Source organism: Bacillus sp. JH7 (assembly GCF_001563515.1).
GTDB classification, from domain to species: Bacteria; Bacillota; Bacilli; order Bacillales; family Bacillaceae_G; genus Bacillus_A; species Bacillus_A cereus.
This window is the reverse complement of record NZ_LPUS01000022.1, coordinates 115,028-345,713: the sequence shown is the minus strand read 5'-3', so window position 1 is coordinate 345,713 and position 230,686 is coordinate 115,028. Positions and strand designations below refer to the sequence as shown.

Here is a 230,686-nt window from a genome sequence, read left to right as displayed (position 1 = left end):
CAGCAAGAGAGCATGCTATTTCATATTCATTTAAATGAAAACACGACAGCAAATAACATTGCGAATACGTTTAATATAACGAAAAGTGCGGTGAGCCAAGTTTTATCGAAATTGGAAAAGCAACAGATGATTTCAAAACAAGTGAATCCGAATAATAAAAGGGAGTATTTTCTTACACTTGGTCCAAACGGTAGTAAGTATATGGAGCAATTGTCGAAGTTAGATGATGTATTAATTGAGAAGTATTTCTCGAAAATTGATATTGAAGCGTTGCAGCAAATGACAGAGACGTTAACGAAAATAAATAAAGTGATATTGGAAGAAAAGCAGAAGGATCTTGATTGTAATGAGTAAGAACTTAGATGAAGCAATTAGTAGAAAGGAGGAGAAGCATGTGATGAGTTACATACCAAATATGATTACGATAGCAAATTTTGTGTGTGGGCTTTTGGCTATTCATGCTGTTTTCGTTGACGATATGTACGGTGCAGTTATGTTCATTATTACAGGTATGGTCCTTGATTTGTTTGATGGCATGATCGCTCGGAAACTTGATTCTGTTTCAGAAATTGGTGGAGAGCTGGACTCATTTGCGGATTTAGTTACTTTTGGTGTGGCACCATCTATTCTTGCATATAATGCTTCGTTAAAAGATTTGCAGTCTATCGGGATGATATGCGCGCTCGCTTACAGTATTTGCGGAATGCTTCGGCTTGCGAGATTTAACACACAGCAAAGCAAACTCCCAACATTCATCGGAATGCCCATTCCATTCGCGGCGATGTGTCTCCTCATTTTATGTCGCCTAAATAATCCAGTTTCCGTGGCATTTGGTACAAGCGTACTCGCGTATTTAATGGTGAGCAAAATCAAATTTCCTCATTTTAAAAAAGATATAGCTGAAAGCTTGGATTCTGAAAGCTTGGATTGATAATACGGAATTACAATGAGAAAGATAAAGGAGAATAACATGATTCGTATGGCATTAAGATCATTCAACATACAAATGTATTGTTTGCTAGGCGTAATGTTATTGGGATGGCTCGTGACACCTTTTTCAGCCCAGTTTGTCGGGATAAGCATTGGCCTTTTGGTGAGTATGTACTGCGCCTGGATTTTAGGAAGGCGTATTGAAAAGTTCGGAGATAGCATTGTAAAAAAAGAAAAAGCACCGATGCTCGGAATGATAAATCGGTTCGCAGCCGCAATACTCGGCGCGATTATTATGTATGAAATTGAACATCATGAATTCATGTGGACATTTGCAGCTGGAATTATGGGTGGGTATTTCTTGATTATTATTAATTTGGGGTATTACAGTATGAGGGATGAGAAGGGATAGATGGGTAAACTCTCAAGTATAGAATGATATACTTAAGAGTTTACTCATTTTAAATTTATCTATTACTTGTTGTAACATATCCATTAGAAAAATCCCCATTGCTGTACTGTTTAGCTTTTTCAGTACGTCTAACAATATAACATATATATTCATTATTTTTGGAAATCTTAATCTATTAAATGTCCCTTTTTCGGAGGTCACTTCATTTCGCTAGAAGGCTTTTTTATTTTTCCCGAGAATGAACAGTAATATATAATCTAATTTTCGTGAATGTAATGGGGAGGCAGTAAAATTTGAACAGAAAAATTTGGTTTGTATTCACTTTTTTTGCTCTTTTAGTATCTGGTTATATTGTTGTCCAATATTCTATTATGGATGGATTTCAAACAGGGCTTGTAAAAGCGAAGCTTATGTTTGGATCTAAATTAAGTGATTTCTGGTATAGTATGTTATTTATACATATTACGACTAGTATAGTAGCATTAGTAATTGGTCCTTTCACATTATCCACTAAATTTAGAGATAGGAATATCAACCGTCATCGAATAGTTGGGAGAATCTACATGGTTGGTATATTATTAGGAGGCGTTTCTGGACTATACCTATCTTTTTATGCTACGGGAGGATTGGTAGCGAAGCTAGGCTTTGGTTTGTTATCCATACTTTGGCTAGCATCAGCATATCAAGCATTACATAGAGTTAAGAATAAAAAAATTAAAGAGCATCGGAACTGGATGATTAGAAATTATTCTTTAACCTTTGGAGCAGTTACATTAAGAATTTGGCTACCGTTGTTTATAGTTCTATTTGGAATAGAGCGGTTTGAATTTAGTTACGCTATTATTGCTTGGTTAGCATGGGTACCTAATTTAATTTTGGCAGAATTATTCATAAGAAAAAGACTTAATAAAGGAAAATACGAAGGAAATGAGGATTTACATTTTTGATGTGAATCTGCTGTTATATTGAGGACAGAATTCTTCAGTAATTCAATACTTTTATAGGTGTAAGCATGGCGTTACCTAACAACGAATAGCGGATTCCTAATAAGAGTAATAATAAAAACTAACATAAAATTTAAGAAAAATTTTATATTTACCCTACTTTTTATTTTAAAAGTTTTTCCTATCCTATAAACAAGTTACATCAAGGAGGAGACTGAAAATGAAGGAGTGGGGATTTTTTATTTTTAGTATATCCCTGATATCCGAAGACAAAGTAGAAGATTAAATATATGAACAAATTACCAGTTCTTAAATAATAGATGAAAATGTAAAGTTAGGGGATTCCACATGCATACAGGAGTTTTGATTAGTTATTTGTATACGTATTTTTTTACTATAATTTTTTGTATTTTGTTTCAAATTAGATTTTATTTTAAAGCGAAAAGAAACATATCTATTCGGCATTTTCTATGGGTATATATTTTTCTATTCTATCTTTCGCTAGTGTATAAGGTGACGCAAATCGCGACTGTATGGGATATAAGTAGATATGAAACGTGGATTCGTGTAAGTCAAATCAACTTGACTCTATTTGATACGGCAGGTAGTACGACGTATCTTTTAAATATTGTACTGTTTATGCCGTTCGGCTTTTTATTACCGACTATTTGGCCGCAGTTTAGAAAAATGAAAAACACCGTATGCGCGGGATTCCTTTTTTCATTGGCAATTGAGTTAAATCAATTACTAAATAATAGAATTACAGATATTGATGATTTATTTACGAATACCCTCGGAGCGATTGTTGGGTATGTATTATATAAAGTATTATATACAGCGTTATTTAAATTGATATTGAAAAGAGAGGAAAAAGAGTTTGATACGAACTCTCCTTTAGTCATAAAATACGAGGCTGTTTTTTGTTTAGTGTGTTCATTTGTAGGTGCAATGTTAATTTATCATCCAGCTTTATTTGGAAGACCTGTAATCATCCAGTGAGGTAATTACGAATTTCTTTTGAACGCTCGTGCGATATTTCAATTTGTAAAAAGCCTTTAACTTGTTATAGTTAAAGGCTTTTATCATCATAATTTTTACTTACCAATTACCCACTCTAACATCCACCTTCAACCACTTCACCCAATCCAAATCCTCTACCTTAAGCAAACTAAGCGAAACACCCTTCATATCTAAAGAAGTTAACAGTGTACCAACTTTTACGAATGTGACTTGCAATCCTTCCAGTTCAAACAAACGGCGAATGTCGTTTGCGAAAATGTATTGTTCCATTAATGGAGTTGCGCCGAGTCCATTAATGAGGATAGCGAAGTTGTCTTCTTTTCTCCAGCGATAAATGCTTTTAAGTTTGTTCATTAGTTCGATTGCTAATATTTCAGAAGAGGATAGTGCTTCTTTACGATATCCTTTTTCTCCGTGAATGCCGACGCCGTAAAACACTTCATCGTCATTTAATGTGAATGAAGCTTTTCCTTTTACTGGATCGTTGGCAGGGGAAAGGGCAACTCCTAATGTGTGTAAGTTTTCAGTGATAGAACGGCCAAGTGTTGTTAGTTCTTCTAAAGAATGGCCTTCAAGAGCGGCCGCACCAAGTATTTTTTGAACGAAAACAGTACCAGCGACGCCGCGTCTTCTTTTATTAAAAGAAGCATCATCTTCAATTGAAACGTCGTCATTTACGATGATATGGTCAATTTTTCTTCCTTCTTCTTTAGCGATCTGCTCAGCCGCTAGAAAGTTCTCAACGTCATCTTTAAAGTTTTTAATGATGAATAAAATACTTTTATCTTTTGGCATGAGGCGAGTAGCCGCTACAATTTGTTCCACTGTAGGCGGAGTGAAAATGCTGCCGTTTACTGCCGCTGTAAGCATACCTTTTCCTACATAGCCAATATCAGCGGGTTCATGTCCGCTACCACCGCCGCTTATAATCGCGACGTTTTGCTTTAGTTTTTCGATATCCTTTACATAAATGATGTTATTTGTTTCGTCGTAATTTACTTTGTCGTTATGTTCAAAATAAAAGCCATGCAGCATATCTTGAACGATATTTTGTACATCATTCATAATCTTTTTCATTGCTTTTGCCACCCTTTAATTACTTTGCTGATTGCTCAAGTAATAGTAGTAATTGATTGTTTATCATATTTTTCATAAGAGAAGACATAATGGAAGGATCTACTTCGCACTTGCTTTCAATCCAATCTTTTATCGTTCCAACGAAGCCGTGACTATAAAAGGAGGCAATCGTATTTTTTGTCTCATCAGAAAGGCTGAATCCACAGCTTACAGATAGTTCATCAATAATCTTCATATATAAGTTTTTCGTATGCTCAAATAAATAGTGATTAAACGAGTTTTGCTCAATAACTTTAAAAGCATTTCGGTAAAATTTTTGATTTTCATAAAAGTAATCAAATAATAAATCAAAAATGTTTTCCCATTTTTCATAATCGAGAAAGTCTATAATATTTTCTTTCGTTTCTTCTCTATAAATCCAGCTTAATAGTTCAAATTTATCTTTAAAATGATAATAAAAAGTTTGCCTACGCATTTGACAGTGTAACATAATATCGCTCACTGATATTTTATGAAACGACTCTGTTTCCATTAAATATTTCAATGAGTTCGCGATTATCTTTTTAGAAATTATAGAAGAGGTCATCTGAATCATCCCTAGAATGTTAGTAATATAAAAATCCTATCTATAAATGAGAGCGGTGTCTTTAGACAGATTGTCCATTTTGTCCGTTTACTATAAAACGCTTTCATTTTAACATGAGTAGTAAGAAGAAGATTTCAAATATATCACAATATATTAAAGGAATTGAGGGATAATCACAATGAAAAAGATTATAAACAAACCAGAAACATTAGTAATGGAAATGTGTAACGGAATGGTTATGGCTCACCCAGAGCTTGAACTTTTGAAAAAATATAAAGTTATTAAGAAGAAAGAAATGAACGAAAACAAAGTAACGTTAATTAGTGGCGGCGGTAGTGGCCATGAGCCGGCACATGCAGGATTAGTCGGAAAAGGAATGTTAGATGCGGCGGTGTGCGGAGATGTTTTTGCTTCTCCTTCACAAATTCAGGTATACCAAGCAATTAAAGAAACAGCTAGTAAAAAAGGTACGTTATTAATTATTAAAAATTATAGCGGCGATATTATGAATTTCAAAAACGGTGCGCATTTAGCGAAAGAAGATGGAATTGAAGTCGACTACGTAAAAGTGGACGATGATATTGCGGTAGAAGATAGTCTGTATACAGTAGGACGCCGCGGCGTTGCAGGAGTTATTTTAGTTCATAAAATTGCCGGCGCAGCAGCGGAAGCAGGTATGGATTTAGGAGCGGTGAAAGCTGTCGCAGAAAAAGCAGCGGCTAACGTGCGTACAATCGGTTTAGCGTTAACGTCTTGTACAGTTCCAGCGAGCGGATCACCTACTTTCACACTTGAGGAAGATGAAATGGAATACGGCGTAGGTATTCACGGCGAGCCAGGAATTAAACGTGAAAAAATGTTGTCGGCTGATGAATTAGCTAACCGTATGACAAATGATCTTGTAAAAGATTTAGGAGTAAAAGATGGCGAAGAAATTGCACTTCTAGTTAACGGTTTTGGCGGAACACCACTGCAGGAACTTTACTTATTTAACAACGCCGTTACGAGAGAACTAGCTGCAAGAAACATTAAAATTAATAGAGTATTCGTCGGCAACTATATGACGAGTATCGATATGGCTGGTATGTCTTTAACTGTAATGAAATTAGATGATGAGTTAAAAACATTACTATCAAAAGAATGTAATACACCAGCGTTTAAAGTAGATGGACCAGTTGAAAGTGTAGAGTATGTAAATGTACTTGAAGAAACAGAAGAGAAGGAAGTTTCATTTGAACTAGAAACGGCGGAAGAACACGCTGTTATTAAAGATAATGTCATTACATTAAACAACATGATTTATCTCGTTGATAAAATGAGCGACGTTATTATTAAAAATGAAGTACCGTTCTGTGAGCTAGATACGCATGCTGGCGACGGTGACTTCGGAATGAGTGTTGCAAAAGGATTTAAACGATTAAAACGTGAATGGCATTCTATTGTAGATCAAGAGAACGTAACGATCGGATCATTCCTTGACGGTTGCTCCATGATCATTATGGAACATTGCGGCGGCGCATCTGGTCCAATTTGGGGCGGTGCATTCCGCGCAGCTAGTAAAGCAGCAGGCGAGAAGCGTGAGTTAACAGTGAAAGAATTCGCTGAAATACTGCAAGCAGCACTGCAAGGCATCCAATCTATCGGTGAAAGATCATTCGGTAGAGGAGCAGTAGTTGGTGACAAAACACTTGTTGACGCACTTGCTCCATGTGTAGATTCTTGGTTAGATAGCACCTCAAACGAAGTAGACGTAAAAACTGCCTTTGAAAAAGGAGCAGAAGCAGCGGTCAAAGGAGCAGAGTACACGAAAGAAATCGTAGCTCGCATGGGCCGCGCTGGTACAGTTGGCGAAAGAAGCTTAGGATATCCAGATGCAGGTGCACATGCGCTTGGAGTTATCTTTACGGAGATTGCGGGTAGTTTGAAATAGGAATGAGAAAGTCCCTCTACCTTAAGGTGGAGGGACTTTTATATAGTTGATATGTAGAAGACTTCTTTCGGTGCTCTCCCTGTAAAATATGAGTTTGTTACTATTTTTGATAAAATCTTATTTCAAAAATACAACTAATATTTCTCAACATTAATATATTGAAAATAGTTAGAATATTTAAGATAATCATTTGTGAAGAAGTAAATTATAAAAAAAGGGGGAATTTATTTTGTTACGTCGTTTATCTATTTGTACAGTACTAACAGCTTTTATATTTACTTTATTTACATTTAACGGCTCTGCTTTCGCGGCTACGAATACTACTGAAAATGAAACAGTAGTAGCAGCTTGTGCAAAGGGAGGTACGGTAGGTGTATATGGTGCAAAGATGCGCAGTGGTTATACTGTCGATTCACCTGTCTTACATACATTTAATGATGGTACGAAAATTACTGGAACATGGGTAACTGGTGAATATGTTCAAGGTCATTACAGTAATTCTAAACAGTGGTTAAAAGTTACATATAAAGGGATGACAGGTTATGTATCCCATACAACACTATATAACGTTTGCTCATAAAACTATGTACCATAATAGCTTTGGATATATTGAGCTAATCTCTTCTAGAGATTAGTTCTTTTTTATCTCTTAGTTTTTAATGGGGCATTTTTTGAAAAAGACCAACGATTCATTAAATCGATGGTCTTACGTTTATATAGTATTCATTTGTATCTATATCAAATTTTTCATTGCTTTTTGCTTATTTCAGATTTAGTTTGTTTGTGATTGCAGCTTATCAATTTTCCAGTATGTTTGTAGAGGGTCTAAAGAGCTTTCAATATAAAACATATATTCATCTGCGGTACGTGGTACTTCAAAAGCTATTTTCAATTCTACCGTTTCATTTGGTTTAACTTGTATATCAGAAGGGTTTTGATCAAGCACCTTTCCTTTATAGATCTTTCCGTCTTTTTCATCTTTTAAGTTATATTTTAATTCTGATAATCCAATCGTTTGACCTCGTACATTTTTTACAGAGACATTAACAATGACGGAATCGTTGCTAGCATTTAAATATGCACTTTGAACAGCGGTCAAGTAATAGCCTCCCTTAACACTCTCACCAACTAATAAAATACCTTGTTCCAAGCGGCTTATCTCTTCTTTTTCTTCAAAATTTATTAATTCTTCATTTTCATTTTTTGCGGTTGGTTCTTCTATTGGACCATTTTCAACGGCACTATCTGTTTTATCTTGTGTGCAAGCAGCCGTAATACTGACTAATACTAGAATGAAAGTAAGTAATATAGATAATTTTCTCATAAAATTTATCTGTCTCCTTAAGTTTCTCAATTTTGTGCAGCTATACATATAAGATTAACATAATGTCTCATTATTGGCTCAAAATAGGGGATCTTTTAGACATCTTATTCTTTTTACTTTTAATATACATTCGATTGGTTCTCGCGATATTTGTTAATCTTTTAAAACATTGGCTTAGTAATACCAAGGGTTATTATAAATATATTAATTACATAATTTGTCCATATCAAAATGAACGTTTTTTGCATTTAATATATTGTAAATATATTTTATTTTGGAAGGATCTGATTATATGGCTCATAAATCTACTGGAGTGTTTCGAGTTCCAGTTTCTGAAAATGGGATTATTCCAACTGCTCTCAACATTATGTTAAACAATGATTCACGCTGCCATACTAGTAATGTAACGGTAACTGTTAAGAGAAGTCGAAACACCTTTTTCCCAACTCAAAATGAATTAGTTGAAATCTCTCGTACTTTTGTTTCTTTAGAACCAAACAGAACAACTAAGATTGTGTTGTTTACTCCAGAATTTCAAGTAGAAGATTTCCTTGATGTCATCATTAGTGGAAATAAAGAGGATGTTAAGGATGTTCTTGTATATTCTTTCTTAGCAGATTCAGTAGGTCACAATCTGCCATCTACTGTTTTCAGAAATGCAGAATACACTTTTGCTTGCTGACACTGTGATAATGTATTCTTTACTGTCGTATATCTAAATTGAAATGTTACAAGTAGCACTTCACGGCATATAATCTATCGGTGAAAGGTCATTCGGCAGAGGAGCGGTAGTTGGTGAAAGAAGTTTAGGATATCCAGATACACATGCGCTTAGGGTACCTTTACGGAAATTTCGGGTAGTCTGAAATAGAAATTAGAAGATCCCTTCTACCTTAAGGTGGAGGGGGTTTCTTAATATTATTTTTTGATATATATTGCTAAATATGTTCCAATAATTCATTCTATTGTATTGAGAATAATGTCATCTACATCAAAAAAACGGCTTATAAAAGGAACTGGTATTTGAAGGAGTTCCACCTCAAACATACTCCAATGCATATAAATATGTTTGAGGTGGATTTATTAACGAATTTTATATAGCATGAATGAAAATGGGATAAATAAAACAATGTTTCTTAGTATGTTTTTAAGAATTAATTGAGCAGGTCCTTTTGAAAATAAAAAAAGACACCCTAAGGTGCCTTCCTCTGAATTAAAACAATAATATGGTTCTAAGTTTAAAAACTATTGGGATTTTTCCTGTGAGTTTTATAAGTAGTTTTTAAGAAATTATGAGTGGTTATTTTTGTTTTCGAAATATTCTTCTTTAATTATTTGTAATTTTTTTTCGTTTTTTGTTAATTCAAATATAAATAATGATTTTCTCATGTTATTAGCAACATCTTCTTCATTATATTGTTTAAGCTTTAATAAATTTGAACCTTTTCCATAGTATAGTTCACCCAATAAGTAAAAAGTATTTAGATTAATAGCTAATTGGATACCCTTATCAATGTATTTTATTGCTTCTTCGTATTGATATGTGTAACTTAAATTTTTTGCTAAATTATAAATGATTTTCAATTTAATTTCTTTATCTCTAGGAAAATCTAATTTGTTAAAATTATTTAAACATCTTTTAAGGATAGTAATACTTTTTTTGTATTCTTTGTTTTCTGCATGAAGTATAGCCATTGTATGTAGAATATCTATTTCTCTCTCTGATAAAAAATCAATATTGGTTACAGTTAGTTTTAGTGCATTATTTAAAAGAGTTAAAGCCACTTTTGTTGAGTTATTCACACAATATATAGCAATTGCTTCATGCCATATTAGAAATTGTTTATCTTCTTTTGTTTGAAAATTATTTGTGTATTTTTCTCTTGTTACTATTTCATAAAGCTCTTTATATTGATGTTGCCTTATGCAATCCCTCATTACGTATTTTACATTTTCTGTATATTTTAATTTCTTGTTTTGAGTTAGTGCAAATATACTATTTGGATCAACACCGAGTCTTTCTGATAATTGATATAACAATATGCTAGATGGATAAATCACACCTTTTTCGATCTTACTAATTTGACTTTGTGAACATATTCCGTGACATAAGTCGGATTGTGATATATTTTTTTTAATTCTAAGTTCTTTAATGGTAATACCCAAATCGTTAAATTCCATTTTTTCACCTACTATTTAGCACTTTATTAATATAAGAACATTCTCTAACCTTAATGTAATGTAAAGTTAATATAGTTGCAATTATTGTTTTAAAGGGCTTATCGTTTCTATAAGATGGTAAGATTTTTTTATGTACAAAAAAGACACTCTAAGGTGCCTTCTTGCGATTTGCTCCATTGTAATATGGTATTGGATGCCAGTCCAATTATTATTTTACCACGTTAAATAGCTTCGGTTATTGAGAAAAAAGACAATTCATTATTTGAATGCAAAAAGTCCTAGGGGGACTAGGACTTTTTGCTAGAATGAATATGATTTAAAAAAGGACTTATATAACGTAACATATGAATGTTTCGTAAATGTATCAAAAAAGTGAACAAAAGCGTTAATTTAAATAAAAAAAGCTCCGCGATAAAAGCTGCGGAGCTTCATAAGGTCGAGTTATGTCGTACTCACAAGGGATTTTAACATGAATGTTGTGGTAAAAATACTGGTAAATTTATCCCGTAAAATCCCGATTGGTTTAACTAATAATCAGTGGGGGATGAATAAAACTCCCACTGATTAAAGTTTCACTTCATTCGAAGGAATTCATGTTTTATAAATTAGATTATGAGAGTTGATATTCTCCATATTGACCAGAAAAGAACTAAAAATTCTAGTGAAATTCCAAGTGTTCGTTTCCTAGTTTTTTGAAATTCTTTTATTAAATAGCCAACAGCACTAATTGCTATAAGAATGAAAAGAATAAGTTCGAGTGTAACTGGCATTTTATCTACCCCTAATACTGTAATTTATTATATAAAGATTATAAGATATTTTTGTGGCTAGTGGTGAAAAATTCAATAGAACTATTTCTAAATGGAGTAAACCTTTCAACGGACCAAGCAAAGGTCAATACAAAAAGTGTTATACAATATACGCATGGAGAGCCGTGGGGCTAAAGAAATATTGGAGTATAAAGAGTTGTTAGATCAAAGGATTATTACAGAAGAAGAGTTCGAAGTGTAGAAAAAAGTAATTATTAGGTATATAGATGAAACGCTCAAATGAGCGTTTTTTTTATTTATATATTCGCAAGTAAAATAACATAATATTACTATGAATCCTTATAACAATATGAATTTTTGCATATTTTAAAATTTAATATATCCCTTAAAAACTTTTAATTGTATAATATATTTTGTCATATTTTTAGATTTTTCGACATAAACCAACAAAAATAGAGAACGTATTGGGAGAAGACATTATGTACACAAAACTATTAAAATCAATTACATCATTATCACTTATTGGTGGTGCGTTGTTATATACAAATGGCAGTGATGTGAAAGCTGCTGAAGTGGGTGTTTTTTCTGATGTGCCGACATCACATTGGTCATATCCTGCGATTAAAGATTTAGCAAGTAAGAATATTATTTCTGGTTATGGAAATGGGATATTTGGTTTTGGAGATGTTGCGACAAGGGAGCAAGTTGCGGCTTTAATTTATCGAGTGTTAGTACCGAATAAACAAGGCGGTTCGTTTAGTAATGATGGAACTCGTTACGTATTAAAGGATGGATCTACGTTTAAAAATCCTTACGGTGATATTAATCAAAATTCTACAATGTTCCCAGAAGAGGTATTAACTTTAACGAATTTAGGAGTTTTTAAAGGTGATGAAAATGGCCAATTTAGACCGAAAGCTTCTGTGAATCGTGCGGAAATGGCACAAATTCTTACGAATGCTTTCCATCTTGCGGCAAAACAAAAACATACCTTTAAGGATGTTCCAAATCCATTTTGGGCAGAAAATGCAATTAGTGCAGTGCAGTCAAATGGAATCGCAGATGGCACAGGGAATGGGAATTTTGAACCGTATGGCACAGTAACACGTGAACAGTATGCGCAGTTTTTATATAAAACTTTGAAGTATAAAAATGCTGATGTGAAAGATACAGGGGATGCGGCATTATTAACAGCGTTTAAAGAGGAAGTACAAAAGCGTATTAATACATACGAGACAAATATTACACTGCCATATAAAACGAAAAATAATAATACAGACGAAGTGATGAATACACTTTTTAACGCATATAAAGAAGTGGCAAGTAAAAATGAGTATACAAATAATAATAGATCGAATGTTTCATATGGACTTTCTGGATCACCTGGAAATTATACGTTTACGCTTAAGATTACATATCGTGAAACGAAAGAACAGACGGAATATGTCATGAAACAAGCGAAAGCAATCGTTTCTTCTATCACTCAAGTTGGAATGGATGATCACGAAAAAGTGAAGGCGATTCATGATTACGTAGTAAAGCATGTTTCTTATGATACGTCTTATAAAGCTTACACAGCATATGAAGCACTTGTAAATCGTTCTGCGGTTTGCCAAGGTTACGCACTATTAACTTATCAATTATTAAAAGAAGCAGGAATTGAAAATCATTTCGTGACAGGAACTGGGGACGGACAACCTCATGCTTGGAATTTAGTGAAAATCGAAAACAAATGGTATCACCTTGATACAACATTCGATGATCCGGTTCCAGATGAGCAGGGCCGCGTAACGTATTCGTATTTCAATTTATCAGATGAACAAATCGCAAAAAATCATGAGTGGAACCGCGGAGACTATCCGCAAGCGACAACAAATTATTATAGTACACTGACAAATAAAATTGCGGCAGGTAGTAAGAAAACGCCTGCATATCAGCAAATATTAAAAGATACAAAGTTAAACTATTTAGGAAATGAATATATTGCAAATAACTATACTGAATTAAAAAATAAAATGCAGCAACGCTATAGTGCAAAACCAGAGAAAATTGAAGTGTTATACAAGCAATCAATGAATGGTGCACTACAAGATGTGAAAAAGGTAATTGGCGAAATCGATTATCCGCAAGGGGCAAACCGAGTTTCTTATAAAGCGGAGCCGTACAATGCGAAAGAAGGGTATTCTTTAGTGACGATTACGTTTACGTATTAAAAACAACCTAGATCCTATAGGATCTAGGTTGTTTTTTATTATTCTTCGACAAAACATGACAATATACAGATAAATTCTTTGCTACTATGAGATGAGAAATCTTACATTAAAAAAACTGTTTAAAATAACTAATACAGATAGGCGGAAAAAAATGAACCGAAAGTTACTAATGGTATTAACATGCGGTACATTGCTTATGGGAATGGCTGCTTGTAGCTCAAATGAGAAGACTACAACTGAACCAAAACCTAAACAAGAAGAAAAGGTTCAGGAAAAACCGAAAGTTCAAACCATTCAAAAGCAGCAAAAAGATAGTTATGTAGTAAGTGAAGATGAACTCTCTAAAGCAGCACAGTCGATTGGTGAAATCCAAAACGAGCAAACTATAAATGATATGATGATACATATGTCTTTACAAAAACTCACATTCAATGGGAATAATCTTCATGTTTCCGGTACCCGTGATGTAGGACGATTTCAAATGACGAAAGAAAACATTCAATACTTAAAAAACAACTTAAATGTTATTAATAATGATGAAAAACCAAAATATGAATCTATTCTGAACAAATGGTATGATGGAGAGTTCGAATCTGTAGTTAAAGACTTTGAAGAAATTCATTATTTACGTTCAGGAAAAAAGCAAAGTATGGAGGGATCTAAACTAGCTAAAAAAATTGATAGTGATGAAAAAGAATTTATTCTCCATTTCTTTGGTCAAGAAGGATTAGATATCCATAATAAAGAGTGGAAACAGGGCGAGTTATAGAAGTAAAACTGAATTTCTCTTCACTAGGAAGTACAATGTTTTACGGAACAAAAAAATAATGAAATTCCCTTAAATATAGTCCCATCCGGAGGTTGTCTATACTGAGATTCAATAGATACACAGTAAGGCTTATTTTTCTAGCCATTGGCACAAATGCTGCATTATCTATGTGGATTAAGCAGGGACTTTTAGGTGTCATCAATGCTATTATTTTCTTGTTAACCGCTGCACGGAAGTCCAATACATATTATTAAAATTAAGATGGTTCAAATCGGAGGAAGGCACCTTAGGGTGTCTATTCTTTTTTTATAAAAAGAAAATTGTACGTTTAGACGCATTTTAAATACAAAATAACCGATTCCTTATACGTTAAGAAACCGGTTATTTATTCCCCCACTTTTTTAGAGGGCTTTTTCTTATAATGGTCTTAAATGATTGATTTAAGGTTATAAACTTAAATCATAAATAAAATATAGAGTAAAAACTATATACGAAATAAATGTAACGAAAACAAGGAAACATATAAACTGAGAATTAGATACATATTGTTCTATTCTTTTTTTCATGTTAATTCGTATTATTTTTCAAATGTGAAGTATCAATTGGAATTTGAGCTTTCCAAGAACCAATTACTTTTCCAATTCTAGTTATATTTACGTCTAAAGTAAGAGGCTGTTTAAAAACGTCTTTTTCTTCAGTAGTTATAACAAATGTAGCAACACCTTCAGGTCTATCATTATCACGAATGCCTATTTTATCTAACTTTTTACCTGCTGCCATAAGTTCAAAAGGAAGATAATCATCTGAATCATGGATAAATGATAGTCTCCCGTCATTTTTAATCTCAGGGTTTTCCTCTTGTTGCCCATCAATTTTACCATCATTCTCAAGATCTAATCCTGATGTATCAAATTCAAATGGTACTAAACTTCCGTCCGCTTTTTCCATTCTATAATGAACTGATATACGTGAATCTGCGATAAATACTTCTTTGAGATGTACAGTAATACCTTGATCTGTAATTTTTTCATCAATAGGAATATATTTACCATTCTTCATCATATCTTGTGTGATACCATTTTCATCTTTTATTCCTTCATTTACAACCTTATCGTTTGTAACTGCATTAGAAAAATACGAGGCAACATTTGTAGCCGCCACTTGTACTTGTGGAATCATTGCTGCTGTAAAAAGTGCTGCTGCAGCTACTGCTGTATAAATGAAACGTTTTGATTTTTTACTCATGTTTGTAAAGAGTCCCTTCTTTTGTTGTTTTTTGTGATTTATATTAGAAACATTGTCTAACTTGGAACGACTTTCAAATGTTTTCCATGCTTGTTCTATATCAATTTTGATTTCTTGTGGTGAATTTGCAGATTCTACATCTAGCATTACGTTTTCCCATTGATTTAATTTACTAATTTCTATTAATAAATCTTGGCATGCTTCACATGTATCTAGGTGTTTTGTGAATTCCTTTCTTATATCATGAGAAAGTTCTCCATCAATATATGTTTGAATAAACCCGATATCATAACATTTCATTTGTTATGCCTCCTCCATTTGTTTATAAATCTTGCGAAATTTCATTTTGGCTCGGACCAATAATGTTCCAATAGAAGATATTTCAATTTGAAGTACTTCTGCAATTTCTTTATATTGAAAACCAGAGAATTTCATTAGTAAAAGGGTTCGTTCTCGATCATTCATTTTATTTAGTATCGTTTGGACCTTTGTAATTTCTTCTTTTCTTATCCAATCATCGTCTAATGATGAAACATTTTGTACTTCATGGTATTGTATTTCTTTATCAATCTTCGCTTGCTGCCTTTTTTCAGATCGAAAATGGTTATAGGCTACATAAGTAGAAGATTTAATCAACCATCCAGGTATGCTTTCAATCCCTTTCCAATCACTACGATATAATTGTAAAAATACTTCTTGTGCTAACTCTTCAGCGATAGATTGATCTTTAACGATCCAGATGATTTGTTTCACAGCGTAAGCATAGTACTGCTTAAATAAATCTTCAAAGGTCATATCAGAAGCATGACTTTCTTCATTTTCTATGGTTAACATGTTCGTTTAAACCTCACTTTCAATTTGATACCTGTATTATAGAGAAACCAGAAAAACGGATTTTGTGACAGTTTTTCTGGATATTTTTTATTATGTACTAAAAAAAGCATTCGTCTAATTAAAAGAGAAATGCAAAAAGGAAATGAAAACATAAAAACTATAACTCTTGCAGTAGTTGTCTATTAATGCACAAGAAAACAGTTAGTTTGTTGCCAAACTGTATCTAAACGTACAATTTCACTTCTTCTATTTTCATGAATATGTATAATTACATAAAATTTCAAAGAAAAAGAGAGTATACTTTCATATTGTGTAATAAAGATAAAGCCCGCCTACGGAAATAGGCGGGCTTTTTTTACTTATAAAGAAAAGACAACCTTTAAGGTGTCTTCCTTTTGAAATCTAGGTTGTCCAGTTTGTTTTACTTTGGTGCAATAGCAATATTGTTTGGAATAAAGTTTCACCATATTGCTATTAAACTAAAATATTAAGATTGCACTTAAACGAAATTTATAGCATCGAAGTTCATTTTTGAGGGGGGAATGTAATACTACATTTTTAAAGTATTCGTTACACTTGAACCTCTGCACATTGCGTAGAGCTTTTTTCATGAAGAAAGGACACTCACGTGAGTGTCCTTTCGATAGTTTTTAGCAGAAGCAAGCAGCTCCAACGATGATTAATAAAATAAACAATACAACTAATAAAGCAAATCCTCCAGCGAAACCACAGCCGCCACAACTACCACCAAAGCCCATAACAGTTCCTCCTTTAAATAGGAGGAGAAAAACAAAGGTTCACTCATGTGTTTTAACGGATTCCATTTACTTTATGCTTTTTACGAATAAATGGAGCAGGTCCTTTTTAAAATAGATTTATGCCGCTATTTTTCGGATAGTAAGACCCGGATTGGTGGGGGCTGATTAAAGTTTCATTTTATTCTTTAAGAGCGAATAAATGAAAAATAAAATATCTAATAATATAGATAGAAATCCGCTTTTATACCTTTCATTAAAAGAATAGTAGCATTATATATTATAAGGAATACTTGTCCTTAATTGTAAATGAAAGGGGGGAATTGATATGAGCTATGGCTATGGTCATCCTCCTGGAAGATGTCATAAACATCACAATGAAACTTTGTCAACGGGTGTATTACGTAGACATTCCGCTACGTTATTTCTTACTGTTGAAGCTATGAATGTTGATCCAGATGATACTCGTAGAGTAACAGTTGAAATGTTTGATTGGTCATCTGGTTCTCCGGTATTGTTACCATTAATAGACCCTTCAACACAAACATTGCCACCTAATCGATATGTTACTTTTCGTTCAGCAGCTCTTCCTCCAGCACTTTTTGCTTATGAAGTAAGAATCATTCGTCCGAAAGATAGAGATGTTGTTACGAATGTTTTTGGTCTTAGTGCAATCATATTTAACCCACAAGAAGGAAACAATGTTTTACAACATGATTTAGCAAAATTAGACCTTAAATAGATTTTATAAAAGTCTATTTATTGGACATGATTAAAAAAAGAGTAGGATGTAATCCTACTTTTTTTACGTTAATTAGAATTTTAAAAGAAATCCTTCATTATTTTAGCATCTTTAATATTCACTATCACACCTTCTACCTTATCTTTCTTCTCATCTTTAGCAATCGAAATTTGCTCCTTATTATCAGCCCACACAAGAAATTCTTCTTTTGAGTCATCTTTATATGTAACAGTAATAGTAGAATGTGCAGATTCTCTCTTTTTTTGATCTAGTGTGATTTGTTTAGGAGTGCCTTTTTGGACTGCTGAAACGATAGATTGTATCATTTTTTCGTTGTCTGTTTGAGATTTGGAAGTAGTATGATTTGTTGTTTTCAGTATTTCAATGTCTGTAATATTAGCAGAATTTAATTGAAAGGTATTTTGTTTATGCTCTTGCTTAACTTGTGAAGCTTTATCTGTAGCCGAGGTACTTGTACAACCTATTAAAGTGAAAGATAAAGCGGTTAGAGCGCATATAGATATGATTTTTTTCATAGTATCCCTCCTCAATTTTAATTATAACAATTTTCTGTTAATTTAGGTAGTTATTGTAAGGAGAAGATGTTTTAAAGTGGTAAATGATGATGTTCATTCTCTATTAAAATCAAAATTCACATAACTTTTTTCATATTTTATGTTTAACATTTCGAAAATGGGTGTACTACATATAATATAACAAATAATTCATTTTAAAGGAGGAAGTTAAAGATGGAAACGAAGTATAGTAAACCTTTTGTATATGAATTTATTACGGAGAAAGAGGTCATGAATGCGGCGAATGATCTAGTGAAGAAAGGGATAGACCAAAAAGATATTTACGTATTAACACATGAGAAAGAGAGGACAGATAGAATCGCAGACAATGCAGACGTGAATACAATTGGGATAAAAGAGGAGGGACTTGGGACAAGCATTATTAACGTCTTTCAAAACACAGGAGATCAGTTAAGAAATAAGATGCAAGAGTTAGGGCTTAATGAGGAAGAGGCGAACTTCTACGAAGAAAAGCTGGATGAAGGAAAAATCTTGTTATTCGTTAAGGATTTAGAAAGAGTCGGTGAATGGTTACAAGAAAGAAGATGCATGTATTCTATTTAAATTTGTATCCTGTAAATCTATAAATCTATTACGAAAAGGAGATTGTAAATATGAGTGAGAACGGACTAAAAGAACAAGTTAAAGGTAAAGTTGAAAAGAAAAAAGGACAAGTAAAAGAAGGAATTGGTGAAGTTACAGAAGATAGAGAGTTGAAAAATGAAGGGAAGTGGGAAAAAACGAAGGGAACGATAAAAGAAAAAGTCGGAAAAGTGAAACAAAAGATAAGTGATGAATTAGATAATAAAGAATAATATATGTTCATCAAGCTTTGGTTACATACTAAAGCTTGATGAATCCAATATAAAACGAATATAGGAGGTTTAATTGTGGGACTTATTATTACGTGTATTGTAGGTGGACTTATTGGTGCGTTAGCTGGAATGATTACAGGAAAAGACTTTCCGTTAGGTATAGTTGGTAACGTGATTGCTGGTTTAATTGGATCTTGGGTAGGTAGTGCGTTATTTGGTCATTGGGGTCCTGAATGGGGAGGCATCTTTATTCTTCCAGCGTTATTAGGTGCAATCGTCTTTATTTTAATCGTTACATTCTTCTCTAGAATGCTGCGGAAAGCGTAAGTATGATAATGAATAGTAATCTTAAGTTTATTATATATAACTATAAAGTGAATGAACTGATAAATATACATAAAAAAGCATCCAATTGAACTAATTTGGATGCTTTTTTAATGTAATCTGCATAGGAATGAGCGGGGGATGAAGGCCCCCGCTCATTGAAATTACACTTTTTATTATGTATTAAACCATCGTTACTTTTTCACAATTATTTATCTTTACGACCTGCCTTGGCTCTATATGAGATAAGTCCTCGCTATTACCTATATCAACTACAATTGTATTTGTTAGTATGTTAATAATGGAACCAACTAACGTTGTAGCATGATCGTGTCGATAAGAAAATTGAACAAAATCTCCCTTTTTAAAGTTGTGCTCTTCCATAGATAGATCCCCCTAAAAATAATGTTTATACATTATACATACACAAAATTATAAGTTTTAAACATTTATTAGTACGATTTAAGTGTTAAGCCGAGAAAGGTGTAGAAAATTTATTTATAATGAAAATAAAAAAATATGTTTAAAATTAATTTTTATGGGTAATTAAATAGTAAGAGTTTGAGATAAGGGGGCGGAAATGATGAATTTGGCAATAAATATTTTGCAAAATGATGTAGGTTATACAGTACAACTTAATGGTGAAATTGATGCTTATACGGCATCAGATTTGAAAAATAAGATTATGCCTATTGCAAGCGAAAAAGAGGTTCATATTGTAGTAGATTTTCATAACGTAGATTATATGGATAGTACTGGTTTAGGCGTTTTTATAGCTCTATTAAAAGCAGTTAAGAAAAATGATGGAAAACTAGAGTTTATCGGTGTGTCTAAAAGGCTAAAAAGATTATTTGATATTACAGGGCTAACAGAAATATTAAATTTGAATTCCGATTTTGAAAAAGTAGAAAGAAGGTGACTAGGGATGATGGAGAGATTTGAAAAGATAGAAATGAAAATTCCTGCAAAAGCAGAATATGTGGCTATTATTCGTTTAACAATGGCTGGTGTTGCGAATCGAATGGGCTTTGCTTATGACGATATAGAAGATATGAAAATTGCTATTAGTGAAGCATGTACAAACATTGTACAACATGCATATAAAGAAGACGTTGGAGAAATTACAATTGTCTTTGGCTTATATGAAGATCGATTAGAAATTATGGCTGCGGATAATGGAGTTAGCTTTGATTTTAATAGCTTAAAAAGTAAAGTTGGTCCGTATGATATTAATAAACCAGTAGAGCATTTGCCAGAAAATGGTTTAGGTTTATATTTAATCAATACGTTAATGGATGATATACAAATTATGCATGATGAGGGCATGACAGTTTTAATGACAAAATATATACAAAGAGAGCAGGTGGAGAATGATGGAAATCCAATCTCAACCTACAAATCTTACTAAAGAAGACGTTATTAAACTAATTGCAGACTTCCAACAAAACCAATGTGATGAAGCACAGGAAAGATTGGTTAATCACTATAAAAATCTTGTATACTCCATTGCATATCGCTATTCAAAAGGTGGGCCGATGCATGAAGATATTATACAAGTAGGAATGTTAGGGCTCTTAGGTGCAATAAGAAGGTATGATTATTCGATAGGGAATGCTTTTGAGCCGTTTGCAATACCTACAATAGTAGGCGAAATAAAGAAATATTTACGTGATAAAACTTGGGGTATTCACGTTCCAAGGCGAATTAAAGATTTAGGCGGGAAGATTAAACTTGCGATAGAGGAGCTAACAGATCGTTTCCAGCGTTCACCGAAGATTATAGAGATTGCAGATCATTTAGGACTATCCGAAGAGGAAGTGCTAGAAATTATGGATGCGAAAAATAATTATCGCGTATCTTCCTTAGATGATGTAGTTGAAAATTCATCTGATGGCAGTTCGGTAGCGAGGATTGAATCTGTAGGTGAAGTAGAGCAAGGATATGAAGAGACAGAAAGGCGTCTCGTTTTAAAGGATATTTTCAACGTATTAAATGACACAGAAAAGAGTGTTATTCATTATATATTTGGAGAAAATTTAAATCAAAAAGATACAGGGGAACGGTTAGGTATTTCACAAATGCACGTTTCTCGTATTAAAAGACAAGCGATAAGTAAATTGAAGCAAGCAGCATTTTTAGATACATAAAAATTTAAAATCATTATGTTTAAAACATGAGAAAAGGGGTAGTTATTAAATATAGGAGGAGATATAAAAATGTCACACGATGTGAAAGAACTAATCGAAGGATTGAATGAAGATTTAGCAGGAGAATACTCAGCAATTATTATGTATAACCATAATGCAGCTACAGTTTCTGGTATATATAGACAAGTGTTAAAACCTTTCTTTGAATCTGAAATTAGTGATGAACAAGGACATGCCCTATATTTAGCGGAGAAAATTAAGACGTTAGGTGGTACACCTACTACAATCCCTTTACCAGTGAAACAAGTAGAAGATGTTAGAGAAATGTTAGAGTCCGCTAGACAATCAGAATATGAGACAATTAAGCGTTATGAAACGAGAAAAGAACAAGCAGCGAAATTAAATATGACAGAGTTAGTTGTAAAACTAGAAGATATGATTGCAGATGAAACAAATCATATGGAAGAATTAGATCGTCTTTTAAATGACAAAGCAATGGTGTTAAATTAATAGTGGGAATTTATAGAATGAAAGAACAAACTCTCATTTCTGGGGGTTTGTTCTTTTGCTGTATAAAAATTATGTTAGAGTAGGAAATTTTCATTTTGTAACTGAGTATGCAATACTAGAAAAATAGAAAATGATAATAGATTTACATTTTAAATAAGAAAAGGGGAAATAACTTGTGTCCATTTTAATTGTCGATGATAATCCGGTTAACATCTTTGTAATTGAAAAAATTTTAAAACAAGCCGGATATCAGGATCTTGTATCGCTGAATTCTGCACAAGAGCTTTTCGAATACATTCAATTTGGAGAAGATTCTTCCAGGTATAATGAAATTGATTTAATACTGTTAGATATTATGATGCCTGAAATTGATGGACTTGAAGTTTGTAGGCGATTACAAAAAGAGGAGAAGTTTAAAGATATTCCTATTATTTTTGTTACAGCTTTAGAGGATGCCAATAAATTGGCCGAAGCTCTTGATATGGGGGCAATGGATTATATTACGAAACCGATAAATAAAGTTGAACTATTAGCACGTATGCGTGTAGCATTACGCTTGAAATCGGAATTAAATTGGCATAAAGAACAAGAAGAAAATCTTCGGAATGAACTAGATTTAGCTACGCAAGTACAAAGAAACTTATTAAGTAGCCCATTAAGAGAAGATTATATAAAAATTGAAGCAAGTTACTTACCTTCATTTAAATTAGCTGGAGATATGTATTATTGGTATAAAATCGATGAAAACCGCTACGGTATTATATTATTAGACGTGATGGGACATGGTATATCTGCTTCATTAGTTTGTATGTTTATTTCGTCTGTATTACGTGAAACGATTAAATCTTTAATCGATCCAGAACTTGTCATTAAAGACTTAAATAAATATATGACTCTTTTACATAATGAGAATGACGATATTCCATATTATTTTACAGCGGTATATTTAGTAGTAGATACAGAAAAGAGAACGATTGAATATGTAAATGCAGGGCATCCTTCTGGATACGTTTTAGTTGATGAAACAAATATGGTTGAACTAAATCACGGGAGTTGTGCGGTAGGATTTTTTGATGAAATAAAAGTTGAAAAGACAGTTATACCTTTTGAGAAGAACGCTCAAATCGTATTGTTTACAGATGGTGTTCTTGAAGCAATTGCAAATGATGAATTTGAGGCTGAAGAGAAATTACGTACTTTTACAGAAAGAAAATGGGGAGATTTAGAAGGCGAGATAGAAGGGTTTTACAAGGAAGAACAAAAGAAAGCGCAATCAGATGATATGTGTCTAATTATGATACAAACGAATGCGAAATAAAAAGCGTATGAAATCCAAACAGAGGATTTCATACGCTTTTTATTGTATTTTTTGATAAATTTGTTCGCTAGGATTAAATTGGGTATAATGCGGCATTATATTTGAAAAACGAAGAGTTTCTTTATTTCCTAAACATAGAAATCCATTGTGACTTAAACTTTCATAAAATAGGTGCTGCACTTGATTTTGAAGTTTACTTGTAAAGTAAATTAAAACGTTACGACAAAGTATAATATGAAACTCGTTAAAAGATTGATCGGTTACTAAATTATGCTGTGCAAAAATAATGTTTTGTAAAAGTGATGGATTAAAATAAGCAAAACGATTATCTGTTGAATAATAGTTAGAAAATGCTTGTGTACCGCCAGCTTGTAAATAATTTTTCGTATAAGTTTGCATTTTATTTAACGGGAGGATAGCTTGTTTTGCTTTTTCTAACACATTTGTATTCATATCTGTTGCGTAAATAACCGACTTTTCACTTAATCCTTCTTCGTGAAGTAAGATGGACATTGATAATACTTCTTCACCAGTTGCGCATCCAGCATGCCAAATTCTAATTTCAGGTTGCTTTTTTAATTCAGGAATAACATGCTCTCTAAGCGCTTTAAAAAAGGCAGGGTTACGGAACATCTCAGTTACATTAATCGAGAAATCATTTAATAACTGTTCTAAAACCCCTTCCTCGTGAATTACTTTTTCAATTAATTTTGAAATGGTAGGGATATTAGAGAGCTGCATTCTATTACAAATTCTTCTATAAATAGATGTGCGAGCATATTGGCGAAAATCAAATCCTGATAGTTTAAATACTGCTTCTAATAGTAATTCAATTTCTAAGTTCGTGCGCTCATCTGTATCTACTGATGGATCAAAATTATAATACTTATTTTCCACTCCAACTAAACCTCACTTATTTTATTAACCATACACTCATTACCGAATAGAGTTGATGTAGATTTAATGGTTTACTTATATAATCTGAAGCGCCAGCAGATAAACATTTTTCCTTATCATTTGGCATTGCTTTAGCAGTTAATGCGATAATAGGTATTTCACTTAACCCTAAGTTCATTCGGATATTTTCCATCGTTTCATAACCGTCCATATTAGGCATCATAATATCCATTAAAATAAGGTCAATATTTGTATTACTTTTTAGTATTTCTAAACACTCTAAGCCGTTTTGGGCAGTAATAATGTTGGCATTTTGTTTTTTTAATGCGTTTTGTAACGCAAATATATTTCGATGATCATCATCGACAATTAAAATGGTTTTCTCTTGGAAGACGTTATTTGTTTCGGGAGTAACGATAGTTTCTTCAACAACTTCAGCAGGAATAACATCTTCTATCGTTGCTGCGACTTCTAAATTGGATAACTGTATATCTGGTAATCCATTTGGAAGGTTAGGAATATATACCGTGAAAGTACTACCTTCTCCTACATTACTCTCTAACGTAATCCAACCACCTAACAATCTAGCAAACTCTTTACAAATAGATAAACCTAATCCTGTACCACCATACTTCCGAATCGTTGCGCCATCTGCCTGTTGAAAGGCTTCGAAAATAAGTTGATGCTGTTCTTTAGCGATACCAATACCAGTATCTTTTACTGAAATTGTAATCCAATCTTTACTTATAGACTGCATATCATGACTTAAATTACTTGTTTCTATCGAATCGAAATGTAAAGAAACGGATCCTTTTTCTGTAAATTTAAATGCATTGGATAATAAGTTTTTAATAATTTGCTCAATCCGTTTTGCATCTGTATAAAACAGATCAGGAATCGTATCACTGTCTTCAATAGTAAATTCGACATTTTTTTGTGCAGCTATATGTAAAAAGTTTTGATGCATATTGGCTGCCATGTCACTTATGTTCGTTGCTTCAAAAATGATGTCTAGTTTGCCTGCTTCTACTTTAGATAAATCGAGTATGTCATTAATTAAAGTAAGTAAGTCTTTCCCTGATGAATGAATGACAGTTGCTAATTCAATCTCATCGTCGGATAAATTGTTATCATGATTTTCTCTTAACATTTCAGATAATAGTAAAATACTATTTAACGGTGTGCGTAATTCATGTGACATATTTGCTAGAAATTCAGATTTGTATTTTGAACTACGCAACAACTCACTTGCTTTTTCTTCTAATTCTGATTTAGTAATTTGTAAGTCAGCTGTCTTTTGCTCCGCCTCTTCCGTTCTAGACTCTAATTGTTCATTCGTTGTTCGTAATTCTTCTGCTTGCATTTGTAGTTCTTCCGCTTGCGTTTGCAATTCTTCTGATTGAACTTGTAACTCTTCTGTCATTGCTTGTGATTCATGTAAAAGAGTTTGAATTCGCATACGTCCCATAATGCTATGGATTGTTAAACCTAGATTATCAACGGTTTGTTGAATTAAATCTTGATGTAAATCTGAAATCTCAGTTACACTTACTAACTCCATTACTGCGATTACTTCATCCTCAAATAAGATAGGGATGATTAATAGATTTTTAGGACGTATTTCTAATACTCCGCTAGTGACATAACGAAACTCTTCGGGTATATCCCTGAGAATAAAACTTTTCTTTTCTAAGGCAGACTGTCCAATGAAACCTTCACCCATTTGAATGGATTGTTTCCCAATATCAGCACCTTGATCGGCGAAAGAAGCTTTTTTCACATAGTAGACAGTTTCTTCATATTCTTCACGTACATAAAATGCACCGCAAGAAGTTTGCGTTTTTTGTATAATTCCACTAAGAATTTTTTTACCTAACATCTCAATAGAAGATACACCTTGATACATTAAAATTAATTCTGCAAGCTCCGTTTGTAACCATTCTCTTTTCGATATTTCGTCTAGTAGGTGATTCGTTGTATGAGCAAGATCTTTTATTTCATCACGTGTGTTTACATGAATTCTTTCCGTGATTTTTTCTTTAGAAGAAATGGATTTAATAGCTTGAATTACATTTTTAATCGTTTTTGTAATGGAATTCGAAATATAGAGTGAAATGATAATAGAAATACAAGAAAGTAAGAACAATAAACTGTATAACCAAATCTCTAATTTATTATTTTCAGTATCTAATTGTGCTGCTCTTTTTTTCGTTAATTGCTCCTCAGTGCTACGGAAGTTAGTTACCTGTGACTGTAATGACTGAATTTGAGTCGTGTCGATTGTTTGTACATTATTACTATTATGATTTGCAATTAACGGGTGAATCTCTTTATTTATCCAACTAATAATATTTTCGTTAATCTGTTTTAATTTTTCTTGCTGAGATGGGTTATCCTCTAATAATGAGAAAAGATCTTGATAATGCTTTTCGTAATCCTTTTCCGCAGAATTAAGAGATTGTACGTAATTTGGATTATTAGAAATGATAAACCCTTTCGCTTTATTTTCAATTGTTAGTAAATCTTTCTCCACTTGATTTGTTAAATTGAGAACTTTAAAATCGTGATCAATAATAAAATTACGAGATTTTTGTAAATTAGAAATCTCATTGTTCAACATAATGAAAGAAACAAGTAAGAACAAAATGATAACTAAATAACCAGCCATAATTTTGTAGCGAATACTAAATTTTGCTTTCGAGTTCATTAAAAATTCCTACCTTCAAGGTTATTAAAACTTTTCTATTTTAAAGAATGAAAAACGTAATATATATTATATCAGTTTTCATAAGGCTAAACTAGAAATCCCCCTATTGTATTAGGGGGTTCTTTTTTTATAGAGGAAATCATTTTGAAATATAAAAACATATATGAAAGGTAGTAAACGAGGGAATAGAGGATAACAAATATTCTAAGAAGGGAAGAGTGTTCTTAAAGCTCTTTTTGCATCTATTCCTTCAAAAATAAATAATACAAGATCTCTCTTTTTTACAGTAAGGAAAAAGGATACTAGAGTGCTTAAGTTTTTAATAGAAGTAAGTGTTCCGTGTTTACTTATAAATACATTCGTTTGAAATGTTGTCATTAAAGCATAAAAATGATGAATCTGAGTTATTGTAGGTGTTTCATTATAAGAAATAGTAGTAGAGTGAATGGCGTTCATCGTAATATTCCTTTCCATATAGTAAGCATAACAATATAAACATACCCGTTTTAAAAAGTGTTAAACATATAAATAAGAAAAAATATAATTATAGTTTTTTACGTTTAGAAAAGGTTAGGAAGGGTATACATATACTACAAAGAGATTAACTGAAGATGAATTGTAAGATGTCTATGTTTAGTAGATTAGTCTATCAAAATATACTTTTACTTTAAATAAAAAGGAGCCTGGTATACATGAATGAAATGATGATTAATATTACATTTGATTTAATTTACTTGTTAAGTAGTTCACTTGTAGTGCTTTTACTATTCGCTTTTTTCGTAAATGGTTATGTTAATAAAAAGATTAGTGTATACAGAAATGAAGAAAAATAAAGATACATTATATAAAACTTTAGGAGGTTAATAGTTATGAATGTAGATAGAAAAATAGTAGGTGTTTTTAGAACAATTGATGATGCGGCACTCGTTATTAATGAATTAAATGAAAAAGGATACTCAGCAGATAACATTTCAGCTATTGCGAAAGATCAAAAGGAAATTGAACATCTGGAAGAAAAATCGGGTGAAAAAGTGAATAGCGAAACTGCACATAAAGCAGATATCTTTTCAGCGACAGGGCTTGTAGCTGGAGGAGTAGCAGGCGGACTCGGTGGTTTATTAACAGGTCTTGGTATACTTGCCGTTTCTGGAATGGGTCCAATTGTAGCAGCAGGACCAATCGCAGCAGCTATTGGAGGAGCTGGTATTGGCGGAGGAGCTGGAAGTTTAATAGGAGCATTTATCGGCTTAGGAATCCCTGAAGACCATGCTAAAAAGTATGAAGAATATATTTACGATGGAAATATATTAATTTTAGTAGATGCAAAATTAGATGATAAGTTAGAAATCTATAAAATATTTGATAAGCATAATGCCTATAACTCTGATTTCTTTAAATAAAATGTAAACAAAGTGAATATCGTTTTTGATCTTACAACTTTGGCGCGGCCGAGGAGTCGTATGACTATAAGAGAGGAAGGGCTTATAGTAAAAAATCAAGTCCTATTATGATATTGAGAAGGGAAGAGGTGTCTATTCGTGATTGTAAAAATATTAAAGGATAGTAGCAATAGTTTCCTTTGCACAGTTCAAAGTAAAAATGGAGATCAGTATGTGAAAAAATGGTTTAGTAAACATGAAAATAATAAAGAATTAGGGCGACCAACTTTTAAAGAAGTAGAAAAGGATTGGAAAGAAAATAGAGACTCGTTTATGTATCCTAATGTTAAAGCGCTTTATTGAACATAATGGGGGTTTTATTCTTACAAAATTGTCACACTCCTGTAAGGTAATTCAATAGATTAGATATTTTTTCTGTGTCATAATAAAGACATAAGAAAGCGCATTAAAAAACTACAACTTATTAGGAGAGTGTCAGTCATGATTGTAACAACAACGTCTGGAATTCAAGGTAAAGAAATTATTGAGTATATCGATATTGTAAATGGTGAAGCTATTATGGGTGCAAATATTGTCCGCGATTTATTCGCTTCCGTTCGTGATGTTGTCGGTGGTCGTGCTGGTTCTTACGAAAGCAAGCTAAAAGAAGCTCGTGATATCGCAATGGATGAAATGAAAGAACTTGCAAAACAAAAAGGTGCGAACGCTATCGTTGGTATTGACGTAGATTACGAAGTTGTTCGTGATGGAATGTTAATGGTTGCTGTAAGTGGTACAGCTGTACGTATATAAGTAAATAAAAAACAGGCTCCCCCTTAAAGTTCATGCTTTGAGGGGATTTTTTTGTTTCATGATTAAAGTTAAAATGAAGAAGAGTTGATGGCGTATTATAAGTACAAAAAATAAGCAAAACGTTATTGTAAAAGATGCTAGGATTGGGGGTATTGCACGGGAATTTAGATACTAAGCAGACGCACCCGCTTATTTCAAATATAGTATATATCGTTTTCAAGGAGAAAAGTAAGAAATACAGCAATCTTTATATTTGTTTAACGAGAGTGTTAACTTTATGATAAATAAAAAAATTGTTATTTGAGGTAAGGGGAGAAATAATGGTATGAATAACGAGAGTGTATAGTTTATAGAAATAAACGATTGAGCATGTAAAGGGTTGTATTACATAAAATTTATAATGAATAGAGGCGGTTACATTATGTTTTGGTTAGGGTGTTTTTTAGGATATATTGTAGGTTCAGTTATTACATGTGCTCTACTTTACTATGGGTATAGATCCAATGAAAATAAAAAAGTGGATATACAAAAGAGGGAGGAGAGGAAAGTCAATAAAAAAGGTGTATAGGATGTGGAAGGTAAGGTGATAATGTTGATGCAACAATAAAGGACAGTACATATTTTATATGACGATTATGTACTGTTCCGCTTATTCTTTTTGGATTATGAAAAATTGTTGCCTGTCTTGCTATAAATTTCATAGGCGAAATAACCAAATAAATAGCCTATTCCAGACCCTAAACTAATGGAAAACAGTGAGAAATCTGGGGAAAACATACCGGAAATCAAACCAATCATACAGCCGACAAGCATTCCCATAGGTATGAAACTATCTAATAACAGTTGAGCTTTTTGAGATTTTTTCTTACCTAATTTTCCGTTCTTATATTTATGTTCCAATCTTTTAATTACAAATACTACAATTCCACCAACTATTACAACAGGCGCGATTGCCGTGATTAGCCACATGTGAAAATCTCCTTTCACCTTTTAATAGGATTATACCAGATACTTACAATTAGGTGTTCCTAAACGTACTATCTAGTCTATTTAAATGGCCAATCAAAAAGACTCCTTCAATTGTAGTCAGTAACCCGTCAAAAAAACTTTCCCTTTCGTTTTCTCCGCAGATTGCACAACATCAACCGCCGTTTTCACATCCGCTAAGTCATATGTAGAATGGACTTTCATAAAACGTAATTGCTCATTTTCTACTAGACGAATTAAGTGACGAAACGTCTCCTGCCATTTATATGCTGACACATTTTTATTCCAATGTCGTAAATGAAATATGTTTGCGTGTACTTTTGCTTTTGTGACAATCTCGGCCCAGTTCACTTGTATTCCTGATAGAAGACCGATCGTTAAAAAATGCCCGTTTGGACGTAAGGAAAAAGCTAATTCATTTCCATCCGGTCCTCCGATAGAATCAATCGCAGCATCCGCACCAATCCCGTTTGTTAATTCCATAACAGTTTCATAAAGCGGGGCAGTGGAAGTATCAATTACATATGCAGCACCAAGGCGCAGTAATTCTTCTGTATGCTTATTATTTCTTGTAACGGCAATTAATCGGAAATTTAAAATTTGGGATAACTGCGCAAATAGATGTCCAATAGCGGACCCACAAGCATTCACTAATAAAACGTCATTACGCTGTAAGTTTAACGTTTCTGTACAAGTAACCCACGCCGTAAGGGGATTAATATACATTTGTGCCGCTGTGAAATCATCAATGGAATCAGGAATAGGGACTACAAAATCAGCTGATGTCTTCACATATTCTTGCCAAGTACCTTCCCCGCGTAAAGGTAACACTCGTTTACCGATAAGCTCTCGAGAAACAAAAGCGCCAACATTTTCTACAATACCAACACCTTCATAGCCAGGTATGTTAGGTAAAGGAATTCTATGAGCGTATGCTCCTGTGATGGGAATTAAGTCAGATGGATTAATCGGTCTAACTAGCATACGGACGAAAACTTCATTATCTTTCAGTGGTTCTATATTTTTATATTCAACTTGTAATACGTCTTTTGGATTGCCAAACTTATGAAATTGAATGCATGTTCCAAGCAAAGTAATTTGCCCCCTTAGTTTGATTGGGTTTATTATAGCATTTTTAGTTTGGGTGGTTACTTTGTTAGTGATAAATAGGGTTTTTAATTTACGTATTTATCAGAATTTTATAAAATGTGTATATAACTATAAAATGGAGGGATTTCTTCATGTGTACTAGTTTGACGTTACAAACTAAAAATTTCCAACATCTTTTTGCGAGAACAATGGATTTCACATTAGATATGAATCAGGAAGTAATAATCATTCCTCGGCGTTATCAGTGGAACAATATAACTGGTGAAACTATCCGAGCGAAAAAGGCTGTTGTCGGAATGGGAATTAATCATGAAGGAAGGGTCATTATGGCGGACGGAGTAAATGAAGCTGGTATGACGTGTGCCACTCTCTATTTCCCGGGATTCGCTACTTATAGTAACAGTATAGATAACCATAAAACGAATTTAGCGCCATTTGATTTTGTGGCTTGGAGCCTCACGCAATTTAATTCTGTTGAAGAGTTAAAAAAATCTGTTGATAACATTTCCCTTATAGATATACCATTACCAGTTTTAGGAATTACCCCACCGCTACATTGGATTTTAGCAGATAAATGGGGAGAGTGTATTGTACTTGAGCCGACAACTGATGGACTAAAAATGTATGACAATCCATTAGGAGTGATGACTAATAGTCCGGAGTTTAATTGGCATTTACAAAATTTAAGACAATATATTGGACTTAAATCGCAGCCATTTGCGCCAACGGAGTGGGGAGATGTACTATTAAGTGCTTTTGGCCAAGGTTCAGGAACGATGGGACTTCCTGGAGATTTTACCCCGCCATCAAGATTTGTGCGGGCAGCATATGGAAAACAAAACATTCAAGGTATAGAGAACGAAGAAGAGGGGATATCTGCTATTTTTCATATCTTATCAAATTGTGAGGTTCCTAAAGGGTCAGTAATAACAGAAGACGGAACATTAGATAATACCATCTATACGAGTGCAATGTGTATGGAATCTGGAACATATTATTACCATACTTACGATTGTAGACAAATTATAGCTATTCATTTATTCCATGAAAATTTAGATACAGCTGAGATTAAAACTTATCCGTTTCAGCGGAAACAAAAAATATTTTATGAAAACTGAAGCGCCCCTGAAAAAGTGAAACTAATAAAAACACCTCCATTTAATTTGCATACTTAGTATGCGAATTTAGGAGGTGTTTTTTATTATATGCCACTATTCGGATTCGTTTTATTTTTTACTTTTCTATTAAGCCGAAGCTCTCTTCATTCTCTCCAGTAAACTAGACAACACATGCGTACGATACGATTCTAGTTTTTTACCTTCATAAGTACGGATACCTAATTTTTTAAGTTCTTTTACATACCAACCTTTGCTTCCGAAATACATGTGATCGCTCCCCTTCAACTTTGTTTTATTTATTCTGATTGCATATGGAGGTACAGGTAATATAATGAAGGAAATGAATTTCGCGCGAAAATGGTTAACTTTGTTGCAAAAGACATATATACTAAAGATAGTATACAACGAGGTGGAGAAGACGTGATTATAGAGAAGCACGAAATTCAAATTGACCAAATTACTAGCGGTAAAGTGAATATCTTTACTTTCTATCGAAATAGAAAGCAAATTGATGATCATTTTTTACGATTGCAAGAACCATCGCTTACAGCAAACTACTTCTTCCATTTTCATTTTGATGCAGAGAGCTTGCATCTACTGCAGAAAGAGTTTCCGAGCGTATATCCGTACGACGGTAGTGAAACGATTCACGACTGGACGGAAAAGATGAAAGCAGAATTGCAACATCAGATCCAAACAGGTAAATGGAATAAACGCGTACGTATCGGTAATCGTATTCTAGATGTGGTGTTTACGTGGTGTGACGAAGATATAGTAGAGTGAAAAAGAAGCGGATGACGCTTCTTTTTTTAGCGCTGGAATAAAACGAGCTTACCTGCAGTAGATGTACAGCGATGTGTTTTTTCATACAATCCTTTTTCTTGTAAGATAGATTCACCTTTTGCTTTCGCTTCTTTTTCAGTTGCCGCCTCGAATGATTCGTCTAATGCTTTTGAACCATCTTTTTCAAAGACTGTTAGAACGTATACTCCCATGAAAATTCCCTCCAATATTTAAAATCAGAATCTTATAATTATTTTGACATAAAATACTACAATATGCAAAGAAATATATGACATTGCGTGGTAAAATAGAATGAAACTTTAATCATCGAGAATATTTTTATTCTCGATGATTATTAGTTTTCAGCGATTTAAATTTTGATAAAATGAAACTTTTGAAAGATAGAAAGGATCGTTATTTGTGAAACAAGTAAAGTTTATACATGCGGCTGATTTGCATTTGGATAGTCCGTTTAAAGGGATGGAGATGAATGTTACGCAGTCTGTGTGGGAGAGAATGAAGCAAAGTACGTTTGAATCATTTGAGCGTATTGTTGATAAAGCGATTCAAGAGCGCGTTGATTTCGTATTACTAGCTGGGGATTTGTATGATGCGGAGACGAGAAGTTTGAGGGCGCAAGTGTTTGTGCGTGAGCAAATGAAGAGACTTTCGCAATACGATATCCCTGTTTTTATTATTCACGGTAACCATGATCATTTAGGGGGAAGCTGGGCAGCAATTGAGTTTTCGGAAAATGTTCATGTATTTACTGAGCCTTATGTAGAAGAGAAATCATTTTATAAAAATGGTGAGCTATTAGCTTCTATTTATGGTTTTAGTTATTTGCAGCAAGCGGTAACGGATAATATGACAGCGCAGTATACGAAAATGAGTGATGCGCCTTTTCATATTGGTATGCTTCACGGAAGTGTGGAAGGAGATGCAGAGCATAATCGCTATGCACCGTTTCAAATTCGTGAGTTGAAAGAAAAACAGTTTGATTATTGGGCTCTTGGCCATATACATAAACGTGAAATTTTATCAGAAGAACCATACATTATTTATCCAGGGAACATACAAGGTCGTCATCGTAAGGAAACAGGCGAGAAGGGTGCATACCTTATTGAACTTACGAAAAAAGGATCGCAGTGTTCATTTTTCCATACGGCGGATGTTGTGTGGGATGAGATAGAAGTGAGTATCGATGGACTTGAAACGGTTGATGAACTTATGACGAGCGTATCAAGTGCGATAAATGAATGCCGAAGAGAAGAAGAAGGGACATTATTAACTGTCATATTTACAGGACAAGGCCCACTTTCACCTTATTTGCGCGACGAAAAGCGTGTGGAAGAGATTTTTCACATTTTAGCATCTGGAGAAGAGCGAAAAGATTTCGTATATGCGATGAAGTGGAAAAATGAGACGGTTTCTTTTGCGGAAATCGAACGTTTGAAAGCGGAAAATCATTTCGTCGGTAGTGTGCTAAAGGAGTTAGAAGCTTTCACTAATATGGACGGAGTATTGCGCACTATTTGGACATCTCCTGTAGCGCGTAATAGTATTGAATCTTTTACAGAAGAAGAGAAGAAAGAGATTCAAAAGGAAGCAGAAAATATTATTTTAGAACAATTATTCCAGCAAGAGAGGGATAAAAAATGAGAATTGAAAAACTCCATATTTATGGGTACGGAAAATTAGAAAATGTGGAAATGGATCTTACCTTGCTGACAGTGTTATACGGTGAAAATGAAGCGGGGAAATCGACAATTCGCTCATTTATGAAAAGTATTTTATTCGGTTTTCCGACGAGAGGACAGCGCCGTTATGAGCCGAAAGAAGGCGGGAAGTATGGCGGTGCGATCACTGTGCAAACAGAGCAGTACGGTCGTTTGAAAATTGAGCGATTGCCAAAGACGGCAGCTGGCGAGGTGACCGTTTATTTTGAAGACGGGAAAACGGGCGGAGAAGAAATTTTAAACGATATATTAAGCGGGATGAATGAAAGTTTATTTGAATCTGTCTTTTCATTTGATATGCATGGCCTTCAAAACATTCATCAGCTCGGCGAAGCGGATATTGGCAATTATTTATTTTCGGCAAGTGCAGTCGGAAGTGATGCGCTATTGCAGTTAGATAAAAAGCTAGAAAAAGAAATGGACCAGCGCTTCAAGCCAAGCGGGCGTAAACCTGAAATTAACGTGTCACTGCAAGAGATGAAGAAGCTGGAAGAGAAGATGAAAGAGTGGCAAGGGAAAATTGGCACGTATGAAAAGCAAGTGGAGCAGCTAAAAGCAAGTGAAGAGAAGCTAGCTACTGTTCGCGTGGAAAAAGAGAATGCAGAAAAGCGGAAGCAAGATTATGAAATATTAGCAGCGCTTGAGCCTCTCGTTATTGAAAAGCGTGCGCACGAGAAAGTGTTAGAGAACGAGAGCGGGCAGTTTCCTGTAAACGGAATGGCGCGTTATGAAGCAATTAAGGCGAAGATGGAGCCGCTTCAATTACAAGTTGATTCGCTCCACAAGAAAATTGAGACAGTGCAATCGGAAATTGCCTCGATTCAAATAGATGAAGAGTTTTTACAAAAAGAAAGTTATGTAGAAGAACTTCGTATGCAGCATATGTCTTACGAAAATGCACGCCAAGAAATGCGTGATTTGACAGGAAGTATTACGAATATAAAAGAAGAACTGGCAGAACTAGAGCAACAAATTGGTGCTACTTTTGAAAAGGAAACAGTTCTGTCGTTTGATATGAGTTTGGCAACGAAAGAGTTAATTACGCAAACAGTGCAAAAGGCGCGTGAATTAGAAACGCAAAAAGCACAGCTTGATGATCGTTTTAAAGTAGCGCAGGAGCAATTAGAAGAACAAGAAGAGAATATAAGACAGATTAAGCAACAAATGTTAGCGGATGAAGAGCGAAATGCGTTAGCTGAGAAAGAGAAGTCGTTCCAAGATGCGGCGTTTATCGGTATGGGCGCAGAGAGAATGAAGCGCAAGTACGAGGAAAAAGCAGGAGCGGCTATGCAAAAGAAAAAGCAGTGGCAAAGAGTTTGTCTTCTGTTACTCCTTATTAATACAGGCATTTTATTCACGAGCTTATTTATAGACAATCGCCCGCTTTTATTTATTAGTGTCATCATATTTGTAGGGATTGTTCTCGCCCTTGTTTTATATAAAGATCCATCAAGCGGATTACAAGAAGAGCTTCTTACTCTTCAGCAAAGTGCCGGCGGGAGACAAAGTGAAGAAGCGATGTCTGTACGCTATGAGTTAGAAAAAGATGAAGAGATTCGGAAGTTATTTGAGCGCGAGTCTTATAAGTTACAGCAGTTGGAACGAGCGTATGATAAAGTCGTTTCATCGTATGAGGAATGGGAGAGAGAAACGTTCCAGGCGGGAGAACAAGTCGATGCATATAAAACGCGCTATATGTTTCCTGAATTTTATACGTATGCACACATATTGCCGGCGTTTGAGCGTATTGAAAAAATGCAGCAATTATATCGGGAGTTAGAGAAGCAAGGTACGCGAAAATCTTCATTATATGAAATGATTTCGCAATTTGAACATAAACTAGAAACTGTTATCGGTAGTGCGGAGTATAGTAAGCTACACGAGGCACAAAGCCGTATGCAAAATGAGAAAGAGAAGCGCCAAACTTGTAAGCAGTTAAAAGAAAAACTGGCGGAATGGCAAGAAGAATATGAGTTTATGCAAGAACAATTAAAGCAATTACTAATAGAACGAGATGGTTTATGGCATATTGCAGAGTCTACAGATGAAGAGATGTTTTTAGAAGCAGGTAAACTGGCGGAAAAACGTGAGGATGCAGAGAAACAAGTGGGGCGTTTATTACCGCAAATTGATCTGTTGGAACAGCGTTTAACGAGTTTATCATTAGCTGAACATTATGAAGCTGACGGTTATGAAGGAAAATTAAAGCAAGAAATTACAACTGTCCAAAACTGTCTTACGAAAGAGAAAGAACTGACAGAGCGTATTGCGAAACATCGTATGGAAATTGCGAATTTAGAAGAAGGTAATACGTACGGCGATTTAATGCATGAATGGGAAATAAAAAAAGCGCAAGTGCGTGAACAAGTGAAGAAGTGGGCTGCTTATGCGGCCGCAAAGACAGTGTTAACGAAAACGAAGCACTATTATCATGAAGTTCATCTTCCTCGTATTTTACAAAAATCAGAAGAGTATTTCGTCTATTTAACAGGCGGACGCTATAGTAAAATCTTTTCACCGTCAGAGGCAGAACCGTTTATCGTTGAACGTAACGACGGTATGCGTTTTTACAGTCATGAACTAAGCCAAGCGACAGCGGAGCAGTTATATTTATCGCTGAGATTTGCACTCGCGAAAACATTCGAACATGATTATCCATTTATTATTGATGATAGTTTCGTGCATTTTGATGCGGTAAGGACGAATCGAACGATTGAACTTATAAAGGAAATTGCAAAGGATAGACAAGTCATATTCTTTACATGTCATGCGCATTTACTTGCGTATTTTCCAGAAAAACAGATTATAAAATTAACACATATGCGTAAAGAAAATGAGTTGTAGTGTGCTATACTAAAAGTAACTGATTTGGTGGAGGAATTCGAATGAAAAAGAAAATTGCAGAGTATGAAGTTGGTGAACAAGTCGATATTTTCTTGTTAATTAAAACAGCGACAAAAGGTATCGCAAGCAATGGAAAGCCATTTTTAACAGTAATCTTACAAGATCCAAGTGGAGACATTGAAGCGAAGCTATGGGACGTATCACCAGAAGTTGAGAAACAATATGTAGCGGAAACAATCGTGAAAGTAGCTGGTGATATTTTAAACTACAAAGGACGTATTCAATTACGTGTGAAACAAATTCGTGTTGCGAATGAAAATGAAGTAACAGATATCTCAGACTTCGTAGAAAAAGCACCAGTGAAAAAAGAAGATATGGTTGAGAAAATTACGCAATACATATTTGAAATGAGAAACCCGAACATTCAGCGTCTAACAAGACATTTATTAAATAAGCATCAAAACGAATTTTTAGACTATCCAGCAGCGACAAAGAACCATCACGAGTTCGTATCTGGACTAGCTTATCACGTCGTATCAATGCTTGATTTAGCGAAAGCTATCTCAAATCTATACCCATCGTTAGATAAAGACTTACTATATGCAGGCGTTATTTTACATGACCTTGGTAAAGTAATCGAACTATCTGGCCCAATTTCTACAACGTATACGTTAGAAGGAAATTTACTAGGCCACATTTCTATTATGGTGAACGAAATTGGTAAAGCAGCAGACGAATTGCAAATCGATGCAGAAGAAGTATTAATTCTTCAACACATCGTCCTTTCTCACCACGGAAAAGCGGAATGGGGTAGCCCAAAACCACCATTAGTAAAAGAAGCAGAAATTCTGCATTACATCGATAACTTAGATGCAAAAATGAATATGATGGACCGCGCATTAGGACGCACAAAACCAGGCGAATACACAGAGCGTGTCTTTGCACTTGATAATCGTTCGTTCTATAAACCGACGTTCCATAATTAATAGTGTGAATAAAGTGGCCTCATTAAGTGTTAATACGCTTAGTGGGGCTGTTGTATAATGATAATAAAGTTATTGAATTTTGATTATTAAAAAGCTAAGAGCCTTACTACATTCTACGTAGCAAGGCTCTTTAAAGTTGTTTCAAATTACATCCATCTGTTCGTTCAAGTGTAACTATTCGCAATTATTTGATATTATATAGGTGAATAGAAAGATACATTAAAAATTAGTTTCGTAGTTGTAAAAGGAGGTTATTTATATTATTCTCTTATAATTTTTCCAAAAGGGAGAGTTTATGAAAAAGATTATTGTTTTTGTATTAATGATATTTATATTATTCTCAGGATTCGCAACACAAAGTTATGCGTTGTCAGATTCGCAATCTGCGGCAATACAAGCGTTGCTAGATGATGCCTGTCGTATATCAGGTGTGCCGGGAATGTCAATCTCAATACTTGCTGATGATGAAGTGTTCTACTTTTCTTCAGGGTATGCAGACCGTGAAAAGGGGTTGTCTGCAAGTGAAAATACACTCTATGAGTTAGCCTCGGTCAGTAAAGCTTTTACCGGTATGGGTATTATGCTATTGGAAGAGCAAGGGCTGCTCTCAATGACTGACCCTGTCCAAAAATATTTACCTTGGTTTACATTAAAGTATCAAGGGAAACCTGTTGATATGCAAAGTCTTACACTAAATAACTTTCTTCACCATACCAGTGGTCTAACAAATATTAGGCATCTTCAAAATATTCCACAAGGCAATACACCGGATATGTTGCAAAAGACTGTGGAAATGCTCGTTGATGCTGAATTGGCGTTCCCTCCCGGTGAACAGTATAACTATGGAACCGTTAATTATGACGTATTGGGTTTGGTTATTGAGATTGTGTCGCGACAAAGCTATGAAGACTTTATGAAGGAACAGGTATTTCAGCCGCTAGGTCTTCACCAGACGTATGTTTATAAAGAAGATGCTCAAGCTACTGGACAGTTGGCACAGGGCTACCGTTCTTCCTTTTTTATGACAACTCCATTTAAAGCTCCGGATTATGCTGGGAATAAACCCGCAGGCTACATCATTTCTAATACAAAAGATATGGCTCGTTGGCTGGGCATACAGATGGGTATCGTGCAGGACATACCCGAAATATTTCACACGGTTATCGAAAAATCACATAGGGGTGATATGTCTGTTTCGGCTGTCAACGGTATGTATTATGCGGCAGGTTGGTCCGTAAATGCCGAACAAACGATTATAGAACACACTGGGGGCAATCCAAATTTCAGAACCGAAGTAGTCATACTGCCAAATGAACGAACAGCCGTCTCCTTGCTGAGCAACGGCACAAATACCAATACAAACATGGTACTAAAAGTTAAAGATATATTAGAAGGCAATCTAACTCAGTCATATGAAATAAGCGGCACACAGCTTTTGGATATCATTTTGTCGTCTATCACAATTATTTTTTGCCTATTGGCCGTTTTGCTATTTCTCTTAGGATTACGCAGAAGGAGAACGAATGAGCGACAGCCAATGACAAAAAAGAGAATAACCGTAACAGTTATTTTCCTGATCGCTACGATTGCTCTGGGTATACTGTGCTGCGCTTTCGATTGGTCAACAATACTTATGTGGCAAACATATAGTGTTCTTACAGCTTTGATTTCGTCAGCATTATTAACAGCAAGCATTACATGGCTTGTATACACTCACCGATAAAATACCTCGCTCCTAAGATAAGCATAATGTTAAGTCATTAAAGTCCGATTGGTGAGGGCTGATAATCAGTGGGGGGGGAAGAAAACCCCCACTGATTAAAGTTTCACTTTATTAAAAATGAAATAAAATAGTTAAGAAGTACGCATGGGTGTAACGAAGAACTAATAAAACATATCTTGCCACTAGAATGGGGGCATATCAACTTTTAAATTGAGTACCGCCAGCATTTCAGAAAAAATATGTTAAGCAAAAAATACAGTAAGCTGTCCATATGGGCAGCTTATTTACATAATTCTCGATATTGGAAGTTGATTAATATCAGTTCATTTGTTTTTCGAAAGGAGTTATTTTGTTCGTTCAAAGATAATATCAAAGTAATTCGCGTACCCCATAGTTGGTGGCGCAAATAGTTGATTTTATAGGGGGAAAACCTGTAACTAAAGCCTAACATAGGTGTTTTTGTTTAAATTTTGCTTAATTCTCACTAGTAATTAACTAAAAATTTAGAAATCGTTATATAATGAATTTAATTTAAAATTAGGAGTGATTAAATTGCCAGATATGATAAACCTCGTTCTTTTCATCATTATAGCGAGGTGTTAAAACTTCTAATAGAAAGCATATTCGATTAAGAAAGAAGGGGTAGTTATGAAAACTAGTGAAGAAACGCATTGGCAAAGGTTTAAACGTAAGAGTAAATCCCCGAAAGAGTGGTTAAAGAAAGTATACGAATTTTTTATTAATGAACACGTATGGGATGCTATCTTTAAAGTGTTCCTTAAACTAGTATGGGCAGTAAAAGGTATGGGGAAAAGCTTGAAACGGGTAATAGAAAACATATTCAATTAAATTCTATTCTTTCATAATTTCCTCATACGATCGATAATTTCCAATAAATTTGTTTTATATAATGGAGTGTGAATACAACAGTTGATACAGCAATGGCTATAATACCTATATGTGCGTAAAAATTGAAGTAATCATATTTCTGGAAGAAAAATTCAAGGACAGGAAATAAAAGAGTAAGACTAGCAATTAATATTAATTGTTCTTTTTTCATTATCATGCCTCCTTCTTTGTATAATTCAGCATTGATAGAAACAATTTCTATATGAATATCCTATACATGATCAGTTAACATAACGTCCTATTATCGGTAGCAAGGAAAAAGGAGGAACCTTACTCTCACAAGGGAACCTCCTTTTTTTGTTCTATCAATCTATGCAATTTTTTATACATTCCTATTCTGGTGCGGTTTTAGGGTTCTTGTCTGTTATTGGATTAACGAAAAAACTGTATAAAATCTCGCATACTCTTAGCGTGTTTTTTTCAAAAATGCTGGCGATATCTCACATCCATCAACTTATGAATTTTATAATGTCCTCAAACCAAGAATTTCTCGTGTTTTTAGTCCAAAATGTTATTTAATAAAAAAATATCTCGAATTCGAGATAAAATACTTGCTTTTTAATCACTTGAGTTGTAAAGTGATAGTAACGAAAGCGATTGAGTCATATGAAAAACATACACTCAGTTGTTTTCGAGTTAAAAACGAAAGTAACTTATGCAGTAAAAACTAAGATGAATTTACAAAAACATAATGAGAATAAATTGAACAGCTAAAAAACATATTATTTTTTTATCATCACTTGACTAGTAAAACGAAGTGGAGGAATTACAAATGTATAAAATTAAAGGGCATCATCACATTTCAATGGTTACGAAAAATGCAAATGAAAATAATCACTTTTATAAAAATGTGCTTGGATTACGTCGTGTGAAAATGACAGTAAACCAAGATGATCCGTCAATGTATCATTTATTTTACGGAGATAAAACAGGAAGTCCGGGTACAGAGTTATCATTTTTTGAAATTCCTTTAGTAGGAAGAACATATCGCGGTACAAATGCGATTACTCGAATTGGATTACTCGTTCCTTCAGAGGAAAGCTTACATTACTGGAAAGAACGATTTGAGAAATTTGATGTGAAACATAGTGAGATGACAACATATGCAAATCGTCCTGCTTTACAATTTGAGGATGCTGAAGGTCTTCGCTTAGTACTACTCGTTTCAAACGGAGAAAAAGTAGAGCACTGGGAAACTTGGGAGAAATCAGAAGTTCCTGCAAAGCATCAAATTCAAGGAATGGGTTCTGTGGAAATGACAGTTCGTAGACTTGATAAAATGGCGAGTACACTTACAGAGATGTTTGGTTATACAGAGGTTAGCCGAAGCGAAGAGGAAGCAATTTTTCAGTCCATTAAAGGAGAGGCTTTTGGAGAAATCGTTGTGAAATATTTAGATGGTCCTACTGAAAAGCCCGGCCGCGGTAGCATCCACCATTTAGCAATTCGCGTGAAAAACGATGCAGAGCTTGCCTATTGGGAAGAACAAGTGAAACAAAGAGGCTTCCATTCTTCAGGAATCATTGACCGTTTCTACTTTAAAAGCTTATATTTCCGTGAATCAAACGGAATCCTATTTGAAATTGCGACAGATGGACCAGGGTTTACAGTTGATGGAGATGTAGAACATTTAGGAGAAAAACTTGATTTACCACCGTTCTTAGAAAATCAGCGTGCAGAGATTGAAGCGAATTTAGCACCTATTGAAGAGAAGTAATAGAAGAAAATATACAACTTTAACATATAAATGAAACCCATTGGAGGAATATAAAATGAACCAATTAAAAGGAATTCACCACGTTACAGCGATTACAAGTAGTGCAGAAAAAAACTATGAGTTTTTCACTCACGTTTTAGGAATGCGTTTAGTTAAGAAAACAGTAAACCAAGATGACATTCAAACGTATCATTTATTCTTTGCAGATGATAAAGGTAGTGCAGGAACAGATATGACATTCTTTGACTTCCCAGGTATTCCAAAAGGAGTACACGGTACAAATGAAATTTCAAAAACTTCATTCCGTGTTCCAACTGATGCAGCATTAGAGTATTGGGTGAAACGCTTTGACCGTCTTGAAGTAGAACATACAGGAATTAAAGAGCAATTTGGTAAGAAAACTCTTTCTTTCGTTGACTTTGATGATCAACACTATCAATTAATCTCAGATGAACTTGATAAAGGAATCGAATCAGGTACACCATGGCAAAACGGGCCAGTACCATTAGAATACGCAATTACTGGTTTAGGACCTGTATTCATTCGTATCGCAAACTTTAGCTTCTTTAAAGAAGTGTTAGAAAAAGTTTTATTATTTAAAGAGATTGCGCAAGAAGGAGAATTCTATTTATTTGAAGTGAACAAAGGCGGAAACGGTGCCTCTGTCATCGTAGAACATAATACAGTTCTTCCTGAAGCACAACAAGGTTTTGGTACAGTGCACCATGCGGCATTCCGTGTAGAAGATCGCGCTGTATTAGAAGAATGGATTGAGAGAATCAGTAGCGTAGGACTTCCTTCATCTGGCTATGTAAACCGTCACTTCTTCGAATCATTATACGCAAGAGTTGCACCACAAATCTTATTTGAATTTGCAACAGACGGCCCAGGATTTATGGGAGACGAGCCATACGAAACACTTGGCGAAAAATTATCTTTACCTCCATTCCTAGAGCCAAAACGTGAAGAAATTGAAAAATTAGTTCGTCCAATTGATACAGTGAGAAGTACGAAGGAATTTATTAAAGAGTAAAAATAGAGATAGTAAGTAGGAGAGCAAGTAGTTTTAGCGGAGTGCTGGAACTACTTGCTTTTTTATTTATCCTAGTAAGTTTTCTGACAATTATTTCTCAAGTTATTAAAAAGGAAAACTTTGGTATAATTAATTAAAATATTAAATTTTCTGATAATTATTTTTCAATGCATAGAAAAGGAGTGTTAATATACAATTTTAATAATTGTATAAAAATCCTAATTTTGTAATTTTGGAGAAAAGGGGATGCGAGTGTATGGGAGCAGATGTAGTAACGCGGGAGCAAATGAAACATTCTTTAGATGATTGGTATCGTGTAATGTTACAGCAAAATATAGAGAAGGCCACAGAAATGAAAGAGGAGATTGAAAGTAAGATTAGTGGGTTGGATGTGGATCAGGATGTATTACTTTATCATGCGTTGTTGAATTTTAGATATGATGCATTAGTTGATTGGATTTCAGTTAGAGAAGATAGTTTTGATAAAGTGGAATCTTTCGAAATTCCAACAGAGGGCTTTTTAGCTTATTATTATCACTTTTTTAAAGGGTTTCATTGCACATTAATTTCAAATTATAACGAAGCGAAAGAACAGTATGAGCAAGCTGAGAAGTTATTGAAATATATTGCAGATCCGATAGAACATGCGGAGTTTAATTATCGGATGGGATATTTTTACTATCAAGTATATCAGCAAATGTTAGCTTTAGATTATATCAAAAAGGCGAAAGAAATATTTTGTGAACATAAAGGTTACGAAGGAAACGTGGCGTTGTGTCATAACTTCATAGGATTATGTTGTATTGATTTTAAACAGTTTGAGTTAGCGGAGGAAAGTTTTAATACCGCAATCCATTTACTTCAACAACATGATAAAGAAGAAAAACATATTTTAATGGTTAGAAGTAACTTAGGGTGGTTATATAGTAGTCAGAATTTATCAGATTTGGCAATTAGACATTTAAGTGAAGTGACTAAGAAAATGCCTAAGCATTTTAAAGCGATTTTTACTGAAGCAGAGGAAAATTATAAACTGGGCAAAATAGAAATTGCTAATAACTTAATAGAACTAGGGCTGAAAATTTGTAATGAGTTGCAAAATAAAGAATTTCAACATCGCTTTATGATATTGAAGGAATTAAATATTAATTCGAGTGCTAATGAGTTAGAGAAAGTAACTGTGGAAAGTATTTCGTATTTTGAAGAACACTCCCTTTTAGATTGTGTTAAGGAATACGCAGAAATATTAGCTTATAAATTTTATCAAGAAGAAAAACATGAAAAGGCTAGTAAATACTTTTATATTAGTAGCCAAGCTCGAAAAAAACTTTTAAAAGAAGGAGCGCTAAAATAAATGAAAAAAATTAATGTATTGATAGCAGGTTTAGTAATACTACTTTCATTAGGGCTTACTGCTTTTACAGAGTCTGAACAACATGCTTTAAATAGAGGTGATGGTGGCGGAGCACCAGCAAGACCAGACTACGTTAACATTGGAGACACAGGAGGAGCACCAGCAGATAATAAAGGCGACGGCGGCGGAGTAAGCCAACTATAATAACAAAGAAAGGGACTTCAACATGAAGTCCCTTTTTCTATTTTCAGGCCATGTAGAGAAAAGAATTGACTTACTTTAAATATGTAACTATAATAGTTACAGAATAACCATTAGTAATAGAAATGAGTTATATTTTTTTAGTTTAATTGTAACTGTATTAGTTACAATTAAAAAGAGAACATAAAATAACCAAAAAATGTAAAAACTTTTAAATAGCAACAAGAGAAAGGAGACGGGAACTTTGAAAAGGTTTAAGTTTTATATGATTAGCGGTATTGTGCTCGTTTTGTTAATTATTTGTAACTTCGTTGAGAAGCCGATTGCGAAGGTTGGCGAAGTGAAAGATACTGTTATGATGAAGCTGAATACGAAAGAGAGTATGGCGCAAATTGATGGACAGACGATTTATTTTAAACAAATTGGTGAGGGAAAACCCCCTTTACTTATGTTGCATGGGTTTGGTGGTTCTTCTGATGGGTTTAGTGATATTTATCCGGAACTAGCGCGAGACCATACGATTATTGCGGTTGATATTTTAGGGTTTGGGCGTTCTTCTAAACCTATTGATTTTCAGTATTCGTTTCCTGCGCAAGTGAATTTATATTATAAGTTAATGAAGAAGCTCGGATACGATCAGTTTGCGGTGCTCGGCCATTCAATGGGCGGAGAGATGTCTCTCAATTTAGCGTATTTATATCCGGATGCAGTGACGCATCTCATCTTGGCGGATTCTACAGGGATAGAGTCTTTCCAGCAAAAAGAAAGTTATGAAGTACCACTGCTATCGACGGACTTACAAACTGTAACTGAGATTACGAAGTATAATAAAAATGAAGTAAAAAATAGTCGTGATGATAAAGAGCATTATGATCAGCTTACGAAAATGCGAGAGCGCCGCATTGCGATGGAAGCTGATAAAATTAAGGTACCGACTTTAATTATATGGGGACGACATGATAAGAGTGTTTCGTGGAAAAATGGTGAACTGTATCATGGGTTATTTGCAAATAGTACGTTTCATATTATTGAAAAAGGATACCACGCACCGTTTCGTCAGGAACCAATTGAGTTTATGGAATATGTACAAGCATTTTTCGCGAAGCATCCACAATAAAAATTTTAAGCATAAATCCACTTCTTTCCTCATAGAGTGAAACTAATAAGGCTTGTCTAAGGAAAGGAATGAAGTAGAGTGGAAACTTTACCATGGTGGGTGTATCTTGTAATTGTTGGGATTGTATTAAGTGGCTACATGGTTTTATATACTTCGAAAAAAGAGCAAGATATGGATAATGAGTTTATTGAAAAAGAAGGCGAAGTATATATGAAGCGTTTAGAAGAAGAGCGTGAGAAACGTAATCAGGATAGTGATAAAGATTCGGTATTGCTTTAATAGAAATTTTGAAAGGTTACCACCTAGTAGGATTTTACATCTCGGTGGTAGCTTTTTTTCTTCTGCGGGAGCAGTATATGTTCATCAAGCTAAGGTTATATTAGTTTAATTTTACATGTATAAGAGAGTCATCATAAACTTTTATTGATGGTATTTATATATTTTTTTACTCATAAGAATGGAACTAGTGGGGATTTTACTGGGGGGGATTAACAATGCATAGGGATGAAACTTCATTACATCCGGATACAGGTGTTACATCTGTAATGTTTGTTGAGCGTTCATTAAATGAAATTCGTTTTTGGTCTAGAATCATGAAGGAGCATTCTTTTTTTCTTCGTTTAGGATTTAGGTGCGAGGATACTCAACTAATCGAAGAGGCGAATCAATTTTATCGATTGTTTGAACATATTGAACAAATAGCGCATTCCTATACAAATGAAACAGATCCTGAGCAAATAAAAAGATTTAATGCAGAAGTACAACAAGCCGCAACTAATATTTGGGGATTTAAACGAAAAATTTTAGGATTAATTCTCACATGTAAATTGCCAGGACAAAATAACTTTCCACTTTTAGTTGACCATACAAGTAGGGAAGCTGATTATTTTAGAAAACGTTTAATACAATTAAATGAAGGTAAATTAGATGCGCTTCCTGATGCTATTATTAAAGAAAATGTTTTCTTTTTACGGATTATGGCAGACCATGCTAAATTTATTGGCCATCTTCTTGATCCATCGGAAAGAAAGCTTGTAGATACAGCACGGAATTTTAGCAATGATTTTGATGAATTGATGTATCAAGCAATTGACTTAGAATCTATGAAACCACAATCCCAAACAGCCCCTCTTTTAGATCAATTTTTAGATCAAAATCGTGTGTCGGTTGCATCTCTTCGGGATTTTAAGAAAACAGCACGTGATTTAATTGAGCAATGTAAAATAAAGAGTATCATTCATCCGTTATTAGCAGACCATGTTTTCCGTGAAGCTGATAGATTTCTTGAAATCATTGATATGTATGATGTTCATCTTACAAATATTCAATCACAACCTAGATATTAGAAGATAAGGAAAGATAGTATTTTACTTTCGATTGAGAAGTTAACAATTTATTGTTAGCTTCTTTTCTTTGTGATTAAAATTTTCTTTTAAGGACTACATAAATCCCTTTGACCAAATATGTAATTCTTTGTAAAATGATATATATGGAAAGATTATGAATATACAGGAAATCTATGGATAGTAGATTTTAATAAATTATTCGGGGGAAATTTATTAGTTAAGTATATTAACTTGTTTGCACTACATTTTACAAATAAAGGGGTATTAGTAATCATGAAAGCAAAGAAATTAGTAAGTTTAGCGTTACCAGTTATGTTATTGAGTGGTTGTATTACAATTGAAACTGATGGTAAGAAAGCTGAGCCTAAGAAAGAAGAAACGCAAAAGGTAGAGAAAGAGAATAAGACTTCTGAAAAAGAGAGTAAGTCAACTGATAGCAAGAAAGAGGATAGCTTATCTGTAGCGAAAGGTGAAGGTACAAACAGTAGTTCATCAAGTAGTCAACCAAGTTCTTCTTCAAATAATTCAACTTCTTCTAGTTCTTCAACTGGTAAGGTAACTGGTTCAGATGTTGAAAGGTACAAGGCAGATATCATAAATAGTGCTACTCAAATTGAAGATACAATGAAATTAATTGAAGGAATAGCAGATTCAGACGTAAAATCATACAAACAAAAGAAAAGTGAAGTACAACTGAGTTTAGGTGGAGCAAAGGCAACTGCAACGAAACTGAAGAATCTACAAGCGCCTCCTGAGTTACAGGGAGAACAGGCGAAGATAAAGCAGTCGATGGAACTATATGCGGATTGTTTTCAACTTCTATTTGATGCATTGGACCAAGAAGACGAAAGTAAAATGCATCAATCATTAAGTAAAGCACAAGAAGGTTCGAAACTGTTTGAAGAGGCAGCGAAGAGTATTGGTAGTAAAACCAACTAAGAATAAATTATTTTAAGGGGTACTTGTGGGTGCAGTTGGTGCAAGTGAAGAGTTAGGAATTAGTTATGGAAACACATTACAAATTTATCAAATGGACGATAATGTTCGTATTCGATATGTAAAACAATAAATAATTGGTGAAAAACTCTGTAATAAATTTTACAGGGTTTTTTGTTAGTTCTAGTTTATTTTTTTGTCTTCCTAAGCGCTAAGCATACTAGTATAAGTTGAGAAATGAACAAGAAGATTTGATGGGGAATATTGAATTTCCGATAAAAAATAACAATAGTAGACGCGTTTTTTTCACGGTTTAAATCATAGTAACTGTAACCATCTAAAGCCCAATTCATACACTATGGTGGAGGATTTTCACCTAATAACCGGATGAAAAAGGAGTGTAATCATGAAGAAACGTACTGTTAATGAAGCGGGAGGGAATGTGCCACAACCAATCCGCAGCGACGGAGCTGGTGCGATTGATTCTGGACCTCGTAATGTTATGCGGGATATTCAAAATCCGAATATGCTTGTTCCGCCTATAACGGATGCAGGGTTAGTTCCTAACTTGAAGTTTTCATTCTCGGACACTTCTATGATTTTGAAACAAGGCGGGTGGTCTCGGGAGATTACTGCTCGGGAACTACCGGTTTCGACGACGATTGCGGGAGTAAATATGAGTTTAACGGCCGGTGGAGTACGAGAACTACATTGGCATAAAGAAGCGGAATGGGCGTATATGCTTTTAGGACGGGCGCGCATAACGGCTGTTGATCAAAATGGGCGTAATTTTATTGCTGATGTTGGACCAGGTGATCTTTGGTATTTTCCGCCTGGTATTCCGCATTCCATTCAAGGATTGGAACATTGTGAATTTCTACTCGTTTTCGATGATGGGCATTTTTCTGATTTATCTACTTTAGCTATTTCTGATTGGTTTGCGCATACGCCAAAAGAAGTGTTGTCGGCTAATTTCGGAGTACCTGAGAGTGCTTTTCGTTCTATTCCTTCAGATCAAGTTTATATTTATCAAGGAGAGGTGCCAGGTTCGCTTGAAAGTCAGGAAATTCAATCACCGAAAGGAGAAGTTCCTTTAACATTTAAACATGAATTGTTAAAACAAAAGCCGATTAAGACGCCTGGTGGTAGCGTTCGAATTGTAGATTCTACAAATTTCCCTATTTCCAAAACAATCGCAGCAGCGCTCGTTGAGGTTGAGCCTGGTGGAATGAGAGAACTTCATTGGCACCCGAATAATGATGAATGGCAATATTATTTGACAGGGGAAGCGAGAATGACTGTGTTTCTTGGAAATGGTACCGCTCGTACATTTGATTATAGAGCTGGCGATGTCGGATATGTACCGTTTGCGACGGGGCATTATATTCAAAATACAGGTACCGAAACATTATGGTTTTTAGAGATGTTCAGAAGTAATCGTTTTGAAGATGTATCGTTAAATCAATGGATGGCACTGACTCCTAGAGAAATAGTGGAGAGTAATATACATGTTGGCCCGCAAGTAATGGATTCCCTGCGTAAGGAGAAGAGGCCTGTTGTGAAATATCCGGGGTTTTCATATAGTCCGAAAAATGATGAGTAAAAATGAAAATTTGCGTTATTCTTTCTGGAGACTGATAAGAAGGGATGGCGTATTTTTTATGCCTAATCTAGTCTTTATCGCGCTATTTGCCGGGCAGTAAGACCCCACCTCAAAATTCAGCGGAAGCAAAGAAGTTAGGTGGGGGGCGGGCTGTCCGTAAAAGTCCGATTGGTGAGGGTTGATTAAAGTTTCACTTTATTAGTATCCGTTCCTTGTATTATTGTTCGGGAAATTATTATTGGAGCATAGTATAGGGAAGATACATATAAAAGAGCGCCATTATAAGCTGTAACGCATAAGTTGCGCAGGAAATGCAACGATAACTAGCTTTACTCTTCATCATTTATTTGAACATAATGGGCATAGAGAGGTGATAAACACAGTATGATTTTTAGTGAGCGTTTAAAAGAAGAAAGGGAAAAAAGAAATTGGTCGCAAAATGATTTGGCTGAAAAAATTCATGTGAGCAGGCAATCTGTTTCGAAATGGGAGACGGGAAAGAACTATCCGAGCATTGAAATTATTATTCATTTAAGTGATCTGTTCGGTATTACAATTGATGAACTGCTAAGGAGTGATGAAGAATTGACGCAGAAAGTAATTGAAGATAGTAAGCAATTGGCATATCCAAAATGGAAGGTATTTTTTGATAGTCTATTTATGATAGGAGTATTTTTGTTTATTGCAAAAATCGTTGTATGGATGCTAAATAAGTTTGCTGGAGCAAGTATTACAATTGTAGCAGATGCGCCATATGTAATGAATCTTTTGCCCCTTGTATTCATGATTATAGGTGGTATAGGTTCCGATAAGTTGAAGAAAATATACAGATAAGAGAAAGATTTGAAAGAAATCCCCGACACTAGCTGTTCTTTTCACTTAAATTGTGTACTATAAAGGATAGGATGACATAAAGAAGGGGACATATAGAATGGAATTTCATGAACAGAAGATTTTGCCGGCAGTGAGGCAAATTAAAGATTTGGAAAAGCTATTACATAGTTCGTATGAATATATCGTTATTTTAGATATTCATGTCGGTCAATTGAAGAGTGTTATATCACTTGCGAAGCAATATTGTAAAAAGGTGTTTTTACATGTGGATTTAATTCATGGTTTGCAGAGTGATGGGCATGCGACGGAATATTTATGTCAGGAGTTTAGACCGTACGGGTTACTTTCAACAAAGGCGAGCGTTATTATGAAGGCGAAGCAAAAAGGTGTTGTGGCAATACAACGCATCTTTTTAATCGATTCGAGTGCGATGGAGAAGAGCTGCAATCTTTTAGATAAGACGAAACCGGATTATATTGAGGTACTTCCTGGAGCAATGACGGATATTATCGCTGAAGTGAAAGAGCGTACTGGTGTACCGATTTTAGCGGGTGGTTTTATTCGTACTGTAGAAGATGTGGAAAGAGCTTTAAACGCTGGTGCGACAGCAATTACGACATCAAAACGCGAACTATGGAAACATTACCAAAAAAAGTGACGAAAATGTGAATTTTTTCGTTGACACCGCTTTCATTTACGGTTAACATTATAGACAAGTTAATAAACGTGACGGAGAAAAGTAGAGATCCACATTTCATTGTTTCTATATAAATTTATATAGAAGCGTGCAAGCTGTGGGTCTTTTTCTTTTGACAAAAACGAATGGCCATTCATTTTACCTCTATCACATTTGGAAGCGTTTAAATTGATTGTGGAGGGATACTATGTCAGCATTTTTAGGAGAGTTAATAGGGACTGCGTTGTTAATCGTACTTGGTGGCGGCGTTTGTGCTGGTGTAAGTTTAAAGAAGTCGTTTGCGAAAGATTCTGGTTGGATTGTAATTACAATGGGCTGGGGCTTAGCGGTAGCGGTTGCAGCATATGCGGTTGGATCAATTAGTGGGGCACATTTGAATCCAGCTTTAACAATAGGATTAGCATTTAAGGGAGCGTTCCCATGGAGTGACGTACCTGGTTATATCGCAGCACAAATGATTGGGGCAATTATCGGGGCAGTTATCGTATATTTACATTACTTACCACACTGGAAAGAAACAGAAGATCCAGGAACAAAGTTAGGTGTATTTGCAACAGGTCCAGCAATTCCGAACACATTTGCAAACCTTTTAAGTGAAATGATTGGAACATTCGTTTTAGTATTTGGTATATTAGCAATTGGTGCAAATAAGTTTGCAGATGGATTAAATCCATTTATCGTAGGTTTCTTAATTGTAAGTATTGGTTTATCATTAGGTGGGACAACAGGATACGCAATTAACCCAGCACGTGATTTAGGTCCGCGTATCGCACACTTCTTCCTTCCGATTGCAGGAAAAGGCGGTTCAAACTGGAAGTATGCATGGATTCCAGTAGTTGGTCCAATTTTAGGTGGATCACTTGCAGGTTTATTCCATCAAGTTGTATTTGAAGGAAAACAAAATTCAGCACTTATTTATGTGATTATCGCAACTGTGATTGTACTAGCAATCTCTTATATGACAAGTAAAAAAAGTGGAAGCAATACAAATAGTAGAAAAGTAGCATAAGGGGGAAACCGATATGAAAAAATATATTCTTTCATTAGACCAAGGAACAACAAGCTCACGCGCAATTCTTTTCAATAAAAAAGGTGAAATTGTTCATTCAGCTCAAAAAGAGTTTACACAACATTTTCCAAAGCCGGGCTGGGTAGAGCATAATGCACAAGAAATTTGGGGATCTATTTTAGCAGTTATCGCAACTTGCTTAAGCGAAGCAGATGTAAAACCAGAACAAATCGCTGGTATCGGTATTACGAACCAACGTGAAACAACGGTTGTCTGGGATAAAACAACTAGTAAACCAATTTACAACGCAATCGTATGGCAATCTCGCCAAACAGCTGAAATTTGTGATGAGTTAAAAGAAAAAGGTTATAGCGAAATGGTTCGCGAAAAAACAGGTCTTTTAATTGATGCATACTTCTCTGGTACGAAAGTAAAATGGATTTTAGATAATGTTGAAGGTGCAAGAGAGAAAGCAGAAAACGGCGATCTATTATTCGGAACAATTGATTCGTGGCTTGTATGGAAACTATCTGGTGGTAAAGCACACGTAACAGATTACTCAAATGCATCACGTACGTTAATGTTTAACATTCACGACTTACAGTGGGATGATGAGCTTCTAGAAATGTTAACAGTACCAAAGAGCATGCTTCCAGAAGTACGTCCATCATCTGAAATTTACGGAGAAACAATTGATTACCACTTCTTCGGCCAAAATGTACCGATTGCAGGTGTAGCTGGTGACCAACAAGCAGCTTTATTTGGACAAGCTTGTTTCGGTGAAGGTATGGCGAAAAATACTTACGGAACTGGTTGCTTCATGTTAATGAACACAGGTGAAAAAGCAGTAGCTTCTGAGCACGGTCTATTAACAACAATTGCATGGGGAATAGATGGTAAAGTAAACTACGCATTAGAAGGAAGTATTTTCGTAGCGGGTTCTGCAATTCAATGGTTACGCGACGGAATGCGCATGTTTAAAGATGCGAGTGAGAGTGAAGTGTACGCGAATCGCGTTGAATCAACTGACGGTGTATACGTTGTACCAGCATTCGTTGGACTAGGAACACCTTACTGGGATAGTGAAGTACGCGGCGCTATGTTTGGTGTAACACGCGGTACGACGAAAGAGCACTTCATTCGTGCAACGCTAGAATCTTTAGCTTACCAAACGAAAGATGTATTATGCGCAATGGAAGCAGATTCAGGTATTGAACTGAAAACATTACGCGTTGATGGCGGAGCGGTTAAAAATAACTTCTTAATGAAGTTCCAAAGTGATATTTTAGATGTTCCTGTAGAGCGTCCAGTAATCAATGAAACAACGGCTCTAGGTGCAGCATACTTAGCTGGTCTTGCGGTTGGATATTGGAAAAACCAAGATGAAATTAAAGAACAGTGGCATATGGACAAACGCTTTGAACCAACGATGGAAGCGAAAACAAGCGAAGAGCTATATGCTGGATGGAAAAAAGCAATTGAAGCAACAAAAGCTTTCAAATAATCATAAACAGTGTTATAATGGTGACAAGTTAATAATTCGGTAGGAGATTTGGAGAGACCACAACGCGCTATAGAGGCGAAATCTATAGCGGAGTTTGTGGTCTCTTTTTTCGTTATCAAAGGGAGGAATTACCATGAAATTTTCAAGTAAACAACGTAAAGACGTATTAAACGGAGTAAATAAACAAGAGTTAGATGTGATCGTAATTGGTGGAGGTATTACTGGTTCTGGTATTGCATTAGATGGAGCAACACGCGGGTTATCAACAATTGTTTTTGAAATGCAGGACTTTGCAGCAGGTACATCAAGTCGTTCAACGAAGCTTGTACACGGTGGTCTACGTTATTTAAAACAACTTGAAGTGAAAATGGTAGCAGAGGTGGGTAAAGAGCGTGCGATCGTATATGAGAACGGTCCCCATGTAACAACACCAGAGTGGATGTTACTTCCGTTCCATACAGGCGGTACGTTCGGATCATTTAGTACATCAATTGGTCTTCGTGTATACGACTTCTTAGCAGGTGTAAAACGAAGCGAGCGCAGAAAGATGTTTAACCGTGAAGAAACATTAAACAAAGAGCCTCTTGTAAAAAAAGAAGGATTAAAAGGCGGCGGTTACTACGTAGAATATCGTACAGATGATGCGCGTCTTACAATTGAAGTAATGAAAGAAGCAATTGAGCACGGCGCAAAAGCTGTTAACTATGCAAAAGTAGACAGTTTCTTATATAAAGATGGAAAAGTATGCGGTGTACGTGTAATCGATTTACTAGACGAAGAAGTATACGAAGTTTACGGTAAGAAAATTGTAAACGCAGCTGGCCCTTGGGTAGATACACTTCGTGAAAAAGATAACTCGAAAAAAGGAAAAGTACTTCAGTTATCAAAAGGTGTTCACTTAGTAATTGACCAAAAACGTTTCCCATTAGGTCAAGCGATTTACTTCGATACACCAGATAAACGTATGGTGTTCGCGATTCCTCGCGGCGGAAAAACTTATGTAGGTACAACAGATACGTTCTACGATAAAGACGCAGCTGTACCACAAATGACAACAGAAGATCGCACCTACATCATTAATGCGATTAACTACATGTTCCCAAGCGTGAAAATTACAGAGAAAGACATTGAATCAAGCTGGGCTGGTGTACGTCCGTTAATTTATGAAGAAGGTAAGAGTGCATCTGAAATTTCTCGTAAAGATGAAATTTGGACTTCTGAATCTGGTTTAATTACAATCGCAGGTGGTAAATTAACAGGATACCGCAAAATGGCTGAAATGGTAGTAGACTACGTAACGAACTTACTACAAAAAGAAGGTCATAGCGCATATCCGAAGAGCGACACGAAACATATGCCAATCTCTGGTGGACATGTAGATGGTTCACACGGATTCCCAGCATTCGTTGCGAAAAAAGCTGGCGAAGGTACGAAATATGGTTTAACAACAGCACAAGCAGAAGAATTCGCGAAATTCTACGGTTCTAACGTTGACGTACTATTTGACTTAGCGAAAAAACATAAAGACGAAGCGAAAGAATACAACATGCCGCTTGACGTTCTAATCCCACTTGTATACGCAATGGATTATGAAATGACAGCAAAACCAGTTGACTTCTTCGTACGCCGCAGAGGCGCTGTATTCTTCAACATCCACTGGGTATACGAGTGGAAAGAAGCAGTAATCAACTACATGGCTGCGAAACTAGGCTGGAGCAAAGAAGAACAAATGAAATATACAGCAGAACTAGAAAAAGCATTAACAGACGCTGTAATTCCTGTAGATCAACAAGAACAGGCAGCTGCGTTAGCATAAAATAGAGAACCACCTGAAGGGGAGCCTTTAGGTGGTTCTTTTTTTATGGAATATTCTTCTAACTATATTGCATAACGACATATGTTGTTATACGATGTATATAAGGTGGTGGTATTGTTGGACAAAGAAATCTTGAAGGGAAGTATAGATATTTTATTACTTTCTATCATTGCAAAACGTGATACATATGGATATGAAATAGCTCAAAGTTTAAAGGATGCAAGTGAAGATTTGTATAGTATGGGGCAGGGAACTTTGTATCCTGCTTTAAAGAGATTAGAGAAAAAGGAGTTTCTTGAATCTTATTGGAATGAATCTGAGAATGGGATGAAAAGGAAATTCTATACTATTACAGATAAAGGGAAAAAAGAATTACAGAAGAAAATGAATTCTTGGGAGAGTGTAACAGCATTAATTCAAGCTTGTCAGAAAGGAGTTATTTATGAGTGAATTTGATGAGTATATTAAGTCTATTTTAGCCTATTCAGAACTTAGTGATATTGAACAGGATGAGTTATTTCTAGAAATGTATGATCACTTGAACAGCTTGAAAGAAGAATATATGGAACAAGGTATGAATGAAAAAGAAGCGATTTATAAAGCGATTCAAAGTTTTGGAGAATCAAAAGTTATTGGCGTAGAGATTAATAAATCGGTATACGAAGTTCCTAGATCATTAAAGGTATTATCAAAAATTTTATGTATTCCTTATATAATCATTTGTTTTATTGTCTTTTTAGGAACGTTTATTTCAACTTCTACATTTGACTCTGTTCGCAGTTTGACAGGTGGGACTGTCTATCATCCCATTGAATTTTGGCAGCAATTTTTACATATATCTGATTTAGAAACGTTATTACAACTTTTTGGAATAACACTTTGGCAAGTTAAAGATTTTATTGCACATCCAGGTCCTTGGGGAAACTCAACTTATTGGTTAAGTGTTTTACAACATATAATATTAGTAGTTCCATTTGGATTTTTCGTTCCAGTGCTGCTTAATAAAGTGACTAACTATAAGAAAGCTCGTAAGTGGTATGTTATGACCTTTCTTGTTTGGGAGATATTACATTTACTAACTTTGTCTGATGTTTTTGATGTGTGGCGGATTGCTATAAATATGCTCGGTGCGTCGGTAGGATATCTTTTATTTATAAGCATGATACAAATAGATAATAAATTTAGGATAATGTGCAAGAAGATATTTGAAAATTAGCTTGCTATTCTGTAGTTTAAATTATACAAATTTAGTTTGATGGTAATAGAGTATTGCTGAAAACATAGGTGCTATATAGTGAGAGGATTTTTTATATTCGTAATAGGTGTTGTTCCTTGTTTACTCATACTGTTATGAAGCGGGTACATAATCCGTCTTTATTGGTGCTATAAATGATGAGAGCGGCACAGCTGAACTTGAAAAAGTCTAGCTGCGTTAGCGTAAAATAGAGAACTACCTGAAGGGGAGCCCTTTAGGTAGTTTTTCTCTTGACTAAAAATAAATAAAATGTGTTACAATAATGATAGAGTATGTAGTGTGAATTTTGCATAAAATAAAAAAGACAGAAGCCTGAGAAACTTCTGCCTTGTGTAACCTAACTTGCTATTGTGGTGGTAGTAGGTGCGGTTATAAGACAATTACATTAACGTTTTAGCCGAGAACCGCCCTTACCTTTTCCACGAAGCAGGGTGGTTCTCGCTTTTTTGTATACAGAAATTAGCCACGGACCGACGTATCTTCTACCGATGACAACGCCAGCTCCGGTTAGGATACCATACACTAATTTAATTATAAACATCGCGATTATATTATCACCTCCCCCCTTTTTTCAAAATGGAAGAGATGATTGCCACACCTACTAGTTATAGCTTATTAAGTTACATTTTAATTGTATTATGTTTTAAAATAGGGAACAAGATATATGGATGAAAATTCCTGTTTTTAAGCAGAACATTAGTGTCAGGGGACAAGAAGTAAATAAATATTCATAAAAAAACGGTATGGACATCGCAATCTGTATTTTTTACACTAGCACACTTAGTACGTTTTGTTTCAAAAACATAAATAGATAGTATGTAGAGGGTTATGATAAATAACCCTCTTTTCGTGTTTAAATAAGTGCACTCTCTTTAATAGAAATACATAATTCAGAACGAGAAATTGATTCAGCTAGCTGGTGTAAATAGGCGTATTCTTCCGCGTCTTTTTCGGAAGTGTTAGGATCCAATAAAGGTGAAGAAAGAAGTACATCAATCGTAAGTATGTCTGTATCATGAGAGACGATGTTATAACCTGCAAATACAGGTCGTTTTAAGTTTTTTACTTTTTGAATCATTTGATGGAATTTCGTAACACTTATATGGATTTGTGCGAATGGAAAGCATTTTTGGATTGGATTCTCGATGTTCTTTCTAATTTTATAATCGTATACATAGTAGTACTTTTCTTGCTGCTCGAGTGTTTGCAACTCTTTCGTGAATAAGTGGTATTTGTCTGTAAATCCAGTTGTGAGTGTATCGTGTTCTTCGCCAACTAATAATGTGAAAGGTCTTGGTGAGGAGATTGAAATGGTGCGGACGTTTAAGTTAGTAAAAGTGTGATTAGATTGTAAAATAGTATGTAATTTTTCGGTAGGAAACTCGCCGTCATAAATAGCAATAAAATAATAGTTCATTGTTTCACTCCTTGCTTTTTTCTAAAATGATATATTCTACTTTAAAGGTGTAAGTCCTGCAAAAAAAGAAACACCTTGATTGTCATCAAGGTGTAATAAGCTCAAAACTCTCCGAATCAGCCCCAAGCACAAAAGGACTAACCTCGCCAACGCTATAAAGTTGCAATTCATGCATTGCGCGTGTGCAAGCAGTGTAGAACAATCTACGAACGCTCTCATCGTTGTACACATCTTTAGAAGCATTGTAAATAATAACAGCATCAAATTCAATACCTTTCGCTAAGTAAGCAGGGATTACGACAATGCCTTGCTCATACTCGGCTGAGTTACTCTTCACGAGTTTAATATTATCGATATGATTAAGTGCTTCGTATGCAGCTGCGCTTTCAGCTGCAGATTTACATATAATTGCGATCGTATTGTGCTGCTCTTTTTGTAGTTCAGCAACTTTGGCAGTAATACGTTCGTGCAGTTCTTTGACATTCGATACTTTCGTCACTGTAGGTTTCTCGCCGTCACGTTCAAAGGCGTGAATGTTCTTGCCTTCCGGTACGAGAGCACGTGTAAATTCAATAATCGGTTTTGTTGAGCGATAGCTACGAGTTAAGTTAATGCCGTTTGTTTCGTCTGGACCGTATAAATTTGTAAGTGTATCGAAATTAACCGTTTCACTCGCATGAGCAAATATCGCTTGGTTAAAGTCGCCGAGTACTGTCATTCTTGCGGCAGGGAAGAGACGTTTTAAAAACTCGAACTGAAACGGAGAATAATCTTGCGCTTCGTCTACGAGTACGTGTTTAATCGATCTGTTCGTTTGGAAGCCTTCAATTAATTCTTTTAAAAGTAAGAATGGAGTCGCATCCTCGTAATATAGTTTTCCTTCATCAAGCATGTTTATTGTTAAGGAGCAAATGTCATCCCACTCTTTCGGTTTTTTCTCAGTAACCCATGATGCATCTGTGAAGAGTTGTTTATATATACCTGTGAAATTGATAAAGCGTAATGTTTGAACGCCTTTACGCAGTGGCTTCAATTTTTTACGGACAATCATACGTCCAAGTACTCTCGTTTCTTTTTCAAAATCATTAAAGGAGTTGTCGTCAAACTCTCCTTTTTTCTGCAAATATTTATAAGCTTTTTGGTATTCATCTTTACTAAGTAATTCAATTTCTTCTTCTACCCAAGGCTTTTTCAGTTCTGCTTTTTCAAGTGCATCTATTTGCTTATTTAGCCAATCCGTTAACTTCTCAATTCGACTATGGAAGCGGAGGGAGGAGTCGGTATTGTAAAATTGTTCTGTAATTTCTTTCGCAGAAACAATCAGTTTTCCTCTAAATTTCATTCCTCTAAATAGCATGCCTGAAGATTCAAGAGATTGTCTGTACGCTCTAATCATCTCGAAAAATTGAGTGGATGCTTTAAATCGGATGCTCGCATTTCTCGTTTTATAGGTAGGGCTATTCGTTTCAGTTAACATATATTCCAATTGCTCATAAGGATCTTCAACTTCAAATGACTTACTTAGTCTATGATTTAAATATTCTTGGAATGTAACTTGCTGCATATTTTCTTCACCGAGTTCAGGTAGTACGTTAGAAACGTAGCTATTGAACATAGAGTTAGGAGAGAAGAGAATAATTTGATCTGCTTTTAGCCATTCGCGATATTTATATAGTAAGTAGGCGATTCGTTGCAATGCAGCTGATGTTTTACCACTACCAGCGGCTCCTTGCACGATAAGGAGTCGGCCTTCATCGTGACGGATAATTTCATTTTGCTCGCGCTGAATCGTAGCAACGATGCTTTGCATATGTTTGTTCGTGCCTTTTCCAAGCGCTTGTTGCAAGATTTCATCACCAATTGTAAGGCTCGTATCGAACATAGAATCAATCTCGCCATTTTGAATAATGTATTGTAATTTTTTCTCCACATTACCGTGGATTACGCCGCCTGGTGTACTGTATTCAGCAGGTCCTGGTGGATAATCATAGTACACACTCGAAATAGGTGCGCGCCAGTCATATATAAGGAAGTTTTCTCCGCTTGCATCAGTAAGTGTAGCGACGCCGATATAAATTTGATCCGCGGTAGATTCTCCTTCTTCTTTGAAATCAATTCGTCCGAAATAAGGTGCTTTATGCATACGTCTTAATGCGGCAAGTCGATTAAAGGTGTGCTTATGGGTAATTTGTGTGACAGCTAGTGACTGAGCTTGTTGTCTTAAGTTGATAACTGTTTCAAGATAATCATCGAAAGTATCAGTATTCACTTTCACGTCATCCCAAAAGTGTTTACGAATATTGATTACTTCTGCTCGGCGTCTGCCAGTTTCGTTTTCCAGTTTATCAATTTGCTCCGTAATTGTCTCGATTACGGTATCCAATCTTTTTTGCTCTAGATCAAGTTTTTTGTTCATACGGTAAGCACTCCTTTAAAAGTGAAAAATAGAGGTTGACTGAAGATGTGTTTTGGTGTACAATTAAGATACGGATAAATACGTTCCTTTTGTTTTGTAAAACGTGTTTCTGTTCTAATTTAACATAGTTTTTTCATTTAATCAATGATAATAAGATAAACCTTGGTTCTACGTGGCGTGGATCAAGGTTTTTTTGTGTTTGAAGAGGGAGTCACGCTTGTTGTCGTTTTTTGTCGGTAAGTCGATATATTTCGAAAATCGCTGATATAATTGGAGTTGCGCTGATATATTTTGAAAATCGCCGATATAATTGGAGTTGCGGTCGATATATTTGAAAAATCGCCGATATAATTTCATTTACCGAATCTAGATTAACTACCGGGAGAAGAGGGGATAAAAAAGCTTGGGCCGAAGCCCAAGCTTTTTTTACTTCATTATTTCTTTTCGTCTTTCTTAGCGTCAGCTTTTTTCTCTTCGAAAAGATCTTTTAAATCTTTATCGTCAACTTTTACGTCAGCTTTTTTGATTTCTTTCATCATAAGATCGTTCATGAATTGTGCATCTTGTGTTTTTTCTTGAACTAGTGATTTTTTAATATCAGCTTTTGCTTTATCGAAATTTGCATCTGCGTGATTATCAGTTACTTTGATGATATGGTAACCGAATTGTGTTTTTACAGGTTCGCTTACTTCACCTTTTTTCAACTTTTGAGCTGCTTCTTCAAATTCTTTTACCATTTTCCCTGGTCCGAAGAATCCTAAGTCGCCACCTTTTTCTTTTGAGCCTGTATCTTCAGAGTATTGTTTTGCTAATTCTTCGAAAGATTTACCTTGAGCAAGTTCATCTTTTACCTTTTTAGCAGTTTCTTCATCTTTTACAAGGATATGACTTGCTTTAATTTCTTTTTTATAATCCTCGAATTTTGCTTTTACATCTTTATCAGTAATCGATTGTTCAACCGCTTTTTCTTGAGCTAATTGAGCACGCACACTATTTTTAATAGTTTCTTCTTTAATACCTTGTTGTTTCATTAGTGTATCGAATTGATCACCGTATTGTTTTTTCATTTCATCGAACTTTTTGTCTACATCTTTGTCTTCAACTTTGTAGTTTTTAATAAGTACTTTTTCCATAACCATGTTGTTTAGTACTTGTTTACCAGCTTGTGTCTTCATTTGATCGTAGAATTCTTCTTTTGTAATGTCACCAGCTTTAGATGTAACAATTTTGTCTGATGATGATGTTCCACATGCTGATAATGCGATTACACTTGTTGCGGCTAAGGCAAGCATAGCTTTCTTCATTCAATAAACACTCCTACTATTATGTATTTTTAATTTATCCTACACCGATGAATTTTAGTTCATAAGAGCCCGATTAAGTCTCACTGATACTTTTGCTTTTTTATATTGGTAAAGCGCGCTTAACAGGGCTTACCGTGGCTGAGGATAAAGTTTTGATGAATGTTTTGTTCTATAGTATAAGCAATATGTACAAAATTTAATATATCATATTTCGAACCGTTTTCATATTGATAAAGAAAAATTAACCAGCACGTGTCAGATTTTGAAAGTGTGCCATATTGGGCGTATGCCGCATATACAGAATAGAGGAGGGGATGGGGATGAATTCTCAACTTATTTTATTACTTGTACTGTTTATTTTATTGGTTATTGTAGGTATAATTTGCTTATAGAGGAAAAAAGTGAGGAAGGGGCTTTCCTTCCTCACTTTCCATGAAATATAATTTCTATATAACTAGAAATTAATAAAATTGTTATACATACATTAATAACCCGAAAGACACCGGGCTGGCGGCTCGCAGCTATTTGTTTTCGTTCACACAGTGTATGTGTCATGAAATTCGTGTAAAATATAACAAGAAGTGCGAATGCGACAAAAACAACTGTTATAAGTGTCATGAGGCGAGACCTCCTTTTGGCTAAAATACATATACATATATTGTATCACACGATATTTTGTTCGTGTTACAAAATTCAGAAATAGAAGACTTTGTGTTAGAAAGTGAGGGAGAAAATGGACGTTGTTAGAAGATTAGAACAAGCTGAATACTATGTAGACTTATTATTTAAAATGATTGATGAAGAGAAGTGTCCATTTTATTCTTTGATCATAAAGAAAAAAGCTCGTAAAAAAGATATTGAACGTATACTAAATCTTTGTGAAAAACTGAACGAGCAATATGTAGTGGAGAAAGCAGAAGGGCTTCTTTTGTTCGATGCGCTGTTAGATCAATTTGAAAAAGCGCTTCCACATCAGCTCGAAGTACACGAAACTGCGGAAGCGCTAGCAAAACAAGGTTTATTTAAGCCGCTTATGAATGAATTCTTAAGCATGATTGCGAAAAAATAAATAGATTATTTCTTAACTAACTTTTGATCGGATTCTGTAAAGTTCTCTTCAATATCTTCTAATGATTTCTCAAAAATATCGATAAAGTCTTGTCCGTAAATGTTACGCAGGATTGCAATCAGTTCGATATTTTCTGGGAACTTCCCATAAAAATTACGAAGTGCAAGAGCCCCATTAAACACTGAATTATTTTCAGGATCATACTCTTCCATTAAGCGAAGTAGTAATTCTTCCCCTTTGTCTGTAATTTCAATGTACGTATTTCGTTTATCATCTTCCTTTTTTGAGAATACAAGATAGCCGCGTTCTTCCAGCTTTTTCGAGAAGTTAAACGCTGTTGATACGTGCATAACTCCAAACTTAGCAATCTCAGAAATAGAAGCCCCTTTTAAATGATAAGCGATTGTTAAAATATGATGTTCATTAATATTTAAATCGTAAGGTTTAATCCACTGCTGCCAATCTTTCTCTACACATTTCCATAACGCTTTCGATAATTGAGCAATGCGTTGGCTGAAAATCATCGCTTCTTTTACCGAGTAATCTTTTTCTCCACTTTTCATTTACTCACCCACTTTAACATTCTTTTTTCATTACTATCTATTATGCCAGTAAAATAAAAATTAATAAAGTCTTTTTGTGAGAATTGTGAAAATTTTTCGGAAAAATGACATTCTATACAAATCATGCATAACTATGGAAGCGTTTTATGAGTCGTGAATACATACGTTGTCCTTACATGTTAAGTGATAACATATATTGTAAATGCATAAAAACACGGCATATCTATACGATATGCCGTGTCAAGGTCAATTTATATAAAAAATATTTGTTATATGCAAAAAACTAAGCAGGAATTTGTTTACGCTTTTTCTGGAACAGCTTCTTGTAGTTTCTCAATTGACTTTTGGATGTCCAAAATTTCTTTCTCAATATGGCGCTTGTTTTGAGAAATATCTTGCTTCCAGTTAGAAAGCGTGTCTTGCATGTCATCTTTTAATTCTTGAAACACTTCTTTACCTTCTGAAGCAGTTTCAACAATTTGACGCTTTAATAATTTCGTATCAGCTGTAATATCAGCTAAAGTCTTTTTAATATCATTTCCTTTTTCTTTTAACTTGCCGCGCATGTCTTTACCAGAAGAAGGAGTTGAGAAAAGAACAGCTAGTCCAGCAACTGCTCCGCCGCAAATAACACCTGTAATAAAGGATTTAGCTTTTGACATAAAAGGAGACCTCCTTATTTTTTGTTCGTATTCATGATGGGAAAAATATGCATATCTTTCTTATATGTGCTATGCACAAACAATCATCCCTGAGCATTTTAAGTAAAGAAACAAGCCATGCGGAATTTGATGACTTCAGGGAAGTGGCTTGTTATGTATTACGCCTTCTTATAGTGTCATTATTTCACACTATTTGCAATTGTACTTGCGATGTTTTGTAAATTTTCCATAGTGTATTCATTTTGATGTGATTTCCAAACAGCACCGAAACCATCTTTTTCACCGTAGCGTGGAATTAAATGAAGGTGGAAGTGGAACACAGTTTGTCCAGCTTTTTCACCGTTATTGTTAAGTAGGTTAAAGCCAACTGGATTAAACTCTGCTTTAATCGCATTTGCGATTTTTGGAACGACAGAAAAAATGTGTGATGCGATTTCTGGCGTTAACGCAAAAATGTCTTGTTTGTGAACTTTCGGAATAACAAGAGTATGTCCTTTTGTTACTTGACTAATATCTAAAAATGCAAGCACATGTTCATCTTCGTATACTTTTGAGCAAGGGATTTGCCCGTCAATGATTTTACAAAAAATACAATTGTCTGCTGTATGATTCATTGATCTCATCCTTTCAAATATCCTTAGCCGTATTTTACCATAATTACATAAGAGAACAAACACGAAAAACAGGAAGCTGACTCAGCTTCCTGTTTTCTGAAGAGGGATTGAAAAAGCATTATCGTAATTTACGTTTCGCAGACACCTCATTTATTTAAGAAATGCACGGTAAATCGGCTAAAGTTTCTGCCGTAGACACCCCATTTTCAAGTGAAATGAATTGCAATCTTTTTTAAAATGAAATTGTTTATTTTTTAAAACAGTATATGCTCTTTCAGAGACACCCCGTTTCGAAAATGAAACAAATGATCTGGTTATGTGTAAATTTCATTGTCCAACTTGGACACCCCATTTCATGATGACTTCACTATGTTGTTGTACTCATCAATTGGTGGTTGCTTTTTCAATGTGTTCCTTCTTCAATAATTATGATGTCCGCTTTCGGAAAAATATATGCTAATAAATTTAAAAATTTTTTTTGAGTACATGGATACTATGTAGTACAGCATAATTTTTGGTAAGATGAATATAGAATGAATACTAATGAAGAAAGTGGTGTCGTATGAGCGAGTTATTGCGTGTAGAAAATGTTACAGGAGGATATACGAAACGACCTGTATTAAAAGACGTTTCGTTCTCTGTTAATAAAGGCGAACTTGTCGGCTTAATCGGTTTAAATGGAGCTGGTAAAAGTACGACGATTAAACATATTATCGGTTTAATGGAACCGAAAAAAGGAACTGTCACAATTAATGGGAAAACAATTCGTGATGATATGACAGCGTACCGTTCTAGCTTTTCATTCATTCCGGAAACGCCGGTATTATATGATGAATTAACGTTAGAAGAGCATTTGAAATTAACAGCTATGGCGTATGGGGTTGATGAAAAACAATATGAAGAACGTGTAGGACAACTACTACAAGAGTTTCGTATGAAAAATCGTTTAAAATGGTTTCCATCTCATTTCTCAAAAGGAATGAAACAAAAAGTAATGATTATGAGCGCATTTTTAGTGGAGCCATCTCTTTACATAGTAGATGAACCTTTCGTTGGATTAGATCCGTTAGCGATTCAATCCCTTCTTCAAATGATGGACCAAATGAAAAAGAGTGGTGCCGGTATTTTAATGAGCACACATATTTTAGCGACGGCAGAGCGTTATTGTGATTCGTTCATTATTTTGCATCAAGGTGAAGTAAGAGCGAAGGGAACGCTATCTGAACTGCAATCACAGTTTAATATGCCAGGTGCAACGTTAGATGATATTTACATCGCGCTAACAAAGGAAGAAGATTATGAATAGCACAGCGTTATGGAAAGAACGATTTCGTCACTTTCTAAAAGAAGTTCGTACATATAGTAAATACGTATTTAATGATCATTTGAAATTTATTTTCGTGTTCATCATTGGTGCGGGAGCGTATTATTACCAGCAATGGTTACAAACGTTAACACCTTCGTTTCCGGCGGCGCTCGTAATGGCAGTATTAATTGGACTCGTGTTAACGGCTGGATCCATTCAAACGTTATTAAAAGAAGCGGATCTCGTTTACTTACTGCCAGTTGAAGAAAAATTAAAACCTTACTTCACAAAGGCATTTCTTTTTACATTTATGATCCAGTTATACATAATCGCAATTGTAGCAGCTGCGCTTGCTCCGTTATACTTCCAGCAAATGAAGCAAACAGGAGCTGGCTACATATGGATCGTACTTGCATTTGTCATCGTAAAAGCGTGGAACTTATTTGTAGCGTGGGAAAAGTCATTTTTAACAGATCAAAATATACAAAGAGCGGATTGGTTCATTCGTTTTATCCTAAACGGTTTATTTGTATATTTCCTTGTAGAACGTACTTCAGTTCTTTTCATTGGTGGAATCGTCCTTCTCATGGTGTTATACCTTGCTATCATGCATCAAATGGTAAAGGGAAAGCCACTAAACTGGGAGTATTTAATTTCTGAAGAAGGTAAGAAGATGATGCTGCTGTACCGCATCGCGAACATGTTCGTTGATGTACCAGCATTAAAAGAAAGAGTAGCACGCAGAAAATGGCTCGATTTCATTCTTTCGATAATCGGTGAAAAGCGTACATATTTATACTTATATACGAGAACGTTTTTAAGATCAGGTAACTATTTTGGATTATATGTGCGTTTGCTCGCTCTTGGAGGAGTTATTCTTTACTTCATTCCATTTTTATACGGGCGATTTATCGTAAGTTTTATCTTCCTATATTTAATCGGCTATCAGCTCTTAACTTTATGGAAACATCACCGCATGAAAATTTGGCTTGATTTGTATCCAGTACGGGGAGAAGAGAAGAAGAAAGATTTTCTTACTTTATTAAACGTGGTTCTAATCATCGGGAGCGTAATCTTTACAGTTATATTTGCACTAGCAACGAAAGATTTCATGATGACAGGAATTTTACTTATCGTAAGCATATTATTTAGTATCGGTTTTGTTTACCAATACGGGGCGAAGCGCATTGAGCGTTTAAATTGAAAGGAATGAACCTATGATTACATACGAAGAGAAGGTTATAAAAGAATTGGAGCAGTGGAAAGCTACATTCATGAAAGATTCTTCTATGATGACACGGTTCTCCAAAAAAGTGCAGACGAAAGTGCAACAGCTCATTCCGGCGAAAGTACAAAAAGTGCTAACAGAGACGATCCGGATGATGGTGCAAACGATCAGCGCCGGGTCAAACTTTATAAAGCCGAAGCTAAAAGAGACGACATGGTCACTGCAAAGACGTGACGATGAAGTACGTAAAAAAATGGATGAGTACAAAAAAATAGCAGCGGCAGAAGGGGCTGGGACGGGGGCTGGCGGTATTCTCCTCGGTCTTGCTGATTTTCCGCTTTTACTCGGCATTAAAATTAAATTTTTATTCGATGCAGCGACATTGTACGGATTTGATACGAGCAACAAAGAAGAGCGCCTTTTTATCCTTCATGTTTTTCAGCTTGCCTTTTCAAGTGATGATCACCGAAAAGAAATATGGAAAGCAATCGAAACGTGGGATACAGAAGAAGAAAATCATATGGACTGGGAAAAGTTCCAAACAGAGTACCGAGACTATATCGATTTAGCCAAAATGCTGCAGCTCGTACCAATAATCGGTGCCCCGGTAGGCGCATATGCGAACTATCAACTACTGCAAAGACTCGGAGAAGTGACGATGAATTGTTATCGTATGCGATTGCTGAATAGAGATTAAAAACAAGGCGTCCTACATGTGTAACGTAGGACGCCTTTTCTTAGAAGCTAAGTCCGATATAGCTAATTCCAGCTATAATCAATACGATAAAAAGTACAATGATTAATGAAAATCCGCTCTTACCAGCTTGTCCCGCTTCACCGCCGCCATTACCACCACTACCGCCATTACCACCAAGTCCCATATGATATCCTCCTTATTCTTATATGTTGCTTTTACTTTATAACTTTCTATATTTTCCAATAAATACCTTCTGTAGTGCTAACCAAATTGAAAATCATTTCGTTTTGTTTTATAATTTACTTACCGAACGGTAAGTAAAAATAAGTGAGGTACAGTATGACGAAGAATTTACAAACATCGCAAAACATTGTAGAGGCTTCATTTAAACTTATGGCAGAACACGGCATTGAGAAGATGAGTCTTTCCATGATTGCGAAAGAGGTAGGTATTTCAAAACCGGCTATTTATTATCATTTTTCTTCTAAAGAAGCGTTAATCGATTTTTTATTTGAAGAAATTTTCTCTGGATATCATTTCGTGAGTTATTTCGATAAAGAGCAATATACGAAAGAAAACTTTGCAGAAAAGTTAATTGCTGATGGTTTACATATGCTCTCTGAATATGAAGGGAAAGAAGGGATATTACGCGTTATCAATGAATTTATCGTAACTGCATCGCGAAATGAAAAGTATCAGAAACGCTTATTTGAAATACAAGAAGATTTCTTAAATGGTTTCCACGATTTATTGAAGAAAGGCGCAAGACTTGACGTAGTGTCACAACATGAAACGGAAGAAAATGCTCATACGCTAGCACTCGTGATTGATAATATGAGCAACTATATGCTCATGGGATTCCAGTTAAAGTATAAAGAAATTTGGATTCGAAATGTGAAAAACGTCATGAAGGAGGAGTAAAGATGAAAATGCAAAAAAACTGGTGGCTCGGTTTTCTTGGATTTATTGGGGTTTATAAAATACCAGGTATGATTGAAGCTTTTCAAGCGGATGGAAATTGGATGAAGTTAATCGGTTTCATTTGGCTACTTTGGTTCGGATATTTTATTCCTGAGAAGAAAGAAGATTGAATTTCAATTTTCTGTAAAGTTACGTAAAATATAGATTGAGAGTATTCATATATTAGATTACTAGATTTGGAGTGGTTACATGGATCCATTGAAAAATGAAATTCACCCTGACATGGTCAAGGTGTGGAAAGCGCGTTCTTTAATTGAGCTAGGAATCAGTATTATAGTCATTTTGGCATATCTTTTCTTTATGATTAAGTTTAATTGGTGGGCTTGGATTTTCTATGTGCTCATCGGATTAACAATTGTATATACACCGTTTGATTACTTTACGTTTCCGAAACTACGTCAACGTTATTACAGCTACCAACTAAATGAAGAAGAACTTGAAATTCAGCATGGTCTTTTCGTCGTAAAGCGCGTATTAGTACCGATGATTCGTGTGCAGCACGTTACGATTGAACAAGGGCCAATTATGAGAAAATACGGATTAGCAGAATTACACATTTCAACAGCGGCAACTTCTCATAGCATCCCAGGTTTAACGATGTATGAAGCTGAAATGTTGAAAACGAAAATCGCAGAATTAGCGAAAGTGAGTGATGAGGATGTATAAGAGGCAGCATCCAATCACGATGTTATTAGAATTAAAAATAACAGATTTTATACCACTCATTATTTTTCTTTTTAGCTTAAGGGGAAAGTTTCCATTTTGGTATTTAGTTCCTATTGGTTTTGCGTTGATCACAATTATTTCAGCTATCGTAGGCTGGTATTACAAAGTATACTGGGTCGAAAATAACGTATTACATGTGAAACAAGGTCTCTTTGTGAAAAAGGAGAGCTACTTAAATAAAGAACGTGTTCAAACAATTAATACAAGTTCTAACGTACTATACCAAATGCTCGGTTTGAAAAAAATTCAGATTGAAACAGCTGGCGGGGGCGATGAAGCAGAAGTTAGCTTAGCTGGAATTACGGTAGAAGAGGCGACGGAGCTTATTACTTTGCTAAATGAGCCAACTCCAGAAGTGAAAGCAGAAAAAACGTTAGACGAAGCAGCAGAAAATACAGTAGAAAAAGCAATTGTTACAGAGGAAAAACAAACGACAGAGTACAAGTTAACGTGGAAAGAGATTTTAATAGCGTCTGTTACATCTGGTCAATTTGGAGTATTGTTCTCTTTAATCTTTTTCGTTTATCACCAAGTAGATGAGTATATTCCGAAATGGATAAAAAATAGTGTGACGTCATATGTAATGGACCACGATATATATGGCTGGATTTACATGGTAGCTATTTTACTTGTCGTTTCTTGGATGATATCTACAATTGGCTACGCGTTAAAACACGGTAACTTCACAGTGAATCGAAAAAATGATGAAGTCCGTATTTCGCAAGGGTTACTGGAGAGAAAAGAACTCGTACTAAAATTGCACCGCATTCAAGGGATTACGATAAAAGAAGGCATTTTACGCCAACCGTTCGGTTATTGTGCTGTGCAAGTAGAAGTCATTCAAAGTGAAGGGAAAGAAGAAAAAGTTACACTGCATCCTATCATTCGAAAAGATCGAGTGCAACAATTACTCGCGCATTTACAATTACCATACGAACTGAATGCAAGTATTACTTCGTTACCAAAAGCAGCATTGCGCCGCTATCTCATTGATAGTTTTATCTTTTTCGCTATGCTCGCAATCCCGCTTACTGGAATAAGCATATACTTTGAAAAGTATTACATCATGTGGGCATTACTACCGCTCGCAATCCTTATCTTTACACTTGGATACGCAACATTTAAAACAAATGGCTACAGTGTTAACGGAGAACAAATTACACTTGTCTATCGTAGCGTCGGAAAATATACAGGACTTATTAGAAGAAGACACGTCCAATCAATGGAGAAGACACAATCATATTTCCAGCGCCGTGCGGATTTATGTACGTATAAGTTTTCGAGTGCATCATCTAGTTATAAAATAGAGCATACGAGAGTAGAAGATGCGGAGAGAATGCAGGATTGGTATAAGAAGAAAATAAATGAGATGTAACTTGAGAAAGCTTGCCTATTATGAAAGGCAGGCTTTTTTGTTATAGGGAAAAGAGTCGTTTAATCCATATATTAGTACAACTACAGCACACATGTATCAATACGTATGAAAAAAGGTAATTAGCTTCTATTTAAGGGAAATCTATGGGGTTTTTGATATAAATGGTATACTAAAATATAAATAGTATTAGGAGGTTATATATGATAAGTCAGTTGAAAAGAGAAGCACTTGATGCATTAAAAGGAAGATGGGGATTAGCGGTAGGGGCAACCTTATTAATTGGAATCCTTATTGGAGCTGTTGAAATGCTAACAACAGGTATTTTCTCGATATTTTGGGGTTGGGAAGAAGCAAGTGATTCACTTACAGTAAGTATTATAGTAATGCTTGTTATTGGTCCATTAACAATAGGTGCCTATTATCTTGTTTTAAATGCAATTCGTGGGACTGATGCTCGCATTGGTCATATATTTAGATGGTTTAGCGATGGAAGTAAGTTGATAAAGTCGTTTTTAACATATTTACTAATGTATGTATACTTGACTCTATGGACATTACTTCTTATTATTCCAGGTATTATTAAATCATTTTCTTATTCTATGACATATTTTATTTTGAATGATCATCCAGAATATACAGCGAATCAAGCGATTACTGAGAGTCGTCATATGATGAATGGACATAAAATGGATTACTTTTTACTATGCTTAAGTTTCTTAGGTTGGTTCATTTTAAGTATTCTTACTGTAGGAATCGGTTTCTTATGGTTAGCACCTTATTTCTACGCGACATCAGCCGCATTTTATGAAGAGATTTCAAAAGAATATTATAAAAAAGAAGGCACTACTTTCTAATAAAACATATAAACTATCTACCCTAAAGAATGTAGGGAGCAGATAGCAAATGGTTTAGGTGTTTTGATATTTGTCCTATTTTCGGGATTCACTTCAGGATAAGGTATAGATTTTTATATAGAAATGCTTCCCTCTATGTTTTATCATAGAGGGTTATTTTTTTATGTAAAAATGATAGGAAATAATGAATAATATATGTAAAGAAAAAAGCGAGGTGAATGAGAGTGAGCAAATTTTTAATACCGTATTCATTTTCTATATTAAGTTTCTTTATTTCAGCAACAGCACTTGATTTATATGATAGGATGGGAAACGATAGTGAGCTGGTTTCGCCGAACATAATTGGAAAGATAATTCAATCTACTGCGCAAATGGGAGTCCTTACATTGTATTTCGGAGTACCTATTATTTTAGGTGGCTGTCTACTTGGTGAGCTATTGTTTAGAGGTATCATTTTACGATTTAAACTAAGCTATATTATATCTTTATTATTATATCTATTTTTAGCTTTTAGTATTGTTTTCGTAACGGTAGGCATTCCAACTACATATGAAGATTCTAATACATTTTTCATGGGGATAACTATGATTTGTGCTGTTACATTCTTTGTGAGTCGGAATATATGGGAAAACAAGTTAATAATGGAGTGACAAAATGAAATACACCTGTCCATGTTGCGGATATAAAGTTTCACTTTATTGGATCAGTTAGAAAACCGACTAGTGAAGATGTGAAGGATGCTAGTTGGCAGCGAATTTGTTAAGTAGAATGTTATTACTCAATTTAATGGGAGTAATAACATTTTTTATTTAGTACTGAAAGAATTAATGCTGTCTTAAAGTAATAAGAAGGAATAAATCGGTAAATTTTATTAATGGATATATTTTCAATAAATACAAAAGTATAGATGTATAGTCAGCTTTGTGTATTTAATGTTATCATATTGAATGATATGGAAATTTTTAATAGAATAAGTAACTAAAAATTCAAAGGTAATGAAGCTTTTGTTGTATAAAGAAAATACTTAGTAGTAATCAACAATATTAAAAATAAGATTCGTATTTATATAAATTTAGTAGAAATGGGGTTTTAAAAAGGAATGAGTATAAGCATAACGCGGCAAAAGATTTTGACGGCCGCTTCTCAAATTGTACAATGTAAAGGGGTTGCTAAATTAACCTTGAAAGCAGTGGCAAAAGAGGCGGGTTTAAGCAAAGGTGGATTATTGTATCACTTTTCAAATAAAGAAGCTTTAATAGAAGGTATGATAGTCCGAGGGGTAGAGGATTATGAAGGGGCCATTTACAATAAAGTAGCGGAAGACTCAGAGAGGAAAGGGAGATGGGTTCGCTCTTTTGTAGAGGAAAGATTAAGTAATGAGAGAAGAACAGAAGAGTTGTCTAGCAGTATGATGGCAGCACTCATGTTAAAACCTGAATTACTTGAGCCATTACAACAATCATTTCAGCAACTGCAAAAGAATATAGAGAATGATGAGATAGATTCAGTTTGTGCAACAATTATTAGATTAGCAGCAGATGGATTATGGTATTCGGAATATTTAGGGGTTGGAAGACTAAGCCCCGAGTTAAGAGAAAAAGTAATTCAAGCTCTTATTAGTAATTCATATAAATAGAATATGCGAACTATATAATTTTAAAATAATTCACCATTGCTTCTTTAATGTAGTGGTGAATTATTTTTTTTATTAGAAAAATAGAACAATTTTATAGAGTATTGAATTATAACCGTCCAGACGGTATAGTAATATTTGGTTTAAGAGGAAAATGAAACAAAAAAAGAATAAAAGATATTTTTAGCACACTATTCGAAAGGATAGGCCGCAAAGCTTAGAGTCTACGGTAATACATATTGGTTACTAAGATCGTCTGGTTGCACATTTTTGATGCAACCGGACGATCTTTTTTTGTTATATAAATATAAAAATTTAGGAGGGAACTATGCAAATGAAAAGTACTAAAAGACATGTTTCAATGGTTTCATTAGTTTTTCTAGTATTATTTTCAGTGCTGAATGTGTGGGCTCCAGTTATTCAAGCTGCTGTGATGAAAAGTCCAGTGGACGAAATTAATATTTCCCGTACTGATGGCACGACATCTGAACCATATCAAGCCTCAGATGGTATGAAAGTAGAAGTGAAGTGGTCAGCTAAAGAAAAAATAAAAAGTGGAGATCAATTCACAATTGATATGCCAAAAGAGTTTCGAAAAGACCTTATGAATATGAGTTTTCCTTTAAAAGATGCTGAAGGAAAAACAGTTGGTACATGTGAGATGAAAAAGGGTCTATTAACGTGTACTATGGGTGATTACGTAGAAGGAAAGAACAACATTAAAGGTTCTTTATTCGTAGAATTCTACTTTGGTCTAGAAGCATATGATGGTGTTAAAGAAATTCCATTAGAATTTAACGTTGATGGTCAAATCGTAAATAAAGAAGTAAATGTAAGTAATACGACAGAGAGACCGAAGCCACAACCCAATACGGAAAATCTATTGAAATGGGGTTCTTATAATCAAGAAGATCCGTCTATTGCTGATTGGCTTGTATATGTAAATGCAACTGGAACAGAAATGCAAGATCTTAAATTAACAGATACATTAGGACCTGGGCATGAGTTAATTACAGACAGCGTATTATTAGAAGAGGCTGTATTTGAAGATGGTTATGCACCAACAAATATTAAGCCAGCAAATTTATCTAACATTAAAATAAATGCAACAAAGACTGGATTTACAATTGAATTTCCAGACAGTTCAAAAGGCTATATTTTAAGATATAAAACAAAGGTTACAAATCCTGCTGCAAAACCTCATAAAAATACTGTGAAATTAGAAGGTAAAAATATTAAAACTGAAGAAAAAGTAGGACAAGTATTTGTGAGTGGTGGGGGAGGATCCGGTTCAGGTGACGATAATCCACCTAGCATTGAAAAAAATATAGTTGATGAGAATGGCAAGCTTGTAGAGAATGAGCAGCTAACACAAATGAATCAAGTTATTCAATATCAAGTTGGTACACATATACCAAACGATCCTCCTAAATACACATCAATGGTAATTAGTGATGATTTAGAAGATGTTTTAGAAGTATTAGAGGCAAAAGTGTATGATCAAAATGGCCAAGATATTACTTCTAAAGGAACGTTAAATATAGATAAACAAAGAAGTGAAGTAACATTTACGTTTGGTGAGAATTTTGATTATAAGTCGTATGAAGACCAGATAATTAATCTTAGTATCAAGGCGAAAATTAAAAATAATGCAGACTTATCTTCTTACGTAGATAAGAAGATTCCTAATAAAGCAGAATTACATTTTGATGATAAAACATTAACATCAAAAGAAGTAACTATTACGCCGCCTGAAGCTCCAAAAGATGGTACAGTATCGCTTCATAAAATAGATTCTGAGAATCCGAGCAAAGGGTTAAAAGGTGCCGAATTTGAAGTTCGAAATAGTGCAAATGAAGTTGTTGCAAAACTGACAACGGACGAAAAAGGTTTTTCAGTACCTCAAACTTTAGCTCCGGGGACGTATAAAGTTTATGAAACAGTAGCACCAGAAGGATATCAAAAATTAACAAGCCCAGTAGAGGTTACACTTCAAGCTGGAGAAACAAAAACAATTGAAATTAAAAATACTGTGCAAAAGGGTCAAATTGAAGTAAAGAAAATTGATTCGGAAAATGGTGAGAAACCATTAGCAAATGCAGAGTTTGATATAGTAAAAGACGGTGTAGTAGTCGAACATATTGTTACAGATAAAGATGGTAAGGCAACCTCTAAACCGTTAGCACTAGGAAAATATATTTTAAAAGAAACGAAAGCACCTGAAGGATACCAATTAAAAGAAACAGAGTTCGAAGTAAATGTAACAGGGGACGGCATATTCCCAATACAAGTGGAAAATGCAATGGTTGACAAAGGTAATATAGAAATCACAAAAGTGGACAAAGAAAACGGGGCAGTATTAGCGGGTGTCGAATTTGAAGTCCAAGATGAGAAAGATGGAGTAGTAAGAAAAGTAGTAACAGATAAAGATGGAAAAGCAAACGTTTCAGATCTATCAGTAGGAAAGTACAAATTAGTAGAGACGAAAAGCTTACCAGGTTATAAAAAGCTAACAGAACCAGTACCATTTGAAATTACAAAAGGTATGACAAAAGCTGTATCGATAAAAGTAGAAAATGAGCAGTTAGACAAAGGCTCAGTAGAAATTACAAAAATAGATAAAGATAGCCAAAAAGTATTAGAAGGCGTAGTCTTCGAAGTGCAAGATGAGCAAGGAAAAGTAGTAACAGAAGTAAAAACAGATAAAGATGGTAAAGCAAAAATCTCAGATCTATCAGTAGGAAAGTACAAATTAGTAGAGACGAAAAGTTTACCAGGCTACAAAAAGCTAACAGATCCAGTATCATTCGAAATTACAAAAGGTATGACAACAGTCCTATCATTGAAAGTAGAAAATGAACAGTTAGATAAAGGTTCAGTAGAAATTACAAAAATAGATAAAGACAGCAAAAAAGCATTAAAAGGCGTAGTCTTTGAAGTGCAAGATGAAGCTGGAACAGTAGTAAAGGAAGTAAAAACAGATAAAGATGGTAAAGCAAAAATCTCAGATCTATTAGTAGGAAAGTATAAATTAGTAGAGAAAGAAAGTTTACCAGGCTATAAAAAATTAACAGAGCCAGTATCGTTTGAAATCAAAAAAGGCATGACCGAAGTTCTATCATTAAAAATAGAAAATGAAATGGTAGATACGGGAAATATAGAGATAACAAAGATAGATAAAGATAATAAAGCACCGTTAGCGGGAGTAACATTCATCGTCCAAGATGAAAAGGGTAATGAAGTTACAAAAGTAACGACAGATAAAGATGGAAAAGCAAATGTTTCAGATTTACTTGTAGGAAAGTATGAATTAGTAGAGGTAGAAAGTTTACCTGGTTATAAAAAATTAGAAAAACCAATATCATTTGAAATCAAAAAAGGCATGACCGAAGTCCTATCATTAAAAGTAGAAAATGAAATGGTGGATACAGGGAATGTCGAGATAACAAAAATAGATAAAGATAGTAAAGCACCATTAGAAAATGTTGTATTTGAAGTACGTGATTTAAAAGGAAAAGTAGTTGCAAAAGTAACGACGGATAAAGAAGGAAAAGCAAACGTTTCAGATTTATCTATCGGGAAGTATGAGTTGGTGGAAGTAGAAACACCGGCAGGATACAAACCACTAGAAAAGCCAATTTCATTCGAAATTGAAAAGGGTAGAGTAACAGCGCTAAAGCTAACAGTAGAAAATGAATTAGTGGATACAGGAAATGTAGAAATTACAAAAGTAGATAAAGAAAATAAAGATGCTTTAGCTGATGTAGTCTTTGAAATTCAAGATGAAGCAGGACAAGTAGTCGCTAAAATAACGACAGATAAAAAAGGACAAGTACAAGTTACTAATTTATCAGTCGGCACATACAAGTTAGTAGAAGTAAAAGCACCAAAAGGATATAAACAATTAGTAGATACGATTACTTTCCAAATTGAAAAAGGCATGACAAAATCTCTTGCTTTAACAGTAGAAAACGAAATGTTAGACAAGGGAAATGTAGAAATCACAAAAGTAGATAAAGATAATCAAAAAGCATTAGAAGGCGTAGTCTTCGAAGTACAAGACGAACAAGGAAAAGTAGTAACGGAAGTAAAGACAGATAAAAATGGTAAAGCAAAAATCTCAGACTTATCTGTAGGAAAGTACAAATTAGTAGAGAAAGAAAGCTTACCAGGTTACAAAAAACTAACAGAGCCAGTATCATTCGAAATCAAAAAAGGTATGACAGAAGTCTTATCATTAAAAGTAGAGAATGAACAGTTAGACAAAGGCTCAGTAGAGATTACAAAAGTAGATAAAGATAGTCAAAAAGCATTAGAAGGCGTAGTCTTCGAAGTACAAGACGAACAAGGAAAAGTAGTAACGGAAGTAAAGACAGATAAAAATGGTAAAGCAAAAATCTCAGACTTATCTGTAGGAAAGTACAAATTAGTAGAGAAAGAAAGCTTACCAGGCTACAAACAATTAACAGAACCAGTATCATTCGAAATCAAAAAAGGTATGACAGAAGTCTTATCATTAAAAGTAGAGAATGAGCAGTTAGACAAAGGTTCAGTAGAAATTACAAAAGTAGATAAAGATAGTCAAAAAGTATTAGAAGACGTAGTCTTCGAAGTACAAGACGAACAAGGAAAAGTAGTAACGGAAGTAAAGACAGATAAAAATGGTAAAGCAAAAATCTCAGACTTATCTGTAGGAAAGTACAAATTAGTAGAGAAAGAAAGCTTACCAGGCCACAAACAATTAACAGAACCAGTACCGTTTGAAATTAAAAAGGGTATGACAGAAGTTCTATCATTAAAAATAGAAAATGAAATGGTAGATACGGGAAATGTAGAAATTACAAAAATAGATAAAGATAATAAGGCACCGTTAGCAGGTGTAGTCTTTGAAGTTCAAGACGACAAAGGCAAGGTAGTAACGAAAGTAACGACAGATAAAGGTGGAAAAGCAACAGTTGCAGATTTATCAGTAGGAAAGTACAAGTTAGTAGAAGTAGAGAGTTTACCAGGCTACAAAAAATTAGAAAAGCCTGTACCATTTGAAATTACAAAAGGTATGACAAAATCTTTAGCGTTCACTGTAGAAAATGAAATGGTAGATACGGGGAATGTAGAAATCACAAAAATAGATAAAGACAGTAAAGCACCATTAGAAAATGTTGTATTTGAAGTACGTGACTCAAAAGGCAAAGTAGTTGCGAAAGTAACAACGGATAAAGAAGGAAAAGCAGACATTTTAGATTTATCTATTGGAAAGTATGAGTTAGTAGAAGTAGAAACACCAGCAGGATACAAACCACTAGAAAAGCCAGTTTCATTCGAAATTGAAAAAGGTATGACGAAAGTCTTATCATTGCAAGTAGAGAATGAACAGTTAGACAAAGGTTCAGTGGAGATTACAAAAATGGCCGCTGAAAGCAAGGAAGTCTTATCAGGAGCTGTGTTTGAGGTTCATGATGAAAAGGGAAAAGTAGTAGTGAAAGTAACAACAGATAAAGATGGAAAGGCAAAAATCACAGATCTATCTGTAGGTAACTACACACTAGTAGAAGTAGAAGCACCAAAAGGATATGAAAAATTAACTAATCCAATTCCATTTGAAATTACAAATGGAATGATAAATGCAGTTCAATTAGAAGTATTAAACAAATTGAATCATTTAGCGCCACCAGGCCCAGAAACACCAGATCCAGAAAAACCTGGAACACCAGATCCAGAAAAGCCTGGAACACCAGATCCAGAAAAACCTGGAACACCAGATCCAGAAAAGCCTGGAACACCAGATCCAGAAAAGCCTGGAACACCAAATCCAGAAAAACCTGGAACACCAGATCCAGAAAAGCCTGGAACACCAGATCCAGAAAAACCTGGAACACCAGATCCAGAAAAGCCTGGAACACCAGATCCAGAAAAGCCTGGAACACCGAATCCAGAGAAACTTGAAAAAGAATTACCGAAGACAGGGCAGAAAATGCCTGTGGAACCATATATGGGAGCACTTCTTGTAATGATGAGTTTTGGATTACTCATATTAGGTAGAAAACAGCAGAGATAATAAAGGTGAAAAGGTATCCTCAAAGTAATTGAGGATACCTTTTTTATGTCAAATAAAAAAGTATTTAGCAAAAGAACTCGATACAAATAAAAACAAAAAGGAATACAAAGTTTGCCCTATTTTCTTAATGTGACTATATCAAAAAAGTTAGCTATATATATTTAATGTGAAAGTAAAAGATTAAAGGTCTTCGTAATGTTTGGATGAAAAAAGAGTTATCTTTGTAATTAATTTGAGTACTTTAGGAAAGAAGTCTATTTCCTAAAGTACTCAAAGGATGATAGTCCAATAACAGGTGGGAGATGAAAATCGTTTTAGCACTGTAGTAGCACCTTAAAATGTAGATAGGGGAAAATAATGTAAAAAAACTATTGTATGTTCAAAATTCTTATGTTACATTTATATTACATTAATGTTACAAACGGTAACTTATGTTACGGTTTGTTTTCTTTTGTCTTTCGTTATGTTACGAAATGAGGTTCGTATCAATCAACCGAGAATATGTAAAGTTAAAAAAATAGCAACCTAAAAATAGTTTTTCTATGTGTATAAGAGTGTGTGTAGTAAAGAGCCTGGTGAGAGATTTACGCACATTATTAAAACTCCTTTCTGTCTTAAAAGAAGAAGAAAACCAACTATTTAGGAGTTTTAAGTAATGATAGTAAATGAAATGTAATTCCTTTCCCACACACAACGTAGTACATATTTACTTTCAGTCTAATTACTACACAGACTTTTATACATATGCTGTTATTATTTTAGGGATATATAGGAGGAGAGAAAATGAAAAAGTTATTAATGGTAATTGGACTTACGTTTTTAATGTTAGCTGGATGTAGTAATGGTAATTTTGAAAAAGCAATGGATGAAGGAAAGACCGCGTTAACGAATAAAGAATATAAAAATGCCTTATCATCATTTGAACAAGCGCTAGATGAGAAAAAAGATGATTCAGATGCAAAAGTTCTTGTAGAACAAACGAAAGCAATGATTGAAGCTGTGAAGTTAAAAGAAGAAACAAAGATAGAAGAATCAATCAAGTCATTTGAAAAAGTAGAGAACATGAAGAATGGAAATACTACGCTTATAAAACAAGCGAAGGAAGAACGGACAGCATTACTAGCCATCTTAGAACAAAAAAAGAAGTATAGCGAGCAACTGACGAAAAGTGAAGAGTTAATAAGTAAGAAAAATTATGCAGAAGCAAGAGAGATATTAAATAAGCTAGTTGCAGAAACAAAAGATAACAAGAAACTTGAAGAATATAATAAAAAAGCGGTAGGATTAGTTACTAAAATTAATGAAGAAGAAAAAAATGCAAAAAGTGAATCACCAACGAAGGCACAAAAAACCACTGCAGTAACGACTCAAAAGGTAGCAACAGAAAAGAATCAAAAAGCAGAGACAGAAAAAAATCAAAAGCTAGCGACTGAAAAGAATCAGAAGGTAGAGGCAGAAAAAAATCAAAAAACTGAGACAGAAAAGAATCAGAAGGTAGAGGCAGAAAAAAATCAAAAAACTGAGACAGAAAAAAAACAAAATGCATTTACTTTTGAGAAAGCTAAAGAATATATTAAAAATGAATATAAAGAAGACTATGATTACACGCTAGAGAATACGCAAGTGGAGAATGGAAAGAAATATTATCAAATTAGAGTGCGTACGACATATAAAATAGAAGGCGCAGCTGGACCAGGATTTACTGGAGTATTCAAAGTATTCGAAGATGGTACAATTATTGAACTGCACTAATTGATGGAAAAGGTATCCTCAAAGTATTTGAGGATACCCTTTTTAGCATAAAAAAAAGCATCTAGCAAAAGTACTAGATGCAAATAAAAACACAAGGGAAGACAAAGTTCTTCCCTTTTCCCGTATGTAATTATATCAAAAAATTTATAAAAAACTAGCTATATTTAAAATATAATTTTTAAAAAGTTATATACATAAATAATTGCAATACGCGCAGTTTTATCTTTCTGAAAAATCTATTTCTTTATTTTTGAATATTAAGACTAATGTTGATAAATCTTCAGATAATTAGAAAAAATAACCAAAAGGATATATAATATTGCTTAATAAATAATTTTAATGAATTACGTATATTTCATTTGGTGTATTAATTGAATATCATAATTTTTAATTTTATTAAGCAAGAATCTCGGTTACTTATTGCATTTCTAACATAGGGTGAGATAGAAAAATACAATAGTGTGGAGGTTTTTATAATGACGTTTGTTCTTAGTAAAATGAGTGGCTTTAGCATAGAAGAAAAGGTACATGAATTTGAATCTAAAGGATTCCTTGAAATCTCAAATGAAATCTTTTTACAAGAGGAAGAGAATCATCGTTTATTAACACAAGCACAGTTAGATTATTATAATTTGGAAGATGATGCATACGGTGAATGCCGTGCTAGATCTTATTCAAGGTATATAAAGTATGTTGATTCACCAGATTATATTTTAGATAATAGTAATGATTACTTCCAATCTAAAGAATATAACTATGACGATGGCGGGAAAGTTAGACAGTTCAATAGCATAAATGATAGCTTTTTATGTAATCCTTTAATTCAAAATATCGTGCGCTTCGATACTGAATTTGCATTTAAAACAAATATAATAGATACAAGTAAAGACTTAATTATAGGTTTACATCAAGTAAGATATAAAGCTACTAAAGAAAGACCATCTTTTAGTTCACCTATTTGGTTACATAAAGATGATGAACCAGTAGTGTTTTTACACCTTATGAATTTAAGTAATACAGCTATTGGTGGAGATAATTTAATAGCTAATTCTCCTCGGGAAATTAATCAGTTTATAAGTTTGAAGGAGCCTTTAGAAACTTTAGTATTTGGACAAAAGGTCTTCCATGCCGTAACGCCACTTGGAACAGAATGTAGTACGGAGGCTTTTCGTGATATTTTATTAGTAACATTTTCTTATAAGGAGACAAAATGAGAGAGAATAAAATAATTATGATTTCTGGAGCCAATAGCGGTATAGGTCATGCTTGTATAAAATACTTTTTAGAAAAATCATTTCATGTAATAGCGCTTGATATTAATAATAATAATTTAATAGATTATATGAAAACAGATATGCCTTTGAAAGTAGTGCAAATTGATTTAAGTAATAGCGAAGCGATTCATAATCTTTTTACTCAATTAGATTTAGAAAAGCTTTCTCCTGATATATTAATAAATGCAGCTGGTATTCGAGAGATAACACCTGTTTTACATTTATCCGATGATATGTTTAAAAAAGTAATTGATGTAAATTTAGTAGCCCCATTTATCCTTTCTAGGGAAGTAGCTAAGCGATGGTGTGAATCGAAAATAAAAGGTTGTATTGTGAATATAGCATCGGTTTCTGGATTAATGGCTGAACCAGAGCGAGCTGCTTATGTTGCATCAAAGCATGCTTTAATCGGATTGACTAAACAGATGGCTATGGAATTTGGAAAGCAAAATATAAGGGTGAATAGCATTTCTCCTGGTGTTATTAGAACTGAACTTACAGAAGAATACTTTAGTAATAAAGCCTTGATGTCTATGATAAAAAGTAATCAATCTTTAGATACTTGGGGGTTGCCGCAGGATATTGTTTCATGTATTGAGTACTTGATTTCTGATCAGGCCCGCTTTATTACTGGTTCTAATTTTGTAATTGATGGTGGTTGGACTGCTGGGAAAAATTTATAATTGAGTGTTTTTGAGGAAAAGCACCTGTCCTTTTTTAGGCTGGTGTTTTTCTCACTATAAACCGAGTTTTTATTGGAGGGGGATTAATTTGCTTCAAAAAAGTTTTAAGCAAGAGAAAACGGTACCGGCTTTAAAGATGATAGCATCAATGGTTATCTTTGGATCAGTTGGATTTTTTTCAGTTCAAACAAACTTACCTTCGTTTGAATTAGTGTTTGTAAGGTGTATTTTTGCGACAATATTTTTAAGTGTATGCTGGTTGCTTACAGGGCAATATAAACAAGATAAATGGGAACGAAAAGAAGTTATTCAAGTTTTAATATGTGGCTTTTTCTTAGTATTTAATTGGGTTTTCTTATTTAAAGCCTTTGAAAATATGTCAGTTACAATTGCTATCTCGGTTTATCATCTTGCACCAGTAATTGTACTGTTAATTGGAAGTATCGTCTTTAAAGAAAAATTAACATTCATATCTATCATTTCAATAGTTGTGTGTTTTGCAGGAGCTTTATTAATTGCTGGTATCGATGGAAGTTTCTCTGTCGGTTCATTAATGTCTTCAGGTATGATATGGGGATTTCTTGCAGCTCTCTTTTATGCATTTACAACTTTATTTGGTAAAGGGATTAACAAAATGAGTGCGTATGCAATGACATTTTTACAAACATTCTTGGGGATATTTCTTTTAATACCATTTATAGATTTAGATGCTTTTAGTGGCCTCACTCAAAGTAATTGGACATATATTATAGCTACTGGTTTTATTCACACAGGGATAGTATATTATCTGTTTTTTGATAGTTTACGCTATTTATCTACAAAAACAATCTCAATATTAGTTTTTTTGGATCCGGCAGTGGCAATATTATTAGATACTGTACTTACTGGATTCCGTCCAACTTTAATGCAAATAACAGGAATTCTTTTTATTTTTATTGGTATGACTTTAACATTAAAAAAATCTAAAGATAAAAAACTGAGCCAAAAAGAAAAGCGAATTGAAAGCGATGCTAGTATATCTCAACAATAATGAAATATATTGTGTATAAAACGATAAACCTTACATGAATCATGTAAGGTTTATTTTAGTTCAATATAATTCATATTTATAATATATAATTTTCAAAACTGAGGTATGTTTTTCTTTAATATGCTTTTGATTCAAATGTTATTATTTGACTATAAATTTACAAAAATGTATATGAAATCTTATTTTTGATAATATATAAGTAATAAATTCATAGAATTGGAGTGATGAGATGCAGCCGTTAGAAAGAGAGATTCATTCTAATATGCTGAAAGTGTGGCGAATTCACGCTTTAATTGGGGCGGCAGTTATACTAACAGTCGTAATTGCGTATTTCTTTTTTATGATTAACTTTAACTGGTGGGGCTGGTTGTTTGGACTATTAGTAACAGGAGCTATTACATTTATTCCACTTGATTATTTTGTGTTTCCAAATTTGCGTCAGCGCTATTATAGTTACAGATTAAATGAAGAAGAGATTGAGATTCAAAAGGGAATGTTCGTTGTAAAACGCGTACTTATTCCGATGATCCGTGTGCAGCACGTAACGATTGAGCAAGGGCCGATCATGAGAAAGTATAATTTAGCAGAATTACACATTTCAACAGCCGCAACTTCTCATAGTATTCCAGGTTTAACGAAAGAAGAAGCAGAACAGCTAAAAAGACAAATTGGAGAACTTGCGAAAGTGAGTGATAAGGATGTATAAGAGGCAACATCCGATTACGATATTGTTAGGTATTAGAGTTGCGAGTTTGTTGCCACTTATTATTCTTGTTTTATTTAAACCTGATGAACAAGTGGAACCTTGGTATTTATTTTATCTTTTCCTTCTGGTTGTTTTATTCATCATGGCTATTTTTTCAGCAATTAAATGGTATTTTAAAGTGTATTGGATTGAGAATAATATTTTACATATAAAGCACGGTGTTTTTGTAAAGAAGGAAAGTTATTTAAATAAAGAACGTGTGCAAAATGTTAGTACGTCTTCTAATGTCATTTATCAGATGCTTGGGCTTATGAAGTTAAATATAGAAGTAGCGGGTGGTGGTAGTGAACCAGAAGTGATGTTGGCTGGTATTAAAGAAGACGAGGTAAAACATTTAATCTCTTTATTACATAAGAAAGAAACTACTGTAAAAGAAGAAATAGAAGAGGAAGAAAGCAAGACGGTTTATCAGTTAACAGCGAAAGAGGTTTTAGCGGCAGCGATTACATCTGGTCGGTTCGGACTAGTGTTTTCTGGACTGGTACTTCTTTACACAAAGTTTGATTTTGTTCTTCCTGAAGGATTCACAAGTAAAGTAGAAGCGTATGTGATGGGAAACGGTGTTTATAAACTAATTGTAATAGCATTAATTTTAATGGCAATTTCATGGATTATTTCCACGGCTGGATATGTGTTGAAATATGCAAACTTTAAAATTGAGCGAAAAGGGGAAGAAATTCGTATCGTTCAAGGGTTATTTGAAAAGAAAGAGTTTGTCTTAAAATTGCACCGAATTCAAGCGATTACTGTAAAAGAATGTATGCTTCGCCAGCCATTTGGTTATTGCGCTGTTGAAGTGGAAGCAATTCACAGTATTGGAGCAGCAAGTAATGAAGTGATGTTGCATCCTTTTATGAAGAAAAAAGATGTACAGCACCTGCTCACATATTTAGAGTTACCTTATGAAATTGAAGCGGAGATCGCTCACTTACCAAAAACAGCGTTGCGTCGTTATTTCATTATGGGCTGGTTAATAAGTATCATACTCACAGTTCTAATTGTTAGCGTAAGTATATATTTAAAACAATATATTGCGTTGTTTTTTATTTTACCGTTATTTATCGTGTTTTCGTTACTTGCGTATGCTAGATATAAAAGTGGCGGTTATGAATTAAGAGAAAATCAACTAACGGTTGTATATCGTAATTTTTCGAAATATACAGGAATAATGCGAAGAAGACATGTTCAAGCAGTAGGTTATAATCAATCGTATTTTCAAAGAAAGGATGAATTATGTACAACTCTTGTAGCGGTAGCGGGGCGGGGTTATGAAGTAAAGCATATGAGAAAAAAAGATTCACTTCGTATATATAATTGGTACAAAGAAAAAGGAAACACCGGTGTGTAATGGTGTTTCCTTTTTGTGTCATGATTTGTCGATAAGTCGATATATTCGAAGAATCGCTGATATAATTCGAGTTGCGCTGATATATTCAGAAAAACGCTGATATAATTCGAGTTGCGCTGATATATTCGAAGAATCGCCGATATAATTTCACATACCGTGGTTTCCGAAATCCAAACTCAAAAAAATTAAACTAACACATCAAAAGTAGTCACAAAAGAAGGGCGAGAGAAAATACTCTTTTGCTGTTCCGCATGTGGATGCGCTTGAGTCTGAGGTTTTCCTTCTACTTGCGTGGGACGTTTTTTATGAGCGTTTTCGAATGAACGTGATTCTGTCCAGTCTTTAAAGTTTTGCTCTGTTTCCCACATCGTTAAGATGACATATGTATCGTTACTTAATGGGCGTAGAACGCGGATCGCTTGGAATCCTGGTTCGTTTTCGATAAGGCCTGCGCGGTTTTTAAAGCGGTTTTCAAATACAGAGCGACCTTCGTCTGTTACAGAAATGTTGTTACAAACGATATAGCCAGGTTGTCCTTTGAATTCACCGACAGCATCTAGTACGTCATACTGAAGTGAACCTTCTACTAATTCTCCTGTATTTTCTTTATAAAACATATCTTTTTCATTATTTTTTGCAGTGAAATGTGCTTGTTCTAGAGGTGTTTCGTATGAAATAATAGCCTTCATTTTAATGCCCCCTTACTAGTTTGTTTCTATTATATCAACTCTCTTAAAAAACTTCGAAGATTATATACATAAAGATACTTCTTTTTCAAATAATAAATGTACCATCATTTGGAAAGAAGGACGATGTATGAAGAAAGTAAAGTGGACTTTATTAGGCGGCGTCGCAACGTTCGTAGTAGCGATTGTACTCTATAAACTTATCGTGTTAGCTGGTGGCTATATGATGGATGAAAAGCAGCTCGTTTTCCACTCTTCATCACGTATCGTTGACCAGAAAGGGAAAGAAATTACGAAATTATATGTAGAAAATAGAGACCTCGTACCGATCGAGCAAATTCCGAAGTATGTGCAGCAGGCGTTTGTTGCGGTGGAAGATTCTCGTTTTTATGAGCATCAAGGGATTGATTATCCGTCTATATTCCGTGCTCTTTATAAAGATACGTTAGCTAGAGAGAAGGTAGAGGGCGGTAGTACCATTACGCAGCAACTCGCTAAAAACGTCTTTTTAACTCGTGAAAAAACATTTACGCGCAAATTGAAGGAAGTCGCAATTTCTCTTCAATTAGAGCAAAAATATACGAAGCAACAAATTCTTGAAATGTATATGAATCATATTTATTTTGGTCATGGGGCTTACGGTATTCAAGCAGCAGCAAAGTTATATTTTAATAAAAATGTTGAGGATTTAACAGTAGAGGAAGGGGCAATGCTTGCAGGCCTTCCGAAGTCACCAAACGGATATTCACCATACTATTCTGCAGAGAAGAGTAAGGAACGCCGCGATCTAGTATTGTCACTTATGCATAAACAAGGCTATTTGACTGCAGAAGAAAGCGTTCGTTATCAAGGGAAGACAATTGCTCTATATAAAAATTTAGATGAGAATGAGCTTGCATATATGCCGTATATTGATATGGTCATAGATGAAGCCGCTCGTTTATACGGGTTGTCTCATCAAGAAGTACTTCGCGGAGGATATACGTTTGTCGTACCTATGGATGAAAAGATTCAAAAGGTAGCATATAACCAGTTTCAAGATGCAAGGAATTTTCCTGGGAAAGAAGAAGGGGCGCAAGGTGCTTTCTTATTAATGGATAATCGTACGGGAGGGATTAAAGCGGCGATTGGGGGAAGAAAGTACGTCCCGAGAGGATTTAATCGTGTTTTTGCCAAAAGGCAGCCCGGATCTGTTTTAAAACCACTTATCGTTTATGCACCAGCACTAGAAACGAAAAAGTATAATCCGTATTCTTTATTAACGAATGAAAGAAATTCTTTTGAAGGGTATGAACCTCGAAATTATAATCATGAGTATTCAAAAGAAATGACGATGTATGATGCGATTTTAGAGTCGGCAAACGTACCGGCAGTTTCTTTATTAAATGAGTTAGGGGTAGAAGAAGGAAAGCAATATTTAGAAAAAGGAAATGTCCATATTGCAGATGCTGGTTTAAGTACAGCGCTTGGGGGACTAAAAAATGGCGTTTCAACATTTGATCTTGTAAAAATGTATCGTTCATTTTTAGCAAATGGAAATATTATTGAGCCGCACGTTATTGATAAAGTATTGAATAGACACGGTGCAGTCATTGGGGAATCTCCAAAAGTAGAGACGAAAATCTTCTCGAAGCAGACAGCATGGTATATGACGAAAATGTTAGAAGGAGTTGTGAAGGAAGGAACAGCGAGAGCTGGTGTATATAACGGTGCGTTAGCTGGAAAAACGGGTACAACTTCATTGCCAAATGACGATAAGGGAGCAAGAGATATGTGGTTCGTCGGCTATACACCTAACTTAGTAGGCGCTGTTTGGATTGGTTATGACCGTACGGATAAGGAGCATCAGTTGCAAGGAGAAAGTGCATCTGCGACAAAATTGTTTAAGAAAATTTTAACGAAGGCTAATGTAGAACATAAAGAGAAGTTTATGAAGCCTGAAGGTGTGGAAACAATCGGCGCTCCGATTCGACTGCGCAAAATTGAAGATGTAAAAATGAAACTATCATTTAGCCCTTTCGGTTTATTTAAAGCAAAATTAAGTTGGACGCCACTTCCAGATAACAGAATTATGTACCGAATCTATAGAGTGGAGAACGGAATTCATACACATGTTAGCACTGTAAATGGTGCTGGGGAATATGAGGAAAAGTTCGTTAACATATTTTCAAAACCGAGCTTTTACGTTGTACCATATAATACACAAACGAATCGTGAAGGAGAAAAGTCAAAAGTAGCTAAACCATAGTTTTTCTCTGTGTTATAATAAGAATGTTGTGAAAATAGTAAGCGTTTTTAAGAATGTTTGTGTCAATTTAATGAACAACGTACATAATATTATGCATTTTGTTTTTACAAGCTGTATAGTAAAAAAAGATAAATATCGAACGTATTCGAAGCATTGGTAAGGAAGGGAGCAAGGGTCTTGGTAAGAACTATAAATGAGACATTTTTAAAAGCATGTAGGGGGGAACGTACCGATTATGTACCAGCATGGTATATGCGTCAAGCGGGTCGTTCACAGCCGGAATATAGAAAGATTAAAGAAAAGTATTCTTTATTTGAAATTACACATAATCCAGAGTTATGTGCTTACGTTACAAAATTGCCGGTTGATCAGTATAACGTAGACGCAGCAATTCTTTATAAAGATATTATGTCACCACTACCTGCAATTGGTGTGGATGTAGAAATTAAATCAGGTATTGGCCCAGTTATTGATAATCCAATCCGTTCTTTACAAGACGTAGAAAAACTAGGGGAAATCAATCCAGAAGATGACGTACCGTACATACTAGATACAATTCGTTTATTAACGACAGAAATGTTAGACGTACCGTTAATCGGTTTTTCAGGAGCTCCATTTACATTAGCGAGCTATATGATTGAAGGCGGTCCATCTCGTAACTACCATAATACGAAAGCGTTCATGTATGCAGAGCCAAAAGCTTGGTTCGCTTTAATGGATAAACTAGCAGATATGGTTATTACATATTTAAAAGCGCAAATAAACGCAGGAGCAAAAGCAGTTCAAATTTTCGATTCTTGGGTTGGAACAGTAAATGTAGCAGATTATCGCGTATTTATTAAACCAGCAATGGAGCGTATTTTTGCAGAAGTTCGTAAGATGGGTGTACCGATGATTATGCACGGCGTAGGAGCTGCACACTTAGTGAATGAGTGGCACGACTTACCGCTTGATGTAGTCGGCTTAGACTGGCGCTTACCGATTGAAGAAGCACGTGCACGTGGCGTTCATAAGGCGGTACAAGGTAATATGGACCCTTCATTCTTACTTGCACCATGGTCTGTTATTGAAGAACATGTAAAAGGTATTTTAGATCAAGGGATGAAACAGCCGGGTTATATCTTTAACTTAGGTCACGGTGTATTCCCAGAAGTAAATCCGGATACATTAAAACGTTTAACTACATTTATTCATGAATACTCTAAAGGGCAGTTAGCGAAGTAAAGGAGAATTGCTGTATGAAAAAGAAGATTGGTTTGCTTGTAATGGCATACGGAACGCCATATAAAGAAGAAGATATTGAACGTTACTATACACATATTCGTAGAGGAAGAAAGCCAAGTCCTGAAATGCTGGAAGATTTAACAGAGCGTTACCGTGCAATTGGTGGTATTTCTCCTTTAGCTACTATTACATTAGAGCAAGCTAAGAAGTTAGAACAGCGTTTAAATGAAGTACAAGATGAAGTAGAGTACCATATGTATCTTGGTTTAAAACATATTGAACCGTTTATTGAAGATGCGGTGAAAGATATGCATAACGACGGAATACAAGATGCAATCGCACTTGTTCTTGCACCTCACTATTCTACGTTTAGCGTGAAATCATACGTTGGACGAGCACAAGAAGAAGCTGAGAAACTTGGAAACTTAACAATTCACGGCATTGATAGCTGGTATAAAGAGCCGAAATTCATCCAGTACTGGGTTGATGCAGTGAAAGGTATATATAACGGTATGTCAGATGCAGAGCGTGAAAAAGCAGTATTAATCGTATCTGCACATAGCTTACCAGAGAAAATTATTGCAATGGGCGATCCATATCCAGATCAATTAAATGAAACAGCGGATTATATCGCGCGCGGAGCTGAAGTAGCAAACTATGCAGTAGGCTGGCAAAGTGCAGGAAACACACCAGATCCTTGGATTGGTCCAGATGTACAAGATTTAACGAGAGAACTAAATGAAAAGCACGGTTATACTTCATTCGTATATGCACCAGTTGGATTTGTTGCGGAACATTTAGAAGTTTTATATGACAACGACTTTGAGTGTAAAGTTGTAACAGATGAAATTGGTGCGAAATATTATCGTCCAGAAATGCCAAATGCATCGGACGCATTTATTGATTGTTTAACAGATGTTGTATTAAAGAAAAAAGAATCTGTACTGTAAGAAGAAAGGGGGAGCCTGCTTGAGGAAAAAAGTTGTGATCGTCGGCGGAGGCATCACTGGATTAACAGCAATGTATAACTTACAAAAAAATATTCATGAAAAAAACTTGCCGATTGATACATTACTTATAGAAGCATCGGGTAAACTTGGCGGAAAAATTCAAACCGTTCGAAAAGATGGATTTACAATTGAGCGCGGACCGGATTCTTTCTTAGCACGAAAAGAAAGTGCAGCTAGATTAGTGAAAGAATTAGGTCTTGGCGATGAACTTGTAAATAATCAAGCCGGTCAATCATTTATCCTCGTAAACAATCGGTTACATAAAATGCCGAATGGATCAATGATGGGAATTCCAACGCAAATTACGCCGTTTCTATTTTCCGGGCTGTTCTCCCCAATTGGTAAACTAAGAGCTGGTTTTGATCTATTAATGCCGAGGTCAAAGCCAGTATCTGACCAATCACTCGGACAATTTTTCAGACATCGTCTTGGAAACGAAGTGGTTGAAAACTTAATAGAACCGTTACTATCGGGTATTTATGCAGGGGATATTGATCAAATGAGCTTAATGTCAACATTCCCGCAAATGTATCAGATTGAGCAGAAACATCGCAGTATTTCACTCGGTATGCGTACGCTCGCTCCGAAAGAAGAGAAAGCTGAACCGAAAAAGGGAATGTTCCAAACAGTGAAAACAGGTTTAGAATCTATCGTAAAATCTCTCGAAGCAAAGATGCATGAAGGTACGATAATAAAGGGAACTCGCATTGAAAAAGTTGCAAAACAGGGTGATGGTTCTACAATTACTCTTAGTAACGGAAAAGAAATAGAAGCGGACGCCATCGTAGTGGCAACTTCGCATAAAGTATTGCCGTCCATGTTTGCTCAGTACAAGCAGTTTCGTTTCTTCCGTAATATTCCATCCACATCCGTTGCGAATGTGGCACTTGCTTTCCAAAAGTCTGCAATCCAGCGCGATATTAATGGTACAGGATTTGTCGTATCACGAAATAGCGATTACACCATTACAGCATGTACGTGGACGCATAAAAAATGGCCGCATACAACGCCAGAAGGAAAAACACTCCTTCGTTGCTACGTCGGGCGTGCTGGTGATGAAGCGGTTGTAGAACAAACTGAAGAAGAACTCGTTCAGCTCGTACTAGAGGATTTAAAGAAGACGATGGATATTACAGAGGATCCAGAGTTTACAATCGTAAGTCGCTGGAAAGAAGCGATGCCTCAATATACAGTAGGCCATAACGAGCGAATGAAACAGCTCACAACATTTATGGAGAAAGAGTTGCCAGGTATATACTTGGCAGGTAGCTCCTATGCTGGCGCTGGACTTCCAGACTGTATTAATCAAGGTGAAGAAGCTGCAAAGCGTGTATTATCTCATTTGGAGAAAGTAATAGATGCTGAATTAATCGCACAATAAATTATAAGAAACGCCTTCAATCATATTGAAGGCGTTTCGTTTATTATATAAAATACTTATTCGCCAATAAACATATATAAGTTATTTGGCTTTATAACAGCATCTCCTGCATAAATAACCCACTCTGTTAAGTTATCAAAATCTAAATGATAACTATTTCCTTCACTCATATCTTCTATGAAATATGGTTCATTAATGAGTATTCCTTGAATGAAATCTTCCGTAATGTTTTGCATTTCAAACCACATATGTTCACTTTTTCCTTCTTCGTAGGAGACACCAAACTTAGCAAGGAAACGAAAATCTTCATTTGATTGTTCAATGTGAAAAATGTTGCTGAAATACCCAAAAGTATTTTTCGCATTGTAAGCCATACGATCGGTTTCACTATTTGTTTTATAGAACATGAGCCCTGTAGCTTCCTCGTGTTCTTTGAAAAAACTTTCAATATATTCTTCTGAAGTATTAAATTTGAATAAGAGAACGGATGGAGATTGATGGTATTCATCTCGGGCATCCATTCCGCCTAAGAATGTATTTTGTGCATCTATTGGTTGTAGTTTCACTTCCTCATCTTCGATTGAAGATAATTGGTCCATACTCGTTTTATGCCCTATATAAGATAATCCTTTTTCCCACGGAACAGCGACTGTATGTATAGAACCTTGCTGACTATGTGCGATAACGATAGGCTCATTCATAGGGACTTGTCCATTCTCAACGGCATTATTAGCAAATGTTTGAAAGAGATCGCTAATGCCGTAGTAGGAAGAAATGCGATTTGGAATAATTAACTCTATTTCAGTTACGCCTGCTCTTAAAAGACCATGTGTATGAAACCAATATTGCGTAGGCTCACCGTCTTTATCGTCTTCATAAACGGAATGAATAACGTATAAGTCAGGAATGTCAGGTAATAATTCATTTTCAACGTGATATTCAATATAGCTTCTAGATATCACTTTCATTGCTGCACTTGAATCGATTACAAATAACAAATCTGGGGCGAGATTCCATAAGAACTGTAACTGCTGGAAAAAGCAGTCAAGTACATCGCCTACAAATAGCGTACGAGTGAAAATTTCAGTGCCGAAAGCTGCATCTTCAAAATTACGATCTACGATTGTAGCATCTTGTCTATTGTACATTTTATATCCTTCTGGATCGTTCGGTTCATCAATATGCAGTTCATACGGTATGACTGTTTCACCCATATGTAATTCAACAATAAGGCTTGTCTCATCACTATAAACAATTTTTAAATCATCAACTTTAGTAGCGATCGTTTCTAGTCGCTGTTTTAACTGCTCAATTGTAATTCTAGTTGGTATAACGGCAATCATATCTGAAAAATGACGTTCTAATGTTCCATTCATAGCTGCGCGGTATGTTTCTGTTTGCACTTCCATCCAATCACTCCTATTCAAATGAATCCATTTTACATGCCAATTAAATGTCGATATTTTCTGTTTTCTCTCTCTAACATTATAGAGTGTATTTGTAGAAGGTGTAAAATTATTATTTTGTATTATAGTTTGAAAGCTTGTAAATTAAATAAATCTTTTGTAAAATTTGTCGAAATATAGTTCTATATAACGAATCATTTGTTATGATAGAAATGCTGAGAAAATATGAAATAGAGAGAGGAAAATGGCTGTGAAGAAATTGTTAAGTGTCTTTTTATCATTCTTGCTATTGCTTTCATTTACTGGAACTTTAGCGCAAGCAGAAGAAACTGCTTCTATGTCAGTAGAAAAAGCAATTCAAGTATTTAAGCAGCAAGGGAAAACGAAGGGGATAGTAGAAGGATATATTGTTGGATATACGCAAAGTTCTTCTAAATATACGAAGGATCCAGCTAAGTTTGATGATACAAACGTAGCAATTGCAGATTCGCCAAACGAAACGAATCCAGACAAAATCATGCCCGTTCAGTTACCGAAAGGTGATGTGAGAACGGCAGTGAATGTAAAAGATCACCCTGAAAATATCGGGAAGAAAGTTAGTTTGACTGGGACCCTTGAATTATATTTTAGTAACCCAGGTCTAAAATCAGTAACAGCTTATAAGTTTCAAGGTGAAGGACAAAACCGTGTTAGCGATGTAGTAGCTTCACCGAACGGTGGAGAAGTTGCTAAAGGAACAGCGGTAACATTAACGACGAATACAGAAGGCGCAACAATCTACTATACGTTAGATGGCTCTAATCCTACTAATAAAAGTGTTCGTTATAATGGACAAATTATAGTGAATGAAAATAGTGTAGTGAAAGCAATCGCAGAAAAAGAAGGACTTACTCCTTCAGCAATTTCGACATTTTCATTTATTATCGTAAATAATGAACAGGTTCGTATTCATGACATTCAAGGGAAATCACATATGTCTCCTTACAACGGGAAGAAAGTAAACAATGTGGAAGGCGTTGTCACAGCGCTTGATAAAAACGGCTTTTATATAGAAGATAATCAGCCAGATAATGATCCAGCTACTTCAGAAGGTATGTACGTATATAAAAAAGATGCGAATATAGCAGTAGGAGATCTTATTCAAGTTGATGGAGTAGTAGAAGAATATGTTGGACCAGGATATGCAGAACGATTTGAAACAGACTTAACGACGACTGAAATTAAAGCGAGCCGCGTTGCTGTAATCGCAAAAGATCAATCTTTGCCAGCACCGATTGTACTTGGGGAAAATGGTGTGAAAATCCCGGACCAGATTATTGATAATGATGCATTTGGTTTATTTGATCCAAATGAAGATGCAATCGACTTCTATGAAAGTATAGAAGGTATGCGTGTTACGATGCCAACACCAAAAATTATTACACCTCAGAAAAACGGAAATTTATATGTAACAGTAAAAAATGGTGGAGATAAAATAGTAACACAATATGGCACACCTCTATTAGATGAAAATCAATTAAACCCAGAGCGCCTTTCTGTAAAAGTACCTCGCGATTATGTAGCAAAAGTAGGAGATACTTTTACTGGAGATATAACAGGGGTAGTAGGATATGATTACGGTTCTTTCCGTATTTCTCCAATAACAGAACTGCCAGCTGTAGTGGATGGTGGATTTAAGCAAGTAGGGGCAAATATTCAGCCACGTCTTGATAAGTTAACGGTTGCTACATATAACATTGAAAACTTCTCAGCGAATAAAAAAGAAACAACAGATGAAAAAGTAAAAGCGTTAGCGTATTCTATTAAATACAACTTAAAAATGCCAGATATTATCGGTGTAGAGGAAATGCAAGATAATAACGGATCAATTAATGACGGTACAACAGATGCGTCATTAAGCGCAAAACGTATCATTGATGCAGTTCTAGAAATTCGTGGACCGAAGTATGAGTATGTAGAAATCGCTCCAAACAATAATCAAGATGGAGGAGCACCAGGAGCGAATATTCGCGTCGGCTTCTTCTATAATCCATCACGCGTGAAATTAGCGACGGTACCGAAGTTACTTGATAAGAATGTTGTTCGTATTGGAGACGAAAATCCATTGTTTGAAAGTACACGTAAACCGCTAGCGGCAGAATTTACGTTCCAAGGACAAAACATTGTTGTCGTTGCAAATCACTTAAACTCAAAACTAGGAGATGCAACGCCATTTGGAAAAGTGCAGCCGCTCGTATTAAAGAGTGAAGACAAACGAATTCAGTTAGCACAAGAAGTAAATTATTTCGTGCAAGGAATTCAGAAAAAGAATACAAATGCACCAGTTGTTGTGTTAGGTGATATGAACGATTTCGAATTCTCTAAACCACTAAAAACACTAGAGGGAACAATCTTAAAAGATATGTTAAACACAGTGCCGAAAGAGAATCGTTACACGTACATTCACGAAGGAAATGCACAAGTGTTAGATCATATTTTAGTAACAAACAATATCGCACCACACACAATTGTAGACCCAGTACACTTAAACTCAAACATTATGAAAGAACACGGACGTGTAAGTGACCACGACCCAGTACTTGCTCAAATTGATTTGAAGAAGGCTTCTTAAAGTGTGGAACGCTTAGGTGACTAAGCGTTCTTTTTTTGCATCGTTATAGAATAGTATAAAGAGATGATTCCTTTTTTTGTAATCTAATGATAAAATTGATTGAATATTTAGTTTTTAATAAGGGGGACAACAATGCAGTTACAAATAAATGGAAAGGTAATGAATCAGTTTGCAATTTTTTTTAGTACGATCATCATGCTTCAGTTTGTAGCTGATATAACAGGACTTACAAGCAATCTAGATATTACGTATAACTTAATACATACAGCAGCTTCTTATATAACATTTAGTTTGGCGGTTATTTTCACTTTAATAGGTGCAAGAAGAGAATTAAGTAAATATGCAATTGTTTCATTATGTTTAGTTGTAGGTATTAAAGCGATTTACTTTGTAGCGGTCGTTATTTTATGGGGGGTGGCAGGTACGCCATAAGTGAATAGTAAATAAACCCTAATTTCCAATATAGTAAGGAAATTAGGGTTTTATTATACTTGAAACGCTTTTCTACACCGCTCTCTTTTTTGCAGTCTTCTTTTATATTTTTTTCTATCCCGCTTTACTCCTTGTATATACATAAGTAAGCTAACGAAAAGGAAGAAAGCACATTGCGTCATTAAAATATATGGTGACATGCCTTGCAATGGTTGTTTCGGATCATATAAATGAAAAGGTGCTCCGCCTATTGAAGGAAGTATTGTATTTAGCAGGACGTAAGGAATGGAGGCGGCTGCAAATGGAAAGAGAATTGCCATATAGTCTTTTTGTGACCATACAGATGCAGCAAGTCCTAAAAGGGCCATTAAACCTGCAAATAAAAAATTAATTCCGATATATACAGCAATGTAAGTGAGAGGCGCATCAAAATATAGGTTTGCGAACATTCCATCAGCATTTATGATGCCTGAACCAACCGTAGGTGTTCCGTCTGGAATGGTTAATTTGCAAAATAATAACGATAAGATGAATGGAAGTGTATAAAGAAATCCTCCGCAAAAAAAAGTAACGATATATTTCGCTACTGAATAAGGAAATATAGAAATCCCCTTACTCACAAACGGTTTAAAACCATCGGACTTATCCGAATTGTAACTTGTACTAAAGGGGAAACTCGCAATAACTGGCATTAATAATAAATAAACATCCATTTCATTGTCGCGAAATCCAATCCATTTTAAATCTGTTGATATAGGACCATTTGCTGCGTTTCCTAAATAACGAATTACATAATAATAGTGATAAATGCAAATAAGAACGAATCCACTAAGCATCATAATTAAAGAAATACGACTACAAAAAGCTTGCTTTATATTTAAACGAAGTGCACGCATCATGACTGAAAAAGCCTCCACTGTTTTGATAAACTTGTCTATTTTCTATATTACTATTAATTGTAAAGATTTTCTTGTTTTTTTATTTGATTATTTGAAAAAGAGGAATTTTGTTGTTGTGAAGTAAGGTTTAGCTGAAATTAATTTTTCTAAAATATGGTTGACAATTAAGTATTACATTTGTAATCTTAATTATAGATTACAAATGTAATACTTAGGAGTGAAACAGACGATGACAAATCAATTACCTAAAATATCTGAAGCGGAATTAGAAATTATGAAAGTACTTTGGTCGAGTTCTCCGCAAACAGCGAATGAAATTATAGAAGAACTGGAAGATGCAATGGACTGGAAACCGAAAACAATCCGCACATTAATTAATCGATTAGTGCAAAAGGAAGCCGTTTCTTACCATCAAGATAAAGGGCGTATGTACGCTTATTACCCGTTAGTATCACAAGATAATTATTTGCAAGTGGAAACGAAATCTTTACTAAAACGTTTTTGCGGTGCAGCGTTTAAGCCATTACTTGTTAATTTCTTAAAAGAGGAGAAATTATCTTCAGAAGATATTAATGAATTAAAACGCATTTTAGATGAGAAGACAGAGGAGAATAAGAGGAAGGATCGATAAAAATGATAAACACGCTTATAAATGTATACCTTCCTCATTTTTTTGATTGGCTTATAGAAACGTCACTTATGGCTAGCATATTAGTCGGATTTATTTTATGTATAAAAGTTCTATTTAGAAATAAATTAACCCCCCGGTGGCAATATATGCTGTGGATCGTATTAATGATAAGACTCCTTTTACCGTGGTCGCCAGATAGCTCTTATAGCATTTACTCATTACTTTCTTATAGTTCTAGCGTATCGGAAGTTATTCCAAAAAATATGCCGGCTACTGAGAATATAGTGAACATAGAAAGCGACCGAAAAGTGGAATTGGAATCAAATTCTAAAATGGTGACAAAAACTAGCGAACCGGAAGTAAAAGTCAGTTCGGAAAAACAGACTACATTTTCTTTATACAAACTTGCTTTGTATGTGTGGCTAGCTGGGGTAATCATATTAGCAGCCATCACGTTTCTTACAAATAGACGTTTATATTCTTACATAAAGAAACAACCGGATATTACGGACGAACAGGTCACTACAGTGTTTAATCGCTGTAAGCAGTCTATGAAAATGAAGAAGGCAGTTTCATTACGTCTTGCAGGAAAGATTGCAAGTCCAACGGTTTTTAGTTTCTTTCGCCCGAAAGTATTACTATCAAAAAAACATATGAAAGTATTAAATGAACAACAATTACAATATGTCTTTTACCATGAGTTAGCTCATATTAAGAGAAACGATGTAGCTGTAAATTGGATTATGTACAGTTTAATCCTATTAAATTGGTTCAATCCAATTCTTTGGTACGCCTATTTTTGTATGCGAGAAGATCAAGAATTAGCCTGTGATGCATATGCACTTACTTTTATAGATAAAGAGGAACAAATTGCATACGGTCATACAATTATTACCCTTTTAGAACACTATTCCTATCAAGTACCAAGCCTAGCAAATTTAAGTAGAAATAAACGAACACTAAAAAGGAGAATCATTATGATTAAAAAATTCCAAAAGAAATCGTATCGTCTTTCTTTACTCGGAGTGATTGCTATAGCAGCTATAGCAGGCGGATTTTTATTAAATGCAAGGATAACTGAGGGAGATGAAAGACAGAAGGAAAAGGTTGTAGAAAACAAGCAATATAAACCTGCATTTGAAAAAGCGATAGAAACAGTATATGGTACACCAGAGAATGCAAGTAGAGAATGGGGGATGTCAATAACGTCATATAAAAAGAATACAGATTTTTTGTATTTGGCAGAAAAGAATTTTACAAAAGAAGAATTTGAGCAGTATGTTCGATTATTTAAGGAAGCGCAAGAAATTCATAAAAAAGCAATGGTTAAGAAAAATGTGCCTGAGAATTATGATGGAGATACAAAGGAATATAAACCTGAACGCTTGAAGAAAGCTGATCAAGAAAGACTAGCTACTATTGAGAAGACATTAAAACCGCTTGGAGATAAGCTGGAGAAGTCTTTAACATATACTATAGAAGAAGCGAAAGAACATGTACCGTATCAAATTAAGCAGCCGACTTATATACCTGAAGGTTATGAATTAAAGAGAGAATGGGCTGACTCATATTTTGGAAGAGATGTAGAATTAGTTATTAAATCAGAATATACAAAAGGAAAATATGGTTTTACAATTTACCAGTCAAGGATGTATATGGATGGTAATGTTAATGGTGGTAAGGATCCGCTACACTATATGATGCCTGGAGTAGAGAATCTAGAAAGTTATAGTTTAGATGGGAAAGGAATGGTATATAATAAATCTTCTCATGGAGAGGGGAAGTTAAGGGGCCTTAAAATGTTTGTACCAGCACAAGGTAAGAATAGTGATTATCAAATTGTCATAGTAAATGATATTTTTACAAGAGATACAAAGATATACGAAGAGATAATTGATGATGATCTAACTAAGAAAGAGATGGAGAAAATATTACTTTCTATGTCAAAATAAAAGGCAGTGTTCTTAAACCGTTGGTTTTAAGAACACTGTCTATTTTATTAAATTTCTAGTGGGATCTAGTCAGCAATTATTTACGAATATATTCTAGCTTTCCATACAAGTATACTTTTTGATAAACTATGGAAAGTATGATATACACTGACTGGAATTTTTTTATACTGGAAATAATAAAAAGAGAACTTGTATAGAATGTAAGCGTGTGGTAATATCAAAGATGTACTGATTGACTATATTATCCAATTGGTCATTTTTGGAGGTGATGATGTGGCAATAGATCGAAAACGTTCTATTATTGAGGCTGCAACAAAGTCTTTTTCAGCGTTCGGCTATAAAGCAACAACGATGGATCAAGTAGCGAAGTTAGCGAATGTAGGGAAAGGAACGATTTATACTTTTTTCAAAAATAAAGAAGAGTTATTTGGTGAAATTATTTCTAATTTAATTACAGAAATGAAGCAAGTTGCAGAAAGTGCAATTCGTTCAGATGTTTCATTTTTTGAAAATGTACATAGAGCATTATATAGCATCTTGGAATTTAGAAAAGAACATCAGCTCATGATTAAATTAATTCAAGAAGAGCGCGATATGGGAACGAAAGAAGTACAAGAAGTGATGCAACAAGTTGATGTGGAAATCGTTTCTGTTATTCAATCGTATTTAAAGATTGCGATTGAAAAAGGTGAAATTAGCAAATGTGATCCAGAAATTACAGCATTTATTATGCTTCGTCTATATGTATCGCTTATTTTTGATTGGGAAAAAAATCACGAACCGCTAGAAAAAGAAAAAATTGCAGAGTTATTTGAACTTTATTTACTAAAAGGATTGTCAAACTAAGATAATCCTTTTAATTTTATAAAAAATGACCAAATGAACAATACGGTCATATATTTAAGTTAAGGGGGGGATATAGAAAAATTATAATCATAATAAGAAAAAGTTGCATAGTAATAAATTCGGGGATAAGGCATATGTATGAACAAGTATAGCCTTTTTGTTTGGGTAAAAATGACTATATGAACATTTTGGTCATTTTATAAAAGGGGGAGAAATTATGAAAGGGAATCAGTTACTTCGGAAAGAGTTCATGGAAATTATAAAAAGTAAAAAAATATTAATTCCAATTATTGCGGTCTTATTCGTACCGATTTTATATGCAGGGATGTTTTTGTGGGCCTTTTGGGATCCGTATAAACAGTTAGATGACTTACCAGTTGCAGTAGTCAATTTAGATAAAGGCGCAGTATTTGATGGGAAATCAATTGAGGTCGGAAAAGGGCTCGTTGATAATTTAAAAGATAATAAAAGTTTTAAATGGGAGTTCGTAAGTGAAAAAGAAGCGAAGAAAGGAATGGAAGGTAGAAAGTATTACATGTTAGTGCGCATTCCAGATGACTTCTCAAGTAACGCTACAACGTTACTAAAAGACAATCCAAAGCCATTAAACTTAGAGTACATTCCAAACGAAAGCTTAAACTTCTTATCTTCACAAATTGGAGGAACAGCCATTGAAAAAATTAAAGGTGAAGTAGCAAGCACGTTAACGAAAACATATGCAGAGAAAATGTTTGATTCCATTCAAGACGTCTCAAAAGGATTAGCAGATGGGGCGGAAGGAGCAAATAAACTACAAGACGGATCAAGTGAGCTGCATGATGGTTCAAGTAAAGTGACGGATGGCCTTCATACACTGCAAGGGAAATCTGGGGAGATGAAGGATGGCGTTGGGAAACTATTTGATGGATCTGGGAAAGTGACAGCAGGTTTAAATACGTTAAATAGTAAAACAGGTGAGATGCAAATAGGTATCGGAAAATTAGTAGATGGATCCGGAAAAGTAACAGATGGTTTACATGTACTGAATAGCAATGCGGGTATCGGGAAATTAGTAGACGGATCCGGAAAAGTAACAGATGGTTTACATGCACTAAATAGCAATACAGGTATCGGGAAATTAGTAGATGGATCAGGAAAAGTAACGAACGGTTTAAATACGTTAAATAGTAAAACAAGTGAGATGCAAACAGGTATCGGAAAATTAGTAGATGGGTCAGGAAAAGTAACAGACGGTTTAAATACGTTAAATAACAAAACGGGTGAAATGCAAAAAGGTATTGGCGAATTGCGTAATGGATCTGAGAAAGTGACCGGTGGTTTGAACAAATTAGTAAGTAAATCCGGTGAATTAAAAACAGGAACAACTGATTTATCAAATGGTATGGAACAACTGGTTGGGGGACAAAACCAATTAGAGGTAGCTTCTCAAAAAATTGAAAAGGGTTTGCAAGATTTAAATAGTAAAGTGAAAAATTCTGCTGCAGGTTTAGAGGAAATACAGTCGAAAGGCCCTTCTATATTGAATACAGTAAATGAGAAAATAGATGGAGCTGGGGCGAATGTAAATCAGTTAAATGAACTTACGCAATCAACAGCAGGAGATGCAAAAAATGCAGCGCAAGATGTAGCGAATTTACAAAAGCAAATCGAGAGTTTACCGAAAGAATATCAAGAGCAGTTACAACCATTTATAACAAGTGCTGCAAAAAGTACAGCTACAGTTCAACAAAAATCTACCGGAGTAGCAGGTGGAACAAATAAATTAAATGAAGAAGTAAAACAATTAAAAGGCGAAATAAATCAAAAAACAAGTGATGCACAAAACAAACTACCGAATACAGCGAAATTGGACTCTTTAACAGAGGGTATTGAGAAATTAGCCAGTGCACAAAAAGGATTTGTTGAAAATTTCCAAGGGTTTGGTAAGAATTTAAATGTAGCAAAAGAAGGCGCAAATAAATTTAAAAATGAATCCGATCAATTAATTGATGCGATAAATCAATTAGCAGATGGCTCTGGTCAAGTAACAGGCGGTTTAGGTGCATTATCTGTAGGAGCAAATCAAATGGCAGGTGGTGTACATCAATTAGCAGATGGCTCAAGTCAAGTAACAGACGGTTTAGGAACATTGTCTGCAGGAGCAAACCAAATGGCAGGTGGAGTAAATCAATTAGCAGATGGCTCAAGCCAAGTAACAGGCGGTTTAGGAACATTATCTGTAGGGGTGTCCAAATTAGCAGATGGCTCCGGTCAAGTAACAGGCGGTTTAGGAACATTATCAGCAGGGGTATCCAAATTAGCAGATGGTTCAAGCCAAGTAACAGGTGGTTTAGGAACATTATCTGTAGGAGCAAATCAAATGGCAGGTGGAGTAAATCAATTAGCAGACGGCTCCGGTCAAGTAACAACAGGCTTAGGCACATTATCAACTGGCTCAACCCAGCTAATCGATGGCGTTAATAAACTAGCAGACGGATCAGGAAAAGTAACGGATGGTCTCGTAAAAGTAAACGATGGTTCAGGTGAACTTGCTGAGAAACTTGGCGAAGGAGCAGAAAAAACTGGTGAAGTAAAAGGGACGGATAAAACGTATGATATGTTTGCAAGTCCTGTAAAAGTGAAGACGGAAAAAATAGCGGAAGTTCCAAACTACGGAACTGGATTTACGCCGTATTTCTTATCACTCGGTTTATTCGTTGGGGCATTACTACTATCTATCGTATACCCATTACGCGATACAGTCGGTGTTCCAAAATCAGGGTTTAGCTGGTTTATTAGTAAGTTCGGTGTTTTACTATCCGTCGGTATTATTCAAGCGATAGTAGCAGATGTTATATTACTGTTCGGATTAGGTGTAGAAGTACAAAGTATTCCGTACTTCATACTCTTTAGCATCGTTACAAGCTTAGCATTTATCGCATTAATTCAATGTTTAGTAACAGCATTCGGTGATGCAGGCCGTTTTATCGCCATCATCACATTAATTATGCAGCTTACAACAAGTGCTGGAACATTCCCACTAGAATTGATTCCGAAGTTTTTACAACCATTCAATGCTTGGTTACCGATGACATACTCTGTATCAGGATTGAAAGCAGTCGTATCGAGTGGAGACTTTGACTTCATGTGGAAAAACATAGGAATGCTCATGATCTTTATCGTTGTATCATCACTTGGAACAATCGCTTCCTTAACTTTGATGCACAAACGACAATTTAAAAATGTTGCTGAAAATCAATCGGTTGAAGCGTAGATAAAAGCACCTTTTTGGTGCTTTTTTATTTTAATAGAGGGCATCTTTTCCTTAGTTCATCTATAAATCTTTCTAAAAGCTATAGAAACGAAAGAAAAGGAATTACAACAATTTACAGAGAAACATAGGGTAGAAGAGTTGATATGATGAAAGGCAATCTTACTTATTATTTTATCGTAAATCCGCTAATAATCTTTCTTGTTTATGCCCTTTCACCTATATTGTTTGATAAAGAAGTATATACAAGTATGAAAGATGCATTTGGAATACTTACGTTCTATTATGTGTTAATGGGTGGATATTACTTTATTGATATTTTAAGTGAAAAGATAAAGAAAAAAAGTGATGGAGGATAAAAAATGACTGAAAGTGAAATGAAATTCCGTGATACGACCATTCGTAACTTTTTCGATAAAGAGGAGCGCTTAAAATCGATTCCAGGTCAAAAGAAGAAGAAACTAGTATTGTTAGAGCTTTTAATTAGCAAGTTAGATGCTGGAAATCAATATACAGAAAAAGAAATTAATACATTTATAAAACAATATCATGATGATTTTTGTACAATTAGACGTGAATTTATTGTACATAGGTTTATGGATAGAGAGGATAATATGTACCGTATAAACGGGAGAGAAGTTTGGACGAAGTGGGAGGAGTTAAAATAATGAATCAGCGAGGGGATCCCCGCTGATTATAAGCCTGTGCTAGTCTTGCTGTTTCTTTGTAGTAAGTCTATGAACGCTTCAACATTCGAACTTGTAATGTATCCAAGCGTTATATATTCATCTTCATAGTAAAATATTATTTTTTTGTCAAAGATTCTTCTCTTCGTTTCTATGGATAGAATTTTTTCGTAATCAAATTCGGCAATGAATGTGTTTTTATATTGGCTAAAAAAGAGAAGTCTTTTATTAGTAGCAAGTAACATGCCAGGATACGGGACTTTATGCGTAATCATATAGCCAGTAAGTGAACATTTTAAAGTAGATAAAATCTTTTCTTCTTTATGTAATAGTTGTTTTGCAGCTGTTAATATTGGATTCATTGCATACATTCCTTTTATTTTGATGTATGAATATTGTATCAAGAGTAAAAAGATTCTCAATATGCAATATTGCATATTGGACGTTTTATAGTTTTAATATTATTTTTTAAAAGAAAAAGTACGAGGTGATTCAATGATACGATTAGCAAAAGAGGCTGATGCAGAAGCAATAATGAACATTAGAAAAGAAATTATATTATCGGAAAATACTACAAAGTTTTTCATAGTATCTCCAAAGAAATTACCGAATGATATTGATGCAGAAAGAGAAAAGATACGGAAAAGTAATGAGAAAGGTAATCTTTATATTGTGTATGAAGTAGATTATAAGGTGGTAGGCTTTTTACTTTTCAACCGATATGAACTAGAACGGTTACAACACGCAGGCACAATGGGAATGGGGATTAAAGAGGCGTATTGTAATCAAGGCATCGGCACGAAATTAATTGAATTTCTTATTAGTTGGGCTAAAGGGCAGAAAGGTTTAGAGAAAATTTGCTTAGGTGTAGTTTCTGTTAATGATCGGGCAATTAAAGTGTACAAACGTATGGGTTTTGTAGAAGAAGGAAGGCAACGAAAGCAAATTAAATATGAAGATGGATCATATGGAGATGATGTATTGATGGGCTTTTATATTAAATAAAGAATATATGGTATTAAGAAAAGGAATGTACATAACGTAAATTTCTAAAAGCAGTATATTGCCCCTGCATTAACAGACTTTTACCTATGTATAATATTAATATAGTAAAATCATAACAACCGATATTGCAGTTTCCAATAATATACTATATAATCAATTTAAGAAAACGTTTTCATGCAAAGGGGGAGAATTTCGTGTCGACTATAGAGGACGTGGCGAAATTAGCAGGGTTATCAAGGACAACGGTTTCTAGGGTGATTAATAATCATCCATATGTTTCAGATGAGAAGAAAAAAAGGGTTCAATTAGCAATGAAGCATTTAGGCTTCGTTCCTAATTCTGCGGCGAGAAGGCTTCGTAAACAAAAAACGGAAACAATTGCGGTGCTAGTTCCAAGGATTACAAATCCTTTCTTCAGTAGATTTATTGAAGCAATCGAGATTGCTGCTTCTGAACATAAATATAAACTGATTATTTGTCAAACAAGATATTTACCGGAAAAAGAGATGGAGTATTTACAATTATTATCTACGAAACAAGTAGATGGGATTATTCTATGTTCACTAGAAAATCCGTGGGAAGATGTAGAGCCATACTTACAGCACGGTCCAATCGTGTTGTGTAATGAATATATTGAGGAAGCAAATATTCCAACAGTGAAGTTTGATCATGCGCAAGGAGCATACATAGCTGCGAAGCATGTGTTAGATCAAGGATATCGTAATCTTATTTTTTGCCGTGGTAACGAAACCAAAGTCGTTAGCCAGCAGCGAAAAATGGGCTTTTTACGTGCAATAACTGAGAAGAGCCGCCAAGTAGAAGCGATTGACTTTCTTGAAAACGCTTTCTCTTGGGAAGATGGAAAACGAATATTCCATGAAGTATTAAAGGACAAAAAAAATCCTACCGCGATTTTGGCAGGAGGCGATGAGGTAGCAGCTGGAATTATCTCAGAGGCGAAACGCCATAACTGGAGCATTCCAGATGATCTCGCTGTTATCGGTTTTGATAATCAAATATTATCGCAGATTACAGAACCAGGTATTACGACAATTGAACAGCCAATTGATGAAATGGCCAGAAAAGTTGTCGACCTGATGATGGATAAAATCCATACGAAAAATTATCGGAAAAAAGAATTGTATGAGTTTGAACTGGAGCTCTTGGTGAAAGGTTCAACGATGAAGGATAAGATGTTATTAGCCTAGTAGACTATGTCTGCTAGGTTTTTTTATGTTCAAAAACTACTATTCTTCGTGAACGCAATCATCACATTTGTTATGGTATGCTTCGTGTTGCTCATCAATTTCTTTCCCGCAGTGCGCACAAGTTTTCGTCGGTAAATTTCTGAAAAACTCCATTGGTTGATCGATCATGTCAATCCCTCCATTTCCATTTCTTACTATCATTGTATTAGTACAAAAAATAAAAGTCAACAACTGTTTTATAACAAAATTGAAAATTAATGAAAAAGTTTAGGAAATGGATTATAGTTAACAATGTAGGATGTAAGTAAAACATGCATTTCTACTCGGTTTTAGAAAGGATGGATACATATGAAAATGACTGTTGTCGGCTTTTGGGGCGGCTTTCCAGAAGCGGGAGAAGCAACGTCGGGGTATTTGTTTGAACACGATGGTTTTCGTTTACTTGTGGACTGTGGTAGTGGTGTACTAGCACAGCTTCAAAAATATATAACACCATCTCATATAGATGCAGTTGTACTGTCACACTATCATCACGATCATGTTGCGGATATCGGGGTATTGCAATATGCGAGATTAATTACGAGTGCGACAACAAGGCAACTACCGGAATTACCAATATACGGTCATACGTTTGACGAGAATGGATTCCATTCTTTAACACATGAACCACATACGAAAGGAATCGCGTACAATCCAGAAGAAACACTTCAAGTTGGACCGTTCTCGATTTCGTTCTTAAAAACTGTTCATCCTGTTACATGCTTTGCGATGCGTATTACAGCTGGAGATGATGCTGTAGTATACAGCGCTGATTCAAGTTATATTCCTGAATTCATTCCATTCACGAAAGATGCTGATCTTTTCATTTGTGAGTGTAATATGTATGCACATCAAGAGGCTGCAAAAGCAGGGCATATGAATAGTACAGAAGTAGCAAGTATTGCAAAAGATGCGAATGTAAAAGAACTTTTATTAACGCACTTACCGCATACAGGCAACCCATCTGATTTAGTAACAGAAGCAAAACAAATTTTCAGTGGCCATATTACGTTAGCGCATAGTGGTTACGTATGGAACTCATGAGGTGATACGATGTTATTTATTGATAATAAAGGGATTACAGATCCTAGAATAAACTTAGCGATTGAAGAATATTGTGTGAAGAATTTAGATATTAACGAAACATATTTACTGTTTTACATTAATGAGCCTTCGATTATCATTGGTAAAAACCAAAACACAGTAGAAGAAATTAATGCAGATTACGTAAAAGAAAAAGGTATTCATGTCGTTCGTCGTCTATCAGGCGGAGGCGCAGTATATCATGATTTAGGAAACTTAAACTTCAGTTTTATTACAAAAGATGATGGAGACAGTTTCAGCAACTTCAAAAAATTTACTGAGCCTGTAACGAAAGCGCTTAGTAAATTAGGTGTAAATGCAGAACTAAGTGGTCGTAACGACATTTTAGCTGAAGGTAGAAAAATTTCGGGTAATGCGCAGTTCGCAACGAAAGGTCGTATGTTCAGTCACGGTACGTTACTATTTGACTCTGAAATCGATCACGTCGTATCAGCGTTAAAAGTAAAAATGGATAAAATCCAATCAAAAGGTATTAAATCAATCCGTAGCCGCGTTGCGAACATTACAGAGTTCCTAAACGAAGAAATGACGACAGAAGAGTTTAGACAACTTCTTCTAGAAACAATTTTCGAAGGAGAAACAGAAATCCCAACGTATGAATTAACAGAAGAGGATTGGAAAGAGATCCATAAACTTTCTGAAGAACGTTACCAAAATTGGGATTGGAACTACGGAAAATCACCGAAGTTCAACTTACAACATTCACACCGCTTCCCAGTTGGACAAGTTGACGTTCGTCTTGAAGTGAAAAAAGGAACAGTAACAGAATGCAAAATTTACGGCGACTTCTTCGGTTCACTAGATGTTCATGATATTGAAGAGCGTCTAACAGGCGTTCAATTCGATAAAGATGCATTCACTGTAGCTTTAGAAGGCGTAGATATCGCACGTTACTTCGGTAACATTACAACAGAAGATTTCTTACATTTATTTTTCTAAAAATAAGGGAGGTTGCCATAACGGGCAGCCTCTTTCTTTTTGTGTAGATTGTCAGATTTTGTCGGTAAGTCGATATAACTGGAAAATCGCTGATATAAATGGAGTTGCGCTGATATATTTGAAAAATCGCCGATATAAATCGAGCTGCGCTGATATAACTGAAAAATCACTCATATAATTTCATTTACCACAAAACATAAAATCACAGGACATTTGCCCTCGTAAAGGAATATATATATTCAAAAGGAGGCGAATCGAAATGAAAAGGGTAATGTACGTTGTATTATTACTCAGCTTCGCCGTCGGAATGACAGCGTGTAACAGTGGATCGCCCTCAAGTCGTACAATTTTGTCTATCGGAAAACCAGCGGAGGATAATGTTATATATTTTACGCATACAGATAACAAACGAAAGATACATGATATACAAGACATGTTTCAAAATAAGAAGTGGAAAAGAAATGAAACATTCAGCACTGTTAATAAAACACCAGATGTCGTCTTATCAATAGATGAAGACAATATAGGGTTACCGGCATTATATGTTACAGTTTATTTTCATGAAGATGGAGCGGATGCTCTTAACTTGCACGGGGAGCATACGACATTAAATAAAGAAGAACTTGATAAACTTAGAGAAAAGATGAGTGCATATTATCCTAAAATGATTTTTGGTCTAGTGTTATAAATTACTTGTAAATAAAATCCCCTTATTTTTCCAAAGTAAACTAAGAGAAGGTGATCTGTCTATATGCAGTTAATAGAATATCACTTGCCACTTTAATTTTCTTTTAATATAATTAATTTAGAATTTTTAAATATTCTAAAATTTATAAAGGTGGGGTTTTTGTGAATCTCGTTCAATCTTTGGCTGAAACGGCAAAAAAGAAGGGGGAAAAACCGGCTTATATATTTATGGATCAGTCGGTCTCATATGACCAATTAAACAAAATGGTCACAAGGTTTTCTAGCAATTTAGCAGAAATGGGCATTGGAAAAGGGGACAATGTCGCATTAGTTGTTGGGAACTCACCACATTTTTTGGTCGGTTTATACGGAACAATGAAAGCCGGAGCAACTGTTATTCCAGTTAATCCAATTTATACAGCAGACGAAATGCATTATATTTTACAAAATGGAGATGTAAAAACAATCATCGTACTCGACGTCCTTCTACCTGTTATACAATCTCTTACAACAAGACTTCCTTCATTAGAAAACATCATAATATGTGAAACCTCATCAGATTTTAACCATACAGAAACCGAAAAAATGAAAACGTTTACTAGTTTTGTGGGGACTGGAGATACAACTTACGAAGGTCCTGAACTAGATGAAGAAGATGTAGCGGTTATTCTATACACTTCGGGCACAACTGGAAAACCGAAAGGCGCTATGTTAACACATAAAAATTTATATAGTAATGCGAACGATGTGGCGTCGTATTTACAATATACGGCTGATGACCGCGTTGTTGCGGCACTGCCTATGTTCCATGTATTCTGTTTAACAGTTGCGGTAAATGCACCGATTGTGAACGGGGCAACGATTTTAATGTTACCGAAATTTAGTCCGAAAGAAGTATTCCGTATTTGTCGCACGTACGAACCAACGATCTTTGCTGGCGTACCGACAATGTACAATTATTTATATTTATTTGAAGAAGCAAGCGCAGAAGATGTGAAGACGCTTCGTCTTTGTATTTCCGGTGGTGCATCGATGCCTGTTGCTCTTCTGCAAAACTTTGAAAAACGTTTTAACGTTATTGTTTCAGAAGGATACGGTTTATCAGAAGCATCACCAGTTACTTGTTTCAATCCGCTAGATCGTCCTCGTAAACCAGGATCAATTGGCACAAATATTTGGCATGTAGAAAATAAAATTGTAAATGAACTTGGGGAAGAAGTACCTGTCGGCGCAGTCGGCGAATTAATCGTTCGCGGACCTAACGTTATGAAAGGATACTATAATGCACCAGAAGATACAGCTGCGACATTGAAAGACGGCTGGCTATATACAGGTGACTTGGCGAAAATGGATGAAGAAGGTTACTTCTATATCGTGGATCGTAAAAAAGATATCGTCTTAGTTGGCGGTTATAACGTATATCCTCGTGAAGTAGAAGAAGTATTATATACGCACGAATCAGTAGCGGAAGTTGTCGTAATCGGTGTTCCTGATGAAAACTTAGGAGAAGCTGTGCGAGCGTACGTCGTTTTGAAGCAAGCAAACGTAACAGAAGAAGAACTAATGCATTACTGCACGTTACATTTAGCGAAATATAAAGTGCCGAAAAGCATTGAGTTTTTAATAGAATTGCCGAAGAATACGACGGGTAAGTTGTTAAGAAGAGCATTGAGAGAGAAAGCGATGCAAGTGTAAAAATGAGGCAACCATCTTTGGAGGTGGTTGCCTCATTTTTTTTGTATTGATTAAGCGGTGGTGCCATATATTTAAACCTGTATATGACCAACAAGGAGGGGACATACGTAGAACAGAAGAAATTAACGCTTACGTCGGGTGCAATATCTTATTTGTGAAATTATGAATGAACTCTGAAAATGATAAGAACGGTAATTTTAATCAAAATGGAGTAATGGACCGTGAATCAATGGCTACGGTGTTAGTAAATGCATATAAATTAGAATGGAATGAAAATAGTAAGTTACCAAAAGAATTTGCTGATTTGAAAAATCATTGGGCTCGAAGTATGCCAATATTTTAGTTTAATAAGAAAATTCAAATTCCAAGTTGACACATATGAATTACAGAATTAAAATGAAAAGAAATCGAATACAATACATTAGAAGCTAATCAGATAAACTGAAGGCGCACAATGTTCACGTTTGTGAATATATTGTGTGCCTTTTTCTATTGTATAAACTAAGGGGGCTTAACGATGAAAAAGTGGGGTAAGACAGCGTTTATGAAAAGTACAGGTGTTTTATTATCAGCAGTTGTACTTTTATCAGGGTGTGGTTCGGCAACATCCACTAGTAATTCTGAAGGAAGTGGAGATAAAAAAACAGTTGAGCTTTTAAATGTTTCTTATGATCCAACGAGGGAGTTATATCAAGATTTCAATAAAGATTTTGCGAAGTATTGGAAAGAGAAGCACGGGCAAACAGTAAATGTAAAACAATCACACGGGGGATCTGGAAGTCAAGCGCGCTCTGTTATTGATGGCTTAGAAGCAGATGTTGTTACACTAGCACTTGCTTATGATATTGATGCGATTAGTAAGAAAAAACAATTAGCAGAAGATTGGCAGAAGCGACTTGCGAATAATTCCACTCCATACACGTCAACAATTGTATTTCTTGTTCGAAAAGGAAACCCGAAAGGTATTAAAGACTGGGATGATTTAACGAAAAAAGGTGTGTCTGTCATTACACCAAACCCAAAAACATCAGGCGGGGCACGTTGGAACTATTTAGCGGCGTGGGGATACGCACTGAAAAAATATAATAATACTGAAGATAAGGCGAAAGAGTTTGTTAGCCAAATTTATAAAAACGTAGAAGTATTAGATTCAGGAGCGCGCGGAGCAACGACAACATTTGTTGAAAAAGGAATTGGTGACGTATTAATCGCATGGGAAAATGAAGCGTTATTATCCCAAAAAGAGCTTGGAAAAGATAAATTTGAAATTGTAACCCCTTCTATTAGTGTACTTGCAGAACCACCAGTAGCGGTTGTAGATAAAGTCGTTGATAAAAAAGGAACGAAAAAAGTAGCAGAAGGGTATCTTGAATATTTGTACTCAGAAAAAGGACAGGAAATTGCGGCAAAAAACTTTTATCGTCCACGTAATGAAAAAGTAGCAGAAAAATATACATCTCAATTTCCGAAAGTTCAATTATTTACAGTAGATGAACTATTTGGTGGCTGGAAAAAAGCGCAGGAGAAACACTTTAATGACGGCGGCGTATTCGATAAAATTTATCAAAAATAATGCGTACTGCTAAAGGGGGATGAGGTGAAAGAGGATGAGGAAGAAACGTGTTTTACCAGGGTTTGGATTATCGCTTGGATTTACAATGTTGTACATGAGTTTATTCGTACTTATACCACTTTCTATCGTATTTATTCAAACTTCACAGTTAGGTTGGAAGAAGTTCGCTGGGGTTATAACGAACGAGCGTGTGTTGCATTCCTATCAAGTTAGTTTTACAACTTCATTTGCAGCTGCTATTGTAAATGCCATTTTCGGTTTATTAATAGCATGGGTGCTCGTACGCTACAAATTTCCAGGAAAAAGACTATTAGATGGACTCATTGATTTACCGTTTGCACTTCCGACAGCTGTAGCTGGTATTACACTTACAACGCTTTATGCGGAAAATGGATGGATTGGGAAAATATTTAGTCTGTTTCATATAAAAGTAGCTTTTACACCACTCGGAATTATCGTTGCGCTTACTTTTATCGGTTTACCATTTGTCGTTCGAATGGTGCAACCAGTGCTGCAAAATATTGATAAAGAAGTAGAAGAGGCAGCTTCGAGTTTAGGTGCATCCCGCTTACAAATATTTGTGAAAATCATTTTACCAGAAATCTTTCCCGCTCTTCTTGCCGGTTTTTCACTCGCATTTGCAAGAGCATTAGGAGAATACGGATCTGTCGTTTTCATCGCAGGTAATATGCCGATGAAAACAGAAATTGCACCACTGATGATTATGACGAAACTAGAACAATATGATTACGCGGGGGCAACAGCTGTAGCGACCGTGATGCTTATTATTTCCCTCCTTTTCCTTCTTCTTATTAATATGATTCAAAGCTGGAGTAGAAGGCATGAACTAAAAAGTGAATAGGAGGAGAGAAAATGGAACCAACATTATTAGAAAAGAAAATAGTAAAAAGCGTATCAGCTAAAAAAGAATCTAAGCTTGTACCAGGCGTATTAATTACGATTACAGTTTTATTTTTATCTCTCTTTCTATTACTGCCACTCATAACTATTTTTCTAAAAGCCTTTGAAAGAGGGATGGATGTATACATTGCCGCTATTACAGATCAAGAAGCATTTTCAGCAATTAGATTAACGCTTCTCGTTGCGTTAATCGTTGTGCCGCTTAATACGATATTTGGGGTAGCGGCCGCGTGGCTTATTACAAAGTTTCAGTTTAAAGGAAAACAAGTATTACTCTCTCTTATTGAACTGCCGTTTGCTGTGTCACCAGTTATCGCAGGATTAGTATTCGTTTTACTTTTCACACCGAGGGGTGCTCTTGGCGAATGGTTACTTGAACATGGAGTGAAAATCATTTTCTCTGTACCAGGTATTATTATCGCAACAATCTTTGTAACCTTCCCGTTCGTTGCACGTGAATTAATTCCGGTTATGCAGGCGCAAGGGAAAAGTGAAGAAGAGGCAGCTTTATCACTTGGCGCAAGTGGCTGGAAAATGTTTTGGCGCGTTACGCTTCCAAATATAAAATGGGGTCTTTTATACGGCATGATTCTATGTAATGCCCGTGCTATCGGTGAGTTTGGAGCCGTTTCTGTCGTATCAGGTCACGTGCGTGGCATTACGAACACGATGCCGCTCCATATTGAAATTTTGTACAATGAATATCAATTTTCAGCAGCATTTGCAGTAGCGACGTTAATGTCATTAATTGCAGTGTTTACACTCGTTATAAAAAACTGGATTGAATGGCGAATGGAAAAACGACAATAAGGGGGATTACGGTGAGTATTCAAATTCAAGGTGTATCAAAGCAATATGGTACATTTCAAGCACTAACAGACATTCATTTGGATATTCCAAAAGGTGAACTTGTTGCCTTATTAGGCCCGTCAGGTTCTGGGAAAACGACGTTATTACGCATTATTGCAGGATTAGAAGAAGCGGATGGAGGTTCTATTTCATTTGATGGAGAAGATTTAACAGACATTCACGTGAAAAACAGGCAAGTCGGTTTCGTCTTTCAGCACTATGCGCTCTTTAAACATATGAATGTATTTGAGAATGTCGCTTTCGGTTTAAAAGTAAGAAAGAAAAGCTTAAGACCGTCAGCAGAAGCGATAGAAGAAAAGGTAACAGAATTATTAAAGCTCGTAAAAATGGATGACTTTGCTAAACGTTATCCAGCGCAATTATCTGGTGGACAACGTCAACGTATTGCACTAGCCCGGGCACTTGCAGTCGAACCGAAAATTTTATTACTTGATGAACCGTTCGGTGCACTCGATGCAAAGGTGAGAAAAGAATTACGAAGATGGCTCCGAAAATTACATGACGAATTTCAAATTACGAGCGTATTCGTAACGCATGACCAAGAAGAAGCGTTAGACGTTGCAGACCGTATCGTTGTAATGAATGAAGGTCGCATTGAACAAATGGGAACACCGGAAGAAGTATATGAAAACCCAGCAAGCCCGTTCGTTTACGATTTTTTAGGAAATGTAAATTTATTTCACGGCCGCGTTCATAAAGGAAAGCTAAATGTAGGATCGGTCGAACTAGAAGCACCAGAGCATAAGCACGTTTCCAACGTAGACGGAATAGCCTACGTAAGGCCGCATGACTTATCAATCTCTCGTACGAAACAAAGCATAGATGCAATCCCGGCAAAAGTATCTTATTCTCACGCAGTCGGACCTGTCGTATATGTAGAATTAAAACGAGACGGAACAGATGAATATTTAGAAGCAGAAATTACGAAAGAACAGTTCAAGCAGCTGAACATTCAAGCGGGTGATTTCGTATACGTACAGCCGAAAGAAGTGAAAGTGTTTATTCCGGAGGATTTTGTAATTTAAATAAAAACCGAACCACCATCTAAATGGAGGTTCGGTTTTCTTTATTTTTTCTCTACTAATTTCTTATTCTTCCAATCTAGTGTGAACAATTTATTAAATGTTTTTTGATCAACGTCTTTTACGTTGTTTCCAACCCAGTTTGCAGTTCCGAATGTGAAGCCTGGACGAAGTTGGTAGTCATCGGCGTGTTTTGTATAAGCGACTTGTAAGTTAGATTGATCTGTATTTTTTTCAGAGATAACAACAGCAATCATACCAGGAGAGAAACCGCTATTTGTTAGCGCTGGAAGTTGATCCATCGGTATTAAATTACCTTTTGCATCAGATTCATATAGGTATGTGCGAGAGTACATGAAAAGTTGGTTTCCATATAAAGAATGATAGGAGTCACGTGTGTAAATACCCCAGTTTTGATTGTTATATCCGTTAAAGAATACGTTCCACTTTACGTTTTTGTTTGTTTGGTCAATTAAATTTGTTTTATAACTAGTTTGTTTATAGCTTACAGAGTCAGACCAAGTGACTTGACCAGTTGCACCAGCTTCACCGCTAGGGCCATTAGGCGTTACAGAAGCTTTAACAGAGCCACCAAGTTGATAAGATACGCTAGATGTTACAGTCGTTTCTTCTACAGCATTTGTAGGTGCTACGTTAAAGAAACGAGCGCTGTTATCTTGAAGGTTAAATGCAACATCATATTGTGAAGGATAACGTAATGTTGCACTAGCGCCAGGGATTGGGTAGTTATCAATAGGTGCATCACTTATAGTAGGATTTGCTTTTAGAAAACTACCAGTTGTATTAATAACGGCAATCTGTTTATCAGCGCTTGGGTCATCGATAAAAGTTACCTTTAAAGACATTGTCATATTATCAGCTTGATCATTATTAAATGTATTATAGCTCGTATGTGTTTTTGCGTTTTGTCCGATATCTGTTACAACTTGCGATGTTGTTTGAGCATAAGCAGCAGGTGTTGAAAGAGTTACAGCGCTACTAGCAAAAACAGCGGATAATGCTAAACATTTTAAGTATGTTTTAGAACGTTTCATACAATCACTTCCTTTTATCTTTGTCGATATATGTCGTATTACATTTATATCGTAACATGAAAATAAAACGGAATGGATGGTTATGCATAATTGCATAGGTGAGTTTTGAACGATAAAGATAATAGAATTTCATCCAACACTTAAGACTCAAAAATGTCCATTACAGCCGTTCTTAAAAATTTTAAGATAATATGTTTATCAATGTTCTTATTCTGAAGATTGAAGCGCTTAATATTTACGTTATAAGTGCATAACAAGTTATAATAAAAGAAATCAATAAGGAGGCTGGCTGTGAAGAATCTTCGTTATCTCAATATATTTACCATATTAATTATATACACACTACTTATGTTTTACATCGGCTGGAACGGATGGGTTTGGCTTCATGCGGTATTTGGCTGGGAATCTTGGGGATATTATGCTTTTATAGTCGCATTTATTTCATATGCGTACATTCTCGTGCAAGTGTTTAAGTTTTTGCCATTTCTGCGAACGATAGGTTCGATTTGGTTTGCGGTTATACAATATGCGCTTATGCTGTTGCCATTAGCTAATATTATGGTCTTTCTTTTACAGTTTTCAGTAGAGAAAGAAGCGGCAATTATTTGGACAGGAACGGCCGTGTTACTTGCGTTTATCTTTATTTTTGCATACGGAGTATTCAACGCATATAGCCCAGTAGTTAGAAAGTACGAGGTGCACATACCGAAAAAAGTAGAGGGACGTAAAAGTTTACGCATTGCGATGGCTTCTGATATGCATTTCGGTAAACTGTCTGGCGTTTCGCATTTAAAAAGGCTTGTTCGTCATGTAAATGAGATGGAACCTGATATTATTTTACTGCCAGGTGATATTATCGATGATCATCCAGGTGTGTTCATTCAAAAGAATATGGGACCAATCATGAAACAAATGAAAGCACCATTAGGCGTATATGGTGTTTTAGGGAACCATGAATACTATGGTAGAGCGGTTCCAGAGTTTTTACAAGAGATGGATAAGATTGATATTCGTATTCTTTTAGATGAAGTAATTACAATTGAAGATGACTTTTATCTCGTTGGAAGAAGAGATAAAACAGAGCGAGATCGTCAAAGCTTTGAACAATTAATGAGTACGGTAGATAAATCGATGCCTGTTATCGCAATGGATCACCAGCCATTTGAGTTGAAACAAGCAGCAGCGGCAGGTGTAGATTTATTATTATCCGGTCATACGCACCGCGGACAAATGGCGCCCAATCATATTGTAACGAGAAGAATGTACGAGCTAGACTGGGGATACGCACAAAAAGGCGCGTTCCACGCAATTGTTTCTTCTGGATTTGGGTTTTGGGGACCACCGCTTAGACTTGGTAGTAGGTCGGAGATTGTGCAGGTAGAAGTTACATTTGAATAGGGGTTATGAAATAGAGAGCTGATGGCTCTCTATTTTTTTTAATAAAAACAAATAACAATAAATATTTATGTTGGTGCTAATTTCATAAAAGAGATAAGATTATAAGACTCGATTAAAATAAAGGGGGATTGTAAGTGATCATATCAGATGTACTATACGGAGAATTTGAAGTGGATCAAGTAGTAGAAGAATTAATTTCAAGTAAGTCTATGCAAAGGCTAAAAGGTATTCATCAAAATGGCGCAAGTTACTTAATGAACGAGAAATGGAATGTAACGCGCTTTGATCATTCAGTTGGTGTTATGTTATTAGTTAAAAAATTAGGTGGTTCAGTAAAAGAACAGATTGCTAGTTTACTGCATGACGTATCGCATACTGCTTTTTCCCATGTGATTGATTACGTTTTTGATAATGAAGATGAAAGTTATCATGAAGAGATATTTAGTTCTGTTGTGAAAAACTCAGAAATTCCAGCGATTCTTGCGAAGTATGGTTATAACTATGAAGATATTTTGTTAGATGATTCGAAATGGACGTTACTCGAAAGGTCAGCACCAGAATTATGCGCAGACAGAGTGGATTATACATTACGAGATATGTATACATATGGGTATGTTTCTTTAGAAGAAGTTCACAGTTTTTTAGAAGATGTCATCGCTGTAGATGGGAAAATGGTTGTTCAAAGTGTCGAAATGGCAGAATGGTTTACAGAAACGTATTACAAGGAAGTAATCGATTTCTTTATGGAACCAATGAATATTTACGGAAATGATATGTTAGCGAAAACGTTAAAGGTAGCTCTTCATAAAAGGATTATTCATGCAGATGATTTTCTTCTTGAAGATGAGGAGCTTATTTCAAAATTGCAACAATGTAATGACCCCGAAGTAGAAGCTTTATTAAGCAAAGTTCATCGAAATGTAAAAGTAAAAGAAGATAGAAACGATTATGATTTACATCAGAAAAATAAAGTGCGTCTTATTGATCCGCCGTTACTTCGTGAAGGAAAAATCGTTCAGTCGTCTGTTGTGTCAGAAAACATAAGACAGATGAGTGATATTGCTTATGAAAAAGCGGTGAGAGGGATGTATGTGAAATTGATTTCGGAATAAAAAAGAAGTAGCGCATCTTTTTTAGAGCGCTACTTCTTTTTTATTAATGATCAAACCAATTCCAAATCTCAATATCTCCAAGAGTCGCATAACGTACGTGCGGGGAGTTTTGTAATTTTAATAACTCTTTCGATGGGCCAGTAATAACAATTCCGTATACTTTTACACCGTTATCCTTTACATATTGATAACGTTTATCTAAGTTTAGTTCTTTCTCAGAAAGCGCTGCTATTTTGCTTACCGTTTTTTTATGGATAGAAAGAACGCGCATCATTTCGGTTACTTTGTCTTCTTGCGTTTTCTGCCCGTCAGTTTCATTATCGAGGAATCTTACATGTTCTGGAAACCCTATAGCTTCTCCGCCATGTAGGATATAGTCATCTACATTTTTTCTTTCTTGTCCTGTATCTAAAGCGTACCATACAGGAGTTGGAGGGAGTTCTTGTGCCTCGAATATGCTATATAAAAGCGGTTCTAATTCTTTTAAAGTGTAAGCTTTATCAAAAGAAATTGCTACTTCTGCAACGGTTCCATCATGTACTTTTGCAAGTGTATCCCATACTTTTTTTGATGAATCCTTTAAATAATCACCCTGCTCTGTTTTGGGATGAACAAAGAAGAGTTTTGGTTGATAGAACGGATTCATCCAAGTTTGCTTCGTGATATCTACAGATGATAAGAAGCTTTTTGTTTCTATTGTACCAAGTGGCATTTCTTTTTTACCGACGGTTCTTACTAAATCAAATTGGCTATTTGTACGGAAAAAAGCTTCTACACTTGTTCCGCCTCCCATAACGCGGCTATTTGGGATAGTTGCTTCAAGTGCAAGCGAAGGAACCTCTCTAATTTCTTTTAGCCTTTTATCATTATTAGCTTGAAAATAAAAGGCTGATAATACCCCGCCGATTATATAGATAACGATGCAAATTGATAATATAAAACCAAACGTTTGTAAACGATGTTTCCACTTAATTCTCCAAAAAGGAATTTTAAGATCTTTTGGAGGTAACTTTTTCTTAATTGGTTCTGTTTTTGTTAACAGCTCATCTAAGTAAGCTTCACACTCTTCACATGACTCAATATGACTTTCTAACAGTTCTTGTTCATCATGCGTGAGCGTTCCATTTTCATACTTCTTCCATAGTTTTTTAAATTCTGCACAGCCCATCTGTATCACTCCTTTATGCTTTTTATTTCTTTTCGTCCCCTGTGTAATTCAATTTTCACTTTCGCTAATGAGAGACCAGTCATTTCTGCTATTTCCTTATAGGAGAATCCATAGTAATCTCGTAGTAGTAGGACATTTCGTCTTTCGAGCGGAAGAGAAGATAAACTGTCTAACCAACTAGCAATCTCATGTTTTACGAAATATTCATGTTCTGTACTTGGCACGTTTGGTAAATGGAATTCTTCCACTGTAGTTGTGTTATACTTTTTTTCTTTTCGATACCAATCGATAAAGGCGTTGTAGGCTATTGTAAATAACCACGGCCTAATTTCTTCGCCTTTATAATAATCAATATGGACGAGCATTCGGTAAAATGTTTCTTGCATGAGATCTTCCGCATAGTGGGAATCTCCGGTTAGGGAGAGAAGATAGCGAAATAAATCATGCATATGCTCTGAGTAAATTTCTTCTAATGATTGTTTGCGTTTCACTACATTTCCCTCCCTTCATACATAACAACGAAATACATATAAAAAAGTTACAATTTTTTATGGAATTATAGTAAAAAACGTCAAGAATTGGATTGTGTTCTCTTTTATCATAATACATATAAGGCGGGTGAACAGAGATGGAAAGCTATGAAACACAAATTCAAAGGTCAATTGATTATATTGAGGAAGATGTAATGGAAAAACAAACGCTGCGTAATTTAGCGCGGGTTGCAGGTTTTTCTGAGTCGCATTTTCATCGTGTATTTCAGGCGTTAGTAGGTGATACAGTAATGGAGTATGTTCGAAAGAGGAGGTTAGCCCGGGCAGCTTATCAACTTTCTCATACGGATGAAAAAGTTATTGATATCGCATTTGAGCATGGCTTTCAATCTCACGAAACGTTCACGAGAGCCTTTAAAAAATTATTTCAAATGACACCGAGTGAATATCGAAAACAAGAAATCGAAACACCGATGTATTACAGAGTGAATGTAAAGCAAAGAAAATTAAATCCGTATTTAGGAGGCATACAAATGGAATATCGTATTGTAAATAAACCAGAATTTTTAATGGCAGGTTATGAACTGAAGACGACAAGTAAAGAGGGGAAGAACCATCAAGACATCCCAGCATTTTGGCAAGAATATTTACAAAAAGATCTTGGAACAACGATTCCGAATCGTAAAGATACGAGCCAATGGGTAGAGCTTGGATTATGTACTGATTTTAATTTAGAAACAGGGGACTTCACTTATATTATTGGAATGGAAGTTACAGACTTTGAAAATGTACCAAATGAAATTGCAAAGCGTACTTTCCCTGCAGCAACATATGCAGTATTTACAACGCCGAAAGTTCCTCATAAAGAAATGGTATCGTCTATTCACCAAACTTGGAATGCAGTATTCTCAGAATGGTTTCCGCATTCAGGGTATGAACATTGCGGAGTTACAGAGTTTGAACTGTACGATGAGCGTTGCCACGAAGATAAGAGTGAGTTTGCACAAGTAGAGCTTTGGATACCGGTGAAGAAAAAATAATAAGGTAAGAGCGAATCATTGGGAGATGGTTCGCTTTTTCATAAAAGGAGAAATGGGAATGAAGCAAAACTGGATGATAGAAAGAGAACTAGAAGAAGGAGCTATTTGGACGTTAATAGGATTGAAATTTCCAGATGAGAAAAGTTCGGAGTTAGTAATAAGCAATCATCCGGATATTAATTTTACGGAAGTCGAAGTATTAGTAGAAGATGTACAACAAACGTATGAGAGTTTAAAAGATAATAAAGATGTAAAGTGGATTCGCGAACCATTTCCAACAGAATCAGGACATGTTGCAGTAATGGAAGCACCTGATGAGAATGTGTTTGTGTTAGTAGGGAAATAGCTGAAATATGGAGTGACCTTTCATAGTGAGTTATGAAGGGTTATTTTTACTTTGTATAGTAGTAGAGGAAGTAGGTTAGTATTGTCGATTTTTGTCGGTAAGTCGATATATCTAGAAAATCGCTGATATATTTTGAATTGCGCCGATATATTCAAAAAATCGCTGATATAATTTCATATACCGCTAAAACACCCCCAAAAAACTATCTGCATAATTTCAATTACCGCAAAACTCTCCCAGAAAAGAAAAAAAGACGCCACATAGCGTCTTTCCTACGAACGAAACGGAAATACAAGAATAATCGTCGTTCCTTTTCCGAGTGCACTATCAACGGAAATTGTTCCGTTATGAGCATGAACGAGCTGTTTTGTAATGGCTAGGCCAAGTCCAGTTCCAATGTTGCTTTCTTCTGTGTTTGTTCCGCGGTAATATCGTTCAAATAGAAGTTCTTTCGTTTTTTCATCCATTCCTTTTCCGTCATCTGAAATGGAGAGTGTAAAGGAATTAGCGTTTTGTGATAGTTTTACGATGACATTAGTCGTTTCATTATTATGTTTTACCGCGTTTACGAGTAAGTTTTCGATAATACGCTGAAACCATTTTTCTTCAATGAAATATTGAATTTTATTTGAGCTCGGTACGAATTCAATATTTTGATTTTGGAGTGTTGGATTATTAATAAATTGCAATAATACTTTTTGAACGAACTGATTGATTTCAACGTTTACGTGTTGGGCAGGAAGGCTGTTATTTTTTAATTGATACGTTAAGCTTAAATCATCAATTAATGTCGTCATATATTGAGATTTCTCTTTCATAACACTACCAAATTGCTGAATATCACGATCAGTCCAGTTATATTGATTCGATTCGAGTAATAATGCGTAGCCATATATAGAGCTAAGTGGTGTTTTTAAGTCGTGTGTTAGACCGGTAATCCATTCTTCTCGTGTTTGCTGGAGGACTTGCCTCATCGCATCATTTTTTTTGAGTGTAATAGAAAGGTGTTCTAGTGAACTTGTTACATCTCTAAACAAACGGAATGACCATTTTTCTTTACCAGATCGCCGGAACCTGACGGGTTTTCCTTTTTTACTAATAGGTTCTTCATACTTTCCACCAGCGATATTTTTTAGCCAGCGCATCGCATGTAATAACGGTTTTCCGAATTTATTACCGTACCAAATAGAAAGAATGACTAAATAAACAAATACGATAAGAAGGATTAATCCGCATCCGATGAGAAACTTCTTAGTAAATACATCTTCAATTTCGTCATCTGGATAGTAGTGCTCATTTTTTGCAGTTACAACGAGAAGGTTGCCACTATTTGCATCGTAAAAGCTAGACGTGTTTTCTTTATGATTCCACGGTTCTTTTTCATTAAGGGCAATTTGTATTGCTGAAAATGTTTTTTTCTTTCCAGTTGGATAGGAAAAAACCTCTTCGCCATTTTGATTAAATATTTGAAGTGTTGCTTTTTCTTTAGACAGTAACTGTTTTTCTTGATCTGTTAATGCGAACGAATCCATCGTTAAAGAGGAATGCTCCTTTTGAATTGCTGTCAGTAACGCATTGCTTTTTAACATACCACCATAAATAACAAGTGCTTTCTTTTCTTCTAATTCAATTTCCCAATATGTAAATTTATAATTGCTTTCGATATGATGCTGTATATATGCGACTAAAGATGTCTTCGTATAAGCATCCGGAACATCATTTGGTGTATTAAAGTGGTAGAGGATTTTTCCGTTTTCATCTACAACTTGGAGCCAATCATTTTTCTCCTTTATTAAATCTTGCACTTCAGATTGTAACGAAATATGCCCATCTTCTGAAGAGATATATCTTGCAATCATAAAATTATCAGAATCTGGAATGTTCGGTTCGTATGAAGTACTCGTAACAAGAAAAATTAAATACGTGAAAGCCGCTACTACAGCAATCAGTAATGTAACCAAAACAAAAACGTGTTGCATGATAAATTGAATAATAAGTCGTTTATTAAAATTCATATCGTCACCCTACTTTGTAACGAACTTATAACCAAGCCCGCGAACGGTTTTTATATATTCTGGTTTACTTGGATCGTGTTCAATTTTTTCACGTAGTTTTCGAATGTGGACCATAACAGTGTTGTCATCGCCATTATAGGCAGGTGCTCCCCAAACTTTTTCATATATTTCCTCTTTCGAAAATACGTAGTTCGGATTCTCGCAAAAGAAGAGTAGTAGTTGAAAGAGTTGAGCAGAACATTCGACAATGTGCCCATCTACTGTTAGTTCTGCAGAGTGCTGATCAATTTCAAATCTTCCAAATGAAATTGAGTGTGATTTTTGTTCGTGTGGTACGGTTTGTTTCATATGTCTCCGAAGCTGTGCTTTCATACGTGCTACTACTTCTAATGGATTAAATGGTTTCGTAATATAATCATCTGCACCGTATGAAAATCCGGATATTTTATCTAAATCAGATGCTTTTGCTGATAGGAAGAAAATTGGACAATCTGTTTGTTGGCGAATGATTGGACAAATATCAAAACCAGATTGTCCAGGAAGCATTACATCTAAAATAATTAAATCGTAATTGTTTTGCTTAGTTAGAGATAAAGCTATTTCAGCTGATGTTGCAGTTGTAATATGAGAAAAGCCTTCTTTTTCAAGAATGGTAGTTAGTAATTGTAAAATTGCTGTTTCATCATCAACGAGTAAAATATTTGCTTGGTACATAAATATCCCTCCTAATTTTCTCGAATATCATATCATCATTTTGTAACTTATGGAATTTTTAAGGAAATTTTAAGGTTTTCTTTCGCAAAAAATTAAGAATCAAATGATATGATAAAAGTAACATAGGGGAGGAGATGAGTGTGAACCCGTTTCAAGTGATGCGAGCTAGATATTTTTTAATTGTATTTGCACTATTAATTTTAATAGCGAGAAGTAGTGGCGATTTGCTAACAAGTATATTTCATATACAAAATTCTTCTTTTATAAATATCCTTATATTCTATATCCTTCCGATGGTATGGATTTCTTATGAGTATAGAAAGCACCACATTTCATTTTCATTATTTGTTAATAAAAATGAAACATTTAACTTGGTACAAGTTTTATACATTACGGTTATGTTATGCATGTTTAGTTACGGGTATCTTATTTTGTATATGTATAGTTTTGCATGGATTACACCGGACTTTATTATGAACGCCCTGCATGAACCAATTGTAGATAGTACTGGGGGATATGTATCTCAAGTCATTAGGGTCGTATTCATCGCACCAATTATCGGGGAATTTGTTTTTCGCGGATTTTTACTTCAACGTTTTGCAACAAAATGGGGAACGAGCATAGCGACCATCGTTGTAGCAATATTGTTTGCGTTGTTACATGTTGATTTCCTCGGTGCAGCCATATTCAGCATCGTATTGTCAATCGTATATATTCGTACGAAAAGTTTACTCATGCCAATTGCAATACATATGTTAAACAATGCATTTGTAATAGGTGCGTCTTTTCTAATAAGTAGAGAAAAAATTATGAGTTTTGCCGATTTCTCAAATTATACGACATTCTTTCCTGGACTTATTATTTTTATAACAGGATTAAACTTAGTACTTATCTTTTTATTTGTTAATCGCAAATATTGGAGTAAAGAAGTGCCAGTTATATATGCAGAGCAGAAAAAGAGCTTTTCAGATGTAGTCGGGAGTAAATAAGATGAAGAAGACGGTTGAAAAAATATTAAAAGACATTATAGATTCTACGTCTATTACAGATATGTGTGATAGAAGTGTTTGTCATTGGCTTCAACCTGTAGTAGATACGATTGTGTTTCCAGAGTATTACGTATTTTCTAGTACTCATTTAAAAGAAAATATTATTTCTCTTCTTATTGTGTTCGGGGTTTTACTAATATTTGGTCTAATTGTAGAAGAAATGATGAAGCGCATCTTCAAAAAGAATGAAGAGAAGTATATGTGGATTCATAAAGTATTCGAGAAAGTAATGGTGGCTTTCCTTTTGTTTTATGGTATGAAAACAATCATTTACTTTATAGCTTTGAAACATCATTAATTCGAAATTTGAAAGGGATGTATAAAATTATATGAATGAAACGATATCATCAAATAAGTTTTTTTATTTGATTTTACTTAGTCTAGTGTTAATAACGACAGTGAATGTTATTTTGCGCTGGGAGGAAGCTTATTTTTTCATGTATTTAGCGCTCCATTTGCTAGGGATTTTATGTATAAGTGGTGGAGTGGTTACTGAAAAAAAGAATGAAGAAAGCGTTAACTATATGTGTGTGATCGGTCTTGTTTTACTTTTAGCTGTACAGGGTATTATGAAATATAGTTCTTTCTCTTTACAAGATTTTAGTTTATTAATAGATGTACTTCCTTAAAGAGGCTTTTTATTTTATCTAAAAAGCAAGTAGGGTGCGTGTTGGTTTGTAAGTGTGATCCTTATTACGGATTGTGAACCGAAGAAAGTGTTTAAAGATAGGTAAAACTCTTCTTATGTAGAAGAGTTTTTTTATGTAAATAAAAAGATCCAGAGCAATTCACATAATAAGCTTGTTCTAATTTAGCGTGTACGAACTTACAATAATAATAGACAGGCAGCATAGAGGAGGGAATAGCGTGAAGAAGGTTATCGGTTGGTCGCTTTTTTTGTACGTTGGATTTGCGTTACTTATATATTGGTATTTATTTGGATGGAATCATGAACTTATTCCGGACATGTATAAGGGAACGAGTGCAGATCCAGAAACGTTTATGAGTACGAGAGAGCTTACGCTAAGCCAAGATTATTCGCGCGTGAAAAATTTACTATACTTTTTAGCGACGCCTCTTGAATGGATTATTTTATTATTTGTACTTGTGCTAGGTATTTCAAGAAAGTTTGAGAAATGGTCGAAGGAAACGACTAAAATAAGTGTTTTGCAAGTTGCGATTTATTTCTTTTATTTATCATTATTGACAACAGTGCTTGCCTTACCGATGCAATGGATTGGCCGGAAAGTGTCCGTTGATTACGGCATTTCAACACAAAGTACACAAAGCTGGATAAAAGATCATGTTATCGGTTTTTGGGAAAGTTATGCGACTATGTTAATCGTAGTTACCGTTCTATTATGGCTTATCCGTAAATTTCCGAAGAGATGGTGGCTCGCAGGATGGGCGCTCTCTGTTCCATTTACAATCTTTTTAACATTCATACAGCCTGTCGTTATTGATCCACTGTATAACGACTTCTCGACGCTGAAAAATAAAGAATTAGAAACGAAAATTTTAGCGATAGCAGACAAAGCGGACATTCCTGCTAAACACGTATATGAAGTAAATATGTCAGAAAAAACGAATGCATTAAATGCTTACGTAACAGGAATTGGCCCTAACGCCCGTATTGTAATGTGGGATACAACACTTAAGCAGTTAAAAGATAAAGAGATTTTATTTATAATGGCCCATGAAATGGGGCATTATGTTATGAAACATATATATTTTGGCGTTGCAAGTTATGTATTGCTATCGTTTATAGGTATGTTTTTAATTAGTCGTATTATAAATATGTGTATTCGCAAATGGGGAGATACATTGCAAATTTCAAAAGTAGCATGTTTCTCCATTTTACCTTTATTTTTCTTAATTTCTTCTGTCCTCTCTTTTGCAGCACAACCAGCAACAAACTACGTTTCACGTATAGAAGAAAGAGCGGCAGATCAATATGCTTTAAATATGACGAAGGATGGGAAATCTGGTGTGAAAACTTTTCAATATTTATCAAAAACAAGTTTAAGCCAAGTAAATCCGCCTGCGTTAGTAAAATTTTTCTTATACACGCACCCACCAATTTTTGAAAGAATTCATACGTTTGAACAATATGAGAAACAAAGCAAAAAGGAGTAGCATGATAGCTACTTCTTTTTTTATAGAGATATAAGTTTCATATTGGGAATATTTATCATTGCTTTTTATTACGATTTTGTAAATAATAAGCTATAAAATTCTAAAAATCTATATATAAAGGAATAAAGGTGGAAAAATGTATTTTTTACAAAATTTAAAAGTGAAATATAAATTATTAGCGCTTATTTCATTAGCAGTTTTAGGTATGGTAATTATGAGCAGTGTAGCAATTAATTCTATTAATAAGATTAAGCACGATACAGAGGTTGTAGTAGATGATTATCAATATTCTGCAATTTTATTAGAAGGAATGCTTCGTACACAAAATTCATTAGAATATAACTTACTAGAATTAATTACGGCATCACAAAATGAAGTGGCAAATAAAGAGGGGATAATTGATAATATTGAAAAGGATCTTAAAAAATATGATTCTTTATTAAAAGAATATGATGATGGTTTTAATTTAAGTAAGCAAGAGGATGAACTATTTCAGAAGATGAAGAAATCTTTGCCAAGTTATAAAGATACATATAAAAAATTATTTGAAAAGGCGAAGGCAACAAATGAGCCACAAATGGTAAATGAATTTCAGAAGGAATTAAAACCGAAGGGAATAGAGTTAGCTGGTTATGCAGTGGATCTAGAATCGTATGTTTCAAATTTAGCTGACCAAGTATTTAAAGATTCTCAAAAAATGATTGATCGTTCCGTTATTACCTTTATCATTCTTGTAGTAGTTACTACAATCGTTATATGTATAGTAAGTTATATTATTAGCAAGCTCATAGTTGCTCCTTTACAAACGGTTAGTCGTATGATGGAAAGAGCGAAAGAAGGAGATTTAACCGTACATGGTGATTATACTGCTAAGGATGAATTAGGTGTATTAGTAAGTAATTTTAACGAGATGATTGCAGGGCTAAGAACAAATATGCAAGAAGTAGAGAATAATATTCAGCTTTTATTCCAACATGCAGACGGAGTAGTATCTGCATCAGAAGTATCTAGTAGTGCAGCGAAGAAAATCACTATGGATATTGAAGAAGTTGCAAATGGTGCAGAGAGTCAAATGCAAGCAATGGAACAAACTGCGGGTGCGATGGAAGAGTTGACGCAAGGAATGCAGAGTATAGTCAATACATCATCCTCTGTAAATGAATTATCTGCTCAATCAGCATTAGATGCAGAGAGTGGTAACAAATTAATGAAACAAATGATTCAACAGATGGATACAATCCAAAATTCGGTACATAGCGGTGTGAAACAAGTAGAGACTATGAAAGAACAATCAGAAGAAATTGTTAAAATCATTGATGTTATGCAAGGTATTACCTCCCAGATTAACTTATTAGCATTAAACGCCGCAATTGAGGCTGCACGTGCTGGTGAAAGTGGTAGAGGATTTGCAATTGTGGCAGATGAAGTGCGGAAATTAGCAGAACAATCTAGTGATTCTGCAAAACAAATTGAGAATCTTATTACTCAAGTTATGGGAACAACGAACCATACGGTACATATGATGGGGAAAGTAGATAATGAGGTACAGGCAGGTACACAAGTAGTAATGCATACAGAAAAAGTATTTGGAACAATTACAGAAAAAGTACAGCAAGTATCTGAGCAAATTCAAACGGTATCTATGTCTACAGATGAAATTGCAGCGAGTAGTGAGGAAATCTCGGCTTCTGCAGAAGACATGGCTCAAATTTCCCAAAGATCATCTGACCGAACTGATAGGGTAAAAGAGTCTATTCAACAGCAAGAAAAATCTGTTCAAGAGATTTCGGTTTCAATTGAACATATGCATAACGCAGCAGGAAAATTAAAACAAATAGTTGCCCAATTTACTCTTCAAAAGTAGTAGCATATTTGAGTGTTAATAAATATAAAAAAATCATCCTCTTTTAAGAAAAAAGGATGATTTTTTTATCCCGTTATTTGCTGGGCAGTAAGACCCCCACCTCAAAATTCAGCGAAAGCGAGTTATCAGTGAAGGGGGATGCTACCTCTGAAATATAAACCATGAATATAGTAATCTCCATTAGGCATCTCCTTTAGGTGCCAATAAAGGGAAGTTATAAAGTGAAAAGGAGTTTATAAAGAGATTGTAGAATGTTTTAGTATATAACACCTTAGATGTGACAACTTCCTTTTTGAAAAAGAAAGAAGGGGGTATAAAGCAGAAAGGTAGTGGGAATATTTCTTCTAGAAGATTTGCATTTTATCTTACATTCACAAAAAAAATAGTACTCCTGAAACAATGAAGTTCATTTTATTTGAATGAAATAGGGAGAGAGGATAATGAAGAAAAAAATATTGGGTGTAATGATGATTGCGACAATGGCAGGAGGTATATTTGCAGGGGCGAATGTGACACCTGTAAAAGCGGAAGAGTATCCACAAATGATTGTGTTTGAAGATGTTCCATACGGATTTTGGGCATATGATGCTATTATGGATTTAGCGTATCATAAAATTATATTAGGGTATGGAAACGGGAAGTATGGTGTTGGCGATCTTATAACACGTGAACAAGTAGCTGGGACTATTTACAGAACACTTGAGATAAAAGAAGAAGGGCCAGTAGCGAATCCATATAAAGATGTTTCTGATAGTACAACCACTTTTAAAAAGGAAATTTTAGCGTTAACAAAACGTGGTGTTTTTACAGGGGATGGCCAAGGGGATTTTAGGCCGAAAGCACCAATCTCTAGAGCGGAAATGGCTGTCATTTTAAAACGAGCATTTAATTTTGAAACGAAACAAAAACATACATTTAAAGATATTCCAAAAGGTCACTGGGCAGAAGATGCAATTAGTGCGTTACAATCTAATAATGTTGTGAGAGGAACTGGGAATGGCATGTATGAATTAAATCGCCCTGTACCTAGAGAACAATATGCTCAGTTTATTAATAATGCGATTATTAATTATCATTTGAAAGAGGATTGGAAGTAGAGTGAAATATGAAAGCACAAATAGAAAAATTTGTGCTTTTTTGTTTGTTTAAAAAAGAATTATTATTCGTATTTATGTATTTTTATGGTTATAAACAAGCTTTATAATCAACCCGATGAAAAAGACATGATGTGTAATATGATTCACAAAACCGTCACGAAATGTGTCGGAAAATATATTGTCACTATACCATTTATTCTGTATATTTTTAAAAAAACATATACATATTGGGGAGATAATTTGATGAGCAAAAAATTATTAAAAACAGCTACAGCATTAACAATTATGGGTGGGGTGTTATTCTCAGCAGAGAGTAATAGTGTAAAAGCGGAAAGTGCACCGTTGCAAAAAGCAAATACAATTGTATTTAAAGATGTACCAAAAGGACATTGGGCATATGAGGCAATTCATGAATTAGCGGAACAAGAAATAATTTTGGGATATGGCGATGGAATATTCGGTTTTGGGGATAATGTAACACGTGAGCAAGTTGCAGCTTTAATTTACCGTGTGTTTGATATGGAAGAACAAGATGAATATGAAAACCCATATGGAGATATCGATGAAAATTCAACAAGCTTTATTGAGGAGATATTGGCTCTAACGGAAATCGGAATTTTCCAGGGAGACGAGAATGGAAACTTTAGACCGAAGGCGACGTTAACGCGTGCGGAAATGGCACAAGTTCTTACGAATGCTTTTGACCTACAGGCAAAGGGATCTCATAACTTTAATGATGTTTCAGCAAATTCATGGGCAACGAATGCAATTAGTGCAGTACAAACAAATGGTATTACAATGGGAATCGGAGAAGGTAAATTCGGTCCGTCTATGAAGGTAACGAGAGAACAATACGCACAGTTTTTACATAGAGCAATATTGCATGATATGGAACAAGGGCAGTAATAAAGTTTAACTAGTCAAAGTGAAATTCAAAAATAATACAAAAAGGTCGTTGTTGTATAACAGCGGCCTTTTTTGTATGAAATAAAGCGCGAAAGAATGGCGTTTTGAAAAAAAACGAAATGAATTTTCAAAAAAAACTTCCTTTTCTGAAGATTTGTTATATAATATAAAACATGAAATCAAATCTGTTATAAAACAGTTTAAGAAGGGGATGCTAATATGTCGACGCAAACTTCACGGGTTACACTCGTTGGAGAAATGTTACCAGCGTACAGCGAAATATTGACACCTGAGGTGCTTAGTTTTTTGAAGGAACTACATGAGAATTTTAATGAGCGCCGCATAGAACTTTTACAAAAACGTGTAGAAAAACAAAAGAGAATTGATGCAGGGGAGTTTCCGAAGTTTCTAGAAGAAACAAAACACATACGTGAAGCGGATTGGACAATTGCCAAGCTGCCAAAAGACTTAGAGGATCGCCGTGTAGAGATTACTGGACCGGTAGATAGAAAGATGGTCATTAACGCTTTAAATTCAGGAGCGCATCTTTTTATGGCGGATTTTGAAGATTCGAATTCACCAACTTGGGAAAATGCAGTGGAAGGCCAAATCAATTTACGAGATGCAGTAAAGGGAACGATTTCACATGAAAATGATAAAGGGAAAGAATATAGATTAAATGAGAAAACAGCTGTACTCATTGTACGTCCAAGAGGATGGCATTTAGAGGAAAAGCATATGCAAGTTGATGGGAAAAATATGTCGGGTAGCTTAGTAGACTTCGGCTTGTACTTTTTCCATAATGCGAAAACTCTTTTAGCAAAAGGGAGCGGCCCATACTTTTACTTACCGAAAATGGAAAGTTATTTAGAAGCGAGATTATGGAATGATGTATTCGTATTTGCTCAAAAATATATCGGCATTCCAAATGGAACGATTAAAGCAACTGTGTTACTGGAAACGATTCACGCTTCGTTTGAAATGGATGAAATTTTGTATGAGCTAAAAGATCATTCTGCTGGCTTAAACTGCGGAAGATGGGATTATATTTTTAGCTTTTTAAAGAGTTTCCGTAATCATAATAAATTCTTACTACCAGATAGAGCACAAGTCACGATGACGGCGCCATTTATGCGTTCGTATTCTTTGAAAGTAATTCAAACATGTCACCGCCGTAATGCACCAGCAATTGGAGGAATGGCGGCACAAATTCCGATTAAAAATAATCCAGAAGCAAATGAAGCAGCTTTTGAAAAAGTGCGTGCTGATAAGGAACGCGAAGCTTTAGACGGTCATGACGGGACTTGGGTTGCCCACCCTGGACTTGTACCGGTTGCAATGGAAGTGTTTAATCACATTATGAAAACACCAAATCAAATTTTTAGAAAACGTGAAGAAATATGTGTAACAGAAAGTGATTTACTAGAGGTACCGGTGGGAACGATTACAGAAGAGGGCCTTCGCATGAATATTAGCGTAGGTATTCAATATATTGCATCTTGGTTAAGCGGACGGGGAGCAGCACCCATTTATAACTTAATGGAAGATGCGGCAACAGCTGAAATTTCAAGAGCACAAGTATGGCAATGGATTCGTCATGAAGGTGGAAAACTAAATGATGGTCGTAATATTACGCTTGAATTAATGGAAGAATTAAAAGAAGAAGAATTAGCAAAAATAGAAAGAGAGATTGGTAAGGAAGCCTTTAAGAAAGGGAGATTCCAAGAGGCGACAACGTTGTTTACAAATCTCGTTCGAAATGATGAATTCGTACCATTTTTAACATTACCGGGTTATGAAATTTTATAAAAAATGAAAAGGGGATGGAACAAATGAAAAACGAAAGAATCGAGAAGTTACAAGAAAGCTGGGAATTAGATGAGCGTTGGAAAGGGATCACACGTCCATATTCGGCAGAAGATGTAATTCGCCTGCGCGGGTCAATTGATATTGAACATACGTTAGCGCGTCGTGGTGCTGAGAAGCTTTGGACATCGCTTCATACAGAAGACTATATTAACGCACTTGGCGCATTAACAGGAAACCAAGCGATGCAACAAGTAAAAGCTGGGTTAAAAGCGATTTACTTAAGTGGTTGGCAAGTAGCAGCTGATGCAAACCTTTCTGGGCATATGTATCCAGACCAAAGTTTATATCCAGCGAACAGCGTACCTGCTGTAGTAAAACGAATTAATCAAACGCTTCAACGTGCGGATCAAATTCAGCATATGGAAGGAAGCGATGATACAGACTATTTCGTACCGATTGTAGCAGATGCAGAAGCTGGATTTGGTGGGCAATTAAATGTATTCGAACTGATGAAAGGTATGATTGAAGCAGGTGCATCAGGTGTGCATTTTGAAGATCAATTATCTTCAGAGAAAAAATGTGGCCATTTAGGCGGAAAAGTACTACTACCAACGCAAACAGCAGTACGCAATTTAATTTCTGCACGCCTTGCAGCAGATGTAATGGGAGTGCCGACAATTATCGTTGCAAGAACAGATGCGGATGCAGCTGATTTAATTACGAGCGATATTGATCCTGTTGATAAAGCATTTATTACAGGAGAAAGAACACCAGAAGGGTTTTACCGTACGAATGCAGGTCTTGATCAAGCAATTGCGCGCGGTTTAGCGTATGCACCGTACGCAGACCTCGTTTGGTGTGAAACGTCAGAACCAAATTTAGAAGATGCAAAACGATTTGCGGACGCAATTCATAAGGAGCATCCAGGGAAGCTACTTGCATATAACTGCTCACCTTCATTCAACTGGAAACAAAAACTAGATGAAAAAATAATTGCAAGCTTCCAAAAGGAAATCGCATCTTACGGTTACAAGTTCCAATTCGTAACACTTGCTGGATTCCATTCATTAAATTACGGTATGTTTGAACTAGCACGTGGCTATAAAGAGCGCGGCATGGCAGCATACTCTGAACTACAACAAGCAGAATTCGCAGCTGAAAAACATGGCTACTCTGCAACACGTCATCAACGCGAAGTAGGAACAGGCTACTTTGATGAAGTGGCACAAGTGATTACAGGCGGAACTTCATCAACGACAGCGTTAAAAGGATCTACGGAAGAAGCACAGTTTACGAAATAAAAGGAAGGGGCACCTTTTTGAAAGGTGCCCCTTGTTATTTTCTAAACGATTCGAAAAGAGAGATTGAGTTGTCGGCAAAAAACGATACTAACTTTTCTTTATTACTAAATCAACTCCACTCAGCCCTATGATCACGAATAAACTTCATATCTTTCTCATAATGCTCTAGATGTCCTTCATCGATCATTCTTTGGAAATTCAAGTCGCCTTCTTGAGCTTTTCGTTTCATATATGTACATAACCCTTCTAATCGAAGCAACACCATTCCTAAGTAATCTTCATCCATATTTTTATCATAGGACTGAACGAACAAATTCACTCTCTCTTTAATACGATCTGCATGTTGCGATGAGTCATAATGAACGGCTTCACCGGATTCAGTATAATACACTCTACTTAAAGGCACACAAGTATAGAGTGTATAAGCGATATCCCATAGTCTTGGACCAGGAGCAGCAACATCGAAATCAATAATCCCTACTGGCTTCTCATTATTAAAAATAATGTTATATATGGCAAAATCATTGTGACATAAAACCTCAATGTTATTTGGAGTATGATCCATCGGTTTCCAATCATCTAATAACGGAAAATCACTTACAGCATCATGGTAAAGGCGGAGCATCTTTGCTATTTCTTTTAATACATCATTAGATCGCATATATTCTTTTAAAGGATAATTGCCAGCTTCTCCTTCAATAAAGGATAAAATCTCTCTATCCTTTTCATCTACACCTAAAAACTTTGGAGCATAATGAAATCCTTTGTTTTCTAAATGTTGCAATAGCTTATGAATCTTTTCACTGCCTGGCTTTAACTCTCGCCGAACAGTATTTTCAGAACGATATACGCTTGAGACGTTTCCCCCTGTTAGCCTTTCTTCTTTAGCGTAGTTTGACATGTGAAAATTCCCCCTGTGATTAAAAAATCCAATTCCAAATAGTGAATAGACCAACAACGGCAGAAAAGAGAAGGGAAGCAAGCAATGCTAGACAGCCAAAAGGAACTAGCTTATCTTTCCATGTTTCTTTATACTCATAAATTAACTCCTCTGCTACTTTCTTCTGCACTAAAGATAAAGGTTGATCTTTATACAAACCTTTTATATGGTTAGAATCGCCTTTAAACTTTAAAGCACGTGCAATATGATGAGGACTATTTCCCATTGATTTTTCAAATAATAAACATGATTCATGCATAATATCTGTTTTATGCTCTTCTAGATACCAGTAACGTCCAGCCATTTCTGGATATTGTAATTTATAATAAATATCTCCGAGTTGTTTTCGAAGATGTAATTCATTTGGGTATGTAAAGATGAGGCCATGCAATCTATCTCTTGCTTTTCCAAGATTATTATTTTCAATATCCTCTTCAATTCTTTTTAATGTTTTTCTAGGAATTTTATTGGTCATAAACTCCTCCTTATTTAGAATAGAGATAAGTATATTTTATAAGAAATACTAAAAATTAGAAATTCTATTTTCGAAAAAGATTGTACATTTTATTTTAATGTGCTATGATGATGTCAGTTGAATAGTTAAATTAAGCAATCCATATGTTATCAAGTGCTGAAAACGAACGAGAAAAAGTATGTGAGAACTAGTTTATGTTTCGTATTTGATAATGTGTGGATTCTTTTTTTAGACAGGAAGACTAAAAAATTTAAAATTTGTATTTTCTTAGGAGGAAATAATTATGGCAGTAACAGGACAAGTAAAATGGTTTAACAACGAAAAAGGTTTCGGTTTCATCGAAGTTCCAGGCGAAAACGACGTATTCGTACACTTCTCAGCAATCGAAACTGACGGTTTCAAATCTTTAGAAGAAGGTCAAAAAGTTAGCTTCGAAATCGAAGACGGTAACCGTGGACCTCAAGCTAAAAACGTAATCAAACTATAATTTTATAGTTGATGATGGAAAAAAGGATGGCTAATGCCATCCTTTTTTTGTTGTGGAGAAAGTTTTTTTAGAGCCTGTTTTTATATCTAAATCTCTTTTTCGATGTTACAACTGGTAAAAAATTATCTGGAATGCGTATTAGTTTCTGTAGAAGAATTAGTTCAGCAAGAGCATTTGCTGCGTATGATAGTAAATAACTATAAATTTGTATTCTCTGTTGAAATGGGGAAATCTTTTCCAGATAGACCTTGAGTAACATCTTTTTTGTTAGCGTTGTTGTTGGAATTTTGTACGTTTTGAGATGATGTTTCTAACAGTTGTTCTTGTTCCTTACTAGGGGTATTCAGAGCATCTGAGGGAATGCTATTAACCTGCTGATTTAATGGATTTTCTTTATCCATAGTATACAACTCCTTTTTAGAATTCGATAAAAAGCAATGTAATTATAAATAGCTACTTATATATATTGTGTTTTTGAATGACATTATATACAAAACTTATATTACAAAGTTAACTAATTAACGAATTGTTAGTGATGGATAAAGATGTGCAAATTTGAATTTTTTAATAAAAATTAAAAGCGGATAACAAGTACAAATACTCTTTCTCATGTTTTATATAAGGATCATATTACAAATCAAAAAAGATGTAGAGAACCTTGGAAGAAAATATAGTCGTTTTTTAGGGGGAAGAAGAATAAATAAAATGATACTACGAATGTAAAAAGGCATTCCATAAAGGAAGGCCTTTTATTGTTCTTGCCCTGATTTTTTCTTCTCACGTTTTTTACATTCTGGACATTTTGATTTACGAAACGGTTTGGCAAAGAATAGCAGAATGAAAAATAAACCGAATATAATACTAGCTGAGTTTTTCACGATAATGACGCTACTATTTTTCATTTGAATCGATGGTTGGATCTCTTTTTCTTCCATAGTGGCCCTCCATATATTGGATTTACATTTTAATTATAGCAAAGTTAGTTGTTGTAATGATGTGAAATGAGGAATGGATAATAAATATTTATAGGTAGTATAAATGCTGTTTTTATAACTTTAAAATTAATTAATTTCTATATTGTGATTTTATTGTTTAACAAATGTTTGATAAATGATAAAAAATTGTAAAAAAGCGGAACTTGTAAGCTATTTCCTTTTCATAGATGCTAAAATTATATATGCAGCTGCTAATATAAATGGAAAAAAGGAGATAATGGAGTATGGAAAGTAAAGTGGAACGCTATGTCGAAAATTATGTTGTAACGAAAAATACGATGGCCTTACTTCCTGTTATTCTAAGTGAAAAGAAAATTGTTACGCGAGTCGTTGAAATGAATGATTCTTTTTTCGTATTTCAAAAACCTCTAGATATTATAGAAAGAAGTTGCCGCAAGCATGGCTCTAGTTTCTTAGGCAGAAAAGAAGGAACGAAAGAGTTAACTCATATTACACATAAAGCACCGATTGCGATTAGTCCAGCAGATCAACTTTATTTTTTCCCTACCTATTCTTACTCTAGAAAAGAGTGCGCTTGGTTGTCTCATTTTTATATTGAAAGTAATAAAGAATTAGAAGATGGAAATCTTATTATTAGATTTATAAATGGCTTTGCTGTGAAATTAGAAATATCAAAAACTAGTTTTGAAAATCAACAAAATCGTACAGCGAAATTACGTACTGAATATGAAGATCGTAGGAAAAAACAAGGGAATCCTTGTTTTAAAGAGGTCGATAAAAAAGAGGAATCAACATTAAGACCCGCTTATGAGAAGGTGTATTTTGTGAAGGAAGGCGAAGTGTGAAAGGATGGGGGAATCCCCATTCTTTTTTTGTTTGTCAGTCAGTCTTTGTAGATAAGGCGATATATTAGAAAAAACGAGTTGTAATTGATATATTTAGAAAATCACCAGTATAATTTCATTTACCGATAAAAACCGAAAAACAATCTAAATAACAAAACGAACGACACGTCCTGTCGAATATTGATAGATTATCATAGCTAAATAATGAAGGAATTCTTATGAAAGATATGGAAACTTTAATAAATACATCTCCGTATGTCGTATCTACCATTTCCTCTTTCATATAAGCAATGATACAGTAGGGATAGTATTTAGAGTAAAGGGGTAAAGTGTAGAATGGATTTTCAGACAATCAAAGAGTATTTTTCACCAGAAAATATGGATCATATTGTTGAGAGTTATAAAGCGTTCGGACCACTTCTTGGTATTGGTTTACCGATGATAGAGGCGTTGATTCCAGCATTACCGCTTATTGTATTTGTACTGGCGAATGCTGTTGCATTTGGCTTTTGGCTCGGTTTTCTTTATTCATGGCTTGGATCAGTAATGGGTGCATTACTTGTCTTTTTCATCATCCGCCATTTTGGTCGCAGTCGTTTCTTTTCGTTTGTAAATAAGCATGAGAGAGTACGAAAAGCAATGGGGTGGGTTGAAAGGAAAGGATTCGCACCGATTTTTGTTATATTTTGTTTTCCGTTTACACCGTCAGCGCTCATAAATGTTGTCGCTGGTTTATCCCGAATTAGTGTAAAACAGTTTGGTCTAGCGTTAGCATTCGGAAAACTTGTGATGATTTTTATTTTAACGTATATCGGTCATGATTTAATGTCATTTATTCATAATCCAGTGAAATCAGTTATTGTAGCGATTGGTATTTTTATTTTATGGTATGTCGGTAAGAAAATCGAAGTAAAGTTAGAACTACATTAAGAATAGTCTTCTTTGTAAAGGAAAGCTTCAGTATTAAAGGATAAGGGGAGAAGCAGATGAAGAAAACTTTGAAAAAAGAAGGCATAGAGTGGATACGAACAATTTTAATTGGTGTATTATTAGCTGTATTTTTTCGAACGTTTTTCTTTTCAACGTATGTTGTAGAGGGGAAGTCAATGATGCCGACATTGCAAGATGGCAATATGCTAGTTGTAAATAAGGTGAGTTATCAAGTTGGGGACTTGAACAGATTTGACGTTGTGGTATTTCATGCGAATAAAAAAGAGGACTATGTAAAGCGGGTTATCGGTTTACCTGGAGATCATATTGAATATAAGCAGGATAAGTTATATATAAACGGTCAATTTATTGATGAGCCGTATTTAGAGAAGTATAAGAAAGAGATAAATGGAAGGCAACTAACAGGCGACTTTACATTAGAAGAGTTAACGAAAGAAAAGCTGGTGCCACCCGGGTTTATTTTTGTAGTAGGTGATAACCGGCTCGGGAGCTGGGATAGTAGACACTTTGGCTTTGTAAAAGCTGATACAGTTGTCGGTAAAGTTGATTTGCGATATTGGCCAATTCAAGAGGTGCAAACGAATTTTTCAAAAGGTTGATATAATGAAGTAGAAGTATAGAAAAGACAAACAACTCAGTTTGTCTTTTTTCGTGTACTATAATACAATTATAGTAGCAAACTAACGTTCGTTATGTAAGTGAAAGGTGGGGTTACATGTCACTTCGATTTGTGATTGGTAGAGCGGGAAGTGGAAAAAGTACACTTTGTTTACGCGAAGTGCAAGAAGAGTTAAAACAACGCCCGAGAGGGAAAACAATATTATATCTTGTGCCAGAACAGATGACATTCCAGACGCAGCAGGCGTTAATTGGAAGTGAGGATGTAAGAGGTTCTATTCGGGCACAAGTTTTTAGTTTTTCACGATTAGCGTGGAAGGTACTACAAGAAGTTGGCGGAGCGAGTCGTCTTCATATTGATGAAGCGGGTGTACATATGTTACTCCGTAAAATTGTAGAGTCTCGTAAAGATGGATTATCGGTGTTCCAAAAAGCAGCGGAGCAAAACGGTTTCTTTGAACATCTTGGCAGTATGATTGCAGAGTTTAAACGTTACAATGTAACGCCATCTAACGTATATGAAATGTGGCAACAATTAGATGCGCATAGTAGCAGTGCCGAACAAAAGTTACTAGCGAATAAAGTGTATGATTTACAGTTACTATACGATGATTTTGAACGTGCTTTAATCGGAAAATATTTAGATTCAGAAGACTACCTACAATTGCTAGTGGAAAAGCTTCCGCAGTCTGAATATGTAAATGGTGCGGAAATTTATATAGATGGATTTCATTCATTCTCCCCGCAAGAGTTAGAGATTGTAAGACAGCTTATGATTTGCGGAGCGAGAGTTACGATCACGTTAACGATAGATGAAAAAACGTTAGCGCAGCCAGTAAATGAACTTGATTTATTTTATGAAACGACGTTAACGTATGAAAAAATCAAACAAGTAGCGCGTGAAGAGAAAATAGAAATTGAAAAAACAATTCCACTTATGGAACAGCCGCGTTTTCATTCTCCGGCATTAGCACATTTAGAAGCTCATTATGAAGCGCGTCCGAATGAAAAATTTAACGGTGAAGCGAGTGTAACGATTAGTACAGCTGCGAATTTACGAGCAGAGGTAGAAGGTGTTGCGCGTGAAATTCGTAAACTTGTGGCGGAGGAAAACTATCGTTACCGAGATATTGCGGTTCTTCTTCGTAATGGGGAAAGTTATTACGATGTGATGCGAACGTTATTTACAGATTACAATATCCCACACTTCATCGATGAAAAGCGTCCGATGTCACACCACCCATTAGTAGAATGTATTCGTTCTGCACTCGAGATTATTAGTGGGAATTGGCGTTATGATGCGGTGTTCCGCTGCGTGAAAACAGAGCTTTTATATCCATTAGACGTAAGAAAAGAAACGATGCGTGAAGAAATGGATGAATTTGAAAATTACTGTTTAGCGTACGGTGTACAAGGAAAGAGGTGGACTTCAGAGGATCCATGGATGTATCGCCGTTATCGTTCTCTTGATGATACGAACGGGATGATCACAGATAGTGAACGTGAAATGGAAGAGAAAATAAATAGGTTACGTGACGTTGTAAGAACACCTGTTATTCGCATGCAAAAAAGGTTAAAGCGTGCAGGAACAGTTATGCAAATGTGTGAAGCAGTTTACTTATTTCTAGAAGAGCTGGATGTTCCGAAAAAACTAGAAGAATTACGTATACGTGCAGAAGAAAGTGGAGATTTCTTATTTGCGACAGATCATGAACAAGTATGGGAAGAAGTAATGAGCCTTCTTGATACGTTTGTAGAGATGCTTGGTGAAGAGAAAATGTCTCTTTCTATGTTTACGGACGTTATGTCGACAGGTCTTGAGGCGCTTCAATTTGCTAACATTCCACCGTCATTAGACCAAGTGTTAATTGCTAATATTGATCACTCCAGGTTATCTGACGTGAAAGCAACGTTTATTATAGGTGTAAATGAGGGTGTTATTCCAGCAGCACCTATGGACGAAGGTATGCTTTCTGATGAAGAAAGAGAAGTTCTTGGTGCAGCGGGGATTGAATTAGCGCCAACGACGAGACAAACTTTGTTAGAAGAACAGTTCGTTATGTATCAAATGGTAACGAGAGCATCTGAGAAGTTATATATTTCATGCCCGCTTGCAGATGAAGAAGGAAAGACGTTACTTGCGTCTAGCTTTATTAAGAAAATAAAAAGAATGTTCCCTAATGTGAAAGATTCATTTATTACGAATGACGTAAACGATTTATCACGTTCAGAACAAATTTCATACGTAGCAACGCCAGAAGTAACGTTATCTTACGTTATGCAGCAACTACAAACGTGGAAGCGATACGGATTTGAAGGGAATTTAGACTTTTGGTGGGACGTATATAATTTCTACGTAACTTCAGATGAATGGAAACAAAAAAGTAGCCGCGTCTTATCAAGTTTATTCTATCGAAATCGTGCGAAGAAACTAAATACAGCAGTAAGTAGAGATTTATACGGAGATATAATTAAAGGAAGCGTCTCTCGTATGGAACTATTTAACCGTTGTGCATACGCTCATTTTGCGCAGCACGGTTTATCGCTTAGAGAGCGTGATATTTTCAAGCTTGATGCGCCGGACATCGGCGAATTATTCCATGCGGCATTAAAGAAAATTGCGGACAAGCTATTGCGTGAAAACCGTACTTGGGCGGATTTATCCATAAAAGAGTGTGAGCATCTTTCTGTTTTAGTAATAGAAGAAATCGCACCGTTATTACAACGACAAATTTTATTAAGTTCAAACCGTCATTTCTATTTAAAACAAAAACTACAACAAATCATTTTCCGTACGTCAATCATTCTTCGTGAACATGCGAAGTCAAGCGGATTCGTACCAGTTGATTTAGAAGTGCCGTTCGGTATGGGTGGTACAGGCTCACTTCCGCCGATGGAATTCTCATTACCAAATGGTGTGAAGATGGAAGTTGTCGGCCGTATTGACCGTGTTGATAAGGCAGAAGATGAAAACGGGACGTTCTTACGTATTATTGATTATAAATCAAGTTCAAAAGGGTTAGATTTAACGGAAGTGTATTACGGATTAGCACTTCAAATGTTAACGTATTTAGATGTTGTTACTTCGAATGCGCAGACGTGGATGAAAAAAGGTCACGCAGCATCACCAGCTGGTGTATTGTATTTCCATATTCATAACCCAATCGTTGAGATGAAAGGTGACGCATCTGAAGCTGAAATTGAAAAAGAAATTTTAAAGAAATTTAAAATGAAAGGACTCGTATTAGGAGATGCTGACGTTGTTCGTTTAATGGATAACAAACTTTCAACAGGAAGTTCAGATATTATTTCTGCTGGCCTGAAAAAAGACGGTAGCTTTAGTGCGCGTTCAAGTATTGCAAGTGAGCAAGAGTTTAATGTACTGCAAAAATATGTACACCATACGTTTGAAAATATCGGAAAAGATATTACAGAAGGTGTTATCGATATTGCTCCTTATAAAATGGGAAATAAAGCAGCATGTACGTTCTGTAACTTCAAATCTGTTTGTCAATTTGATGAGTCACTTGAAGATAATCAGTTCCGATCGTTAAAAGATATGAAAGATAGCGAAGCGATGGAGAAAATAAGAGAGGAGGTTGGCGGAGAATGATAGAAAATTGGCCTAAAAAACCAGAAGATAGTCAATGGACAGATGACCAGTGGAAAGCTGTTGTAGCGAACGGGCGTGATATTTTAGTTGCGGCTGCAGCTGGATCAGGTAAAACAGCAGTATTAGTTGAACGTATTATTAAAAAGATTATTAATGAAGAGAATCCAGTCGATGTCGACCGCCTGCTCGTTGTAACATTTACGAATGCAGCGGCGCAAGAGATGAAAAACCGAATCGGGGAAGCGTTAGAAAAGGTATTAATTGATGAACCAGGCTCTCAACACGTAAGAAAGCAGCTGAGCCTATTAAATAAAGCTTCCATTTCAACAATTCACTCATTCTGTTTACAAGTAATTAGAGGATATTACTACATGCTTGATGTTGATCCTCGTTTCCGTATTGCTAATCAAACAGAAAATGAATTGTTAAAAGAAGAAGTGCTAGATGACATATTAGAAGAAGAGTACGGAATCGAAGATAATACAATCTTCTTTGAACTTGTTGATCGTTATACGAGTGACCGTAGTGATGATGACTTACAACGTATGATTTTAGCGCTTCATACAGAGTCAAGAGCGCATCCAAATCCGGAAAAATGGCTTGATAAATTAGTAGAAGCATATGACGTAGAAGGAAAGACAATTGAAGATTTAGTATATGCTTCTTATTTATTAGAAGATGTGAAATTCCAGCTTGAAACAGCGGAACAGCATATTCGTAAGGCAACTGAACTCGCAATGCTTCCTGACGGTCCAGCGCCTCGCATTGAAACCCTGCAAGCAGATCTAGCTTTACTTGGAACGCTATCATCAGCTGCTCATGAGTCGTGGACAAGTTTGTATGAAGCGATGCAAAACGTATCGTGGCAAACGTTAAAGCGTATTAAGAAAAGTGATTACAATGAAGATGTTGTAAAACAAGTAGACTCTCTTCGTAATAAAGCGAAAGATGAAGTGAAGAAATTACAAGAAGAGTTATTTAGCCGAAAACCTGAAAGTTTCTTACGAGATTTTCAAGATATGCACCCAGTATTAGAAAAGCTTGTTCAACTTGTAAAAGTATTTACAGAGCGTTTCCAAGCGATGAAGCGAGATAAAGGAATGGTCGATTTCACAGATTTAGAGCATTTTTGTTTACAAATTTTAAGTGAACAAAGTGAAAATGGTGAAATGAATCCGTCAGCAGTTGCGCTCCAATATCGTAATAAATTTGCTGAAGTATTAGTCGATGAATATCAAGATACGAACTTTGTACAGGAATCTATTATTAAATTCGTAACGAAAGATTCTGAGAGTGAAGGAAACTTGTTTATGGTTGGTGACGTAAAACAGTCGATTTATCGTTTCCGACTAGCCGAACCAGGACTATTCCTAGGAAAATATAAACGCTTCACACAAGAAGGATTGGGCGGTGGAATGAAGATCGACTTAGCGAAAAACTTCCGTAGTCGTCATGAAGTACTAGCAGGTACGAACTTTATCTTCAAACAAATTATGGGTGAAGAAGTCGGAGAAATCGACTACGATGCAGACGCTGAATTAAAGTTAGGTGCTACCTATCCAGAAGGTGAAGATGTAGCGGCAGAACTACTGTGCATTCAGCAAACGGAAGAAGAAGTAATAGACGGTGAAGAAGGTGCAGAAGTCGAAAAAGCACAGCTTGAAGCTCGTCTTATGGCGCAGCGCATTAAAGCGATGGTTGATTCAGGTTATGAAGTGTATGACCGTAAAAATGATAGTATGCGCCCAGTACAATACCGCGACTTCGTTATTTTACTTCGCTCCATGCCGTGGGCACCGCAAATTATGGAAGAGTTAAAACTACAAGGAATTCCAGTATATGCAGACCTTGCGACTGGTTACTTTGAAGCGACAGAAGTAAATATTATGATGAACGTATTCCGCGTTATTGATAATCCGATGCAAGATATCCCGCTTGCAGCAGTACTTCGTTCACCGATCGTTGGATTAAATGACGAAGAACTTGCGACGCTTCGTGCTCACGGAAAGAAAGGGTCATTTTATGAAGTAATGAGCTCATTCTTAAAAGGGGCACCACTTGAAGAGGAGCAAGAACTTCATGATAAATTAGAGTGGTTTTATAACTTACTGCAAGGATGGCGTGAATTCGCGCGCCAACAATCACTTTCTGATTTAATTTGGAAAGTGTACGGTGAGACAGGTTATTACGACTTCGTTGGCGGTTTACCAGCTGGAAAGCAAAGGCAGGCAAACTTACGCGTACTATATGACCGCGCAAGACAATATGAAGCAACATCATTTAGAGGATTATTCCGTTTCTTACGTTTTATTGAACGTATTTTAGAACGCGGTGATGATATGGGTACGGCGAGGGCCCTCGGTGAACAAGAAGACGTTGTTCGCATTATGACGATTCATAAAAGTAAAGGGTTAGAGTTCCCAGTTGTATTTGTAGCTGGACTCGGTCGTCGTTTTAATACACAAGACTTAATGAAACGTTTCTTATTGCATAAAGATTTCGGTTTCGGTTCGCAATTTATCGATCCGCGTAAACGAATTAAATATACAACATTATCACAGCTTGCGATTAAGCGTAAAATGAAAATGGAATTAATTGCGGAAGAAATGCGCGTACTATACGTAGCATTGACGCGTGCGAAAGAGAAGTTAATTTTAATTGGAACAGTTAAGGATGCAAATAAGGAAATGGAAAAATGGCTTGATGCGAGGGAACATAGTGAATGGTTATTACCAGATCATATACGTGCTGGGGCGTCTTGTTATTTAGACTGGATTGCACCTTCATTATATAGACACCGTGATAGTGAAATGCTTCTTGAATTAGGACAAGGAAGTATTCCAGATGAAATTTACGGGTATGACACGAGCTGGAAAGTAGAAGTTGTGGATGGTAATACGCTACTTGCACCAGAGCCAGTTCAAGAAGAAAAACAAGAATTGTTAGAAGCGCTTCGTGAGAAAAAGGCTGTTCCCCTGCAAAGTGAACGGAAAGAAGAAGTGTACGACAGATTAATGTGGAAGTACGGATATGAGGATGCGACATCTCATCGTGCAAAGCAATCTGTTACAGAAATAAAGAGAAATTATCAATCTGAAGAAGGTAGCGATAACGCCTTTATTAAAAAACTACGTGCACCAATTAAAACACGTCCGCGCTTTATGGAGAAAAAAGGGTTAACGTACGCAGAGCGCGGAACAGCAGTCCATGCCGTTATGCAGCATGTTGATTTGAAGAAGCCGATTACGGTTGAAGTTCTTCAAGAGCAAATTGCTGGAATGGTAAATAAGGAATTATTAACATTCGAGCAGGCGGAAGAAATAGCGATTGAAAAAGTAATTTCATTCTTTGACAGTGACTTAGGTAAAAGGGTATTAGCGGCGAAAAGCGTTGAGCGTGAAGTACCATTTACGATGATGCTTGCAGCAGAAGAAGCATATCAAGATTGGCAAGGGAATAGCGGGGAATCGATTCTTGTCCAAGGGGTTATCGACTGCATGATTGAAGAAGAAGATGGTATTACGCTAATCGATTTCAAAACAGATACGATTGAAGGGAAATTTCCAGGCGGATTCGAACAAGCGAAACCAATTTTAGAAGATCGATATAAAGTGCAGCTTTCGTTATATGCAAAAGCACTGGAGAAAAGCTTACAACATCCTGTAAAAGAGAAATGTTTATACTTCTTTGATGGGAATCACGTTGTAAATATTGAAGAATAGAGGGGCTTGAAAATGGTAACGGAAAAAACGTTAAGAACTTGTGAACAGGGACACGAGTACTATAAAAGTAGCGATTGTCCAACTTGCCCAGTCTGTGAGAAAGAGAGAAAACCAAAAGAAGGTTTTCTCTCTCTTCTTTCAGCGCCAGCAAGAAGGGCATTAGAACACCATGGAATTCAAACTGTAGAAGAACTCTCAAAATATAGTGAAAAAGAAATATTAAAATTGCATGGTATGGGACCTGCATCTTTGCCGAAGCTTAGGAGGGCTTTGGAGGAGAGCGGGTTATCATTTAAATAAAATGAAATAGTGCCTCTTCACTACTTACTTGTTTATACCACTATTTGTGGACAGTAAAGCTCTTGCTTATTAAAATTTTATTTTAATAATTTTGAATTAGATAAAAGAAAAAAGTAGGAGATATTCTCCTACTTTTTTTACGCTGTTCCAATCTGATCTTGATCTGCCACATCAGAATCAAATGTATTTGTTGCACTAACACCGTTAAACGTATTCACGACAAACCCAACATTGGAAGCTCCAGATCCGTTATAGGCTTTCGTGTTTTCTTTCGGAGATACGTTATAAAAATCTCCTAAGTTGAAAGAGCCGTTACTGTTTTGCACGACGAGATTTCCTACAACCGAAGGCATACCATCCACCTACTTTACTAAGCTTTTTAATTACTATATGAATTATTGTGCGGAAGGTTCATCCGTAATATATTGGCGGATTTGTATAATACGAGAGTTATTAAAACCATAATCAACATTTCCAATTTGAAAGCAACCAGAATTTAAAAGTGTGCGTAATTCAACGTTATTCACTTCAATAAAAGGGCATTCATTTACAATGTTTAATTTTACATCTGTCGTTCGTTTTGGAATTGTAATGTGTTCATCTGTAAAGATTTCAAAAGCATCAAAGCGACCTTCTCCCCGTATATAAAAAGGAATTTCACGGTGGACGGCAATAGCTCTACTTTTTAATTCCATTTGGTTTGCATCTCCAACTTGAAATACAGCAGCAATCCCTAAAGAAATAATAGAAACATTTTGGACAATAGACACATGATGCAACATAATTTCTCAGTCTCCTTAACCTGGAGTAGGAGGGACATCTGTTACTAATGGTACAAATGGACCCTCTGTAACTGTTTCAAATGGTGTATCGAGAATAGAAGATAGAATGAGGAGATTTGCATCTCCAATTAAAAAGAGTGCGGACGACGATACACCGTTCATTTTAATCTGTCCGACTTTTAACTCACGGTTTACAACGTTAAGGTTCATACATACTTACTCCTTTCGGAAATTTCCCGGTATGTGCTGAATAAAGGAGAGAAAGGCTTTGTCAATATCTTGTTTCATTGCCTGAATAATGATATCTCGTAAATAATCTGGATCTGTTGAAATACCTTCATATGATTGCGCTTGTGATAAATAATAAGGGAGTCGATGCTCCATCTGTTTTTTTATGTCATCCACCATCATTTGTCGATACATTTCATCAAGCGGTGTTTGCTCTTCTTGTTCAAAATGGAGAATACGATTATATGCTTCTTCATCTAAGTATCGATGCATTTCTTGGAGGATACCTTGATAAAAGTCTGGGTTTGTTTCGGTTTCAGGGTTTACCTTCAATGTTTCTGTATCCACTTGAAAATCTTCAATTTGTTGTCCTTTTGCTGAAAATGGGTTTAAACCAATATTTAAAGTACCATTTAAATTTTCGACTTTTAATTGATCGAATTTGTATTCCACTTTTCCTACAGAAGAGGAGGGGCGATTTTTTAATTCGTTAAGCTCTTCTTGGAGTTGGCGCACTTGATCTTCTAAATTCAGGATGGCTGCTTGTTGTGTTTGAAGAGCTTGTTGAAGTTGGTGTAAGTAAGTATATATATCTTGATTCATTTGTGAAACCTCCTTTTCAATAGGGAGGGTAAAAATATTCCTGCTATATATTTATGACAAGGATGTCTTAAGAAGAACTAGTTGATGGTTTGATAGAAATAATTTGTCCTTTCGCTTGTAATGGGCGAAGCGGCTCCGTAAATCCGCCCGTATTTGAAAATTTAGATAGGGCTTTAATACTTCCGGCAGTACCAATTTGGAACACAGAAGAGGTTGTAATGCTATCAATTTTAATGCTGTTAATGATGATGCTTTGGTTTACGTAAAAATTCAATACAATCGCCCCCTTTAAGTTGAACCAATTATCGCTTGATCGACGACATCTGAATCGTTGACAGTCGTTGCACTTTGATAATTGTAGACAGAAACGTTATCTCCAACATTAAAAGAGCCGGCCCCGGCGAAAGCACGTGAGTAACTAATAGGCCTAATCGCAAATACATCTCCAATATGAAAAATACCACTTGATCCAATATTGACGATACGAATATGTCCGACCATAGCTGGCATACAAAACACCCTTCGTTTTTAAAATTTTCTTTTCTACTATTGTATGGGCGTTTCCAATAAAATGTGTATTTTTTTGAAATAAAAGAAACACACGCATTATTGCGTGTGTGTTTTGAACGTTTGATTAGGGTGTAAATCCGTATGTACATGACAAATTACATTTAAGAGCCTGTCCAGTTCTTGGCTACAATCCACTGTTTTTTGAGAAGTCATTCCATAGCGTTCAGCAAAATAAATCATTTTTTCACGTTTTTTTTCAATCGCTTGCTCAAACATTGAAATCGGCTCCATCTCTAAATGAAATTTTTAGTATATATGTAGTACATATTATACAAAAACTTCATAAAAAAGAAATGCATTCGCTAAAAAAAGTAAAATTTCTACATTTTATGCCAAATGATAAAGGGTAACGAATAGGGTATGAGAAGAATATTGTAAAAATTAGCGTGCATGAGAAGGTTTTTTTCTTACGGATGCGAATACAATTAAAGGGCATGAGTTTTAGGATGGAGAGTGGAAATATTGCGTTTTGTAACGGCGAAGAAAGCAGAAAAGGTATTTGTAGGTATTGTGGATGAAGAAGAAGAAAAGGTATTACACTTAAGAGAAGCGCAAAGACAAAAAGGGGAAAAGGTTACAATCCCTATTACAATGTTAGAGTGTATTGAAAGAGGGACTGAATGCTTTGAGAAAGTATGTGAAATTGTAAATTGGGCAAAAGAAAACGGGGAAGCGGCGTATTATCCGTTAACAGAGGTGAAAATATTAGCACCGATTCCAAGGCCAAGAAAGAATATTTTGTGCGTTGGAAAAAACTATCGTGAGCATGCGGTAGAAATGGGCGGAGTAGAGTCTATTCCAGAAAATATAATGATTTTTACGAAAGCACCAACAACAGTTATTGGCATAAATGAGCAAATTAATGGTCACCCTCATGCAACGGACGAACTAGATTACGAAGGAGAATTAGCTATCGTTATTAGTAAGCGAGGGAAGCAAATAAAAAAAGAAAAAGCACTTGAGCATGTTTTTGGTTATACGATTATCAATGATGTAACAGCTCGAGACATTCAAAGAAAACATAAACAGTTTTTCCTTGGGAAAAGCTTCGATACATTTTGTCCGATGGGACCGTATTTAATTCATAAATCGGTGGTTAATGCGCCGAATGCATTACACATTGAAACGGTAGTAAATGGAGAAGTAAGGCAAACTTCTAACACAAATAAAATGATTTTTTCAATAGAAGAAATTATTTCAACGATAAGTAAAGGAATGACTTTAGAACCAGGCGATATTATCGCAACAGGAACCCCAGCTGGTGTCGGAAAAGGTTTCACACCACCGAAGTTTTTACATGCTGGTGATGAAGTGGTTATTACAGTAGAAGGAATTGGTACTTTGCGAAATGTAGTGAAGTGAAGAAAAGAGCTATCTTGTTAAAAGATAGCTCTTTTTTATGGCCTTGGGTTATAGAGGTAATCAATAACGGAAAAAGTGTAAAGACCAATGAATGTAAGTGTGCAAATGCCAAATAGTATAACCGTAAGTGCGCTTTTTTCTCGTCCAAAACCAATGATAGTAAGAATAACAGCAGTCCAAAATGATGCTTTCAGTAGTGTGAATGTAGTAGGAGTTGAGTGGTGAGTAAGCCATGTTGTGGAAAGTAGGAAGCCAAAGAATGTAACTAAAATAAAAGATGTAGCTAAATAGTTAATATGTTTACCATGTTTACCATATCTTAATAGCATATTGCACCTCCTTTATGATTTTAAAATACAGAAAATTAAAAATTTATCTTAATATAAATGAATATAAAAAGAAAGAGGTTGTCCTAACATGTCGGACAACCTCTCTATCATTACGATAATACAGCTTTAATTTTTTGGAATGCCCACTCTAAATCTTCTTCAGAGATTACTAGAGGTGGTGCGATACGAATTACGTTTTCATGTGTTTCTTTACATAGTAGACCAGCTGCTTTTAGTTGTTCACAGTAAGGACGAGCTGGTTCGTTTAATTCGATACCGATGAATAAACCTTTACCACGAACTTCAGTGATCATTGGGTTATCAATCTCTTTTAATTGCCCAACTAATTTTTCTCCTAATTGAAGAGAACGCTCTGTTAATTTTTCTTCTTCTAACACTTCAAGAGCTGCGATAGAAACAGCACATGCAAGTGGGTTACCACCGAATGTAGAACCGTGAGAACCTGGCTCGAATACGCCTAAAATGTCGCGGTTTGCTGCTACGCAAGAGATTGGGAATACACCGCCGCCAAGTGCTTTACCAAGTATGTACATGTCAGGAGTTACATTGTCCCAGTCACAAGCAAATACTTTACCAGTACGGCCTAAGCCAGTTTGGATTTCATCTGCTACAAATAAAACGTTTTCTTTTTTACATACTTCAAAAGCTTCTTTTAAGTAACCAGCTGGCGGGATGTTAATTCCTGCTTCACCTTGAATTGGCTCTAAAATGAATGCTGCTGTGTTTGGTGTAATTGCGGCTTTTAATGCTTCTAAATCACCGTAAGGAATTACAACGATGCCAGGAAGCATTGGACCGAATCCACGCTTGTACTCTTCGTTTGAAGACATAGAAACAGAACCCATTGTACGTCCGTGGAAGTTATCTTCACAAACGATGATTTCAGCGCGGTTTGCTTCTACTTTCTTCACATCATAAGCCCAGCGACGAACTGTTTTAATTGCAGTTTCAACAGCTTCAGCACCTGTATTCATTGGAAGTACCATTTCTTTATTAGTTAGTTTCGCAACTTTTTCGTACCAAGGACCTAATTGATCGCTATGGAAAGCACGAGAAGTTAACGTAACACGATTAGCTTGGTCAATTAAAGCGTTAATAATTTTCGGGTGACGATGACCTTGGTTTACTGCAGAATATGCACTTAATAAGTCCATATAGCGGTTTCCTTCAGGATCTTCTACCCAAACACCTTCTGCTTTAGAAATAACGATTGGAAGTGGGTGATAGTTATTTGCTCCGTATGTGTCTGTAAGTTCGATAATATCCTTAGTTTGAATCATGATTGTTCCCCCTTTTGTTATTACAAGAAGTTTGTAAATACTCTAAATATTATATCATTTAAATGTAAAAAAGCGAAACATTTCCTGAAAATAAATGAACATGTTATCATATAGAGTGAAAAAGTGTGAAAAGAGGAGGTAAGGGATACGATGGTACATATGCATATTACAGCATGGGCGTTAGGTTTAATTTTATTTTTCGTTGCGTATTCACTTTATTCAGCGGGAAGAAAAGGTAAAGGTGTACATATGGGGCTTCGCCTAATGTATATCATCATTATTGTGACAGGCTTCATGTTGTACATGAGTATTGTGAAGACAGCAACAGGTAGCATGCACATGTGGTACGGCCTGAAAATGTTAGCTGGTATTTTAGTTATCGGCGGAATGGAAATGGTTCTTGTAAAAATGAGCAAAAACAAACCAACAGGGGCGGTTTGGGGCTTATTTATTGTTGCGCTAGTAGCAGTATTATACTTAGGACTGAAATTGCCACTTGGCTGGTACGTATTCAAATAAAAATAAAACCACCTTATAATCTCAAAGACTTGGGAGATAAGGTGGTTTTTATTTTTTATGTCGCATCGATATGCAACTCTTCTCCATTTACTTTCGTAAAACGGAACATATTTTTATTTGACGTAGTGTGACGTACGAAATGGTGCTGCAGTGTACAGATCATTTCGTCGTTATCAAACAAAAGAATATTTACTCCTTCGCGTGACTCCTCTTTCGGTAAGAAGGATAAATAATTATGACAATACATGCAATCATATAAAGAGTAGTGAAGTGATTGCAATGATTCAGTTAATAATGCGAAGACAGAGTCAGGTAATTCCTCGAGCCATTCATTATAGCTAAGAAGTAACTTTTTTCGAATACGTACCATTTCACCATTTTGCAAATGGTGTTGCTCGTTGGCGATTTGTAATACATCTTGTTCATAGAAACGGGCTGGTAACCAATTGTTATTATACAAAATTTCAAACCCATCTTCGGCAATATCTTCTAATAGAAACGCTTCATCATTTTCATCATCAAAGAATACCCATTCATTGTTTATATATTCTACATTACCGACTGTATGAGCACGGGGCTGGTTATATAAAATATGTTTACGTTGTATCATATACGATTTCTCCTTTATGAAAAGTAGTTATTCCTGTTATAGACAGTTCGTGCGTTCTTTATAACTAGACACATCTAGACATAGGTGGGCATACAATAAAACACGTTTTACTGAGTGAGAATGCTATTCCATATGTGGATAGTAGGTTATCGTCAAGTTTTTCATTTTTTGATCCGCACTCTTAGGGTGGGGATTACTGCACGTTCAAGAAAAGAAATAAGATGGAAGGATGATTTATATGTGCGGGATTACAGGATGGGTGGATTATAAACGCTCATTAGAAGGAGAAAGAGATGTCGTTACGAAGATGGCTGAGACGTTAGCGAAGCGGGGGCCGGATGATAATAAAGTTTGGATTAAAGGAAATGTCGCATTTGGGCATAAACGGTTAATCGTTGTAGACCCTGAGGGCGGTAAACAGCCGATGACTTGTTTAAAAGATGAAACGAATTACGCCATTTGCTATAACGGTGAACTTTATAACACAGAAGACATTCGAAAGGAATTATTAAGAAGAGGGTATACGTTCAAAGGTCATTCTGATACAGAAGTATTATTAGCTTCTTATATTGAATGGAAAGAAGAATGTGTCGATCATTTAAACGGTATATATGCGTTTGCAGTATGGGACGAACAGAAAGAACAAGTATTTATTGCGAGAGATCGATTAGGTGTAAAGCCACTTTTTTATAAATATGATAGCGGACGCTTACTATTTGGTTCGGAGTTAAAAGCGATATTGTCGCATCCAGATGTGAAGGCGGAAGTAACATTAGAAGGGTTATCAGAAATATTCGGACTCGGACCGTCAAGAACGCCTGGCCACGGTATTTATGCTGGTATAAAAGAATTACGTCCAGGTCATGCGATGACATTTTCAAAGAACGGTTTATGTATATGGAGATATTGGAATGTAGAAAGTAAAAAACATGAAGACTCTTTTGAAGAAACAGTAGAGAAAACGCGCTTTTTACTACAAGATGCCATTACAAGACAGCTTGTTTCTGATGTACCACTATGTACCTTTTTATCAGGTGGTGTAGATTCGAGCGCTATTACAGCTATTGCGGCGAAAGAATACGAGAGATCAGGAAAAGGACAATTACACACGTATTCAATTGATTACGAAGATAATGACAAATACTTTAAAGCGAATGCGTTTCAGCCAAATTCAGATGCTCCGTTTATTAATTTGATGACAGAGACGTTTCAAACAACTCATCATCGTTGCGTCATTTCGAATGAAAAACTAGCAGAGTATTTAACGGAGGCGGTACTCGTTCGTGATTTGCCTGGTATGGCAGATATCGATTCGTCATTATTATGGTTTTGCCGCGAAATTAAACAAGATTTTGTCGTCGGCTTATCTGGAGAATGTGCAGATGAAATATTTGGTGGATATCCGTGGTTTTATAGAGAAGATGATTTACAATCGAGTGCATTTCCATGGATGCGTTCTACAGAAGCGCGTGAACAACTTCTAAAAAAAGAATGGAGAAATAAATTAAATTTACAACAATATGTACAAAGGCGTTATGAAGAGTCGATTCAAGAAGTTCCTATTTTAGAGGGGGAAAGTCCGCTAGAAGCAAAAAGACGCCAATTATTTTATTTAAATATGGTATGGTTTATGACAACATTATTAGACAGAAAAGACCGCATGAGTATGGGGGCAAGTTTAGAAGTACGTGTTCCATTTGCAGATCATCGTCTTGTCGAATATGCGTGGAATATTCCTTGGGAAATGAAAATGTATAAAAACCGCGAAAAAGGTCTATTACGTAAAGCGTTAGAAGATGTACTTCCGCATGACATCTTATATAGAAAGAAGAGTCCGTATCCGAAAACGCACAATCCACACTATACAAACGCAGTAACAGTATGGCTTCAAAATCTATTAACGGATAAAGGTTCAATTTTACACGAACTGTTTGATAAAGAGCAGTTGAGCGGATTGATTCAGTCTGGCGGCAGTGCATTTCAAACACCATGGTTTGGTCAATTGATGACTGGGCCACAGCTTTTAGCTCATTTAGCACAAATTCATGTTTGGTTTAAAGAATATGGGGTAAATATTAAGGAATAAGGGAAAAGCGGCTTACAATTATGTAAGTCGCTTTTTATTAAAGAAATTGTCATATAAAATTCAAAATCACCTTATAAATAATACTTAATTAGAATTATTATTTTGACGTACTTATTATTACTTGTTATAATTGGAAACAAACGTTCTGAAAAAGATTCTCATTTATAAAATTGAGGTGTTAGATAGATGACAAAGAAAAGAATAGGTTTACTCGTAATGGCGTATGGAACACCAGAATCATTAGACGATGTAGAGGCATATTATACACATATCCGTCACGGGCGTACGCCATCAGAAGAAGCGCTTGAAGATTTAATTGGGCGCTATAAAGCGATTGGTGGAATTTCACCGCTTGCAAAAATTACGAAAGAACAGGCGCATAAATTAACAGATTCAATGAATAACATATTTACAGAGTATGAATTTACTTGTTACTTAGGTTTAAAACATATTGCACCATTTATAGAAGATGCTGTAGAAGAAATGAAGCGTGATGGGATCGAGCAAGCGATTAGTATCGTATTAGCGCCGCATTACTCTACATTTAGCATTAAAGCGTATAATGACCGTGCTATTCGTCTTTCAAAAGAAATCGGTGGTCCTGTTATTGAACCAATTGAACAATGGTATGATGAACCGAAATTTATTTCGTATTGGGCAGACCAAATAAAAGAGATGTTTACAGAAATTGATAATAAAGAGAAAGCAGTCGTAATTTTTTCAGCGCATAGTTTGCCAGAAAAAATTATTGCAGCAGGAGACCCATATGTAGAACAACTAAAGCATACGGCAGATTTAATTGCAGAAGCTGCAAATATTCAAAACTATACAATCGGTTGGCAAAGTGCTGGGAATACTCCAGATCCGTGGATTGGTCCAGATGTGCAAGATTTAACGAAAGATTTATATGAAGAGCATGGGTACGAATCTTTCGTATATTGCCCAGTTGGTTTTGTAGCGGAGCATTTAGAAGTTTTATATGACAACGATTATGAATGTAAAGTTGTAACGGATGAATTAAATGCCAAATATTTCAGACCAAATATGCCGAATGCACAATCTGCATTTATCGACTGTTTGGCTGAAATTGTTTCCAAAAAAGTGAAGGAAATAGTTGACAAAGATTTAGTTTTGAATAATAATTAATTTATAATAATTTTAAATAAATAATGATTACTATGAAGGAAAGAGGAGGATCCCCCTAGATGAATCCAAATAATCGCTTAACAACAAACCAAGGTGCTCCAGTTGGAGACAACCAAAATTCTCGTACAGCTGGTCGTCGTGGACCAGTATTATTAGAAGACTATCATTTAGTAGAAAAACTTGCGCACTTTGATCGTGAACGTATTCCGGAGCGTGTTGTGCATGCACGTGGTGCAGGTGCTCACGGTGTATTCGTAACGAAAAATAGTATGAAGCAATATACGAAAGCAGCATTTTTACAAAATGAAGGAACTGAAACGCCTGTATTTGTTCGTTTTTCAACGGTTATTCATGGTCAAGGTTCTCCTGAAACAGCACGTGACCCACGTGGGTTTGCTGTTAAATTTTATACAGAAGAAGGAAACTACGATATCGTAGGTAATCATTTACCAGTTTTCTTCATTCGTGATGCAATTAAATTCCCTGATATGGTACATTCCTTAAAACCAGCACCTGATACGAATATTCAAACGCCAGATCGTTATTGGGATTTCATGACGTTAAGTCCAGAATCTACACATATGATGACATGGGTATTTTCTGATTACGGTACACCAGCAAGCTATCGTGAAATGGAAGGTTTCGGCGTCCATTCATTTAAATGGATTAATGAAGAAGGTAAAATTGTTTATATTAAATACCACTGGAAACCACAGCAAGGTGTACGTAACTTAAATGCGAAAGAAGTGCAAGAAGTACAAGGGAAAGACTTCAATCATGCAACTCGTGACTTGTTCGATGCAATCGAAAAAGGAAATTACCCAAAATGGGATTTACACGTACAAGTTATGCAATTAGATGAAATGGACTCTTTAGACTTTGATCCACTAGATCCAACGAAAGTATGGCCAGAAGAACGCTTCCCATTAATGGAAGTAGGGACAATGACGTTAAATCGTAATCCGAAAAACTTCTTTGCAGAAGTAGAGCAAGTAGCGTTCTCTCCAAGTGCAACTGTAAATGGTATTGAGCCATCGGAAGATAAATTATTACAAGGTCGTTTATTCTCTTACCCAGATACACAGCGTTATCGTCTTGGTGCAAATTACTTACAAATTCCTGTAAACTGCCCATACGCAGCTGTTCATAATCAACAACGTGATGGTGCGATGCAAGTGAATCAAAACCCATCTACAATCAACTACGAACCGAGTCGTCATGCAGAGAATCCAGTTGAAGACAAAGCTTACCGCGATTCAACTATGAAAGTAGAAGGCTATGTATCTCGTGAAAAAATTGAGAAACCAAATGACTTCAAACAAGCAGGTGAGCGTTACCGTTCATTCTCTAAAGAAGAGCAAGATAACTTAATTGCAAACTTAACAAATGATCTAAAAGACGTAAATGAACGCACAAAATTATTAGCTGTTTGTAACTTCTTCCGTGCAGATCAAGAATACGGTATGCGTTTAGCGCAGGCATTAAATGTTGATATTACGCAATATGTAGGAAATGCTCCGAAATAAATAGGAAAAGACGACCGGGCTTCGGTCGTCTTTTTTGTATAAAGTTATGTGGGGTATTTCGCATGTAAAACATGTCGGAATTTGTTGGTAAATCGATATGTTGTGTCGAACCGTTGATATATTGAAAGAAACAATCGATATATTTGAAAAATCGTTGATATATCCAAAAAACCGTTAATATATTTCCGGTTATACTAGATGGGGTATGTTGCCCGGTGCGCAAAAAAGAGATGCAATCTATTACTAATAGATTGCATCTCTTTTTTAGTTTGCTCGCTCTGCATGTTCATAAGCTTTCTCACCATGCATCGAAATATCAAGTCCCATGTGTTCCTCGTGCTCATCTACTCGAACGGGGAGGAAAAAGCTAATAACTTTAATAATGGTGTACGTCATTATGATTGTAAAGGCATAGGTTGCCCCGATTGCTACAAGTTGTTTAAACAGTAACGCGGCGTTTCCGTAAAACAATCCGTTCGCACCATCCCCGTTTACGGCAGTAGTTGCAAATAGTCCTGTTGCAATACCGCCCCAAGTTCCTCCGATGCCGTGGCATCCAAAGGCATCAAGTGTATCGTCATAACCGAATTTTGTTTTTAAGAAGAAAACGGCGCCAAAGCATAATATGCCACCAATTGCTCCGATAAGAAGGGCGGAGAAAGGTGTAACGAACCCGCAAGCTGGTGTAATAGCGACTAGACCAGAAACAACTCCGCAAGCAGCTCCCATTGCGGTCGGTTTTGATTGGAAGAACCATTCAGAAAGCATCCAAGTTAGAGCCGAGGCAGCGGCGGCTATATTTGTATTAATAAATGCAGTTAACGCTACGTCGTTTAAGGATAATGCGCTGCCGACGTTAAAGCCGAACCAGCCAAACCATAATAAACCTGCGCCTAACATTGTAAATGGCAAATGGTGAGGAGAAGAACCATGTATGTTTTTTCGTTTTCCGAGGAAAATAGCTAATACAAGACCAGCAACTCCGGAAGTGATGTGAACGACGTTTCCGCCAGCGAAGTCTAGGGCGCCAAGTTCCCTTAGCCACCCACCGACGCCCCATACCCAATGAGCGACAGGATTGTAAACGATCGTTGTCCATAGAAGGATAAAAATAAGAAAGGCAGAAAATCGCATTCTTTCAGCAAATGCACCTGAAATTAAAGCTGGAGTTAAAATGGCGAACATGAGTTGAAACATCATGAATAAATTGTGAGGAATAGTAGATGAGTAGTCTGGATTTGGTGCGTAGGTAACTCCGTTTAGACCGAACCAATCAAGTGTACCGATAAGCCCGTGCCAATCTGGTCCGAATGATAAAGAATAGCCGATAACAATCCATTGAATCGAAACGATAGCCATTGCGCTATAACTATGCATCGTTGTACTGAGTACGTTTTTGCTGCGAACCATACCTCCATAAAAAAGTGCCAATCCTGGTGTCATCAACATGACCATTACTGTCGTCACAAACATAAAAACTGTATCTCCCATATTCATGAGCTCTCCTCCTATGATGTTAGAAAAAACAACATCGTTTTGTTATGTTTCATATCATATTCGAAATTAAATTAAAAATCAACTAAAAAATCAGAAAATTATATACTTGATGTCAGGAAATCTAACATAAATTATTTTGTGAGGATTGAAATCGACATATGCGTTTCACTTGGATAATTGGTATAATATTCTTACAATTAAAAACTTGGGGGATGCGTGTGGGAAAAATACGGACTAGGAAACTATTCATTTGTTTTTGCTTAGCTTTTGTTTTGTTTGTACCAATACATACTTTTACAGACGAAAAAAGAGAGTGGAAAGATGAAGTTATATACTCCATTATGATTGATCGCTTCAATAATGGAGAACCGAAAAATGACAAGCAGTTAGAAGTTGGTAATTTAGAAGGGTATCAAGGCGGGGATATAAGAGGAATTATAAAAAGGTTGGATTACATAAAAGAAATGGGTTTTACTACCATTATGCTTTCGCCGCTTTTTGAAAGTGGAAAGTACGATGGATTAGACGTGCGAAATTTTAAAAAGGTAAATGAACATTTCGGGACAGACAATGATGTGAAAGAACTTGTAAAAGAAGCTCATGCAAAAGGAATGAAAGTTGTATTTCAATTTCCACTTGGAGAAAACGAACAACAGGTAATTGATGCAACGAAATGGTGGATAAAAGAAGTTGATTTAGACGGAAGTTATGTTATACATAGTGAAAAAAAGCCGCGTTCCTTTTGGGATAACGCGCAAAAAGATATGCAAGTGATAAAGAAAGATTTTCGTATTATGACAAAGGAGGATAGCGAATACAACGAAAAAATAGTAGAATCGTTTTCCAAAGCGGATGTATCGGTGAAATCGTTATACGATGTGAGTAAAAAAGAAGGGGAATTTGTTACGTTTTTAGATGATCAAGAAACAAAAAGATATGCGCGTATTGCAAAAGAAAATATGTATTATCCGCCATCACGTTTAAAACTGGCGCTTACTTATTTGTTAACATCACCTGGAATTCCGAATTTTTATTACGGAACTGAAATTGCATTAGATGGAGGAAGTGTACCCGATAATAGACGATTAATGGATTTTAAGTCAGACGAAAAATTTATGCAGCACATAACAAAACTAGGTGAACTTAGGCAGGCGAGACCGTCTTTACGACGCGGTACGTTTGAGCTTCTGTATGATAAGAGCGGGATGAGCATACTAAAACGAAAATATAAAGATGAAGTAACTTTAGTAGCAATTAATAATACGAAAGAAACACAAAAAGTCTCCTTACCTGCAAGTGCAATTGGTGAAAAACAAGAGTTAAGAGGATTGTTGCAGGATGAAATTATAAGAGAGGAAAACGGAAAATTTTATCTCGTTTTAAAGCGTGAAGAATCAAACGTGTATAAAGTTAACGGAGAAACAGGTGTGAATTGGTTATTTATCTCCTTAATCGTTGGTGTGAATGTATTATTTATTGCGTTTTTAATTGTAGTTAAAAGGAAACGTAGATGAGAAGTTGCTGGCTCTATGTTCATGTCTTCTTATTGTATATGTAAGTTTGTTCGGTGGCGCGATAGTATTTATTCTGTTGATATGAAATTTCTTAAGAGGAACGATGTGAGAATGAAAACTTCTCTAATGAGAGGGGGATTTCAGGTTAGGGAGAAAAAGCCATCTTCCTAACCTGTTTTTGTGTCCATACGGATAGAGAAAGGCCTTTGAAATAAACAATAGTTGCATCTTTATTAAAAATTTATGCTTCTTTTTAACTCCATCCAAATATGATTGAAATTAAGATGGTTCAAGTCGGAGGAAGGCACTTTGAGGTGTCTTTTTTTATGACCTTTATCATTAACTATTTAATGTTTTTTAAATGATTACATGACATATTTTTTTTGTACCAAGCTTTGTTGATACAGTTAGACTTATCCGTTAGTGTATTCGTATTATTAGAACATCCTACAGTATTTAGGGAGAATGTGGCCAATAAAAACCATAATATTAATTTCTTCAAATAACCACTTCTAACTCTTTTTTAATTAACATTTTTTAAAATACTTATTAATTTTACATTACATTAAAGGTTGGAAAATATTCTTATACTCATAAATTGTTACGTTTTGGCGAGGAGAGGAATTATGAGTTATAGCAATTTTTAAGATGACTTTGGCCTAGGATGTAATTACTAAGAAAAGTAATTCAAATCGAAGGGGGAAACGTCTTGAGGTGTCTTTTTCTTATTTTCAATAAGGTCTGCTAAATACATGTATAAAACAAATTCTACAATAAGGCCTAGTTTAATCATACGGTCACTTGTAAAGTATGCGTATGGTTAGACCCTGTTCACTTAGCGATTTTCACCGCATATACCTTTTTCTATAGTTTGTTCTCGTAATATTGTCTCTACAAGACAAAAAGAAAACTCCTCTAATTAAGAGGAGTTTTCTTTTTAGCGGTAGTTAATGAACTGTACGTCGATTGGTAAATCAGCGCTACGAACAGCTGCGATTACGGCTTGTAAGTCATCACGGCTTTTTGCTGTAACACGTACTTGATCATCTTGTACTTGTGTTTTTACTTTTAATTTCATTTCTTTAATGATGTTGTTAATTTTTTTCGCGTTATCTTTATCGATACCTTGTTGAAGTGTTGCGCGTTGGCGAACAGTGTTGCCAGTTGCAGCTTCAACTTTTCCGTAATCTAAGTTCTTAATTGGAACGTTACGTTTTACAAGTTTAGAGATAAGAACGTCTTTTACTTGCTCTAATTTAAACTCGTCATCAGAAGTTAAAACAAGTACTTCTTTTTCTAATTTAATATCACTTTTACTTCCTTTAAAGTCATATCGGTTTTGGATTTCTTTTAATGCGATATTAATTGCGTTTGTTACTTCAGGTAATTCTACTTTCGAAACGATGTCAAAAGAACTATCTTTTGCCATAGTTAGCACCTCCAAATAAATTTCTAATCTTGTTATGTACTGTACATACTAAAGTATAGCTGAAAACGAGTCTAGACTTAAGTGTTTTCGTACTTATATTCATGTAACCTCATTTTATTATAGTGAATTTTGGGCAGTTGGACAAATACAGGAAAAATCATGTTATAATTAACTTTTGTTTGGAATGATAAAAAAGATAATTTTATATATATAGAAGGGAATTAAAAAATATGTATTTGCAAATAGGATCGATTGAACAGGTAACTGTTTTACGCGAAACGGAAATCGGATATATGGTTGGGAATGAAGAAGAAGAAATTTTCCTACATAAAAACGAAGTAGCTGGAGAAATTGCAGAAGGCGATACGATTGATGTATTCTTATACCTTGATCACCAAAATCGTATTTCAGCAACAATGAAGGAACCAATTATTACAACGTATGATTGGAACTGGGTAAAGGTTGTAGAAGTTATTCCTAGTTTAGGTGTGTTTGTTGATATTGGTGTGTCAAAAGATATACTAATTCCAGCTGATGAGTTCCCGATTTATATGCCGGTATGGCCAGAAGTAGGCGACGAATTATATTGTACGTTAAAATTAACGAATCGTGATCGTTTAATTGCTCTTCCGGCAAGAGACAGTGATATGCAAGAAATTATCGTAGATGCAACGCCATCTATGCGTAATAAAAACGTAAACGGACGTGTATATCGTTCACTTCAAGTTGGTTCATTCATACTAACGGATGAGCATTTCCGTGCTTTCCTACACCATACAGAAAGAAAAGAACAAGTCCGCATCGGTCAGCGTGTAACGGGCCGTATTATTGACGTAAAAGATGACGGTACAATTAACATTTCACTTCTTCCTCGTAAAGAAGAAGGAATGGAAGATGATGCTGCAGTAATTTATGCATATATGGAAGAACGAGGCGGAGCAATGCCGTTTTGGGATAAGAGCCATCCAGAAGATATTAAAGAACGCTTTAACATGAGTAAAGCTGCATTTAAGCGCGCACTTGGTAAGTTGATGAAAGAAGAAAAGGTTTACCAAGAAGAAGGTTGGACGTACTTTAAGAAATAAGATGAAAGATTAAAAAGCACACCCTTATCTAAAAAGATAAGGGTGTGCTTTTTTTAATTTCCTTGCGGAGAAACAAGAGTAAATGTATCTTTCAAATCACTATCATTTATTTTAATATTTGCCTTTTTTAATTCCTCTTGTAACAATTTTTTGCTGAATACAGGATCAGCAGTACGTTCTTCCTCTAAGTTTTTGCGAATAGAGTTTTTTACCTCATCGTAAGGTTTTAAATCTTTTTTATCAGTTAATTTAATAACGTGATAACCGTTTGATGATTTTACGGGATTGCTAATTTGTCCAACATTTAGTTTGTAGGCAGCCGTTTCGAATTCAGGAGCCATTGTACCTGAATTGAAGTATCCAAGGTCTCCGCCTTTATCTTTTGATAGTAGATCTTGTGATTCTTGTTTTGCTAATTCTTCAAATGAAGCACCAGCATCTAGTTTACTCTTTATTTCTTTCGCTTCATTTTCGTCACTTACTAAAATGTGACTCGCTTTAATTTCTGGCTTATAGTGGTCTTTTACGTCTTTCTCTGTAATGCTTTTCTTAATCGCTTCATTCATAGCAAGTTTGAACTTAATTTGATTTTTGAAATCCTCTTCATCTTTTAAACCATTATTTTCTAATACTTTTTTGAATTGATCTCCATATTGTTTTTTTACTTTTTCTACTTCTTTATTTACCTCTTCATCAGGTACTTTATATTTTTTTGTGATGACGTCTTGTGCCATCATTTCGTATAGCATGTCTTTTCCGTAACGATCTTTCAATTGTTTTTCGAAGTTATCCTTTGTAATGGTCGAGTCTGTTGCTGTAGCGACTGTAGCTGAGCCGTTTTTTTGTCCGCAAGCAGATAACATCAATATACTTATTAGTGCAGTAATAATGAAAATATGTTTCCCTCTCATGCCAACACCTCATCCGAATATGTTATCGCTATTGTAGAATATAGAAGTGAACATGAAGTGAATTTTTAATGTTTTTTTCCTTTAAAATGTAAAAAAGTACATCAACATAATTGTTGATGTACGATGGAATCAAAGGTGATCGGTCTTTTTAGAGTATGCACGTTTCCCTTGCTGAATATTTTTTTGCTCTTGCTCATTTTTTTGTGTGCGTTTTGCGTTATTATCGCGTGCTTTTTTGTCGTTATCACTCGTATGTGGCATATGTATCAACTCCATTTCTAAACGTTGTACGTTTATCATTTCCTTTTTCGTAAAGACTATGTATAGCGGTGCATTTATGAAGGGTAAAGGTGGATTCGAAATGGATTTGAAGTTGAATTATACTGAACTTATAAAGAAGTTAATCGTTGTAATCATCGCAGGTTTATTAAACGCGATTGGGATGAATTTATTTTTAACGCCAGCAAAAGTGTATGCGAGCGGCTTTGCTGGATTGTCTCAATTATTATCACAAATATTAGGTGATTTTTTATCGATTCACATATCTACGGGAGTATTGTTTAGCTTATTTAATATTCCTGTCGTTATTTTAGCGTGGAAAAAGGTTGGAAAGGCCTTCACCTTTTTTAGTTTTCTTTGTGTTATATTTATGACTTTGTTTCTAGAGATCATCCCTGTTAGAGCGGTTTCGAATGATATCATATTAAATGCGATTTTTGGCGGGATTATTTCGGCAATTGGAGTAGGGATTGCTTTAAAGTGGGGTGCTTCTACAGGTGGATTAGATATTATCGCCATGATTTTATCAAAAATAAAAGATAAGCCTGTCGGTACATACTTTTTCTTTTTTAATGCAATTATCATTATCGCTGCTGGCTATGTATATGGATGGGAAAAAGCGTTGTATACGCTAGTGACTTTATATGTATCAACGAGAATTATTGATGCAATTCATACTCGTCATGTAAAGATTACAGCATTAATTGTTACGAAGAATGGGGCAGACGTAAGAAAGGCGATTCACTCGCGATTAGTAAGAGGGATTACAACGATACCAGCAACAGGTGCTTATACGAATGAAAATAAAGAAATGTTAATGATGGTTATTACCCGTTACGAGTTATACGAATTAGAGAGGATTATTAAACAAGTGGACCCAGGTGCATTTACAAATATACTGCAAACAGTTGGGGTGTTCGGATTGTTTCGGAAAGATTAAAGAGGACCAAAGTTGGTCCTCTTTTTTAATGTAAATTCGTGATGTTTTGCAATTGCTCTTGCATTTCACGGAGCTGAACTTTTTCAGCAGTTGAAGAGTTTGCGTAAGCGGATTGCAAAGCATTTTTTGCTCTATACACGAGATCTTGTTGCTCAGTACCGCTTGAACAAGATACGGCATTTTCAACAGCATCTCTAGCTTGTTGGAATAGTAAGTTCCCCATTTAAACCCCTCCAAAAGAAGAGTTACTTCTTGCTTTTTCTGCCTCAGCTAATGTACCTCTGTACGGGAATCTTGCATCATGCTTCATAACAGCATCGGCTCCTTGTTGGATAAAACGTTTTGATTTGTTCTTTTTACCCATTCGAAAAACCCCCTTTATTTAGCTGAAAACAATCGACGCAATGTCTCATGCGTCTACTTATAGTATGGACATTTGGCAGGAAACTATAAGTAGGGAATTTTTAGATTACAACCCAAGAACCTCTTCTAAATATAAAGCAATACCATCTTCTTCGTTCGTTAACGTCGTATGGTTTGCGAGTGATTTTAATTCAGGGATGGCATTTCCCATTGCGATGCCGTGACCAGCAAATTCAATCATTTCAAAATCATTATCTTCATCACCGAAAGCGATAATTCGCTCTTGTGGAATGTTGTAATGACTAGAAATTTTTTGTAATCCAACTGCTTTATTTAATCCGCTTTTCACAATTTCAATAATCGGCCAAGGTGCGCCCCATTTTCTATGGTCGATTACTTCCGCATGCATATCCGTTAAATGTTGACGAATTGCAGTAGAATGCTCGTCATGTGCGTCAATTAATAAGCAAGTTGGATGATCGTTTAAAATATTTAATAAGTCTCCGGTAAAAATCTTAGGAGAGCCGAATTCGAAAATATGTTTTTTATCTTCATCAATTTCACGAACATACACATCGTCCATTACTTCCGCGTATATATTTTTTACGCCAAAATCAAAGCAAGCTCGGACAATTTCTTGCGCTGTTGCTAGCTCAAGAGGAGAGTGATGTGTTCCCCAGTTTGAATCAAGAGGATGATGTACGTAAGCGCCGTTAAAGTTTACGATAGGTGTGTTAAGATCAAGTTCTTTATAGTAATCGTAACTAGCACGGAATGGACGTCCTGTTGAAATAACAACAATATGTCCCTGTTCCTTTGCTTTTGCAATTGTATGTTTCGTTCGAGTGGAAATTATTTTGTTGTCTGTTAATAAAGTGCCGTCTAAGTCTAATGCGATTAAATGTTGTTTGTTCATAATTTCACCTCTTATAATAATTTTTTTGTATCTATCTGTATTTCCGTTTTTAATATGCAGAAATAAGAGGTTAGACTCGGTGGAATCACCATAGATGGAAATTTCACTATATATCCATCTTACGTCTCAAAGTGCTGTGGTGTCTACTATTTATCGTTGGAAATTAAGAAAAGTCAACATCTTTTTAGAAAGTTCAAACAATGTTTCTTTCATTATGTACAAATTGTGAAAAGGGTTACATTGCTCGTGTGATGAGGCATATAATGAACATGTAATCTTCTCGTATATGTTTGACTCTCCTTTGAAACTAGCCTAGAGTAGGTTGGTTTCTTTTTTTTTCTACAAGTAGGAAAGAAATCCCTGCTTACGCTTGTGTCATTCATATATATGTACAAGAATGAGATGTAGTACTGTTTCCTAAACATGACAGAAAACCTTTCTTTTAAAATGGATATACTAATGAGGCAAGACGTCATGGAAGGAGAATGAAGATGGGACAAAATCGCAGGTTTCGTTCTGGACAAAAAGCGCCGAATGATGGCATTTACGTAGAAATTGGTGAAACGGGAAGTATGGTGAAAGATCCGCAAATGGTGAAATTAACTGCCGGTGAAAAGTTTCCGGATAACACGAATCATAACCGCCAGTGGACATATAAAAGAAAACCGTAACAGAAGCCGCAATCATTATTGCGGCTTTTTTGTCGTTACACATTGTAATTTCATTTACCGTATTTTTTAGCAGTATAATGAATGCTCTCTTTTTCTTTTTCAAATAATAAGTTTGAAAATACATAGGCAAAATTATTGTATAAAAAAGTCAGTTGGCGTATAATCAAATCAAAGGTCAAAGAAAGTCAAACTTTTGGAGGGCTGTAAAGATGGACTTAAATCAAATGACAACAAAAACACAAGAGGCGATTATGAGTGCCCAATCTTTAGCGGTATCTCATCATCACCAAGAGGTGGATACTGTTCATCTATTACTTGCATTATTAGAAGAGCAAGATGGATTAGCAGTACGTATATTTCAAAAAATGAATGTTGATATAGAAGCATTAAAGCAAGGTGCTGAAAGTTTAATTAAAAAGAAACCTTCTGTAACGGGGAGCGGTGCAGAAGTTGGAAAATTGTATGTAACGAGCGCTCTGCAACAACTGCTTGTAAGAGCAGGGAAAGAAGCAGAAAAACTGCAGGATGATTACATTTCAGTAGAACATGTGTTGCTTGCTTTTTCTGAAGAAAAGGGCGATATAAATCAATTATTTACAAGATTGCATATTACGAAAGATAACTTATTACAGTCTTTAATGACAGTTCGGGGGAATCAAAGAGTGACGAGTCAAAATCCAGAAGCAACTTATGAAGCGTTAGAAAAATATGGCCGTGATTTAGTGGCGGAAGTGAGAGCAGGGAAAATCGATCCTGTAATCGGCCGTGATAGTGAAATACGACGTGTAATCCGTATTCTTTCACGTAAAACGAAAAACAATCCTGTTTTAATTGGGGAGCCAGGTGTTGGTAAAACAGCAATCGTTGAAGGGCTAGCACAGCGTATTGTGAAAAAAGATGTACCTGAAGGATTGAAAGATAGAACGATTTTTGCGTTAGATATGAGTGCGCTCGTAGCAGGTGCGAAATTCCGTGGTGAGTTCGAAGAGCGTCTGCAAGCTGTATTAAATGAAATTAAAAAGAGTGAAGGCCGCATTTTATTATTCATTGATGAACTTCATACAATAGTTGGAGCTGGTAAAACTGAAGGTGCGATGGATGCAGGAAATATGTTAAAACCGATGCTTGCGCGTGGTGAACTGCATTGTATCGGGGCGACGACGCTCGATGAATATCGCAAATATATTGAGAAAGATCCAGCGCTAGAAAGACGTTTCCAACAAGTATTAGCAGAAGAACCAACTGTTGAAGATACAATTTCAATTTTACGCGGATTAAAAGAACGCTTTGAAATTTATCACGGTGTAAATATTCATGACCGTGCGATTGTAGCAGCGTCAGTTTTATCAGATCGATATATTTCAGATCGATTCTTACCTGACAAAGCAATTGACCTTGTTGATGAAGCGTGTGCAACAATTCGTACAGAAATCGATTCTATGCCAACAGAATTAGATGAAGTAACGCGCCGCATTATGCAGCTGGAAATTGAAGAAGCGGCTCTTGGAAAAGAAACGGATCGTGGTAGCCAAGAACGTCTAAAAACATTGCAACATGAATTATCGGATTTAAAAGAAGTTGCAAGTGGTATGAGAGCAAAGTGGGAGAAAGAAAAAGAAGACATTCACAAAGTTCGTGACTTACGTGAACATTTAGAACGTCTGCGTCGTGAATTAGAAGAAGCAGAAGGCAATTACGATTTAAATAAAGCAGCCGAACTTCGTCACGGGAAAATTCCAGCAATTGAAAAAGAGTTAAAAGAAGCGGAAGAAATGGGCGCGCATAATAAACAAGAAAATCGTTTATTACGTGAGGAAGTAAGTGAAGAAGAAATTGCAGATATTGTTTCACGGTGGACTGGTATTCCTGTTGCGAAACTCGTGGAAGGTGAACGCGAGAAATTATTACGCTTAGAGCAAATCTTATCAGAGCGTGTCATCGGACAAGAGGAAGCAGTAAGCTTAGTGTCAGACGCAGTTCTTCGTGCTCGCGCTGGTATTAAAGATCCGAACCGCCCGATTGGTTCTTTCATCTTCTTAGGACCAACAGGTGTTGGTAAAACAGAACTTGCAAAAACGTTAGCGCAGTCTTTATTCGATAGTGAAGAGCAAATGATTCGTATCGATATGTCTGAGTATATGGAGAAACACGCTGTGTCACGCTTAATTGGTGCGCCTCCTGGATATGTTGGGTATGAAGAGGGCGGTCAATTAACAGAAGCGGTAAGACGTAAACCGTATTCCGTTATTTTATTAGACGAAATCGAAAAAGCACATCCAGAAGTATTTAACATTTTATTACAAATGTTAGATGATGGACGCATTACAGATTCGCAAGGACGTACAGTGGACTTTAAAAACACAGTTATTATTATGACTTCAAATATTGGATCTGCTCATTTATTAGATGGATTAGAAGAAGATGGATCAATTAAAGAAGAATCAAGAGAACTTGTGATGGGACAATTAAGAGGACATTTCCGACCGGAGTTTTTAAACCGTGTCGACGAAATTATTTTATTCAAACCTCTTACAACGAATGAAATTAAAGGCATTGTTGATAAAATTGTAAAAGAACTACAAGGTCGTCTAGCTGACCGTCACATTACAGTAGAATTAACAGATGCAGCAAAAGAATTTGTTGTGGAAGCTGGTTTCGACCCAATGTACGGAGCTCGTCCATTAAAACGATACGTACAACGTCAAGTGGAAACGAAATTAGCACGAGAATTAATTGCAGGAACAATTACTGACAATAGTCACGTAGTTGTTGATGTAGAAAATAACGAATTAGTCGTTCATGTGAAATAAAAATAAAAAAAGAGTTCGGATAAAATCCGGACTCTTTTTTTAGTGTTGTTCTACTGGCTCGTTTGGAATTGCAGCTGAAATTGCGAGTACTAACACAGCAAGAACAACTGAGAAAATAGACGCTTGGTTAAAGTCGTATGTACCGCCAGTCATAGAGCCGATTACATAGCTCATCATATGTACAAGTAAGAACGACCAAATTAATGCCCAAATGAAACGCATATTTTACACCTCTATTCGTTCAATCTGTCCTTATTGTAACACAATTGAAAAAAGAATATAGAAAAATATTTGTAGATTTTTCAACGCAAATTTGCATTCCGTTCATACATTATAAAAGAGTGGTTTTATATGTTTAGAAAATAAGGCGGGGGAAAAATGAGTATTACGGAACGTTTTTTTTACTTAGAAAAAGAACCATGTGTCATTTATTTACCGGAGAAGCCAAATGGATTTTCTGTAATGCTTCTTGGTGATTACAACTACTTTATTGAGAATGGTACAAGTTTATGGACACAGCATGCGGGTAGATCTTATTTTTTACATGGCCTTATTGAGCAAGGCTACACTGTCTTTTCTTCTAATTTATACGGAAGACATTGGGGAAACGACCAATCTGTTCGTCTAGCAAAACGTTTATATGACGTTGTGTTGAGAAAAGAGACATTGAATGCGAAAATGCACATTATGGCAGATGGTATGGGAGCACTTGTAGCACTTGAAATGATGAACAAATATCCTGAGTGTATACGCTCTGTCATTATGTTAAATCCGTGTTTAGATTTACCAGAATATGTGGAGTTTGAGAAAGAGCATAAGTTTTTTTACAAGAGACTGGTGAAGGAATTAAGTTTGGCGTATGATTCCAAAGAAGAAGAATTAGAATTAAAAATAAATAAGAAATCATTTACGCTTCTTCCATCTTGTGTACCTGTTAAAATTTTCGTATCAACACAAGAAAAAAGAGGAAGAAAACAGCAGTTGCGTAGATATGAGAAAATGAGGCAACTAAATCAATGTGATACTTCTGTCTTGTTCCATCTGCAAGATGTGAAATATAAAATGGTTAGGCAAACGACCGATTTCTTTAAAAAATATGAAGAAGAATTATGAAGCTCCCATATACATAAATGAGGAGCTATTTGTTTCAGAGGGAAAGGGTTGGTGGTATGGAACGCGTGCTGATAATAGGTGCACTTACGTTTGTAGGTTATCACCTTGTAAATAAAATGATTGCAGAAGAAGTGGAAGTCTATGGTCTTGATTTTGATGAATTCGATAGTATGACCAAAATTAATGAAGAGAAGTTATTATTAATTGGGCGAAATGCGTTATTTACGTATTATTCGATAAGAGATGAAGATGGATGGAGATCGGTTGAGGAAGAGAGATTCGATACTGTTTACTTTTGCTTATATGAGCCAAATCAGCAAAGTGGATTTCGGAATGAAAGAGTCATATTACAATATTTAAAGCGAATTATAAGAATGTGTGAAGAACAAAAAGTGAAGTTAAATTTAATTTCTTCTATTGAAGTAGGAAGTACAGATGAATCCGAAAATAAGCGCCTATTTTTGAAAGTAGAAGAAGGATTGAAAAAAGGGAATTTACAATATAGTGTATTTCGAGTTCCAACATTATATGGACCGTGGCAACCGTCCTTTATGATGTTTCATCAGCTTATTTTATCAGAATTAGTTGAAAAAGAGTGCCGTTGTACGATTGAGGAAAAGGGGAATGATTTACTTTACGTTGAAGATGTATGTGAATACTTATGGGAACATGGAACGAACGGGGCGCATCTTGGTATATACAATTTACTTAGTGGTAAACAGTCATTATGGGAAAAAGGTATGAATCTTTTACGCGCGGATGATAAAGTAAATAAAAATAATAGCGAAGTAAGAGATGAGGCTATCGAAGTAATTTCGATAAAAAGAAATACTCCGTTAGAATACGGTTTAAATAAGCAACTGGCACACATGAAAAAATATAAAGAGTTATACGAAGGGTAGTACGCGTGTTACACTATTGTATGTGAAAGTTTTAATGGAGAGGAAGAGTATAATATGAACGAAAAAAGCATGCAGTTTTTACAAATCGCAATGAAGCATTTACCGGAAGCAAAGGCAATTTTAGATGATAATGGAATTGCACTTGATATGGAGAAGGCACAGCCGGTGTTAGAGTTGTTAATGAAAGTTATGAACGAGGCTTATGAGCTCGGGAAAGCAGATAAAGAATAAAAAGCATCTTTTTAGATGGAAGAGAGGCTCGAACCGTGAACAGAAGCGGTTTGAGTCTTTTTATATTTGAGAGGTATGTTTCTGTTTCTTTTAATGAAAAATAAAGTGGATAATGCGTTAGCTTTCTGTTTTATGCGAAATATATTCTAGACAAAAATACATTTATGTTTTAAAATTAGTACCAAGTCATAATAATTGATATAAAACGGAGGGCTGCGATGTGAACGTGGGCATTTTAGGGATCGGAAGATATGTGCCAGAAAAAGTAGTCACAAATCACGATTTAGAAAAAATAATGGATACATCCGATGAATGGATTCGTACGAGAACGGGAATTGCAGAAAGACGCATTGCCGATGATACAATAGATACTTCATATATGGCCGTAGAGGCTGCAAAAAAAGCACTTGAAGATGCAGGGGTTAGCGGAGAAGATATCGATCTTATTTTAGTGGCGACAGTAACACCAGATCGTGCGTTTCCAGCAGTAGCTTGTGTCATTCAAGAAGCGATTGGAGCGAAACATGCAGCTGCAATGGATGTAGGTGCAGCATGCGCTGGTTTTATGTACGGAATGATTACAGCGCAGCAATTTATTCAAACGGGGACTTATAAAAACGTATTAGTAGTTGGTAGTGATAAGCTATCTAAAATTGTAGACTGGAATGATCGAAATACAGCGGTATTATTTGGAGACGGAGCCGGTGCTATCGTAATGGGAGCAGTTTCAGAAGGAAGAGGCGTTCTATCTTTCGAATTAGGAGCAGACGGAAGCGGCGGTAAGCATCTATATCAAGACGAGTATGTTATGATGAATGGCAGAGAAGTCTTTAAATTTGCCGTTCGTCAACTTGGTGAATCTTGTCTTCGCGTGCTGGATAAGGCTGGTCTTACAAAAGAGGATGTGGATTTCTTAGTACCGCATCAAGCGAATATTCGTATTATGGAATCTGCAAGAGAGAGATTAAATTTGCCACAAGAAAAAATGAGTATGACAATTGAAAAGTTTGGTAATACATCGGCTTCTTCAATTCCGATTGCAATGGTAGAGGAATTGCAAAACGGACGTATTCAAGATGGTGATTTAATTATACTTGTTGGTTTTGGCGGCGGATTAACATGGGGAGCAGTCGCTCTTCGTTGGGGTAAATAAGGACTGAGAGAAAAAAAGGAGTGTATTTTGTATGGAAAAAAAGAGGGTCGTAATTACAGGACTAGGAGCTGTTACACCGGTCGGTACAGATGTTGAAACAGCGTGGGAAAACATTAAAAAGGGTGTATCTGGAATCGGACGACTTACAAGAATTGATCCGGAACTATTTCCAGCAAAAGTAGCAGCAGAAATTAACGACTTTGAAGTCGAGAAATATATTGATAAAAAAGAAGCGCGCCGTATGGATCGCTTTACACAATATGCAGTAGCAGCAGCGAAAATGGCAGTTGCAGATGCAAAGCTTGAAATTACAGAAGAAAACGGACCGCGAATTGGTGTGTGGATTGGTTCTGGTATTGGTGGTATGGAAACATACGAAGAACAATTTAAGATTTTTACTGAGAAAGGCCCGCGCCGCGTGAGCCCATTCTTCGTACCGATGATGATTCCAGATATGGCAGCAGGTCAAGTATCGATCGCAACAGGAGCAAAAGGAATTAACACTTGTTCTGTAACGGCTTGTGCATCTGGTGCAAACTCAATTGGTGATGCATTTAAAGCGATTCAGCGCGGTGATGCTGATGCAATGATTACGGGCGGGGCAGAGGCGCCGTTAACAAGTATGGCATTCGCAGGATTTAGCTCAGCGAAAGCATTAACATTTAATGAAGACCCAGCAACGGCTTGCCGTCCATTTGATAAAAATCGTAGCGGTTTTGTAATGGGTGAAGGCTCAGGTATTCTAATTCTTGAAGAATTAGAGCACGCATTAGCGCGTGGTGCTCACATTTACGCGGAAATTGCTGGTTATGGTGCAACTGGTGATGCATTCCATATTACAATGCCTGCTCCTGGTGGTGAAGGCGGAGTGCGTGCAATGCGTCAAGCTTTAGCTGATGCAGGCCTACAGCCAGAAGATATTGATTACATTAATGCGCATGGTACAAGTACGGATGCGAATGAAAAATATGAAACGATGGCAATTAAAGAAACTTTCGGTGAGCACGCGTATAAAGTAGCGATTAGCTCAACGAAATCAATGACAGGTCACTTATTAGGAGCAGCTGGTGCTGTTGAAGCGATTTTCTCTATTAAATCAATTACAGACGGAGTAATTCCGCCAACAATTAACTATGAGACACCAGATCCAGAATGTGACTTAGATTACGTACCGAATCAAGCGAGACACCAAGAAGTAAACGCGGTGTTAAGTAATTCATTAGGATTCGGTGGTCATAACGCAGTATTAGTATTTAAATCGTATAAATAATAGATAAAATAAGGAGTTTTTTCGCAATATATTGCGAAAAAACTCCTTATTTATTTTTACGCCTTTTTCTCCTGTAGCATATACATAAGAAAAAGGAGGGATAAAGATGGGGATTGTTGAAACAGCTGAATGGCTACATTTATATTATGGGCGGCCAGAAAAACTTTGTGAGAAATTTACAAAGTATATTCCGTTGCCGAAAGAAAGGTTGTATCGCTTTTTAATTTCAAAAGGGATGTATCGCCCGATCATGCGCGGAGAAAAGGAAATTAAAGAATTAGAGGAAAAGGAAATTTGGAAAGAATTGAGCCTGGAGTATGATAAACTGAAAAACTGGTTAAAAGGTCCAGATGTCCCTGTCTTTATTTTATTATCAGATTCCTATAATCGAACTGTACAAGAAGAGTATAACGGTAGGGCTGGATTATCTATGCGTCATGTTATTTTCTTATTCGTATGTGGACGGAATTCGGTAGAAGAATTAAAAGTGTTATTAGCGCATGAATATCATCACATATGCAGGTTACATCAAATTGAGACGAAAGAAACAGAATATACATTACTTGATACGATGATTATGGAAGGGCTAGCTGAACAAGCAGTAACAGAAAGGTATACAGAAAAAAACAATGCACCGTGGACGGCGTATCTTTCAAAGGAAGAGGCTATTTATTATTGGAAAAATATTGTACATGAAAGAATAAGTATAAAACGAGGAACAAGGGAACATGACATCTTATTAAATGGCTTTCACTCTTATCCGAAGATGCTTGGCTATGCGCTTGGATTTCATATTGTCAAAGATTGTGTAACTTTGGAAGGAGAAGATACACTTTCTTTATTATCTATAGATGCAAAAGAAATATTGAATAAAGCAAGTACATTTCATATATAAAAAAACAGGATTTCTATTTCCTGTTTTTTTAGTATTAATAGAAGAAAAAATAATAATTAGAATATATTTCCTCAAGTGGAATAAAGTTAAGCAAAAATGAACATAATGATTGGTACAAACAGTAGTGAAGTGAGGGGTAGTGAATGTTATATCTACATGATGTATGGGTAAATTGGTTTGAAGGTGAAGAAAATGGGTATAACGTTTGTCATTTTTACGAATGGCGGAAAGATGATACGATTGAGCTATTAGATCAAGTGCCATTATTAAAAGTAGATGCCACATTATATCATTACATCGAGAACGAATTGTTAGAGCTTCCGCAAAAAATGCTGGAAGACGTACATCATAAGGCTTATATTCGTAAAAATCATGAACGTTTGCAGCAAGAGTATTGCTTTGTTGTTACAGATGGAAAAGGAATTATTGCGATTGACACAATTGGCTACAATGTACCAATTCGCAAAAGCAGACTTATACCACGCCAAGAGCAGATGGTATATGAGATGGTAGAAAACGTACAAGCAGAAAAGTATGAGTTCCAAGTAGAAGAAACAGAAAAAGAACATCACATTTTATCACCATCGCCTTTCATTATGAATGGCTTGACTCGTAAAGAAAGACAGCTAAAACAATTATTATTTATGGCGTTAGATCAATTACATACAACGAAAAATACAGCAGAAATTCGCTATTGGTTCACAGAGTGGGATCCATCAGCATATGGAATGGTTCAACATATGGAATTTGAAGATATTTGGGTTAAGCTGTATGATGAAGCGAAAACAGGCTGGTCTGATAAGCATGAACAATTATGCGAGCGTCTCGTAAAAGGACAGCCATTTTTTGAAAAGTTATGGGAAATGGAAAATGAGCAAAAGGTAAATTAAAAAACCGCCAATTGGCGGTTTTTTAATTTTGTAGAAATCCAGCTCCAGCGGCAAGAATGTTCGGTGGCTTCGCGCCTTCCTGTGAGGCAAAAAGCGCCTCTGCGTCAGGAGCTCCATCCCCCTCACATTCTAAACGAGCCGCTTCCGCTTTATATGAAATCCAGCTCCAGCGGCAAGAATGTTCGGTGGCTTCGCGCCTTCCTGTGAGGCAAAAAGCGCCTCTGCGTCAGGAGCTCCATCCCCCTCACATTCTAAACGAGCCGCTTCCGCTTTATATGTAATCCAGCTCCAGCGGCAAGAATGTTCGGTGGCTTCGCGCCTTCCTGTGAGGCAAAAAGCGCCTCTACGTCAGGAGCTCCATCCCCCTCACATTCTAAACGAGCCGCTTCCGCTTTATATGAAATCCAGCTCCAGCGGCAAGAATGTTCGGTGGCTTCGCGCCTTCCTGTGAGGCAAAAAGCGCCTCTACGTCAGGAGCTCCATCCCCCTCACATTCTAAACGAGCCGCTTCCACTTTATATGAAATCCAGCTCCAGCGGCAAGAATGTTCGGTGGCTTCGCGCCTTCCTGTGAGGCAAAAAGCGCCTCTACGTCAGGAGCTCCATCCCCCTCACATTCTAAACGAGCCGCTTCCACTTTATATGAAATCCAGCTCCAGCGGCAAGAATGTTCGGTGGCTTCGCGCCTTCCTGTGAGGCAAAAAGCGCCTCTACGTCAGGAGCTCCATCCCCCTCACATTCTAAACGAGCCGCTTCCACCTTATATGTTACCTACGTTTTCTGCTTAGTCCCATTGCGTTTTCTACTTTGCGTAGTTGTTTGAATGCAACGCGGTTTGCTTTTTCTGCACCTTTGTCTAGAATTTCGTCTAGTTCTGGTGAGTTGATTAGTTCGTTATATTTGTCTTGGATTGGACGAATTGCTTCTACGACTACTTGCGCTAGGTCGCCTTTGAAGTCGCCGTATCCTTTTCCTTCGTACATTGCTTCAATTTCTTCAACTGTTTTTCCAGAGAATGAAGAGTAGATTGTTAATAAGTTAGAGATACCAGGTTTGTTTTCTTTATCAAATTTCACAATACCTTCAGAGTCAGTAACAGCACTCTTAATTTTCTTTTCAATTGTTTTTGGTTCATCAAGCATACTGATCATTGATTTTGGATTCGGATCAGATTTACTCATTTTCTTCGTAGGTTCTGTTAATGACATAACGCGAGCGCCTACTTTTGGAATACGAATTTCAGGAATTGTGAACACTTCACGGAAGCGTTTGTTGAAACGCTCTGCTAGGTCGCGTGTTAATTCCATATGTTGCTTTTGGTCATCACCAACTGGTACGATTTCAGTGTTGTAAAGTAAAATATCAGCAGCCATTAATGGTGGATACGTAAGTAATCCAGCTGGAACTGAATCTCTACCCGAAGCTTTATCTTTATATTGCGTCATACGTTCTAATTCTCCAACGTAAGCAACAGATTGCATGATCCATCCTAATTGAGCGTGTGCTGGTACTTCTGATTGTACAAATAAAGTAGCTTTTTCAGGATCGATGCCGCATGCTACATAAAGTGCAGCAAGACTGCGGATGTTTTTACGAAGTCCGACGGGATCTTGAGGTACTGTAATCGCATGTTGGTTTACAATACAGAAATAACAGTCGTGTTCATTTTGAAGCTCTGTAAACTGCTTCATTGCGCCTAAATAGTTTCCAAGTGTAATCGTTCCACTTGGCTGAATACCAGAAAAGATAACTGACATAAGTAATTCCTCCTAAAATTGAATGCGTGATGGGGGGGAGAGAAGGCAAACAAAAAAGCCCATTCATCCCAAAAACTATAGGGACGAATGGACCGCGGTACCACCCTAATTATTTCACTACTGTGAAATCTCTCTAATCCATAATAACGTTAGGATATAACGCCAAAGCCTACTACTTTCGGTTCGGTTTGGTGCTCAAAAGCCCATTCCATACTGTACAATTACTTGTTCACACCAACCACAAGCTCTCTGAAATTGCCTCAATATGTACTCTTCTTTATCATCGCATACATATAAATTTATTTATTGTTACTTGAGCTCTTTTAATATGAAAGAACTAAAGTTTTATAACAAAATGTTTTGCTGATTATTATATCATATGGGATAGTGTTTGCAAACTACATCAAAATAGTAAAGCTAATAAGGGTCGAGAACAACCCAAGGAAGATACCTGTAATACAAATTGGATATGTCCATTTGAATGAATATGTTTTATAAATACGTTCTTTCTTATCTGTAGGTTCCTCGACTTCTTCAATTAAAGAGTCAATCTTTTTGTTCGTACCAAATACTCTTTGGAATGCGTAAATGGTTACATTGAAAAAACCATTTTGAAATATGTATAAAAAACCGCCGATAAGAATAAAAAACAGTGCAATATAAAACAAAATGTTGACAAAGTTCAACAAAAATTGAGATGAAATGAGGAATGCACCAATACTAGAAGCAATCATCGCTATAAAAATTAGTATACAAGTATGAAAAAAAACTTTATTCAAAATATTCCCCTCCGTCAAAATATTACTAGAATTATTATACTATAAAAGCTATAATAAGTACTAGGATTAATTTTTTGAAAATTATACGCAATTAAAGGTCTGATTTTAAGATGATGGTAGCAATGTTAATGTATCCCTTTACGAAAAATTAAAAATATAAATATTTTATTAAAAATTTTAACAAAAAAACAAAAAACTATATTCACAATTGTTATATTATATGTATAATGAAAATTGTAGAAACTTGGAGATTATTCTTTCAATTCTACTTTTTAACAAGTGAGGGTACAGGAAGTGCAATTAGGGGAGGCAACACAACATGAAGAAAAAGATACCGTTATTACTTGCATCAACTTTAACTGCAAGTATGTTGCTTAGCGCGTGTAGCTACCAAAAAGATGACGCAAAAGCAAAAGGGAAAGAGAACGCTACGAGTAGTAGTAACGGAAAACAGATTCTTAATTTAACAGAGTTATCTGAAATTCCGTCAATGGATGCATCATTAGCATCTGATTCTTCATCTTCTACAGCATTAAATAATACGATGGAAGGTTTATATCGTATTGGCAAAGATCAAAAGAGAATGCCTGGAGTTGCAGAAGATGTCGAAAAGCTAGATGATGGGAAGAAATACATATTTAAATTAAGAAGAGATGCGAAATGGTCGAATGGGGAACCTGTAACAGCTAAAGACTTTGTGTATTCATGGAAAAGAGCAGTAAATCCAGATACAAAAGCAACGTATTCATACATTATGTTCGATATTAAAAATGCAGAGAAAATTCATAAAAAAGAATTACCTGCTGACCAATTAGGTGTAAAAGCGATTGATGATTATACATTAGAAGTAGAATTAGACAATCCCGTTCCTTACTTTATCGATTTAACAGTTTATCCAGTATTTTACCCACTAAATGAAAACTTTGTAAAAGCACAAGGTGATAAATTTGGTTTAGAGGCAAATACAACATTATATAACGGTCCATTCGTTATGAGTGATTGGAAACATGAACAAAGTTTCCAATTCAAGAAGAATCCTTCATATTGGGATAATAAAACGGTTAAAATCGAAGAAATCAACTTTAATATTGTAAAAAATACAGCAACTGATGTAAATTTATATGAGACAAACGCGATTGATCGGGCGGCTTTAACGTCTGAATTTGTTGATAAGTTTAGAAAAAGCCCAGAGTTCCAAACAAGAAAAGAGGCAGGGGTTGCTTACTTAAGATTTAATCAAAGTAATCAGTACTTAAGTAATAAAAACTTAAGAAAAGCAATTTCAATGTCCTTTGACCGTGATAACATTGCAAAAGTTATTTTAAATAACGGCGCAATTGGAGCTTACGGATTTGTTGGAAAAGATTTCGCTGAAGGTCCAAATAAAAAAGATTTCCGAGCTGAAAATGGAAAGCTAGTTGAAACAAATCCAAAAGAAGCAAAAAAGCTTTGGGAAACAGCGAAGAAAGAGCTTGGAACTGATAAAATCGAACTAGAATTCTTAAACTTTGATAATGAAGATGCTAAAAAAGTTGGGGAATTCTTAAAAGGTGAGATGGAAAAGAACTTACCAGGTTTATCAATTAAAATTAAACAGCAACCATTCGCACAAAAAAATAAATTAGAAGATTCTCAGCAATATGATATTGCGTTTGGTATTTGGGGACCAGATTTCCCAGATCCAATCTCATATTTAGATATGTTTGTTACGAATGGTTCTCAAAATAAAACAGGGTATTCTAATCAGAAATATGATGAGTTAATCCTAAAAGCTAAAACAGATACAAAAGATTTACAAGCTCGCTGGGACAACCTTCTAGAAGTAGAGAAGATGTTAATTAAAGAGGATGCAGTTATCACTCCAATCTTCCAAAAAGGTTCAGCGTATGTAGTAAAAGGTGCCGTAAAAGATATTATCCCAATTAACTATGGTGGTAAATTAACTTACAAATGGGCATCTGTTGAACAAAAATAATCTTTTTTTTCCATCGTTTACAAGGGTATATGCCTATGATGGGCATATGCTCTTATTTTAAAAAAATAAAAGTAAGAATATTTTAAACTATCTTATTGCTTTTGAGAAAAACGGGGAGGTGCTTGACTATGGGACGTTATGTATTAAAACGTTTCGTGTACATGGCTTTGACATTATTTTTAATTACTACAATGACTTTCTTTTTGATGAAATTACTTCCGGGTTCTCCGCTTAAAAACCAGGAGAAGCTATCACCGGCACAAAAAGAAATCATTCTTGAAAAATACGGATTGAATGATCCGGTACCAGTTCAATATGCACGTTACTTAGGTAACTTAGCAAAAGGTGATTTAGGGGTATCATTCCAATATGATAACCGCCCAGTAACAGACATGATTGTGGATCGTATTGGACCATCAGCCCAATTAGGTTTACAAGCGATTATATTAGGAACATTTATCGGTTTAATTTTAGGTATTGTTGCCGCACTTCGTAATAATACGTGGGTAGATTATAGTGCAACAGTTATTTCGGTACTCGGAATGTCGGTACCATCATTCGTATTCGCCGCATTACTGCAATATTTCGTAGGGGTAAAACTAGGCTGGTTCCCAGTAGCATTCTGGAAAGGACCAGAGTTTACTGTAATGCCTACAATTGCATTATCGATGGGAGTTATCGCGACAATCGCACGTTTCTCTCGTGCAGAATTAATTGAAGTTATGCAAGCCGATTACATTTTAACAGCGAAAGCGAAAGGAATTAGCCAAGGCGTTATCATTGTCAAACATGCACTTCGTAACGCGTTAATTCCAGTTGTAACAATTTTAGGACCAATGGTTGCGGCATTAATTACAGGAACACTTGTTATCGAGCAAATTTATGCTGTACCAGGACTTGGGGAACAATTCGTTAAATCGATTACTTTAAATGACTATACAGTTATTATGGGAACTACGATTTTCTATAGTGCGATCTTCATTTTAGTTATTTTCATTGTCGATATTTTATACGGAATTATTGATCCTCGTATTCGTTTAGCGGGAGGGAAAAAATGATGAAAGATGTACAAAAATTATCTCCAGATTTATTTCAACAAGCCAATCAAAATAATGTTGATAATGAAGTCATTGCCCGTCCAAGCTTAACGTTTTGGCAAGATGTAAGAAGACGTTTATTCCAACATAAAGGTGCGATGCTTGGCCTTGTATTGTTAGTTATCATTGCGCTATTAGCGATTTTTGGACCGATGGTAAGTAAACACTCGTATAAAGAGCAAGATTTAGGTCGTGCGAAATTACCACCAAAAATTCCAGTTATTGAAAATGTTCATTGGTTACCATTTGACGGTACAGATCAATATGGTGTTGACCAATATGAAAAACGTGATATTAAAGAGTACTTCTGGTTTGGTACAGATGACCTTGGCCGTGACTTATGGACAAGAACATGGGAAGGTACACGCGTATCATTATATATCGCTCTTTTAGCGGCAGCAATTGACTTAGTAATTGGGGTTGCATACGGAGGTATTTCAGCATTCTACGGCGGTAGAGTAGATAACATTATGCAACGTATTATGGAGATTATTAACGGTATTCCATACTTAATCATCGTTATTTTAATGGTAATCATTATGGGATCTGGTATTTGGTCAATTACACTTGCGATGGCGATTACAGGTTGGATAGGGATGTCGCGTATTGTTCGTGGACAAATCTTAAAGTTAAAAAACCAAGAATATGTATTAGCATCTCGTACATTAGGTGCAACAAATACACAATTAATTGTGAAACATTTAATTCCAAACGTAATGGGACCTATTATCGTAATGACGATGTTTACAATTCCATCAGCGGTGTTTGGTGAAGCGTTCTTAAGTTTCATCGGTTTAGGAATTCAGCCACCATTTGCGTCACTAGGTTCTCTTGTAAATGATGGTTATAAATCTATTCAAACGTATCCGCATATGATGTTCATCCCTGCGGTTGTCATCAGTATATTAATTTTAGCGTTTAACTTAATGGCAGACGGATTACGCGACGCGTTAGATCCAAAAATGCGTAAGTAAAAGAGGGGAGAGGCAAAGATGAAAACATTGTTAGAGGTAAAAGATTTACAAGTCTCCTTTGATACACATGCAGGTGAAGTACAAGCTGTACGCGGCGTTACTTTTGATTTGAAAAAAGGAGAAACATTGGCGATTGTAGGAGAATCTGGTTCAGGGAAATCAGTTACTTCTAAAGCGTTAATGGGATTAATTCCGAATCCTCCTGGACGCATTAAAAATGGTGAAATCGTATTTGAAGGTCGTGACTTAACAAAATTAACAGAAAAAGAAATGCAGCAAGTACGCGGTAAAGATATTGCGATGATTTTCCAAGATCCAATGACATCATTAAACCCAACGATGACAATTGGAAATCAAATTATGGAAGGTCTAATTAAACACCAAGGGATGAGTAAAGCAGATGCACGTAAAGTTGCTTTAGAGTTAATTGACCTTGTAGGTATTCCAAATCCAGAAGCTCGTTTAAAACAATATCCTCACCAATTCTCAGGTGGTATGAGACAGCGTGTAGTTATTGCGATGGCGTTAGCTTGTAACCCGAAATTATTAATTGCCGATGAGCCGACAACAGCGCTAGACGTTACGATTCAGGCGCAAATTTTAGAACTTATGAAAGACATTCAGCAAAAAACAGAAGCAGCAATCATTTTCATTACGCATGACTTAGGTGTAGTAGCAAACGTTGCGGACCGAGTGGCAGTTATGTACGCTGGTAAAGTTGTTGAAATTGGAACTGTAGATGAAATTTTCTACAATCCGAAACATCCATATACTTGGGGTTTAATCGCATCTATGCCAAGTTTAGATGGTTCAGAAGAAGAGTTATATGCAATCCCTGGAACGCCTCCAGATTTATTGAAGCCGCCAAAGGGAGATGCTTTTGCACCACGTAACCCACAGGCACTGAAAATTGATTTTGAAATGGACCCACCTTTATTTAAAGTAAGTGATACGCACTATGCGGCAACTTGGTTACTTCACGAGCAAGCTCCAGAAGTAAAACCGCCGGCAGTCGTTGAAAAACGCATTCTTCAAATGAAAGCAGGTGAACAACATGACTAAACAACGTGAGAAATTAATTGAAGTAAAAAATGTAAAGCAGCACTTCGACGTGAGTGGTGGTGTTGTCAAAGCGGTTAATGATATTTCATTTGATATTTACCGCGGAGAAACATTTGGTCTTGTAGGAGAATCAGGTTGTGGTAAATCGACAACTGGAAGAACGATTATTCGTTTATATGATGCAACTGCTGGTGAAGTGTTATTCGATGGTGAAAATGTACATGGTAAAAAATCACGCGCAGAGCTGAAGAAATTCAACCGTAAAATGCAAATGATTTTCCAAGATCCATATGCATCATTAAACCCTCGTATGACAGTAGGGGATATTATTGCAGAAGGTATCGATATTCACGGACTAGCGAAAAGTAAAAAAGAGCGCATGGACCGTGTTCATGAACTATTAAACACAGTTGGTTTAAATAAAGAGCACGCAAACCGTTTCCCACACGAATTCTCAGGTGGACAACGTCAGCGTATCGGTATCGCTCGAGCGCTTGCTGTAGACCCAGAATTTATCATTGCCGATGAGCCGATCTCAGCACTTGACGTATCGATTCAGGCGCAAGTTGTAAACTTACTGAAAAAGTTACAAAAAGAAAAAGGTTTAACATACTTATTCATCGCCCATGATTTATCAATGGTAAAATACATTAGTGACCGTATTGGTGTAATGTACCGTGGCCAAATCGTTGAGTTAACAACAAGTGATGAATTATATGCGAATCCAATTCATCCATATACGAAATCACTATTATCAGCGATTCCACTTCCAGATCCAGATTATGAGCGCAATCGTAAACGTATCGTATATGATCCATCACAGCATAATTATGGTAGTGAAGCACCAACAATGCGTGAAATTCGCCCAGGACATTTCGTACTATGTTCGGAAGCGGAGTACAAGAAATATAAAGAGATTTATCAATAAGAAAAAGAGCCATTCTTCTGTTATGGAAGGATGGCTCTTTTTCTACTATATAAAAGAATTGTATACATTTGTCGGTCAGTCGATATATTTAAAGAATCGCCGATATAAATCTCATGTATCATTAGTGATATCCATATGCAAAATTACTGAACTTGAACAGAAACATTCTCCTCTTGTTCTTCAGGTTTAACAAGCGCATAACGCTCCCATGCTCTACTTTTCCAGCGGAAGAACATAATAATGGCACGTGTCCATTCGTCGATGGCGATTGCTAGCCAAATACCAACGAGCCCCATATCTAAATGAAAGGCGAAAAAGTAACCTAGTGGTAAACTCATTAACACCATAGAGAATGCACCGATTAAAACAGGATATTTTGCATCACCAGCTGCACGAAGCGAATTAATGATGACGATGTTCATCGTACGTCCCGTTTCAAGTAGTACACTTAGTAAAAGAACACTTGCGCCTAACCCGATAATGTGCGGATTATCTGTAAACAGTCCCATTAATTGTGTACGGAATGTAATAACGAGAGCGACCATACATAAAGTTACACCAATTGCCCATTTTACACTTTTCCACAAGCGTTCGTATGCTTCATCTTTTTCGCCACCACCAACGAGGCGGCCAATAATAATGGCTGTTCCCATACCAATTGCAATTGCAAATAAATAAGTGAACATGGAAATGTTAGTAGCGTATTGTCTAGCAGCTAATGATTCCGTTCCTAAGTACGTTGCGTAATAAAGGAAGACGATTTGACAAGCTTGATACATCACTTGTTCAAATGCAGATGGAATGCCAATTTTTAAAATTTTCCCAATGTATTCTTTGGATAAAGTGAAGTAATATTTTAATTTCACACGATATTCCATAACGCGGTATAGTAACCAGAAGAAAACAATAAGTGCGATCAATCGACTGATAGCGGAAGAAATTGCAGCCCCTTGTACACCGAGCTCAGGGAAACCAAATTTCCCGAAAATGAGTACGTAGTTTCCAGCGATATGAATCATATTCATTCCGAGTGAAATAAACATCGCTTGCTTTGTAAAACCGTGTACACGGATAATTGCGGCTAATGAGTTAATAATAGCTTGTAGGAAGATGGCTCCTCCGACGATAGATAAGTAGTTTTGCGCATACGTTAGTACATCGCCTTGTAAGTTCATTGCGAGCATCATATGTTTCGAAAATAAAAGAAAACCAGCGCTTATAACGAGCCCAACTATTAAATTTAATGTGACGGCTAATGCTGATATTTTAGATGCTTCCATAAAGCGTTTGGAACCGAGGTATTGAGATACAACGATAGCAGCGCCGTTCCCGATGACTTCTAATACCAAAATCGCAATATGAAGATATTGATTCGCTGCACCAACCCCAGATACAGCATCGTCTGATAATGCACTTAACATGAAAGTATCAGCGATCCCCATTAACATAAAAAGAAAAACTTCTAGAAAAATAGGCCATGTTAATAAGAATAAACTTAATTTCTCAGTAGGCCCGTTTTTTGCCTGAATTGCTGCCATGTCCGTCCCCTCTTTACCGATATCTATTTTTAGCAAAATGTATCGTAACATACTTTCTTAACCTTTGCACTCATTTTAGCCTACATATTTTTATTATGAAGAGAGTGCTATTTTATGATAAAAACAAAAGGATAATTATACATAAAATATTATGAGATATAAAATTCATTTTTCTCTGATAATTTAGAAAAGTATAAAAAATATTATTTTTAACACGTTAGTATGAATAATCAGCAATATGAAACGTTTACAAAGGTATATTTTTTAACGAAAAATTTTAATGAAATAGAAATATAAATATACAAAAAATATATTTGTGTGTATAATATGAATTATTAGAACATATATATATTTCTTTTTGTTTGAAAATGAAAGGGTTAACATTTTTTTGGAGGGTGGAAGTATGAAAAAAAAGATACCAGTTTTTGTAGCATCAACAGTAGCGATGAGCATGATGTTAGGGGCATGTAGCTATCAAAAAGATGAATCGCAAGCAAACGCTAAAGGGGATAGCGGAAAAAGCGGCGCGAAGCAAGTTATTAACTTAATTGAAACACAAGAAATTCCAACGATGGATCCAGCGTTATCAGCTGATGCAGTTTCTTCAAGAGTAATGACTAATACGATGGAAGGCTTATACAGTTTAGGAAAAGATGATAAGCTAGTTCCTGGTGTAGCGAAGGAATTCAAAAAATCAGAAGATGGTAAAAAATATACATTTAAATTACGTGAAGACGCAAAATGGTCAAATGGTGAGCCTGTGACGGCAAAAGATTTCGTATATGCATGGCAAAGAGCGATTAACCCAGATACAGCTGCGAAATCAGCGTACATTATGTATGATATAAAAAATGCAGAGAAAATTAATAAAAAAGAGATGAGTCCGGATCAATTAGGGGTAAAGGCGATTGATGATTATACATTAGAAGTGGAATTAGATAATTCAATTCCATACCTTGTAGATTTAATGGTATATCCAATCTTCTATCCTGTGAATGAAAAGTTTGTGAAAGAGCAAGGTACGAAGTTTGGTTTGGAAGCGAATACAACGCTTTATAACGGGCCATTTACATTAAGTGATTGGCAACATGAACGTAGCTTTAAAATGACAAAGAGCGCGTCATATTGGGACAATAAAGAAGTGAAGATTGAAGAAGTAAACTTTAATATTGTAAAAGATACATCTACGCCAATTAACTTATATGAAACAAATGCAATTGATCGAGCGTCGTTATTAGCGGAGTTTATTGATAAATATAAAGGAAAACCAGATTTCCAAACAGTAGAAGATACATCTGTATTCTTCCTTCGTTTAAATCAAAAAGATCCAGCTTTAGCAAATAAAAATATTCGTAAAGCAATTTCACTTGCTTTTGACCGTAAGCCATTCGTGGATACATTATTAAATAACGGTTCTAAGCCAGCGACAGGATTAATTCCTGATAACTTCATTAAAGGACCAGATAAAAAAGATTTCCGTGCTGTAAACGGGGATATTGTAAAACCAAACGTGAAAGAAGCGAAGAAATATTGGGAAGCTGGTAAAAAAGAACTTGGTAAAAATGAAATCGAATTAGAATTATTAAATGAAGATGTAGAGTTATCAAAGAAAACTGGTGAATATTTAAAAGGTGAATTAGAAAAGAATTTACCAGGTTTAACAGTAAAAATTAAACAACAACCATTCGCACAAAAACTAAAATTAGAAGATGCGGGCGATTATGTCATGTCATTCTCTGGATGGAGTGCGGACTTCCCAGATCCAATTACATATCTTGATATGTTTGTAACAGATGGGTCACAAAATAAGATGAAGTACTCTAATCCAAAATACGATGAAATCATTATGAAGGCGAAAAAAGATGGAAGCGATGTAAATGCTCGTTGGAAGAACTTATTAGAAGCAGAAAAAATGTTACTTGATGATGCTGCGATCGTTCCAGTATATCAACGTGGTAGAGCATATTTACAAAGAGATTCAATTAAAAATATGTATAACCATAAATATGGCGGCGATTTAAGCTTTAAATGGGCGTCAGTAGAGAAATAAGAAAAAAAGCAGGTGATCACCTGCTTTTTTTAATACGTTCGTTTCTTATAAATGCCTTTTCCGCCAACTTGGTTCCAGCCAGATTGTACATCCAAACTTTTGTTAACAAACTTCATTTTTTCTTTTCCACCAAAGAGCTTTTCGCCGATGCTATTTGTAATGACACCAATCAATGCTGTTATTCCGATGATGAGGGCAGCAACCGTAATAAAATCAATAAAAAAAGCAATCATTTGAAAACTCCCCCTTTGCCTGTCTGTATGTTTATTGTATGAGATAAAAAATGAAAAAGAAAGAAATGTCAGAAAAATATTTAATTTACTTTAGAAATCATGTAGACAGGAGGGAGGATATTTGTTAAAATAAGAACAAATGTTCCTTTTTATTCTCATTTGTATAGTCTTACATTTCTTAATTGATTTATCAAGAAAAAGTAAGAAAACGTTCTCTTTTTCATAGGGAAGATTATAGATAAATAACTATATATTATATGAAAAATCTATGAGAAGTGAGTAGTAAAAGGGTTGAAAGTTATTGTTAAAGTACAGCTGAAATGAGCGTAATCATGTTACATAGCAGTGAAATACACGGGAGAGTTTTCTCAACTAGCAGGAAATTTACTGTATATTTCTTGCAAAATCTATTGTATAATGATTATAGAAGTTACTTATTAAAAGTAATTGTTGTTTATTATAAGTTGTTGCTTACATGAAATGTGATTTTTGTACTTTTCAATAAGACAAGTTATCACGAAAAATTGCTGAAGTTAGAAATTAAAACTGTATTTAGTACAGAATTTGTACTCTTTAAGGAGAGTGAGCTTTGTATGGTAACATTATATAGTTCTCCAAGCTGTACGTCTTGTAGAAAGGCGAAATTATGGCTAGAGGAAAATCATATTCCCTATACAGAACGTAATATTTTCTCAGATCCATTAACGATTGAGGAAATTAAAGAGATTTTACGTATGACAGAAAGCGGAACGGATGAGATTATTTCTACTCGTTCGAAAGTTTTCCAAGAATTGAATGTAAACTTAGAGTCTTTACCACTTCAAGATTTATATAAGATGATTCGTGACTATCCAGGGATTTTACGTCGTCCAATTATGATTGACGAGAAACGCCTTCAAGTTGGTTACAACGAAGACGAAATTCGTCGTTTCTTACCACGTACAGTAAGAACGTTCCAATTACGTGAAGCACAACGTCTTGTAAATTAATTATAATAATATGAAAACCTTCTACCTATTATATAGTAGAAGGTTTTTTTTAATGTTTCACATTGCGTAATCGAACTTGTTGTACAATAAAGCCGATGCATAAAATAGTGAAAATGAACAAATAAGGAATGCTTGCAGTGAAACTTGGATTGTTATGAAAAAAGGTTGCAAGTCTGTCTTCATGTGTAACCATTTTTCCTGCAGTATAGGCAAGAATCGCTGCACCGCAATAAATGAGGAATGGAAATCGCTCCATAAGTATTAAAATAAGTTTGCTGCCCCAAATAATAATCGGGATAGAAATGAGTAAGCCGATTATGACGAGTAAAAATCTCCCGTGAGCTGCACCTGCAATGGCAATAACATTATCAAACCCCATAACGAGATCCGCGAAAACAATTGTCCGCACAGCTTGAAATAAAGTTGTTTTTCCTTGAATAGAAGAAAGATCGTTGCTATTATCGGTTAATAAATTGACTGCAATTAATGTAAGTAAAACCCCGCCAATCAATTGTAGAAATGGAATGTCGAGTAAATAGACAGCTAGTATAGTAAGGACAATTCTTAGTACAATCGCTAAAAGAGTACCGATCAAAATAGCCTTATTTCGTTTCGATTCAGGTAAATTTCGGCTAGCTAGTGCGATGACGATTGCATTGTCACCACCTAATACAACATCGATACCGACAATCATTAGTACGGATGTTAAAAACTCTAAGTCCATTCGTCTGCCTCCATTTATGATGTTTTAATAAGCGAACTATATGTATGTGATGAAGAAAGTTGTTGTTAAATAATCTCTTCTAATAGAAGTTTCACTTTATTACAGTGTACGGGGGAATGTGGAAATGTATGTCCAAATTTTTTGTAAGTAAGAAATCGCTATAATAATATATTTATGTAGTTTATCGAGTAAAGATAGGCATATAACTATTTTTGTAAAATAAATCGATTTTATTTCCATTCTGGAGAATCTTATCATAAAATGAGAGTACAAGAATCTATTGATTTGTCATATGAGTGGGGAATCCCTTCATAACAATTCTAAGCAGGAAGGGAGAGTTGTATTTTGGATATTGAAAGAATTAATGATCATACGATGAAATTTTTTATTACGTACATTGATATAGAGGATAGAGGATTTAATCGTGAAGAGATTTGGTATGATCGCGAACGAAGTGAAGAGCTCTTTTGGGAGATGATGGACGAAGCTCGTGATCATGACGATTTCTTTATTGATGGGCCGTTATGGATTCAAGTGCAAGCAGTCGATAAAGGGATTGAAGTACTTGTCACGAAAGCAGAGCTTTCAAAGGACGGGCAAAAGCTGGAACTACCGATAGGGGTAGACAAAATTATAGATATTCCTCTAGATGAAGGCATCGAATCATTATTCCAGCAAGAATTAATCGAAGAGGTAGAAGACCAAACAGGAACAAACTTTAATGAAGATGGTACGTTTGGCTTTTTAATTAAGTTTAATGATTTTGAAGATGTCATTTCATTAAGTCATCGTCTTATCTTTGAAGATATAAAAGATGAGCTGTATTCATTTGAGAACCGCTATTATGTATATGTGGAATTCGATGAAGTGCTACATGATGAAGAAGAAATCGATCGTATTTTAAGTATTATTTTAGAATATGGAGAAGAATCAACTTTAACAATTCATCGTGTAAGTGAGTATGGAAAACAAATTGTGAAAGAGCATGCGCTTGAAACGATTCGCAATAATTTTCCTGCTAAAACGTAGGCCGATTTCTGTAGTATGAAATCGGCTTTTTATATGAAGAATAGGAAAGCTTTCTTAGTTAGGAGGTAAGAGATGAAAAATACGTTAAAGCTGATTTTCTTTATACTGCTATTGTTCGCATTATTTGTTTCGTTACGTATGTTTATTGATGTAGCATTTTATTCAGATGTGATTGGGATAAAAGATGTTTCGATTTTAGGTATTATTAGTATTTTATTTACAGTATCTGCGTTTTTAATTGGTTGCGTTATTTTCTTAGAGAACCGTCATCCGTCAAAAACACTTACATGGCTCATTGTGTTAGGTATTTTTCCGGTATTTGGATTCTTCGCTTATTTATTATTCGGACAGAACTTTCGGAGGAAGAGAATGTTCCAAAAGAAGGCGTTGCTCGATGAACAAGCGTTTTTACAATATAAGGGGCATGAAGATTACGAAGAACGGATTTTACGCAATCATAAGCATCAAGAGCTGTTATTTCGTTTAGCGGATCGCTTAGGCGCTTTAAATATTTCATTTCAAACTGAAACGAGAACATTAACAAATGGAGATGAAACGTTTCAGGCCATTTTAGATGGATTAAAACGAGCGAAACATCACATTCATATGGAATATTACATTGTGCGTGATGATAAGCTTGGAACGGAAATTAAAGATATTTTAATACAAAAATCAAAAGAGGGCGTAGTCGTTCGTTTTTTGTATGATGCGGTTGGAAGTTTTAAATTATCAAAATCGTATATTGAAGAATTAAACGATGCAGGAGTCGAAATGATTCCGTTCTTCCCTGTACGCTTTCCGATTTTAAACGATAAAATTAATTATCGAAATCATCGAAAAATCGTTATTATTGATGGAAATGAAGGCTTTGTAGGTGGATTAAATATTGGTGATGAATATTTAGGGAAGGATAAGTACTTCGGCTTTTGGCGAGACACACATTTATATTTGCGTGGTGAAGCTGTACAAAGTTTGCAGCTTATTTTCCTTCAAGATTGGTTTTATATGACTGGTGAGGCTGTGCTAGCCCCTGAATATTTACAAGCGAAAGCAGTTGAGGGGGAGCATTGGGGAGGCGTGCAGCTTGTTGCAGGTGGGCCTGATAATAAATGGGAAACGATTAAGCATTTATATTTTGCCATGATTGCTTCTGCTCGGAAATCCATTTGGATTGCAACGCCGTATTTTATTCCGGATGATGATATTTTATCCGCATTAAAGGTTGCTGCACTTGCTGGTATTGATGTTCGTTTATTAATGCCGAGTAAACCGGATAAGCGTACTGTCTTTTACGCATCGAGATCTTACTTCCCAGAGCTTTTAGATGCAGGTGTAAAGATATATGAATATGAAAAAGGTTTTCTTCATAGTAAAGTTGTCATCGTCGATTTTGATTTAGCTTCAATTGGGACAGCTAATATGGATATGAGAAGTTTTCATTTGAATTTTGAAGTAAATGCCTTTTTATATGATACAGATAGCATTCGAAAACTTGTTCAAGACTTTAAAGATGATTTAGAAGAATCAAGTGAAATTCATGTTGATCATTTTCATAAAAGACGTCTTCATAGACGAATTGTTGAATCAACATACCGCTTATTATCACCTTTATTATAAAAAGAGATGTCCGAAATTGGGACATCTCTTTTTTAAAAGGAATTTGTAACAAATTGTAGAATATAAGGAGCTGAAAGGGTGTGATTACGATATTTATCGCTAAAAGAGAAAACGGAGAGAAAATTCATTTACTCTATAATTGTAATGAAAAGCTTTTGCGCCGTATGCGTCAACAAGAACGATTCTTTTGTGTAGCTTGTGGAAAGGAAGTGCAAATGAAATTAGGGAAACAAAAAAGTTGGCATTTTGCTCATAAAAAAGTGGATTCATGTCTTGCCTTTTATGAAGCGGAATCAACGTATCATATGCACGGTAAAGAATTGTTATATAGATGGTTCAAGCGTCAAAACTTTCAGGTGGATATAGAGTACTACCTTCCAGAAATTAAGCAACGACCAGATGTTTTTGTAGAGAGGGCGGGCAGAAAAATTGCAATTGAATACCAATGTGCAAACCTCGCTATAGAGCAGCTGTACAAAAGAACATATTCGTATTGGCAAGCTGGTATACAGGTCATTTGGATCGTTGGTGGAAATCAATTGAAAAAGCAATCTGCATATTGGATGAAATTTTCCTCACTTATGGCTTTCTCCTTACAATCTTATCCTCAGCCACTTCTTATTTTCTTCTGTCCGAAACAAAAATCATTTATGAAATGTGCATTTGTCACTCCCTTTTCTACAAATGTCTTTTTCTCACATACTATATATTTACCAACTGATACGACTACTTTTGAAATGCTTTTTTCTCTCGTTCCTTTCGGGAAAGAAAGATTGGGTGAAGAGTGGAAGAAGAGAAAGAGCTACTTCCGCAAAAATGCCCTGCCGATTTGGAATTATAATTATAAGTCATTATTACGCCTCTTATATCAATTTAAATGTACCCCAGCGAGCTTTCCTTCTGAAATTGGTGTTCCACTCCCTTCTGGATTTGCTTTTCAAACAAACCCATTTATATGGCAAGCTTTTCTCTATATGAAGTGTATAGGGGAGCTTGCAGTGGGAGAGTGTATTTCTCTTCAATACGTGTGTAGTTATGTAAAAAGGTATACGAAAAGGCGGATACTTCCGTACTTTTCAAAGCATATATGGAAAGTGGCAGTTACTGAATATATGACATTTTTATGCTATATAGGTGTTTTGCGTAAAGTGGGAACTTATACGTACCGGAAAATAAGGGATGTCATGATGTTAAAAACAGAGGAGGAGATTATGAAACATGATGAGATTTGCTTAATACATGCGCTATCTTTATTTGAGGCAAATTTTAACATGAGAGGAGGAAAAGGGGATATAATAAAGAATGATTGTGAAGGAATTACATAAGAAAAAAACGAATTGTACTTAAGTAGAGATATTTAAAGGAGGGCTTAAAGAATGTCTGAACAAAACAAAGCGAAAGCATTACCAGATCGCAACGAGATTGAAGAAGCAAGTACGTGGCGATTAGAAGATATTTTCCAAACGGATGCAGAATGGGAAAAAGAATTTCAAGCTATTAAAGAGCTATTGCCGAAGTTAACTGAATTTAAAGGGAAACTTGGTGACTCTGCGGACAATTTACTTGAGGCATTGCAATATGAAGATGAAATATCAATGCGATTAGGTAAGTTATATACATATGCTCATATGCGTTACGATCAAGATACAACAAACTCTGTATATCAAGCATTAAATGATCGCGCAACAAATTTATATTCACAAGTATCTAGTAGCACAGCGTATATTGTTCCTGAAATTTTATCGATTTCAGAAGATACACTGCAAACATTCTTGAAGGAAAATAGAGATTTAAGTGTATATGAACATGCATTAGAAGAAATTACACGTCAACGCCCGCACGTATTATCAGAAGCTGAGGAAGCTTTATTAGCGGAAGCGTCTGAAGTAATGAGTTCATCAAGCAATACATTCGGTATGTTGAATAACGCGGATTTAAAATTCCCATCTATTAAAGGGGAAGACGGAGAAGAAATAGAAATTACACATGGCCGTTACATTCAGTTTTTAGAAAGTGATGATCCTTGTGTTCGCAAAGATGCATTTAAAGCTGTATATGAAACGTACGGAAAATTTAAAAACACATTCGCAAGTACGTTAAGTGGAGCAGTAAAACGTAATAATTTCAATGCGCGTGTTCGTAAATATGATTCTGCTCGCCAAGCTGCATTGAGCAATAATAATATTCCGGAAGCAGTATACGATCAACTCGTTGAAACAGTAAATGACAACTTACATTTATTACACCGTTACATCGATATTCGTAAGCGTGCACTAGGACTTGATGAGCTTCATATGTATGATTTATATACACCACTTGTACCAGAAGTGAAAATGAATGTGAAATACGAAGAAGCGCAAGACCTTTTATTAAAATCTTTAAACGTACTTGGTGATGAATATGTTGACATTTTGAAAGAGGCATATGAAAATCGCTGGGTAGATGTGTATGAGAATAAAGGAAAACGAAGCGGGGCATATTCATCTGGTGCATATGGAACAAATCCGTATATTTTAATGAACTGGCATGATAATGTAAATAATTTATTTACACTTGCTCATGAGTTTGGTCATTCGGTGCATAGTTACTATACAAGAAAAACACAACCGCACGTATATGGTGATTATTCCATCTTCGTAGCAGAAGTGGCATCTACTTGTAATGAAGCGCTTTTAAATGATTATTTATTAAAAACGACAGAAGATAAGAAAGAGCGTCTATATTTATTAAATCATTATTTAGAAGGGTTCCGTGGTACTGTATTCCGTCAAACGATGTTTGCAGAGTTTGAACATATTATTCATAAGAAAGTACAAGAAGGACATGCTGTCACGCCAGACATGCTAACGGAAATTTACTACGATTTAAATAAGAAATATTTCGGTGACGCTTTAGTAATCGACGAAGAGATTGGTTTAGAATGGTCTCGTATTCCACACTTCTACTACAACTATTACGTATATCAATACGCAACAGGATTTAGTGCAGCGACAGCTCTGTCTAAACAGATTTTAGAAGAAGGACAACCAGCAGTAGAACGTTATATTAACGAGTTCTTAAAAGCAGGAAGCTCTGATTATCCAATTGAAGTGCTGAAAAAAGCAGGAGTAGATATGGCATCTCCTGAACCAGTAAAAGAGGCGCTACAAGTATTTGAAGAGAAATTAAATGAATTAGAAGCATTATTATTTGAAGAAAAGTAATGAAAAAAGACGAGGGATTGTATCCTCGTCTTTTTTGTTGAATAGATTTAATGTCGATATTTGTTGAAGAGAAAGGTGGATTTGTTTGTTTTTTCTAACTGAAAGGATAGCTTTACGGCTGATTTTTGAAATTAAAACCCTTTGAATCGTTTTTTATAATTGAAATAAGAGAGTGTGATAACGATGATTCCGAATAAAAGAGGTAAGGCAATAATTTTAGGAAAAGCTTGTAGTAGAGAGAGGATGTACAAGAAAAAAGAAACGATGACAGCTAGAAAGAGAAGAGCAATATAAGATTTTTTCATAAATAAACCCCCTAAATGACCTTTTTTATAGCTTATTCAAAAATGAAAACGTTTAGAATGTGACAAAAGTGTGAAATTCGACAAAAGGGGTTGTCATCTGACGTCGAATCTTGTAATATAATAAGCGTGAACGAATTCACATACAAACATATACCCCTTTGTTTGAACGTGAAAATTTCTCCCATCCCCTTTAATATTTTTATAAGCCGTAAAGAAGAAGACCTGGTGTTTACACCAGGTCTTCTTCTTTTGCTATCCATTTCCAATAACGTTCGCATTTTACTTCTATCATTTGTACTTTTCGTTTCAGTTGTAATTTTTTTAGTTCGCGTTCAATTTCTTGTTGCGGACAGTCATAAATAAATGCTACTTCTTTTGAAGATATAAATTGTGTTGCTTCTAGTAGCACTTCTAAAGGTGGTAATGGTTCTGGCTCAATTTCACATTTTACAAGTTCTTTCAATAATTGTACGTATACATCGTAGGAATAATTTCCAGCGATTTTAATACCTTCTTCATCTGAGTTCGCATGAAAAAAGACGAGGGAAGGTATTTCTGTAATATGCATTTCATTCGTGAATTTCAAGTCACATTGGAAAGCTTTTTTTGCACTAGCAGAATGTAGATCTTTTTTAAATTCTTCTACATCAATATTGCTATCTCTCGCACATGCAAGTAATAGTTCGCAATCAGGGTTTGATACATTTTCAAGGAAAATGTATTCTTGGAGTTTTCGCAAAAACTTCGAACCTGCTTTTCGGCCTTGCAACTCCGCTGCCTTAATTGCCATCGAAACTAAATATGGTGTTGACGATGCTTCTTGCATATGTACCTTTCCATCACATGAAAAACCTTGTAAACTGGTTGTCTTTTCCCACACAAATCGAATATGAGCAGGTTTATTCCATTTGTGTGAGGAAGCGTTCGTTCCATCCACTTTCCCTGTTACGATATGACGAATAGAGAAGTATTTCCCGTATTCAAGCCATAGTTTAATAATAAAAGGCTCAATTTCCCAGCAATCTTTACAAAGTGGATCAATAAATAAATATGCTTCTACAGACTTATGCTCGCATGCGGAAGGAGATGGCATATTTATATGCTTTGCTTCCTGCTTATCCATTACACTTCACCTGTTTCGTTTGGAGTATTAACCATATGCTGAGCGGTTAATGCTAAACGTTCAAAAACAAACTCTCTTATATGACCATGCACTCCAGTATCATCCATTGCTTGCTCCATACATGATAGCCAAGCCTCTGCTCGTTTTGGGGTAATCTCAAACGGGAGATGGCGTGCTCTTAACATAGGATGACCATGTTCTTCAGTGTACAAATTAGGACCACCTAAATATTGGGTTAAAAATTGCTTCTGCTTCCTAGCGGTTTCTGTTAAATCTTCCGGGAAGATGGGAGATAAGTCAGGGTGTTTACTGACATAGGAATAAAATGTATCTACTAATATTGCAATGCATTGTTCACCGCCAATTGCTTCAAATGGTGTCATCGGTTGCTTGCTCATCCTTTATAAACTCCTTTTTCCATGAAATGTATATCTATTGTAGCAATGGAATGTTCGAGAGGGCAAATAAACAGCCTTCTCAAAGATTCTTTGCTTATTCTACGGGTGTAACCTTTTTTAGTGAGATGTATCCACTAGTGAAACATATTCACTAGTGGAATTTTCACTTTAGCGTGCTTTGTTTTGTTTGGCAAGGAAAAAGCGTTTTACTTTGTTATTTGTATGGCGAACAGGTATGTTATGTTGCGTTAATAAATCAATAAATGTAGCTTTTCCTGTTTCTTCATCTTGCACTTCAAATTCAATTTCATAATCATCGTGATTGTAATAGAAACTATGATCAAAGACAAGCGTTCCGCCTTTAAATAATGTTTCTGCTCTTTCTGTTGTTAAACTACCCATATATGTTAAAGCAGAAACAGGAATTTGTAATTTGTGTAATTGATCTACTACTGCTCCTTGAATGATTGTGTTTGTTTCCATCATCATTTTTGCTTCATCTTCTGTTACGACTTGATGCGTTTCTAATAAACCGATTTCTGCAGGTTGTTTCAACGTTAACGTATAAGTTTCTCCTTTATGACGAATACGAAGTGCAGAGCCAGCTTCTTTTAACGAGAAGTCAGGTGTTTCAAAGTAGTGATTCACTTGTTTTGTAAATGCTTCAATAGAAAACGATTTACATAATGTATCGAATTCTTCTTTTGTAACGATATTTTTGAATTCAATTTCAATTTCTTGTGTCATTGTATAATCTCCTTTTGAAAAATAATTCTTTACACATTATCGCTTTTTCATAAATTTGGTTCAATGTTTTATTTGTTTGCGTCCATGTTATGATACAATAATACTGTTAAGTAAGACAGGAAGTTGAGATGGAGGAGTTAGAGCATGCAAAATAAAATCCAAGTTAAGAGCGTAGAAAAGAGAGAGAATGCTCTTATTTTTTGTGCGGAAAATAGTGAAATAGAGGTAAAGGAGTTAAGTGCACGTAATCATGTACTTGTAGACTCAGACAATTTATCATTTTTATATATCTTAGAAAACGAATCATCTTTCATTTATGTAAGTATTCCGCACACATGCTGGGAAGCAATGCATGAAGCGATGAATAACGATGTGGTTATGTTCGTTCGTGTGAATGAAATTGAAATGGAATTAGAAGGATTAAAAGAAGAAGTAGAATATTTAGTTGAAAATATTGAAGGTAATGCAAATTACGGAGAAGAACTAGTAACTGCTGTAGAAAAAGTATTTCTATAAGCAAATGGATTGATTTTGGTGGTGGTTGAAATGAATCGAAATTGGGAAGAATTTTTAGCACCTTACTACCAAGCGGTGGCAGAGCTGAAAGTGAAACTAAAAGGAATGCGTACTCAATTTACAATGTTAACAGAGCATTCTCCAATTGAGTTTGTAACAGGAAGGGTAAAGTCGGTTCCAAGTATTATTGATAAAGCGGAGAAGAGAAATGTACCGCTGAACCGGCTGAGAGAAGATATGCAAGATATCGCGGGCCTTCGAATGATGTGTCAATTTGTTGATGAGATTAAGCCTGTTGTAGAATATCTTCGCAAACGAAATGACTTTGAAATCGTGGAAGAACGTGATTATGTCACGCAGAAGAAAGATAGCGGTTATCGTTCTTATCACGTTGTCATTAGTTACCCAGTCCAAACGATTCAGGGTGAACAAAAAGTATTGGTAGAAATCCAAATACGCACGCTAGCAATGAATTTTTGGGCAACAATTGAGCATTCTTTAAATTATAAATATAGTGGACGTTTTCCTGAAGATATTAAAATACGCTTGCAACGCGCAGCAGAAGCAGCATTTTTATTAGATGAAGAAATGTCTTCTATCCGTCTTGAAATTCAAGAAGCGCAGAAAGCTTTTTCAAGAAAGCAAGAAACGAAAGATTCCGAATCATAAACTAAAGGGTGTTGTGCGATGAAATTTACAATTATGTCAAAGGGAGATCAATCATCAGATGCACTGGCAAGCACGATGAAAGAATACTTGCTAGATTTCGGATTTATAATGGATGAAAAGGAACCCGATATTGTAATTTCTGTTGGGGGAGATGGAACGCTTTTATATGCATTTCATCGTTATTATGATCGATTGGCTGAAACGGCATTTGTTGGTGTACATACAGGACATCTAGGTTTCTATGCAGATTGGTTACCGACAGAAGTAGAGAAATTAGTAATTGCAATTGCGAAAACACCATTCCAAGTGGTGGAATATCCGCTTTTAGAAGTTATTATTCGCTATGTGAATGGAAGTAAAGAGTCACAGTATTTAGCGATGAATGAGGCGACTGTAAAAAGTGCAGAAGGTACATTAGTAACAGAAGTAGAAATACGCGGAGAATATTTTGAAACATTCCGCGGAGACGGCCTTTGTATCTCTACTCCTTCAGGAAGTACCGCGTATAATAAAGCGCTTGGCGGAGCGATTATTCACCCATCTATTGAAGCGATACAAATTGCAGAAATGGCGTCCATTAACAATCGTGTATTTCGTACTGTAGGATCGCCGCTCGTATTGCCGAAGCATCATACATGTGTGTTAAAGCCAGCTGCAGGAATGAACTTACAAATTACAGTGGATCATTTAACGATGGTTCATCAAGATGTGAAATCAATCCAGTATCGCGTCGCAAACGAGAAAGTACGATTTGTTCGTTTCCGTCCATTCCCGTTCTGGAAACGAGTTCGTGACTCGTTTGTTGCAGATAAATAGAAAGGGTTATATATTTGAACAGATTTACATTGAAATGGGATATAGGGCCGGCTGAAGAGGGAACTTTAGTTAGGGAATTTTTGAAAACGAAAGGCATTTCTAAAGCCGCTTTAACGGATATAAAGTTTCACGGCGGGGCAATTGAAGTAAATGGTCAACATGCGAGTGTTCGTCATCAGTTGCGTGCTGGTGAAGAATTACGTGTCTTTTTTCCAGTTGAGGAAAGAAGTGAAGGGATGATGGCAGAAGATATCCCTTTAAGCATTGTATATGAAGATGACGCGGTTCTTATCATTAATAAAGAGGCGAACATGTCAACGATTCCGTCTAGAGAACATCCGACAACGAGTGTTGCCAATGCGCTTTTATCTCATTATGATAAGCAGCACCTTGCAAGTACAGTGCACATCGTAACACGTTTAGATCGTGATACTTCGGGGCTTATGCTTATTGCAAAAAATCGTTTCGTGCATCATCTTTTATCGAAGCAGCATCAACAAAAAGCTGTGAAACGAACGTATGAAGCAATTGTTCACGGAAAGATTGTAGAACGAGAAGGAATGATTGATGCACCAATTGGTCGAAAATCTGATAGCATTATTGAGCGAACGGTTTGTGAGGATGGACAAAGGGCAGTTACTCATTTTAAGGTAATTGATAGTACATATCATAAGACACATGTAGCGCTTGAGCTTGAGACAGGAAGAACGCATCAAATTCGTGTGCATATGGCTCATATAGGACATCCGTTACTTGGTGATAGCTTATATGGAGGGAGAAGGGATGAAATGAAACGGCAAGCACTTCATAGTAAATCTTTGACGTTTTATCATCCTATTTTAGAGAAAGAGATGTCTTTCACTATAAAGCTTCCAAGCGATATGCAAGAAGTGTTGTGGCATACTTAAAAAGGGAACAAAATTCTTATATTATAAAGAATTTTGTTCCCTTTTTTCTTAGCGGAATAATATTAAAATTTGGTTTTCACCCGTACGCTTTATAACGAAAAATCCACTTTCGGCTTTTGTAGCAATGCCATTGTCATTTGGACGACAATATCCATGTGCTTCGCAAGTGCCGTCATCACGTACTAACATTTGTCCAATTAATCCGACAGGAAGCCACTCGGCGCGATCTTTTCTTGCTACATATTTGCAAGTTGGATCCCATTCTGTATTTAAAAGAGGTTGTATTTCTTCGGCTTCCGTCCATACATATTGGCGTTTTCCAAAGTTATCTGTTTTATAACGTTTTTGCCAACTTAAAGCCCCGCTATTTCCTATAAGGGCAGGGGTTGCACTAGATATTCCTAAAATGAACGAATCGCGTGAAGTAGCTATCCGAATTTTTTCTTCGTTACTAAATGTAACGAAATAACCGACATCAATAGGTTTATAACCTTCGGTTTCAAACATTTGTGCAAAATCCGTTCCGCTTGCATTGTAAGACGCGCCCTCAATGTACATTTCTCCATTATGAGCAAGCCATTTAGCCCCGATATTATGGTCGGTGTCGCTTACACCATTTGCAATAAACCAAGAATAAGCTTCTTCTGCAGTGCCGAAGCGCCCCATAATATGGCTACCTGCAAAATGAGCTGTTGATGTATGATGACCTTCCGCATGAGAAGAGGATCCGTTAGCGATAGTTGCGTTTCCTTCTGCGTGTGCTGCTTCGCCTAAAGCAATTGTCTGTTTACCCTCCGCATGAGAATAAGCCCCGCCTGCTGTCGTTTCACTTCCCTCACTATGCGAACTATGTCCAGTTGCTTTTGAGTTTGATCCTTCTGCATGAGAGAAAGAACCTTTTGCGTGTGTTAATAAGCCTTCCGCATGTGCTGCCATGCCCTCCGCATGAGAGTGAAGCCCCTCTGCATATGCATATCGGCCGCCCCTTTTAACTTTTGTATTTTCAGATGTAGGTGTCTCAATTATGAGGGGTTTTTCAGGTTGTATATCATTCGATGAAGCCAATGCCTCTTTTATTTTTTTTACTTTGTTTATAATAGCGGCTGGAATTTCTGGTTCCACTTTTTTATTTATTGCTACAGAAATATTTTCTTCCGTCTTTTCTTCTGCTTGATTAGAATGTATTACCTGTTCATCTTGATTTGAAAGCTGTTTATTTTTTTGTTGCATCTTTATTTTTCTGCGATCGATTATGCGGCTCATCACAGCATTTTCTAAAGAGACATATGTTGGTTTTACTTTGCTTTTTTTTGATGACTCTTGTTCTTCCAGTTCTTCTATCGCTGCAGCCCGAATACTACACCAGTTGTTAATTCCGTACATGGGCAGATATAAAGGGGGAAATTTTCTTTTTTGTTTAGAAGATTTTTTCTTCATTCTGTCACCTCCTGCGACATTATATGTAGTGTAATTAAAAAAAGATGCACTTTATTGCATCTTTTTTTAATTACTTTACCTAGTTTTATATGAGATCTGCCTAAATAATGCTAAGTAAGGTAGTTATGAAATTGGACGGAATTTCTCAGCGACAAAAGGTAAAGAAGAAGGGACAGAGATAGTCTCCATTTCAGGATAACGTAATCCGGTTAATTTGCCACCAAATACAGCACCAGTATCAATATTGACTGTCTGATTGACGAATCGAGGTTCTGCTACTGGTGTATGTCCATATACAATCCAAGCTTGCCCCTTGTATTCTTGCGCCCAATCGCGACGGACAGGTGAGCCATCGGCATGCTTTTCTCCTGTAATATCGCCATATAATACAAAGGTTTGTACTTTTTTATCTCGTCTTCCTATGTAATCTTGCCGAATCCCAGCGTGACATACGATTACTCTTTTTTCATCTAGTATGTGGTAGAGCGGTGATTGTTCATAAAGAGTGATAAACTTTTCTTTTATAATGTTTTGCTTATGAGAAGGAAGTGCCTCATATTCAGCAACAGTTGTTTCAAGTCCGTGAGCGACTGTTACATTACGCCCAAGGAAAAATCGATATAGTTTATTACAGTGATTTCCAGGAGCGTAATAAGCTTCTTTTTTATGTATGACAAGTTCCCATACAATTTCAATCATACGTAATGAATGAGGACCACGGTCTGTAATATCGCCAACGAATGCAAGTTTACGTTGGTCAGGGTGAACCGGTAGACCGCTACTCCAGTTATATCCTAGCTTCTCTGTTAAATTTTGAAACTCTTGGAAGCATCCATGAATATCTCCTATAATGTCATATTTCATATTTAAACCTCCATCGTATTTTTCATTAGTATATCTAAAAAAGGATAGAGATAAAAATATAGCGTTTTTGTGTTGTTCATTTAAACATAAAGATTTTCGTTCTTGAGCGAACATTTAAAATGAACCCAATCGCAATCATGTATGTAAGCAGTGAACTTCCTCCGTAGCTCATAAGAGGTAATGTTATCCCTGTAATGGGAAGTAATCCGATTGTCATCCCGATATTTTGGAATACTTGGAAAGTAAACATTCCGATTGTACCAGCGCAAATGTAACTACCGAAAGGGTCATTACTTTCTAAAGCAATATGAATCATTCGAAAAATGAGTAAGAAAAAAAGAGAAATAATGACACTTGCGCCTAGAAATCCAAATTGTTCAGCGACATTAGTGAAAATAAAATCTGTATGTGGTTCTGGAAAATATACTTGTCCATTTTCCCACCCTTTTCCTTGCATTTCTCCGGATCCAGTCGCTAAGAATGCTTGTCTTAATTGATAGCCTTGTGCATCATATTTGTAAGGTGCTAACCATCCGTAGAAGCGATTTAATTGATATTCTTTTAAAATGTGTGCTTTAAAGAAATCTGTGTGAGTAAAAAAAATATATATTAATGTAGTTCCAGCAACGAAAGTAGCTGAAACTAATCCGAAAATAAAACGCCATCGTATGCCAGAAACTAGTATCATTGCTGCAAGCATCGCTGAAATGACCATTGTATTTCCTAAATCTGGTTCCTTTGCGATGAGTAGTAGTGGTGGCAAACTTGTTGCAAATATTTTTCCAAGTAGTAAAAAATCGTCATGTATTGTTTGGGAAAAATATTTCTCATTATGGTTTGCTATAATTCGTCCAATGACGATAATTAAAAATAATTTCATAATTTCAGAAGGCTGAAAATTTCCGATGCCTGGGAGCCTGTACCAAGCGGTAGCGCCTTTAATTGTAACGGCACCTGGTACTTGAAGTTCTAGTCCAATAAGTAGTACCATTGCAAAGCTGTACAAATACCAAGCAATTTTTTGATAACGATCGAAGTCGAGAATCATAATAACACCAATGGCTATAAATCCAATGAAATACCATTGGATTTGCTTTAGTACAAAATTGACGTTTTGTAAAAATGGCGGTAAAGAGGCTTGCGCACTTGCAATAGCACAACAACTAACAATCCCAATGGCAAATAAAATAAATAGTAATACGTAGTCTATTTGATATTGAGAATTTGGATCTTTCAATGTAGGTATTCCTTTCTACTGCTCTTTATAGTAATGGATTTTATCCCGCATTAATGGGCAGTAAGACCCCTACCTCAAAATTCAGCGAAAGCGAAGAAGTTAGGTGGGGGATCAACTGCCCGTAAAAGCCCGATTGGTGAGAGCTGATTAAAGTTTCACTTTATAGTATGAGAAAGAATGTATGAACTATACGAATGATTCACATATAGTCCATACACTTTTAATTTTGCAGAGTAGTTTAATTGTTTAACTCTTTAATAATTATATCCAAACAATGGGAAAGACGTACATGTGCGTCAGGAAAAATATCTAGTTGATGAAGATAGTATTTTAAGGAACTTTTACACCATTGGTAAGCACTAAGTAGAGCTGCTCTATAGTCTGTAGTATTTTGTAAAAAGCCATATTCTTTTGCTGTTATAACGAGGTGTGTGAAATCTTCACAACCTTGAAGGAGCTTATTGTGTATTTGTTGTCCAGCATGGTAGCGAAATTGACTTAAAGGCTCAGAAATGTATATTGCATTTCCTTTAGAAAGTAAAGAAATCCATGAGGCCATATCAACACTACAAGAATATTGTCGCTCTTTAAGGGTGCCAAAAGGTTCAGTGAGCAATTCCTTTCGGAACAAGGTAGTTGTAGGCTCACCGATAATGTTGTGTCCACCCTTTAACATCCAATTACCTAAAAATATCCCGTTTAATGGGGTGTCTTCACTATATAACCTTTGTGTTGGATGGGAATCACCTATTAGATTTCCATGATCATCAATGCGTACTCGATAAGAAGTAACAAGAGCAAGATTTTTATTGGGATCTTGCTCAAAATAGGTCATCATTTTTTGTATTTTATGCTTATAAAACACGTCATCGTCCATTAAAAAATTTATATACTCACCATTTGATTTTTCTATGAGCATAAGGTCATTGTGAAATTGTCCTAGAGTAGGGATATTTCGAATGTATGTTATATTTTTATAATTTGGTAAGTATTGTTCGCGTATTAAAGTTGCTGTTTCATCATTTGTACTATCATCTCCGATGATGATTTCAATATTAGAATAAGTTTGTGCCAATGCACTTTCTAGAGCAATTTTGAAATAATGAGGCCGATTATAAGTGGGAATAAGGATGGAAACGAGAGGTGGATTTTTTTCATTCATCATACATAACTTCCTTTCAGAAGCTTTTTTTTGTAAGAACAATATCTTGGTAACTTGTATATTCATGTCTGCCGCACCATAAACCGTAATGCGGCTTATTGATTATTTCTAGGCCGTACTTATTCAATAGATTGCAAATATCTGTCTCAGGATAAGCAACTGCGAAATTCGGAATATCTTTATTTACAACGTAGCAATTTTCGATTCGATGATAAAAACCTAATGTACTTTGTCCTGCATTTAAATAGTAGGACGATTCAGGATTTATAAGAAAGAATGTAATGAAACATCTCCCGTCTTTTTTTAATACACGTACAATTTCAGATACGTAATGTTCTAATTCTTTTGGGAGAAGATGCGTAAATACAGAAGTTAAAAAGATAAAATCGAATGTCCCGTCTTCATAGGGGAAACGATATTGAGAGGCATCTTCTTTTCCTTCTGGATTATAGAATTGATTGTATATGTCAACATGTTCAAAGTGAAAATTATTACGCATAGTTGAAATGTTATTTTGACACCAAGTAATTCCATCTTTAAACAAATCAAATCCATAATACGCTCCATCATCATGTAAGTAATTCAATAATGGTACAGCCATTCGACCGACGCCGCAGCCTACATCTAATACTTTTTCATTTGGTTTTAAAGCGCCAATTTGAATAAAATGCTTTAGGAACTCTTTTCCAACTTTTTTGAAGTCGCCACCTACATATTGGACGAGTTCAGGAGGGGGGAGTAAAGTCATTTCTTTGTTAAGTTCACTCATGAGTATACCCCTTTCTTGTATGAGAAGATGCAGTAAATCTATTAATAAAATTTTCAATTTGTATTGAGAGAACACAGGAAAACAATTGTTATATGTAAGGAGATTCCGAAAAAGAATACTTAATTGGATTAGAAGTGAGAGAAGGATGAGTGAAAATGAAATCTCCTATAGATTAAATCTTTTTTATTCTTTTCTCCAATAAACGCCAAATACATCAATTTTAGTAATAGGGGCTTTTAAATTTCGTTGGTTTCTAAAGTCTGTCACAGCCTCAGCGCATGGCGGTAGCCCGTAGTCATCGATAATTATATAGCCACCTTTAGAAACTTTATCATATAAGTTCACGAGACCATCCATTGTGGATTCGTACATATCACCATCAAGCCGTGCAATTGCTATTTTTTCAATTGGTGCTGTTGGTAAAGTATCTTTAAACCAGCCTTTTAAAAATTTCACTTGATCATTTAGTAAATCATATTTTTTGAAATTCTCTTGTACTTGTTCTAAAGAGACGCGTAAGTAATCGAATGTGTGCAAATAATCACCGTAATCTTTTGGATATTGTTCTAGATTCGGTGCTGGCAAACCTTCAAATGAATCAGCGACCCACACATTACGATTCGTAATGTTGTTTGCTTGTAAAAAACCATTCATAAAAATGCACGATCCTCCGCGCCATACACCTGTTTCAATAAAATCTCCCTCTATATTTTCACGAACAACGGTTTCCATCGCCTCTTGTAATTGGTTCATACGTTCTCGACCGATCATGCTATGTGCTGCTCTTGGCCAATCCATTCCATCATGGCGTTCACTTTTTGAAACATTTGGTTTTACAATTTTTAAGTTATGGTTTTCAGCATATTGCTTAATGAATAAAGGGAGGGGGACTGTAACTGGCTCGAATTCTAGTTCTTTTGAAATATGTAGAGATGCGGGTAAGTATGCCTCATATTCTAACCATATTTCAAATAAAATGGTCTTCTTTAGCAATTCGAGATAAAGCTGAACAGCAGATTTACTTTCCATATTTGTGCCTCCTGCAAAATGTCATACAACAATATGATTATGTAGATAGCGAATGTTTCATGATTGAATTTGAAATTGAAAAAGCAGTAAAACTGATATCAGTTTTACTGCTAAGTAAAAAATTAAGCGATTTTTTCAATAATAATAGATGCATTTGTACCAACAGCTAATGATAGCCCAAGCCCTGTAACGATTACTTCAATTAATGATGGAGTTGTCGTAATTTGCGTAATTGCTTGAACAACGATAGGTGCTCCAACTGAGATTAAAGTGGCCCCAGTACCTGGAACAGATACCCCATTTACTTGGATTGTAAGTCCTCCTAATAGACTTACTGCTGCAGTGTATACGATAACGGTAATTTTATAGAATCCAGTTTGACTAATTACGAAAGTATCAGGATCTAATTGAGAAATTGCTGTACCAAACTGAGATCCAACAGTATTAAATGGTACTGGAGCATTAAGTCCAATATCCAAAGAAATCCCAGCGGAGTTAAATGCATACAATCCTGCTGGAAGCCCTAGTCCAGATGGTCCAGTCGGTCCAGTCGGTCCAGTAGCCCCAGTCGGCCCCGTAGGTCCAGTAGCCCCAGTGTCACCAGTCGGCCCTGTAGGTCCAGTAGCCCCAGTGTCACCAGTCGGCCCCGTAGGTCCAGTAGTCCCAGTGCCACCAGTCGGCCCCGTAGGTCCAGTAGCCCCAGTGTCACCAGTCGGCCCCGTAGGTCCAGTAGTCCCAGTGCCACCAGTCGGCCCCGTAGGTCCAGTAGTCCCAGTGCCACCAGTCGGCCCTGTAGGTCCAGTCGGTCCTGTAGGTCCAGTTGGCCCAGTCGGTCCAGTTGGCCCGGTAGGTACAGTCGGCCCCGTAGGTCCCGTAGGTCCAGTCGGCCCGGTCGGCCCAGTCGGAAGGGTAAACGGTGGTATCGGTGGTAATGTAGGTCCTACAAGATTAGGGTCAAATGCACTAGCTGATAAAGATTCATCGGGATTTAATCCATTTGAATAATTATTATTTGACATAAATTCACCTCCATAAAGCGTTCATTATATAGTAGATGCAAAACCGAAAGAAAATGACACGGACATTTGAATTATTGAAAAGAAATCTTAAACTACTTGAACAATTTAAAAAAATGGAAAGTTTAGTATATGTATAACATATGATTGATTTGGAAGAGGGTGATTATGTTGAACAAGCAAGGAATTACAATTAGTTTATGTATGATTGTTCGAGATGAGGAGGAGACAATAGCCCGTTGTTTAGAAACAGTTGAAAAAATTGTGGATGAAATTATAGTAGTTGATACAGGTTCCGTCGATCGAACGAAAGAAATCGTAGAGAAATACACTTCTAACATATATGATTTCCAGTGGATTGATGATTTTGCAGCAGCAAGAAATTTTTCTTTTTCAAAAGCGACGCAAGAGTATATATTGTGGCTAGATGCAGATGATGTCTTATTAGAAGATGCTCAAGAAGCATTGAAACTTTTAAAAAGAGAATTAGATCCTAAAATTGATGCTGTTTCGATGCCTTATCATCTTGCAATGGATTCTAACGGGAAACCTTTATATTGTACAAAAAGAAATCGACTTGTAAAGCGTGAAAAACAATTTCAATGGTTTGGAAAGGTTCATGAGTATTTAGCTATTTCTGGTGAGGTTTTTAGTAGTAATGTTGCTATTACACATAAAAAAGAAAAAAAAGTAACAAATCGTAATTTGAAAATTTTTCAAAATACTGTAGCGGCAGGTGAAGAATTAAGTCCGAGAGATTTATTTTATTACGCAAATGAATCTACGGATAACCAAAAATATGATGATGCAGTTCTTCTATATGAAACATTTCTTAATCAAGACGAAGGATGGTATGAAGAGAAAATTTATGCATGTGGTAAGTTAGGAGATTGCTATGCAAAGCTAGGAATGTGGGAGAAGGCAATCGAATCTTGTGTGAAGTCGTTTCGGTATGACGTCCCTAGAGGAGAGAATTGTACAAGAATAGGATATATATATATGGAACAAGAAAAATATAATGAAGCGATATTTTGGTTTAAACTTGCCACGGAAGTACCAATGGCAACGGAAAGTCCTTTCCATAGTCCAGCTAGCTACACATGGCTACCCTATTTACAAATGTGTATTTGTTATAGCAGGTTAGGGGAGCAGGATAAAGCGTATTATTACAATGAATTAGCAGCTTCTTATGTTCCGAATAATGCTGCAATTGAATATAACCGTAAATATTTTCGGGGAGTTTTTGATAAACCATATAAAGTGTAATAGGTTTCGTTTTTTAGAAATGATTTATCGCTATTCTAACTCTAATAGATTGGTTATATATTAGAGTATCAGTAACGTAACCAATATAAATAAAAGATTTTATACTGCTATTTGCGGGCTAATAATCATTGGGGGATGAACAAAATCTGCACTTTATAGAATTCATATGAGATTTATATTTCTAATTCAATTTGCATAAGGAGTGTGTGAAATGAATCGCGAAAAAAGTTCTTTATATGAAGAAAAATCCGAGCATTATTATAATGCAGCGAATCCGAATTTATTAAAGCATATAAAAAAGGAATGGAAAGAAGTTCTTGATATTGGTTGCTCGAGCGGTGCATTGGGAGCAGCTATTAAAGAAAACGGTACACGTGTATCAGGAATAGAGGCATTTCCAGAGGCGGCAGAAAAAGCGAAGGAAAGACTAGATCATGTTATTTTAGGGGATATAGAAAAAATAGATCTTCCTTATGAGGAGGGGCAATTTGATTGCGTCCTATTTGGGGATGTATTAGAGCATTTATTTGATCCGTGGGCTGTGATTGAAAAGGTTAAGCCATATATAAAGCAAAATGGTGTGATTTTAGCAAGTATACCAAACGTTGCTCATATTTCAGTATTAGCTCCCTTACTTGCTGGAAATTGGACGTATACAGAATATGGTTTATTAGATAAAACACATATTCGTTTCTTTACATTTAATGAAATGCTAAGAATGTTTTTAAAAGCAGGATATTCAATTAGTAAAGTAGATCGTGTATATGTTGATCATAAAATGTATGAGCCGCTTATTGAGGAGTTATATGGAATTTGTAAAAAATATCGTCTTGGAAGTGGCTTCATGGCTGAGACAGTTGTATTTCAGTATATTATTGAAGCTGAAAAATCACAATTATGAGTGCTGCAGACAAAACAATATTATTTGTTACATGCATAAATGATCGGAAATTGTATGCAAACTGCGTGCGACATATATTGCAATTGTTAGTACCGCCAGGGTATATTGTTCAATTTATGCCGATTCGAAATGCGAAAAGTATGACGAGTGGATACAATCAAGCCGTTTCGCATCCAGCGAAGTATAAAGTGTATTTACATCAAGATGTTTTTATTATAAATAGGGCTTTTTTATACGGATTACTTCAATTATTTGAGGAACATGAAAACCTTGGGATGATTGGGATGGTTGGAGCGCAATATGTTCCTCCGACTGGCGTATGGAACGAAGGGCGTGGAATTGTAGGAAAAGTCATTGGTTATATGAATGATTTGTTTTATATGGCAAGTTTAGAACAACCGTATCATGAATCAAAAACATTTATTCCTGTAGAATGTATTGATGGTTTATTAATGGCGACACAATATGATGTTCCGTGGCGAGAAGACTTATTTGACGGATTTGATTTTTATGATGTATCCCAATCATTTGAATTTAAAAAAGCAGGATATACAGTCGGTGTACCTGTACAGCGCGATGCTTGGTGTATCCATTATCATTTTGATGTGAATATGACGAACTATGAAAAGTATCGGAAAATATTTGTGGAACACTATATGTCAGATGTAAATAAGGAAGAATAAAAGGGGGGACAAAAATGAAAGATCATACAATATTAGTCGTTGTTTGTGTAAATAATGAGGAGCTTTTCAAACAATGTGAGAGCCAAATAAGAAACATTTTTGTTCCCCCAGGTTACACAGTACAAATTTTTCCGATACGAGATGCACAAAGTATGGCAAGTGCTTACAACCGAGCCCTTTCATATCCAGCGAAATACAAAGTGTATATACATCAAGATACATATCTTATTAATCGAGACATGTTTTCTACACTTATATCTCTGTTTAAAGAAAATGAAAAGCTTGGTTTAATAGGAGTTGCTGGGGCTCAGTTTTTACCGAATAACGGGATATGGTGGGAAGGGAAAAATTTAGTAGGGAAAGTGATTGAGTATAGAAGACGGAATTATCAATTATTAAATTTAGATCAGGTTTTTTATGGTAATCAACCATTTTTGTCAGTTCAGGCAATTGATGGTTTATTCATGGCAACGCAGTATGATATTCCGTGGCGAGAAGATTTGTTTCAAGGGTTTCACTTTTATGATGTGTCACAGTCTTTAGAGTTTCAAAGGGCTGGTTATTTAATCGGTATCCCAAATCAAGCAAATTTATGGTGTATTCACTACAACGGGGATGAGTTTGATGCGGATACATATGAGAAGTACCGGAAAGTGTTTGTAGAACATTACAAAGATATATTATCTCCATCATAAAGGAGAGATGCAAAGTGAAAGGAATTATTTTAGCAGGTGGTACTGGATCAAGATTATATCCAATAACGAAAGTAACGAATAAACATTTACTTCCTGTTGGTCGGTATCCGATGATTTATCATGCGGTATATAAGCTAAAACAATGCGATATTACAGATATTATGATTATTACAGGTAAAGAGCATATGGGGGATGTTGTTAGCTTTTTAGGGAGTGGTCATGAATTTGGAGTGTCCTTTACGTATCGTGTGCAAGATAAAGCGGGCGGGATCGCACAGGCGTTAGGACTTTGTGAAGATTTCGTCGGGAATGATCGTATGGTAGTTATATTAGGGGATAATATTTTTTCAGATGATATTCTTCCGTATGTTGAAGAGTTTGCAAACCAAAAAGAAGGTGCGAAAGTGCTATTGCAATCTGTAGAAGATCCCGAAAGATTTGGCGTAGCACATATTCAAAACCGAAAAATAGTTGAAATTGAAGAAAAGCCGAAAGAGCCGAAAAGTTCTTATGCGGTTACGGGAATTTATTTGTATGATTCGAAAGTCTTTTCTTATATTAAAGAATTAAAACCTTCTGCACGGGGAGAACTTGAAATTACAGATATAAATAATTGGTATTTAAAGCGAGGGGTACTTACTTATAATGAAATGAGCGGCTGGTGGACTGATGCGGGAACTCATGCTTCGCTTCAAAAGGCGAATACGTTAGCACGGGATATTAATTTTGGGAAACAGTTTAACGGAGAATAGGTGAGAATATGAAAGTTGTAGAAACAAATTTTACCGATGCAAAATTGTTAGAACCGAGGTTGTTTGGAGACGATCGTGGCTTTTTTTCAGAGAGCTATAATAAGCAGGTGCTAGAAACATTAGGGATAACGTATTCATTTGTACAGGATAACGTATCTTATTCGGCTAAGGCAGGAACGATTCGGGGACTACACTTTCAAAAAAATCCGAAAGCACAAACGAAACTCATTCAAGTTATGCAAGGGGCAATTTATGATGTTATCGTTGATTTACGAAAAAAATCACCGACATTTAAACAATGGAAAGGATATATTTTAAGTGCAGATAACCATCGGCAATTACTAGTGCCAAAAGGGTTTGCACATGGATTTTGCACGCTTGTCCCGCATACTATCGTTATGTATAAAGTAGATGAATATTATAGCGCAGAGCATGACTCAGGATTACTTTGGGAAGATAAAGATTTAGCAATTCCTTGGCCAGTAACCGATCCTATATTGTCCGATAAGGATCAGATATTACCATTACTAGAGGAATATGAAGATAGTTTTTAAGTAGGAGAGTTGTTTATGAATATATTAGTAACAGGTGGGGCTGGATTTATTGGAAGTAATTTCGTTCATTACATGCTACAAAGTTATGAAACATATAAAATTATTAATTACGATGCATTAACATATAGTGGGAATTTAAATAACTTAAAATCTCTTCAGGATCACCCGAATTACTCTTTTGTAAAAGGAGAAATTCAAAATGGAGAGCTATTAGAACACGTTATAAAAGAGCGAGACGTACAAGTGATTGTAAATTTTGCAGCTGAATCACATGTGGACCGTAGTATTGAAAATCCGATTCCTTTTTATGATACAAATGTAATTGGAACGGTCACTTTATTAGAACTAGTTAAAAAATATTCGCATATAAAACTTGTGCAAGTGTCAACGGATGAAGTGTATGGCTCTTTAGGAAAAACAGGGAAGTTTACAGAGAAAACACCGTTAGCTCCAAATAGTCCATATTCTTCAAGTAAGGCGAGCGCGGACATGATAGCTCTATCTTACTATAAAACATATCAATTACCGGTTATAGTAACGCGTTGTTCTAACAATTATGGACCGTACCAGTATCCTGAAAAATTAATTCCATTAATGGTTACGAATGCACTAGAAGGAAAAAAACTACCGCTATATGGTGATGGTTTAAATGTAAGAGATTGGTTACATGTAAAGGATCATTGCAGTGCGATTGATGTTGTTCTGCATAAGGGACGTGTAGGAGAAGTATATAATATAGGTGGAAATAATGAAAAAACAAATGTAGAAGTTGTGGAACAAATTATTACTCTTTTAGGAAAAACAATAAAAGACATTGAATATGTTACAGATCGTTTAGGACACGATCGTCGTTATGCGATTGATGCAGAGAAAATGAAGAATGAATTTGATTGGGAACCGAAATACACGTTTGAACAAGGATTACAAGAGACGGTGAAATGGTATGAAAAGAATAAGGAATGGTGGAAACCACTAAAAGATTAGTAAGGGGTATGTTAAATGAAAGAGAGGGTTATCATAACAGGAGCAAACGGTCAATTAGGAAAGCAACTATTTGAAGAGTTAGACTCTGAAGAATATGATATATATCCATTTGATAAAAAGTTATTAGATGTGACAAATATATCCCGAATACAACAAGTGGTACAAGAAATAAAACCACATATAATTATTCATTGTGCTGCCTATACGAAAGTAGATCATGCGGAGAAAGAACAGGATTTTGCGTATAGAATAAATGCAATCGGAGCTCGAAATGTAGCGGTTGCTTCACAATTAGTAGGGGCGAAGCTAGTTTATATTAGTACTGATTATGTATTTCAAGGTGCCAGACCAGATGGATACGACGAATTTCATAGTCCAGCGCCGATAAATATATATGGGGCCTCTAAGTATGCGGGGGAGCAGTTCGTCAAAGGGTTACATAATAAATATTTTATCGTTCGCACATCGTGGCTATATGGTAAATATGGAAATAATTTCGTGAAAACGATGATGCGATTAGGAAAAGAAAGAGATGAAATATCCGTTGTAGCGGATCAAGTTGGCTCTCCTACGTATGTGGCGGATTTAAATATGGTTATTAATAAGCTCATTCATACTTCTTTATACGGTACATACCACGTATCAAACAGTGGTTCATGCTCTTGGTTTGAATTTGCACAAAAGATATTTTCGTACGCCAATATGAAAGTGAATGTATTACCTGTTTCAACGGAAGAATTCGGGGCTGCAGCTGCGAGACCCAAATATTCTGTTTTTCAACATAACATGCTACGATTAAATGGTTTTTCACAAATGCCGTCTTGGGAAGAAGGATTAGAGCGGTTTTTTATAGAAACCAAAAGTCATTAACAAATTTCTGTTAATGACTTTTTTGTTTGCCTTTAAGCGGTTTTATGGTACTATAATTATAGTATCAGGTACTAATAACAAGTATAAGTATTTCTGGGAGGATATATCATGGAACTATTACAAGGGAAAACATTTGTTGTTATGGGCGTTGCGAACCAAAGAAGTATTGCATGGGGAATTGCTCGCTCTTTGCATAATGCAGGTGCAAAATTAATATTCACATATGCAGGAGAACGTTTAGAAAGAAACGTTCGTGAATTAGCGGACACATTAGAAGGACAAGAATCACTTGTATTACCTTGTGATGTAACGAATGATGAGGAACTTACAGCTTGCTTTGAAACAATTAAACAAGAAGTAGGTACTATTCACGGTGTAGCACATTGTATTGCTTTTGCAAATCGCGATGACTTAAAAGGTGAGTTTGTAGATACTTCTCGCGATGGATTTTTACTTGCACAAAATATTAGCGCATTCTCTTTAACAGCTGTAGCAAGAGAAGCAAAAAAAGTAATGACAGAAGGCGGAAATATTTTAACGTTAACATACCTTGGCGGCGAGCGTGTTGTGAAAAATTATAACGTTATGGGTGTTGCGAAAGCTTCATTAGAAGCGAGCGTGAAATATTTAGCGAACGATTTAGGTCAACACGGTATTCGTGTTAACGCTATTTCTGCAGGACCAATTCGTACGTTATCTGCAAAAGGTGTAGGCGATTTTAACTCAATCTTAAGAGAAATTGAGGAGCGCGCACCACTTCGTCGTACAACAACGCAAGAAGAAGTTGGCGATACAGCAGTATTCCTATTCAGTGATTTAGCACGCGGTGTAACAGGAGAAAACATTCACGTTGATTCAGGGTATCATATCCTAGGATAAATATAATATTAATTTTTAAAGGACAATCTCTAAATGCTGAGATTGTCCTTTTTATTTGTTCTGAGAAAGAACGATTTTTAACGAAAGTTCTTACTACGTAATGAATATAACTATAATAGTACACGATTTATTCAGCTACGTATGGAAGTGGGAGGGACGAGTGTGAAGAATAAAAATAAAAGTTCAACAGTTGGAAAACCGTTGTTATATATCACGCAAGTAAGTTTAGAACTTGCTGCACCGAAAATAAAAAGGATTATCTTAACAAACTTTGAAAATGAGGATCGAAAAGAGAGCAGTAATAGAAACGAAAATGCTGTAAGCAGTGCTGTGGAAGAGGTAATAGAACAAGAACAACAAGAAGAACAGCAAGTGGAAGAAAAAATAGAAGAAGAAAAAGAAGAACACATAGAACAAGAAGAGCAAGAACCAGAATCAGTAAGAACTGTCCCGTATAATAAATCATTTAAGGATATGAATAATGATGAAAAAATTCATTTTTTACTAAACCGCCCTCATTACATTCCGAAAGTAAGATGCAGAATAAAAACAGCTACAGTCTCATATGTTGGATCGATCATATCGTATCGTAATGGCATTGTATCTATTATGCCGCAAAATAGTATGAGAGATATTAGGTTGTCTATAGATGATATCCAATCGATTAGTATGGCCGGTTTTTAAATATGTAAAGGTGGTAGAAAGCTTCTACCACCCCAATAGTTTTTTAGTTTACTTTACGATAGAAACGTCGCGTAAGCATTGAATTGCACAGAAACAGCTTAAATCAACAGTAATGCAAGTAGTTGTAGATATTAATCTTGCATTTGGTACAGCTAAAAACGTACAAATTGGATCGTCACCAGGTGGTACCGGAGAACTGTCACCTAATACTACAGTTAATACACGTAATACAGCACAGCTATCGTCATCTACACTTTCCACACGGAAAATTGGAGAACGGCAGCTAGTAAGGCTTGCTGATGGTGCGAATGCTTCAAAAGGTTCTCCAGTTTTTGTGTATAAAATAAAAGGGCGTGTATTTGCTACTGATGCAGTATTATGTGCACCTAAAAATGGGATTTCACAACCAGATCCACATGTTGTTGTAGAACAATCTTGTAATTCATTGATGAATTTAACAACGTCAACTACACAATGAGAAGAGCCATGGTGTTTATTTTCGTTACAACTCATTAATGTCACTCCTTATCTTCTTGTTTGTATTTACATTAATAAGATATTGGAGTCGAGGAGATTTGGTCACAATCTCAAGACCTTTTTTTTTAAATAGGCGAAAGAGGATAAGGGAAGGTGGAATTATGCTGTTTACAAGCTGGCTTTTATTTTTTATTTTTGCGTTAGCTGCCTTTAGGCTCACTCGTTTAATTGTTTATGATAAAATTACAGCCTTTTTGCGAAGACCATTTATTGATGAATTAGAGATTACGGAGCCGGATGGAAGTGTATCAACGTTTACAAAAGTGAAAGGTAATGGATTAAGAAAGTGGATTGGCGAATTATTAAGCTGTTATTGGTGTACAGGTGTATGGGTTAGTGCTTTTTTATTAGTCTTATATAATTGGATCCCTATCGTTGCGGAACCGTTACTTGCATTATTAGCTATTGCAGGAGCAGCAGCCATCATTGAAACAATTACAGGATATTTTATGGGAGAATAATATATTTTCATAATACGAGAAAAAGCGGAGTTTAAAAGAATGAGGGAACGGAAATAAAGAGTTGTTCATATAGTAAATAGACAGAATTGACAGTAGAGGAGATGTTTGCTGTGAGCAATAATCCAAGGCAGAATTCATATGACCTGCAGCAGTGGTATCATATACAGCAACAACACCAAGCACAACAACAGGCATATCAAGAACAATTACAACAACAAGGATTTGTGAAGAAAAAGGGATGCAATTGCGGGAAAAAGAAGAACACAATAAAACAATATGAAGAATGAAACACTCATGCTACTGTGAGTGTTTTTTATTATGTATAAAAAGCGGTATTTCTGTATTAGAAATACCGCTTTTTACTAGCTAATTTGTGCAACTGTTAATGCTGCCGCACGGATGTCTACAGTTCCAATTAACTCAACTGGCACAATTTGAATTAAGTCACCAGGATTTAAGTTAATAAGAATAACACCACTGGATACATCTACTTCACCAGTACCAATAACGTTAGAACGAACTGCTGTACCTGATCCAGGAATAATGTTAGCTGGTGTATTTAATGATAAGAAGAAACGACCAGCTTCTGGTGCAGTAGGTACGTTATCAAGACTAATTGTTAATGTATAACTAATTTGATAAATACCAGCTCGCAGAATTCGAATGCCATCTCCGACACTTACTGTATCGTTGATTACAGGAACAGTAATATTTGGGTTTGGACTTACACTAGGTAATAGTAGTGGTGTAAATAGTGAAGCGAACTGAGGTGCAGAAGCATTGAAAGCAAAACCAAAGGCAGGTAGTGTACTAGCTGGCTTTGCCTCGCAATCGATTTTAGTAAATTCGCAATCAGAAGAGAACATGTTTTTCACTCCTTTATCTGTTTCTACTTTCAGTTAATGAAAAGGACAGGTTCTATGTTCTAGACAAGTTCCCAATTTTAAGAAATTTACATAAGAATACTCTTTAAGCATGGATTGGGTGGCAGAATTATCTGCCACCCAATCCATGCTTAACTCATTATTTAGTTTTAAATAGAAACATCACGTAAGCATTGAATAGCGCAGAAGCAACTTAAATCAACAGTAATGCAAGTGGAGGTTGATATTAGTCTTGCATTTGGTACAGCTAAAAACGTACAGATTGGGTCGTCACCAGGTGGTACAGCGGTACCATCACCTAAAACTACAGTTAATACACGCAATACAGCACAGTCATCATCATCTATACTTTCTACGCGGAAAATAGGAGATCGGCAGCTAGTAAGGCTTGAAGATGGTGCAAATGCTTCAAAAGGTTCTCCAGTTTTTGTGTATAAAATAAAAGGACGTGTATTCGCTACTGATGCATTGTTATGTGCACCTAAAAATGGAACTTCGCAACCAGATCCACATGTTGTCGTTGCACATTCTTGTAGTTCATGTATAAAACGAACAACATTCGATACACAGTTGAAATCACACTCATGTTGATGATCTTCATTACAATTGCAGCTCATTATGTTCACTCCTTCTCGTGAGTTCTGACATACACTATTACAATATGAGTGGGATATGGCTGATATTACGTTAATTCTCACGATAAAAACAAGGAATTTATATAGGAGGGATGTACATAACGTGATATAAAAAAAGACATCCTTATTTAGTGGATGTCTTTTCAGGTAAATCTTTTCGCACAGTATATAAAAAACGAGATATATCTAATTTCTTTCCTCTGAAAAATTGCGGAGAAGAAATGTAAAGTTCTTCTTTCGCACGTGTAATGGCGACATACAGTAACCGGCGTTCTTCTTCTAACGCTTCAGAAGTTTCCGTAACACGATCATTTGCATCTTTTAAAGAAGAAGTATGGGGCAGGATTCCATCACTCGCTCCAAGTAAAAAGACACATGGAAATTCAAGGCCTTTTGCGTTATGAATTGACATAAGTGAAACGGCATCTTTTTGCGGCATTGTTTTTAATGCTTCCATTTCTTTTTGACCTTGAATCGCCTCGTCGATAAATTGTAAATAAGCTGGAATATCGGTGAAACGAGTGGCAGACTCCAGTAATTCTTCCAACATTTCTTCTTGTATGTCTTTATGCATCGTAAAGGAAGAACGATCGTTACTTTGTAAGTACTCTAAATATTTTCCTTTACCATGAATGATTTCTTTTAATGCTTTTTTCGGTTCTAATTCTTTAATAAACTTAATAAAATCGATGCGCTCATTTACCTTTTTCACTTGAAAAGGTTTTAAGCTTGGATTTAATAGTAAGAAATGAAGAAGAGAAGGGAAGCGCCCCTCACCATATTTCCATTGTTCACGTTCAATAAATGAAATACAATCATCACGTCCGATATACATCGTCGGCAATATGTTTGAAAGTGATTCTAGTCGAAACGGCTCAATCACGAGTCTTAAATGATCTAATACAGGCTTAATTAAAGAATGTTCATAAAATGATTGGCTCGCTCCGTGTTTAATAAACGGGATTTTATGAATGGTAAGCTGATCAAGTAACGAACGACTTACAGAATGTGTGCGATACAGTAAACAAAAATCTTTAAAGTTACGTTCACCACTCTCTACTTTTTCTTGAATAAGCTGCAAAATTTGATTTGCTTCATCAAGAGTCGTAGCAGGTCTTGCATAAAAAGGTTGTACACCTCCCTCACGAACAGAGTATAGCTCTTTATCAAAACGTTCTTGATTTAATTTTATAACTTCATTTCCAAGCCCGACGATAAAGGGATTGGATCGATAATTCGTATTTAGTGCAATGATTGTTGTGTTATCAAATTCTTTTGGAAAAGATAAAATAATTTGGTGACTTGCTCCTCGCCAGCCGTATATCGCCTGGTCGTCATCACCTGCGATAAATAAATTATTTCTTGGCGTGGCTAACAATTTTACAATTTCATATTGTGCATAGGATGTATCTTGAAACTCATCTACTTCAATGTAGTGAAAACGTTGTTGTAATTGAGTTAGTAAAGGAGCATTATTTTCTAACATATAATATGTTTCCAATAAGATGTCATCGAAATCAATATAATTGTATCTTTGTTTTACCTCTTCAAAACGTTCGTATACTTCTTTAAATTCTTGTTCGACTGGTGTTTTTGCTTTTACATCTTTCGGACGATTTAATTTGTTTTTCTCAAGTGAAATCATCGCGAGCATCGTTTCCGCATCGTAATCGTCTTTTAAACGCAATTCTTTTAAAATTTTTTTTATCATAATTTGTTTATGTTTTTCATTTGCTAAAATTTGTTGATTATACCCTTGGCTACGAAGCAATTTTAAGAAAACAGAGTGGAATGTACCAGCAACTACGTAGCTACTTGCTGCATGATTCATACCCGGTAACTTCGCAACACGACTTCGTATTTCTTCAGCTGCTTTTTGTGTAAATGTAAGTAATAAAATATTTCGTGGATGAACTTGTTTTACATTTACTAAATAACCTACGCGAGTTGTTAAAACAGATGTTTTCCCGCTTCCGGCACCAGCTAGTGTAAGAACAGGACCTTCTGTTGTGCGCACGGCTTCTAATTGTTTTTCGTTTAAAAAAACATTTTGTTGCTCGAGAGCGCGGAAATAAGCCGCATCTACATCTTCTTCCATAATTAAATGGGTAGATGTTTTCGGAATATGATATGTCGCACGCGGAATATCAGCGTGTGTTAACGATTTTTGTGAAAATTTTTCTTGTGTCATATGTTCACCTTCAAAACTATAGCATCAACATTTAACTTTAGCGGAAGAAAAAGAAAATAGCAATGTAAAAAAACAGGAGGGGTCACCTCCTGTTTTCAAATTACAATTCTTTTATCATTACGACGTGCGGGATATTAGCTTCCATAAATACATCAGAACTCGTTACATATCCAAGTTTTTTATAGAAATCTTCAGCATGTGTTTGAGCGTGAAGTTTCAATTTTGGTAGCGAATTTTCTTTTGCATACGCTTCAAGAGAATCCATAACAATTTTTCCAATCCCTTTTTTACGATGGGAATTTAGCACGCAAATGCGTTCCATTTTTCCGATACCATCAAGGATGCGAAAACGTCCAGCACCAACTGGAACATCATTGTCATATATAACAACGTGTGTTGAAGTTTCTTCAAACTCATCGTACTCTTCTTCAGCAGAGACACGTTGTTCATTTACAAACACTTGTTTACGTACAGAGAATGCATCTCTTAGTTGTTCGTCCGTTTGTACAATCTGTGCGTGCAAATTAGTTGTTCCCCTTTCCAAGACGGAATGTTTCGTGTACAGTCCATGTTCCATTTTCTAATTGATATAGAAGATGGAAACGATCAATTGGTTGTTCGTAATAGAAATCTTTCATACGTAATCGGCCCAACACATCAGCATGCTCTGCATCTGATAAGCCTTGTCCGATTGTTAAATGAGGTACGAAAGCATATTCGCGTTCTTGCGTGAATAACCCGCTATGCATTTCTTCATTTAAGAAAGTAAGTTCAGGTGTTTTTTCTACTTTAAAGTAAAGGACGTTATTAACAGGTGCGAATGAACCAACTTTCCCAACATGAAGGGTGAAAGGGTTCGTTTTACTTGCGATTGTATGTAACTCGTTTACAATCGACTCTAATTGTTCATCTTGCGCCTCAAAGGGTGTTTTCAATGTAATATGTGGCGGAACTAATGCGTAGTGCGGGTCATAACGTTTACGCAATCCGTTCGCTTTATCTTGAATCATTTTAGATGGAAAAATTACAATGCCTAATTTCATGTTCCAATTCCTCCCTTTGTAAGTCTAGTTAGATTTTGAGATAAATAAATCTCTTTATCTATTATATCAAATTATTCTGAATACTGCTCTCTATTATTTCATTGATAGAATATGAGAGAAGGCTTTAGGTAAATCAGTCTGCCAATATTTCCAAGTATGATTGCCTTCAAATTCCTCGTAATGCGTGATGAAGTTTCTATCTGTAAGAAGCGTATTTAACTCACGGTTCGGCCCTACGAAATCAGATACTTGTCCATCAGTACGCTTTACAGCCGTTTCTTCTGTACCGATGACGTGATACAGTTCTAACGCCTGTGGATCTTTGAATTCTTTTGCTAAGTTCATCACTGTCTCATCCACAAATGGTGATTGCATAACGACTTTACCGAATGTATGCGGATACATAAGTGCAGTCATAAAGGAAACTGTTCCGCCAAGAGAATCACCAATTAAAACACGACCTTTTCCCATTTGGTACGTTGGATAATTTTCATCAATATATGGTGCAAGTTCATGAGCAAGGAAACGAATATATGCAGCATTTTTTACTTCATTTGGGAAATATTTTTCTTTACGATCATGTACATTTTTATATGGAATACCGACAATAATTGTACGGTCAATTTCTTCGGTTTCACGAAGGCGCTCAATTACACGGTGCGCTTTACCGAGCTGAAAATAATCTCTACCATCTTGTGCAATTACAACTGTATGTTTGTGCAGTGGTGTGTAATTTACTGGTAAATAAACGAGAAGTGTAACATCTTCTTGAAGTGATGCGCTATAAAATGAAATTTCTTCAATTCTCCCTATTGTTTGACTCATGTAGATCCCCCTAAATAAAAATTTACTGTAACGATTGTAAGAGCGACGCTTGTAGTGAAAAGGAAAGAAATATTCACTAATTGGTGCCTTAATTTCTATTTTACCATAATGGTACGAAGAATCTAAAAAATTAGTATTTAAGTTGCGAAAGAAAACGGATATAATGAAGTGGGATTTTTGACAGGTGAGAGGGGAGACAGGATTTGAAACAAGAAAAATCAATCGCACTACCATTAGCAATTTCTATAATTGCCATTTCCTTTGCAGCAGTTTTTGTAAAGATGTCCTCAGCACCATCTTCAATATTAAGTATGTACCGCTTATGGATTATCGTACTTATTATGCTGCCTATCGTATGGAAAAAAAGAGAGGAATTTAATAAGATTCAAATGAAAGATTGGGGCTTTTTAATTGGATCGGGTTTCTTTTTAGCACTGCATTTTCTTTTATGGTTTGAATCTTTAAAGCATACAACAGTTGCTAGTTCAACAATTATTTTGGCACTTCAACCGATCGTATCTTTAGTTGGAGGTTTTTTTCTATTTAAAGAAAGAACAACATATTCAGCCATTGCAACGATGGGAATCGCTATTTTAGGAGTAATGTGCATTGGTTGGGGAGATTTAGGTTTAAGTAAGCAAGCAATTTATGGTGACATATTATCCTTTCTAAGTGTAATAGCGGTTGTCGGTTATTTATTTATCGGGCAAACGACAGTGAAGAAAGTATCGCACTGGATTTATAGCTTTACAGTCTTTGCGTTCGCAGGTCTTTTTATGGGGATTTATAATGTTATATTACAAGTACCCTTTACAGGTTATACGAAGTGGGATTGGACTGTTTTTCTTTTACTTGCGGTTGTGCCGACAGTGTCACATGTAATTAATAACTGGCTATTAAATTATGTAAATGCAACGACAATTTCAATGAGTATTTTAGGAGAACCTGTTGGAGCATCTATACTTGCGTTCTTCTTACTTGGAGAAAAATTAAATGCAATGCAAATGATCGGTAGCATGCTTGTATTGTTTGGTGTATCTGTTTTCTTAATGCAGCAACAAAAGCGAACAGCAAAAAATGTCGTAAACGAGCCGGTGTATACACAGGAATTATAATGTTAGAGAAGAAAAGAGAAGTTATGATACTTCTCTTTTTGTTTTATAGAAATGCGGGCGTAGAAGGGGGAGGAAAATGGAAGAGATATTAAAGAAGTATATGAATAGATTTACAACACTAAGTGAAGAAGAGCAGCAAATGATCCTCAGTGAATTACAAATTGAAGAATATAAAAAAGGAACAGTGCTCCTAAGACAAGGAAATGTTCCATTAAAATGTTATTTTGTATTAAAAGGATGCGTTAGGCAACATAGTATAGATGAAGCAGGGAAAGAAGTTACATCAAATTTTTATACAGAAGAACAGGCAATTTCGAATTTCAACCATCATAAACAAGATAAATCTTCATCTTTTTTTATTAACCTTGTAAAAAGTAAAAACTAAAATATTGAAATCAAGTAAAAGAGTGGCTACGAAGCCACTCTTTTACTTTGGATTTGTCATATAAGGTTGTACATGAATGACACATAGGTCACGAAATTTGCCTTCAGCAGTTGTGACAATTACGACTGCTTTACCTGCACTTTTTCCAGTAATCGTCACGGTGTCACCTTTTGGATATATGGTGATGATATCAGAATTCATATTTGACCAAATAAGCTCTTTATTCGTTGCTTGTATTGGCAAAATGGAAGCAGATAACACAATGTTTTGTCCCGTTTTTATTTTTAATTTATGTTTTTCCATGTGAACACCGATGACTGAAATAACAGAAGGAGCAATTGAAATTTTAGGCGGGTTAGGTTGCATGTTTAAACAAGACGCAGAAGTATTTGTGATAGGTGAAAATTTTCGTGTTTGTTGTTGCTGGAAAGCTGCTAACATGTTGGAGTCCCCTTTCTGTATAAGTGCTGATACTCATACTATAAAGGAGTAGTGTTATGTTAAATTTAACGAAACATAAAGAATTTGTTAAATTTGATAAGAAGATTGTCGAACTGTAAAAAATCTCTGCTGTTACGATAACAGCAGAGATTTTTTTATAAATTATGACGATGTTGTTTTTCGAAATCCTCAAATTGCTCTTCAACTTCTTTTGAAGGTTGTGTTAGTAAACTAACAATTACGATGGCTAGTAAACTAATAGCGAAACCTGGAATCATTTCATATAAGAAATCTTTTAAGAATTTGAATTGAGTCCATATAATAACAGTAGCGGCACCAGAAATCATACCAGCAAGCGCGCCCCATTTCGTCATACGTTTCCAATATAAGCTTAATAAAATAGCAGGTCCGAATGAAGAACCAAACCCAGCCCAAGCGTATCCAACAAGAGCTAAAATCGTATCATTTTGTTTAAGCGCTAATGCACATCCAATTAAAGCGATAACAAGAACAGCCATACGACCGACAAATACAAGTTCTTTATCAGAAGCATCACGCTTAAAGAATGTTCTATATAAGTCTTCTGTTACTGCACTCGAAGTAACGAGAAGTTGAGAAGAAATTGTACTCATAATAGCTGCTAAAATAGCTGCTAATAAAAATCCAGTAATAAGTGGATGGAATAAAATAGTGCCA

General features: G+C 35.6%; 236 protein-coding genes, 3 pseudogenes, 1 riboswitch and 1 other annotated feature (2 of these 241 cut by a window edge). Of the genes and pseudogenes, 154 read left to right on the top strand and 85 right to left on the bottom strand.

The window, feature by feature from the left end:
• The 5 genes from AU379_RS22275 to AU379_RS22255 form a co-directional block, all read left to right on the top strand.
• Nucleotides 1–354: the 3' portion of a MarR family winged helix-turn-helix transcriptional regulator gene (locus AU379_RS22275; protein WP_000198626.1), read on the top strand. It extends 105 nt beyond the left edge of the window; only the last 354 of its 459 coding nucleotides appear in the window; its start codon lies off the left edge, out of view; it ends in the stop codon at nt 352–354.
• The gene (pssA, locus tag AU379_RS22270; RefSeq protein ID WP_100619886.1) at nt 347–931 is read left to right on the top strand and encodes a CDP-diacylglycerol--serine O-phosphatidyltransferase; all 585 of its coding nucleotides are present in this window, start codon (nt 347–349) and stop codon (nt 929–931) included. The genes AU379_RS22275 and pssA overlap by 8 nt, the downstream gene beginning before the upstream one ends.
• Nucleotides 932–970: 39 nt before the next feature.
• On the top strand, nt 971–1,342 hold the full coding sequence (locus AU379_RS22265; protein ID WP_000620606.1) for an ATP synthase subunit I: 372 nt from the start codon (nt 971–973) through the stop codon (nt 1,340–1,342).
• A gap of 293 nt (nt 1,343–1,635) precedes the next feature.
• Entirely contained in the window at nt 1,636–2,289 is a 654-nt protein-coding gene (locus AU379_RS22260) for a DUF2306 domain-containing protein (protein ID WP_003312690.1), read from the top strand.
• Between the two features lie 345 nt (nt 2,290–2,634).
• Entirely contained in the window at nt 2,635–3,285 is a 651-nt protein-coding gene (locus tag AU379_RS22255) for a VanZ family protein (RefSeq protein WP_003312683.1), read from the top strand.
• Nucleotides 3,286–3,384: 99 nt separating this feature from the next.
• On the opposite strand, the gene dhaQ is transcribed toward AU379_RS22255, so the two are convergent.
• Complete coding sequence (gene dhaQ / locus AU379_RS22250; protein ID WP_044584198.1) at nt 3,385–4,383, bottom strand: DhaKLM operon coactivator DhaQ; 999 nt, start codon at nt 4,381–4,383, stop codon at nt 3,385–3,387.
• 19 nt (nt 4,384–4,402) lie between these two features.
• The gene (gene dhaS / locus AU379_RS22245; RefSeq protein WP_000204212.1) at nt 4,403–4,969 is read right to left on the bottom strand and encodes a dihydroxyacetone kinase transcriptional activator DhaS; all 567 of its coding nucleotides are present in this window, start codon (nt 4,967–4,969) and stop codon (nt 4,403–4,405) included.
• A 178-nt stretch (nt 4,970–5,147) separates the two neighbouring features.
• On the opposite strand from dhaS, the gene dhaK reads away from it, so the two are divergent.
• Complete coding sequence (gene dhaK / locus AU379_RS29695; protein WP_044584199.1) at nt 5,148–6,899, top strand: dihydroxyacetone kinase subunit DhaK; 1,752 nt, start codon at nt 5,148–5,150, stop codon at nt 6,897–6,899.
• Between the two features lie 229 nt (nt 6,900–7,128).
• Nucleotides 7,129–7,479: an SH3 domain-containing protein gene (locus AU379_RS22235; RefSeq protein ID WP_000946195.1), complete on the top strand. Its 351-nt coding sequence runs from the start codon at nt 7,129–7,131 to the stop codon at nt 7,477–7,479.
• Between the two features lie 192 nt (nt 7,480–7,671).
• On the opposite strand, the gene AU379_RS22230 is transcribed toward AU379_RS22235, so the two are convergent.
• Nucleotides 7,672–8,223, bottom strand: a complete 552-nt coding sequence (locus AU379_RS22230; protein ID WP_001228898.1) for a DUF4352 domain-containing protein — start codon at nt 8,221–8,223, stop codon at nt 7,672–7,674.
• 292 nt (nt 8,224–8,515) lie between these two features.
• On the opposite strand from AU379_RS22230, the gene AU379_RS22225 reads away from it, so the two are divergent.
• Entirely contained in the window at nt 8,516–8,905 is a 390-nt protein-coding gene (locus AU379_RS22225; RefSeq protein WP_000940662.1) for a hypothetical protein, read from the top strand.
• A 608-nt stretch (nt 8,906–9,513) separates the two neighbouring features.
• On the opposite strand, the gene AU379_RS22220 is transcribed toward AU379_RS22225, so the two are convergent.
• Nucleotides 9,514–10,404, bottom strand: a complete 891-nt coding sequence (locus tag AU379_RS22220) for a helix-turn-helix domain-containing protein (RefSeq protein ID WP_000395461.1) — start codon at nt 10,402–10,404, stop codon at nt 9,514–9,516.
• 1,249 nt (nt 10,405–11,653) lie between these two features.
• Here AU379_RS22220 and AU379_RS22215 point away from each other — a divergent pair.
• Both AU379_RS22215 and AU379_RS22210 read left to right on the top strand, forming a co-directional pair.
• Entirely contained in the window at nt 11,654–13,387 is a 1,734-nt protein-coding gene (locus AU379_RS22215) for an S-layer homology domain-containing protein (RefSeq protein ID WP_000288174.1), read from the top strand.
• Nucleotides 13,388–13,538: 151 nt separating this feature from the next.
• Nucleotides 13,539–14,156 carry a DUF6241 domain-containing protein gene (locus AU379_RS22210; protein WP_001080428.1) on the top strand — a complete coding sequence of 206 codons (618 nt, stop codon included), beginning with the start codon at nt 13,539–13,541 and terminating at the stop codon, nt 14,154–14,156.
• A 567-nt stretch (nt 14,157–14,723) separates the two neighbouring features.
• On the opposite strand, the gene AU379_RS22205 is transcribed toward AU379_RS22210, so the two are convergent.
• The 3 genes from AU379_RS22205 to AU379_RS29680 form a co-directional block, all read right to left on the bottom strand.
• Nucleotides 14,724–15,701 (bottom strand): DUF4179 domain-containing protein, encoded by a 978-nt coding sequence (locus tag AU379_RS22205; protein WP_000650410.1) that lies wholly within the window; start codon nt 15,699–15,701, stop codon nt 14,724–14,726.
• Between the two features lie 3 nt (nt 15,702–15,704).
• Nucleotides 15,705–16,235, bottom strand: coding sequence for an RNA polymerase sigma factor SigX (locus tag AU379_RS22200; RefSeq protein ID WP_061139722.1), 531 nt, complete (start codon nt 16,233–16,235; stop codon nt 15,705–15,707).
• A gap of 650 nt (nt 16,236–16,885) precedes the next feature.
• Complete coding sequence (locus tag AU379_RS29680) at nt 16,886–16,993, bottom strand: YjcZ family sporulation protein (protein ID WP_000505670.1); 108 nt, start codon at nt 16,991–16,993, stop codon at nt 16,886–16,888.
• Nucleotides 16,994–17,318: 325 nt separating this feature from the next.
• Between AU379_RS29680 and AU379_RS22195 the strand changes: the two genes are divergently transcribed.
• Nucleotides 17,319–17,732, top strand: a complete 414-nt coding sequence (locus AU379_RS22195; RefSeq protein WP_000120203.1) for a hypothetical protein — start codon at nt 17,319–17,321, stop codon at nt 17,730–17,732.
• Between the two features lie 80 nt (nt 17,733–17,812).
• Here the strand turns inward: AU379_RS22195 and AU379_RS22190 are convergent, their stop codons facing one another.
• The gene (locus AU379_RS22190; protein WP_000720857.1) at nt 17,813–18,268 is read right to left on the bottom strand and encodes a hypothetical protein; all 456 of its coding nucleotides are present in this window, start codon (nt 18,266–18,268) and stop codon (nt 17,813–17,815) included.
• A gap of 213 nt (nt 18,269–18,481) precedes the next feature.
• On the opposite strand from AU379_RS22190, the gene AU379_RS22185 reads away from it, so the two are divergent.
• From AU379_RS22185 to AU379_RS22175, 3 genes are all read left to right on the top strand, one after another.
• Nucleotides 18,482–18,871: a general stress protein gene (locus AU379_RS22185; RefSeq protein WP_000448812.1), complete on the top strand. Its 390-nt coding sequence runs from the start codon at nt 18,482–18,484 to the stop codon at nt 18,869–18,871.
• Nucleotides 18,872–18,921: 50 nt separating this feature from the next.
• Nucleotides 18,922–19,122 (top strand): CsbD family protein, encoded by a 201-nt coding sequence (locus AU379_RS22180; protein ID WP_001293468.1) that lies wholly within the window; start codon nt 18,922–18,924, stop codon nt 19,120–19,122.
• Nucleotides 19,123–19,197: 75 nt separating this feature from the next.
• Complete coding sequence (locus AU379_RS22175; RefSeq protein WP_000522902.1) at nt 19,198–19,449, top strand: GlsB/YeaQ/YmgE family stress response membrane protein; 252 nt, start codon at nt 19,198–19,200, stop codon at nt 19,447–19,449.
• 180 nt (nt 19,450–19,629) lie between these two features.
• Here the strand turns inward: AU379_RS22175 and AU379_RS22170 are convergent, their stop codons facing one another.
• On the bottom strand, nt 19,630–19,830 hold the full coding sequence (locus AU379_RS22170; protein WP_000391014.1) for a hypothetical protein: 201 nt from the start codon (nt 19,828–19,830) through the stop codon (nt 19,630–19,632).
• A 196-nt stretch (nt 19,831–20,026) separates the two neighbouring features.
• Here AU379_RS22170 and rsbV point away from each other — a divergent pair, with 196 nt between their 5' ends.
• The 5 genes from rsbV to AU379_RS22145 all read left to right on the top strand — a co-directional run bounded on the left by rsbV (nt 20,027) and on the right by AU379_RS22145 (nt 23,421).
• Nucleotides 20,027–20,365, top strand: coding sequence for an anti sigma b factor antagonist RsbV (gene rsbV, locus AU379_RS22165; protein WP_001986277.1), 339 nt, complete (start codon nt 20,027–20,029; stop codon nt 20,363–20,365).
• Nucleotides 20,366–20,371: 6 nt separating this feature from the next.
• The gene (gene rsbW, locus AU379_RS22160; RefSeq protein ID WP_000970580.1) at nt 20,372–20,854 is read left to right on the top strand and encodes an anti-sigma B factor RsbW; all 483 of its coding nucleotides are present in this window, start codon (nt 20,372–20,374) and stop codon (nt 20,852–20,854) included.
• Nucleotides 20,817–21,593, top strand: coding sequence for an RNA polymerase sigma factor SigB (sigB, locus tag AU379_RS22155; protein ID WP_002093898.1), 777 nt, complete (start codon nt 20,817–20,819; stop codon nt 21,591–21,593). Before rsbW ends, sigB begins: the two co-directional genes overlap by 38 nt.
• Before the next feature lie 69 nt (nt 21,594–21,662).
• Nucleotides 21,663–22,103: a ferritin-like domain-containing protein gene (locus tag AU379_RS22150; RefSeq protein ID WP_000017755.1), complete on the top strand. Its 441-nt coding sequence runs from the start codon at nt 21,663–21,665 to the stop codon at nt 22,101–22,103.
• 175 nt (nt 22,104–22,278) lie between these two features.
• The gene (locus AU379_RS22145) at nt 22,279–23,421 is read left to right on the top strand and encodes a fused response regulator/phosphatase (protein WP_044584204.1); all 1,143 of its coding nucleotides are present in this window, start codon (nt 22,279–22,281) and stop codon (nt 23,419–23,421) included.
• 39 nt (nt 23,422–23,460) lie between these two features.
• On the opposite strand, the gene AU379_RS22140 is transcribed toward AU379_RS22145, so the two are convergent.
• From AU379_RS22140 to AU379_RS22130, 3 genes are all read right to left on the bottom strand, one after another.
• Nucleotides 23,461–24,318 carry a protein-glutamate O-methyltransferase CheR gene (locus tag AU379_RS22140; RefSeq protein WP_000429041.1) on the bottom strand — a complete coding sequence of 286 codons (858 nt, stop codon included), beginning with the start codon at nt 24,316–24,318 and terminating at the stop codon, nt 23,461–23,463.
• A 16-nt stretch (nt 24,319–24,334) separates the two neighbouring features.
• A complete protein-coding gene (locus AU379_RS22135) occupies nt 24,335–27,025 on the bottom strand; it encodes an ATP-binding protein (protein WP_001084956.1) in 2,691 nt (896 codons plus the stop codon).
• A gap of 204 nt (nt 27,026–27,229) precedes the next feature.
• Nucleotides 27,230–27,481 (bottom strand): hypothetical protein, encoded by a 252-nt coding sequence (locus AU379_RS22130; RefSeq protein WP_000991357.1) that lies wholly within the window; start codon nt 27,479–27,481, stop codon nt 27,230–27,232.
• Between the two features lie 236 nt (nt 27,482–27,717).
• On the opposite strand from AU379_RS22130, the gene AU379_RS30690 reads away from it, so the two are divergent.
• The 4 genes from AU379_RS30690 (at nt 27,718) to AU379_RS22115 (ending at nt 29,217) form a co-directional block, all read left to right on the top strand.
• Nucleotides 27,718–27,858: a hypothetical protein gene (locus AU379_RS30690; RefSeq protein WP_001004571.1), complete on the top strand. Its 141-nt coding sequence runs from the start codon at nt 27,718–27,720 to the stop codon at nt 27,856–27,858.
• A gap of 36 nt (nt 27,859–27,894) precedes the next feature.
• Entirely contained in the window at nt 27,895–28,425 is a 531-nt protein-coding gene (locus AU379_RS22125) for a general stress protein (RefSeq protein WP_001100100.1), read from the top strand.
• 138 nt (nt 28,426–28,563) lie between these two features.
• Entirely contained in the window at nt 28,564–28,767 is a 204-nt protein-coding gene (locus AU379_RS22120) for a DUF4028 family protein (protein ID WP_000635861.1), read from the top strand.
• A gap of 138 nt (nt 28,768–28,905) precedes the next feature.
• Nucleotides 28,906–29,217 (top strand): heavy metal-binding domain-containing protein, encoded by a 312-nt coding sequence (locus AU379_RS22115; protein ID WP_000637510.1) that lies wholly within the window; start codon nt 28,906–28,908, stop codon nt 29,215–29,217.
• Nucleotides 29,218–29,880: 663 nt separating this feature from the next.
• Here AU379_RS22115 and AU379_RS22110 read toward each other — a convergent pair.
• Nucleotides 29,881–30,186, bottom strand: coding sequence for a hypothetical protein (locus AU379_RS22110; protein ID WP_000266269.1), 306 nt, complete (start codon nt 30,184–30,186; stop codon nt 29,881–29,883).
• 117 nt (nt 30,187–30,303) lie between these two features.
• A complete protein-coding gene (locus AU379_RS22105; RefSeq protein ID WP_000901746.1) occupies nt 30,304–31,296 on the bottom strand; it encodes a zinc-dependent alcohol dehydrogenase family protein in 993 nt (330 codons plus the stop codon).
• 149 nt (nt 31,297–31,445) lie between these two features.
• On the opposite strand from AU379_RS22105, the gene AU379_RS22100 reads away from it, so the two are divergent.
• Complete coding sequence (locus AU379_RS22100) at nt 31,446–32,432, top strand: choloylglycine hydrolase family protein (protein WP_030023678.1); 987 nt, start codon at nt 31,446–31,448, stop codon at nt 32,430–32,432.
• Between the two features lie 126 nt (nt 32,433–32,558).
• On the opposite strand, the gene AU379_RS22095 is transcribed toward AU379_RS22100, so the two are convergent.
• On the bottom strand, nt 32,559–32,699 hold the full coding sequence (locus AU379_RS22095; RefSeq protein WP_000273537.1) for a YflJ family protein: 141 nt from the start codon (nt 32,697–32,699) through the stop codon (nt 32,559–32,561).
• 153 nt (nt 32,700–32,852) lie between these two features.
• On the opposite strand from AU379_RS22095, the gene AU379_RS22090 reads away from it, so the two are divergent.
• Nucleotides 32,853–33,215: a hypothetical protein gene (locus AU379_RS22090; RefSeq protein ID WP_000582785.1), complete on the top strand. Its 363-nt coding sequence runs from the start codon at nt 32,853–32,855 to the stop codon at nt 33,213–33,215.
• A 26-nt stretch (nt 33,216–33,241) separates the two neighbouring features.
• On the opposite strand, the gene AU379_RS22085 is transcribed toward AU379_RS22090, so the two are convergent.
• Nucleotides 33,242–33,427, bottom strand: a complete 186-nt coding sequence (locus AU379_RS22085) for a YhzD family protein (RefSeq protein WP_000539552.1) — start codon at nt 33,425–33,427, stop codon at nt 33,242–33,244.
• Nucleotides 33,428–33,635: 208 nt separating this feature from the next.
• On the opposite strand from AU379_RS22085, the gene AU379_RS22080 reads away from it, so the two are divergent.
• The 5 genes from AU379_RS22080 to AU379_RS22060 all read left to right on the top strand — a co-directional run bounded on the left by AU379_RS22080 (nt 33,636) and on the right by AU379_RS22060 (nt 41,356).
• A complete protein-coding gene (locus tag AU379_RS22080; protein ID WP_061139721.1) occupies nt 33,636–34,877 on the top strand; it encodes a DNA repair exonuclease in 1,242 nt (413 codons plus the stop codon).
• Nucleotides 34,874–37,798: an AAA family ATPase gene (locus tag AU379_RS22075; RefSeq protein ID WP_061139720.1), complete on the top strand. Its 2,925-nt coding sequence runs from the start codon at nt 34,874–34,876 to the stop codon at nt 37,796–37,798. Before AU379_RS22080 ends, AU379_RS22075 begins: the two co-directional genes overlap by 4 nt.
• A 41-nt stretch (nt 37,799–37,839) precedes the next feature.
• Complete coding sequence (yhaM, locus tag AU379_RS22070) at nt 37,840–38,784, top strand: 3'-5' exoribonuclease YhaM (protein ID WP_000726639.1); 945 nt, start codon at nt 37,840–37,842, stop codon at nt 38,782–38,784.
• 295 nt (nt 38,785–39,079) lie between these two features.
• Entirely contained in the window at nt 39,080–40,507 is a 1,428-nt protein-coding gene (locus AU379_RS22065) for a serine hydrolase domain-containing protein (protein ID WP_000720965.1), read from the top strand.
• A 648-nt stretch (nt 40,508–41,155) separates the two neighbouring features.
• Complete coding sequence (locus tag AU379_RS22060; RefSeq protein WP_000858032.1) at nt 41,156–41,356, top strand: hypothetical protein; 201 nt, start codon at nt 41,156–41,158, stop codon at nt 41,354–41,356.
• A gap of 22 nt (nt 41,357–41,378) precedes the next feature.
• Here the strand turns inward: AU379_RS22060 and AU379_RS22055 are convergent, their stop codons facing one another.
• Complete coding sequence (locus tag AU379_RS22055) at nt 41,379–41,567, bottom strand: hypothetical protein (protein WP_000712159.1); 189 nt, start codon at nt 41,565–41,567, stop codon at nt 41,379–41,381.
• A gap of 621 nt (nt 41,568–42,188) precedes the next feature.
• On the opposite strand from AU379_RS22055, the gene AU379_RS22050 reads away from it, so the two are divergent.
• The 16 genes from AU379_RS22050 (at nt 42,189) to AU379_RS21975 (ending at nt 57,799) form a co-directional block, all read left to right on the top strand.
• A complete protein-coding gene (locus AU379_RS22050; protein WP_000276678.1) occupies nt 42,189–43,133 on the top strand; it encodes a ring-cleaving dioxygenase in 945 nt (314 codons plus the stop codon).
• A 55-nt stretch (nt 43,134–43,188) separates the two neighbouring features.
• Nucleotides 43,189–44,166: a ring-cleaving dioxygenase gene (locus tag AU379_RS22045; RefSeq protein WP_061139719.1), complete on the top strand. Its 978-nt coding sequence runs from the start codon at nt 43,189–43,191 to the stop codon at nt 44,164–44,166.
• 256 nt (nt 44,167–44,422) lie between these two features.
• Nucleotides 44,423–45,520, top strand: a complete 1,098-nt coding sequence (locus tag AU379_RS22040; protein WP_000500590.1) for a RapH N-terminal domain-containing protein — start codon at nt 44,423–44,425, stop codon at nt 45,518–45,520.
• A complete protein-coding gene (locus tag AU379_RS22035) occupies nt 45,521–45,724 on the top strand; it encodes a hypothetical protein (RefSeq protein WP_000723609.1) in 204 nt (67 codons plus the stop codon).
• A 241-nt stretch (nt 45,725–45,965) separates the two neighbouring features.
• Nucleotides 45,966–46,838: an alpha/beta hydrolase gene (locus tag AU379_RS22030; RefSeq protein ID WP_061139718.1), complete on the top strand. Its 873-nt coding sequence runs from the start codon at nt 45,966–45,968 to the stop codon at nt 46,836–46,838.
• Nucleotides 46,839–46,916: 78 nt separating this feature from the next.
• Nucleotides 46,917–47,117, top strand: a complete 201-nt coding sequence (locus tag AU379_RS22025) for a sporulation YhaL family protein (RefSeq protein WP_000449223.1) — start codon at nt 46,917–46,919, stop codon at nt 47,115–47,117.
• A gap of 215 nt (nt 47,118–47,332) precedes the next feature.
• On the top strand, nt 47,333–48,184 hold the full coding sequence (locus tag AU379_RS22020; protein ID WP_000554479.1) for a DUF2935 domain-containing protein: 852 nt from the start codon (nt 47,333–47,335) through the stop codon (nt 48,182–48,184).
• A 273-nt stretch (nt 48,185–48,457) separates the two neighbouring features.
• The gene (locus tag AU379_RS22015; protein ID WP_000644835.1) at nt 48,458–49,123 is read left to right on the top strand and encodes a hypothetical protein; all 666 of its coding nucleotides are present in this window, start codon (nt 48,458–48,460) and stop codon (nt 49,121–49,123) included.
• A gap of 403 nt (nt 49,124–49,526) precedes the next feature.
• The gene (locus AU379_RS22010) at nt 49,527–50,723 is read left to right on the top strand and encodes an oxalate decarboxylase family bicupin (protein WP_000747515.1); all 1,197 of its coding nucleotides are present in this window, start codon (nt 49,527–49,529) and stop codon (nt 50,721–50,723) included.
• Between the two features lie 384 nt (nt 50,724–51,107).
• Nucleotides 51,108–51,557, top strand: a complete 450-nt coding sequence (locus AU379_RS22005) for a helix-turn-helix transcriptional regulator (RefSeq protein WP_000577645.1) — start codon at nt 51,108–51,110, stop codon at nt 51,555–51,557.
• Between the two features lie 97 nt (nt 51,558–51,654).
• Nucleotides 51,655–52,215, top strand: coding sequence for a glycerol uptake operon antiterminator GlpP (gene glpP, locus AU379_RS22000; RefSeq protein ID WP_000394286.1), 561 nt, complete (start codon nt 51,655–51,657; stop codon nt 52,213–52,215).
• A 226-nt stretch (nt 52,216–52,441) separates the two neighbouring features.
• Entirely contained in the window at nt 52,442–53,263 is an 822-nt protein-coding gene (gene glpF / locus AU379_RS21995) for a glycerol uptake facilitator protein GlpF (RefSeq protein ID WP_001272195.1), read from the top strand.
• Between the two features lie 13 nt (nt 53,264–53,276).
• A complete protein-coding gene (gene glpK, locus AU379_RS21990) occupies nt 53,277–54,767 on the top strand; it encodes a glycerol kinase GlpK (RefSeq protein ID WP_000760009.1) in 1,491 nt (496 codons plus the stop codon).
• 133 nt (nt 54,768–54,900) lie between these two features.
• The gene (gene glpD / locus AU379_RS21985) at nt 54,901–56,583 is read left to right on the top strand and encodes an aerobic glycerol-3-phosphate dehydrogenase (protein ID WP_000672818.1); all 1,683 of its coding nucleotides are present in this window, start codon (nt 54,901–54,903) and stop codon (nt 56,581–56,583) included.
• Between the two features lie 117 nt (nt 56,584–56,700).
• Nucleotides 56,701–57,033 (top strand): PadR family transcriptional regulator, encoded by a 333-nt coding sequence (locus AU379_RS21980; protein ID WP_000356629.1) that lies wholly within the window; start codon nt 56,701–56,703, stop codon nt 57,031–57,033.
• On the top strand, nt 57,026–57,799 hold the full coding sequence (locus AU379_RS21975) for a VanZ family protein (RefSeq protein WP_044584207.1): 774 nt from the start codon (nt 57,026–57,028) through the stop codon (nt 57,797–57,799). The genes AU379_RS21980 and AU379_RS21975 overlap by 8 nt, the downstream gene beginning before the upstream one ends.
• An 892-nt stretch (nt 57,800–58,691) precedes the next feature.
• Here the strand turns inward: AU379_RS21975 and AU379_RS21970 are convergent.
• The 3 genes from AU379_RS21970 to prsA (AU379_RS21960) all read right to left on the bottom strand — a co-directional run bounded on the left by AU379_RS21970 (nt 58,692) and on the right by prsA (AU379_RS21960) (nt 62,975).
• Nucleotides 58,692–59,255 carry a hypothetical protein gene (locus tag AU379_RS21970; RefSeq protein WP_001110341.1) on the bottom strand — a complete coding sequence of 188 codons (564 nt, stop codon included), beginning with the start codon at nt 59,253–59,255 and terminating at the stop codon, nt 58,692–58,694.
• Nucleotides 59,256–59,340: 85 nt separating this feature from the next.
• Complete coding sequence (gene helD / locus AU379_RS21965) at nt 59,341–61,671, bottom strand: RNA polymerase recycling motor HelD (protein ID WP_001035442.1); 2,331 nt, start codon at nt 61,669–61,671, stop codon at nt 59,341–59,343.
• A 434-nt stretch (nt 61,672–62,105) separates the two neighbouring features.
• Nucleotides 62,106–62,975 carry a peptidylprolyl isomerase PrsA gene (prsA, locus tag AU379_RS21960; protein WP_000710063.1) on the bottom strand — a complete coding sequence of 290 codons (870 nt, stop codon included), beginning with the start codon at nt 62,973–62,975 and terminating at the stop codon, nt 62,106–62,108.
• Between the two features lie 278 nt (nt 62,976–63,253).
• On the opposite strand from prsA (AU379_RS21960), the gene AU379_RS31260 reads away from it, so the two are divergent.
• On the top strand, nt 63,254–63,367 hold the full coding sequence (locus AU379_RS31260; protein WP_002023459.1) for a hypothetical protein: 114 nt from the start codon (nt 63,254–63,256) through the stop codon (nt 63,365–63,367).
• Nucleotides 63,368–63,398: 31 nt separating this feature from the next.
• Here AU379_RS31260 and AU379_RS21955 read toward each other — a convergent pair whose 3' ends face one another.
• Nucleotides 63,399–63,593: a hypothetical protein gene (locus AU379_RS21955; RefSeq protein ID WP_000172690.1), complete on the bottom strand. Its 195-nt coding sequence runs from the start codon at nt 63,591–63,593 to the stop codon at nt 63,399–63,401.
• A 115-nt stretch (nt 63,594–63,708) separates the two neighbouring features.
• Here AU379_RS21955 and AU379_RS21950 point away from each other — a divergent pair, with 115 nt between their 5' ends.
• Nucleotides 63,709–64,044, top strand: a complete 336-nt coding sequence (locus AU379_RS21950; protein WP_000383655.1) for a DUF1878 family protein — start codon at nt 63,709–63,711, stop codon at nt 64,042–64,044.
• 5 nt (nt 64,045–64,049) lie between these two features.
• Here AU379_RS21950 and AU379_RS21945 read toward each other — a convergent pair whose 3' ends face one another.
• The 3 genes from AU379_RS21945 to AU379_RS21935 all read right to left on the bottom strand — a co-directional run bounded on the left by AU379_RS21945 (nt 64,050) and on the right by AU379_RS21935 (nt 65,883).
• The gene (locus AU379_RS21945) at nt 64,050–64,607 is read right to left on the bottom strand and encodes an HTH-type transcriptional regulator Hpr (RefSeq protein WP_000834924.1); all 558 of its coding nucleotides are present in this window, start codon (nt 64,605–64,607) and stop codon (nt 64,050–64,052) included.
• A 299-nt stretch (nt 64,608–64,906) separates the two neighbouring features.
• A complete protein-coding gene (locus AU379_RS21940) occupies nt 64,907–65,269 on the bottom strand; it encodes a YtxH domain-containing protein (RefSeq protein WP_000030302.1) in 363 nt (120 codons plus the stop codon).
• A gap of 179 nt (nt 65,270–65,448) precedes the next feature.
• Entirely contained in the window at nt 65,449–65,883 is a 435-nt protein-coding gene (locus tag AU379_RS21935; protein WP_001016835.1) for an HIT family protein, read from the bottom strand.
• Nucleotides 65,884–66,445: 562 nt separating this feature from the next.
• Here AU379_RS21935 and ecsA point away from each other — a divergent pair.
• Genes ecsA through ecsC form a run of 3 tightly spaced genes read left to right on the top strand, consistent with a single transcriptional unit; the run spans nt 66,446 to nt 69,114 of the window.
• The gene (gene ecsA / locus AU379_RS21930; protein WP_001292603.1) at nt 66,446–67,189 is read left to right on the top strand and encodes an ABC transporter ATP-binding protein EcsA; all 744 of its coding nucleotides are present in this window, start codon (nt 66,446–66,448) and stop codon (nt 67,187–67,189) included.
• The gene (ecsB, locus tag AU379_RS21925) at nt 67,182–68,393 is read left to right on the top strand and encodes an ABC transporter permease EcsB (RefSeq protein ID WP_061139717.1); all 1,212 of its coding nucleotides are present in this window, start codon (nt 67,182–67,184) and stop codon (nt 68,391–68,393) included. The genes ecsA and ecsB overlap by 8 nt, the downstream gene beginning before the upstream one ends.
• Before the next feature lie 13 nt (nt 68,394–68,406).
• Nucleotides 68,407–69,114: an ecs operon protein EcsC gene (ecsC, locus tag AU379_RS21920; protein WP_000634139.1), complete on the top strand. Its 708-nt coding sequence runs from the start codon at nt 68,407–68,409 to the stop codon at nt 69,112–69,114.
• Nucleotides 69,115–69,154: 40 nt separating this feature from the next.
• Here the strand turns inward: ecsC and AU379_RS29640 are convergent, their stop codons facing one another.
• Entirely contained in the window at nt 69,155–69,298 is a 144-nt protein-coding gene (locus AU379_RS29640; RefSeq protein ID WP_000522758.1) for a YjcZ family sporulation protein, read from the bottom strand.
• A gap of 155 nt (nt 69,299–69,453) precedes the next feature.
• Between AU379_RS29640 and AU379_RS21915 the strand changes: the two genes are divergently transcribed.
• The 14 genes from AU379_RS21915 (at nt 69,454) to AU379_RS21850 (ending at nt 87,591) form a co-directional block, all read left to right on the top strand.
• Complete coding sequence (locus AU379_RS21915) at nt 69,454–70,035, top strand: TetR/AcrR family transcriptional regulator (RefSeq protein ID WP_048568202.1); 582 nt, start codon at nt 69,454–69,456, stop codon at nt 70,033–70,035.
• A gap of 2 nt (nt 70,036–70,037) precedes the next feature.
• On the top strand, nt 70,038–70,205 hold the full coding sequence (locus tag AU379_RS30685) for a hypothetical protein (protein ID WP_000783813.1): 168 nt from the start codon (nt 70,038–70,040) through the stop codon (nt 70,203–70,205).
• Between the two features lie 79 nt (nt 70,206–70,284).
• Nucleotides 70,285–70,761, top strand: coding sequence for a PH domain-containing protein (locus AU379_RS21905; RefSeq protein ID WP_000371346.1), 477 nt, complete (start codon nt 70,285–70,287; stop codon nt 70,759–70,761).
• Nucleotides 70,754–72,196, top strand: a complete 1,443-nt coding sequence (locus tag AU379_RS21900) for a PH domain-containing protein (protein WP_000278202.1) — start codon at nt 70,754–70,756, stop codon at nt 72,194–72,196. The genes AU379_RS21905 and AU379_RS21900 overlap by 8 nt, the downstream gene beginning before the upstream one ends.
• A 200-nt stretch (nt 72,197–72,396) precedes the next feature.
• A complete protein-coding gene (locus tag AU379_RS21895) occupies nt 72,397–73,050 on the top strand; it encodes a DUF975 family protein (RefSeq protein ID WP_000625397.1) in 654 nt (217 codons plus the stop codon).
• A gap of 224 nt (nt 73,051–73,274) precedes the next feature.
• Complete coding sequence (locus AU379_RS21890) at nt 73,275–73,700, top strand: hypothetical protein (protein ID WP_002098741.1); 426 nt, start codon at nt 73,275–73,277, stop codon at nt 73,698–73,700.
• A 449-nt stretch (nt 73,701–74,149) separates the two neighbouring features.
• The gene (locus tag AU379_RS21885) at nt 74,150–74,686 is read left to right on the top strand and encodes a TetR/AcrR family transcriptional regulator (RefSeq protein WP_061139716.1); all 537 of its coding nucleotides are present in this window, start codon (nt 74,150–74,152) and stop codon (nt 74,684–74,686) included.
• Nucleotides 74,687–74,858: 172 nt separating this feature from the next.
• Nucleotides 74,859–74,951, top strand: a riboswitch (cyclic di-GMP riboswitch).
• A 60-nt stretch (nt 74,952–75,011) separates the two neighbouring features.
• Nucleotides 75,012–80,738, top strand: a complete 5,727-nt coding sequence (locus AU379_RS21880; RefSeq protein ID WP_061139715.1) for a SpaA isopeptide-forming pilin-related protein — start codon at nt 75,012–75,014, stop codon at nt 80,736–80,738.
• A gap of 783 nt (nt 80,739–81,521) precedes the next feature.
• The gene (locus AU379_RS21875; protein ID WP_044584211.1) at nt 81,522–82,490 is read left to right on the top strand and encodes a hypothetical protein; all 969 of its coding nucleotides are present in this window, start codon (nt 81,522–81,524) and stop codon (nt 82,488–82,490) included.
• Between the two features lie 476 nt (nt 82,491–82,966).
• Nucleotides 82,967–83,704 (top strand): 2OG-Fe dioxygenase family protein, encoded by a 738-nt coding sequence (locus tag AU379_RS21870; protein ID WP_000144819.1) that lies wholly within the window; start codon nt 82,967–82,969, stop codon nt 83,702–83,704.
• Nucleotides 83,701–84,447, top strand: a complete 747-nt coding sequence (locus AU379_RS21865) for an SDR family oxidoreductase (RefSeq protein ID WP_001208940.1) — start codon at nt 83,701–83,703, stop codon at nt 84,445–84,447. The genes AU379_RS21870 and AU379_RS21865 overlap by 4 nt, the downstream gene beginning before the upstream one ends.
• 88 nt (nt 84,448–84,535) lie before the next feature.
• Nucleotides 84,536–85,477, top strand: coding sequence for a DMT family transporter (locus tag AU379_RS21860; RefSeq protein ID WP_000939627.1), 942 nt, complete (start codon nt 84,536–84,538; stop codon nt 85,475–85,477).
• A gap of 229 nt (nt 85,478–85,706) precedes the next feature.
• Nucleotides 85,707–86,183: a PH domain-containing protein gene (locus AU379_RS21855; RefSeq protein WP_001182722.1), complete on the top strand. Its 477-nt coding sequence runs from the start codon at nt 85,707–85,709 to the stop codon at nt 86,181–86,183.
• Complete coding sequence (locus AU379_RS21850; protein WP_061139714.1) at nt 86,176–87,591, top strand: PH domain-containing protein; 1,416 nt, start codon at nt 86,176–86,178, stop codon at nt 87,589–87,591. Before AU379_RS21855 ends, AU379_RS21850 begins: the two co-directional genes overlap by 8 nt.
• Nucleotides 87,592–87,776: 185 nt before the next feature.
• Here AU379_RS21850 and hmoB read toward each other — a convergent pair whose 3' ends face one another.
• Nucleotides 87,777–88,280 (bottom strand): heme-degrading monooxygenase HmoB, encoded by a 504-nt coding sequence (gene hmoB, locus AU379_RS21845; protein ID WP_025966980.1) that lies wholly within the window; start codon nt 88,278–88,280, stop codon nt 87,777–87,779.
• A 127-nt stretch (nt 88,281–88,407) separates the two neighbouring features.
• On the opposite strand from hmoB, the gene AU379_RS21840 reads away from it, so the two are divergent.
• The 4 genes from AU379_RS21840 to hemY all read left to right on the top strand — a co-directional run bounded on the left by AU379_RS21840 (nt 88,408) and on the right by hemY (nt 94,140).
• The gene (locus AU379_RS21840; RefSeq protein ID WP_000756294.1) at nt 88,408–90,525 is read left to right on the top strand and encodes a PBP1A family penicillin-binding protein; all 2,118 of its coding nucleotides are present in this window, start codon (nt 88,408–88,410) and stop codon (nt 90,523–90,525) included.
• A gap of 177 nt (nt 90,526–90,702) precedes the next feature.
• Entirely contained in the window at nt 90,703–91,749 is a 1,047-nt protein-coding gene (gene hemE, locus AU379_RS21835) for a uroporphyrinogen decarboxylase (RefSeq protein ID WP_000252605.1), read from the top strand.
• Nucleotides 91,750–91,763: 14 nt separating this feature from the next.
• Nucleotides 91,764–92,699 (top strand): ferrochelatase, encoded by a 936-nt coding sequence (gene hemH / locus AU379_RS21830; RefSeq protein ID WP_000726800.1) that lies wholly within the window; start codon nt 91,764–91,766, stop codon nt 92,697–92,699.
• A 19-nt stretch (nt 92,700–92,718) separates the two neighbouring features.
• Nucleotides 92,719–94,140, top strand: coding sequence for a protoporphyrinogen oxidase (hemY, locus tag AU379_RS21825; protein ID WP_061139713.1), 1,422 nt, complete (start codon nt 92,719–92,721; stop codon nt 94,138–94,140).
• Between the two features lie 56 nt (nt 94,141–94,196).
• Here hemY and AU379_RS21820 read toward each other — a convergent pair whose 3' ends face one another.
• Nucleotides 94,197–95,549: a DUF4026 domain-containing protein gene (locus AU379_RS21820; protein WP_000453718.1), complete on the bottom strand. Its 1,353-nt coding sequence runs from the start codon at nt 95,547–95,549 to the stop codon at nt 94,197–94,199.
• Between the two features lie 241 nt (nt 95,550–95,790).
• On the opposite strand from AU379_RS21820, the gene AU379_RS21815 reads away from it, so the two are divergent.
• Both AU379_RS21815 and AU379_RS21810 read left to right on the top strand, forming a co-directional pair.
• Entirely contained in the window at nt 95,791–98,157 is a 2,367-nt protein-coding gene (locus AU379_RS21815) for a DUF6359 domain-containing protein (protein ID WP_061139712.1), read from the top strand.
• 132 nt (nt 98,158–98,289) lie between these two features.
• Nucleotides 98,290–98,589, top strand: coding sequence for a hypothetical protein (locus AU379_RS21810; protein ID WP_001176845.1), 300 nt, complete (start codon nt 98,290–98,292; stop codon nt 98,587–98,589).
• Between the two features lie 53 nt (nt 98,590–98,642).
• On the opposite strand, the gene AU379_RS21805 is transcribed toward AU379_RS21810, so the two are convergent.
• The gene (locus AU379_RS21805) at nt 98,643–99,488 is read right to left on the bottom strand and encodes a hypothetical protein (protein ID WP_000984174.1); all 846 of its coding nucleotides are present in this window, start codon (nt 99,486–99,488) and stop codon (nt 98,643–98,645) included.
• Between the two features lie 229 nt (nt 99,489–99,717).
• Here AU379_RS21805 and AU379_RS21800 point away from each other — a divergent pair, with 229 nt between their 5' ends.
• The 6 genes from AU379_RS21800 (at nt 99,718) to AU379_RS21775 (ending at nt 106,835) form a co-directional block, all read left to right on the top strand.
• On the top strand, nt 99,718–100,119 hold the full coding sequence (locus tag AU379_RS21800; protein WP_000184509.1) for a BlaI/MecI/CopY family transcriptional regulator: 402 nt from the start codon (nt 99,718–99,720) through the stop codon (nt 100,117–100,119).
• A gap of 2 nt (nt 100,120–100,121) precedes the next feature.
• Complete coding sequence (locus AU379_RS21795) at nt 100,122–102,071, top strand: M56 family metallopeptidase (protein WP_061139711.1); 1,950 nt, start codon at nt 100,122–100,124, stop codon at nt 102,069–102,071.
• A 273-nt stretch (nt 102,072–102,344) separates the two neighbouring features.
• Nucleotides 102,345–102,917: a TetR/AcrR family transcriptional regulator gene (locus AU379_RS21790; RefSeq protein ID WP_000963381.1), complete on the top strand. Its 573-nt coding sequence runs from the start codon at nt 102,345–102,347 to the stop codon at nt 102,915–102,917.
• Between the two features lie 217 nt (nt 102,918–103,134).
• The gene (locus AU379_RS21785) at nt 103,135–106,170 is read left to right on the top strand and encodes a YhgE/Pip family protein (RefSeq protein ID WP_061139710.1); all 3,036 of its coding nucleotides are present in this window, start codon (nt 103,135–103,137) and stop codon (nt 106,168–106,170) included.
• A 143-nt stretch (nt 106,171–106,313) separates the two neighbouring features.
• On the top strand, nt 106,314–106,526 hold the full coding sequence (locus AU379_RS21780) for a hypothetical protein (protein WP_001986098.1): 213 nt from the start codon (nt 106,314–106,316) through the stop codon (nt 106,524–106,526).
• Between the two features lie 3 nt (nt 106,527–106,529).
• A complete protein-coding gene (locus AU379_RS21775) occupies nt 106,530–106,835 on the top strand; it encodes a DUF2087 domain-containing protein (RefSeq protein WP_000140301.1) in 306 nt (101 codons plus the stop codon).
• A gap of 26 nt (nt 106,836–106,861) precedes the next feature.
• Here AU379_RS21775 and AU379_RS21770 read toward each other — a convergent pair whose 3' ends face one another.
• The gene (locus AU379_RS21770) at nt 106,862–107,215 is read right to left on the bottom strand and encodes a PH domain-containing protein (protein WP_001068217.1); all 354 of its coding nucleotides are present in this window, start codon (nt 107,213–107,215) and stop codon (nt 106,862–106,864) included.
• A gap of 133 nt (nt 107,216–107,348) precedes the next feature.
• On the opposite strand from AU379_RS21770, the gene AU379_RS21765 reads away from it, so the two are divergent.
• Nucleotides 107,349–107,858, top strand: coding sequence for a GNAT family N-acetyltransferase (locus tag AU379_RS21765; protein WP_000620018.1), 510 nt, complete (start codon nt 107,349–107,351; stop codon nt 107,856–107,858).
• Nucleotides 107,859–108,052: 194 nt separating this feature from the next.
• The gene (locus tag AU379_RS21760) at nt 108,053–109,066 is read left to right on the top strand and encodes a LacI family DNA-binding transcriptional regulator (RefSeq protein ID WP_000103715.1); all 1,014 of its coding nucleotides are present in this window, start codon (nt 108,053–108,055) and stop codon (nt 109,064–109,066) included.
• Between the two features lie 39 nt (nt 109,067–109,105).
• Here the strand turns inward: AU379_RS21760 and yhfH are convergent, their stop codons facing one another.
• Nucleotides 109,106–109,234: a protein YhfH gene (gene yhfH, locus AU379_RS21755; protein ID WP_000567010.1), complete on the bottom strand. Its 129-nt coding sequence runs from the start codon at nt 109,232–109,234 to the stop codon at nt 109,106–109,108.
• Between the two features lie 180 nt (nt 109,235–109,414).
• Between yhfH and AU379_RS21750 the strand changes: the two genes are divergently transcribed.
• From AU379_RS21750 to AU379_RS21710, 9 genes are all read left to right on the top strand, one after another.
• Nucleotides 109,415–110,149, top strand: coding sequence for an MBL fold metallo-hydrolase (locus AU379_RS21750; protein ID WP_000784690.1), 735 nt, complete (start codon nt 109,415–109,417; stop codon nt 110,147–110,149).
• Nucleotides 110,150–110,158: 9 nt separating this feature from the next.
• Entirely contained in the window at nt 110,159–111,148 is a 990-nt protein-coding gene (locus AU379_RS21745; RefSeq protein WP_061139709.1) for a lipoate--protein ligase, read from the top strand.
• Nucleotides 111,149–111,407: 259 nt separating this feature from the next.
• Nucleotides 111,408–111,836 (top strand): hypothetical protein, encoded by a 429-nt coding sequence (locus AU379_RS21740; protein WP_000832615.1) that lies wholly within the window; start codon nt 111,408–111,410, stop codon nt 111,834–111,836.
• 161 nt (nt 111,837–111,997) lie between these two features.
• Nucleotides 111,998–113,530 carry a fatty acid--CoA ligase family protein gene (locus AU379_RS21735; RefSeq protein WP_001055200.1) on the top strand — a complete coding sequence of 511 codons (1,533 nt, stop codon included), beginning with the start codon at nt 111,998–112,000 and terminating at the stop codon, nt 113,528–113,530.
• 166 nt (nt 113,531–113,696) lie between these two features.
• Nucleotides 113,697–113,873, top strand: a complete 177-nt coding sequence (locus AU379_RS21730; RefSeq protein ID WP_002004618.1) for a hypothetical protein — start codon at nt 113,697–113,699, stop codon at nt 113,871–113,873.
• Between the two features lie 174 nt (nt 113,874–114,047).
• Nucleotides 114,048–115,103, top strand: a complete 1,056-nt coding sequence (locus AU379_RS21725; RefSeq protein ID WP_000758704.1) for a sulfate ABC transporter substrate-binding protein — start codon at nt 114,048–114,050, stop codon at nt 115,101–115,103.
• 34 nt (nt 115,104–115,137) lie between these two features.
• On the top strand, nt 115,138–115,965 hold the full coding sequence (gene cysT, locus AU379_RS21720; protein WP_001227879.1) for a sulfate ABC transporter permease subunit CysT: 828 nt from the start codon (nt 115,138–115,140) through the stop codon (nt 115,963–115,965).
• An 11-nt stretch (nt 115,966–115,976) separates the two neighbouring features.
• Nucleotides 115,977–116,834: a sulfate ABC transporter permease subunit CysW gene (gene cysW / locus AU379_RS21715; RefSeq protein WP_000433831.1), complete on the top strand. Its 858-nt coding sequence runs from the start codon at nt 115,977–115,979 to the stop codon at nt 116,832–116,834.
• A gap of 11 nt (nt 116,835–116,845) precedes the next feature.
• Nucleotides 116,846–117,919, top strand: coding sequence for a sulfate/molybdate ABC transporter ATP-binding protein (locus tag AU379_RS21710; protein ID WP_000027091.1), 1,074 nt, complete (start codon nt 116,846–116,848; stop codon nt 117,917–117,919).
• A gap of 41 nt (nt 117,920–117,960) precedes the next feature.
• Here the strand turns inward: AU379_RS21710 and cytK2 are convergent, their stop codons facing one another.
• A complete protein-coding gene (gene cytK2, locus AU379_RS21705; protein WP_000830627.1) occupies nt 117,961–118,971 on the bottom strand; it encodes a beta-channel forming cytolysin CytK2 in 1,011 nt (336 codons plus the stop codon).
• Between the two features lie 143 nt (nt 118,972–119,114).
• Nucleotides 119,115–119,228 (bottom strand): annotated as a pseudogene (locus tag AU379_RS31255) (TetR family transcriptional regulator); the annotation flags it as partial.
• Between the two features lie 34 nt (nt 119,229–119,262).
• Between AU379_RS31255 and AU379_RS21700 the strand changes: the two are divergent.
• Both AU379_RS21700 and AU379_RS21695 read left to right on the top strand, forming a co-directional pair.
• Nucleotides 119,263–120,369 (top strand): metallophosphoesterase, encoded by a 1,107-nt coding sequence (locus tag AU379_RS21700; protein WP_000793739.1) that lies wholly within the window; start codon nt 119,263–119,265, stop codon nt 120,367–120,369.
• A gap of 134 nt (nt 120,370–120,503) precedes the next feature.
• Nucleotides 120,504–121,481 carry an HD domain-containing protein gene (locus AU379_RS21695; RefSeq protein WP_000587072.1) on the top strand — a complete coding sequence of 326 codons (978 nt, stop codon included), beginning with the start codon at nt 120,504–120,506 and terminating at the stop codon, nt 121,479–121,481.
• Between the two features lie 43 nt (nt 121,482–121,524).
• Here AU379_RS21695 and AU379_RS21690 read toward each other — a convergent pair whose 3' ends face one another.
• Both AU379_RS21690 and AU379_RS21685 read right to left on the bottom strand, forming a co-directional pair.
• Nucleotides 121,525–122,649 carry an anti-sigma factor gene (locus tag AU379_RS21690; RefSeq protein WP_000501655.1) on the bottom strand — a complete coding sequence of 375 codons (1,125 nt, stop codon included), beginning with the start codon at nt 122,647–122,649 and terminating at the stop codon, nt 121,525–121,527.
• A gap of 5 nt (nt 122,650–122,654) precedes the next feature.
• A complete protein-coding gene (locus tag AU379_RS21685) occupies nt 122,655–123,140 on the bottom strand; it encodes an RNA polymerase sigma factor (RefSeq protein ID WP_000823990.1) in 486 nt (161 codons plus the stop codon).
• Nucleotides 123,141–123,277: 137 nt separating this feature from the next.
• Between AU379_RS21685 and AU379_RS21680 the strand changes: the two genes are divergently transcribed.
• Both AU379_RS21680 and AU379_RS21675 read left to right on the top strand, forming a co-directional pair.
• Nucleotides 123,278–124,180: an AraC family transcriptional regulator gene (locus tag AU379_RS21680; RefSeq protein ID WP_000446853.1), complete on the top strand. Its 903-nt coding sequence runs from the start codon at nt 123,278–123,280 to the stop codon at nt 124,178–124,180.
• 49 nt (nt 124,181–124,229) lie between these two features.
• Nucleotides 124,230–124,526: pseudogene (locus tag AU379_RS21675) on the top strand (VOC family protein); the annotation flags it as partial.
• 272 nt (nt 124,527–124,798) lie between these two features.
• On the opposite strand, the gene AU379_RS21670 reads toward AU379_RS21675, so the two are convergent.
• The gene (locus AU379_RS21670) at nt 124,799–126,541 is read right to left on the bottom strand and encodes a HAMP domain-containing sensor histidine kinase (RefSeq protein WP_061139707.1); all 1,743 of its coding nucleotides are present in this window, start codon (nt 126,539–126,541) and stop codon (nt 124,799–124,801) included.
• Nucleotides 126,542–126,550: 9 nt separating this feature from the next.
• Nucleotides 126,551–127,255 carry a response regulator transcription factor gene (locus AU379_RS21665; protein WP_029442109.1) on the bottom strand — a complete coding sequence of 235 codons (705 nt, stop codon included), beginning with the start codon at nt 127,253–127,255 and terminating at the stop codon, nt 126,551–126,553.
• Nucleotides 127,256–127,395: 140 nt separating this feature from the next.
• Here AU379_RS21665 and AU379_RS21660 point away from each other — a divergent pair, with 140 nt between their 5' ends.
• From AU379_RS21660 to aceA, 9 genes are all read left to right on the top strand, one after another.
• Nucleotides 127,396–128,244, top strand: coding sequence for a type II CAAX endopeptidase family protein (locus AU379_RS21660; protein ID WP_001067986.1), 849 nt, complete (start codon nt 127,396–127,398; stop codon nt 128,242–128,244).
• A 1-nt stretch (nt 128,245) separates the two neighbouring features.
• A complete protein-coding gene (locus AU379_RS21655; RefSeq protein WP_030023820.1) occupies nt 128,246–128,602 on the top strand; it encodes a hypothetical protein in 357 nt (118 codons plus the stop codon).
• A 31-nt stretch (nt 128,603–128,633) separates the two neighbouring features.
• Nucleotides 128,634–128,933 carry a DUF2101 family protein gene (locus AU379_RS21650; RefSeq protein WP_001006050.1) on the top strand — a complete coding sequence of 100 codons (300 nt, stop codon included), beginning with the start codon at nt 128,634–128,636 and terminating at the stop codon, nt 128,931–128,933.
• Nucleotides 128,934–129,171: 238 nt separating this feature from the next.
• Nucleotides 129,172–130,440 carry a M48 family metallopeptidase gene (locus AU379_RS21645; protein WP_000755729.1) on the top strand — a complete coding sequence of 423 codons (1,269 nt, stop codon included), beginning with the start codon at nt 129,172–129,174 and terminating at the stop codon, nt 130,438–130,440.
• Nucleotides 130,441–130,576: 136 nt separating this feature from the next.
• Complete coding sequence (locus AU379_RS21640) at nt 130,577–132,304, top strand: methyl-accepting chemotaxis protein (RefSeq protein WP_000273774.1); 1,728 nt, start codon at nt 130,577–130,579, stop codon at nt 132,302–132,304.
• A 440-nt stretch (nt 132,305–132,744) separates the two neighbouring features.
• A complete protein-coding gene (locus AU379_RS21635) occupies nt 132,745–133,401 on the top strand; it encodes an S-layer homology domain-containing protein (RefSeq protein ID WP_000727094.1) in 657 nt (218 codons plus the stop codon).
• Between the two features lie 138 nt (nt 133,402–133,539).
• Nucleotides 133,540–134,307: an S-layer homology domain-containing protein gene (locus tag AU379_RS21630; protein ID WP_114159535.1), complete on the top strand. Its 768-nt coding sequence runs from the start codon at nt 133,540–133,542 to the stop codon at nt 134,305–134,307.
• A gap of 219 nt (nt 134,308–134,526) precedes the next feature.
• Complete coding sequence (aceB, locus tag AU379_RS21625) at nt 134,527–136,116, top strand: malate synthase A (RefSeq protein WP_025967002.1); 1,590 nt, start codon at nt 134,527–134,529, stop codon at nt 136,114–136,116.
• Nucleotides 136,117–136,139: 23 nt separating this feature from the next.
• Nucleotides 136,140–137,417, top strand: a complete 1,278-nt coding sequence (gene aceA, locus AU379_RS21620; RefSeq protein WP_082769983.1) for an isocitrate lyase — start codon at nt 136,140–136,142, stop codon at nt 137,415–137,417.
• A 109-nt stretch (nt 137,418–137,526) separates the two neighbouring features.
• Here the strand turns inward: aceA and AU379_RS21615 are convergent, their stop codons facing one another.
• Complete coding sequence (locus AU379_RS21615; protein ID WP_000073794.1) at nt 137,527–138,318, bottom strand: phosphotransferase; 792 nt, start codon at nt 138,316–138,318, stop codon at nt 137,527–137,529.
• 19 nt (nt 138,319–138,337) lie between these two features.
• On the bottom strand, nt 138,338–138,832 hold the full coding sequence (locus AU379_RS21610; RefSeq protein ID WP_000182390.1) for a DUF6584 family protein: 495 nt from the start codon (nt 138,830–138,832) through the stop codon (nt 138,338–138,340).
• A gap of 283 nt (nt 138,833–139,115) precedes the next feature.
• Between AU379_RS21610 and cspA the strand changes: the two genes are divergently transcribed.
• On the top strand, nt 139,116–139,319 hold the full coding sequence (gene cspA / locus AU379_RS21605; RefSeq protein ID WP_000301518.1) for an RNA chaperone/antiterminator CspA: 204 nt from the start codon (nt 139,116–139,118) through the stop codon (nt 139,317–139,319).
• A gap of 197 nt (nt 139,320–139,516) precedes the next feature.
• Here cspA and AU379_RS21600 read toward each other — a convergent pair whose 3' ends face one another.
• Both AU379_RS21600 and AU379_RS21595 read right to left on the bottom strand, forming a co-directional pair.
• A complete protein-coding gene (locus tag AU379_RS21600; RefSeq protein WP_000356922.1) occupies nt 139,517–139,720 on the bottom strand; it encodes a hypothetical protein in 204 nt (67 codons plus the stop codon).
• A gap of 348 nt (nt 139,721–140,068) precedes the next feature.
• Nucleotides 140,069–140,254: a hypothetical protein gene (locus AU379_RS21595; RefSeq protein ID WP_000391373.1), complete on the bottom strand. Its 186-nt coding sequence runs from the start codon at nt 140,252–140,254 to the stop codon at nt 140,069–140,071.
• Nucleotides 140,255–140,538: 284 nt separating this feature from the next.
• Here AU379_RS21595 and AU379_RS21590 point away from each other — a divergent pair, with 284 nt between their 5' ends.
• The 6 genes from AU379_RS21590 to AU379_RS21565 all read left to right on the top strand — a co-directional run bounded on the left by AU379_RS21590 (nt 140,539) and on the right by AU379_RS21565 (nt 150,324).
• Nucleotides 140,539–141,120, top strand: a complete 582-nt coding sequence (locus AU379_RS21590; protein WP_000444439.1) for a competence protein ComK — start codon at nt 140,539–140,541, stop codon at nt 141,118–141,120.
• A 336-nt stretch (nt 141,121–141,456) separates the two neighbouring features.
• Nucleotides 141,457–142,050 carry a TVP38/TMEM64 family protein gene (locus AU379_RS21585; protein WP_000347518.1) on the top strand — a complete coding sequence of 198 codons (594 nt, stop codon included), beginning with the start codon at nt 141,457–141,459 and terminating at the stop codon, nt 142,048–142,050.
• 56 nt (nt 142,051–142,106) lie between these two features.
• Complete coding sequence (gene lepB / locus AU379_RS21580; protein WP_000751910.1) at nt 142,107–142,670, top strand: signal peptidase I; 564 nt, start codon at nt 142,107–142,109, stop codon at nt 142,668–142,670.
• A 116-nt stretch (nt 142,671–142,786) separates the two neighbouring features.
• The gene (addB, locus tag AU379_RS21575; RefSeq protein ID WP_061139705.1) at nt 142,787–146,302 is read left to right on the top strand and encodes a helicase-exonuclease AddAB subunit AddB; all 3,516 of its coding nucleotides are present in this window, start codon (nt 142,787–142,789) and stop codon (nt 146,300–146,302) included.
• Complete coding sequence (addA, locus tag AU379_RS21570; RefSeq protein WP_003312670.1) at nt 146,299–150,024, top strand: helicase-exonuclease AddAB subunit AddA; 3,726 nt, start codon at nt 146,299–146,301, stop codon at nt 150,022–150,024. The genes addB and addA overlap by 4 nt, the downstream gene beginning before the upstream one ends.
• A 12-nt stretch (nt 150,025–150,036) precedes the next feature.
• The gene (locus tag AU379_RS21565) at nt 150,037–150,324 is read left to right on the top strand and encodes an RNA polymerase alpha subunit C-terminal domain-containing protein (RefSeq protein ID WP_000255727.1); all 288 of its coding nucleotides are present in this window, start codon (nt 150,037–150,039) and stop codon (nt 150,322–150,324) included.
• A 137-nt stretch (nt 150,325–150,461) separates the two neighbouring features.
• Here the strand turns inward: AU379_RS21565 and gerPF are convergent, their stop codons facing one another.
• The 7 genes from gerPF to AU379_RS21530 all read right to left on the bottom strand — a co-directional run bounded on the left by gerPF (nt 150,462) and on the right by AU379_RS21530 (nt 152,723).
• Complete coding sequence (gene gerPF / locus AU379_RS21560; RefSeq protein ID WP_001141566.1) at nt 150,462–150,677, bottom strand: spore germination protein GerPF; 216 nt, start codon at nt 150,675–150,677, stop codon at nt 150,462–150,464.
• Nucleotides 150,678–150,719: 42 nt separating this feature from the next.
• Nucleotides 150,720–151,106: a spore germination protein GerPE gene (locus AU379_RS21555; protein WP_000902319.1), complete on the bottom strand. Its 387-nt coding sequence runs from the start codon at nt 151,104–151,106 to the stop codon at nt 150,720–150,722.
• A 15-nt stretch (nt 151,107–151,121) separates the two neighbouring features.
• Nucleotides 151,122–151,316 (bottom strand): spore germination protein GerPD, encoded by a 195-nt coding sequence (gene gerPD / locus AU379_RS21550; protein WP_001052807.1) that lies wholly within the window; start codon nt 151,314–151,316, stop codon nt 151,122–151,124.
• Between the two features lie 6 nt (nt 151,317–151,322).
• Nucleotides 151,323–151,937: a spore germination protein GerPC gene (gene gerPC, locus AU379_RS21545; protein ID WP_001070759.1), complete on the bottom strand. Its 615-nt coding sequence runs from the start codon at nt 151,935–151,937 to the stop codon at nt 151,323–151,325.
• Nucleotides 151,938–152,004: 67 nt separating this feature from the next.
• The gene (gene gerPB / locus AU379_RS21540; protein WP_001012508.1) at nt 152,005–152,211 is read right to left on the bottom strand and encodes a spore germination protein GerPB; all 207 of its coding nucleotides are present in this window, start codon (nt 152,209–152,211) and stop codon (nt 152,005–152,007) included.
• A gap of 14 nt (nt 152,212–152,225) precedes the next feature.
• Entirely contained in the window at nt 152,226–152,447 is a 222-nt protein-coding gene (gene gerPA, locus AU379_RS21535) for a spore germination protein GerPA (protein WP_001111188.1), read from the bottom strand.
• A gap of 96 nt (nt 152,448–152,543) precedes the next feature.
• Entirely contained in the window at nt 152,544–152,723 is a 180-nt protein-coding gene (locus AU379_RS21530) for an aspartyl-phosphate phosphatase Spo0E family protein (protein ID WP_000462841.1), read from the bottom strand.
• Nucleotides 152,724–152,969: 246 nt separating this feature from the next.
• Here AU379_RS21530 and AU379_RS21525 point away from each other — a divergent pair, with 246 nt between their 5' ends.
• Nucleotides 152,970–153,869, top strand: a complete 900-nt coding sequence (locus AU379_RS21525) for a fumarylacetoacetate hydrolase family protein (protein ID WP_001213065.1) — start codon at nt 152,970–152,972, stop codon at nt 153,867–153,869.
• A 35-nt stretch (nt 153,870–153,904) separates the two neighbouring features.
• On the opposite strand, the gene AU379_RS21520 is transcribed toward AU379_RS21525, so the two are convergent.
• Together AU379_RS21520 and rocD are read right to left on the bottom strand one after the other, a co-directional pair.
• Entirely contained in the window at nt 153,905–154,198 is a 294-nt protein-coding gene (locus tag AU379_RS21520; RefSeq protein ID WP_000926853.1) for a hypothetical protein, read from the bottom strand.
• Nucleotides 154,199–154,308: 110 nt separating this feature from the next.
• A complete protein-coding gene (gene rocD / locus AU379_RS21515; RefSeq protein WP_000616658.1) occupies nt 154,309–155,499 on the bottom strand; it encodes an ornithine aminotransferase in 1,191 nt (396 codons plus the stop codon).
• 150 nt (nt 155,500–155,649) lie between these two features.
• Between rocD and AU379_RS21510 the strand changes: the two genes are divergently transcribed.
• Entirely contained in the window at nt 155,650–156,018 is a 369-nt protein-coding gene (locus AU379_RS21510) for a YisL family protein (RefSeq protein WP_000233495.1), read from the top strand.
• Nucleotides 156,019–156,073: 55 nt separating this feature from the next.
• Here AU379_RS21510 and AU379_RS21505 read toward each other — a convergent pair whose 3' ends face one another.
• Complete coding sequence (locus AU379_RS21505) at nt 156,074–156,628, bottom strand: DUF2777 domain-containing protein (protein ID WP_000616047.1); 555 nt, start codon at nt 156,626–156,628, stop codon at nt 156,074–156,076.
• Nucleotides 156,629–156,866: 238 nt separating this feature from the next.
• On the opposite strand from AU379_RS21505, the gene asnB reads away from it, so the two are divergent.
• The 3 genes from asnB (at nt 156,867) to katB (ending at nt 161,386) form a co-directional block, all read left to right on the top strand.
• Complete coding sequence (gene asnB, locus AU379_RS21500) at nt 156,867–158,714, top strand: asparagine synthase (glutamine-hydrolyzing) (protein WP_000334004.1); 1,848 nt, start codon at nt 156,867–156,869, stop codon at nt 158,712–158,714.
• 186 nt (nt 158,715–158,900) lie between these two features.
• Nucleotides 158,901–159,860, top strand: a complete 960-nt coding sequence (hemH, locus tag AU379_RS21495) for a ferrochelatase (protein ID WP_000163131.1) — start codon at nt 158,901–158,903, stop codon at nt 159,858–159,860.
• 59 nt (nt 159,861–159,919) lie between these two features.
• The gene (gene katB, locus AU379_RS21490) at nt 159,920–161,386 is read left to right on the top strand and encodes a catalase KatB (protein ID WP_048568225.1); all 1,467 of its coding nucleotides are present in this window, start codon (nt 159,920–159,922) and stop codon (nt 161,384–161,386) included.
• 264 nt (nt 161,387–161,650) lie between these two features.
• On the opposite strand, the gene AU379_RS21485 is transcribed toward katB, so the two are convergent.
• Nucleotides 161,651–162,883: an ammonium transporter gene (locus tag AU379_RS21485; protein WP_061139704.1), complete on the bottom strand. Its 1,233-nt coding sequence runs from the start codon at nt 162,881–162,883 to the stop codon at nt 161,651–161,653.
• A gap of 158 nt (nt 162,884–163,041) precedes the next feature.
• Between AU379_RS21485 and AU379_RS21480 the strand changes: the two genes are divergently transcribed.
• On the top strand, nt 163,042–164,397 hold the full coding sequence (locus AU379_RS21480; protein WP_061139703.1) for an alpha-amylase family glycosyl hydrolase: 1,356 nt from the start codon (nt 163,042–163,044) through the stop codon (nt 164,395–164,397).
• Nucleotides 164,398–165,334: 937 nt separating this feature from the next.
• Here AU379_RS21480 and AU379_RS21475 read toward each other — a convergent pair.
• The gene (locus AU379_RS21475) at nt 165,335–165,826 is read right to left on the bottom strand and encodes a YajQ family cyclic di-GMP-binding protein (RefSeq protein ID WP_001040149.1); all 492 of its coding nucleotides are present in this window, start codon (nt 165,824–165,826) and stop codon (nt 165,335–165,337) included.
• A gap of 230 nt (nt 165,827–166,056) precedes the next feature.
• Here AU379_RS21475 and AU379_RS21470 point away from each other — a divergent pair, with 230 nt between their 5' ends.
• Nucleotides 166,057–166,911 (top strand): S1-like domain-containing RNA-binding protein, encoded by an 855-nt coding sequence (locus tag AU379_RS21470; protein ID WP_000281257.1) that lies wholly within the window; start codon nt 166,057–166,059, stop codon nt 166,909–166,911.
• Nucleotides 166,912–166,964: 53 nt separating this feature from the next.
• Here AU379_RS21470 and prsA (AU379_RS21465) read toward each other — a convergent pair whose 3' ends face one another.
• Together prsA (AU379_RS21465) and AU379_RS29610 are read right to left on the bottom strand one after the other, a co-directional pair.
• Complete coding sequence (gene prsA / locus AU379_RS21465; protein WP_061139702.1) at nt 166,965–167,822, bottom strand: peptidylprolyl isomerase PrsA; 858 nt, start codon at nt 167,820–167,822, stop codon at nt 166,965–166,967.
• A gap of 129 nt (nt 167,823–167,951) precedes the next feature.
• A complete protein-coding gene (locus AU379_RS29610; protein ID WP_001120851.1) occupies nt 167,952–168,083 on the bottom strand; it encodes a DUF3941 domain-containing protein in 132 nt (43 codons plus the stop codon).
• A gap of 100 nt (nt 168,084–168,183) precedes the next feature.
• Between AU379_RS29610 and AU379_RS21460 the strand changes: the two genes are divergently transcribed.
• Nucleotides 168,184–169,041, top strand: coding sequence for a YitT family protein (locus AU379_RS21460; protein ID WP_000364431.1), 858 nt, complete (start codon nt 168,184–168,186; stop codon nt 169,039–169,041).
• A 25-nt stretch (nt 169,042–169,066) separates the two neighbouring features.
• Here the strand turns inward: AU379_RS21460 and AU379_RS21455 are convergent, their stop codons facing one another.
• The 3 genes from AU379_RS21455 to AU379_RS21445 all read right to left on the bottom strand — a co-directional run bounded on the left by AU379_RS21455 (nt 169,067) and on the right by AU379_RS21445 (nt 170,320).
• Nucleotides 169,067–169,264 (bottom strand): DUF3813 domain-containing protein, encoded by a 198-nt coding sequence (locus AU379_RS21455; RefSeq protein ID WP_000527407.1) that lies wholly within the window; start codon nt 169,262–169,264, stop codon nt 169,067–169,069.
• Entirely contained in the window at nt 169,265–169,405 is a 141-nt protein-coding gene (locus AU379_RS21450) for a hypothetical protein (RefSeq protein WP_000516816.1), read from the bottom strand.
• Between the two features lie 105 nt (nt 169,406–169,510).
• The gene (locus tag AU379_RS21445) at nt 169,511–170,320 is read right to left on the bottom strand and encodes a Cof-type HAD-IIB family hydrolase (RefSeq protein ID WP_001041232.1); all 810 of its coding nucleotides are present in this window, start codon (nt 170,318–170,320) and stop codon (nt 169,511–169,513) included.
• A gap of 491 nt (nt 170,321–170,811) precedes the next feature.
• Between AU379_RS21445 and AU379_RS21440 the strand changes: the two genes are divergently transcribed.
• Both AU379_RS21440 and clpB read left to right on the top strand, forming a co-directional pair.
• Nucleotides 170,812–170,991, top strand: a complete 180-nt coding sequence (locus tag AU379_RS21440) for a YjzC family protein (RefSeq protein ID WP_000531421.1) — start codon at nt 170,812–170,814, stop codon at nt 170,989–170,991.
• A 209-nt stretch (nt 170,992–171,200) separates the two neighbouring features.
• The gene (gene clpB / locus AU379_RS21435) at nt 171,201–173,801 is read left to right on the top strand and encodes an ATP-dependent chaperone ClpB (RefSeq protein ID WP_000365398.1); all 2,601 of its coding nucleotides are present in this window, start codon (nt 171,201–171,203) and stop codon (nt 173,799–173,801) included.
• A 39-nt stretch (nt 173,802–173,840) separates the two neighbouring features.
• Here clpB and AU379_RS21430 read toward each other — a convergent pair whose 3' ends face one another.
• Nucleotides 173,841–174,023 carry a YjzD family protein gene (locus tag AU379_RS21430; RefSeq protein ID WP_001211116.1) on the bottom strand — a complete coding sequence of 61 codons (183 nt, stop codon included), beginning with the start codon at nt 174,021–174,023 and terminating at the stop codon, nt 173,841–173,843.
• A 156-nt stretch (nt 174,024–174,179) separates the two neighbouring features.
• Between AU379_RS21430 and AU379_RS21425 the strand changes: the two genes are divergently transcribed.
• The 7 genes from AU379_RS21425 to AU379_RS21395 all read left to right on the top strand — a co-directional run bounded on the left by AU379_RS21425 (nt 174,180) and on the right by AU379_RS21395 (nt 180,255).
• A complete protein-coding gene (locus AU379_RS21425; protein ID WP_000028714.1) occupies nt 174,180–174,914 on the top strand; it encodes a hydrolase in 735 nt (244 codons plus the stop codon).
• 29 nt (nt 174,915–174,943) lie between these two features.
• Nucleotides 174,944–175,816, top strand: a complete 873-nt coding sequence (locus tag AU379_RS21420; RefSeq protein ID WP_001986101.1) for an NAD(P)-dependent oxidoreductase — start codon at nt 174,944–174,946, stop codon at nt 175,814–175,816.
• Nucleotides 175,817–175,870: 54 nt separating this feature from the next.
• A complete protein-coding gene (locus AU379_RS21415; RefSeq protein WP_001986215.1) occupies nt 175,871–176,047 on the top strand; it encodes a ComZ family protein in 177 nt (58 codons plus the stop codon).
• Nucleotides 176,048–176,267: 220 nt separating this feature from the next.
• The gene (fabH, locus tag AU379_RS21410; protein WP_001100533.1) at nt 176,268–177,200 is read left to right on the top strand and encodes a beta-ketoacyl-ACP synthase III; all 933 of its coding nucleotides are present in this window, start codon (nt 176,268–176,270) and stop codon (nt 177,198–177,200) included.
• A gap of 31 nt (nt 177,201–177,231) precedes the next feature.
• Nucleotides 177,232–178,470: a beta-ketoacyl-ACP synthase II gene (gene fabF / locus AU379_RS21405; protein ID WP_000412656.1), complete on the top strand. Its 1,239-nt coding sequence runs from the start codon at nt 177,232–177,234 to the stop codon at nt 178,468–178,470.
• A 106-nt stretch (nt 178,471–178,576) separates the two neighbouring features.
• On the top strand, nt 178,577–179,365 hold the full coding sequence (locus tag AU379_RS21400) for a DUF2268 domain-containing putative Zn-dependent protease (protein WP_000513275.1): 789 nt from the start codon (nt 178,577–178,579) through the stop codon (nt 179,363–179,365).
• A gap of 143 nt (nt 179,366–179,508) precedes the next feature.
• Nucleotides 179,509–180,255: a YjbA family protein gene (locus AU379_RS21395; RefSeq protein ID WP_000966128.1), complete on the top strand. Its 747-nt coding sequence runs from the start codon at nt 179,509–179,511 to the stop codon at nt 180,253–180,255.
• Between the two features lie 373 nt (nt 180,256–180,628).
• Here AU379_RS21395 and AU379_RS30680 read toward each other — a convergent pair whose 3' ends face one another.
• The 4 genes from AU379_RS30680 to AU379_RS21385 all read right to left on the bottom strand — a co-directional run bounded on the left by AU379_RS30680 (nt 180,629) and on the right by AU379_RS21385 (nt 182,790).
• Nucleotides 180,629–180,769 carry a hypothetical protein gene (locus AU379_RS30680; RefSeq protein WP_044584224.1) on the bottom strand — a complete coding sequence of 47 codons (141 nt, stop codon included), beginning with the start codon at nt 180,767–180,769 and terminating at the stop codon, nt 180,629–180,631.
• A 103-nt stretch (nt 180,770–180,872) separates the two neighbouring features.
• Nucleotides 180,873–181,013: a hypothetical protein gene (locus AU379_RS30675; protein WP_082769981.1), complete on the bottom strand. Its 141-nt coding sequence runs from the start codon at nt 181,011–181,013 to the stop codon at nt 180,873–180,875.
• A gap of 8 nt (nt 181,014–181,021) precedes the next feature.
• On the bottom strand, nt 181,022–182,011 hold the full coding sequence (trpS, locus tag AU379_RS21390; protein ID WP_000110985.1) for a tryptophan--tRNA ligase: 990 nt from the start codon (nt 182,009–182,011) through the stop codon (nt 181,022–181,024).
• A 76-nt stretch (nt 182,012–182,087) separates the two neighbouring features.
• Nucleotides 182,088–182,304: a binding site (T-box leader), on the bottom strand.
• Between the two features lie 105 nt (nt 182,305–182,409).
• Nucleotides 182,410–182,790, bottom strand: a complete 381-nt coding sequence (locus AU379_RS21385) for a DUF3899 domain-containing protein (RefSeq protein ID WP_001044997.1) — start codon at nt 182,788–182,790, stop codon at nt 182,410–182,412.
• 319 nt (nt 182,791–183,109) lie between these two features.
• On the opposite strand from AU379_RS21385, the gene AU379_RS21380 reads away from it, so the two are divergent.
• The 5 genes from AU379_RS21380 (at nt 183,110) to AU379_RS21360 (ending at nt 188,826) form a co-directional block, all read left to right on the top strand.
• Nucleotides 183,110–184,765, top strand: a complete 1,656-nt coding sequence (locus tag AU379_RS21380) for a peptide ABC transporter substrate-binding protein (RefSeq protein WP_000727219.1) — start codon at nt 183,110–183,112, stop codon at nt 184,763–184,765.
• 128 nt (nt 184,766–184,893) lie between these two features.
• Nucleotides 184,894–185,823 carry an oligopeptide ABC transporter permease gene (gene opp3b, locus AU379_RS21375; protein ID WP_000534172.1) on the top strand — a complete coding sequence of 310 codons (930 nt, stop codon included), beginning with the start codon at nt 184,894–184,896 and terminating at the stop codon, nt 185,821–185,823.
• The gene (gene opp3C / locus AU379_RS21370) at nt 185,820–186,836 is read left to right on the top strand and encodes an oligopeptide ABC transporter permease (protein WP_000974106.1); all 1,017 of its coding nucleotides are present in this window, start codon (nt 185,820–185,822) and stop codon (nt 186,834–186,836) included. The genes opp3b and opp3C overlap by 4 nt, the downstream gene beginning before the upstream one ends.
• An 18-nt stretch (nt 186,837–186,854) precedes the next feature.
• Nucleotides 186,855–187,898: an ABC transporter ATP-binding protein gene (locus AU379_RS21365; protein ID WP_000854346.1), complete on the top strand. Its 1,044-nt coding sequence runs from the start codon at nt 186,855–186,857 to the stop codon at nt 187,896–187,898.
• Nucleotides 187,891–188,826 (top strand): ATP-binding cassette domain-containing protein, encoded by a 936-nt coding sequence (locus AU379_RS21360; RefSeq protein WP_000166348.1) that lies wholly within the window; start codon nt 187,891–187,893, stop codon nt 188,824–188,826. The genes AU379_RS21365 and AU379_RS21360 overlap by 8 nt, the downstream gene beginning before the upstream one ends.
• A gap of 143 nt (nt 188,827–188,969) precedes the next feature.
• Here the strand turns inward: AU379_RS21360 and AU379_RS21355 are convergent, their stop codons facing one another.
• Nucleotides 188,970–190,415, bottom strand: coding sequence for an MATE family efflux transporter (locus AU379_RS21355; RefSeq protein WP_002098717.1), 1,446 nt, complete (start codon nt 190,413–190,415; stop codon nt 188,970–188,972).
• Nucleotides 190,416–190,767: 352 nt separating this feature from the next.
• Here AU379_RS21355 and AU379_RS21350 point away from each other — a divergent pair, with 352 nt between their 5' ends.
• Complete coding sequence (locus AU379_RS21350) at nt 190,768–192,414, top strand: peptide ABC transporter substrate-binding protein (protein WP_000727250.1); 1,647 nt, start codon at nt 190,768–190,770, stop codon at nt 192,412–192,414.
• A gap of 29 nt (nt 192,415–192,443) precedes the next feature.
• Here AU379_RS21350 and AU379_RS21345 read toward each other — a convergent pair whose 3' ends face one another.
• The gene (locus AU379_RS21345) at nt 192,444–192,647 is read right to left on the bottom strand and encodes a hypothetical protein (protein WP_000559971.1); all 204 of its coding nucleotides are present in this window, start codon (nt 192,645–192,647) and stop codon (nt 192,444–192,446) included.
• Nucleotides 192,648–193,240: 593 nt separating this feature from the next.
• On the opposite strand from AU379_RS21345, the gene spx reads away from it, so the two are divergent.
• On the top strand, nt 193,241–193,636 hold the full coding sequence (spx, locus tag AU379_RS21340) for a transcriptional regulator Spx (RefSeq protein ID WP_000258267.1): 396 nt from the start codon (nt 193,241–193,243) through the stop codon (nt 193,634–193,636).
• Between the two features lie 49 nt (nt 193,637–193,685).
• On the opposite strand, the gene AU379_RS21335 is transcribed toward spx, so the two are convergent.
• Nucleotides 193,686–194,360: a TerC family protein gene (locus AU379_RS21335; protein WP_000362615.1), complete on the bottom strand. Its 675-nt coding sequence runs from the start codon at nt 194,358–194,360 to the stop codon at nt 193,686–193,688.
• Nucleotides 194,361–194,705: 345 nt separating this feature from the next.
• Here AU379_RS21335 and mecA point away from each other — a divergent pair, with 345 nt between their 5' ends.
• The 4 genes from mecA (at nt 194,706) to pepF (ending at nt 200,209) form a co-directional block, all read left to right on the top strand.
• On the top strand, nt 194,706–195,389 hold the full coding sequence (mecA, locus tag AU379_RS21330) for an adaptor protein MecA (RefSeq protein ID WP_061139701.1): 684 nt from the start codon (nt 194,706–194,708) through the stop codon (nt 195,387–195,389).
• 72 nt (nt 195,390–195,461) lie between these two features.
• Complete coding sequence (locus AU379_RS21325; protein ID WP_061139700.1) at nt 195,462–197,006, top strand: cardiolipin synthase; 1,545 nt, start codon at nt 195,462–195,464, stop codon at nt 197,004–197,006.
• An 80-nt stretch (nt 197,007–197,086) separates the two neighbouring features.
• Complete coding sequence (locus AU379_RS21320) at nt 197,087–198,331, top strand: competence protein CoiA family protein (protein ID WP_061139699.1); 1,245 nt, start codon at nt 197,087–197,089, stop codon at nt 198,329–198,331.
• Between the two features lie 51 nt (nt 198,332–198,382).
• Nucleotides 198,383–200,209, top strand: a complete 1,827-nt coding sequence (gene pepF / locus AU379_RS21315; protein WP_061139698.1) for an oligoendopeptidase F — start codon at nt 198,383–198,385, stop codon at nt 200,207–200,209.
• A 131-nt stretch (nt 200,210–200,340) separates the two neighbouring features.
• Here the strand turns inward: pepF and AU379_RS30670 are convergent, their stop codons facing one another.
• The 4 genes from AU379_RS30670 to AU379_RS21300 all read right to left on the bottom strand — a co-directional run bounded on the left by AU379_RS30670 (nt 200,341) and on the right by AU379_RS21300 (nt 202,782).
• Nucleotides 200,341–200,514 carry a hypothetical protein gene (locus tag AU379_RS30670; RefSeq protein ID WP_000750355.1) on the bottom strand — a complete coding sequence of 58 codons (174 nt, stop codon included), beginning with the start codon at nt 200,512–200,514 and terminating at the stop codon, nt 200,341–200,343.
• A 229-nt stretch (nt 200,515–200,743) separates the two neighbouring features.
• Nucleotides 200,744–201,637 carry a ClpXP adapter SpxH family protein gene (locus tag AU379_RS21310; protein WP_061139697.1) on the bottom strand — a complete coding sequence of 298 codons (894 nt, stop codon included), beginning with the start codon at nt 201,635–201,637 and terminating at the stop codon, nt 200,744–200,746.
• The gene (locus tag AU379_RS21305) at nt 201,637–202,035 is read right to left on the bottom strand and encodes a hypothetical protein (RefSeq protein WP_000043386.1); all 399 of its coding nucleotides are present in this window, start codon (nt 202,033–202,035) and stop codon (nt 201,637–201,639) included. Before AU379_RS21305 ends, AU379_RS21310 begins: the two co-directional genes overlap by 1 nt.
• A gap of 168 nt (nt 202,036–202,203) precedes the next feature.
• Complete coding sequence (locus tag AU379_RS21300) at nt 202,204–202,782, bottom strand: CYTH domain-containing protein (RefSeq protein WP_000191123.1); 579 nt, start codon at nt 202,780–202,782, stop codon at nt 202,204–202,206.
• Nucleotides 202,783–202,926: 144 nt separating this feature from the next.
• Between AU379_RS21300 and AU379_RS21295 the strand changes: the two genes are divergently transcribed.
• From AU379_RS21295 to AU379_RS21280, 4 genes are read left to right on the top strand one after another with little or no spacing between them, the layout of a single operon-like run.
• A complete protein-coding gene (locus AU379_RS21295) occupies nt 202,927–203,298 on the top strand; it encodes a hypothetical protein (protein ID WP_001180004.1) in 372 nt (123 codons plus the stop codon).
• A gap of 30 nt (nt 203,299–203,328) precedes the next feature.
• Nucleotides 203,329–203,967 carry a GTP pyrophosphokinase family protein gene (locus AU379_RS21290; RefSeq protein WP_001081490.1) on the top strand — a complete coding sequence of 213 codons (639 nt, stop codon included), beginning with the start codon at nt 203,329–203,331 and terminating at the stop codon, nt 203,965–203,967.
• Between the two features lie 18 nt (nt 203,968–203,985).
• Nucleotides 203,986–204,783 (top strand): NAD kinase, encoded by a 798-nt coding sequence (locus AU379_RS21285; RefSeq protein WP_000673182.1) that lies wholly within the window; start codon nt 203,986–203,988, stop codon nt 204,781–204,783.
• A 14-nt stretch (nt 204,784–204,797) separates the two neighbouring features.
• Nucleotides 204,798–205,691: an RluA family pseudouridine synthase gene (locus tag AU379_RS21280; RefSeq protein ID WP_001079139.1), complete on the top strand. Its 894-nt coding sequence runs from the start codon at nt 204,798–204,800 to the stop codon at nt 205,689–205,691.
• Nucleotides 205,692–205,739: 48 nt separating this feature from the next.
• Here AU379_RS21280 and AU379_RS21275 read toward each other — a convergent pair whose 3' ends face one another.
• From AU379_RS21275 to AU379_RS21245, 7 genes are all read right to left on the bottom strand, one after another.
• Complete coding sequence (locus AU379_RS21275; protein ID WP_000730515.1) at nt 205,740–207,128, bottom strand: peptidase G2 autoproteolytic cleavage domain-containing protein; 1,389 nt, start codon at nt 207,126–207,128, stop codon at nt 205,740–205,742.
• Between the two features lie 123 nt (nt 207,129–207,251).
• Nucleotides 207,252–207,992: a bis(5'-nucleosyl)-tetraphosphatase PrpE gene (prpE, locus tag AU379_RS21270; protein ID WP_000872698.1), complete on the bottom strand. Its 741-nt coding sequence runs from the start codon at nt 207,990–207,992 to the stop codon at nt 207,252–207,254.
• Between the two features lie 76 nt (nt 207,993–208,068).
• On the bottom strand, nt 208,069–209,229 hold the full coding sequence (locus tag AU379_RS21265; protein WP_000654704.1) for an FtsW/RodA/SpoVE family cell cycle protein: 1,161 nt from the start codon (nt 209,227–209,229) through the stop codon (nt 208,069–208,071).
• A 238-nt stretch (nt 209,230–209,467) separates the two neighbouring features.
• On the bottom strand, nt 209,468–210,394 hold the full coding sequence (locus AU379_RS21260; RefSeq protein WP_002004643.1) for a glycosyltransferase: 927 nt from the start codon (nt 210,392–210,394) through the stop codon (nt 209,468–209,470).
• Between the two features lie 13 nt (nt 210,395–210,407).
• Nucleotides 210,408–211,160, bottom strand: coding sequence for a class I SAM-dependent methyltransferase (locus AU379_RS21255; RefSeq protein ID WP_001292836.1), 753 nt, complete (start codon nt 211,158–211,160; stop codon nt 210,408–210,410).
• A gap of 183 nt (nt 211,161–211,343) precedes the next feature.
• On the bottom strand, nt 211,344–212,189 hold the full coding sequence (locus AU379_RS21250; protein WP_000444386.1) for a TylF/MycF family methyltransferase: 846 nt from the start codon (nt 212,187–212,189) through the stop codon (nt 211,344–211,346).
• A gap of 122 nt (nt 212,190–212,311) precedes the next feature.
• Nucleotides 212,312–213,208, bottom strand: coding sequence for an exosporium leader peptide-containing protein (locus tag AU379_RS21245; protein ID WP_061139696.1), 897 nt, complete (start codon nt 213,206–213,208; stop codon nt 212,312–212,314).
• A 165-nt stretch (nt 213,209–213,373) separates the two neighbouring features.
• Between AU379_RS21245 and AU379_RS21240 the strand changes: the two genes are divergently transcribed.
• The 10 genes from AU379_RS21240 (at nt 213,374) to AU379_RS21195 (ending at nt 221,473) form a co-directional block, all read left to right on the top strand.
• A complete protein-coding gene (locus AU379_RS21240; protein WP_000932913.1) occupies nt 213,374–214,471 on the top strand; it encodes a glycosyltransferase family 2 protein in 1,098 nt (365 codons plus the stop codon).
• 211 nt (nt 214,472–214,682) lie between these two features.
• On the top strand, nt 214,683–215,372 hold the full coding sequence (locus AU379_RS21235; protein WP_001078432.1) for a class I SAM-dependent methyltransferase: 690 nt from the start codon (nt 214,683–214,685) through the stop codon (nt 215,370–215,372).
• Nucleotides 215,369–216,055 (top strand): glycosyltransferase family protein, encoded by a 687-nt coding sequence (locus AU379_RS21230; protein ID WP_001271191.1) that lies wholly within the window; start codon nt 215,369–215,371, stop codon nt 216,053–216,055. The genes AU379_RS21235 and AU379_RS21230 overlap by 4 nt, the downstream gene beginning before the upstream one ends.
• 14 nt (nt 216,056–216,069) lie before the next feature.
• Nucleotides 216,070–216,750 (top strand): glycosyltransferase family protein, encoded by a 681-nt coding sequence (locus AU379_RS21225; protein WP_000651520.1) that lies wholly within the window; start codon nt 216,070–216,072, stop codon nt 216,748–216,750.
• A 14-nt stretch (nt 216,751–216,764) separates the two neighbouring features.
• Nucleotides 216,765–217,502 (top strand): sugar phosphate nucleotidyltransferase, encoded by a 738-nt coding sequence (locus tag AU379_RS21220; protein ID WP_000676160.1) that lies wholly within the window; start codon nt 216,765–216,767, stop codon nt 217,500–217,502.
• An 8-nt stretch (nt 217,503–217,510) separates the two neighbouring features.
• Nucleotides 217,511–218,056: a dTDP-4-dehydrorhamnose 3,5-epimerase gene (gene rfbC / locus AU379_RS21215; RefSeq protein ID WP_000869413.1), complete on the top strand. Its 546-nt coding sequence runs from the start codon at nt 217,511–217,513 to the stop codon at nt 218,054–218,056.
• A 15-nt stretch (nt 218,057–218,071) separates the two neighbouring features.
• Nucleotides 218,072–219,040, top strand: coding sequence for a dTDP-glucose 4,6-dehydratase (rfbB, locus tag AU379_RS21210; RefSeq protein WP_061139695.1), 969 nt, complete (start codon nt 218,072–218,074; stop codon nt 219,038–219,040).
• A gap of 15 nt (nt 219,041–219,055) precedes the next feature.
• Nucleotides 219,056–219,910, top strand: coding sequence for a dTDP-4-dehydrorhamnose reductase (gene rfbD / locus AU379_RS21205; protein WP_000664649.1), 855 nt, complete (start codon nt 219,056–219,058; stop codon nt 219,908–219,910).
• Nucleotides 219,911–220,018: 108 nt separating this feature from the next.
• Nucleotides 220,019–220,789 carry an enoyl-ACP reductase FabI gene (gene fabI / locus AU379_RS21200; RefSeq protein WP_000421886.1) on the top strand — a complete coding sequence of 257 codons (771 nt, stop codon included), beginning with the start codon at nt 220,019–220,021 and terminating at the stop codon, nt 220,787–220,789.
• 141 nt (nt 220,790–220,930) lie between these two features.
• Nucleotides 220,931–221,473, top strand: coding sequence for a spore coat CotO family protein (locus tag AU379_RS21195; protein ID WP_002004649.1), 543 nt, complete (start codon nt 220,931–220,933; stop codon nt 221,471–221,473).
• A gap of 48 nt (nt 221,474–221,521) precedes the next feature.
• Here the strand turns inward: AU379_RS21195 and exsY are convergent, their stop codons facing one another.
• Nucleotides 221,522–221,986, bottom strand: coding sequence for an exosporium assembly protein ExsY (gene exsY, locus AU379_RS21190; RefSeq protein WP_001277740.1), 465 nt, complete (start codon nt 221,984–221,986; stop codon nt 221,522–221,524).
• 125 nt (nt 221,987–222,111) lie between these two features.
• Between exsY and AU379_RS21185 the strand changes: the two genes are divergently transcribed.
• Both AU379_RS21185 and AU379_RS21180 read left to right on the top strand, forming a co-directional pair.
• Nucleotides 222,112–222,471, top strand: a complete 360-nt coding sequence (locus AU379_RS21185; RefSeq protein WP_000899664.1) for a DUF1360 domain-containing protein — start codon at nt 222,112–222,114, stop codon at nt 222,469–222,471.
• A 101-nt stretch (nt 222,472–222,572) separates the two neighbouring features.
• Nucleotides 222,573–222,758, top strand: a complete 186-nt coding sequence (locus AU379_RS21180) for a hypothetical protein (RefSeq protein ID WP_029948404.1) — start codon at nt 222,573–222,575, stop codon at nt 222,756–222,758.
• A gap of 75 nt (nt 222,759–222,833) precedes the next feature.
• Here AU379_RS21180 and exsF read toward each other — a convergent pair whose 3' ends face one another.
• The 6 genes from exsF to AU379_RS21150 all read right to left on the bottom strand — a co-directional run bounded on the left by exsF (nt 222,834) and on the right by AU379_RS21150 (nt 228,049).
• Nucleotides 222,834–223,337 (bottom strand): exosporium protein ExsF, encoded by a 504-nt coding sequence (gene exsF / locus AU379_RS21175; RefSeq protein WP_000492942.1) that lies wholly within the window; start codon nt 223,335–223,337, stop codon nt 222,834–222,836.
• 167 nt (nt 223,338–223,504) lie between these two features.
• Nucleotides 223,505–223,972 (bottom strand): spore coat protein CotY, encoded by a 468-nt coding sequence (cotY, locus tag AU379_RS21170; RefSeq protein WP_001277719.1) that lies wholly within the window; start codon nt 223,970–223,972, stop codon nt 223,505–223,507.
• A 142-nt stretch (nt 223,973–224,114) separates the two neighbouring features.
• Nucleotides 224,115–226,181 (bottom strand): ATP-dependent helicase, encoded by a 2,067-nt coding sequence (locus tag AU379_RS21165; RefSeq protein WP_061139694.1) that lies wholly within the window; start codon nt 226,179–226,181, stop codon nt 224,115–224,117.
• Between the two features lie 100 nt (nt 226,182–226,281).
• On the bottom strand, nt 226,282–226,704 hold the full coding sequence (locus tag AU379_RS21160; RefSeq protein WP_000543295.1) for a GNAT family N-acetyltransferase: 423 nt from the start codon (nt 226,702–226,704) through the stop codon (nt 226,282–226,284).
• Between the two features lies 1 nt (nt 226,705).
• The gene (locus AU379_RS21155; RefSeq protein WP_000765863.1) at nt 226,706–227,224 is read right to left on the bottom strand and encodes a YjcG family protein; all 519 of its coding nucleotides are present in this window, start codon (nt 227,222–227,224) and stop codon (nt 226,706–226,708) included.
• Nucleotides 227,225–227,317: 93 nt separating this feature from the next.
• On the bottom strand, nt 227,318–228,049 hold the full coding sequence (locus AU379_RS21150; RefSeq protein ID WP_000084013.1) for an alpha/beta hydrolase-fold protein: 732 nt from the start codon (nt 228,047–228,049) through the stop codon (nt 227,318–227,320).
• Between the two features lie 203 nt (nt 228,050–228,252).
• Between AU379_RS21150 and AU379_RS21145 the strand changes: the two genes are divergently transcribed.
• Nucleotides 228,253–229,164: a DMT family transporter gene (locus AU379_RS21145; protein ID WP_000806935.1), complete on the top strand. Its 912-nt coding sequence runs from the start codon at nt 228,253–228,255 to the stop codon at nt 229,162–229,164.
• A gap of 76 nt (nt 229,165–229,240) precedes the next feature.
• Nucleotides 229,241–229,513 (top strand): annotated as a pseudogene (locus tag AU379_RS21140) (cyclic nucleotide-binding domain-containing protein); the annotation flags it as partial.
• Between the two features lie 78 nt (nt 229,514–229,591).
• Here the strand turns inward: AU379_RS21140 and AU379_RS21135 are convergent.
• Nucleotides 229,592–229,990: an Ig-like domain-containing protein gene (locus tag AU379_RS21135; protein ID WP_000878734.1), complete on the bottom strand. Its 399-nt coding sequence runs from the start codon at nt 229,988–229,990 to the stop codon at nt 229,592–229,594.
• 155 nt (nt 229,991–230,145) lie between these two features.
• Nucleotides 230,146–230,686, bottom strand: the final stretch of a protein-coding gene (gene putP / locus AU379_RS21130) for a sodium/proline symporter PutP (protein ID WP_000107188.1). It continues 938 nt past the right edge of the window; 541 of the gene's 1,479 nt are visible here — the last part of the coding sequence; its start codon lies beyond the right edge, outside the window — the gene reads right to left on this strand; its stop codon occupies nt 230,146–230,148.

Excerpts from the sequence above, each read along its gene's own strand:
- pssA (WP_100619886.1), top strand. The coding sequence starts at position 347 with ATGAGTAAGAACTTAGATGAAGCAATTAGTAGAAAGGAGGAGAAGCAT.
- AU379_RS22265 (WP_000620606.1), top strand. The coding sequence starts at position 971 with ATGATTCGTATGGCATTAAGATCATTCAACATACAAATGTATTGTTTG.
- AU379_RS22255 (WP_003312683.1), top strand. The coding sequence starts at position 2,635 with ATGCATACAGGAGTTTTGATTAGTTATTTGTATACGTATTTTTTTACT.
- dhaQ (WP_044584198.1), bottom strand. The coding sequence starts at position 4,383 with ATGAAAAAGATTATGAATGATGTACAAAATATCGTTCAAGATATGCTG.
- dhaS (WP_000204212.1), bottom strand. The coding sequence starts at position 4,969 with ATGACCTCTTCTATAATTTCTAAAAAGATAATCGCGAACTCATTGAAA.
- dhaK (WP_044584199.1), top strand. The coding sequence starts at position 5,148 with ATGAAAAAGATTATAAACAAACCAGAAACATTAGTAATGGAAATGTGT.
- AU379_RS22230 (WP_001228898.1), bottom strand. The coding sequence starts at position 8,223 with ATGAGAAAATTATCTATATTACTTACTTTCATTCTAGTATTAGTCAGT.
- AU379_RS22225 (WP_000940662.1), top strand. The coding sequence starts at position 8,516 with ATGGCTCATAAATCTACTGGAGTGTTTCGAGTTCCAGTTTCTGAAAAT.
- AU379_RS22220 (WP_000395461.1), bottom strand. The coding sequence starts at position 10,404 with ATGGAATTTAACGATTTGGGTATTACCATTAAAGAACTTAGAATTAAA.
- AU379_RS22215 (WP_000288174.1), top strand. The coding sequence starts at position 11,654 with ATGTACACAAAACTATTAAAATCAATTACATCATTATCACTTATTGGT.
- AU379_RS22210 (WP_001080428.1), top strand. The coding sequence starts at position 13,539 with ATGAACCGAAAGTTACTAATGGTATTAACATGCGGTACATTGCTTATG.
- AU379_RS22205 (WP_000650410.1), bottom strand. The coding sequence starts at position 15,701 with ATGAAATGTTATGATATCGGGTTTATTCAAACATATATTGATGGAGAA.
- AU379_RS22200 (WP_061139722.1), bottom strand. The coding sequence starts at position 16,235 with ATGTTAACCATAGAAAATGAAGAAAGTCATGCTTCTGATATGACCTTT.
- AU379_RS29680 (WP_000505670.1), bottom strand. The coding sequence starts at position 16,993 with ATGGGCTTTGGTGGTAGTTGTGGCGGCTGTGGTTTCGCTGGAGGATTT.
- AU379_RS22195 (WP_000120203.1), top strand. The coding sequence starts at position 17,319 with ATGAGCTATGGCTATGGTCATCCTCCTGGAAGATGTCATAAACATCAC.
- AU379_RS22190 (WP_000720857.1), bottom strand. The coding sequence starts at position 18,268 with ATGAAAAAAATCATATCTATATGCGCTCTAACCGCTTTATCTTTCACT.
- AU379_RS22185 (WP_000448812.1), top strand. The coding sequence starts at position 18,482 with ATGGAAACGAAGTATAGTAAACCTTTTGTATATGAATTTATTACGGAG.
- AU379_RS22180 (WP_001293468.1), top strand. The coding sequence starts at position 18,922 with ATGAGTGAGAACGGACTAAAAGAACAAGTTAAAGGTAAAGTTGAAAAG.
- AU379_RS22170 (WP_000391014.1), bottom strand. The coding sequence starts at position 19,830 with ATGGAAGAGCACAACTTTAAAAAGGGAGATTTTGTTCAATTTTCTTAT.
- rsbV (WP_001986277.1), top strand. The coding sequence starts at position 20,027 with ATGATGAATTTGGCAATAAATATTTTGCAAAATGATGTAGGTTATACA.
- rsbW (WP_000970580.1), top strand. The coding sequence starts at position 20,372 with ATGATGGAGAGATTTGAAAAGATAGAAATGAAAATTCCTGCAAAAGCA.
- sigB (WP_002093898.1), top strand. The coding sequence starts at position 20,817 with ATGATGGAAATCCAATCTCAACCTACAAATCTTACTAAAGAAGACGTT.
- AU379_RS22150 (WP_000017755.1), top strand. The coding sequence starts at position 21,663 with ATGTCACACGATGTGAAAGAACTAATCGAAGGATTGAATGAAGATTTA.
- AU379_RS22135 (WP_001084956.1), bottom strand. The coding sequence starts at position 27,025 with ATGAACTCGAAAGCAAAATTTAGTATTCGCTACAAAATTATGGCTGGT.
- AU379_RS22130 (WP_000991357.1), bottom strand. The coding sequence starts at position 27,481 with ATGAACGCCATTCACTCTACTACTATTTCTTATAATGAAACACCTACA.
- AU379_RS30690 (WP_001004571.1), top strand. The coding sequence starts at position 27,718 with ATGAATGAAATGATGATTAATATTACATTTGATTTAATTTACTTGTTA.
- AU379_RS22125 (WP_001100100.1), top strand. The coding sequence starts at position 27,895 with ATGAATGTAGATAGAAAAATAGTAGGTGTTTTTAGAACAATTGATGAT.
- AU379_RS22115 (WP_000637510.1), top strand. The coding sequence starts at position 28,906 with ATGATTGTAACAACAACGTCTGGAATTCAAGGTAAAGAAATTATTGAG.
- AU379_RS22110 (WP_000266269.1), bottom strand. The coding sequence starts at position 30,186 with ATGTGGCTAATCACGGCAATCGCGCCTGTTGTAATAGTTGGTGGAATT.
- AU379_RS22100 (WP_030023678.1), top strand. The coding sequence starts at position 31,446 with ATGTGTACTAGTTTGACGTTACAAACTAAAAATTTCCAACATCTTTTT.
- AU379_RS22095 (WP_000273537.1), bottom strand. The coding sequence starts at position 32,699 with ATGTATTTCGGAAGCAAAGGTTGGTATGTAAAAGAACTTAAAAAATTA.
- AU379_RS22085 (WP_000539552.1), bottom strand. The coding sequence starts at position 33,427 with ATGGGAGTATACGTTCTAACAGTCTTTGAAAAAGATGGTTCAAAAGCA.
- AU379_RS22075 (WP_061139720.1), top strand. The coding sequence starts at position 34,874 with ATGAGAATTGAAAAACTCCATATTTATGGGTACGGAAAATTAGAAAAT.
- yhaM (WP_000726639.1), top strand. The coding sequence starts at position 37,840 with ATGAAAAAGAAAATTGCAGAGTATGAAGTTGGTGAACAAGTCGATATT.
- AU379_RS22065 (WP_000720965.1), top strand. The coding sequence starts at position 39,080 with ATGAAAAAGATTATTGTTTTTGTATTAATGATATTTATATTATTCTCA.
- AU379_RS22060 (WP_000858032.1), top strand. The coding sequence starts at position 41,156 with ATGAAAACTAGTGAAGAAACGCATTGGCAAAGGTTTAAACGTAAGAGT.
- AU379_RS22055 (WP_000712159.1), bottom strand. The coding sequence starts at position 41,567 with ATGAAAAAAGAACAATTAATATTAATTGCTAGTCTTACTCTTTTATTT.
- AU379_RS22050 (WP_000276678.1), top strand. The coding sequence starts at position 42,189 with ATGTATAAAATTAAAGGGCATCATCACATTTCAATGGTTACGAAAAAT.
- AU379_RS22045 (WP_061139719.1), top strand. The coding sequence starts at position 43,189 with ATGAACCAATTAAAAGGAATTCACCACGTTACAGCGATTACAAGTAGT.
- AU379_RS22040 (WP_000500590.1), top strand. The coding sequence starts at position 44,423 with ATGGGAGCAGATGTAGTAACGCGGGAGCAAATGAAACATTCTTTAGAT.
- AU379_RS22035 (WP_000723609.1), top strand. The coding sequence starts at position 45,521 with ATGAAAAAAATTAATGTATTGATAGCAGGTTTAGTAATACTACTTTCA.
- AU379_RS22020 (WP_000554479.1), top strand. The coding sequence starts at position 47,333 with ATGCATAGGGATGAAACTTCATTACATCCGGATACAGGTGTTACATCT.
- AU379_RS22015 (WP_000644835.1), top strand. The coding sequence starts at position 48,458 with ATGAAAGCAAAGAAATTAGTAAGTTTAGCGTTACCAGTTATGTTATTG.
- AU379_RS22010 (WP_000747515.1), top strand. The coding sequence starts at position 49,527 with ATGAAGAAACGTACTGTTAATGAAGCGGGAGGGAATGTGCCACAACCA.
- AU379_RS22005 (WP_000577645.1), top strand. The coding sequence starts at position 51,108 with ATGATTTTTAGTGAGCGTTTAAAAGAAGAAAGGGAAAAAAGAAATTGG.
- glpP (WP_000394286.1), top strand. The coding sequence starts at position 51,655 with ATGGAATTTCATGAACAGAAGATTTTGCCGGCAGTGAGGCAAATTAAA.
- glpF (WP_001272195.1), top strand. The coding sequence starts at position 52,442 with ATGTCAGCATTTTTAGGAGAGTTAATAGGGACTGCGTTGTTAATCGTA.
- glpK (WP_000760009.1), top strand. The coding sequence starts at position 53,277 with ATGAAAAAATATATTCTTTCATTAGACCAAGGAACAACAAGCTCACGC.
- glpD (WP_000672818.1), top strand. The coding sequence starts at position 54,901 with ATGAAATTTTCAAGTAAACAACGTAAAGACGTATTAAACGGAGTAAAT.
- AU379_RS21975 (WP_044584207.1), top strand. The coding sequence starts at position 57,026 with ATGAGTGAATTTGATGAGTATATTAAGTCTATTTTAGCCTATTCAGAA.
- AU379_RS21970 (WP_001110341.1), bottom strand. The coding sequence starts at position 59,255 with ATGAACTATTATTTTATTGCTATTTATGACGGCGAGTTTCCTACCGAA.
- helD (WP_001035442.1), bottom strand. The coding sequence starts at position 61,671 with ATGAACAAAAAACTTGATCTAGAGCAAAAAAGATTGGATACCGTAATC.
- prsA (WP_000710063.1), bottom strand. The coding sequence starts at position 62,975 with ATGAAGAAAGCTATGCTTGCCTTAGCCGCAACAAGTGTAATCGCATTA.
- AU379_RS21955 (WP_000172690.1), bottom strand. The coding sequence starts at position 63,593 with ATGACACTTATAACAGTTGTTTTTGTCGCATTCGCACTTCTTGTTATA.
- AU379_RS21950 (WP_000383655.1), top strand. The coding sequence starts at position 63,709 with ATGGACGTTGTTAGAAGATTAGAACAAGCTGAATACTATGTAGACTTA.
- AU379_RS21945 (WP_000834924.1), bottom strand. The coding sequence starts at position 64,607 with ATGAAAAGTGGAGAAAAAGATTACTCGGTAAAAGAAGCGATGATTTTC.
- AU379_RS21940 (WP_000030302.1), bottom strand. The coding sequence starts at position 65,269 with ATGTCAAAAGCTAAATCCTTTATTACAGGTGTTATTTGCGGCGGAGCA.
- AU379_RS21935 (WP_001016835.1), bottom strand. The coding sequence starts at position 65,883 with ATGAATCATACAGCAGACAATTGTATTTTTTGTAAAATCATTGACGGG.
- ecsA (WP_001292603.1), top strand. The coding sequence starts at position 66,446 with ATGAGCGAGTTATTGCGTGTAGAAAATGTTACAGGAGGATATACGAAA.
- ecsB (WP_061139717.1), top strand. The coding sequence starts at position 67,182 with ATGAATAGCACAGCGTTATGGAAAGAACGATTTCGTCACTTTCTAAAA.
- ecsC (WP_000634139.1), top strand. The coding sequence starts at position 68,407 with ATGATTACATACGAAGAGAAGGTTATAAAAGAATTGGAGCAGTGGAAA.
- AU379_RS29640 (WP_000522758.1), bottom strand. The coding sequence starts at position 69,298 with ATGGGACTTGGTGGTAATGGCGGTAGTGGTGGTAATGGCGGCGGTGAA.
- AU379_RS21915 (WP_048568202.1), top strand. The coding sequence starts at position 69,454 with ATGACGAAGAATTTACAAACATCGCAAAACATTGTAGAGGCTTCATTT.
- AU379_RS30685 (WP_000783813.1), top strand. The coding sequence starts at position 70,038 with ATGAAAATGCAAAAAAACTGGTGGCTCGGTTTTCTTGGATTTATTGGG.
- AU379_RS21905 (WP_000371346.1), top strand. The coding sequence starts at position 70,285 with ATGGATCCATTGAAAAATGAAATTCACCCTGACATGGTCAAGGTGTGG.
- AU379_RS21900 (WP_000278202.1), top strand. The coding sequence starts at position 70,754 with ATGTATAAGAGGCAGCATCCAATCACGATGTTATTAGAATTAAAAATA.
- AU379_RS21895 (WP_000625397.1), top strand. The coding sequence starts at position 72,397 with ATGATAAGTCAGTTGAAAAGAGAAGCACTTGATGCATTAAAAGGAAGA.
- AU379_RS21885 (WP_061139716.1), top strand. The coding sequence starts at position 74,150 with ATGAGTATAAGCATAACGCGGCAAAAGATTTTGACGGCCGCTTCTCAA.
- AU379_RS21880 (WP_061139715.1), top strand. The coding sequence starts at position 75,012 with ATGCAAATGAAAAGTACTAAAAGACATGTTTCAATGGTTTCATTAGTT.
- AU379_RS21875 (WP_044584211.1), top strand. The coding sequence starts at position 81,522 with ATGAAAAAGTTATTAATGGTAATTGGACTTACGTTTTTAATGTTAGCT.
- AU379_RS21870 (WP_000144819.1), top strand. The coding sequence starts at position 82,967 with ATGACGTTTGTTCTTAGTAAAATGAGTGGCTTTAGCATAGAAGAAAAG.
- AU379_RS21865 (WP_001208940.1), top strand. The coding sequence starts at position 83,701 with ATGAGAGAGAATAAAATAATTATGATTTCTGGAGCCAATAGCGGTATA.
- AU379_RS21855 (WP_001182722.1), top strand. The coding sequence starts at position 85,707 with ATGCAGCCGTTAGAAAGAGAGATTCATTCTAATATGCTGAAAGTGTGG.
- AU379_RS21850 (WP_061139714.1), top strand. The coding sequence starts at position 86,176 with ATGTATAAGAGGCAACATCCGATTACGATATTGTTAGGTATTAGAGTT.
- hmoB (WP_025966980.1), bottom strand. The coding sequence starts at position 88,280 with ATGAAGGCTATTATTTCATACGAAACACCTCTAGAACAAGCACATTTC.
- AU379_RS21840 (WP_000756294.1), top strand. The coding sequence starts at position 88,408 with ATGAAGAAAGTAAAGTGGACTTTATTAGGCGGCGTCGCAACGTTCGTA.
- hemH (WP_000726800.1), top strand. The coding sequence starts at position 91,764 with ATGAAAAAGAAGATTGGTTTGCTTGTAATGGCATACGGAACGCCATAT.
- AU379_RS21820 (WP_000453718.1), bottom strand. The coding sequence starts at position 95,549 with ATGGAAGTGCAAACAGAAACATACCGCGCAGCTATGAATGGAACATTA.
- AU379_RS21815 (WP_061139712.1), top strand. The coding sequence starts at position 95,791 with ATGGCTGTGAAGAAATTGTTAAGTGTCTTTTTATCATTCTTGCTATTG.
- AU379_RS21810 (WP_001176845.1), top strand. The coding sequence starts at position 98,290 with ATGCAGTTACAAATAAATGGAAAGGTAATGAATCAGTTTGCAATTTTT.
- AU379_RS21805 (WP_000984174.1), bottom strand. The coding sequence starts at position 99,488 with ATGATGCGTGCACTTCGTTTAAATATAAAGCAAGCTTTTTGTAGTCGT.
- AU379_RS21800 (WP_000184509.1), top strand. The coding sequence starts at position 99,718 with ATGACAAATCAATTACCTAAAATATCTGAAGCGGAATTAGAAATTATG.
- AU379_RS21795 (WP_061139711.1), top strand. The coding sequence starts at position 100,122 with ATGATAAACACGCTTATAAATGTATACCTTCCTCATTTTTTTGATTGG.
- AU379_RS21785 (WP_061139710.1), top strand. The coding sequence starts at position 103,135 with ATGAAAGGGAATCAGTTACTTCGGAAAGAGTTCATGGAAATTATAAAA.
- AU379_RS21780 (WP_001986098.1), top strand. The coding sequence starts at position 106,314 with ATGATGAAAGGCAATCTTACTTATTATTTTATCGTAAATCCGCTAATA.
- AU379_RS21775 (WP_000140301.1), top strand. The coding sequence starts at position 106,530 with ATGACTGAAAGTGAAATGAAATTCCGTGATACGACCATTCGTAACTTT.
- AU379_RS21770 (WP_001068217.1), bottom strand. The coding sequence starts at position 107,215 with ATGAATCCAATATTAACAGCTGCAAAACAACTATTACATAAAGAAGAA.
- AU379_RS21765 (WP_000620018.1), top strand. The coding sequence starts at position 107,349 with ATGATACGATTAGCAAAAGAGGCTGATGCAGAAGCAATAATGAACATT.
- yhfH (WP_000567010.1), bottom strand. The coding sequence starts at position 109,234 with ATGATCGATCAACCAATGGAGTTTTTCAGAAATTTACCGACGAAAACT.
- AU379_RS21750 (WP_000784690.1), top strand. The coding sequence starts at position 109,415 with ATGAAAATGACTGTTGTCGGCTTTTGGGGCGGCTTTCCAGAAGCGGGA.
- AU379_RS21745 (WP_061139709.1), top strand. The coding sequence starts at position 110,159 with ATGTTATTTATTGATAATAAAGGGATTACAGATCCTAGAATAAACTTA.
- AU379_RS21740 (WP_000832615.1), top strand. The coding sequence starts at position 111,408 with ATGAAAAGGGTAATGTACGTTGTATTATTACTCAGCTTCGCCGTCGGA.
- AU379_RS21730 (WP_002004618.1), top strand. The coding sequence starts at position 113,697 with ATGAACTCTGAAAATGATAAGAACGGTAATTTTAATCAAAATGGAGTA.
- AU379_RS21725 (WP_000758704.1), top strand. The coding sequence starts at position 114,048 with ATGAAAAAGTGGGGTAAGACAGCGTTTATGAAAAGTACAGGTGTTTTA.
- cysT (WP_001227879.1), top strand. The coding sequence starts at position 115,138 with ATGAGGAAGAAACGTGTTTTACCAGGGTTTGGATTATCGCTTGGATTT.
- cysW (WP_000433831.1), top strand. The coding sequence starts at position 115,977 with ATGGAACCAACATTATTAGAAAAGAAAATAGTAAAAAGCGTATCAGCT.
- cytK2 (WP_000830627.1), bottom strand. The coding sequence starts at position 118,971 with ATGAAACGTTCTAAAACATACTTAAAATGTTTAGCATTATCCGCTGTT.
- AU379_RS21690 (WP_000501655.1), bottom strand. The coding sequence starts at position 122,649 with ATGGGCTGTGCAGAATTTAAAAAACTATGGAAGAAGTATGAAAATGGA.
- AU379_RS21680 (WP_000446853.1), top strand. The coding sequence starts at position 123,278 with ATGGAAAGCTATGAAACACAAATTCAAAGGTCAATTGATTATATTGAG.
- AU379_RS21670 (WP_061139707.1), bottom strand. The coding sequence starts at position 126,541 with ATGAATTTTAATAAACGACTTATTATTCAATTTATCATGCAACACGTT.
- AU379_RS21665 (WP_029442109.1), bottom strand. The coding sequence starts at position 127,255 with ATGTACCAAGCAAATATTTTACTCGTTGATGATGAAACAGCAATTTTA.
- AU379_RS21655 (WP_030023820.1), top strand. The coding sequence starts at position 128,246 with ATGAAGAAGACGGTTGAAAAAATATTAAAAGACATTATAGATTCTACG.
- AU379_RS21650 (WP_001006050.1), top strand. The coding sequence starts at position 128,634 with ATGAATGAAACGATATCATCAAATAAGTTTTTTTATTTGATTTTACTT.
- AU379_RS21640 (WP_000273774.1), top strand. The coding sequence starts at position 130,577 with ATGTATTTTTTACAAAATTTAAAAGTGAAATATAAATTATTAGCGCTT.
- AU379_RS21635 (WP_000727094.1), top strand. The coding sequence starts at position 132,745 with ATGAAGAAAAAAATATTGGGTGTAATGATGATTGCGACAATGGCAGGA.
- AU379_RS21630 (WP_114159535.1), top strand. The coding sequence starts at position 133,540 with ATGATTCACAAAACCGTCACGAAATGTGTCGGAAAATATATTGTCACT.
- aceB (WP_025967002.1), top strand. The coding sequence starts at position 134,527 with ATGTCGACGCAAACTTCACGGGTTACACTCGTTGGAGAAATGTTACCA.
- aceA (WP_082769983.1), top strand. The coding sequence starts at position 136,140 with ATGAAAAACGAAAGAATCGAGAAGTTACAAGAAAGCTGGGAATTAGAT.
- AU379_RS21615 (WP_000073794.1), bottom strand. The coding sequence starts at position 138,318 with ATGTCAAACTACGCTAAAGAAGAAAGGCTAACAGGGGGAAACGTCTCA.
- AU379_RS21610 (WP_000182390.1), bottom strand. The coding sequence starts at position 138,832 with ATGACCAATAAAATTCCTAGAAAAACATTAAAAAGAATTGAAGAGGAT.
- cspA (WP_000301518.1), top strand. The coding sequence starts at position 139,116 with ATGGCAGTAACAGGACAAGTAAAATGGTTTAACAACGAAAAAGGTTTC.
- AU379_RS21600 (WP_000356922.1), bottom strand. The coding sequence starts at position 139,720 with ATGGATAAAGAAAATCCATTAAATCAGCAGGTTAATAGCATTCCCTCA.
- AU379_RS21595 (WP_000391373.1), bottom strand. The coding sequence starts at position 140,254 with ATGGAAGAAAAAGAGATCCAACCATCGATTCAAATGAAAAATAGTAGC.
- AU379_RS21590 (WP_000444439.1), top strand. The coding sequence starts at position 140,539 with ATGGAAAGTAAAGTGGAACGCTATGTCGAAAATTATGTTGTAACGAAA.
- AU379_RS21585 (WP_000347518.1), top strand. The coding sequence starts at position 141,457 with ATGGATTTTCAGACAATCAAAGAGTATTTTTCACCAGAAAATATGGAT.
- lepB (WP_000751910.1), top strand. The coding sequence starts at position 142,107 with ATGAAGAAAACTTTGAAAAAAGAAGGCATAGAGTGGATACGAACAATT.
- addB (WP_061139705.1), top strand. The coding sequence starts at position 142,787 with ATGTCACTTCGATTTGTGATTGGTAGAGCGGGAAGTGGAAAAAGTACA.
- addA (WP_003312670.1), top strand. The coding sequence starts at position 146,299 with ATGATAGAAAATTGGCCTAAAAAACCAGAAGATAGTCAATGGACAGAT.
- AU379_RS21565 (WP_000255727.1), top strand. The coding sequence starts at position 150,037 with ATGGTAACGGAAAAAACGTTAAGAACTTGTGAACAGGGACACGAGTAC.
- gerPF (WP_001141566.1), bottom strand. The coding sequence starts at position 150,677 with ATGCCTTCGGTTGTAGGAAATCTCGTCGTGCAAAACAGTAACGGCTCT.
- AU379_RS21555 (WP_000902319.1), bottom strand. The coding sequence starts at position 151,106 with ATGTTGCATCATGTGTCTATTGTCCAAAATGTTTCTATTATTTCTTTA.
- gerPD (WP_001052807.1), bottom strand. The coding sequence starts at position 151,316 with ATGAACCTTAACGTTGTAAACCGTGAGTTAAAAGTCGGACAGATTAAA.
- gerPC (WP_001070759.1), bottom strand. The coding sequence starts at position 151,937 with ATGAATCAAGATATATATACTTACTTACACCAACTTCAACAAGCTCTT.
- gerPA (WP_001111188.1), bottom strand. The coding sequence starts at position 152,447 with ATGCCAGCTATGGTCGGACATATTCGTATCGTCAATATTGGATCAAGT.
- AU379_RS21530 (WP_000462841.1), bottom strand. The coding sequence starts at position 152,723 with ATGTTTGAGCAAGCGATTGAAAAAAAACGTGAAAAAATGATTTATTTT.
- AU379_RS21520 (WP_000926853.1), bottom strand. The coding sequence starts at position 154,198 with ATGCTATTAAGATATGGTAAACATGGTAAACATATTAACTATTTAGCT.
- rocD (WP_000616658.1), bottom strand. The coding sequence starts at position 155,499 with ATGATTCAAACTAAGGATATTATCGAACTTACAGACACATACGGAGCA.
- AU379_RS21510 (WP_000233495.1), top strand. The coding sequence starts at position 155,650 with ATGGTACATATGCATATTACAGCATGGGCGTTAGGTTTAATTTTATTT.
- AU379_RS21505 (WP_000616047.1), bottom strand. The coding sequence starts at position 156,628 with ATGATACAACGTAAACATATTTTATATAACCAGCCCCGTGCTCATACA.
- asnB (WP_000334004.1), top strand. The coding sequence starts at position 156,867 with ATGTGCGGGATTACAGGATGGGTGGATTATAAACGCTCATTAGAAGGA.
- hemH (WP_000163131.1), top strand. The coding sequence starts at position 158,901 with ATGACAAAGAAAAGAATAGGTTTACTCGTAATGGCGTATGGAACACCA.
- katB (WP_048568225.1), top strand. The coding sequence starts at position 159,920 with ATGAATCCAAATAATCGCTTAACAACAAACCAAGGTGCTCCAGTTGGA.
- AU379_RS21485 (WP_061139704.1), bottom strand. The coding sequence starts at position 162,883 with ATGAATATGGGAGATACAGTTTTTATGTTTGTGACGACAGTAATGGTC.
- AU379_RS21480 (WP_061139703.1), top strand. The coding sequence starts at position 163,042 with ATGCGTTTCACTTGGATAATTGGTATAATATTCTTACAATTAAAAACT.
- AU379_RS21475 (WP_001040149.1), bottom strand. The coding sequence starts at position 165,826 with ATGGCAAAAGATAGTTCTTTTGACATCGTTTCGAAAGTAGAATTACCT.
- AU379_RS21470 (WP_000281257.1), top strand. The coding sequence starts at position 166,057 with ATGTATTTGCAAATAGGATCGATTGAACAGGTAACTGTTTTACGCGAA.
- prsA (WP_061139702.1), bottom strand. The coding sequence starts at position 167,822 with ATGAGAGGGAAACATATTTTCATTATTACTGCACTAATAAGTATATTG.
- AU379_RS29610 (WP_001120851.1), bottom strand. The coding sequence starts at position 168,083 with ATGCCACATACGAGTGATAACGACAAAAAAGCACGCGATAATAACGCA.
- AU379_RS21460 (WP_000364431.1), top strand. The coding sequence starts at position 168,184 with ATGGATTTGAAGTTGAATTATACTGAACTTATAAAGAAGTTAATCGTT.
- AU379_RS21455 (WP_000527407.1), bottom strand. The coding sequence starts at position 169,264 with ATGGGGAACTTACTATTCCAACAAGCTAGAGATGCTGTTGAAAATGCC.
- AU379_RS21450 (WP_000516816.1), bottom strand. The coding sequence starts at position 169,405 with ATGGGTAAAAAGAACAAATCAAAACGTTTTATCCAACAAGGAGCCGAT.
- AU379_RS21445 (WP_001041232.1), bottom strand. The coding sequence starts at position 170,320 with ATGAACAAACAACATTTAATCGCATTAGACTTAGACGGCACTTTATTA.
- AU379_RS21440 (WP_000531421.1), top strand. The coding sequence starts at position 170,812 with ATGGGACAAAATCGCAGGTTTCGTTCTGGACAAAAAGCGCCGAATGAT.
- clpB (WP_000365398.1), top strand. The coding sequence starts at position 171,201 with ATGGACTTAAATCAAATGACAACAAAAACACAAGAGGCGATTATGAGT.
- AU379_RS21430 (WP_001211116.1), bottom strand. The coding sequence starts at position 174,023 with ATGCGTTTCATTTGGGCATTAATTTGGTCGTTCTTACTTGTACATATG.
- AU379_RS21425 (WP_000028714.1), top strand. The coding sequence starts at position 174,180 with ATGAGTATTACGGAACGTTTTTTTTACTTAGAAAAAGAACCATGTGTC.
- AU379_RS21415 (WP_001986215.1), top strand. The coding sequence starts at position 175,871 with ATGAACGAAAAAAGCATGCAGTTTTTACAAATCGCAATGAAGCATTTA.
- fabF (WP_000412656.1), top strand. The coding sequence starts at position 177,232 with ATGGAAAAAAAGAGGGTCGTAATTACAGGACTAGGAGCTGTTACACCG.
- AU379_RS21400 (WP_000513275.1), top strand. The coding sequence starts at position 178,577 with ATGGGGATTGTTGAAACAGCTGAATGGCTACATTTATATTATGGGCGG.
- AU379_RS21395 (WP_000966128.1), top strand. The coding sequence starts at position 179,509 with ATGTTATATCTACATGATGTATGGGTAAATTGGTTTGAAGGTGAAGAA.
- trpS (WP_000110985.1), bottom strand. The coding sequence starts at position 182,011 with ATGTCAGTTATCTTTTCTGGTATTCAGCCAAGTGGAACGATTACACTT.
- AU379_RS21380 (WP_000727219.1), top strand. The coding sequence starts at position 183,110 with ATGAAGAAAAAGATACCGTTATTACTTGCATCAACTTTAACTGCAAGT.
- opp3b (WP_000534172.1), top strand. The coding sequence starts at position 184,894 with ATGGGACGTTATGTATTAAAACGTTTCGTGTACATGGCTTTGACATTA.
- opp3C (WP_000974106.1), top strand. The coding sequence starts at position 185,820 with ATGATGAAAGATGTACAAAAATTATCTCCAGATTTATTTCAACAAGCC.
- AU379_RS21365 (WP_000854346.1), top strand. The coding sequence starts at position 186,855 with ATGAAAACATTGTTAGAGGTAAAAGATTTACAAGTCTCCTTTGATACA.
- AU379_RS21360 (WP_000166348.1), top strand. The coding sequence starts at position 187,891 with ATGACTAAACAACGTGAGAAATTAATTGAAGTAAAAAATGTAAAGCAG.
- AU379_RS21355 (WP_002098717.1), bottom strand. The coding sequence starts at position 190,415 with ATGTTACGATACATTTTGCTAAAAATAGATATCGGTAAAGAGGGGACG.
- AU379_RS21350 (WP_000727250.1), top strand. The coding sequence starts at position 190,768 with ATGAAAAAAAAGATACCAGTTTTTGTAGCATCAACAGTAGCGATGAGC.
- AU379_RS21345 (WP_000559971.1), bottom strand. The coding sequence starts at position 192,647 with ATGATTGCTTTTTTTATTGATTTTATTACGGTTGCTGCCCTCATCATC.
- spx (WP_000258267.1), top strand. The coding sequence starts at position 193,241 with ATGGTAACATTATATAGTTCTCCAAGCTGTACGTCTTGTAGAAAGGCG.
- AU379_RS21335 (WP_000362615.1), bottom strand. The coding sequence starts at position 194,360 with ATGGACTTAGAGTTTTTAACATCCGTACTAATGATTGTCGGTATCGAT.
- AU379_RS21325 (WP_061139700.1), top strand. The coding sequence starts at position 195,462 with ATGAAAAATACGTTAAAGCTGATTTTCTTTATACTGCTATTGTTCGCA.
- pepF (WP_061139698.1), top strand. The coding sequence starts at position 198,383 with ATGTCTGAACAAAACAAAGCGAAAGCATTACCAGATCGCAACGAGATT.
- AU379_RS30670 (WP_000750355.1), bottom strand. The coding sequence starts at position 200,514 with ATGAAAAAATCTTATATTGCTCTTCTCTTTCTAGCTGTCATCGTTTCT.
- AU379_RS21310 (WP_061139697.1), bottom strand. The coding sequence starts at position 201,637 with ATGGATAAGCAGGAAGCAAAGCATATAAATATGCCATCTCCTTCCGCA.
- AU379_RS21305 (WP_000043386.1), bottom strand. The coding sequence starts at position 202,035 with ATGAGCAAGCAACCGATGACACCATTTGAAGCAATTGGCGGTGAACAA.
- AU379_RS21300 (WP_000191123.1), bottom strand. The coding sequence starts at position 202,782 with ATGACACAAGAAATTGAAATTGAATTCAAAAATATCGTTACAAAAGAA.
- AU379_RS21295 (WP_001180004.1), top strand. The coding sequence starts at position 202,927 with ATGCAAAATAAAATCCAAGTTAAGAGCGTAGAAAAGAGAGAGAATGCT.
- AU379_RS21290 (WP_001081490.1), top strand. The coding sequence starts at position 203,329 with ATGAATCGAAATTGGGAAGAATTTTTAGCACCTTACTACCAAGCGGTG.
- AU379_RS21285 (WP_000673182.1), top strand. The coding sequence starts at position 203,986 with ATGAAATTTACAATTATGTCAAAGGGAGATCAATCATCAGATGCACTG.
- AU379_RS21275 (WP_000730515.1), bottom strand. The coding sequence starts at position 207,128 with ATGAAGAAAAAATCTTCTAAACAAAAAAGAAAATTTCCCCCTTTATAT.
- prpE (WP_000872698.1), bottom strand. The coding sequence starts at position 207,992 with ATGAAATATGACATTATAGGAGATATTCATGGATGCTTCCAAGAGTTT.
- AU379_RS21260 (WP_002004643.1), bottom strand. The coding sequence starts at position 210,394 with ATGATGAATGAAAAAAATCCACCTCTCGTTTCCATCCTTATTCCCACT.
- AU379_RS21255 (WP_001292836.1), bottom strand. The coding sequence starts at position 211,160 with ATGAGTGAACTTAACAAAGAAATGACTTTACTCCCCCCTCCTGAACTC.
- AU379_RS21250 (WP_000444386.1), bottom strand. The coding sequence starts at position 212,189 with ATGGAAAGTAAATCTGCTGTTCAGCTTTATCTCGAATTGCTAAAGAAG.
- AU379_RS21245 (WP_061139696.1), bottom strand. The coding sequence starts at position 213,208 with ATGTCAAATAATAATTATTCAAATGGATTAAATCCCGATGAATCTTTA.
- AU379_RS21240 (WP_000932913.1), top strand. The coding sequence starts at position 213,374 with ATGTTGAACAAGCAAGGAATTACAATTAGTTTATGTATGATTGTTCGA.
- AU379_RS21235 (WP_001078432.1), top strand. The coding sequence starts at position 214,683 with ATGAATCGCGAAAAAAGTTCTTTATATGAAGAAAAATCCGAGCATTAT.
- AU379_RS21230 (WP_001271191.1), top strand. The coding sequence starts at position 215,369 with ATGAGTGCTGCAGACAAAACAATATTATTTGTTACATGCATAAATGAT.
- AU379_RS21225 (WP_000651520.1), top strand. The coding sequence starts at position 216,070 with ATGAAAGATCATACAATATTAGTCGTTGTTTGTGTAAATAATGAGGAG.
- rfbC (WP_000869413.1), top strand. The coding sequence starts at position 217,511 with ATGAAAGTTGTAGAAACAAATTTTACCGATGCAAAATTGTTAGAACCG.
- rfbB (WP_061139695.1), top strand. The coding sequence starts at position 218,072 with ATGAATATATTAGTAACAGGTGGGGCTGGATTTATTGGAAGTAATTTC.
- rfbD (WP_000664649.1), top strand. The coding sequence starts at position 219,056 with ATGAAAGAGAGGGTTATCATAACAGGAGCAAACGGTCAATTAGGAAAG.
- fabI (WP_000421886.1), top strand. The coding sequence starts at position 220,019 with ATGGAACTATTACAAGGGAAAACATTTGTTGTTATGGGCGTTGCGAAC.
- AU379_RS21195 (WP_002004649.1), top strand. The coding sequence starts at position 220,931 with ATGGAAGTGGGAGGGACGAGTGTGAAGAATAAAAATAAAAGTTCAACA.
- exsY (WP_001277740.1), bottom strand. The coding sequence starts at position 221,986 with ATGAGTTGTAACGAAAATAAACACCATGGCTCTTCTCATTGTGTAGTT.
- AU379_RS21185 (WP_000899664.1), top strand. The coding sequence starts at position 222,112 with ATGCTGTTTACAAGCTGGCTTTTATTTTTTATTTTTGCGTTAGCTGCC.
- AU379_RS21180 (WP_029948404.1), top strand. The coding sequence starts at position 222,573 with ATGTTTGCTGTGAGCAATAATCCAAGGCAGAATTCATATGACCTGCAG.
- exsF (WP_000492942.1), bottom strand. The coding sequence starts at position 223,337 with ATGTTCTCTTCTGATTGCGAATTTACTAAAATCGATTGCGAGGCAAAG.
- cotY (WP_001277719.1), bottom strand. The coding sequence starts at position 223,972 with ATGAGCTGCAATTGTAATGAAGATCATCAACATGAGTGTGATTTCAAC.
- AU379_RS21165 (WP_061139694.1), bottom strand. The coding sequence starts at position 226,181 with ATGACACAAGAAAAATTTTCACAAAAATCGTTAACACACGCTGATATT.
- AU379_RS21155 (WP_000765863.1), bottom strand. The coding sequence starts at position 227,224 with ATGAAATTAGGCATTGTAATTTTTCCATCTAAAATGATTCAAGATAAA.
- AU379_RS21150 (WP_000084013.1), bottom strand. The coding sequence starts at position 228,049 with ATGAGTCAAACAATAGGGAGAATTGAAGAAATTTCATTTTATAGCGCA.
- AU379_RS21135 (WP_000878734.1), bottom strand. The coding sequence starts at position 229,990 with ATGTTAGCAGCTTTCCAGCAACAACAAACACGAAAATTTTCACCTATC.